This window comes from Methylobacterium sp. Leaf99 (assembly GCF_001422375.1).
In the GTDB taxonomy this organism is placed as follows: Bacteria; Pseudomonadota; Alphaproteobacteria; order Rhizobiales; family Beijerinckiaceae; genus Methylobacterium.
Genome location: NZ_LMMU01000008.1, coordinates 170426 through 367265, shown reverse-complemented (window position 1 = coordinate 367265; position 196840 = coordinate 170426). Strand labels below are relative to the sequence as shown.

General features: G+C 69.2%; 177 protein-coding genes, 3 tRNA genes, 6 pseudogenes and 1 riboswitch (1 of these 187 only partly in view). Of the genes and pseudogenes, 95 read left to right on the top strand and 91 right to left on the bottom strand.

The annotated features are described in order from the left end of the window. The 3 genes and pseudogenes from ASF28_RS23435 to pgeF all read right to left on the bottom strand — a co-directional run. Window positions 1-287: pseudogene (locus ASF28_RS23435) on the bottom strand (porin family protein); the annotation flags it as partial. A gap of 1 nt (window position 288) precedes the next feature. Then, a pseudogene (locus tag ASF28_RS23430) lies at window positions 289-526 on the bottom strand (porin family protein); the annotation flags it as partial. A 275-nt stretch (window positions 527-801) separates the two neighbouring features. Beyond that, window positions 802-1563, bottom strand: coding sequence for a peptidoglycan editing factor PgeF (pgeF, locus tag ASF28_RS16705; protein WP_056095061.1), 762 nt, complete (start codon window positions 1561-1563; stop codon window positions 802-804). 149 nt (window positions 1564-1712) lie between these two features. Here pgeF and ASF28_RS16700 point away from each other — a divergent pair, with 149 nt between their 5' ends. The 3 genes from ASF28_RS16700 to ASF28_RS16690 all read left to right on the top strand — a co-directional run bounded on the left by ASF28_RS16700 (window position 1713) and on the right by ASF28_RS16690 (window position 4908). Further along, window positions 1713-2312: a hypothetical protein gene (locus tag ASF28_RS16700; RefSeq protein WP_082476614.1), complete on the top strand. Its 600-nt coding sequence runs from the start codon at window positions 1713-1715 to the stop codon at window positions 2310-2312. Between the two features lie 372 nt (window positions 2313-2684). Next, entirely contained in the window at window positions 2685-3776 is a 1092-nt protein-coding gene (locus ASF28_RS16695) for an aromatic ring-hydroxylating oxygenase subunit alpha (protein WP_056095059.1), read from the top strand. 58 nt (window positions 3777-3834) lie between these two features. Continuing rightward, window positions 3835-4908 (top strand): MBL fold metallo-hydrolase, encoded by a 1074-nt coding sequence (locus tag ASF28_RS16690; protein WP_056095175.1) that lies wholly within the window; start codon window positions 3835-3837, stop codon window positions 4906-4908. On the opposite strand, the gene ASF28_RS21955 is transcribed toward ASF28_RS16690, so the two are convergent. The 8 genes from ASF28_RS21955 to ASF28_RS16655 form a co-directional block, all read right to left on the bottom strand. Further along, complete coding sequence (locus ASF28_RS21955) at window positions 4871-6169, bottom strand: dienelactone hydrolase family protein (protein WP_274533134.1); 1299 nt, start codon at window positions 6167-6169, stop codon at window positions 4871-4873. The two genes, ASF28_RS16690 and ASF28_RS21955, sit on opposite strands and share 38 nt — an antisense overlap. A gap of 439 nt (window positions 6170-6608) precedes the next feature. After that, window positions 6609-7922 carry an ATP-dependent protease ATPase subunit HslU gene (gene hslU / locus ASF28_RS16685; protein WP_056095056.1) on the bottom strand — a complete coding sequence of 438 codons (1314 nt, stop codon included), beginning with the start codon at window positions 7920-7922 and terminating at the stop codon, window positions 6609-6611. Beyond that, window positions 7922-9037, bottom strand: coding sequence for a hypothetical protein (locus ASF28_RS16680; RefSeq protein WP_244475056.1), 1116 nt, complete (start codon window positions 9035-9037; stop codon window positions 7922-7924). The genes hslU and ASF28_RS16680 overlap by 1 nt, the downstream gene beginning before the upstream one ends. 49 nt (window positions 9038-9086) lie before the next feature. Beyond that, a complete protein-coding gene (locus tag ASF28_RS16675; RefSeq protein WP_056095053.1) occupies window positions 9087-10757 on the bottom strand; it encodes a methyl-accepting chemotaxis protein in 1671 nt (556 codons plus the stop codon). Window positions 10758-10836: 79 nt separating this feature from the next. Then, window positions 10837-11376 carry an ATP-dependent protease subunit HslV gene (gene hslV / locus ASF28_RS16670; protein WP_056095050.1) on the bottom strand — a complete coding sequence of 180 codons (540 nt, stop codon included), beginning with the start codon at window positions 11374-11376 and terminating at the stop codon, window positions 10837-10839. Window positions 11377-11498: 122 nt separating this feature from the next. Continuing rightward, window positions 11499-12521 (bottom strand): HD-GYP domain-containing protein, encoded by a 1023-nt coding sequence (locus ASF28_RS16665; protein WP_056095047.1) that lies wholly within the window; start codon window positions 12519-12521, stop codon window positions 11499-11501. A 335-nt stretch (window positions 12522-12856) separates the two neighbouring features. Continuing rightward, complete coding sequence (locus tag ASF28_RS16660) at window positions 12857-13459, bottom strand: TadE/TadG family type IV pilus assembly protein (protein WP_210166746.1); 603 nt, start codon at window positions 13457-13459, stop codon at window positions 12857-12859. Window positions 13460-13464: 5 nt separating this feature from the next. Then, the gene (locus tag ASF28_RS16655) at window positions 13465-14055 is read right to left on the bottom strand and encodes a TadE/TadG family type IV pilus assembly protein (protein WP_274533132.1); all 591 of its coding nucleotides are present in this window, start codon (window positions 14053-14055) and stop codon (window positions 13465-13467) included. A 274-nt stretch (window positions 14056-14329) separates the two neighbouring features. Here ASF28_RS16655 and ASF28_RS16650 point away from each other — a divergent pair, with 274 nt between their 5' ends. Together ASF28_RS16650 and ASF28_RS16645 are read left to right on the top strand one after the other, a co-directional pair. Then, entirely contained in the window at window positions 14330-15691 is a 1362-nt protein-coding gene (locus tag ASF28_RS16650; protein WP_056095038.1) for a TadE/TadG family type IV pilus assembly protein, read from the top strand. Further along, a complete protein-coding gene (locus ASF28_RS16645) occupies window positions 15688-18381 on the top strand; it encodes an ATP-binding protein (protein WP_244475055.1) in 2694 nt (897 codons plus the stop codon). The genes ASF28_RS16650 and ASF28_RS16645 overlap by 4 nt, the downstream gene beginning before the upstream one ends. Before the next feature lie 117 nt (window positions 18382-18498). Here the strand turns inward: ASF28_RS16645 and ASF28_RS16640 are convergent, their stop codons facing one another. The 6 genes from ASF28_RS16640 to ASF28_RS16615 all read right to left on the bottom strand — a co-directional run bounded on the left by ASF28_RS16640 (window position 18499) and on the right by ASF28_RS16615 (window position 22737). Next, window positions 18499-19620, bottom strand: a complete 1122-nt coding sequence (locus ASF28_RS16640; protein ID WP_056095035.1) for an ATP-dependent DNA helicase — start codon at window positions 19618-19620, stop codon at window positions 18499-18501. Between the two features lie 8 nt (window positions 19621-19628). Continuing rightward, complete coding sequence (locus tag ASF28_RS16635) at window positions 19629-20210, bottom strand: suppressor of fused domain protein (RefSeq protein WP_056095031.1); 582 nt, start codon at window positions 20208-20210, stop codon at window positions 19629-19631. Next, window positions 20207-21133 carry an oxygen-dependent coproporphyrinogen oxidase gene (gene hemF / locus ASF28_RS16630; protein ID WP_056095028.1) on the bottom strand — a complete coding sequence of 309 codons (927 nt, stop codon included), beginning with the start codon at window positions 21131-21133 and terminating at the stop codon, window positions 20207-20209. The genes ASF28_RS16635 and hemF overlap by 4 nt, the downstream gene beginning before the upstream one ends. Before the next feature lie 60 nt (window positions 21134-21193). Beyond that, window positions 21194-21466: a YiaA/YiaB family inner membrane protein gene (locus tag ASF28_RS16625; RefSeq protein WP_056095025.1), complete on the bottom strand. Its 273-nt coding sequence runs from the start codon at window positions 21464-21466 to the stop codon at window positions 21194-21196. Between the two features lie 27 nt (window positions 21467-21493). Next, a complete protein-coding gene (locus ASF28_RS16620) occupies window positions 21494-22171 on the bottom strand; it encodes a PspA/IM30 family protein (RefSeq protein ID WP_056095022.1) in 678 nt (225 codons plus the stop codon). 116 nt (window positions 22172-22287) lie between these two features. Beyond that, a complete protein-coding gene (locus ASF28_RS16615; RefSeq protein WP_056095019.1) occupies window positions 22288-22737 on the bottom strand; it encodes a tRNA (cytidine(34)-2'-O)-methyltransferase in 450 nt (149 codons plus the stop codon). Between the two features lie 92 nt (window positions 22738-22829). On the opposite strand from ASF28_RS16615, the gene ASF28_RS16610 reads away from it, so the two are divergent. Continuing rightward, the gene (locus ASF28_RS16610) at window positions 22830-24701 is read left to right on the top strand and encodes an ABC transporter ATP-binding protein (RefSeq protein ID WP_056095016.1); all 1872 of its coding nucleotides are present in this window, start codon (window positions 22830-22832) and stop codon (window positions 24699-24701) included. On the opposite strand, the gene ASF28_RS16605 is transcribed toward ASF28_RS16610, so the two are convergent. Continuing rightward, a complete protein-coding gene (locus ASF28_RS16605) occupies window positions 24680-25903 on the bottom strand; it encodes a GGDEF domain-containing protein (protein WP_056095012.1) in 1224 nt (407 codons plus the stop codon). The two genes, ASF28_RS16610 and ASF28_RS16605, sit on opposite strands and share 22 nt — an antisense overlap. Window positions 25904-26222: 319 nt before the next feature. Here ASF28_RS16605 and ASF28_RS16600 point away from each other — a divergent pair, with 319 nt between their 5' ends. The 3 genes from ASF28_RS16600 (at window position 26223) to eda (ending at window position 30283) form a co-directional block, all read left to right on the top strand. After that, the gene (locus ASF28_RS16600; protein WP_056095009.1) at window positions 26223-27698 is read left to right on the top strand and encodes a SulP family inorganic anion transporter; all 1476 of its coding nucleotides are present in this window, start codon (window positions 26223-26225) and stop codon (window positions 27696-27698) included. Between the two features lie 115 nt (window positions 27699-27813). Next, window positions 27814-29637 carry a phosphogluconate dehydratase gene (gene edd / locus ASF28_RS16595; RefSeq protein WP_056095005.1) on the top strand — a complete coding sequence of 608 codons (1824 nt, stop codon included), beginning with the start codon at window positions 27814-27816 and terminating at the stop codon, window positions 29635-29637. 28 nt (window positions 29638-29665) lie between these two features. Then, complete coding sequence (gene eda / locus ASF28_RS16590; RefSeq protein WP_056095003.1) at window positions 29666-30283, top strand: bifunctional 4-hydroxy-2-oxoglutarate aldolase/2-dehydro-3-deoxy-phosphogluconate aldolase; 618 nt, start codon at window positions 29666-29668, stop codon at window positions 30281-30283. Between the two features lie 249 nt (window positions 30284-30532). On the opposite strand, the gene thpR is transcribed toward eda, so the two are convergent. Together thpR and ASF28_RS16580 are read right to left on the bottom strand one after the other, a co-directional pair. Further along, a complete protein-coding gene (gene thpR / locus ASF28_RS16585; protein ID WP_056095000.1) occupies window positions 30533-31075 on the bottom strand; it encodes an RNA 2',3'-cyclic phosphodiesterase in 543 nt (180 codons plus the stop codon). After that, a complete protein-coding gene (locus ASF28_RS16580; RefSeq protein ID WP_056095165.1) occupies window positions 31075-31704 on the bottom strand; it encodes an arylesterase in 630 nt (209 codons plus the stop codon). The genes thpR and ASF28_RS16580 overlap by 1 nt, the downstream gene beginning before the upstream one ends. A 183-nt stretch (window positions 31705-31887) precedes the next feature. Between ASF28_RS16580 and ASF28_RS16575 the strand changes: the two genes are divergently transcribed. From ASF28_RS16575 to ASF28_RS16565, 3 genes are all read left to right on the top strand, one after another. Next, window positions 31888-32595 carry an ABC transporter ATP-binding protein gene (locus tag ASF28_RS16575; RefSeq protein WP_056094999.1) on the top strand — a complete coding sequence of 236 codons (708 nt, stop codon included), beginning with the start codon at window positions 31888-31890 and terminating at the stop codon, window positions 32593-32595. A 2-nt stretch (window positions 32596-32597) separates the two neighbouring features. Further along, window positions 32598-35174, top strand: a complete 2577-nt coding sequence (locus ASF28_RS16570) for an ABC transporter permease (RefSeq protein WP_056094995.1) — start codon at window positions 32598-32600, stop codon at window positions 35172-35174. Between the two features lie 216 nt (window positions 35175-35390). Then, window positions 35391-36158 carry a Bax inhibitor-1/YccA family protein gene (locus ASF28_RS16565; protein WP_056094992.1) on the top strand — a complete coding sequence of 256 codons (768 nt, stop codon included), beginning with the start codon at window positions 35391-35393 and terminating at the stop codon, window positions 36156-36158. Window positions 36159-36230: 72 nt separating this feature from the next. Here ASF28_RS16565 and ASF28_RS16560 read toward each other — a convergent pair whose 3' ends face one another. Next, the gene (locus ASF28_RS16560) at window positions 36231-36605 is read right to left on the bottom strand and encodes a DUF2794 domain-containing protein (RefSeq protein ID WP_056094989.1); all 375 of its coding nucleotides are present in this window, start codon (window positions 36603-36605) and stop codon (window positions 36231-36233) included. Between the two features lie 427 nt (window positions 36606-37032). On the opposite strand from ASF28_RS16560, the gene bluB reads away from it, so the two are divergent. Next, window positions 37033-37665 carry a 5,6-dimethylbenzimidazole synthase gene (gene bluB / locus ASF28_RS16555; RefSeq protein ID WP_056094986.1) on the top strand — a complete coding sequence of 211 codons (633 nt, stop codon included), beginning with the start codon at window positions 37033-37035 and terminating at the stop codon, window positions 37663-37665. Between the two features lie 184 nt (window positions 37666-37849). Then, window positions 37850-38353, top strand: coding sequence for a L,D-transpeptidase (locus ASF28_RS16550; protein ID WP_157085626.1), 504 nt, complete (start codon window positions 37850-37852; stop codon window positions 38351-38353). 41 nt (window positions 38354-38394) lie between these two features. Here ASF28_RS16550 and ASF28_RS16545 read toward each other — a convergent pair whose 3' ends face one another. Beyond that, a complete protein-coding gene (locus ASF28_RS16545) occupies window positions 38395-38706 on the bottom strand; it encodes a cupin domain-containing protein (protein ID WP_056094984.1) in 312 nt (103 codons plus the stop codon). Window positions 38707-38768: 62 nt separating this feature from the next. Continuing rightward, window positions 38769-38987, bottom strand: a complete 219-nt coding sequence (locus ASF28_RS16540) for a DUF1674 domain-containing protein (protein ID WP_056094983.1) — start codon at window positions 38985-38987, stop codon at window positions 38769-38771. A gap of 89 nt (window positions 38988-39076) precedes the next feature. Between ASF28_RS16540 and ASF28_RS16535 the strand changes: the two genes are divergently transcribed. Next, complete coding sequence (locus ASF28_RS16535; RefSeq protein ID WP_056094981.1) at window positions 39077-40447, top strand: RsmB/NOP family class I SAM-dependent RNA methyltransferase; 1371 nt, start codon at window positions 39077-39079, stop codon at window positions 40445-40447. A 31-nt stretch (window positions 40448-40478) separates the two neighbouring features. Here the strand turns inward: ASF28_RS16535 and garD are convergent. Next, window positions 40479-40640: pseudogene (gene garD / locus ASF28_RS23425) on the bottom strand (galactarate dehydratase); the annotation flags it as partial. Window positions 40641-40824: 184 nt separating this feature from the next. On the opposite strand from garD, the pseudogene ASF28_RS21950 reads away from it, so the two are divergent. Further along, window positions 40825-41195 (top strand): annotated as a pseudogene (locus ASF28_RS21950) (hypothetical protein); the annotation flags it as partial. A gap of 156 nt (window positions 41196-41351) precedes the next feature. On the opposite strand, the gene ASF28_RS16525 reads toward ASF28_RS21950, so the two are convergent. Beyond that, window positions 41352-41427 (bottom strand) — tRNA-Ala (locus ASF28_RS16525). Window positions 41428-41549: 122 nt separating this feature from the next. Between ASF28_RS16525 and ASF28_RS16520 the strand changes: the two genes are divergently transcribed. Beyond that, window positions 41550-41852 carry a YggT family protein gene (locus ASF28_RS16520; RefSeq protein WP_056094975.1) on the top strand — a complete coding sequence of 101 codons (303 nt, stop codon included), beginning with the start codon at window positions 41550-41552 and terminating at the stop codon, window positions 41850-41852. A gap of 33 nt (window positions 41853-41885) precedes the next feature. Beyond that, a complete protein-coding gene (locus tag ASF28_RS16515) occupies window positions 41886-42932 on the top strand; it encodes a MaoC family dehydratase (protein ID WP_056094972.1) in 1047 nt (348 codons plus the stop codon). Between the two features lie 15 nt (window positions 42933-42947). On the opposite strand, the gene ASF28_RS16510 is transcribed toward ASF28_RS16515, so the two are convergent. Together ASF28_RS16510 and ASF28_RS16505 are read right to left on the bottom strand one after the other, a co-directional pair. Then, on the bottom strand, window positions 42948-43751 hold the full coding sequence (locus ASF28_RS16510) for a TSUP family transporter (protein ID WP_056094969.1): 804 nt from the start codon (window positions 43749-43751) through the stop codon (window positions 42948-42950). Between the two features lie 86 nt (window positions 43752-43837). Further along, window positions 43838-44356: a L,D-transpeptidase gene (locus tag ASF28_RS16505; protein ID WP_244475063.1), complete on the bottom strand. Its 519-nt coding sequence runs from the start codon at window positions 44354-44356 to the stop codon at window positions 43838-43840. A gap of 457 nt (window positions 44357-44813) precedes the next feature. Between ASF28_RS16505 and ASF28_RS16500 the strand changes: the two genes are divergently transcribed. The 3 genes from ASF28_RS16500 (at window position 44814) to ASF28_RS16490 (ending at window position 49830) form a co-directional block, all read left to right on the top strand. Beyond that, entirely contained in the window at window positions 44814-45095 is a 282-nt protein-coding gene (locus ASF28_RS16500) for a hypothetical protein (protein WP_056094963.1), read from the top strand. 346 nt (window positions 45096-45441) lie between these two features. Further along, complete coding sequence (locus ASF28_RS16495; protein WP_443189744.1) at window positions 45442-46662, top strand: efflux RND transporter periplasmic adaptor subunit; 1221 nt, start codon at window positions 45442-45444, stop codon at window positions 46660-46662. A 3-nt stretch (window positions 46663-46665) separates the two neighbouring features. Then, a complete protein-coding gene (locus tag ASF28_RS16490) occupies window positions 46666-49830 on the top strand; it encodes a multidrug efflux RND transporter permease subunit (protein ID WP_056094961.1) in 3165 nt (1054 codons plus the stop codon). Window positions 49831-49900: 70 nt separating this feature from the next. On the opposite strand, the gene ASF28_RS16485 is transcribed toward ASF28_RS16490, so the two are convergent. From ASF28_RS16485 to ASF28_RS16455, 7 genes are all read right to left on the bottom strand, one after another. Then, window positions 49901-50704, bottom strand: a complete 804-nt coding sequence (locus ASF28_RS16485; RefSeq protein ID WP_056094958.1) for a succinate dehydrogenase iron-sulfur subunit — start codon at window positions 50702-50704, stop codon at window positions 49901-49903. Window positions 50705-50768: 64 nt separating this feature from the next. Next, window positions 50769-52583: a succinate dehydrogenase flavoprotein subunit gene (sdhA, locus tag ASF28_RS16480; protein WP_056094956.1), complete on the bottom strand. Its 1815-nt coding sequence runs from the start codon at window positions 52581-52583 to the stop codon at window positions 50769-50771. A 29-nt stretch (window positions 52584-52612) separates the two neighbouring features. Continuing rightward, window positions 52613-53017: a succinate dehydrogenase, hydrophobic membrane anchor protein gene (gene sdhD, locus ASF28_RS16475; RefSeq protein ID WP_056094953.1), complete on the bottom strand. Its 405-nt coding sequence runs from the start codon at window positions 53015-53017 to the stop codon at window positions 52613-52615. Window positions 53018-53028: 11 nt separating this feature from the next. Further along, on the bottom strand, window positions 53029-53430 hold the full coding sequence (sdhC, locus tag ASF28_RS16470) for a succinate dehydrogenase, cytochrome b556 subunit (protein WP_056094950.1): 402 nt from the start codon (window positions 53428-53430) through the stop codon (window positions 53029-53031). A gap of 167 nt (window positions 53431-53597) precedes the next feature. Beyond that, window positions 53598-54917 carry an SLC13 family permease gene (locus ASF28_RS16465; protein WP_056094948.1) on the bottom strand — a complete coding sequence of 440 codons (1320 nt, stop codon included), beginning with the start codon at window positions 54915-54917 and terminating at the stop codon, window positions 53598-53600. A 126-nt stretch (window positions 54918-55043) separates the two neighbouring features. After that, window positions 55044-57266, bottom strand: coding sequence for a glycosyltransferase family 2 protein (locus ASF28_RS16460; RefSeq protein WP_244475053.1), 2223 nt, complete (start codon window positions 57264-57266; stop codon window positions 55044-55046). 73 nt (window positions 57267-57339) lie between these two features. After that, a complete protein-coding gene (locus ASF28_RS16455; RefSeq protein WP_056094945.1) occupies window positions 57340-57840 on the bottom strand; it encodes a hypothetical protein in 501 nt (166 codons plus the stop codon). A gap of 193 nt (window positions 57841-58033) precedes the next feature. Between ASF28_RS16455 and argC the strand changes: the two genes are divergently transcribed. Continuing rightward, window positions 58034-58972, top strand: coding sequence for an N-acetyl-gamma-glutamyl-phosphate reductase (gene argC / locus ASF28_RS16450; protein ID WP_056094943.1), 939 nt, complete (start codon window positions 58034-58036; stop codon window positions 58970-58972). Window positions 58973-59100: 128 nt separating this feature from the next. After that, on the top strand, window positions 59101-60144 hold the full coding sequence (locus tag ASF28_RS16445) for a cytochrome-c peroxidase (protein WP_056094941.1): 1044 nt from the start codon (window positions 59101-59103) through the stop codon (window positions 60142-60144). A gap of 66 nt (window positions 60145-60210) precedes the next feature. On the opposite strand, the gene ASF28_RS23030 is transcribed toward ASF28_RS16445, so the two are convergent. Continuing rightward, the gene (locus tag ASF28_RS23030) at window positions 60211-60372 is read right to left on the bottom strand and encodes a hypothetical protein (RefSeq protein WP_200912685.1); all 162 of its coding nucleotides are present in this window, start codon (window positions 60370-60372) and stop codon (window positions 60211-60213) included. Between the two features lie 302 nt (window positions 60373-60674). On the opposite strand from ASF28_RS23030, the gene ASF28_RS16435 reads away from it, so the two are divergent. Further along, a complete protein-coding gene (locus ASF28_RS16435; RefSeq protein ID WP_056094935.1) occupies window positions 60675-61712 on the top strand; it encodes a hypothetical protein in 1038 nt (345 codons plus the stop codon). A gap of 30 nt (window positions 61713-61742) precedes the next feature. Here ASF28_RS16435 and ASF28_RS16430 read toward each other — a convergent pair whose 3' ends face one another. Further along, window positions 61743-62090: a hypothetical protein gene (locus ASF28_RS16430; RefSeq protein WP_338011695.1), complete on the bottom strand. Its 348-nt coding sequence runs from the start codon at window positions 62088-62090 to the stop codon at window positions 61743-61745. Window positions 62091-62466: 376 nt separating this feature from the next. Between ASF28_RS16430 and ASF28_RS16425 the strand changes: the two genes are divergently transcribed. Both ASF28_RS16425 and ASF28_RS22615 read left to right on the top strand, forming a co-directional pair. Next, entirely contained in the window at window positions 62467-65259 is a 2793-nt protein-coding gene (locus tag ASF28_RS16425) for an EAL domain-containing protein (RefSeq protein ID WP_244475052.1), read from the top strand. 834 nt (window positions 65260-66093) lie between these two features. Then, a complete protein-coding gene (locus tag ASF28_RS22615) occupies window positions 66094-66282 on the top strand; it encodes a hypothetical protein (protein ID WP_147708921.1) in 189 nt (62 codons plus the stop codon). A gap of 235 nt (window positions 66283-66517) precedes the next feature. Here ASF28_RS22615 and ASF28_RS16420 read toward each other — a convergent pair. Next, a tRNA-Thr gene (locus ASF28_RS16420) sits at window positions 66518-66593 on the bottom strand. Window positions 66594-66823: 230 nt separating this feature from the next. Here ASF28_RS16420 and ASF28_RS16415 point away from each other — a divergent pair. The 3 genes from ASF28_RS16415 to ASF28_RS16405 are packed head-to-tail and all read left to right on the top strand — an operon-like array spanning window position 66824 to window position 68410. Then, window positions 66824-67291, top strand: a complete 468-nt coding sequence (locus tag ASF28_RS16415) for a tellurite resistance TerB family protein (protein WP_056094929.1) — start codon at window positions 66824-66826, stop codon at window positions 67289-67291. Between the two features lie 10 nt (window positions 67292-67301). Beyond that, window positions 67302-67697 carry a CidA/LrgA family protein gene (locus tag ASF28_RS16410; RefSeq protein ID WP_056094926.1) on the top strand — a complete coding sequence of 132 codons (396 nt, stop codon included), beginning with the start codon at window positions 67302-67304 and terminating at the stop codon, window positions 67695-67697. Continuing rightward, on the top strand, window positions 67694-68410 hold the full coding sequence (locus ASF28_RS16405; RefSeq protein WP_056094923.1) for an LrgB family protein: 717 nt from the start codon (window positions 67694-67696) through the stop codon (window positions 68408-68410). Before ASF28_RS16410 ends, ASF28_RS16405 begins: the two co-directional genes overlap by 4 nt. Window positions 68411-68414: 4 nt before the next feature. Here the strand turns inward: ASF28_RS16405 and ASF28_RS16400 are convergent, their stop codons facing one another. Beyond that, window positions 68415-70517, bottom strand: a complete 2103-nt coding sequence (locus tag ASF28_RS16400) for an ABC transporter ATP-binding protein/permease (protein ID WP_056094921.1) — start codon at window positions 70515-70517, stop codon at window positions 68415-68417. A 144-nt stretch (window positions 70518-70661) separates the two neighbouring features. After that, window positions 70662-70952 carry a hypothetical protein gene (locus tag ASF28_RS16395; protein ID WP_147708956.1) on the bottom strand — a complete coding sequence of 97 codons (291 nt, stop codon included), beginning with the start codon at window positions 70950-70952 and terminating at the stop codon, window positions 70662-70664. 170 nt (window positions 70953-71122) lie between these two features. On the opposite strand from ASF28_RS16395, the gene ASF28_RS16390 reads away from it, so the two are divergent. From ASF28_RS16390 to ASF28_RS16380, 3 genes are all read left to right on the top strand, one after another. Further along, window positions 71123-71755: a 2OG-Fe(II) oxygenase gene (locus ASF28_RS16390; protein WP_056094919.1), complete on the top strand. Its 633-nt coding sequence runs from the start codon at window positions 71123-71125 to the stop codon at window positions 71753-71755. A 212-nt stretch (window positions 71756-71967) separates the two neighbouring features. Further along, window positions 71968-72861, top strand: a complete 894-nt coding sequence (locus tag ASF28_RS16385) for a ParA family protein (protein ID WP_056094916.1) — start codon at window positions 71968-71970, stop codon at window positions 72859-72861. Beyond that, the gene (locus ASF28_RS16380) at window positions 72851-73333 is read left to right on the top strand and encodes a hypothetical protein (protein ID WP_056094914.1); all 483 of its coding nucleotides are present in this window, start codon (window positions 72851-72853) and stop codon (window positions 73331-73333) included. Before ASF28_RS16385 ends, ASF28_RS16380 begins: the two co-directional genes overlap by 11 nt. Before the next feature lie 218 nt (window positions 73334-73551). On the opposite strand, the gene groL is transcribed toward ASF28_RS16380, so the two are convergent. Next, a complete protein-coding gene (gene groL, locus ASF28_RS16375) occupies window positions 73552-75195 on the bottom strand; it encodes a chaperonin GroEL (protein ID WP_056094910.1) in 1644 nt (547 codons plus the stop codon). Between the two features lie 91 nt (window positions 75196-75286). Further along, complete coding sequence (groES, locus tag ASF28_RS16370; RefSeq protein ID WP_056094907.1) at window positions 75287-75574, bottom strand: co-chaperone GroES; 288 nt, start codon at window positions 75572-75574, stop codon at window positions 75287-75289. Window positions 75575-75802: 228 nt separating this feature from the next. On the opposite strand from groES, the gene ASF28_RS16365 reads away from it, so the two are divergent. The 4 genes from ASF28_RS16365 (at window position 75803) to ASF28_RS16350 (ending at window position 81215) form a co-directional block, all read left to right on the top strand. Beyond that, window positions 75803-76813: a magnesium transporter CorA family protein gene (locus ASF28_RS16365; RefSeq protein WP_056094904.1), complete on the top strand. Its 1011-nt coding sequence runs from the start codon at window positions 75803-75805 to the stop codon at window positions 76811-76813. Window positions 76814-76916: 103 nt separating this feature from the next. After that, the gene (locus tag ASF28_RS16360; protein ID WP_056094902.1) at window positions 76917-78368 is read left to right on the top strand and encodes a lipopolysaccharide biosynthesis protein; all 1452 of its coding nucleotides are present in this window, start codon (window positions 76917-76919) and stop codon (window positions 78366-78368) included. Between the two features lie 110 nt (window positions 78369-78478). Then, entirely contained in the window at window positions 78479-79681 is a 1203-nt protein-coding gene (locus ASF28_RS16355) for an FAD-binding protein (RefSeq protein WP_056094899.1), read from the top strand. A 178-nt stretch (window positions 79682-79859) separates the two neighbouring features. After that, window positions 79860-81215: a heterodisulfide reductase-related iron-sulfur binding cluster gene (locus tag ASF28_RS16350; RefSeq protein WP_056094896.1), complete on the top strand. Its 1356-nt coding sequence runs from the start codon at window positions 79860-79862 to the stop codon at window positions 81213-81215. A 9-nt stretch (window positions 81216-81224) separates the two neighbouring features. Here the strand turns inward: ASF28_RS16350 and ASF28_RS16345 are convergent, their stop codons facing one another. Beyond that, window positions 81225-82202, bottom strand: a complete 978-nt coding sequence (locus ASF28_RS16345; RefSeq protein WP_056094894.1) for an MBL fold metallo-hydrolase — start codon at window positions 82200-82202, stop codon at window positions 81225-81227. Window positions 82203-82284: 82 nt separating this feature from the next. Between ASF28_RS16345 and ASF28_RS16340 the strand changes: the two genes are divergently transcribed. Continuing rightward, window positions 82285-83052, top strand: a complete 768-nt coding sequence (locus tag ASF28_RS16340) for a helix-turn-helix domain-containing protein (protein WP_056094889.1) — start codon at window positions 82285-82287, stop codon at window positions 83050-83052. An 8-nt stretch (window positions 83053-83060) separates the two neighbouring features. Here ASF28_RS16340 and ASF28_RS16335 read toward each other — a convergent pair whose 3' ends face one another. The 3 genes from ASF28_RS16335 to fumC are packed head-to-tail and all read right to left on the bottom strand — an operon-like array spanning window position 83061 to window position 84915. Beyond that, window positions 83061-83285 carry a ribbon-helix-helix domain-containing protein gene (locus ASF28_RS16335; protein WP_056094886.1) on the bottom strand — a complete coding sequence of 75 codons (225 nt, stop codon included), beginning with the start codon at window positions 83283-83285 and terminating at the stop codon, window positions 83061-83063. 13 nt (window positions 83286-83298) lie between these two features. Next, on the bottom strand, window positions 83299-83487 hold the full coding sequence (locus ASF28_RS16330; RefSeq protein ID WP_056094882.1) for a DUF4169 family protein: 189 nt from the start codon (window positions 83485-83487) through the stop codon (window positions 83299-83301). Window positions 83488-83502: 15 nt separating this feature from the next. Then, on the bottom strand, window positions 83503-84915 hold the full coding sequence (gene fumC / locus ASF28_RS16325) for a class II fumarate hydratase (RefSeq protein ID WP_056094879.1): 1413 nt from the start codon (window positions 84913-84915) through the stop codon (window positions 83503-83505). 139 nt (window positions 84916-85054) lie between these two features. Between fumC and ASF28_RS16320 the strand changes: the two genes are divergently transcribed. Beyond that, the gene (locus ASF28_RS16320; RefSeq protein ID WP_056094877.1) at window positions 85055-86452 is read left to right on the top strand and encodes a cytochrome P450; all 1398 of its coding nucleotides are present in this window, start codon (window positions 85055-85057) and stop codon (window positions 86450-86452) included. 3 nt (window positions 86453-86455) lie between these two features. Here the strand turns inward: ASF28_RS16320 and ASF28_RS16315 are convergent, their stop codons facing one another. Continuing rightward, window positions 86456-87139, bottom strand: a complete 684-nt coding sequence (locus ASF28_RS16315) for an SspB family protein (RefSeq protein ID WP_056094874.1) — start codon at window positions 87137-87139, stop codon at window positions 86456-86458. Window positions 87140-87508: 369 nt separating this feature from the next. On the opposite strand from ASF28_RS16315, the gene ASF28_RS16310 reads away from it, so the two are divergent. Both ASF28_RS16310 and ASF28_RS16305 read left to right on the top strand, forming a co-directional pair. After that, window positions 87509-88249, top strand: coding sequence for a CPBP family intramembrane glutamic endopeptidase (locus ASF28_RS16310; protein ID WP_244475051.1), 741 nt, complete (start codon window positions 87509-87511; stop codon window positions 88247-88249). A gap of 90 nt (window positions 88250-88339) precedes the next feature. Then, a complete protein-coding gene (locus ASF28_RS16305; protein WP_056094871.1) occupies window positions 88340-89134 on the top strand; it encodes a thymidylate synthase in 795 nt (264 codons plus the stop codon). 9 nt (window positions 89135-89143) lie between these two features. Here ASF28_RS16305 and ASF28_RS21945 read toward each other — a convergent pair whose 3' ends face one another. Beyond that, a complete protein-coding gene (locus ASF28_RS21945; RefSeq protein WP_082476609.1) occupies window positions 89144-89836 on the bottom strand; it encodes a dihydrofolate reductase in 693 nt (230 codons plus the stop codon). 473 nt (window positions 89837-90309) lie between these two features. On the opposite strand from ASF28_RS21945, the gene hflK reads away from it, so the two are divergent. The 3 genes from hflK to ASF28_RS16290 all read left to right on the top strand — a co-directional run bounded on the left by hflK (window position 90310) and on the right by ASF28_RS16290 (window position 94085). Then, complete coding sequence (hflK, locus tag ASF28_RS16300; protein ID WP_056094868.1) at window positions 90310-91473, top strand: FtsH protease activity modulator HflK; 1164 nt, start codon at window positions 90310-90312, stop codon at window positions 91471-91473. Next, a complete protein-coding gene (hflC, locus tag ASF28_RS16295; RefSeq protein ID WP_056094865.1) occupies window positions 91470-92414 on the top strand; it encodes a protease modulator HflC in 945 nt (314 codons plus the stop codon). Before hflK ends, hflC begins: the two co-directional genes overlap by 4 nt. 138 nt (window positions 92415-92552) lie before the next feature. Beyond that, the gene (locus ASF28_RS16290) at window positions 92553-94085 is read left to right on the top strand and encodes a Do family serine endopeptidase (RefSeq protein ID WP_056094860.1); all 1533 of its coding nucleotides are present in this window, start codon (window positions 92553-92555) and stop codon (window positions 94083-94085) included. Between the two features lie 58 nt (window positions 94086-94143). Here ASF28_RS16290 and serB read toward each other — a convergent pair whose 3' ends face one another. Then, window positions 94144-95040, bottom strand: coding sequence for a phosphoserine phosphatase SerB (gene serB / locus ASF28_RS16285; protein ID WP_056094855.1), 897 nt, complete (start codon window positions 95038-95040; stop codon window positions 94144-94146). 17 nt (window positions 95041-95057) lie between these two features. Here serB and miaA point away from each other — a divergent pair, with 17 nt between their 5' ends. After that, window positions 95058-96020 (top strand): tRNA (adenosine(37)-N6)-dimethylallyltransferase MiaA, encoded by a 963-nt coding sequence (gene miaA, locus ASF28_RS16280; protein WP_056094852.1) that lies wholly within the window; start codon window positions 95058-95060, stop codon window positions 96018-96020. On the opposite strand, the gene ASF28_RS16275 is transcribed toward miaA, so the two are convergent. Both ASF28_RS16275 and moaA read right to left on the bottom strand, forming a co-directional pair. Continuing rightward, the gene (locus ASF28_RS16275; RefSeq protein ID WP_056095143.1) at window positions 95998-96864 is read right to left on the bottom strand and encodes an NAD(P)-dependent oxidoreductase; all 867 of its coding nucleotides are present in this window, start codon (window positions 96862-96864) and stop codon (window positions 95998-96000) included. The two genes, miaA and ASF28_RS16275, sit on opposite strands and share 23 nt — an antisense overlap. 78 nt (window positions 96865-96942) lie before the next feature. Continuing rightward, the gene (moaA, locus tag ASF28_RS16270; RefSeq protein WP_056094849.1) at window positions 96943-97980 is read right to left on the bottom strand and encodes a GTP 3',8-cyclase MoaA; all 1038 of its coding nucleotides are present in this window, start codon (window positions 97978-97980) and stop codon (window positions 96943-96945) included. A gap of 158 nt (window positions 97981-98138) precedes the next feature. On the opposite strand from moaA, the gene ASF28_RS16265 reads away from it, so the two are divergent. The 7 genes from ASF28_RS16265 to ASF28_RS16235 all read left to right on the top strand — a co-directional run bounded on the left by ASF28_RS16265 (window position 98139) and on the right by ASF28_RS16235 (window position 103739). Further along, the gene (locus tag ASF28_RS16265; RefSeq protein WP_056094847.1) at window positions 98139-98606 is read left to right on the top strand and encodes a gamma-butyrobetaine hydroxylase-like domain-containing protein; all 468 of its coding nucleotides are present in this window, start codon (window positions 98139-98141) and stop codon (window positions 98604-98606) included. Window positions 98607-98616: 10 nt separating this feature from the next. Then, window positions 98617-99993: an MATE family efflux transporter gene (locus ASF28_RS16260; RefSeq protein WP_056094845.1), complete on the top strand. Its 1377-nt coding sequence runs from the start codon at window positions 98617-98619 to the stop codon at window positions 99991-99993. Window positions 99994-100175: 182 nt separating this feature from the next. Continuing rightward, the gene (locus tag ASF28_RS16255; protein WP_056094843.1) at window positions 100176-100733 is read left to right on the top strand and encodes an iron transporter; all 558 of its coding nucleotides are present in this window, start codon (window positions 100176-100178) and stop codon (window positions 100731-100733) included. A 2-nt stretch (window positions 100734-100735) separates the two neighbouring features. Further along, window positions 100736-101077, top strand: coding sequence for a cupredoxin domain-containing protein (locus ASF28_RS16250; protein ID WP_157085623.1), 342 nt, complete (start codon window positions 100736-100738; stop codon window positions 101075-101077). A 17-nt stretch (window positions 101078-101094) separates the two neighbouring features. Continuing rightward, entirely contained in the window at window positions 101095-102495 is a 1401-nt protein-coding gene (locus tag ASF28_RS16245) for a 4Fe-4S binding protein (protein ID WP_056095138.1), read from the top strand. A 40-nt stretch (window positions 102496-102535) separates the two neighbouring features. Beyond that, on the top strand, window positions 102536-103360 hold the full coding sequence (locus tag ASF28_RS16240) for an FTR1 family iron permease (protein WP_056094840.1): 825 nt from the start codon (window positions 102536-102538) through the stop codon (window positions 103358-103360). A gap of 7 nt (window positions 103361-103367) precedes the next feature. Next, the gene (locus ASF28_RS16235) at window positions 103368-103739 is read left to right on the top strand and encodes a tRNA-binding protein (RefSeq protein WP_056094837.1); all 372 of its coding nucleotides are present in this window, start codon (window positions 103368-103370) and stop codon (window positions 103737-103739) included. A 38-nt stretch (window positions 103740-103777) separates the two neighbouring features. Here ASF28_RS16235 and ASF28_RS16230 read toward each other — a convergent pair whose 3' ends face one another. From ASF28_RS16230 to ASF28_RS16220, 3 genes are all read right to left on the bottom strand, one after another. Further along, a complete protein-coding gene (locus ASF28_RS16230; protein WP_056094835.1) occupies window positions 103778-104470 on the bottom strand; it encodes a hypothetical protein in 693 nt (230 codons plus the stop codon). 114 nt (window positions 104471-104584) lie between these two features. After that, entirely contained in the window at window positions 104585-104920 is a 336-nt protein-coding gene (locus ASF28_RS16225; protein ID WP_056094832.1) for a DUF167 domain-containing protein, read from the bottom strand. Then, window positions 104917-105306 carry a tautomerase family protein gene (locus ASF28_RS16220; protein WP_056094829.1) on the bottom strand — a complete coding sequence of 130 codons (390 nt, stop codon included), beginning with the start codon at window positions 105304-105306 and terminating at the stop codon, window positions 104917-104919. The genes ASF28_RS16225 and ASF28_RS16220 overlap by 4 nt, the downstream gene beginning before the upstream one ends. 171 nt (window positions 105307-105477) lie before the next feature. Between ASF28_RS16220 and ASF28_RS16215 the strand changes: the two genes are divergently transcribed. Beyond that, complete coding sequence (locus tag ASF28_RS16215) at window positions 105478-106362, top strand: HpcH/HpaI aldolase/citrate lyase family protein (RefSeq protein WP_056094825.1); 885 nt, start codon at window positions 105478-105480, stop codon at window positions 106360-106362. 113 nt (window positions 106363-106475) lie between these two features. Beyond that, window positions 106476-107582, top strand: a complete 1107-nt coding sequence (locus tag ASF28_RS16210; RefSeq protein ID WP_056094822.1) for an alkene reductase — start codon at window positions 106476-106478, stop codon at window positions 107580-107582. Between the two features lie 134 nt (window positions 107583-107716). Here ASF28_RS16210 and ASF28_RS16205 read toward each other — a convergent pair whose 3' ends face one another. Both ASF28_RS16205 and ASF28_RS16200 read right to left on the bottom strand, forming a co-directional pair. Further along, window positions 107717-108022: a hypothetical protein gene (locus ASF28_RS16205; protein ID WP_056094821.1), complete on the bottom strand. Its 306-nt coding sequence runs from the start codon at window positions 108020-108022 to the stop codon at window positions 107717-107719. After that, complete coding sequence (locus ASF28_RS16200) at window positions 108019-110316, bottom strand: FdhF/YdeP family oxidoreductase (RefSeq protein ID WP_056094818.1); 2298 nt, start codon at window positions 110314-110316, stop codon at window positions 108019-108021. Before ASF28_RS16200 ends, ASF28_RS16205 begins: the two co-directional genes overlap by 4 nt. 238 nt (window positions 110317-110554) lie before the next feature. On the opposite strand from ASF28_RS16200, the gene ASF28_RS16195 reads away from it, so the two are divergent. Beyond that, window positions 110555-110854 (top strand): hypothetical protein, encoded by a 300-nt coding sequence (locus tag ASF28_RS16195; RefSeq protein WP_157085622.1) that lies wholly within the window; start codon window positions 110555-110557, stop codon window positions 110852-110854. Here ASF28_RS16195 and ASF28_RS16190 read toward each other — a convergent pair. Further along, window positions 110851-111930: a quinone-dependent dihydroorotate dehydrogenase gene (locus tag ASF28_RS16190; protein WP_056094812.1), complete on the bottom strand. Its 1080-nt coding sequence runs from the start codon at window positions 111928-111930 to the stop codon at window positions 110851-110853. The genes ASF28_RS16195 and ASF28_RS16190 overlap by 4 nt on opposite strands. Then, window positions 111927-112280, bottom strand: coding sequence for a DUF952 domain-containing protein (locus ASF28_RS16185; protein ID WP_056094810.1), 354 nt, complete (start codon window positions 112278-112280; stop codon window positions 111927-111929). Before ASF28_RS16185 ends, ASF28_RS16190 begins: the two co-directional genes overlap by 4 nt. A gap of 208 nt (window positions 112281-112488) precedes the next feature. Here ASF28_RS16185 and ASF28_RS16180 point away from each other — a divergent pair, with 208 nt between their 5' ends. The 4 genes from ASF28_RS16180 (at window position 112489) to ASF28_RS16165 (ending at window position 118264) form a co-directional block, all read left to right on the top strand. After that, the gene (locus ASF28_RS16180; RefSeq protein ID WP_056094808.1) at window positions 112489-113121 is read left to right on the top strand and encodes a S24 family peptidase; all 633 of its coding nucleotides are present in this window, start codon (window positions 112489-112491) and stop codon (window positions 113119-113121) included. Between the two features lie 84 nt (window positions 113122-113205). Further along, window positions 113206-114351, top strand: coding sequence for an ATP-binding protein (locus tag ASF28_RS16175; protein ID WP_082476607.1), 1146 nt, complete (start codon window positions 113206-113208; stop codon window positions 114349-114351). Window positions 114352-114461: 110 nt separating this feature from the next. After that, window positions 114462-115460 carry a TIM44-like domain-containing protein gene (locus ASF28_RS16170; RefSeq protein WP_056094806.1) on the top strand — a complete coding sequence of 333 codons (999 nt, stop codon included), beginning with the start codon at window positions 114462-114464 and terminating at the stop codon, window positions 115458-115460. A 929-nt stretch (window positions 115461-116389) separates the two neighbouring features. After that, window positions 116390-118264, top strand: a complete 1875-nt coding sequence (locus tag ASF28_RS16165) for a peroxidase family protein (protein ID WP_162240008.1) — start codon at window positions 116390-116392, stop codon at window positions 118262-118264. A 53-nt stretch (window positions 118265-118317) separates the two neighbouring features. Here the strand turns inward: ASF28_RS16165 and rsmA are convergent, their stop codons facing one another. From rsmA to lptF, 5 genes are all read right to left on the bottom strand, one after another. Continuing rightward, complete coding sequence (gene rsmA, locus ASF28_RS16160) at window positions 118318-119202, bottom strand: 16S rRNA (adenine(1518)-N(6)/adenine(1519)-N(6))-dimethyltransferase RsmA (RefSeq protein WP_056094801.1); 885 nt, start codon at window positions 119200-119202, stop codon at window positions 118318-118320. After that, a complete protein-coding gene (gene pdxA / locus ASF28_RS16155; RefSeq protein ID WP_056094799.1) occupies window positions 119199-120248 on the bottom strand; it encodes a 4-hydroxythreonine-4-phosphate dehydrogenase PdxA in 1050 nt (349 codons plus the stop codon). The genes rsmA and pdxA overlap by 4 nt, the downstream gene beginning before the upstream one ends. Window positions 120249-120361: 113 nt before the next feature. Further along, window positions 120362-122950, bottom strand: coding sequence for an LPS-assembly protein LptD (locus ASF28_RS16150; protein ID WP_200912684.1), 2589 nt, complete (start codon window positions 122948-122950; stop codon window positions 120362-120364). 56 nt (window positions 122951-123006) lie between these two features. Continuing rightward, complete coding sequence (gene lptG, locus ASF28_RS16145) at window positions 123007-124101, bottom strand: LPS export ABC transporter permease LptG (RefSeq protein WP_056094792.1); 1095 nt, start codon at window positions 124099-124101, stop codon at window positions 123007-123009. Between the two features lie 3 nt (window positions 124102-124104). Beyond that, the gene (gene lptF, locus ASF28_RS16140) at window positions 124105-125262 is read right to left on the bottom strand and encodes an LPS export ABC transporter permease LptF (protein ID WP_056094789.1); all 1158 of its coding nucleotides are present in this window, start codon (window positions 125260-125262) and stop codon (window positions 124105-124107) included. Window positions 125263-125555: 293 nt separating this feature from the next. Between lptF and ASF28_RS16135 the strand changes: the two genes are divergently transcribed. From ASF28_RS16135 to msrP, 4 genes are all read left to right on the top strand, one after another. After that, window positions 125556-127049: a leucyl aminopeptidase gene (locus ASF28_RS16135; protein WP_056094786.1), complete on the top strand. Its 1494-nt coding sequence runs from the start codon at window positions 125556-125558 to the stop codon at window positions 127047-127049. Further along, window positions 127046-127762: a hypothetical protein gene (locus tag ASF28_RS16130; protein WP_056094784.1), complete on the top strand. Its 717-nt coding sequence runs from the start codon at window positions 127046-127048 to the stop codon at window positions 127760-127762. Before ASF28_RS16135 ends, ASF28_RS16130 begins: the two co-directional genes overlap by 4 nt. Before the next feature lie 86 nt (window positions 127763-127848). Further along, window positions 127849-129546, top strand: coding sequence for an AMP-binding protein (locus tag ASF28_RS16125; protein WP_056094781.1), 1698 nt, complete (start codon window positions 127849-127851; stop codon window positions 129544-129546). Between the two features lie 101 nt (window positions 129547-129647). Further along, window positions 129648-130598: a protein-methionine-sulfoxide reductase catalytic subunit MsrP gene (gene msrP / locus ASF28_RS16120; protein ID WP_056094778.1), complete on the top strand. Its 951-nt coding sequence runs from the start codon at window positions 129648-129650 to the stop codon at window positions 130596-130598. Between the two features lie 64 nt (window positions 130599-130662). Here msrP and ASF28_RS16115 read toward each other — a convergent pair whose 3' ends face one another. The 6 genes from ASF28_RS16115 to carB all read right to left on the bottom strand — a co-directional run bounded on the left by ASF28_RS16115 (window position 130663) and on the right by carB (window position 138855). After that, entirely contained in the window at window positions 130663-131553 is an 891-nt protein-coding gene (locus tag ASF28_RS16115; protein WP_056094777.1) for a LysR family transcriptional regulator, read from the bottom strand. 431 nt (window positions 131554-131984) lie between these two features. Further along, on the bottom strand, window positions 131985-132989 hold the full coding sequence (gene trxB, locus ASF28_RS16110) for a thioredoxin-disulfide reductase (protein WP_056094774.1): 1005 nt from the start codon (window positions 132987-132989) through the stop codon (window positions 131985-131987). 125 nt (window positions 132990-133114) lie between these two features. Beyond that, complete coding sequence (locus tag ASF28_RS16105) at window positions 133115-134146, bottom strand: mitochondrial fission ELM1 family protein (RefSeq protein WP_056095136.1); 1032 nt, start codon at window positions 134144-134146, stop codon at window positions 133115-133117. A 99-nt stretch (window positions 134147-134245) separates the two neighbouring features. After that, the gene (locus ASF28_RS16100; RefSeq protein WP_056094770.1) at window positions 134246-134758 is read right to left on the bottom strand and encodes a hypothetical protein; all 513 of its coding nucleotides are present in this window, start codon (window positions 134756-134758) and stop codon (window positions 134246-134248) included. A gap of 8 nt (window positions 134759-134766) precedes the next feature. Further along, window positions 134767-135243, bottom strand: coding sequence for a transcription elongation factor GreA (greA, locus tag ASF28_RS16095; protein ID WP_187272944.1), 477 nt, complete (start codon window positions 135241-135243; stop codon window positions 134767-134769). Between the two features lie 126 nt (window positions 135244-135369). Continuing rightward, window positions 135370-138855 carry a carbamoyl-phosphate synthase large subunit gene (gene carB / locus ASF28_RS16090; RefSeq protein WP_056094763.1) on the bottom strand — a complete coding sequence of 1162 codons (3486 nt, stop codon included), beginning with the start codon at window positions 138853-138855 and terminating at the stop codon, window positions 135370-135372. Between the two features lie 318 nt (window positions 138856-139173). Between carB and ASF28_RS16085 the strand changes: the two genes are divergently transcribed. The 3 genes from ASF28_RS16085 to ASF28_RS16075 all read left to right on the top strand — a co-directional run bounded on the left by ASF28_RS16085 (window position 139174) and on the right by ASF28_RS16075 (window position 140450). Further along, complete coding sequence (locus ASF28_RS16085; protein ID WP_056094761.1) at window positions 139174-139614, top strand: pseudoazurin; 441 nt, start codon at window positions 139174-139176, stop codon at window positions 139612-139614. A gap of 150 nt (window positions 139615-139764) precedes the next feature. Continuing rightward, window positions 139765-140022 (top strand): type II toxin-antitoxin system Phd/YefM family antitoxin, encoded by a 258-nt coding sequence (locus ASF28_RS16080; RefSeq protein ID WP_056094758.1) that lies wholly within the window; start codon window positions 139765-139767, stop codon window positions 140020-140022. After that, the gene (locus tag ASF28_RS16075) at window positions 140022-140450 is read left to right on the top strand and encodes a type II toxin-antitoxin system VapC family toxin (RefSeq protein ID WP_056094757.1); all 429 of its coding nucleotides are present in this window, start codon (window positions 140022-140024) and stop codon (window positions 140448-140450) included. Before ASF28_RS16080 ends, ASF28_RS16075 begins: the two co-directional genes overlap by 1 nt. Here ASF28_RS16075 and ASF28_RS16070 read toward each other — a convergent pair. Then, complete coding sequence (locus ASF28_RS16070) at window positions 140435-140812, bottom strand: hypothetical protein (RefSeq protein WP_056094754.1); 378 nt, start codon at window positions 140810-140812, stop codon at window positions 140435-140437. The genes ASF28_RS16075 and ASF28_RS16070 overlap by 16 nt on opposite strands. 173 nt (window positions 140813-140985) lie before the next feature. Beyond that, on the bottom strand, window positions 140986-142236 hold the full coding sequence (gene carA, locus ASF28_RS16065; RefSeq protein WP_056094752.1) for a glutamine-hydrolyzing carbamoyl-phosphate synthase small subunit: 1251 nt from the start codon (window positions 142234-142236) through the stop codon (window positions 140986-140988). 203 nt (window positions 142237-142439) lie between these two features. On the opposite strand from carA, the gene ASF28_RS16060 reads away from it, so the two are divergent. The 8 genes from ASF28_RS16060 to ASF28_RS16025 all read left to right on the top strand — a co-directional run bounded on the left by ASF28_RS16060 (window position 142440) and on the right by ASF28_RS16025 (window position 151758). Beyond that, window positions 142440-142901, top strand: coding sequence for a GatB/YqeY domain-containing protein (locus ASF28_RS16060; protein ID WP_056094749.1), 462 nt, complete (start codon window positions 142440-142442; stop codon window positions 142899-142901). Between the two features lie 93 nt (window positions 142902-142994). Then, window positions 142995-144917: a DNA primase gene (gene dnaG, locus ASF28_RS16055; RefSeq protein WP_056094746.1), complete on the top strand. Its 1923-nt coding sequence runs from the start codon at window positions 142995-142997 to the stop codon at window positions 144915-144917. A 199-nt stretch (window positions 144918-145116) separates the two neighbouring features. Continuing rightward, window positions 145117-147117 (top strand): RNA polymerase sigma factor RpoD, encoded by a 2001-nt coding sequence (rpoD, locus tag ASF28_RS16050; RefSeq protein ID WP_056094743.1) that lies wholly within the window; start codon window positions 145117-145119, stop codon window positions 147115-147117. 97 nt (window positions 147118-147214) lie between these two features. Beyond that, complete coding sequence (locus ASF28_RS16045; RefSeq protein ID WP_056094740.1) at window positions 147215-148465, top strand: adenylate/guanylate cyclase domain-containing protein; 1251 nt, start codon at window positions 147215-147217, stop codon at window positions 148463-148465. 47 nt (window positions 148466-148512) lie between these two features. Continuing rightward, window positions 148513-148642, top strand: a riboswitch (TPP riboswitch). Between the two features lie 69 nt (window positions 148643-148711). Then, window positions 148712-149923: a glycine oxidase ThiO gene (gene thiO, locus ASF28_RS16040; protein WP_082476606.1), complete on the top strand. Its 1212-nt coding sequence runs from the start codon at window positions 148712-148714 to the stop codon at window positions 149921-149923. Next, a complete protein-coding gene (gene thiS, locus ASF28_RS16035) occupies window positions 149920-150132 on the top strand; it encodes a sulfur carrier protein ThiS (protein ID WP_056094738.1) in 213 nt (70 codons plus the stop codon). Before thiO ends, thiS begins: the two co-directional genes overlap by 4 nt. A gap of 4 nt (window positions 150133-150136) precedes the next feature. Next, window positions 150137-150928 carry a thiazole synthase gene (locus tag ASF28_RS16030; protein WP_056094735.1) on the top strand — a complete coding sequence of 264 codons (792 nt, stop codon included), beginning with the start codon at window positions 150137-150139 and terminating at the stop codon, window positions 150926-150928. Between the two features lie 218 nt (window positions 150929-151146). Further along, window positions 151147-151758 (top strand): thiamine phosphate synthase, encoded by a 612-nt coding sequence (locus ASF28_RS16025; RefSeq protein WP_056095132.1) that lies wholly within the window; start codon window positions 151147-151149, stop codon window positions 151756-151758. Between the two features lie 213 nt (window positions 151759-151971). Here ASF28_RS16025 and ASF28_RS16020 read toward each other — a convergent pair whose 3' ends face one another. From ASF28_RS16020 to map, 6 genes are all read right to left on the bottom strand, one after another. Continuing rightward, complete coding sequence (locus ASF28_RS16020) at window positions 151972-152727, bottom strand: hypothetical protein (protein ID WP_056094732.1); 756 nt, start codon at window positions 152725-152727, stop codon at window positions 151972-151974. A 38-nt stretch (window positions 152728-152765) separates the two neighbouring features. Further along, complete coding sequence (locus tag ASF28_RS16015; protein ID WP_056094730.1) at window positions 152766-153593, bottom strand: transglutaminase family protein; 828 nt, start codon at window positions 153591-153593, stop codon at window positions 152766-152768. Between the two features lie 39 nt (window positions 153594-153632). Then, window positions 153633-154577: an alpha-E domain-containing protein gene (locus ASF28_RS16010; protein WP_056094727.1), complete on the bottom strand. Its 945-nt coding sequence runs from the start codon at window positions 154575-154577 to the stop codon at window positions 153633-153635. Window positions 154578-154705: 128 nt separating this feature from the next. Next, window positions 154706-156172, bottom strand: coding sequence for a circularly permuted type 2 ATP-grasp protein (locus ASF28_RS16005; RefSeq protein ID WP_056094724.1), 1467 nt, complete (start codon window positions 156170-156172; stop codon window positions 154706-154708). 124 nt (window positions 156173-156296) lie between these two features. Next, window positions 156297-157031 carry a RadC family protein gene (radC, locus tag ASF28_RS16000; RefSeq protein WP_056094721.1) on the bottom strand — a complete coding sequence of 245 codons (735 nt, stop codon included), beginning with the start codon at window positions 157029-157031 and terminating at the stop codon, window positions 156297-156299. 9 nt (window positions 157032-157040) lie between these two features. Continuing rightward, window positions 157041-157871 (bottom strand): type I methionyl aminopeptidase, encoded by an 831-nt coding sequence (gene map, locus ASF28_RS15995; protein WP_056094718.1) that lies wholly within the window; start codon window positions 157869-157871, stop codon window positions 157041-157043. Window positions 157872-158052: 181 nt separating this feature from the next. Between map and ASF28_RS15990 the strand changes: the two genes are divergently transcribed. From ASF28_RS15990 to ASF28_RS15980, 3 genes are all read left to right on the top strand, one after another. Next, entirely contained in the window at window positions 158053-158307 is a 255-nt protein-coding gene (locus tag ASF28_RS15990) for a zinc-finger domain-containing protein (protein WP_056094715.1), read from the top strand. A 5-nt stretch (window positions 158308-158312) separates the two neighbouring features. Then, on the top strand, window positions 158313-159500 hold the full coding sequence (locus tag ASF28_RS15985) for an FAD-dependent oxidoreductase (protein ID WP_056095130.1): 1188 nt from the start codon (window positions 158313-158315) through the stop codon (window positions 159498-159500). Window positions 159501-159552: 52 nt separating this feature from the next. Further along, window positions 159553-159639: transfer RNA gene (locus ASF28_RS15980), tRNA-Leu, on the top strand. A gap of 160 nt (window positions 159640-159799) precedes the next feature. On the opposite strand, the gene ASF28_RS15975 is transcribed toward ASF28_RS15980, so the two are convergent. The 3 genes from ASF28_RS15975 to ASF28_RS15965 all read right to left on the bottom strand — a co-directional run bounded on the left by ASF28_RS15975 (window position 159800) and on the right by ASF28_RS15965 (window position 161018). Next, window positions 159800-159982, bottom strand: coding sequence for a DUF3606 domain-containing protein (locus tag ASF28_RS15975; RefSeq protein ID WP_056095126.1), 183 nt, complete (start codon window positions 159980-159982; stop codon window positions 159800-159802). Window positions 159983-160031: 49 nt separating this feature from the next. After that, the gene (locus ASF28_RS15970) at window positions 160032-160439 is read right to left on the bottom strand and encodes a VanZ family protein (RefSeq protein ID WP_244475049.1); all 408 of its coding nucleotides are present in this window, start codon (window positions 160437-160439) and stop codon (window positions 160032-160034) included. Between the two features lie 156 nt (window positions 160440-160595). Beyond that, window positions 160596-161018 (bottom strand): hypothetical protein, encoded by a 423-nt coding sequence (locus ASF28_RS15965; protein ID WP_056094712.1) that lies wholly within the window; start codon window positions 161016-161018, stop codon window positions 160596-160598. Window positions 161019-161241: 223 nt separating this feature from the next. Here ASF28_RS15965 and ASF28_RS15960 point away from each other — a divergent pair, with 223 nt between their 5' ends. The 4 genes from ASF28_RS15960 (at window position 161242) to blaOXA (ending at window position 164049) form a co-directional block, all read left to right on the top strand. After that, window positions 161242-162357 carry a sensor histidine kinase gene (locus ASF28_RS15960; RefSeq protein ID WP_056094708.1) on the top strand — a complete coding sequence of 372 codons (1116 nt, stop codon included), beginning with the start codon at window positions 161242-161244 and terminating at the stop codon, window positions 162355-162357. Then, the gene (locus tag ASF28_RS15955) at window positions 162354-162818 is read left to right on the top strand and encodes a response regulator (RefSeq protein WP_056094705.1); all 465 of its coding nucleotides are present in this window, start codon (window positions 162354-162356) and stop codon (window positions 162816-162818) included. Before ASF28_RS15960 ends, ASF28_RS15955 begins: the two co-directional genes overlap by 4 nt. A 131-nt stretch (window positions 162819-162949) precedes the next feature. After that, window positions 162950-163225: a hypothetical protein gene (locus ASF28_RS15950; RefSeq protein WP_056094702.1), complete on the top strand. Its 276-nt coding sequence runs from the start codon at window positions 162950-162952 to the stop codon at window positions 163223-163225. Further along, window positions 163222-164049, top strand: a complete 828-nt coding sequence (blaOXA, locus tag ASF28_RS15945) for a class D beta-lactamase (RefSeq protein ID WP_056094699.1) — start codon at window positions 163222-163224, stop codon at window positions 164047-164049. The genes ASF28_RS15950 and blaOXA overlap by 4 nt, the downstream gene beginning before the upstream one ends. Before the next feature lie 7 nt (window positions 164050-164056). Here the strand turns inward: blaOXA and ASF28_RS15940 are convergent, their stop codons facing one another. From ASF28_RS15940 to ASF28_RS23420, 3 genes and pseudogenes are all read right to left on the bottom strand, one after another. Further along, complete coding sequence (locus ASF28_RS15940) at window positions 164057-165838, bottom strand: ABC transporter ATP-binding protein (protein ID WP_056094696.1); 1782 nt, start codon at window positions 165836-165838, stop codon at window positions 164057-164059. A gap of 369 nt (window positions 165839-166207) precedes the next feature. Beyond that, entirely contained in the window at window positions 166208-166717 is a 510-nt protein-coding gene (locus tag ASF28_RS15935) for a CinA family protein (protein WP_056094693.1), read from the bottom strand. Beyond that, window positions 166714-168035: pseudogene (locus tag ASF28_RS23420) on the bottom strand (bifunctional 2-C-methyl-D-erythritol 4-phosphate cytidylyltransferase/2-C-methyl-D-erythritol 2,4-cyclodiphosphate synthase). Before ASF28_RS23420 ends, ASF28_RS15935 begins: the two are co-directional and overlap by 4 nt. A gap of 124 nt (window positions 168036-168159) precedes the next feature. On the opposite strand from ASF28_RS23420, the gene dusB reads away from it, so the two are divergent. From dusB to ntrC, 3 genes are read left to right on the top strand one after another with little or no spacing between them, the layout of a single operon-like run. Continuing rightward, a complete protein-coding gene (gene dusB / locus ASF28_RS15920) occupies window positions 168160-169194 on the top strand; it encodes a tRNA dihydrouridine synthase DusB (protein WP_056094683.1) in 1035 nt (344 codons plus the stop codon). Beyond that, window positions 169191-170330, top strand: coding sequence for a two-component system sensor histidine kinase NtrB (locus ASF28_RS15915; RefSeq protein ID WP_056094680.1), 1140 nt, complete (start codon window positions 169191-169193; stop codon window positions 170328-170330). Before dusB ends, ASF28_RS15915 begins: the two co-directional genes overlap by 4 nt. 9 nt (window positions 170331-170339) lie before the next feature. Further along, entirely contained in the window at window positions 170340-171800 is a 1461-nt protein-coding gene (gene ntrC / locus ASF28_RS15910) for a nitrogen regulation protein NR(I) (RefSeq protein WP_056094677.1), read from the top strand. A gap of 64 nt (window positions 171801-171864) precedes the next feature. Here the strand turns inward: ntrC and ASF28_RS15905 are convergent, their stop codons facing one another. Together ASF28_RS15905 and ASF28_RS15900 are read right to left on the bottom strand one after the other, a co-directional pair. Then, window positions 171865-172173 carry a type II toxin-antitoxin system RelE/ParE family toxin gene (locus ASF28_RS15905; RefSeq protein ID WP_056094672.1) on the bottom strand — a complete coding sequence of 103 codons (309 nt, stop codon included), beginning with the start codon at window positions 172171-172173 and terminating at the stop codon, window positions 171865-171867. Then, window positions 172163-172435: a type II toxin-antitoxin system ParD family antitoxin gene (locus ASF28_RS15900; protein WP_056094670.1), complete on the bottom strand. Its 273-nt coding sequence runs from the start codon at window positions 172433-172435 to the stop codon at window positions 172163-172165. Before ASF28_RS15900 ends, ASF28_RS15905 begins: the two co-directional genes overlap by 11 nt. 296 nt (window positions 172436-172731) lie before the next feature. Between ASF28_RS15900 and ASF28_RS15895 the strand changes: the two genes are divergently transcribed. From ASF28_RS15895 to ASF28_RS23615, 3 genes are all read left to right on the top strand, one after another. Then, entirely contained in the window at window positions 172732-174084 is a 1353-nt protein-coding gene (locus tag ASF28_RS15895) for an adenylate/guanylate cyclase domain-containing protein (RefSeq protein ID WP_157085621.1), read from the top strand. A 130-nt stretch (window positions 174085-174214) separates the two neighbouring features. Next, window positions 174215-174472 (top strand): hypothetical protein, encoded by a 258-nt coding sequence (locus ASF28_RS15890; protein WP_056094667.1) that lies wholly within the window; start codon window positions 174215-174217, stop codon window positions 174470-174472. After that, window positions 174466-174594 carry a hypothetical protein gene (locus ASF28_RS23615; RefSeq protein WP_274533130.1) on the top strand — a complete coding sequence of 43 codons (129 nt, stop codon included), beginning with the start codon at window positions 174466-174468 and terminating at the stop codon, window positions 174592-174594. The genes ASF28_RS15890 and ASF28_RS23615 overlap by 7 nt, the downstream gene beginning before the upstream one ends. A 100-nt stretch (window positions 174595-174694) precedes the next feature. Here the strand turns inward: ASF28_RS23615 and oxlT are convergent, their stop codons facing one another. Genes oxlT through ASF28_RS15875 form a run of 3 tightly spaced genes read right to left on the bottom strand, consistent with a single transcriptional unit; the run spans window position 174695 to window position 178527 of the window. Further along, on the bottom strand, window positions 174695-175969 hold the full coding sequence (oxlT, locus tag ASF28_RS15885; protein ID WP_056094662.1) for an oxalate/formate MFS antiporter: 1275 nt from the start codon (window positions 175967-175969) through the stop codon (window positions 174695-174697). A gap of 47 nt (window positions 175970-176016) precedes the next feature. After that, window positions 176017-176889, bottom strand: coding sequence for a class I SAM-dependent methyltransferase (locus ASF28_RS15880; RefSeq protein WP_056094659.1), 873 nt, complete (start codon window positions 176887-176889; stop codon window positions 176017-176019). 39 nt (window positions 176890-176928) lie between these two features. After that, window positions 176929-178527 carry a gamma-glutamyltransferase family protein gene (locus ASF28_RS15875; protein WP_056094656.1) on the bottom strand — a complete coding sequence of 533 codons (1599 nt, stop codon included), beginning with the start codon at window positions 178525-178527 and terminating at the stop codon, window positions 176929-176931. A gap of 131 nt (window positions 178528-178658) precedes the next feature. Here ASF28_RS15875 and ASF28_RS15870 point away from each other — a divergent pair, with 131 nt between their 5' ends. The 6 genes from ASF28_RS15870 to ASF28_RS15845 all read left to right on the top strand — a co-directional run bounded on the left by ASF28_RS15870 (window position 178659) and on the right by ASF28_RS15845 (window position 188539). After that, window positions 178659-178925 (top strand): FitA-like ribbon-helix-helix domain-containing protein, encoded by a 267-nt coding sequence (locus tag ASF28_RS15870; protein WP_056094653.1) that lies wholly within the window; start codon window positions 178659-178661, stop codon window positions 178923-178925. Between the two features lie 680 nt (window positions 178926-179605). Beyond that, window positions 179606-181906 carry a sensor histidine kinase NtrY-like gene (locus tag ASF28_RS15865; RefSeq protein WP_056094651.1) on the top strand — a complete coding sequence of 767 codons (2301 nt, stop codon included), beginning with the start codon at window positions 179606-179608 and terminating at the stop codon, window positions 181904-181906. After that, window positions 181903-183273: a nitrogen assimilation response regulator NtrX gene (ntrX, locus tag ASF28_RS15860; protein WP_056094648.1), complete on the top strand. Its 1371-nt coding sequence runs from the start codon at window positions 181903-181905 to the stop codon at window positions 183271-183273. Before ASF28_RS15865 ends, ntrX begins: the two co-directional genes overlap by 4 nt. A 181-nt stretch (window positions 183274-183454) precedes the next feature. Continuing rightward, on the top strand, window positions 183455-183715 hold the full coding sequence (gene hfq, locus ASF28_RS15855) for an RNA chaperone Hfq (RefSeq protein ID WP_056094645.1): 261 nt from the start codon (window positions 183455-183457) through the stop codon (window positions 183713-183715). Between the two features lie 211 nt (window positions 183716-183926). Next, window positions 183927-186920, top strand: coding sequence for an excinuclease ABC subunit UvrA (gene uvrA / locus ASF28_RS15850; RefSeq protein ID WP_056094642.1), 2994 nt, complete (start codon window positions 183927-183929; stop codon window positions 186918-186920). A 644-nt stretch (window positions 186921-187564) separates the two neighbouring features. Next, window positions 187565-188539, top strand: coding sequence for a transporter (locus tag ASF28_RS15845; RefSeq protein WP_056094639.1), 975 nt, complete (start codon window positions 187565-187567; stop codon window positions 188537-188539). Between the two features lie 166 nt (window positions 188540-188705). Here ASF28_RS15845 and hflX read toward each other — a convergent pair whose 3' ends face one another. Then, a complete protein-coding gene (gene hflX, locus ASF28_RS15840; RefSeq protein ID WP_056094637.1) occupies window positions 188706-190118 on the bottom strand; it encodes a GTPase HflX in 1413 nt (470 codons plus the stop codon). Window positions 190119-190626: 508 nt separating this feature from the next. Here hflX and ASF28_RS15835 point away from each other — a divergent pair. Further along, a complete protein-coding gene (locus ASF28_RS15835; RefSeq protein ID WP_056094634.1) occupies window positions 190627-192681 on the top strand; it encodes a methyl-accepting chemotaxis protein in 2055 nt (684 codons plus the stop codon). Window positions 192682-192790: 109 nt separating this feature from the next. Here ASF28_RS15835 and ASF28_RS15830 read toward each other — a convergent pair whose 3' ends face one another. Next, the gene (locus ASF28_RS15830; protein WP_082476604.1) at window positions 192791-193432 is read right to left on the bottom strand and encodes a PAS domain-containing protein; all 642 of its coding nucleotides are present in this window, start codon (window positions 193430-193432) and stop codon (window positions 192791-192793) included. Window positions 193433-193596: 164 nt separating this feature from the next. On the opposite strand from ASF28_RS15830, the gene ASF28_RS15825 reads away from it, so the two are divergent. After that, window positions 193597-193920 (top strand): hypothetical protein, encoded by a 324-nt coding sequence (locus tag ASF28_RS15825; RefSeq protein ID WP_056094628.1) that lies wholly within the window; start codon window positions 193597-193599, stop codon window positions 193918-193920. 70 nt (window positions 193921-193990) lie between these two features. On the opposite strand, the gene ASF28_RS15820 is transcribed toward ASF28_RS15825, so the two are convergent. Both ASF28_RS15820 and ASF28_RS21940 read right to left on the bottom strand, forming a co-directional pair. Then, window positions 193991-194944 (bottom strand): aliphatic sulfonate ABC transporter substrate-binding protein, encoded by a 954-nt coding sequence (locus ASF28_RS15820; protein ID WP_056094626.1) that lies wholly within the window; start codon window positions 194942-194944, stop codon window positions 193991-193993. Between the two features lie 164 nt (window positions 194945-195108). Continuing rightward, window positions 195109-195377 (bottom strand): annotated as a pseudogene (locus ASF28_RS21940) (ABC transporter permease); the annotation flags it as partial. A gap of 337 nt (window positions 195378-195714) precedes the next feature. Here ASF28_RS21940 and ASF28_RS15815 point away from each other — a divergent pair. Continuing rightward, window positions 195715-196840, top strand: the 5' portion of a protein-coding gene (locus ASF28_RS15815; protein ID WP_056094623.1) for an acyl-CoA dehydrogenase family protein. 17 nt of this gene lie beyond the right edge of the window; the window shows 1126 of its 1143 coding nt (coding positions 1-1126); it begins with the start codon at window positions 195715-195717; its stop codon lies beyond the right edge, outside the window.

Below are 196840 nucleotides of genomic sequence, written 5' to 3'. Positions count from 1 at the left end.
CGACGTACTGGGCATCGGCCTCGACGCCGACGACGAAGCCGGAGCCCGGGGTGAACTGGTAGTTGTAGCCGATCTGACCACCGCCGACGAAGCCGTCGTTGCTCTTGCCGTTGCTGAAGGCGATCGCCTGGCTGGTGCCCGGCAGAACGAGCGTGCTGGCGCCGTTGACGCCGATGACGGTCGGGGCGCTGTTGCTGGAGGCGTCGAAGCCGTAACCGGCGTTGAAACCGGCGTAGAAGCCCGTCCAGGTGAACACGGGGACCGGCACGAACACCGGCGGGGCGGCGNTGGTGCCCGGACGGACCAGGGTGCTGGCGCCGTTGACGCCGATGACGGTGGGCGCGTTGTTGCTGGAGGCGTCGAAGCCGTAACCGGCGTTGAAACCGGCGTAGAAGCCCGTCCAGGTGAACACGGGGACCGGCACGAACACCGGCGGGGCGGCGCGACGCGGAAGGTCGGCGGCGAAAGCAGAACCGGCGATCACGATGCCGGCCAGCGCAGTTGCGCTCCGAAGAATGGATTTCATAGTCTGGTCCTCTACCATTGCGCCCCGCCGCTCCTTTTGGAGGCATCCGGTGCAGTTCCCCGTCTTTAGGCTAGTCGCCCCAAAGAAGCTGTGGCTTTACGAACACGCCGCTGGCCGGGAAGGCGGCCCCTTTGTGGCAGTCCGTGCCTCACTCCTTGAGCAACTCGAAACGGCAACGCGCCCCCACGGCCAAGGTTCAACCGAATGGGAATTTTGTTCCGATTTTTTACTGGGCGGAATGTCGCGGGATGCGGATGCGCCTACGACCGACGCCATCACGCCAGCGCGATGGCCGAGATCAGACGACCGTAATCGGCCTCGTGTCGATGGGTCGCGCGGCGGTAGCTGTAGAACCGATCCGGGTCGGCATAGGTGCAGGCTCCCAGGTTATGGGCGCGGGTGACGCCGGCTTGGGCGAGGCGGGCGGCGATGAAACCCGGCAGGTCGAACTGGGCATGGCCGGGCCGTGCACCCGCCTCGAGAAACCCTTCGCAGCCGGGCGCTTCCGAGAGGAACCGCGCGATGAAGTCGGGACCGACCTCGTAGGCACCCTGCGAGATCGTCGGCCCGAGCACCGCCACGATGGCCGAGCGCCGTGCGCCGAGCCCCTCCATGGCCTCGACGGTCGTGTCGATCACGCCCGTCAGGGCGCCCTTCCAGCCGGCGTGGGCGGCGCCGATGACGCCGTGTTCCGCATCGGCGAACAGGATCGGGCCGCAATCGGCCGTGGCGATGCCGAGGGCGAGGCCCCGCACCCGCGTCACCATGGCGTCGGCCTGGGGGCGTGCGTCGGGGGGAAAGGGCGCCTCGACCACCACGGCTTTCGCGGAATGGACCTGATACAGGCTGACGAGACTCTCCACGCCGAGTTCGGCGCACATCCGGTCACGGTTTTCCGCGACCCGCGCCGGCATGTCGGCCGAACCGAGTCCGCCGTTGAGGGACGCGTAGAGGCCCTCGGACACTCCGCCCTCCCGTGTGAAGAAGGCGTGGCGCAGGCCGGGCAGGGCCGAAAGTTCGGTTGCTTCGAGAAACATGATCGGGGAATCCGGCGACGGGACTGCATCGATAAGGCATCGGCCCGACGACCGTCACCCCGTCCGTCGGGTAACGGTCTCGCTGTGGAGTTTCATACTTCCTTAAGCATATTTTGGTCGGATACTCGCGAAAGCCGAGGACCTGTCCGATGTCGGAACCCGCCCGCCAGTACCCGCCCAACGATCAGCCCGGCCGCCCTCAGCCGGGTCCGCTGCGGGACTGGCTCGCTGCGATGAAGGCGGCGACGGCCGCGCATGCGGCACAGGACTCCGCAGCCCGCTCGGACACATCCTACGATCTGCCGGAGTCCCGGGCGGAGATGCCGCCCGCCGAGACCCATGGCGAAACGCCGGCTTGGACGCCGCGTGTGGTCGCACCCTTGGGCGCTCCGACGCCGTCGCCCATGATCGACGCCGAAGGAGACCTGTCGGATCTCATGGCCGAAAATCTGATGCTGAAGGCCAAGCTGCGGGTCGAGACCGACCGCTACGACAGCCTCCAGGCCATCCTGGCGGACGAACTGCGCGGCCTGCGCGGCCACCTCGAATCGGAGATGCGAGTCCTCGACGACGTCTGTGCCGAGCGCGACCAGCTCAAGGCTTTGACCGGCACCGTCGCCCGCGAAATCCGCGACCTGCGGGCCAAGATGGAGGCCGAATCCGAGCAGCTCGCCCAGATGCGGTCCGAGCGCGATCTCTGGATGGCCCGGGCCGAGACCCTGGCACAACCCCTGTTCCAACGCCGCTGAAGCGGCTCCCTAAAAGGCCGAAGGCCCGCCCCTCGAGGGGCGGGCCTTCCATTGCCGAACCGCTGGGGTCCGGCCGTTCCCTTGATCTTCCCGCCGAGCGCTTAAACGGTAGCGCCGGAGGCGACGGTCCAGGTCAGGGTGGCCGGGGAGAGCGGCTGATGACAATGAGACACTGGATCACCTCCTTTCGTTCGTTGCGACTGTCACGAAAGTAGGTGGCGCCTCGGCATTTGGGAAGGCCCTCGGTTGCGCCCTTCCGCCGCTCCCCTGCCTGAGGCCCGCCTGCCCTGGCCCCCGCCTGCCCTGGCCAAGGACGGGACGCCGGGTCTAAGACAGCGGCACCCGCCCGCAGGGGCGTGACCGGAACCGTCCATGTCCGCCAGTCCGTCCGTGCGGGGGCCGTCCCCCGACGAGGCCGCCCTCGATCCCGACGCCATGCGCCAGCCACTCGGCGATGCGTGGTACTGCGTCGGCCGCTCCGGGTCCCTCAAGGCCGGCGTCCTGCGGGCCGTCGAACTCAATGGCGAGCAGATGGTTCTCGGGCGCGAAGCGTCGGGCGCGCCGTTCGCGCTCCGCGACCGCTGCCCCCATCGCGGCATGGCCCTGTCGAAGGGGCGCTTCGACGGCACCGTCCTGACCTGTCCGTTCCATGGCTGGCGCTTCGGCACCGACGGACGCTGCCGCGACGTCCCGACTCTGTCAGCGTCCGACGCCGCCGATTTCTCGAAGATCCAGGTGCAGCGCTTTCCGATCCGCGAGAGCGCGGGCTTTGCCTGGGTCAACCCCTCTCTCGGCCCGCCGACGGGCTCCGACGTACCGGCCCTGCCCGAACTCGGCTTCGAGGCCGCCGGCTCCGTCGTCATCGAGCTCGTGGTCGAAGCCTCGTTCGACCTCACGACGCTCAGCCTCGTCGATCCCGGCCACGTCGCCTTCGTCCACGATTCGTGGTGGTTCCGCCCCTCGAAGGAACTGCGCGAGAAGGTGAAGACCTTCACGCCGACGCCGCACGGCTTCACCATGACGAGCCACGCCACCACCACGAGTTCGCCGGTCTACCGGTTGCTCGGCGGTGCGCCGGCGGTGGAGATCGAATTCCGCTTGCCCGGCGTGCGCCTGGAACGGATCGTGGCAGGGTCCAAGCGCGTGGCGAACTACACCTTCGCGACCCCGCTCAGCCATGACCGTACCCTGCTGACCAACGCGCTCTACTGGAACATGCCGGTGCTGAACCCGCTGAAGCCCGTGGCCCGGGTGCTCATGCGCCAGTTCCTGACCCAGGACCAGCAGGTGCTGCAGCACGCGCAAGCGGGCCTCGACCGCAAGCCCACCATGGTGCTGTTCGGCCAGGGCGACCTGCCGTCGCAATGGTACTTTCGCCTCAAGCGCGAGGCGCTCGCCGCCGCGCGGGACGGACGGCCGTTCCGCAATCCCCTCGCTCCCCAGGAACTGCGCTGGCGCTCGTGAGCCGCGGCGTCGAAGCGTGGCCGCTTGATTGCGCGCCGGCCGCGGCCATCTCCGGTGCATGAAACGCAACAGCCTGATCACGGCCCTCAGCGCCGCCACGGTGATGACCCTCGGCGGCGTCGGCTATGCCGCGCACAAGCGCGGGCGCAACCCGTACTACCGGGGGCCGAAGAGCGATCATTTCGACGGCCTGCGCTTTCACGGACCGGACCAGCCCGCCGACAAGACGCTCTCGGACATCGCCCGCTGGCGCAAGCGCCGCGGTGTCGACGCACCCGTGCGCGCGCTCTGGCCGAAGCACCGTCCGAGCCCGTTCCAGGACCGGCCGCCGGAGCGGTCTTCCGGCCTGCGCGTCACCCTCATCGGCCACGCGAGCTACCTGTTCCAGGTCGCCGGGCGCAACATCCTGGTCGATCCGGTCTACGCCCGCCGCGCCAGTCCGGTGCGCTTCGCCGGCCCCAAGCGCGTGAACCCGCCGGGCATCGCCTACGCCGACCTGCCTCCCATCGACGTGGTGCTGATCACGCACAACCACTACGACCACCTCGACGGCCCCACCGTCGCGCGCCTGTGGCAGGAGCACCAGCCGCTGATCCTGGCGCCGCTCGGCAACGACGCGATCCTGCGCGCCTACGACGACACCATGCATGTGGAGACCCGCGACTGGGGCGAATCCGTCGACCTCGGCGGCGGCGTCACGGTGCATCTCACGCCGGCCAACCACTGGTCGGCCCGGGGCGTGAACGACAAGCGCATGGCCCTGTGGTGCTCGTTCGTGCTGACCACCCCCGTGGGCGTCCACTACCACTCCGGAGACACCGCCTTTCGCGGCGGCGGGATCTTTCGCGACGCCAGGACACGGTTCGGGCCGCCACGCCTCGCCACCCTGCCCATTGGCGCCTACGAGCCGCGCTGGTTCATGAGGGATCAGCACATGGACCCCGCCGAGGCCGTGGCGGCCGGGCTGCTCCTCGGCGCCGATCAGATGCTCGGGCACCATTGGGGCACGTTCCAGCTGACCGACGAGGGCATCGAGCAGCCGGTAGAGGCCCTGGCCGCGGCCTGCGCCGATAACAGCATTCCACCCGAGCGGTTCACGGCGTTGCGGCCCGGGCAGGTGTGGGAGGGATGAAACGATCCTTGGGGATCGTCGCGGATGTTCCCGGCCAAACGACGTGTCCATCCACCGCGTATGGTTTGCAGGCCGGATGCGCCGTCGCGCAACTCGTCATGGCGGCCGCCACGGCATCCATGTCGCCGGACGCGTATCGCCACACACCGTTCGGGGCGATCACGAAGGCCTTGGGACGCGGCATTCGACGGTATGCGTCGTAGGCGTCGCGACCCTTGGCATCGAGATAGGGGATCGCAGTCGCATCCTCGAAAGCCGCGAACCGGGTCGCCGGAGGAGGCGGCTTTGGATAGGTCCAGACGACATCGTCGTTGACTGCGTACAATCGGCACGCCAGCTTTTTCTGCTTGCAAAGCGCGTAACCGCGCCCCAGCGGATCGTATCCGCTGTCCGTTGCCAAAGTTCCGCTCGTTCTTACGATGAAGAAGGCCCGCGGCTGCGGTGCCTTGAGAAACTTGCGATATCCCTCCCGCTGCTCGGAATTCAGGAAAGGCACCGCATCGACATCTTCGATGGCCGCGTAGTGGGAAGGGGGCGGTGGTAATTGGGGAATATACTCAGGATAGACGGTCTCAGTCGAAAATCCGGTTCGCGAGAGAAAAGCATCCAATTTGGCGGCGAAGAGATCCAAGCTGGAGGAAGCACCAAGGAAACCATGCGCATCCTTCTGAAACGTTCCGAGCAGAGGGATTTCGGCCAATCCACCCCCGATGATATAGGCTCGATGCATGGCCTCCCATAGCGGTCTGGGAAAAAGACTGTCGTTCTCTCCGTAAAGCCACAGGGACGGCACCCGGCTAGTCTTGCCGAAGATGCGCGCTCCGCGATTGAGGGCTGCATCACCGTCCTCGCACATGGAGGTACGAACGCCCCCGTAGAAATTGACCACAGCCTTGACCCGCGAATCCCGCATGCCACCGACAGCCAAGGCGTTCCATCCCCCGTAGCTGGCGCCCGCCACGATAATACGGCGAGTGTCGATTCTGGGGACCTTCGGCAATTGATCGACGACCGCCAGAATATCCTTGGCATTGTCACGCGCCGTGGCGTCGAGGCGACAACCGTAGTGGCTGCTCTGCTGACCGCCCGATCCTCCGTAGCCTCGAAGCATCGGTGAAGCGACGGCATACCCTCGCGATAAGAAGTAGTAAATTCCGGCGTGTTGATCGTGGTTGTATAACGATTGTATTTCCGGAATTCCGTCTGAGCCGTGATTGAAAATTACCAGTGGAAAAGGACCTACTCCATCAGGCATGACCATCTTCACCTGTAGGATGACGGGCCGGGCAGGGTCGCCACGGAGCTTGAGAACCTGCCGATCAAGTGGTGCACTCGGACCATTAGAATCCACTTCGACTTTGGCGGCTGCTGTCCACCCGAGCGTACACCCGAGCAATATTAGAAAGACTGGGAATATCCACAACACGACGAGACCCCCATTGGCCGACAAAGGTCGGACGTCCGGGACATTCATAGTGCCGAGGGGGCGAATCTCGCAACCCCGCAGTACAATTACCGTAATATTTTGAATCAGATAATACCGATCATAGCCTGAGACTCTACGGCTTTATCAGATGACCCTCACCCCATTCCGCTGCCTCTCGAAGCGTTGTCCATGATCTACTGACTACGGAAACGCTCTATTTTTGTTGGTACCGACATTTCCGCGTCGAACCGGCCACCATGAGGACAGAGAAGGGTTAGAGGATGAATCGGCTCAGGTCCGCGTTGGCCGCCAGACTCTCCACCCGCGCGCGGACATAGGCAGCGTCGATGGGCACGGTCTCGCCGGACCGGTCGGTGGCGGTAAACGAAATTTCGTCGATGACCCGTTCCAGCACCGTCTGGAGCCGGCGGGCACCGATGTTCTCGACGGAGTTGTTCACGTCGACGGCGACCTTCGCCAAGGCATCGACGGCGTCATCGCTGAATTCCAGCGTTACGCCCTCTGTCAGCATGAGCGCCACGGTCTGCTTCAGCAGGCTCGCTTCCGTGGTGGTGAGGATCTGCTTGAAATCCTCGACGGTCAACGGCTGCAACTCGACCCGGATCGGGAGGCGACCCTGCAACTCGGGCAGGAGGTCGGACGGCTTCGAGACGTGGAAGGCGCCGCTGGCGATGAACAAGATGTGGTCGGTCTTCACCGGCCCGTGCTTCGTCGCCACCGTCGTCCCCTCGATGAGGGGCAGCAGGTCGCGCTGCACGCCCTCGCGGGAGACGTCGGCGGAGGAGCGGCCTTCCTTCGCGCAGATCTTGTCGATCTCGTCGAGGAAGATGATGCCGTTGTCCTCGACCTCGCGGATGGCTTCCTGGGTCAAGGATTCGGTGTCGACCAGCTTGTCGGATTCCTCCGCCAGCAGGGGGGCATAAGCCTCCTTCACCGTCATCCGGCGCGGCTTGCCCTTCTGATTGCCGAGCGCCTTGCCGAGCATGTCGCCGAGATTGACGGCGCCCATGGAGGCGCCGGGCATGCCGGGGATCTCGAACATGGGCAGGCCGCCGGGCGCAGCCGCGCTCAGTTCGATCTCGACCTCCTTGTCGTCGAGTTCGCTCGCCCGCAGCTTCTTGCGGAAGCTGTCGCGGGTGGCCTGACCGGAGGTCGGACCGACCAGGGCGTCGAGGATGCGGCTTTCCGCCGCCGCCTCGGCCTTGGCCTGAACGGACCGGCGCTTCTCTTCGCGCTTGAGGCCGATGCCGACCTCCACGAGGTCGCGCACGATCTGCTCGACGTCGCGGCCGACATAGCCGACCTCCGTGAATTTCGTCGCCTCGATCTTCAGAAACGGCGCGCCCGCGAGTCGGGCGAGGCGGCGGGCGATCTCGGTCTTGCCGCATCCCGTCGGGCCGATCATCAGGATGTTCTTCGGCGCGACCTCTTCGCGGAGGGGGCCGGTCAGTTGCTGCCGCCGCCAGCGGTTGCGCAGCGCAATGGCGACGGCGCGCTTCGCATCGTGCTGGCCGACGATGAAGCGGTCGAGTTCCGAGACGATCTCGCGGGGGGAGAAGGTGGTCATCACGCTCCGATCGGGTGTGGCAGCCGGGCTGCCCAGGGGCGGGGGAGGGTGCGCAACACGCGGCCGCGCAGGGGATGCCAGCCGGCGCTGAGGGCGAGGATGAACGTGCCCAGCGCCAGGAGGCTCGCCGGCACCGTGGCACCGGTGAAGCCCGCATCGCGGATCAGGGCACCGAAGGCGATGCCGGCATAGACGAGGCCGGACACGAGGAGCGCCCGCCGGTCGATGGCGAGGGCGACGAAGGCCAGCACCAGGACGATGGCCAGCACCGCGAGCATCGCCCCGCGCTCGCCGTCGCCGCTGGCCGACAGGGTGCTGAGGATCGGGTGCACCATCAGGGGTGCGGCGAGGAGATGGAGCCAGAAGGCGATGTCCGTCCGCCGCGTCAGCCGCTTCGGGTCGGCGAGGTCGAAGCGCATGGCCAACGCGAAGACCGCGAGGCCGGCTAGGAAAAGGAGCCCGGCGAGGAACCGCTCGGCAAAGCCGGGGGCCACGGCCAGGATCAGCGCGAGGGCGAGGCCGGCGGTGGACGCCGCCCCCGCCGCGACGGTGATGGGCACGGCGAAGCGCCGGTAATGAGCGGCGACGAGGAGGACGGTGCCGAGGGCGGCGCCAGCCATCGGAAGCGCGGCGCCGGGCGAAACGTCGAGGGTGTCGAACACGGTCGCGCTGCCGTGACGCGTGGGGCCGAGCAGGATCGCCGCCAGGGCGGAGAAGCCCGCATGGGCGAAGGCCAGCAGCAGGACGATGCTCGGCAGCGCCATGCGCCGCGCCCGCGTGAAGAACTCGGCGAGCCCCCAGGCGAGGACGGCCACGACCGCGTGGCCGGCCGCGATGCCGAGGTGGTCGAGGCCGAAATACGTGGCGGCCCCGAGGAACAGCACGAGACCGATGGTGACGAAGATGTCGGCGAATCCGGTGATGAAGCGCAGGCGCTCGTCGTCGCGCGGCTCGTCCGGGACGCTGCCGTCCTCCCGCGCCAAGCGGTCGAGGGCCAGAGCCTGATCGTCCGTGATGATGCCGCGCGCCACGGCACTCCGCAGGAGCGCCGCGTGGCCGGCGGATGGACCGTCGCCCGTGGGGGCGACGGTTGGGGCGAGCGGGGTGTGTTGCACGCTGCCGACTTAAGCGCGCGCGCCCCGCCTTACCAGGGTGGCAGCGGGTTCAAGCCGCCCGGATGGTGCCGACGAAGCCGGTGACCTCGTCGTCCAGCGTGGTGGTCCGGCGCGAGAGTTCGGCCGCGGCGTCGAGGACCCGCGCGGCGCCGATGCCGACCTCGGCTGCCGATTCACGCACCTGCGCCATGGTCTGGGTCACGTCCTGGGTGCCGAGGGCGGCGTCGGAAATGCTGCGGGCGATGGCCTGGGTGGCGATCCGCTGCTCCTGCACGGCGGCGGCGACCCCCTCGGCAATGCTGTGCACCCCGCCGATGGTGGTGCCGATCTCGGTGATGCCCTCCACGGTCTCCCGGGTCGCCGCCTGGATCGTGGCGATCTGGCTGGTGATCTCCTGCGTCGCCTGGGCGGTCTGGGACGCGAGTTCCTTCACTTCCGCCGCCACTACGGCGAATCCGCGTCCGGCCTCGCCGGCCCGGGCCGCCTCGATGGTCGCGTTGAGCGCCAGGAGGTTGGTCTGGCCGGCGATGTTGGAGATGAGGGCGACAACGTCGCCGATGCGGGCGGCGCTGGTGGCGAGGATCTCGACCCGCGCATGGGTGCGCCGGGCGCTCTCGACGGCGCCGGCGGCGGCCGAGGAGGTCTGGGCGACTTGCTGGCCGATGGCGTCGGCGGTGGCGGCGAGCTCCTCGGTGGCGGCCGCAACAGCCTGGACGTTGAGGGCGGTGGTATTGGCCGCCGCCATCACGGCGTTCGACTGGGCATCGGCGCGCTCGGCGCTGCGCGCCATGGTGCGGGCGGTGTCCTCCATGGCGGAGGCCGCCCCCGACAGGGTCCCAACGAGGCCGCCGACGCTGCCCTGGAACCGGTCGGCGAGGTCGACCCGCTCCGTCCGGCGCCGGGTGCTGGCATCGGAGGCCGCCCGATCCTGATCGGTCCGCAGGGCCTCGGCTTCCCGCATGGCGGCCGCGAAGACCTGCATGCTGCGCTGGATGTCGCCGATCTCGTCACGGCGCGCCGCCATGGCGGGAAGATGATGGTTGCCCTCGGACAAATCCCGGATGGCCGTCGCGACGCCCACGAGGGGACGGGCGATCTGGCTGTTGCCGATGACGGCACCGATGAGCAGGCAGGCGAGAGGGCCTCCGATCGCGAGGGCGACGAGAAGCACGATCCGCTGATCATAAAGGTCGTCGGTGGCGCGCTCGATGGCGGTGAGGCGGGACAGGCCGTCGGCCACCAGGACATCGATACTATCCTGGTAGGCCTGTCGGTTGGCTCGGTTCGCTTCGGTGAAGCCCTGTTCGGCGGCGGCCTTCGGCGAGACCTCGGTGCCGAGACGCGCGGTCTCGAGCCGGAGGGGCGTAAAGACGGCCGCACCCTCGGCGACCTTGGCGAACAAAGCCTCCTCGGCCGGCGTGATCCGGGCCGGCCAGGCCGCCAAAACCGCATTCATGTCCGCCAGGTTCTGGCGCAGACGTGCCGCGTACTTCACGGCATCGGCGGTGTCCTTGGCGGCGTAGATGCCGCGGGACTCGAGGGCGATGGTGGTGACGTGGCGGTTGAGCCGGGCGGCATCGAGGGCGCGCTGGGTTGCGAGGCGCCCCTGCTCGATGGCCACGTCGAACGCTCGCAGGGTGAAGACCCCAACCCCCGCCACGAGAAGCGTCATCGCGCTGCAGGCGATGACGAAGGCCAGAATTTTCGCCCTGATCCGCATGATGATCGATTCCCCCAGGCACCTTTTCGCCTTGTCTTAGGGGCAATCCTGCAAAGGATCGTTAATCAACGGCCGATGATCATCCAACCTCTGCAGTGTCCAGGGCTTCGATGACGAGGCTGCCGTTGGTGTAGACACAGATTTCGGCCGCGATTGCCATGGCCCGCCGGACGATGGCTTCCGCGTCGTGGGGACCATCTTCGAGGGCGCGGGCGGCGGCCAGGGCGTAGTTACCGCCCGAACCAATCGCCATCACGCCGTGTTCCGGCTCCAGCACATCGCCGGCCCCCGACAGCAGCAGGCTGACCTCCCGGTCGGCCACCAGCATCATCGCCTCCAGACGGCGGAGATAGCGGTCGGTCCGCCAATCCTTGGTCAGCTCGACGCAGGCGCGGGTGAGCTGGCCCGGGTACTGTTCGAGCTTGGCTTCCAACCGCTCGAACAGGGTGAAGGCGTCCGCCGTAGCCCCGGCGAAGCCGCCGATCACCGCGCCCTTCGCAAGGCGCCGCACCTTGCGGGCGTTGCCCTTGACGATGGTCTGGCCGAGGCTGACCTGCCCGTCGCCGCCGATGACGACGCGCCCGCCCTTGCGTACCATCAGGATCGTCGTCGCGTGCATCTGCGGCGGTCCGCCGGTCTCGTGTCCCGAACTCGTCCCGTATGCCAAGGCTGTCTCCCGTCCTGTCGGTCGTGTCCGGCGGGAGATAGGTCCTCGGGCGGTCCGGCGCCAACCGGCGGGGATCAGGCGGGCGTCTCGTCCTTCGGCAGCATCCGCACGAAGGCCGCCACGCAGGCGGGGTCGAAATGCGAGCCGGCATTCGCCCGGATATGGTTGAGGGCCTCGGCCTCGCTCCAGGCCTTCTTGTAGGGCCGGTCAGAGGTGAGCGCGTCGAACACGTCGGCCACGGCGACGATGCGGCCGGACAGGGGGATCGCCTCGCCGGCGAGTCCCGCCGGGTAGCCGCTGCCGTCCCAGCGCTCGTGGTGCGTGGCGGCGATCTCGGCGGCGCGCTGCATGAGAAGCGACGACGAGCCCTCGAGGATGCGCCGGCCACGCTCGGCGTGGCGCTCCATCTCGCGGCGCTCGTCCTGCGTCAGGGGGCCGGGCTTCAGCAGGATCGTATCCGGCACGCTGATCTTGCCGACATCGTGCATGGTCGAGGCGAGGCTGAGCTGTTCGACCTCCGCGTCGGACAGATCGAGGCCCCGGGCGATGAGGGCGACGAGGCCCGCCACCCGCGCCACATGGTTGCCGGTCTCGTTGTCGCGATGCTCGGCGGCCTTCATCAGCATCAGGACGATCTCGCGTTCGCGGGCGGCGATGAGGGCAGTGGCCGCCCTGACCTCGCGGTCGAGCCAAGCCGCGCGCTCGCGCTGGTCGATGCGGGCGCGGTTGAGGGCGAGCAGGTTCGACACCCGCGCCCGGATCTCGATGGGGTCGAACGGCTTGGCGAGGAAATCCGTGGCGCCGGCCTCCAGGGCCTCCCGGCGCAGGCTGCGCTGGTCGAGGCTCGTGACCATCACCACGGGGACGTGCGCGAAACCCGGCACGGCGCGGGCGGCGCGGATGAACGCGACGCCGTTCATGCCCGGCATGTCGTAATCCGAGATCGCCACCCCGATGGCGTCGGAATTCGCCTCGACGAAGGCGAGGGCGTCGGCCGGGCGCGTGAAGTCGCGCACGGTGCAGTCCGGGATGGTGCGGATGGCCTCGGCCATCAGCATGTTGTTCAGCGGGGCGTCATCGAGAACGAGCACGAACATCGAGCGGCCTTGCGATCCCTGATCCACGTCCTGTGCCCGCCGGCGGGTGGCGCGCCGGGTAAGGTGTCCCTGCCAGGTGTCCCTGCCAGGCGTCCCTGAGCGTCCCTCGCGAGACTCCCGCCATACCGCAGTGCCGGAACAGAAATCCGGCCGTGTCCGGGAGTGGCACGGGACATGCGGCGTTCCTGGACTATTCGCGGCGCCGTGACATCCCGTCCCGCGCCACAGGGTGAAGGAATTCGTTCGCCGGCCTCGAGCCCGACCGCGATGTCCGCAAACCTGTCGGTTTCGAAGACCCGCCACGTTTCTGAGACCTACTCTGTCCGATCGATCGTTCAGGCCGGACAGGGCAGTCCGTTGGGCAGGACGATCTCGGGGCTCTGGCTCGCGTAGCGCCGACCGTAGCGCACGGGCCACAGGGTCCTGCGCTCCAGCACCACGCCCTGCACGGCATCCCGGAACACGACGGGCCCCGAAACGGGCCGGTAGGTGGCGGTGATCTCGACGAGGAGGAGCCGGCTCCCGGCGGGCTGCACGGCTTCGGCCTCGACCACCGGCGCCGGAGTGCCGGGGACCCGGAGCGGCGCCCCGGGGGTCGCTGCGCTCGAACAGATCTGTAACGGCCCGAACTGCGGGACGACACCGACGCCCACCGCGCTGACGCTCATGCGCAGTTCGGCGCCGTCGTAAGGCGCCATGACGATGGCGGCGGCCTTGAAGATGTCCTCGATCTCCGCCGAAGTCGGCTGGGTGCGCTGAGAGAGGCTTTCGCCGATGGTGCGGGACAGGATGTCGAGCTTGCGGGCATGGCGCAGGACGTTGGTCAGTTCGACGGTGCCGCAGTAGAACAGGAGCAGGACCGGGACCAGGAGTGCGAACTCGACGAGGGCCACCCCGTCCCGCTCCCGGGCGAAGCGCCGGACCTCCCTCCGCAGCACCGCGCTCAGCATCCCGCCACGGCCGGCGAGTTTCCTTCCAGCTGGATCACTGCGGCCGCGTTGATCAGACGGCTGCCGTTCCTGAATTGTCCCGGGGCGATCCCGAATGCCTGAAACGTGTGCTGGGCCAGCGCCGCCTGGACCACGACGACGCTGCCCTTGGCGAGGCAGCCGTGCTGGCCTCCGAAGCCCGGCCGCCAATCCCCCGTCATGGGATCGACGGGACTGGCGCGATCGACGCTGGCGAAGTTCGCATAGGCCGTGACATCGACCTTCAAGGCCTCGCATTTCACGAGGGGCGCGACCTGCCGGCACAGTTCCGCGCGAACACCGTCGATCTGCTCGGCCCCCGGCCCACCGGCGCGGACGTAAAACTGGCGCATGGACGCATCGAGGCCGTTGTCGAGGGATGCGGTGATCCAATGGACGAGGGCGTTCTCGATGACGAAGAGAACGACCACGAAGAGCGGAACCATCACCAGGGCGAACTCGACCGCCGCCGCTCCATCCGCATCCCGTCGCGTCCGGGCAAAGAACGCTCGAACCGTGCGCCGAAAAGGGTGCGCCGGGATCGGCGAACCGTAGCGATTACGCACCCGTGATCGATGATGAGCGTCTGGCGGGAGCACGGCGTTTGCGAAACCTGCGTGCGGCGCAACGACGACGCACTCGCGCGTCTATGGCGCAACAAGAGTTAATTGGCCGTCCATTCTGCAGCCAAGCCTCGTCTTTATAACAAAAACGTTATTTGAACCGTAGTTACCAGTAAGAAGCGACCATTCCTGGGTTGCAGGATCAAAAATCCTACAACCAATTGATATTCAGCCAATCTCAACGCATCCGCGTCATCCCTGGCGCAGGAGCTGAGAGATGCATCGGTCGTTCGCCGCTTTCGCCAAGGACACACGCGGCGGCATTGTTTTGATCTTCGCGCTGCTGCTTCCCGTCGTCACCGGGATGAGCGCTGCTGCCGTGGAGTATGCGTCCCTGATCAAGCGCCGGGCCGAGCTTCAGCGCGCGGCCGACAGCGGCAGCATCGCCGGCGTCAACCAGTTCAAGCTCGCCAATGCCGACGATGCGAGCGCGGTCCGCACCGCCATCGCCATGGCCCGGGCCCAGGCCGGAAGCCAGCGACCCGTCGCGGCGACGGCCGAAGTTCTGGGCAACCATTCGAGCGTGCGCGTGACCCTGTCGGAAACCATCGTCCTGACCCTGGGCCGGCTCCTGAACCTTCCGACCCTCGAGGTCAGCGTCCAGTCGACGGCCAAGCTCGCCGGCACCACGCGCCTGTGCCTGCTCGCCCTCGACCCCCTATCCATGGGTGCGTTCCACCTCGAGAGTGCCGCCCGGATCACCGCCACGGACTGCTCGCTCTACTCGAACTCCCTCCATCCGGCGGGCATCCAGGGTGAGAATGCGGCCGTCGCCCAGGCCCTCTCGACCTGCTCGGCCGGCGGCTACTTCGGCAAAGCCAACTTCCTGCCCACGCCGGCCACGGGTTGCCCGATGATCCGCGACCCCCTGGCCGACCGTGAGGCGCCGCAATCCGCCTCGTGCCTCAACATTGCGAATCTCCTCAACCCGATGATGCTCATCGGCTCCCTCGACGATCCGGCCTACGGCAAGAACGTCATCACCACCACGGCGACGCTCAGCCCCGGCACCTATTGCGGCGGCCTGCACATCACCAAGGGCGCGCAGGTGACGCTCCGGCCCGGCGTGTACATCATGAAAGACGGCCCCCTCGTCGTGGACAAGAAGAGTTCGCTGGAGGGGGTCAATGTTGGCTTCTACTTCATGGGCCTGCGGACCGGTTTGCTGTTCGACGAAAAGAGCGTCATCAGCCTCACCGCTCCCAAGGACGGGGTCATGCGCGGCCTGCTGTTCTTCGAGGAGCGCACCCTGACCATCCCAATTCCTTTGCCGCTGCCGCTCGGCGGCAAGGGGAAATCCAAGCCCCCGCCCGGCGGCCCGCTGCCGTTGCGCGAGTACCGCATCATCAGCGACGAGGCGCGGACGCTGCTCGGCACCATCTATCTGCCGTCCGGCCGGCTCATCATCGATTCGAAGAAGCCCGTCGCCGACCAGTCGGCCTACACGGTGATCATCGCCCGGCTCATCAACCTCTATGATGGCCCCAACCTGATCCTCAACGCCCGCTACGGCGCCACCGACGTGCCGGTGCCCAGAGGTGTGGGTCCGAGTTCGGCCGACACGGAACTCTCGCAGTGACCGCCCACCGCCTGCCCGTCTTCCGCTCCCTCGCCGGACGGCTGGCGCTCGCGGTGTTGGCCTCCGTCGCCCTCGCCCTCCTGGCGGCGGCCGCCTTCAACCTGTGGCAGGAGGTCCACCGCTACGCCGAGACCAAGCGCGAATCCCTCTCGACCATCGCCCAGGTCTTCGCGGCATCGAGCGCGCGGGCCGTGGCCGAGGCCGACGCTGCGGAGGCGACCCGGACGCTCAGCGCCATCGCCCGCCGGCCCGACCTCGTCTATGTCGGCATCGAGCGCTCCGACGGCTCGACCCTGGCCGACCAGGGGCTCGCCATCCGCCTCGACAGCGACATCGATCTCGATGCCGGGGGCTCGCCGTTCTGGCTCCTCGGCAGCCGCACGGCGCAGGTGCGCGTCGCGATCCTGCACGCCGGCCTCACCGTCGGCACCCTGGTGCTGGTGGCCGACACCACCGACCTCGCCGACCGTCTCCTTGCCATCCTGAAGGCGTCGGCCCTCGCCTCGCTCCTGGCCCTGGCCCTCGGGCTCGCCGTCTCATACGGCCTGCACCGATCCATCACCCAGCCCATCGCGGAACTCGCCGCCACCATGGAGCGGGTCCGGACGGACGAGGATTACGGGCGGGCGGCCCGCATCGTGCGCGACGACGAGGTCGGCGTGCTGGCCCGCACCTTCAACGCGCTTCTCGCCACCGTGCAAGACCGCGGCGACCGGCTCACCCGCCACCTCGAACGCCTGGAGAGCGACGTCGCCGACCGCACGGCCGATCTGCACGAGGCCAAAGAAGCGGCGGAAGCCGCCAACGGCGCGAAATCCGCCTTCCTCGCCACCATGAGCCACGAGATCCGCACGCCCCTTAACGGCATGCTGGTGATGGCCGAGTTGCTGGCCGCCGCCGACCTGCCCGACCGGCAGAAGCGCTACGCCGAGGTCATCGCCCGCTCGGGGCAAAGTCTTCTCGCCATCATCAACGACATCCTCGATTTCGCAAAGGTCGAGGCCGGCAAGATCGACCTCGAGCGCATCCCCGTCGAGCCCGCCGAGGTCGTCGATACGGTGGTCTCGCTGTTCGCCGAGAAAGCCCGCGAGGCGAACCTCGATCTCGCCGCCTTCATCGCCCCCGACGTGCCGCGCCGCATCGTCGGCGACCCCGTGCGCCTCGGGCAGATCCTCTCCAACTTCGTCAACAACGCCCTCAAATTCACGCCCGAAGGCCACGTGCTGGTGAGCCTGGAGCGGGCCGGACCGGCGCATTTGCGCCTCAGCGTGCGCGATACCGGGGTCGGCATTCCCGCGGAAAAAGTCGGCACCATTTTCTCGGCCTTCTCCCAGGCCGACCAATCCACCACCCGGCGCTTCGGCGGCACCGGCCTCGGCCTCTCCATCGCGCACCGCCTGGCGCTGGCCATGGGCGGCACCATGGGGGTGGACAGCATCATGGGCGAGGGCTCGACCTTCTGGGCCGAACTGCCCCTGGAGGCCATGGACGAGGTGATCGTCGGGGGGCATCGCGCGGACGACGTGTCCGAGTTCGTCGTGGTGGCGACGGCGGGCGCCGCCACCGCCGAGAGCCTGCGCGCGCGTCTCGGCGGTGCGGGCTTCGTGCCTGTCCTAGCCGACGCGGCGGAGGCTGCCACGGCCCACTGGATCTGCGATGCGGCCGACCTCGTCGCCCTCGGGCGCCGTCCCACGGCCACGGGCCGCGTGCTCGCCATCGCCCGCATGGGCGATCCGGCCGCCGACGCGGTCCTGGAGGCGGCTTTGGCCGATGACATTCTGCGCTGGCCCGTGGTCCAGGACGAGTGGGACCGGGCCCTCGGCGCGCTCGCCAGCGGCGCGCCCTTCGCCGCCGCCGGGCGGACCGCGCCCGTGCGCGCGGCCCTGGCACAGTTCCCCGGTGCGCGGGTGCTGGTCGCCGACGACAGCGCCGTCAACCGCGAGGTCGCGTGCGAGGCCCTGGCCCGCTGTGGCATCACCGCGATCGTCACCGTCGCGGACGGCCGGGAGGCCGTCGAGGCCTGCCGGACGACGATCTTCGATCTCGTCCTCATGGATGGCAGCATGCCGGTCCTCGACGGCTACGACGCCGCCCGCGCCATCCGGGCCGAAGAGGCGGAGTCCGGCCGGCGGGTCCCCATCGTGGCGCTCACCGCCCACGTCATCGGCGCGGCCGCTGAAGCGTGGCGCGGCGCCGGCATGGACGGAACCCTGACCAAGCCCTTCACCCTGTCGGCGCTCGCCGCCATGCTGTCGGGTTTCCTCGACGTCGAGGGAACGGGATTCTCCGACGTCATGCCCGAGACCGTCGCGCCGGCGTCGGACAGCCTCCTGGACGAGGAGGTCGTCACCGGCCTCGTCGAGATGGCGCTTTCAGCCGGCAGCGGCTTCCCCCAGCGCATCGTCGCCCTCTACGCAGAGCACGCCCCCGTCGCCCTCGCCGGGATCGCGGCGGCCTGCGCGGCGGAGGACGCGCCGGCGCTCGCCAGCGCCGCGCACAGCCTCAAGTCCATGAGCCTGAACATCGGCGGCCGGGCCCTCGCCGCACGCCTCGCCGCCATGGAGGAGGTGGCTCGTACGCAAGGCGGCCTGCCGGATTCCGACGCCATCGCGGCTGTCGAGGTCCTGACTGGCGAGACCCTGGCGGCGATCACCGAGCGGATGCGGATGCGGGTGCGGGAGGCGGCGTAGGCGCTCCGGCCCGAGACGTGATGGGTGGCATCATAAAGAGGTTCGGCTGAAGTCGCGATCGACACGCCCAACGTTCGGTGGACCGGATCTCGCGGTGCCGAAGCCCCCCTCAGTTTCTCAAACCACCACCGTGATCGCTTCCGCGGCCCGCGTCAGGCCCGTGTACAACCACCGCGCCCGGTGCTCGCGGAACGCGAAGGATTCGTCGAACAGCACCACGCTGTCCCATTGCGAGCCCTGCGCCTTATGGACGGTGAGGGCGTAGCCGTAGGTGAACTCGTCGGTCTCACGGCGGAGGAAGGCCGGGATCTCTTCTTCCGAGCCGGACATCACCGCGCGCAGCACTTTGATGTCCACGGGGCGGCGGCGGAGCGCCGGGTCGTCGTCGGACACCACGTCGAGGCGGATGGTATCGGGGCGCTGGGCGGCACGCTGGGCCTGGACCGTCCAGGTCGAGCCGTTGAGGAGGCCCTTCGTGCGGTCGTTCCGGAGACACACCAGCTTCTCGCCCACGGCCGGCATCGGGTCGGTGTGGCCGGCGATCTCGCGCAGGCGGTTGTTGTAGAGCCGCCGGGTCTTGTTCATGCCGACCAGCACCTGATCGGCCGCGATGACCGCGTTCGGGTCGAGGCTGCGGCGCGCGACCACGCGGCTGCGCCCGTATTCGCCAATGGAGAGCTTGCCGCCCTCGCGGATCGTCATCGCCATGCGGACGATGGGGTCGTCGGCGGCCTGGCGGTGGACGTCCGTGAGCATCACGTCGGGCTCGGCCTCGGTGAAGAAGCCGCCGCCGCGCACGGGCGGCAGCTGCGCCGGATCGCCAAGCACCAGCACCGGCTTGTCGAAGGACAGGAGGTCGTTGCCGAGGTCCGAATCCACCATGGAGCATTCGTCGATGATGACGAGCTCGGCCTTCGAGATCGGCCCCGTGCGGTTGAGGGTGAAGGCCGGGCCGCCTTCCTCAGTCTCCTTGGTGCGGTAGATCAGGCTGTGGATCGTCGCCGCGTCGTGGCAGCCCTTGGCGCGCATCACCGAGGCCGCCTTGCCGGTGAAGGCGCCGAACACCACCGTGCCGTCGACGTCGTCGGCGATGCGGCGCGCAAGGGTCGTCTTTCCGGTGCCGGCGTAGCCGAACAGGCGGAACACCTGGGAGCCCCCGCCCTTGCGCCACGCCGCGATGGCCTTGAGGGCCGCGTCCTGCTGGGGCGCGAATCGGGTCGGCAGGGTGGTATCGCTCATGGCGGACCTCAGACCACCGACGGCCGGTGAATGTCGAACGGGTCGATCCCGCGCGCCACGAACAGCTCCTCGAGGGCGTCGCCGCCATGCTCCTGCGCGTAGGCGTACTCGAGCTCCGCGATGGGCTGGGCCATGAGGAACCCCAGGGGGCGGCCGTCGAACTCCATCGTCTCGATGGGGGTCTGCCACAGGGTCGGAGGCACGAACATCACGTGGGCCAGCGTCCGGGACGCGCCGGAAGCCGCGACCACCCCGGGAAACACGATGCCGGGAGCCAGGAACCAGCCGCTGTCGATGACGTGGAAGGCGCAGGCCGCGAGGATGCCGGCAAAGCCCTCCGTCTCGCTCGCGCAGAGTCCCAAGATCTCGGCGCGGGCGGGAAACTCCGCGCCGTCGAGAATGATCGGATGGTTGGCCAGCGTCACGGTTCCGTAGGAGGTCACGCCCGCCTGCGGCGCGTCGCGGCAGGCGAGGATGTCCACGTGGCTGCCGGCCTCGTCGCGGTGGCGGGCGACGGAGGGCGCGCCGCCGAAGGTCTTCGCCAGGACCTTGGCGACGGTGCGGTTCGCCTCGGTGATGTCCGCGCTCACGGCCAGCGCACGGTCGGCGGCAGGGACGACAGGATCGAGGCGACGTTTCCGCCGGTCTTGAGGCCGAAGATCGTACCGCGGTCGTGCAGCAGGTTGAACTCGACGTAGCGCCCGCGCCGGACCTGCTGCTCCAGCCGGTCCGCCTCGGTCCAAGGCGTCGCCATGTTGGCGCTCATGATGGCCGGATAAGCCTTCAGGAAGGCCCCGCCCACGTCGCGGGTGTAGGCCAGATCCGCCGCCGGGTCCCCGGTCCAGTGATAGTCGTAGAAGATGCCGCCGATGCCGCGCGGCTCCTTGCGATGCGGCAGGTAGAAGTACTCCTCGCACCACGCCTTGTAGCGGGCGTAGTCGGCGGCCGGCGCGTGGGCGTCGCAGGCGGCTTTCATCGCCGCGTGGAACACGAGGCTGTCGGGATCGTCCTGGGTGCGGCGGCGGTCGAGGACCGGCGTCAGGTCGGCGCCGCCGCCGAACCACGTCCGGGTGGTGGCGACGAACCGGGTGTTCATATGGACGGTGGGCGCGTTCGGGTTCCACGGATGCGCGATGAGCGAGATGCCGGTGGCGAAGAAGCGCGGGTCCTCCGCCGCGCCCGGCATCTGCGCGCGGAACTCGGGGGCGAACTCGCCGTGCACCGCAGAGACGTGGACGCCGGCCTTCTCGAACACCCGGCCCTTCAGCATCGCCATGGTGCCGCCGCCGCCGGGCTGGCCGGTATGGTCCGTGCGCTCCCACGGCGTTTTTTCGAATTTTCCCGGCGTCGAAGGAGCGTCCTTGTCGAACGGACCTGTCGCCTCGTCCTCCAGGGCCTCCAGGGCGGCGACGATGCGGTCGCGCAGGGTGGTGAACCACGCCGTCGCCTCTCCCTTGAGGGCGTCGAGTTCGTGCGCGGGTAGGGGCGTGAAGGGCGTGTCGGGGCGCTGCATGGCCCCGATGTCCCATCCCGCCGGGCGGGCGTCAATTCGCCATCGGCCTTCAATCCTTGTTCAATCCTTGCCCACCTGCATCAGCAGCCGCTCGGTCTTGGCGTCCTCGATGCGGTTGACCATGCGTCGGCCCTCGTGGACGTCGCGGACCGTCTTGGTGGCAGTGATGCAGGACTGGACCAGCATGATCACCCCCATGGCGAAGTAGCCCTTCATCCAGATGTCGATGGGCATGAACAGGATGCCGAGCGCCACCATCAGGGCGGCGCCGAGGAACGACGCGTAGGTGAAGGCGACCCAGGCGCCGGAATGCTGCGTGGTTTCGTTGGACATGGGGGTGGTCCTTGACGTGAGGGGGGATCAGGCTTCGGCGGTGGAACGGCGGCGGAGGCGTTCGAGCACCGCGCTGCCCGTCGGGCGGGTCGGCTTGCCGAACCCCTCACGCTCCAGGCGCTCGGCGATGTCGGCGCCGGGCTCTGCCTCCGTCAGGGCCGCTTCCGTGTCGGCACTTTGGGCTTGGAGGCTGCGCAGGCGGGCCAGGGTCGCCTCGGCCTCGCGCAGGGTGGCACGGTCCTCCGGGGCGGCGGCGACGCCGAGGCGGCGGGCGGACTCGGCGGCGGCCGCGATGCGCCGGCCGCGTTCCAGCTCGGCCTGACGGCGGGTGGCATCGGCTACTACGGCGCGGATGCGGGTGAGTTCCCGGGCGAACCGCGTTCGCGCCGTGCGGACCGCCTCAGCCTCGGCTTCCAGTTCGGCGATGGCGTCGGCCGCCTCGCGGGCCAGATCCTCGCGGCCGGCGTCGAGGGCGGCGACCGCGCGCTCTTCCAGATCCGTGGCGCGGGCCTCGACCTCGGTGAGGCGGCGCGCCTCCGCTTTGTCGCCGGCGACGGCGGCGGCGAGCGCCATGCGGCTGCGCTCCAGGGAGACCCGAGTCTCGCGGATCTGCTGGTCGAGAATCAGCAGGGCGTTGCGGTCGATGAGGTCTTCCCGGGCCTGGGCGGCGGCGCCCCGGGCGAGGGTTCGAAACAGGTTGAACATGGGCTGTCTCCCAAGGGACCGACGGGGGAACCGGTCTCCCCGTCGCCGAGGAAGATGCCACGGATTGAACAGTGTTCAAGTGCGAGTATGCACATCGTTCAAATTTATCTGGAGAATCAGTCGGTCTGCCGCAGACCTTCTCCCAGAATCATCGCGGCGCAGACCGCGACGTTGAGGGAGCGCATCCCCGGCCGGATCGGCACCACCACCCGGGCATCGGCCGCCGCGTGCACGGCCTCCGGAACCCCGGCCGATTCCCGGCCCATGAGCAGGCAATCGCCGGGGCGATAGGCGAACTCTGTGTAGGGCAGGGCGCCCTGCGTCGTCGCGAGCACGAGGCGCAGGCCCACACTTTTCTGCCACTCGGAGAACGCGGCCCAGGAGCGGTGCCGCGTGATCGCCACATGGTCGAGGTAGTCCAACCCCGAGCGGCGAAGGTGCCGGTCGGAAACGTCGAACCCCGCCGGCTCGATGATCTCCACGGCGACCCCGAGGCAGGCGGCCATGCGCAGCAGCGTGCCGGTGTTCTGCGGGATATCGGGCTGGTACAGGGCGAGGCGGAGCATGGGTGTCCTCGTGCGGCATCGCCCCCCGGTTGGCAGGGGCGGGGGACCGCCTAGCTGAAGAGTCGCTGCAGCAACCGGAAATCGGAAACGACATGTTCCTCGACTGGCTCGAGCGCCGCATCGATACGTTCGCGCCCTTCGACGATGGGCGCATGCCGCCCAAGACCGTGACGGGTTTCGCCGGCTTCTACCTGAAACCCGTGCGGGCGGCGCTTGCCGCCTTGTTCGTCGTCGCCGTCGTCGCCGGCACCGTCGAAGCGTCGCTCTACCTGCTCATGGGCTGGTTCATCGATCTTCTCAACACCGCCGACCGGGCGACGTTCTGGGCCGATCACGGCACCAAGATCCTCCTTGCGGCCGGATTGGTGCTGGTGGTGCGGCCGATCACGATCTGGCTGCACGAAATCCTGTCGAACCAGCTCATCGTGCCCCAGGTCACGAACCAGATCCGCTGGCGCACGCACCTCTATACCCTCGGCCACTCGCTCTCGTACTTCCAGGCGGATTTCGCCGGGCGTCTCGCCAATCGCGTGGTGCAGGTCGGGCCGGCCGTGCGCGAACTCGCCGTCGTGTTCATCGACACGCTGCTCTACGTGGCGATCTACGCGGTCACGGCGGTGGGCCTGTTCGGCTCGATCTCCCTGTGGCTCGCCCTGCCGGTGGTCCTGTGGGTGGTGGCCTACGCGGCCCTGACCCGGTGGTTCGTGCCGCGCGCCCGCGCTCGGTCGCTGGTCACCGCCGATACCCGCTCGGCCCTCATCGGCCGTATCGTCGACAGCTACACCAACATCCTGACGGTGAAGCTCTTCGCGCGCGACCGCGAGGAACGCGCCGCCGTGCGCGATGCCGTGGACATCCATACCAAGGCGTACCTGCACCAGTTCCGGCTGGTGAGTTCCACCACCACGGTACTGGGCCTCCTCAACAGCACCCTCATCGTCGCAACCGCGGGCGTCTGCCTCGCCCTGTGGCAGCGCGGCGGCATGACCACGGGCGAGGCGGCGGCCGGCCTCGCCCTGGTGCTGCGCCTCATGGCCATGTCGGGCTGGGTGATGCAGACCGTGCGCGGCATCTTCGAGAATGTCGGCGTGATCCAGGAGAGCATGCAGACCATCGCACGGCCCCACGCCATCACCGACCGGCCGGATGCCGCCACGCTGAACGTCACGGGCGGCGACATCCGCTTCGAGGACGTGAGCTTCCACTACGGACGCGGCGATGCCAGCATCATCGAGGGCCTGAACCTTCACATCCGGGCCGGCGAAAAGGTCGGCCTCGTCGGCGTCAGCGGTGCCGGCAAGACCACCGTCACGGCGCTCCTGCTGCGGCTCCACGATCTCGAAGGCGGACGAATCCTGGTCGACGGCCAGGACATCGCCGGGGTCACCCAAGGGTCCCTGCGCAACGCCATCGCCATGGTGACCCAGGACACCTCGCTCCTGCATCGCTCGATCCGCGACAACGTTGCCTACGGCCGTCCCGACGCCACCCTCCACGAAGTCGAGCGGGCGGCGCGCTTGGCCGAGGCCGATGGATTCATCCGTGATCTCGTCGATCACAAGGGCCGCACGGGCTACGACGCACAGGTCGGCGAGCGTGGCGTGAAATTGTCCGGCGGCCAGCGCCAGCGGATCGCCATCGCGCGGGTGATCCTGAAGGACGCCCCGATCCTCATCCTCGACGAGGCGACCTCGGCCCTCGACAGTCAGGTCGAGGCGGCGATTCAGGACAGCCTCGACACACTGATGCAGGGCAAGACCGTTCTGGCCATCGCCCACCGCCTCTCGACCATCGCGGCGCTGGACCGCCTGATCGTCATCGAGGCCGGGCGCATCGTCGAAGAGGGGACCCACGCTGTCTTGATTCGCTCGGGTGGCCTCTACGCCCGCTTGTGGGAGCGCCAGTCGGGCGGCTTCCTCGGCGATGCCGCGGTCACCGCGCCCTACGAGGATGCGGCCGAGTAGGCGGGCCCGGAATCGCCGTTGGCCGTCTCCACCCGGATCGGCAGGGCCTCGACGCGGTTCCGGCCCCTGTGCTTGGCGCTGTAGAGCGCCGCGTCGGCGGTGGTGAGAAGGTGACCCGGCCCGACGCCGCAGGCGCCGGTGACGCTGTGTGCGGCGGTGACGCCGATGCTGACGCTCGCGACCCAGGCGGACCCGCCCCGGCCGCAGCGGAACGCCAACCCCTCGACGGCGACGCGCAGACGCTCGCCGAGGTCGAGGGCCTCCTCGGGTGTCGCTCCCGGGAAGAACGCCATGAACTCCTCGCCGCCGTAGCGGGCCAGTAGACCACCGGCCGCCCGTGTCGGTTCGTCGAGGGCGGCTGCGACGGCGACGAGGCAGCGGTCGCCCTCGGGGTGGCCGGCCAGATCGTTCAGGCGCTTGAAATGGTCGATGTCGATGGCCACCACGGCGCACCATCCCGGCTCTCCGCCGACCCCGTTCCACGCTTCGGCCAGGGCGTCGTTGAAGACGCGCCGGTTGGCCAGTCCTGTCAGGGCGTCGGTTGTCGACAGCACAGTCAGGCGGGCATTGGCCGCCTCCAAAGCATGCCGGAGCACGAAGGCCCGCTTCTCCTGGCGCTCGCGCGAATAGCTTCCCTTGATCGGTACGAGGATCAGGCAGGCCACGAGGACGGGCAGGCCGCTTCCAACCACGTCGGCGGGCGGGATGCAGACCATCCAGCCGCCATAGGCCGCGAAGGCGGTACCGCAGAAGACGAGGCTGTGCCGGAACGACAGGTCGGCGATGAGGCCCACCACCAGGGGAACGATGACCGCGAGGACGATGTAGACGTTGGCGTGCTCGGCCGGCACGATCCGGGCGCTGTTGAGGACGATGAGCATGTCCGTGAGGCTCACGACCGTCACCACGATCGTCCGGCGCAGGGGCGAGGGCTGCCCGTGCAGGAGCAGGATACCCATGCCGGTCAGGGGTACGAACACCCCGAGGGTGAGGGCGGCCGGAACCGCGAAGGCCTCCGGACCGAACGCGTCGAAGTCGAGCTTCAGCGACAGGATGTTGAACAGGACGAAGACCAGCAGCCACGACCGGAGATAGGCGCCCGAGCGCTGGGCCTGCTCGACCTGGAACCGGTCCTCGAGGGCCGCCGCCAAGCGCAGATCGTACCAGGGACGGCGTGAATTGGACTCGATTTCGGTCTGCATCAGGACGAATCGGGTGCTCCGATGGGTATTCGCGCCTGTTATCGTACGAACGCCCTGCATTTTGCGTAAACTTAGGTTCGGGGTCTCCTGGAAAGACCGGACGGCGCAGCACCGAGTTGCATGATGAGGCCGCCATGGTATGAGCCCGTCATGCTGAAGGATCGCGCACGCCTGTATTGCCGTCTCGGGCCGCCGTAGGCCGCTCGCGAAGCGGAACCATGCCTCGCATCGGCACGCCCTGTTTCGGCGTGTCTCTTCACGCATCTCCCGACGACGCCGTCCCCTGGGGCTTGGCGCGCGGGGTGGATGGACCTTTTTCATGACCCGACGACACCTGCGGAGCGAGTGGGCTCCCGATATCACGCGCGAACTCCTGGCCGGGACGGTGGTGGCGCTCGCCCTCATCCCGGAGGCCATCGCGTTCTCCCTCATCGCCGGGGTCGACCCCAAGGTCGGCCTCTACGCCTCGTTCTGCATCGCCGTGGTGTCCGCGTTCGCGGGCGGGCGCCCGGCGATGATCTCGGCGGCCACCGGCGCCATGGCCCTGGTCATGGTGACCCTGGTGAAGGAGCACGGCCTCGGCCACCTCTTCGCCGCCACGATCCTGACTGGGTTCCTCCAGATCGGTGCCGGAGCGTTGAAGCTCGGCAACCTCATGCGCTTCGTCTCGCGCTCCGTGGTGACCGGTTTCGTCAACGCCCTGGCGATCCTCATCTTCCTCGCGCAGATGCCCGAACTCTTAGGGCAGGGCACCACCGTCTACGCCATGACGGCCGCCGGCCTCGCGCTGATCTACGGCCTGCCGTACCTCACCAAGGCCGTGCCCTCGCCGTTGGTGACCATCATCCTGCTGACCGCCGTCGCCATCGCGTTCGGCCTGCCGATCCACCGCGTCGGCGACATGGGGGCGCTGCCCACCGAACTGCCGGTCTTCGCCCTGCCACAGGTGCCGCTGACCCTGGAGACCTTGCGGATCATCCTGCCCTACGCCCTGACCCTCACCATGGTCGGGCTGCTGGAGAGCTTGATGACGGCGGCCATCCTCGATGAAATGACGGACACCGGCTCGAACAAGAACCGCGAATGCGCCGGCCAGGGCCTCGCCAACATCACGGCCGGCTGTTTCGGCGGCATGGCCGGCTGCGCCATGATCGGTCAGTCGGTGATCAACGTCACGTCGGGCGGGCGCGGCCGGCTCTCGACCCTGTGGGCCGGCGCGTTCCTGCTGTTCCTCATCGTCGTCCTCGGACCCTACGTCTCGCAGATTCCGATGGCGGCCCTGGTCGCCGTGATGATCATGGTCTCCATCAACACCTTCCAGTGGCGCTCGCTGGTCACCCTGACGACGAACCCGAAGAGCTCGAGCGTCGTGATGCTCGGCACCGTGGCGGTGGTGGTGGCGACGCACGACCTCGCCCGGGGCGTGCTGTTCGGCGTGGTGCTGAGCGGCCTGTTCTTCGCCCACAAGGTGACGCGGTTCTTCGCCGTCGGCTCCGAGCGCACCGGACCAACGCGGACCTACCGGGTGACGGGACAGATCTTCTTCGCGACGGCCGAGGCCTTCCATGCCGCCTTCGATTTTCGCGAGGGTGATCTCGACGGCCTCGTCATCGACCTCTCGGCGGCGCATTTCTGGGACATCACCGGAATCAACGCCCTCGACCGGGTGGTGCTGAAGTTCCGCCGCCACGGCGTACCCGTCGAGATCGTCGGCATGAACGCCGCGACGGCCTCGATGGTGGAGCGCCTCGCCATCCACGACAAACCCGGCGCGGCCCTTGCCTCAGGGCATTGAGCCCGCCACCGACAGACGCCCCCGTCTGTCCAGGCGAACGGGATCGCCCCGGTAGCCACGGTGTCACCACCGTGGTTTGAAGGGTTCCAGACTTCGCGCCACGCGAGGAAGAGTCATGACCGAGCTTCACCCCGAGATTGCCGCCGTCACCGCGCGGGTGATCGAACGCTCCCGTCAAACGCGACAGGCGTATCTCGACCTCATCGCCCGCGAGCGCGACCACGGCGTCCAGCGGCCGATGCTCAATTGCGGCAACCTCGCCCACGGCTTTGCCGCGTCCGGGGAAGACAAGCTGGCGATCCGGTCCGGACGCACCATGAACATGGCCATCGTCACGGCCTACAACGACATGCTCTCGGCCCATCAGCCCTACGGGCGCTACCCCGAGCAGATGAAGATCTTCGCCCGCGAGGTCGGTGCGACGGCGCAGGTCGCGGGCGGCGTGCCGGCCATGTGCGACGGCGTCACCCAGGGCCAGCGCGGCATGGAGCTGTCCCTGTTCTCGCGCGACACCATCGCGCTCTCCACCGCCATCGCGCTCAGCCACGGCATGTTCGATTCGGCCGCTTTGCTCGGCATCTGCGACAAGATCGTGCCGGGCCTCATCATCGGGGCCCTGCGCTTCGGCCACCTGCCGATGATCCTGATTCCGGCCGGCCCCATGCCCTCGGGTATCGCCAACAAGGAGAAGCAGCGCGTCCGCCAGCTCTACGCCGAGGGTAAGGTCGGTCGCGACGAGCTGCTCGAATCCGAGTCCGCCTCGTACCATGGTGCGGGCACCTGCACCTTCTACGGCACCGCCAATTCCAACCAGATGATGATGGACGTCATGGGCCTTCACATGCCCGGCGCGTCGTTCATCAACCCCGGTACGAAGCTGCGCCAGGCGGTGACGCGGGCCGCCGTCCATCGCCTGTCCGAGATCGGCGCCAACGGCAACGATTACCGGCCGCTGGGCCGCTGCGTCGACGAGAAGGCCATCGTCAACGCCGTGGTGGGTCTTCTCGCCACCGGCGGCTCGACGAACCACGCCATTCACCTCCCGGCCATGGCGCGCGCCGCCGGCATCGTCCTCGACTGGGAGGATTTCGACCGGCTCTCGGCCGTGGTCCCCCAGGTCGCTAAAGTCTATCCCAACGGCTCCGGCGACGTGAACCACTTCCACGCCGCCGGAGGCATGTCCTACGTCATCGCCAGCCTCGTGGACGCCGGGCTGCTGCACGACGACATCCTCACGGTGGCCGGCTCGCGTCTCCGCGACCATGCCCGCGACCCGAAGCTCGTGGACGATGCCCTGGTGTTCGAGGATGCGCCCGAAAAATCCCACGACGAGAGCATCCTGCGCGGCCCCGCGCATCCGTTCCAAGCCGACGGCGGCATGCGGCTGGTGAAGGGCAACCTCGGCCGGGCCACCTTCAAGACCAGCGCCGTCGAGCCGTCGCGCTGGACCATCGAAGCGCCGGCCCGCGTCTTCGACGATCAGGACGACGTCATGGCGGCGTTCAAGGCCGGCGAGCTCGAGACCGACGTGGTGGTGGTGGTCCGCTTCCAGGGCCCGCGCGCCAACGGCATGCCGGAGCTTCACAAGCTCACCCCCCAGCTCGGCGTCCTGCAGGATCGCGGGTTCCGTGTCGCCCTCGTCACCGACGGCCGAATGTCGGGGGCGTCGGGCAAGGTTCCGGCAGCGATCCATCTCAGTCCCGAGGCCCTGGGCGGTGGTCCCCTGGCGAAGATCCGCGACGGCGACGTGGTGCGCCTCAGCGCCGAGGACGGCAGCCTCGAAGTCCTCGTCGATCCCGCCGAATGGGAGTCGCGCGCCGAGGCGACGGCGCCGCCCCCGGCCTTCGGCACCGGGCGTGAGCTGTTCGCCTTCCTGCGCCACGGCGCCGACGGGGCCGAGCAGGGTGCCTCCGCCATGCTGGCCGCCGCCGGCCTTTGACCCACCCCGCACCCTTGAGGACCGTCCCATGACCAGCATCGACGCGCTGATGCGCTCCGTTCCCGTCATCCCCGTTCTCGTCGTCGAGGACGCGGCCCATGCCGAGCCCATCGCCCGGGCCCTGGTGGCCGGCGGACTCACCGCCCTGGAGGTGACCCTGCGCACCCCCGCGGCCCTCGAGGTGATCCGCATCATGTCGCGGGTCGCGGGCGCCGTGGTGGGGGCCGGCACCGTGCTCAACCCGCGCGACCTCGACGCCGCCATCAACGCGGGCGCGCAGTTCATCGTCAGCCCCGGCCTTACCGAGCCGCTGACCCGCGCGGCCATCGACCGGGGCATCCCCTACCTGCCGGGCATCGCCAACTCGGCCGACATCATGCGCGGCCTCGACCATGGCCTCGACCGGTTCAAGTTCTTTCCCGCCGAGGCCGCCGGCGGCATCAAGGCCCTGAAGGCGCTGGCGGGCCCGTTCCATCAGGTGCGCTTCTGCCCCACCGGCGGCATCACCGAGGCCACCGCGCCCGACTGGCTCGCCCTCAAGCCCGTGCTCTGCGTCGGTGGAAGCTGGGTCGTACCGGCGGGACTGCCCGAAGAGGCGGTGATCCGCCGTTCCGCCGAGGTCGCGAGCCGTTTGCGCACCGCCTGAACCGCGGCGGCCCGCCGGATGCCCGTCGGAAAAGCAGTCCCATCCTGCAGCTCGCCACCCCGGCGAAGACGGCGTTCGGGCGCCTGGGCGGGTCGTGCGCGATGCGGCCGCTACGAGAGCCGGTTCCTCGAGCGCCGTCCCATCGCAAGCGCCTGAATGTGCCGACCTCGGGCAAGTTCCGCGCGAACTTCCAGGGTATTGATTTCCAGGATTGACCGCCGCCTTCGGGGATCCTCTGCGGGGCGCATCCTATCCGTCCAGGGGGTAGGCGGCCTCGACGAGGTAGGGGCCGCCCCCCGTCGAGGCGCGGGCCGAGAAGAGGGCGACCCGTGTCGCGGTGAAGCGAAGGGGTGGGAAGCCCCCCGATTCCGTGAGGTATCGCGCTACGTCGGACGCGCTCGCCTGACGGTTGAGACGAGCCAGGGTTATGTGCGGCGTGAACCGGCGGGTGTCGGGCTCCGTGCCGGCATCGCGGGCCAGCCGCTCGTGCTCGGCGTGCAGTTCCGCCAGCGCGGGGTCGCCCGCGACGGTGGCCAGGATCGAGCGCGGCTTCGCGCCACCGAAGACGCCGATCCCGTCGAGGACGATATCGAGGGGCGGGCGGGCACGCGCCTCGGCGAGTCCGTCGTGCAGGGACTCTGCCACGGTCTCGTCCACGTCGCCGAGGAACCGCAGGGTGACGTGGTAGTCGGCGGGCTCGATCCAGCGCGCACCGGTCAAGGCTCCGCGCCGCAGGGCGAGAATATCGCCGATGGCGGGCGGGATTTCCAAGCCGGTGAACAGGCGTGGCATCAGCGACTGACGGCCTGCAGACGATCAAGGAAGGTCTCGACGCTCGGCAGGATGCCGGCCACGATGGTTTCGACGCCCTTCACGTTGGGGTGCAGCCGGTCTTCGAGGTTGTAGGCCTTGTCGCCGGCGATGCCCGCGAGGAAGAACGGGTACAGGACGAGGCCGAATTCCTGCGCGAGATCGGGATAGATCGCGTCGAACCGCGCGACGTACTCCGAACCGAGGTTCGGAGAGGCGCGCATGCCGGCGAGCATCACCGGAATGTTGCGGGCCTTCAGGCGGGCAATGATGGTGTGGAGGGCCTTGCGGCTCACGGCCGGATCGGTGCCGCGCAGCATGTCGTTGGCACCGAGTTCGAGAATCACCCCATCGGTCCCGTCCGGCACCGACCAGTCGAGGCGATCGAGGCCGCCCGTGGTGGTATCGCCGGAGACGCCCGCATTGGCCACGGTGACGGCCCGGCCCTTGGCCTGAAGCGCCCGTTCCAGCACCGCCGGGAAAGCGGCCGGGCCGGGGAGGCGGTAGCCGGCCGTGAGGCTGTCGCCGAACGCCACGAGGGCAACCGGGCGCTCGCCCGGTGCCGTCCGCCCGGGGGAGGCGGTGACGCCGAGTGCGGCAAAGAGCGCCATCACGGCGACCACGGAGAAGCGAACGTGGCGCCGCGCAGCCCGGCGGGCCATATCGGAAAGGCGTGACCGCGCAGCTCGGAGGGCCGAGCGGGTGAAACGTGACACTGAGCACCGACCCATTCCGACAAAACCCCGACGCTGACTGTTTTCGATCCCATCTCCCCACAGATCGGTTTCCCATTGATGTCCGGCAAGGCCGAACCCGCCCGCGCGCCCCAAGCCATCTCCCTCACGGGTCTCGATCTCAGCCTCGGGCGGGGAGCGGCCCGTGTTCACGTCCTGCGGGGAATCTCCCTCGATGTGGCGGCGGGCGAGGCGGTGGGCCTCGTCGGACCCTCGGGGTCGGGCAAGTCGACCCTGCTCATGGTCATGGCCGGCCTCGAGCGGCCCGATGCCGGCTCCATCGTGGTGGAAGGCACGGACCTCGGCGCCCTCGACGAGGATGACCTGGCGCGGTTTCGCGGCCGGCGCATCGGCATCGTGTTCCAGGCCTTCCACCTCGTGCCGACCATGACGGCCCTGGAGAACGTGGCCCTGCCCCTGGAACTCGCCGACAAGCCCGACGCCCATGCGCGCGCCAAGGCCGAGCTCGAGGCCGTCGGCCTCGGCCACCGTCTGCATCATTATCCGGCCCAGCTCTCGGGCGGCGAGCAGCAGCGCGTCGCCATCGCCCGGGCCATCGCGCCGGACCCAGCCATCCTCGTGGCCGACGAGCCCACGGGCAACCTCGACGAGGCCACGGGCCGGCAGATCGTCGATCTCCTGTTCGCCCTGAAGCGCGACCGGGGCGCCACCCTCGTCCTCGTCACCCACGATCCCGGCCTCGCCCGGCTCTGCGACCGGACCGTGAGCCTGCGCTCGGGCCGGGTCGAAGCGGCCCTGGCGGCCTGACCATGCACGGAACTCTCACGTCCTCGAACGCCCGCAAGGGTCGACGCGGCTTGCCCCTCACCCTCCGCCTCGCCAGCCGCGAATTGCGCGGCGGGCTGTCGGGCTTTGCGGTGTTCCTCGCCTGCATCGCCCTCGGGGTCGCGGCCATCGCGGGCGTCGCCTCCATCGCCCGCTCGCTCAGCGACGGGCTCGGGCGCGAGGGCGCACGCATCCTGGGCGGCGACCTGACCTACAGCCTCATCAACCGCGAGGCGACGCCGGCCGAGCGCGACCTGCTCACCGCGCAGGGCCGCGTCTCCGTGGTGACGACGCTGCGCGCCATGGCGCTCGCCGGTGACAGGGGCGCGGCGCTCGTCGAACTCAAGGCCATCGAGGACGGCTATCCGGCAACGGGCGAACTCGTCACGGAGCCGGCCGCACCGTTGGCCGATCTCCTGGCACAGGGGGAGGGGGCCTACGGCGCCGTGGTCGATCCCGTGCTGCTCACCCGCCTCGACCTCAAGATCGGTGACCGCATCACCGTGGCGGGCACGCCCATCGTGATCCGCGCCACCCTGGTCTCGGAGCCGGACCGCATCGCCAACGGCATCGGCTTCGGCCCCCGGATGCTGATCTCCCGCACCGCCCTCGATGCCACGGGCCTCATCCAGCCGGGCAGCCTCAACCGCTGGAGCTACCGCCTGCAGCTCCCGGAAGCGAGCGACGCCGAACTCGATCGCCGGGCAGCCGTCATCGCGGCCGCAGCACCCGAGGCCGGCTGGGAGATGCGGGCCCGCTCCAACGCCGATCCGCGGTTCGCGAAAAGCATCGAGCGCTTCACCCAGTTCCTCACCCTCGTCGGCCTCACCGCCCTCATCGTCGGCGGTGTCGGCGTCGCCAATGCGGTGGCGGCCTTCGTCGAACGCAAGCGCGGCTCCATCGCAACTCTGAAGAGCGTTGGCGCGCCCGGCGGCCAGATCGTGGCCCTGTACCTGACCCAGGTGATGCTCATCGCCGGGCTGGGCACCGCCATCGGCCTCGGGCTCGGCGCGGGCCTGCCCTTCGCCGTCGACGCCCTGTTCCATACATCCCTGCCGCTGCCCCTCAACCCGACATTGGCGCCGGACGAACTTCTCCTCGCCGCCGCCTACGGCCTGCTAACGGCGCTCGCCTTCGCGATCCTGCCCCTCGGCCGCGCCCACGACATTCCCGTCTCGGGCCTGTTCCGCGACGTGGTCGATCCGGGCTCGGCGAAGACGCGCCTGCGCTACAAGCTGATCCTCGCCGCGGCCCTCGCGGCCCTCGTGGCCCTGGCGCTGGCCACGGCCTTCGACCGGCGCCTCGCCCTGATCTTCATCGCCGCCTCGGCCATCGCCTTCGGGCTCCTGCGCCTCGTCGCCCTCGGGCTGATGGCGCTCGCCCGGCGCCTGCCGCGCCCGCGCTCGGCCGCCCCCCGCATGGCGCTGGCGAACCTCCACCGGCCCGGCGCGCTCACGCCCGCCATCGTCCTGTCGCTCGGCCTCGGGGTCACGCTCCTCGTGACTCTGAGTCTCATCGATGCCAACGTCCGCAACACCCTGAGCAACTCCCTGCCGGCCCGGGCGCCGAACCTGTTCTTCCTCGACATCCCGGCGGCCGATTCGGAGGGGTTCCACGCTTTCCTGGGCGCTCAGGCGCCCGGCGCCAAGATCGAGCGCGTGCCGATGATGCGGGGACGCATCACCGCCATCGACGGCGTGCCCGCCGCCGCCATCAAGCCGCCGGAGGACGCCGCCTGGGTCCTCGATGGCGATCGGGGCATCACCTACGCCGAGGACATCCCCGAGGGCTCCCGCCTCGTCGCCGGCAACTGGTGGAACGCCGAAGAAGCCCGTACGCCCCTGGTCTCGTTCGACGCCGAACTCGCCCGCAGCCTGAACCTGTCCGTCGGCGGCACCGTGACGGTCAACGTGCTCGGTCGGACGCTGACCGCCAAGGTCGCCAACCTGCGCAAGGTCGAATGGCGGTCGCTGGGCATCAACTTCGTCATGGTGTTCTCGCCCGGCACCTTCCGGGGCGCACCGCATTCGGACCTCGCCACCCTGACGCTGCCCAATGGCTCTGACGCGAAGGCCGAGGCGATCATCCTGCGCGACGTCGCGAAAACCTACCCGTCGGTCACCAGCATCCGGGTCAAGGAAGCCTTGGAGGCCGTCAACGACGTCGTCGGCAAGCTTGTACTCGCGATCCGCGGCGCCAGCGGCATCGCCGTGGTCGCGAGCCTGTTCGTCCTCGCGGGCGCGCTCGCCGCGGGTCACCGCGCCCGTCTCTACGACGCCGTCGTTCTCAAAACCCTGGGGGCGACGCGGGGGCGCCTGCTCGCCGCCTACACCCTGGAATATGGCACGCTCGGCCTCGCCACGGCCGTGTTCGGGCTGCTCGCCGGGACGCTCGCCGGATGGATCATCGTCACCCGGGTGATGAAGCTCGAATTCACCCTCGACCTGTCGGGCGCCCTGATCGCGGCGGCGCTGGCGGTGGTGTTCGCCGTCGTGCTCGGCCTCGCCGGCACCTGGCGCATCCTCGGGCAGAAGCCGGCTCCCTACCTGCGCCAGTTCTGACCGAATGGGGCGAAACGCATTTTAATCCCGAATAACCCCAATAAAAACAGGCCCCGCAGGGTCGAGATTCACGCGGGCGAAGCTCGGCCGGCCTCTTGTGCGAAGCGGGAGGACAGAACATATTTGTGTTCGAGGCATCTTAGGGTGCCAGAGGTCCTGTGCGTGAGCCTCGTTTCATAAAATCACACGCTGAGAGAGCTTCCAAAGGAATCTCCCATGGCATTCGATAACAGTCCCTTCCGGGTCGGCGCCCAGCCGACGGGGTACGCCGGCACCCAGGTCGACATCGATCAGGGCCTGCGCACCTTCATGCTCGGCGTCTACAACAACATGGTCATCGGCCTCGGGATCTCCGGTCTCGTGGCTCTCGGCCTCAACATGGCCGCCGTCGCGCAGACGGCGACCGGACGCGTGGCGCTGACCCCCTTCGGCCAGCTTCTCTACACCAGCCCGCTCAAGTGGGTGATCATGCTGGCGCCGCTCGCCTTCATCTTCATCTTCTCCATGCGGATGGAGCGGATGTCGGCGGCCTCGGCGCGGCTGACCTTCTTCGCCTTCGCGGCGGTGATGGGCGCGTCCATGTCTTCGCTGCTCCTCGTGTTCACGGGTGCCAGCGTCGTGCGGGTGTTCTTCATCACGGCGGCGACCTTCGGTGGTCTCAGCCTCTACGGCTACACGACGAAGCGTAGCCTGTCGGGCATGGGCTCGTTCCTGATGATGGGCCTCATCGGCCTGATCATCGCCTCGGTGGTGAACATCTTCATGGCCTCGTCGGCCCTGCAGTTCGCCATCTCGGTACTCGGCGTGCTCATCTTCGCCGGCCTCACCGCCTACGATACGCAGAAGCTGAAGGAGATGTTCCTCTACAGCGGCGCGGATGCCGAGGGTGCGGCCAAGCTGTCGGTCAACGGCGCCCTGACCCTGTATCTGGACTTCATCAACATGTTCCAGATGCTCCTGTCCCTGCTCGGCGACCGTCGCTAGGGCGAACGGCAGGCCGACATGACAAGGCCCCGGCGGGTAACTGCCGGGGCCTTTTTCATTGCGCGCAGCGGTTCATACCGCGCGCAGGGGCGGCTCCAGCACGGCGAGCACGCGGGCGAGATCCTGGCCGCGCTTCATCACGAGGCCCGAGGCCGCCACCACCGCGTAGGCGCCCTGGCGCCGGGCGAGCTTGGGGTCCTTCTCGACCCGGTAGAGCGGCATCTCTGAGCTGCGCCGGTAGATGGAGAACACCGCCTTGTCGCGACGGAAATCGAGGGCGTAATCGCGCCACTCGCCCGCCGACACCATGCGGCCGTAGAGGTTGAACAGCACGCGCAGTTCTGCCCGGTCGAAGGCGATCTGCGGAGGGACGGGCGCGGACGGAAAGGGAATGATCCGGGCCGCGGGCTCGGATGACCTGGGTTCGGCGCCTGTCCTCTCGCTCATCGTCGCTCCTGATCCCGATTGTCCTGTCGTCCCGATGATGGTCCCGCGTCCGTGCCCTCGCAAGGGTCGCCCGCAGCGCAGGGGCGGAGCGTATCCGGTTGCCGGGCCATGTGGGAGCGAGCCCCGGCCTCGTCGGCAACAGGTGCGCTGACGCACCACCATCTTTCCGCCGTGATAAGGCCCCGCGTGCGCCGCGTTGAGCGGGCATACCTGTTGCCGAACCTCGTCGGTTCCGTCGGCCGGTTCGGCACCCGAACCCTACGGCTCCCCAGCTCTCGGGGGCTGGACCAGCCTCCACGGACCGACACTCCAGAGGTTTCGAGACCCAAGGACTTCAGGCCGCCTCTTCGGAGCGCGGCCCTTTTTTCGCGCGCTCGTCCGAATCGCGCTCTATGAAGGGTTCGTACGCTCCATAGGACGATAGGTCTTGGTCCAGTTCGATGCCGGTTTCCGTGAAACCCTCGCGGACCTGTTCGCGTGGCGCCGCGACGTGCGCCGGTTTCGCGACGATCCCGTGGATGAGACTCTCCTGCGCCGCTGCCTCGACCTCGCGGCGCTGAGTCCCTCCGTCGGCAACAGCCAGCCCTGGCGCTTCGTCCGGGTGACGGACCCGGCGCGCCGCGCGGCGGTGACCGGGAGCTTCGAGCGCTGCAACGAAGCCGCCGCCACGGGCTACGCGGCCGAGCGGCGCGACGCCTATATCCGTCTCAAGCTTGCTGGCCTGCGCGACGCGCCGGTGCACCTCGCGGTGTTCTGCGACGAGGCCACCGAAGCCGGCCTCGGCCTCGGCCGCGCCACCATGCCGGAAATGCTGCGCTACTCGGTGGTGGGCGCCGTGCAGACCTTCTGGCTCGCCGCCCGTGCGCATGGACTCGGGGTCGGCTGGGTCTCGATCCTCGAGCCGGAGACCGTGTGCACGGTCCTCGACGTGCCCTGCGCCTGGCACCTCGTCGCCTATCTCTGCGTCGGCTTCCCCGTGGAGGAACATGCCGACCCCGAACTCGTCCGCCATGGTTGGCAGGACCGGATCCCGGGGGGGGCGGACCTCGTCGAACGTTGAACCGTCATAGGGTAAACCAACGCTTGAACAGCCGTGTGGTTTTGCGCCTACCCGGAAACACTTGCCTTGACGGTCTTGCGAACTCCCTGTGAGTTCGCCCCGCGTACCGCAGCGACGTAACCGGACCGGCAACTTCGGCCGTCGATTGTCACCGTCAGGACTTCAAGTGACGGGGATGGCAATCATGGTCGGGCTCAAGCAATGCATGTTCGCGGTGGGGATCGGAGCGCTCGCGACCGGGCAGGTCTTGGCCCGCGAGGTCGTCGCATTTCAGGACAACCTCAGCCCGGGCACCGTGGTGGTCCGGACGGCCGAGCGCCGGCTCTACCTCGTCAACGGCGACGGCACGGCGATCCGCTACCCCGTGGCGGTGGGCAAGCCCGGCAAGCAATGGACCGGGACGCGGGAGATCGACGGCAAGTACGTGCATCCGGCCTGGTCGCCGCCCCGCGAGGTCAAGCGGGACAATCCGCGCCTGCCCGACGTGATCGCCGGTGGGTCGCCGCACAACCCGATGGGATCGGCGGCGCTCACCCTCTCCGGCGGCGAGTACGCGATCCATGGCACCAACCGCCCGAACTCCATCGGCTCCTACGCCTCGTATGGCTGCATCCGCATGTACAATCAGGACGTGGTCGACCTCTACAGCCGTGTCTCGGTGGGCACGCCGGTCTACGTGGTGCGGTGATCGCGACCCGGTCGCCGGATGACCCGGCGACCGGGTGTGGCTCATGCGGCCGGCGGGGCGGTGGCCTCGACGGCCGTGAACGTCTCGAGGATGGTATAGGTGTGCTCGGCGCCCGCCGGCACAAGCCAGGAATCACCCGGCTCCAGGGTGGTGGTCTCGCCGTTCACCACGAGTTCGGCACGGCCCGCCACCACGTAGCCCACGGTCTCGTAGGGGCGGCTGGCACTCGGTTTGTCGGCGTTGGGCTCTTCCTCGCGCCACATCCGCAGGGCGACGGATTGGCCGCCGGCGAGGGCGATCTCCCCGTGGGCACCGGCTTTGGCCGTGCGGCTCGAAATCTTGGTGATGGCCATGATGATCCTCGTACGCGATGGTGCGGGGCCAACCGAGGCAGAGCACCGGACGTTCCGGCCCCTCAGAAGTCGACGGCGATCCCCTTGATCTCCCAATCGTCGTAGCGGACCGGCTCCAGGCCGCCGCGGCCCTGGCGCTCGCGCGCCGCGGCGATCTCGGCGGCACGGGCGTCGATGTCCTTCCGGCGGGCCTCGGCCTCGGCCAGCGCCCGCGTGGCGGCGGCCGAGAGGGGGGAGCGGGGCGAAAGCCCCTGGTTTTCCGTGTCGTCCTGCATCGGCATGGCTTGCATCTCGGTGGTGAGGGGTGAAAGGGCTGTCCCGAAGGATGTCCGGCCCGGTCGGGCGCAGTCTTTCAGGAGAAGTGGCACTCATGGCGACACGCCGCAACGCGGACGGGCCGATCACGCCCATCGACCGCACCGTCGCGGGCCTCGCCGCCCGCCAGGTCGCCCACGGCGCCGTGGCCGATCTCCTGGCGAGCAACCACGCCTTCGCTTTGGAAGATGCCCTGGCGCAAGCCGGGCGCGATGCCGCCCTGGACGGTGCCGATACGGCCCTGGCGCGGGCCATCGCCACCGCGACCTTCCGACGCCTCGGCTTCCTGAAGCAGGTGCTCGCCGCCCGGCTGTCGCAGGGGCTGCCCGAGGGCCAGCCCCGTCTCGTCGCCGTCCTCGCCACGGGCGCCGCGCAGATCCTCGACCTCAACGTGCCCGATCACGCCGCCGTCGATCTCGGCGTGCGCCTCGCCAAGGGCGACCCGCAGCTCCAGCACCTGTCCGGCCTCGTCAACGCCGTCCTGCGCCGGATCGTGCGCGAGCGCGCCGAGATTCTGGCCGAGATGACCGATCCCCTGGCGCACAATACGCCGGACTGGCTCGCCGCGCGCTGGCGGGACGCCTACGGGGTGGAAACCGCGCAGGCCATCGCGGCGGCGCACCTCGCCGGTGCCGCCCTCGACATCACGGTCAAAGGCTCGGCCGTCGAATGGGCCGAGCGCCTCGGCGGCGTCGCCCTGCCGACGGGCAGCGTACGCCTGCACGAAGTCCGCTCCGCCGTCTCCGACCTGCCCGGCTACGCGGAGGGTGCGTGGTGGGTGCAGGATGCGGCGGCCGCGATTCCCGCCCGGCTGCTCGGCGTGACGCCCAGCCAGCGGGTGGCGGATCTCTGCGCCGCGCCGGGCGGCAAGACCGCCCAGCTCGCCGCGGCGGGGGCCACCGTCGTCGCCGTCGATCGCTCGGCCCCCCGCCTCGAGCGCCTGCGCGAAAACCTCGCGCGCCTCGGGCTGGACGCGGAGATCCGTGTCGGCAACGCCCTGGACGTCGAGGAACCGGGTCAGTTCGATGCCGTACTGCTCGATGCGCCGTGCTCCGCCACCGGCACCATCCGCCGACATCCGGATGTGGCCTGGACCAAGGAAAGCAACGACATCCTGCGCCTCGCCGCGCTGCAGCGGCGACTGTTCGACAGGGCCGCGATCCTGGTGAAGCCCGGCGGCCGGATCGTCTACTGCACCTGCTCCCTGGAGCCGGAGGAGGGCGAGCGTCAGGTCAGGGACTTCCTCAAGCGCAACGACGGGTTCGAGCGCGTGCCGGTGATGCCGGAGGAGTTGGGCGGCCTGTCCGCGCCCATCGACGCCCAGGGCGACCTGCGCACCCTTCCGTCGCAGCTCGACGGGACCGGCCCCGAGCAGAGGGGCGGCCTCGACGGCTTCTTCGCGAGCCGTCTGCGCCGGAAAATCTGAGCACCGGCCGCAAGCGGCACGAGGGCCCCCATCAGGTGATCGGCGCCGGATTGAACAGCGTGGGATCGTTGATCAAGCCCCAGCGATCTGACCACGGCTGCCTGCGACCGCCGGTGACATCGAGGATGAGGTGGAACAGGTCCCGGCCGGTTTCCTCGATGGTGGAACGACCCGTGGCGATGCGGCCGGGATCAGGCGCTCGGAGACCAGCTTGTCGCATCTGAGGCCGACCACCATGACCGCGCCGCCGAAGTTCGAGTTCCGGGCGAGGCTCTGGAGCGTCTCTGCAAAGGGTTCACGGGCTGGGTGACGGGCCCCGTGTTGTGGGGATGCGACCCTACGAACTGACCGATTCGCAATGGGAGTAGGTCGCCCCGTTGCTGTCTCCGCAGAAGCCGCGCACGGGTGCGCCCTTGGCTGATCTGCCGGCCCGCGACGGTGCACGCCGGTCCGGCGCCATCGGGGGGTGAGGGTACGGTCGAGGGGACTGGCGAAGCGCTCGGGCGCAGCCAGGGCGGGTTTTCGACCAAGCTGCATCTGCATCGAGCCAGTCATTCCGACCCGCAAAGATCAGCCGCGGCAGCCCGACTTCGACAAGGCCGCATATCGGGAGCGCAACAGGGTCGAGCGGCTGATCGGACGCCTCGAGCAGTATCGCCGCCAGTATTGCCGCATCGCCACCCGCTACAAGAAGCGGGCGGCCAACGACCTCGCCATGGTCACACTCAGCATGACAATGCCCTGGCTCAAAAGACTTTGCGAAGACGCCCTAGCCGGCGATGGCGCGCGTGCCGATCTCGACTGGATCGATCCCCCGGCCGACGCTGAAAACTTTGCTGATTGTCTACGGCGGCGCGGCGCTGACCGAGGATCGCATCACCACCGATCTCCTGGGAGAAAACGGTGGTGGAGCTGAGCGGGATCGAACCGCTGACCTCCGCAGTGCGATTGCGGCGCTCTCCCATCTGAGCTACAGCCCCGTTCCGGGGTGCGGGCCTTTTAGGCTTGCGCACGCCGGCCTGTCAATTCCGGAAATCCTGCTGCCGAGCGGGCGCGTGAACCGTGCCCGGAGCGCGGGACCACGAGGACATCGATCCCCCGCATGAACGCCTTCCTCTGGCTCTTCGACACCGTCGTCCAGCTCTACATCTACGTGCTCATCGCCAGCGCCGTCCTGAGCTGGCTCGTGGCGTTCAACGTGGTGAACGTCCGCAACCCCATCGTCTCGCAGATCGGCGAAGTGCTCTACCGGCTCACCGAGCCGGTGCTCCGGCCGATCCGCAACATCCTGCCCAACCTCGGCGGCGTCGACCTGTCGCCCATCGTGCTGGTGCTGCTGCTGCTGTTCGCCAGCCGCCTGCTCCACGAATTCATACCGGTGCAGGCCACCGTCTACACGCGCTGAGCGCCCCATCCCTTCGAGAGACGACCCGCGCCCATGAAGACCAATCCCGGCCGCTTCTTCGAGGATTATCGCCTCGGCGAGACCATCCGCCATGCCACGCCGCGCACGGTGACCACGGGCGACGTGGCGCTCTACACGGCGCTCTACGGCCCGCGCTTCGCCGTGCAGTCGTCGGACGCCTTCGCACGCAAGCTCGGCTACCCGCAGAGCCCGCTGGACGATCTGCTCACCTTCCACGTGGTGTTCGGCAAGACCGTGCCGGACATCTCGCTCAACGCCCTGGCCAACCTCGGCTACGCCGAGGGCGGCTTCCGCCGGCCGGTTTATCCGGGCGAGACCCTGTCCACGGTCTCCGAGGTCATCGGTCTCAAGGAAAGCTCCAATCGCCAGACCGGCGTAGTCTACGTTCGCTCGACGGGCTCGGACGCCAACGGCGAAACGGTGCTGAGCTATTGCCGCTGGGTCCTCGTCAAGAAGCGCGACCCCGAGGCGATCATCGCGCAGGAACACGTGCCGACCTTCGCCAAGGTGGTGTCGCCGGCCGACCTCGCCGGGGCGCTGCCGCCGCTGGATGCGGGCGCCTACGATGTCGATCTTGCGGGAAGCCCGCACCGCTTCTCGGACTACGTCGTCGGCGAGAAGATCGACCACGTCGACGGCATGACCGTGGAGGAGGCCGAACACCAGATCGCCACCCGCCTGTTCCAGAACACCGCCAAGGTCCATTTCGACGCCTTCGCCACCAAGGACACCCGCTTCGGCCGGCGTCTGATCTATGGCGGCCACGTGATCTCGCTGGCGCGCGCGCTGAGCTTCAACGGTCTCGCCAACGCGTTCGCGCTGGCCGGCATCAACGCCGGCCGCCACGTGGCGCCGCTGTTTGCCGGCGACACTGTCTATGCCTGGAGCGAGGTGCTGGAGACGGCCGAACTGCCCGGCCGGTCCGATGTCGGGCTGCTGCGCCTGCGCACGGTGGCGACGAAGAACCAGCCCTGCGGCAACCACCCGGACAAGCAGGGCGACGCCTACGACCCGTCGGTGATCCTCGACCTCGACTACTGGGCGTTCATGCCGCGCTGAGGCTTGCCTCGCCGATCAACCGGCGGTGAACAGACCGGCCACGGCGTGCCGGAGCGGGTTCGCCGGGTCGGACAGCAACCGGATCGCCATGGCGCACGCGATGGTGACGAGGAGCGGTCGGATCAGGCGGGCGCCGAGGCGGATGGCGAGGCGGGCGCCGATCTGCGCGCCGAGAATGGCGCCCACGGCCATGACGAGGCCGATGGCCCAGAACACGTGCCCTCCGAACGCGAACAGCGCGAGGCTCCCGAGGTTGCTCGCCGCATTGGCGAGCTTGGTGTGGGCGGTGGCCCGCACGACGCCGAGGCCCAGCAGCGTGACGAATCCGATCATGTAGAACGCGCCGGCGCCCGGACCGAACACGCCGTCGTAGAACCCGACGGCGGGGGCCCAGGTCAGGGCGAACACCGCCGGACTCATCCGTGCCGTGGCGTCCTCGGCGCTCATGCGCCGGGCGGTGGCGAAGTAGAGGGCGATTCCCACGAGCAGGATCGGCACCCCGGCATCGAGCACGGGGCGCGGCAACAGGCTGACGCAGAGGGCGCCGGCGATGGAGGCGAATCCAGCCGAGACGGCGATCTTCCAGGCCGCCGGCCAGTGGATCAGGCCGCGCCGGGCAAACGCAAGCGTGGAGGAAACGGCGCCCGCAGAGCCCTGGAGCTTGTTCGTCGCGATGGCGCTGACGGGGTCGAGGCCGGCGAGCAGCAGGGTCGGCAGGGTGATGAGGCCGCCGCCGCCCGCGATGGCATCGACGCAGCCGGCTGCGACCGCCACGGCGAACAGCCCCGCGAGCAGGCCGGGATCGACACCGAAGATCATGTGCCCTCTGGCGATTCAGGATGAGCCGACCAGAAGCGGGCGGGGGATGCGTCGAGACCCGGGCGCTTCCCCCGAGTCTCAAAAAATCAGTTGCGGACCACGACCTTGGTGCCGACCTTCACGCGGTCGTAGAGATCGACCACGTCCTTGTTGGTCATGCGAATGCAGCCCGACGAAACGGCGGCGCCCATGGTCTCGGGCTCGTTCGACCCGTGGATGCGGTAGAGCGTGGAGCCGAGATACATGCCCCGCGCTCCGAGCGGGTTGTCCTGTCCGCCCGCCATGAAGCGCGGCAGGTCGGGCCGGCGGGCCAGCATCTGTGCCGGCGGGCGCCAATCCGGCCATTCCTTCTTCATGGTGACGGTCTTCTGGCCCGACCACGAGAAGCCCTGGCGCCCGACGCCGACACCGTAGCGCACGGCCTGACCGCCGGGGAGTACGTAGAACAGGCGCCGCTGGCTCGTGGAGACCACCACGGTGCCGGGCTTCTCCGCGCCTTTCCAGGCCACGGTCTCGCGCGGAATCGCCTGCTCGCGGAAGATGTTCATGAAGTCGGCGATGGGGCCGCTGTCGAACGGGTTGCCGGCCCGGGCGGCGGGCGTCATCGCAAGGGTCAGGGCCACTGCGAAAGCGGAAGCGGCGAAGCGCGTCTGCATGATGGTTTCCTCCAGCCGAAGCGGGTTTGGCGTTGTGGCACCGTCGTTTCGGACGGGCGCAGCGTCGTTATCCGGAGCCTTGGCCCCCAGGGCCGGGGCGGTCAACGGGGACGGCGGCGACAGGCCAACCCTGTGTGATCCCGGCAACGTCCGTCGCGGCGCCCTTGCAGACCGGAACAAACCGACCGGACAGGAAACTTCTCGTCCAAGGACAGAATGCCGCAGGAACTTGTCGCGGGTTGGCCCACACACCAGTCTTGGGGACGTGAGAGGCTCCGCAACGCATCCCCAGTCGCCCCTCGGCGCAGACAATTCGCTCTTCGGCGCGAACTCTATCGGTTCGCCGCGTCGCCGGGACTGGCGCGGCGTCCTGCCGCGCCTTCTCCATGTCCTCGCGCTGCTCCTGATGGCCCTCCCCATCCTGCCGGATGCGGGACAGCCCACACTCGCCCACTCCGTTGCCGCCCTCGCCGTCTACGAAGCGGGGGACGATCCGGCCCCCGCCGACATTCCGAAGATGGCTCGTGCCGCGTACGATGCCGACGATCTGCGCGAGGCGTTCGCCGTGCACGGCCCCCGACTGCTGGCGGTTGCCGAAGCGGCTGCCGCGTTCGATCCCATGCCGGCGGACGAGCCGCACACCCGCGAGGATCATCCGCCGATCCGGCCTCCAAGGCCCCTGGTCTGAGACAGGCCGGCCCTTCACGGTTCCTTGTGTCGCGCTCAATAGAATCCCGCCCGAGGCGAAGTCCGTCCCGATCCGGGGGCCGTCGTCGGATCGCCAAGATCATCTGTCAGACAGCCCGTATGACAGGCAAGGTGCGCGGCCCTTCGCCGTTGCCGCCCTCGGTGCCACGGGCATCTTATCATCCGGCCATGCCTACCGTGGCCCGGAGCTTGCCGCGCGACCGCTCCAATCCTGGAGACGGGACGGCGCGAACCCTTGAACGCATCGTGAGCGGCGTGCCCGCGGCAGCCGCGCATCGACCGAATTCCGCAGGAGCGAAGTGATCGTGACGTCTCCCTCCCTACGCGTGTTCTGGGCGCGCCCGGCCTCCGTCGCCGTCGGCATCGTCCTCGTCACCCTGTCGGCCTGCAATCAGAAACAGCAGGCGGCGGCACCGGTGCCGGCCCCACCGCCGGAGGTGAGCATCGTCACCGTGCGCGAGCAGCCGATTCCCTACGTGCGCGATCTGCCGGGTCGGGTCGCCCCCATGCGCATCGCCGAAGTCCGCTCGCGGGTCTCGGGCCTCGTGATCAAGCGGACCTTCGAGCAGGGCAGCTTGGTCAAGGAGGGTGATGTCCTCTACAAGATCGACCCGGCGCCGTTCCAGGTGGAACTGCAGAGCGCCGAGGCCGTGCTCGCCCGCACGGAGGCGGCGCAGGTCCTGGCCGGACAGCAGGCCGACCGCCTGGAGCAGCTTCTGTCACGCCAGACGGCGAGCCAGGCCCAGTACGACAGCGCCTATGCGGGTCTCAAGCAGGCGCAGGCCGAAGTCGCCGGCGCCAAGGCCGCCCGCGACCGGGCCAAGCTCAACCTGAATTACACCGATGTTCGCGCCCCGATTTCGGGCCGCATCGGCCGTGCCCTCCTCACCGAGGGCACCCTGGTCGATCAGGGCGCCACTTCGAACCTCGCCACGATCCAGCAGCTCGATCCGATCTACGTCGACATCACCCAGTCCGTGGGCGAGCTGAACAAATTGCGCCGGGATCTCGCCAGCGGCGAGCTCTCCCGCCTGTCCGGCGACACCGCCAACGTCCACCTCATCATGGATGACGGCTCCCTCTACGGCTCGGCCGGACGGCTCCTGTTCTCGGACGTCACCGCCGATCCGAGCACGGGGCAGGTGACCCTGCGGGTGCAGTTCCCCAACCCGCACGACGAGCTGTTTCCCGGCATGTACGTGCGCGCCCGGATCAAGCAGGGCATCGATACCGACGCCCTTGCCGTTCCCCAGCAGGCGATCCAGCGCACCAACGACGGCAAGGCCGAGGTCTGGGTGGTGCGGGACGACAACAAGGTCATGCTCCAGCCCGTGGAGGTCGGCCCAGTGGTCGACAACCAATGGATCGTGCGGGAGGGCCTGAAGGCCGGCGATCGTGTCGTCGTGGAAGGTGTCCAGAAGATCTCGGCCGGTCAGCAGGTGAAGACCACCGAGCTCCATCCGGCCTCGGAGGACAAGGGACCGAAGCCACACGACACGGACGTGGTCGAGAAGGCCGCCCCGCAATCCGCCGCACAGGTGCGCTGACCCATGGCCCGCTTTTTCATCGACCGGCCGGTCTTCGCCTGGGTCGTTGCCCTGTTCATCATCCTCGGCGGCGCACTCACGATCCCGCAATTGCCGGTGGCGCAGTATCCGGTGATCGCGCCCCCTTCCATCGCCCTATCGACCTCCTTCCCCGGTGCTTCGGTCGAGAACCTTTATACGGGCACCACCCGGCTCATCGAGGATGAGCTGAACGGCGCCGCCAACATCCTCAGCTTCGAGTCGGCGAGCGACGCGTTCGGCGTCGTCGAGATCACGGCGCAGTTCCAGCCGGGTACTGATTCGAGCCTTGCGGGCGTCGAGGTCCAGAACCGTCTGAAGCGCATCGAGGCGCGCCTGCCGGCGGAGGTGCGTCAGCAGGGTACCCTCGTCGAGGAGGCTTCGGCCGCGACCCTGCAGATCATCACCCTGATCTCGCCGGACAAGTCCATGGACGAGATCGCGCTCGGCGACTTCCTCATCCGCAACGTCATCAACGAGATCCGCCGTATCCCCGGCGTCGGGCGCGCGACGCTCTACTCGACGGAACGGTCCCTGCGCATCTGGATCGATTCGGACAAGCTGCGCGGCCTGTCGCTTAACGCATCCGACGTCTCGAAGGCGATCTCGAACCAGAACGTCCAGATCGCGTCGGGCGCCGTCGGCGCCATGCCGAGCCCGGCGAACAACCCCGTCAACTTCCCCATCATCGTCAAGGGCCAGATGACGGCGCCCGAGGAATTCGGCGCCATCGTCCTGCGGGCCAACCCGGACGGCTCCAACGTCCGTCTGCGCGACGTGTCCCGGATCGAACTCGGCGGGGAGGACTACAAGTTCACCACGCGCCTCAACGGCGGCGAAGCAGCCGGCATCTCCGTGACCCTGGCCCCCGACGGGAACGCGCTCCAGACCGCCTCCGCCATCCGCGCCAAGATGAAGGAGCTGTCGCAGTTCTTTCCCTCCAACGTGCAGTGGGACATTCCCTACGACATCACGCCCGCCGTCGAGGCCTCCATCGAGAAGGTGCTGCACACCCTCGTCGAGGCGGTGGTGCTCGTATTCGTGGTGATGTTCATCTTCCTCCAGAACATCCGCTACACCCTGATCCCAACCATCGTCGTGCCCATCGCCCTCATGGGCACCTGCACGGTGATGCTGCTCGCCGGCTTCTCGGTGAACGTGCTCACGATGTTCGGCATGGTTCTGGCCATCGGCATCCTCGTCGACGACGCCATCGTGGTGGTGGAGAACGTCGAGCGGATCATGAACGAGGAAGGCCTTTCCCCGAAGGAGGCCACCCGCAAGGCGATGGAGCAGATCACCGGCGCCATCATCGGCATCACCCTGGTGCTCATCGCGGTGTTCATCCCGATGGCGTTCTTCCCGGGCTCCGTCGGCATCATCTACCGCCAGTTCTCCATCGCCATGGTGACGTCCATCGGCTTCTCGGCGCTCCTCGCCCTGTCCCTGACCCCGGCCCTGTGTGCCACGATCCTCAAGCCCATCGAGAAAGGCCACGGCCATTCCAAGGGCGGCGTGTTCGGCTGGTTCAACCGGGTGGTGGACCGCGAGACGGCGCGGTACGGCCGCGGCGTCGCCGGGCTCATCAAGCGCTCGGGCCGGGTGATGGCGATCTATCTCGCCATCGTGATCGGCACCGGCTACGCCTTCGCCCGCCTGCCGGAAGGCTTTCTGCCGGTGGAGGACCAGGGCTTCTTCACGGTCGACATCCAGACTCCGCCCGGCGCCTCGTTCAATCGAACCGAGGCGGCGGTGAAGAAGGTCGAGGAGCATCTCCTCGCCCAACCGGGTGTTGCCACCGTGACGGTGGTCAACGGGTTCTCGTTCTCGGGGCAGGGCCAGGTCACCTCCCAGGCGTTCGTCACCCTGAAGCCGTGGGGGGCGCGCAACGCGGACAACTCGGCCGCCAAGCTGGTGGAGGGCACCAACAAGGCCCTCGCCAGCTACAAGGATGCCGTGATCCAGGCCCTCGAGCCGCCACCCATCGACAACCTCGGCAACGCCTCGGGCTTCAGCTTCCGCCTCCAGGACCGCGCACAGAAGGGCTACTCGGCCCTAATGGCCGCCCAGGAGCAGCTCCTGTCCCTCGCCCGCAAGAGTCCGGTCCTGCAGAAAGTCTACGTCGAGGGCCTGCCGCCGGCGCCGCAGGCCGAACTCGTCATCGACCGCGAGAAGGCCGCGGCCCTGGGCGTGGCCTTCGAGGAGATCAACAACACGATCCAGGTCAACCTTGGCTCGGTCTACACCAACGACTTTCCCAACCGGGGCAAGATGCAGCGCGTCATCGTCCAGGCCGAGGATGCGCAGCGCCTGAAGGCGGCCGACATCCTGAATTACGGCGTCAAGAACAGCCAGGGCACCATGGTGCCGATGTCGTCCTTCGCCGACCTGAAATGGAGCATCGGCCCGGCACAGATCATCGGCTTCAACGGCTATCAGTCCGTCCGCATCACCGGCGAACCCGCGCCGGGCTACACCTCGGGTGACACCATCGCCGAGATGGAGCGGCTGATGCAGCAGCTCCCCAAGGGCTTCGGCTACACCTGGACCGGGCAGTCCCTGCAGGAGAAGCAGGCCGGCAGCCAGGCGAGCCTGCTGCTGGCCCTGTCGATCCTGATCGTGTTCCTGTGCCTTGCCGCCCTCTACGAGAGTTGGTCGATCCCGTTCTCGGTGCTGCTCGTGATCCCCCTGGGCGTCATCGGGTCGGTGGCGGCGGTGTACATGCGCGGCCTGCCCAACGACGTGTACTTCAAGATCGGCCTCATCACGATCATCGGTTTGTCCGCCAAGAACGCCATCCTGATCGTGGAATTCGCCAAGGATCTCTGGAAGCCCGGGAAATCCCTGGTGGACGCCACCATCGAGGCGGCGACCCTACGCTTCCGCCCCATCGTGATGACCTCGCTCGCCTTTATCTTCGGCGTGGTGCCGCTGGCCATCGCGACGGGCGCCGCTTCCAAAAGTCAGCAGGCTATCGGGACCGGCGTGCTCGGCGGCATGATCTCGGCGACGGTGCTGGCGGTACTGTTCGTACCGGTGTTCTTCGTCGTGGTGATGCGCCTGTTCCGGCGCAAAGACGCCACGGAGGGTATCCAGCCGGAGGCGGAACCCACCGCCCAGGCCGGGCCTCATCCGGCACCGGCGGAGTAAGCCGGAAGATGAAAAAAGGGGCGCGCGGTTTCCACCGCGCGCCCCTTCTTCGTTCCCGCCGCAACGCGAATCAAACTTCGCGGGCGACCATCATCTTCTTGATCTCGGCGATGGCTTTCGCCGGGTTCAGGCTCTTCGGGCAGGCGTTGGCGCAGTTCATGATCGTGTGGCAGCGGTAGAGCCGGAACGGATCGTGCAGGGCGTCGAGGCGCTCGCCGGTGTTCTCGTCACGGCTGTCGATGAGCCAGCGATAGGCCTGGAGCAGGGCCGCGGGGCCGAGGAAGCGGTCGCCGTTCCACCAGTAGCTCGGGCACGAGGTGGTGCAGCAGGCGCAGAGGATGCACTCGTAGAGGCCGTCGAGCTGGGCGCGGTCCTCGGGCGTCTGCTTCCACTCGCCTTCGGGAGCCGGGGTCTCGGTCTGAAGCCATGGCTCGATGGAGGCGTGCTGGGCGAAGAAGTTCGTGAGATCCGGCACGAGGTCCTTGAGGACCGGCATGTGCGGCAGCGGGTAGATCCGCACGGCGCCGGTCTTCTTGCCCTTGGCGTGCTCCTGACACTCATCGATACCCATGGTGCAGGCGAGCGCGTTCTGGCCCTCGATGTTCATGGCGCAGGAACCACAGATGCCCTCGCGGCAGGAACGCCGGAACACCAGGGTCGAATCGACCTTGCTCTTGATCCACAGGAGCGCGTCGAGGACCATCGGTCCGCAATCGTCACGATCGACCTGATACACGTCGACGCGGGGGTTCTTCCCGTCGTCGGGATTCCAGCGGTAGATCCGGAATTCCTGGAGGTTGTTGGCGCCGACGGGCCGGGGCCAAGTCTTGCCCTCGGTCATTTGCGAGTTTTTGGGAAGGTTGAACTGAGCCATGATTTGGCGTGCCTAATTCCGTCTCGAGAAATTCATCGTTGGAAGCACGTGCGGTACTGATTCCTCAGTACACCCGTGCCTTCGGCTCGATGTACTGGATCTCGTTCGACATGGTGTAGGTGTGCACCGGGCGGTAATCGATGGTGACCTGCTTGGATTTGTCGTCCATCCAGGCGAGGGTATGCTTCATCCATTCCTTGTCGTCGCGATCGGGGAAGTCCTCACGGGCATGCGCCCCGCGGCTCTCCTTGCGATTGGCCGCCGATTCCATGGTGACCACGGCCTGGCCGATGAGGTTGTCGAACTCCAGGGTTTCGAGGAGGTCGGTGTTCCAGATCAGCGAGCGGTCGGTGACGTGGATGTCGGCGAGCCCCGAGGCGACCTTGTGGATGAGGGTCTTGCCCTCTTCCAGAACTTCGCCCGTGCGGAAGACGGCGCAGTTATTCTGCATGGTCTTCTGCATCTCGGCGCGCAGCTCCGAGGTCGGCGTGGCGCCGTCGGCGTAGCGGAAGCGGTCGAGACGGGCGAGCGCCTTGTCGGCCGAGTCCTTCGGCAGGTCCATTTGGCGCCGGCCCGGCTCGACGATCTCGGCGCAGCGGAGACCCGCGGCCCGGCCGAACACCACGAGGTCGATGAGCGAGTTCGAGCCGAGGCGATTGGCGCCGTGGACGGAGACGCAGGCGGCTTCGCCCAGCGCCATCAGGCCCGGCACCACCGTGTCGGGGTTGCCGTTCTTCAGGGTCAGGACTTCGCCGTGATAGTTCGTCGGGATGCCGCCCATGTTGTAGTGGACCGTCGGCAGCACCGGGATCGGCTCCTTGGTGACGTCGACGCCCGCGAAAATTTTCGCGGATTCCGAGATACCGGGCAGGCGCTGGTGCAGGATCGCCGGGTCGAGGTGGTCGAGGTGCAGGTAGATGTGGTCCTGACCCTTGCCGACGCCGCGCCCGGCCCGGATTTCCATGGTCATCGAGCGCGAGACCACGTCACGGGAGGCGAGATCCTTGGCGCTCGGCGCGTAGCGCTCCATGAAGCGCTCACCCTCGGAGTTGGTGAGGTAGCCGCCCTCGCCGCGGGCGCCCTCGGTGATGAGGCAGCCGGCACCGTAGATACCGGTGGGGTGGAACTGCACGAACTCCATGTCCTGCAGCGGCAGGCCGGCGCGCAGGACCATGGCGTTGCCGTCGCCCGTGCAGGTGTGGGCGGAGGTGGCCGAGAAGTACGAGCGGCCGTAGCCGCCGGTGGCCAGGATCGTCTGCTGGGCGCGGAAGCGGTGGATCTCACCCGTGGCCTGATCGATGGCGATGACGCCGAGGCAGCGGCCGTCCTCGTCCATGATGAGGTCGAGGGCGAAGTACTCGATGAAGAAGTTGGTGTTGTTCTTCACCGCCTGCCCGTAAAGCGTATGGAGCATGGCGTGGCCGGTGCGGTCGGCGGCGGCGCAGGTGCGCTGGGCGGTGCCCTTGCCGTACTCGGTGGTCATGCCGCCGAAGGGGCGCTGATAGATCTTGCCTTCCTCGGTGCGCGAGAACGGCACGCCCCAATGCTCGAGCTCATAGACCGCCGCGGGGGCGTTGCGCACGAGGTATTCGATGGCATCCTGGTCGCCGAGCCAGTCCGAGCCCTTCACGGTGTCGTACATGTGCCAGCGCCAGTCGTCCGGCCCCATGTTGCCGAGGGAGGCCGAGATGCCGCCCTGTGCCGCCACCGTGTGCGACCGGGTGGGGAACACCTTCGAGATGCAGGCGGTGCGCAGGCCCGCCTGAGAGCAGCCCACCGTGGCGCGAAGGCCGGCACCGCCGGCCCCGACGATGACCACGTCGAAGGTGTGGTCGTTGATCGTGTAGGCGGGGGCGCCGTTCGATCCGTTGCTGGCCATGGGAAAGTCCCTTCGGTTCTCGGATGCGGTCAGACGAGGCGGGCGAGGCTCACGCGCAGGATCGCGTAGAGGCAGGCCACCGCGACGGCGACGGCGTAGGTGGTGTTGGCGAACAGGGCGGCGAACTTCAGGCCCTTGTCGTGGACGTAATCCTCGATGACGACCTGCATGCCGATGCGCATGTGCAGGGTCACCGAGATCACCCCGCCGATGAGGATGAGGGCCGCCAGGGGGTGCGACACCAGGGCGACGGCCTCAGGGTAGGGCCGGCCGGCCATCATCGCGATGATGACGATGAAGCCGATCATCAGGGGCACGTTGGCGGCTGCGGTGACGCGCTGCTGCCACCAATGCCCGGCCCCGTGCCCGGAGGCGCCGAGTCCCTTCACGCGGGAGCGGGCGGTGCGGAGGGAGGTCTTTGCGGTCTCGGCCATGGATCAGGTCCTCAGCGCACGAGAAGGGCGACGGCCCAGATCGCCACGGTGGCGATCACGGAGGCGATGAGGGTGCCGCGTGCGAGATTCATGCGGCGCGCGCGGTCGAAACCCTGGCCGACATCCCAGACGAAGTGGCGCAAGCCCCCGAGCATGTGGTGCATCAGGATCCAGGTGTAGGCGAACAGCACCAGCCTGCCCAAGATCGAGCCGAAGAACCACGCCACCCAGGCATAGGCCGCAGGGCCGGAGGCCAGGGCGACGAGCCAGATCGCCACGAGGGCGGTGCCGCCGTAGAGCGCGGTGCCGGTGATGCGGTGGAACACCGACATCGCCATGGTCCAGGTCCAGCGGTAGATCTGGAGGTGTGGCGAGAGCGGCGCTGTGACCGTGGGTCGGGCGGTGGGAGCCATCGTGTTTCGCGGTCCTCGATGGTGGTTGCGCGCCATGCCGACGCTGCAGTGCAAAAAGAATTTGGATCGTCTCTAATCTGCCCGTGGCCAGGCGCCAATCCGCAACCTGTCGCGGAGGAACGGGAGTGGCGACAGTTTTCTCGGATCGTAAGTCGGGCGCGGAGGCTTCACGGCAACCTCCCGAGGACGCGCCACCAGGCGTAATCCAGCGGTGCGACGATGAGCAGCGACGCCGCGCCGAGCACCAGGGTGAGCTTCGTCGCCTGCACCAGCGGCACACGCCCGAGATCCATCGCCATGACGATGGGCGGCGCCTGATAGGGCAGGAACAGGGTCGAGTAGCCGACCACCTGCACCATCACCACGCTGGCGAGATCGAGGCCGCTCACTCGCGCCATCTCGCCGGCCAAGGCCGTATAGAGCGCCGGCGCGCCGTTGGCGGTGACGACGAGGGCGAGCACCGCACTGATGCCGGTGAGAATACCGAAATTGTAGGCCGGCGCGTCGGGCGCCAGGGGCGCAAGGGCGAGAAGCGCATGTCCAAGGCTGGCCCCAAGTCCGGTGGCGTTCACCGTGGCGACGAGGCCGAGCAGGGCCGCGACGTAGAAGCAGGTGCGCAGGTTGACGGCCCCGAAGGCGTCGGCCGGCAGCACGCCGATGCGTGGCATCAGGCAGATCACCGCCGCGGTGAGTCCGATCCAGGCCGGCGCAATGTGGTGCAGGCTGTCGGTGACCCAGAAGCCGAGGGTGGCGACGAGGATCACGGCGAGACGCCGCGCCTCCGGTGTCATCGGCGCGACGGCGAGGGCGCCGTCATCCACAACCGTGAGTCGGTCGGGGAACAGCCGGACGACGCAGGCGACCAGGATCGCGCCCTTCACCAGGGCCAGCACCGGGGCGTGCAGGAGGAGGTAGGGCAGGTAGGCGAGGTGCAGGCCGTATTGGGCCTCGGCCGTGCCGGCCATGACGAGATTGGGCACGTTGGCCGGCAGGATCGCGGCGGACAGGATCGGAGTGGCGACGCCGACGGCCAGGACGGCACCGTGGCGGCCGGGCCGCCCGGGGCCGAGGCCGTAGGTGTCGCAGAGGGCGAGCACCACCGGCACCAGCAGGGCGATGCGCCCGAGGTTGGACGGCATCACGAAGGCGATCCCGAAGGCGAGCGCCACCAGGCCGGCGATGAAGACCGTGTAGGACCCCGACAGGTGGTCCGACAGGCTTCGTGCCAGGCGATCCCCGAGGCCGGTGCGGGTCATGGCCAAGCCCACGACCATGCCGCCGAGCACGAGCCAGAACGCCGACGAAGCGAAGCCCGAGAACACCACATTGGCGGGCGCCAGCCGGAAAAGCATCGCCACGGCAAAGAACAGCAGGGCGGTGACGATCTCGGCCACGAGGCCGCTCGCCCACAGGCCCATGCAGAGCACGAGCAGGGCGCCGGTCAACCAGACCGTCGCGTCTCCCCCCAAGCTCTGGACTGACTGCATGCCGCGATTCCGGTGGCGGAGCGCATTTCACGCATCGCCAGGGGCGGACAGAACCGCGAATTAGACTGGTTCGCAATTCGGGAGTCCGGCACCGAGCCTTCGCGACAAGCGAAGGCTCGGGCGCGTTCAGAACCGTGCCGGGTCGAGTTCGAAGGTCGGCGGAAGGGCCTCGAACCACGGGCTGTAGTACGGATCGTGCGGGATCTTTTCCGCCCAGCGCGCCCGGAACCGATCATGCTCGGCCGGATCGACGGTGCGGGCGCGGTTGCGGCTCTCGTAGTGGTAGAGTTCGGCCTGGGCGCAGTAGACGATGCGCTGGCCGCGCTCCCAAAGGCGCAGGCACAGATCGACGTCGTTGTAATTGACGACGTAGTCCTCGTCGAAGCCGCCGAGCGCTGCAAAATCGTCATTCCGGACCATCAGGCAGGCGCCGGTCACCGCGAGGTAATTGCGGTTACCCACCGTGGAGAAGAAGTGCCCCGGATCATCGCCGGGATAGCCGCGCCGGACATGATCGGGCGTGGCATCGACGATGGAGACGCCCGCGTGCTGGATCTCGCCGGTCTCGAACAGCAGCTTCGGGCCCACCGCGCCGACACCGTCGATCTGGAGCAGCGCCAACATCGCCTCGATCCAGTCGGGGGTGATCACCGCGATGTCGTCGTTGAGAAAGACCAGGATCTCGCCGGTGGTGGCGCCGGCCCCGAGGTTCATCTTGGCGGCGACGTTGAAGCCGGGCTCCGCGTAGGTGACCTGCCGCGCCTCATGACGTTCGAGGGCGGCCCGGGTCGCTGCGCGAAGGTCGCCATTGTCGACGACGACGATCTCGATGTCCCGATAGGTGCTCTTCGCCCGGATGCTGGCGAGGCATTCGGCGAGGAGATCGACGGTTCGGCCTGCGACCACGCTGTCGCGGCCGGCGCTCGGGATCACGATGGAGACGCGCGGCGCGCCGACGAGCTTGCGGCGCAGGAAGAAGCAGCCGGCATAGGGGGAGGGGCGGACGAAATCGAGGGTGCCGGTGCGCCGTGCCCGGTCCTCGAGACCGCGCACGGCCGCCGCGATGACGTAGTCCTTGTTGTCCATGGTCTGGGCGGTGGAGCCCGGGATGGCGCGCCAGTGGTAGAGCACCTTCGGCACGTGACGGACATTCCGGACGTGCTCGGTGTAGCGCAGGGCGAAGTCGTAATCCTGCGCGCCGTTGCATTCGTCGCGAAACCCGCCGATGCGCGCGACGATGTCCATGCGGTAGAGGGCCAAGTGCGCCGTGTACATGCACGCCTCCAGGGCCTCCGGCGACCAGTCCGGCTTGAAGAACGGATCGTAGCGCACGCCCTCGACGGAGATCTTGTCCTCGTCCGAGTAGAGGAAGTCGACGGTCGGATCGTCGTTGAGGACCCGGACGAACTCGTAGAGCGCGTTGTCGGGGATCGCGTCGTCGTGGTCCATGAGCGTCATGTAGACGCCCGTCGCCAGCGCCATGGCGTCGTTGGAGGCCGCCGAGATGCGCCCGTTCCGCTCGCGCCGGTGCAGCTTGATCCGGGGCTCGGCGGCGGCGAACGCCTGGAGCATCGGCCAAACATGCGGGCTCGGCGAGTTGTCGTCGCAGAGGCACAGTTCCCAATTCTTGTAGGCCTGCGCCCGCACGGAGGCGATGGCGGCTTCGAGCCAGACCTTCGGCGTGTCGTAGACGGGCATCACGATGGAGATGCGCGGGGTGAACCCGAATCCGGCGATGGCCGCCCGCATGGCGGGCACGGACGGGCGGCCGGGCGTTTCCACCGCCTCGATCCAGGCGGCGTAGGAAGCCGGCACCGGACGCGGTTTCGCAGCGTCGAGGAAGTCGCGCCATAGGGCGCGGGTCGGGCGGCGCCGGATCAGTCCCGCGACGCGGGCGGCGAGGCGGGGGAGGGGACGTTCGGCGGGCGGCAGACGCGCCACGAGGCGCCGGGCGATCTCCGCGCAGGCGGCCGGGAAGCCGAGATGGTCGAGGGTGACATCGTGAAGGGTGAACCCTCCGGCGCCACTTAGGGGATCGAGGCGCAAGCCGCGCACCCGGCGCGGCAGGCGCACGAGATTGTCGATCCCGGCCTCGCCCCGTTCGAGGGGAATCGTTAGGGCCTCGCGAAATCCATGGCCGTCGTCGATGTAGAGCAACGGCACCAGCTTGGTCCGGCCCAGCGGCGCGAGGTCGGCGCGGATGCGGACCCAGCCGCCGCGATGTCGGCGCCGGCCCTCGGGCGGCAGGATGCGGAAGTAGGGATCCGAGCCGACCGCGCGCCACACCCCAGCCGCCTCGGCCACGATCTGATGGACGGGATCGAGCCGGCAGCGCACCGTTCGCGACACGTGGGGAGCCTTTCCTCGAACGATGAATCCGCCCGTGGTCTAGGCGCCGCGCCCGGGAACGGCAATCGCCGGCTCAGGCATGCAGGGCCTGTGCAAGTTCGCCTTTCGACATCTTCGAGCGGCCGGGAATGTTCTTCTCACGGGCCTTCGCCAGGAGGTCGGCCTTGGTCCTCCCGTCCGCGTCGCGGGCCGTCGCGGCCTTCTTCGCCACGTCGGCCGGCTGCTTCGAGTGCTGTCGGCCCTTGGCGGAATCGGCACGCTTCTTCTGCGTCGACCGATCGTACTCCGCGTCGGAGAGCTTTTCGCGGGCGGCCTTCGGCAGGTAGCGCTCGCCGGTCTCGCCGCTCTTCTCACCCGACTTCGTGTCCCACTTCTCCTCGGTCCATTCCGTCAGGTGGTTGTCCGACGACTTCTTGCCCGCGTAGCCGCCGCCCGCATCCTTGTAGGCCTTGGTCGCGGCCTGCGCCTTTCGGGCCGACCATTGGCCAGGCTTGCCGCCCTTGTCGGATTCGGTGACCTCCTTCTTCACCTTCTCCCACAGGGCCGGATCGGTCTTCTTCGCGGTGGCGGACATGGGCGCATCCCGAATTGCTGGTTCCGGGAAACAACCGGAGGGGCAGCCCTGCGTTCCACGCTGGGAAGTGCATCCCCATCTGTCATGAAATCGTCCTTTGGCCCGGCGATAGCATCGCCTCGACAAGGCGGCCGCCGCATCGCATCACGCGGGGCGACGGCACGGACGGACCAGCGGCGGGAACGACACGGCAATGAGCGAGTACGGTACGGGGCACAGGCCCACGGTCTTCATCGACGGCGAGGCGGGTACCACCGGTCTCGGCATCCGCGAGCGCCTGGAACGCGAGGACCGCGTCGCCCTGAAGAGCATCCCGCACGAGAGCCGCAAGGACATCTCGGTCAAGCGCGCCCTGATGGAGTCCGCGGACCTTGTGGTCCTGTGCCTGCCCGACGACGCGGCCCGCGAGACGGTGGCGCTCGCCGATTCCATGCCCGGCGGCGGACCGCGCATCCTCGACGCCAGCACCGCCCACCGGGTCGATCCGGCCTGGGCCTACGGCTTCCCCGAGCTGACGCCGGGCCAGCCGCAGGCGATCCGCGAGTCACGCCGGGTGGCGAACCCCGGCTGCTATCCCACGGGCGCCATCGCGCTGATCCGGCCCCTCGTGGAGGCCGGCCTGATCCCGGCCGATTCACCCATCAGCATCAACGCGGTGAGCGGCTACAGCGGTGGCGGCAAGGGCATGATCGAGACCTACGAGGCGGGGGAGGGGGCGCCGTTCCAGCTCTACGGCCTCGCCTTCACCCACAAGCACCTGCCCGAAACGCAGGTCTATGGCGGCCTGACGCGGCGGCCGATCTTCATTCCGTCCGTCGGCAACTTCCGCCAGGGCATGCTGGTGAGCATCCCGCTCCACCTCGATACGCTCCCGGGCAAGCCGAAGGCGGCCTCCCTCGAAGCGGCATTGCGAGCCTACTATGCCGGCTCCGACCTCGTCAGCATGATCCCCGGTCCGCATCCCGAGCGCCTCGAGCCGGAAGATCTCAACGACACGGACCGCCTCGAATTACGGGTCTTCGGCTCCGATCCCTACGGCCAGGCTGTCCTCGTCGCGCGCCTGGACAACCTCGGGAAGGGCGCGTCGGGTGCAGCAGTGCAGAACATCGGCCTGATGCTCGGCCTCGACTGAATCTCCACTGCCGCGCTGCCCAGGTCTTGCCGGTCATGCGGAGTCGGAAGCTTGCGACGTATGACCGGCCGAGGTGACGAATTGTTCACTCCTGAGCGGTAGCCTTCCGGGTCCCTCAGGAGACCACGATGCGGTGGAAGATCAGTGGCGCCTGCGCGGTGGCCGGGCTGGTCGCTTACGCGGCGAGCCTTGCCATGGGCACGATTCCCGGACCGGCCCAGGCCGTGTCCGATATCGCCGATGCGCGGGCGGCATTCCTGACACCGGACGAGCCGGTGTTTCCCGCCACCAATCCCTACAGCGCCGAGAAGGCTGTCCTCGGTCAGCGTCTCTTCTTCGATCCGGCCCTCTCGGGCACCCGATCGATGTCCTGCGCCTCGTGTCACGATCCGTCCAAGGGCTGGAGCGAGAACCGGCCGCGCGGGATCGGCGAGGTCGGCATGCCGATGAAGGTGCGCACGCCGACTCTCCTGCACGCGGCGATGGCACCGATCCTCGGTTGGGATGGCAAGTTCCGCTCGCTGGAACACGTGACGTTCACGCCGATCACGTCACCCACGGTGATGAATCTGCCCGAGAGCGTCCTGATCCAGCGCCTTCGGGGGGACGCCGCCTATGTCCGCGCGTTTGCCGCCGCGTTCCCGAACGACGCGATCACGCGCGCCACCATCGAACAGGCTCTTGCCACCTACCAGCGGACGATCCGGCCGGGCCCCTCGGCCTTCGACAGCTGGATCGCGGGAGACACGCGGGCGATTCCGATACGGGCCCAGGACGGGTTCCGCCTGTTCACGGGCAAGGCCCGCTGCGCGGAATGTCATGGCGGTGCGGCGTTCACCGACGCCTCGTTCCACGATATCGGCGTCGGCCAGGGCGAAGACATCGGGCGGGGCGCCTTCTTCCCGACCTCACGGACCCTGCGCTACGCCTTCAAGACGCCAAGCCTGCGGGACATCGCCATCCGGGCGCCCTACATGCATGACGGTTCCTTGCCGACCTTGGAGGCGGTCATCGACCTCTACGACCGCGGAGGCATCGATCGCCCGAGCCGCGCGCCGGATGTCCGGCCCCTCAACCTGACGTCCTCCGAGAAAGCCGACCTGATCGCCTTTCTCCAGACGCTGACGAGCACGGCCCCTTCTGCAACGGCGGGCGCTCCCACGCCGCGCTGATCCGTCGGCGCGAAGCCCGAATCCTCACGCGGCGTCGATCACGACCATTCCCATGCGAGGCGACCGTCAGCGCGCGAGGGGGAGGCACGCGCCGACGAGGACGAGGCCCGCCAGCAGCAGGCGACCGCTCCAGAGCTCGTAACGCTCCGTATGTTCGGGCGCCCGGATGGAGGCGTACGACAGGGCTCCGCCCGCGAACAGACTTGTGGCACTCAGAACGACGACCATCGGCGGGCACCCCAGCGGAGACGACACCGGCACGCTGAACCCGAGCAGGTTACCGAACTCCTCGGGCCGGTCTTCAACCCTTCCACACGCTTCACAAAAGGTTTCCGCGCCCGCAAAGCGGCGTAAGCCGATGGCCGACCAAAGACGGTGCATGGCGTTAACCATTGAGTTATCTTTGTTAACGGAAACCTTCCGCATCTCGTTAAAATTGCGTAGATTTCATCGTGCCGGGGACGACATCCCGACCCCGAGCTGGACGTTCCGAAGTCTTCCGTAAAAGTCTTCCGTCAGGATTTTCCCCGATGCGTATCCCGAGTGCACGGCTGCCGCGCCCGGCAGCCTGGACGGCCGCGGTTTGCCTGAGCCTTACTGGGGCAGGTGCGGCCGAAGCACATGTGAAGTGGTTCTGCGCCTACGACGTCGTCGGAGCGCCGCGCGGACTCGAGACCGTGCTCTGCGACGACTTCGAGAAGCTCGCCGCCCTCTCCGTCCTCGCCCTCGTGGTCGGCGGGCTCCTCGAAGGCACCGTGCTCGGCGCGGCCCTGACCCGATCCCTCGACCGGGTGACGGGCTGGGCGCGCGCCAACACGGAGCTCCTGTTCCGCGCCGTATGCGGCGGGTTCTTCGTGGCCCTTTGGTCCCTCGGCGGCGTCATCCTGACGCCGGAGCTCACCACGACGAACGCGGCGCTGCCCTGGCTGCAGCTCGCCATCGCGGCCGGCTTCCTATGGCGCACGACCCTGCCGTTCTCAGCCGCCGGCATCGTCGCGCTGTTCGCCATCGCGGCGAGCCAGTACGGCGCCTTCCATCTCGCCGATTACCCGATCTTCCTCGGCGTCGCCGTCTACCTCGTGCTGACGACGTTCCAGCGGAAGCTGTTCGGCCTGCGCCCCCTCGACGTGGTGCGCTACGCCGCCGCCATCACCCTGATGTGGGCGTCCGTCGAGAAATGGGCCTATCCCCAATGGACGTTCCCGCTCTTCCTCGAGCACCCGGCCATGACCATGGGCTTCGATGGCGAGTACTTCATGAAGGCCGCCGGCGCGGTGGAGTTCGTCCTCGCCTTCGCCCTGGTCTGCACGCCCCTGATCCGCCGCATCGCCGCGATCCTGCTGGGCGCAGCCTTCGTCTCCGCGATCTTCCAGTTCGGCAAGATCGACGCCATCGGGCATGCCCCGATCATCGTCGCCATGGTCGCCATCGCCGCGGACGACGTGGCCGTTCCGCAGCGCCTGCGCCGGCTCGTGACGATGCCGGTCGGCTACGCCACGGCGCTCGCATGCTTCATCGGTCTCTATTACGGAGCCCACGCAGCCCTGTACGGCTCCGCGATCCTCTGAGCCGGGTCACTGCCACGGCCTGTGGCGGCCTCAGCGCGCCTCGACGGTCACCGTGAGCTTCATCTTCGGATGGATGCCGCACAGCACCGCAAAGGTTCCGGCGACGGGAAACACGATCCTGGCCTTCTCGCCGGGTTCCTGATCCCCGGAATCGAACGTGAAGTCCGGTGCGTCGACATAGGCATGGTGCAGGAGGTCGGCGTCGTCGTTGAGAACCTGCACGGTCTCACCGCGCTTGATCACGAGGGCCGCCGGCTGGAACGCACGCCCCTTCTGCGAGACCTCGTGGACGCGTCCACCGATGGCCGAGACCATCATGACGGTGGCGCCCGTAGCCGCAAAGGCCGCCATCGCGGCGATACGAAACAGAGCGTGCATGGACCCTCCTGTCCGGCGGTTCGGCCGGATGTCGCTGCGCCGAGACATCGGGGGGCGAGCCCAGCCATTGCCATTCGGGGGTCACGGTGCCGCCAGCGAAGTAAAAACCGGGTTAAGTACCTGCTTCAGCGTCCACTGGGTACGCCGTGCTGTCGGACGCCGAAACCCGTTCGATCGGAGTGTCGCCATGCATTGGCGGACAGCGGGACCGCTGCAGGACCGCAAGGTCACCTTAACCTGTCGCTGCCAAGGCTTGGGGCTCCATGCCGAGACCTAAGAATTCGGCCACGGGAACCTGTCGATGATCCCCCCTGAGAGAGCTCCCTCTCACCGCAAATCTCCACTCCCGCATGCCGCCCTTGCCGGCGCCCGGCGGATGCTTGGCACGATCCGCGGCCGCATCACCATCGCGTTCCTCGTCACCAGCACCATTACGGCGACCCTCGGCCTGTCCGCGGCCACCAGCATCCGCCGCGCCGACGAACTCGTGAGCCGGACGTTCGACAATTCGCTGATGTCGATCAATTACGCGCGCGCGGCCGCCGCCGATTTCGCCGGCATGCGCGCCGCCGATGCCCGACGCTGGACGACCAACGACGCGACCATGCGCGGCGCCCTCAACCAGCGGATCGCCGCCCTCCGACAATCCTATACGGAAAGTCTCGAAATCGCCGTCGACCGGGCGCAGTCGGTCCGGGCGAGCCGGGCGGCCGTGGCCGTGGCCGGCGAGGTCGAGGAATGGCTCGGTGCGCGCCTGAAGCTCTCGGACGGACCGGGTCAGGAGGCGGCCTGGGCCGCCCTCGACCGGCACGCCGTGGCGGCCGAGGAAAACTTCGACCTTCTCATCAACTACACCGCGGGCGACGGCTTCACCTACCGGCAGGAGGCCCGTGCGGTCGTCGCCCGCGAGACGATGCTCAACCTCATCGGCACGCTCATCGCCATCCTGCTGTCCGGCACGGTGGCCTACGCCCTGGGCCGCCGCATCATCCGCCCCCTGGCCGATGCCTCCCAGGTCGCATCGCGGATCGCTGCGGGTGATCTCAGCGGCGACATCCCGGCCGGCAGCGCCGACGAGGTCGGCCGGCTCCTCGCCTCGATGGAGGTCATGCGCGCCAACATCCGCAGCGCCATGGAGCAGGAGGTCGCCCAACGGGTCACCGCCGAGGCCCACCTCGCCGACGCCCTCGAGACCTCGCAGGAGGGTATCGTGGTGGTGGATGCGGAGGGGCACGTCACCCTCACCAACGGCCAGGCCGAATCCTATCTCGGCGTGGATGCGGGTTCGATCCCACCCGGCACCACCGTGGCGCAGCTCGCCGCGGCCACAGCGGATTCGACCAATCTCGCCCGCGCCCTCCTTCACCCCTCCTACGAGAACGGCGAGCACCGACTGAGCGACGGCCGCTGGTTGCGGATCGGTCGGAGCCGGACCCAGGATGGCGGCTTCATGGCCGTGTGCAGCGACATCACCCTGCTGAAGGAGCAGGAAGCCGATCTCGTCTCGACCAACCTGCGCCTGGACACGGCCCTCGACAACATGTCCCAGGGCCTGTGCCTGTTCGATGCCGAGGGCCGGCTCACCGTCGTCAACCGCCGCTATCTCGAAATCTTCGATCTGCCGCCGGATTCCAACATCCTCGGCCTCGCACACGAGAAACTCGTCGCCCTCGGGGGCATTGCGGCGCTGGGCCGTGAGGTTGCCCTGACCGGACCGGAGGGGACGATCAAGGGACGGGACCTGAAGCATCTCAAGAACGGCCGGATCATCGCCATCTCCCACAAATCCGTGGCCGGCGGCGGGATGGTGGCGACCTACGAGGATGTGACCGAACGTCGGCAGGCGGAGGCGCGCATCGCCTTCATGGCCCGCCACGACGTGCTCACCGGCCTGCCGAACCGGACGGTCTTCGTCGAGCGTATCAACGAAGCCCTGGCCCATCTCGGACGCGGCAGCCGGTTCTCCGTGCTCTGCCTCGACCTCGACCGGTTCAAGGAGGTCAACGACACCCTGGGGCATCCCGTCGGCGACGCGCTCCTGCGCGCCGTGGCCGAGCGCCTCGGTGCCTGCGTGCGCGAGGTCGATACGGTCGCGCGCCTCGGCGGCGACGAATTCGCGATCATCCTCAGCGACATCCATCGCCCGGACGACGCCGCGGTGCTGGCCCGGCGCATCGTCGAGGTGATCAGCACGCCCTACACCCTCGACGGACATCAGGTCAGCGTCGGGGTCAGCATCGGCATCTGCTTCGCACCGGGCGACGGCACCAGTTGCGACAAGCTCCTCAAGAACGCCGACGTCGCCCTGTACCGTGCCAAGGCCGACGGTCGGGGCACGTGGCGCTTCTTCGAGATCGACATGGACATCCGCCTTCAGGCCCGGCGTGCCCTCGAGCTCGACCTGCGCGAGGCCCTGGCCAACGGCGAATTCCAGCTGCACTACCAGCCCATCTACGACTTCCGGGCCCGGCGCATCGGCGGGTTCGAGGCCCTGGTGCGCTGGATCCACCCGACGCGCGGCCTCGTCTCGCCGGGCGAATTCATCACCATCGCCGAGGAGATCGGCCTCATCGTGCCACTGGGCGCCTGGTGCCTGAAGACCGCCTGCCAGGAGGCCATGCGCTGGCCCGACGGCATCAAGGTCGCGGTCAACGTCTCGGCGGTGCAGTTCCGCGACGAGATCATCGTCGCCTCCGTGCGCGAGGCCCTGGCGGCCAGCCGGCTTCGGCCCGAGCGCCTCGAACTCGAGATCACGGAATCCGTCCTGCTCAAGGACAACGTTGCCACCCTGGCGACCCTGCACGCCCTGAGGCGCCTCGGGGTCCGCATCGCCATGGACGATTTCGGCACGGGCTACTCGTCCTTGAGCTACCTGCGCAGCTTTCCCTTCGACAAGATCAAGATCGACCAGTCGTTCGTGCGCGACATCACGCCGGCATCCGATTCCGGTCTCATTGTCCGGGCAGTGATCGGACTGGGCTCCAGCCTGGGCATGCGGACCACCGGCGAGGGAATCGAGACCCAGACCCAGTTTGACCGCCTCCAGGCGGAGGGCTGCGACGAGGGCCAGGGCTACCTCATCGCGAAGCCCGGCCCTGCCGCCACCGTGCCGGAGACGATCGCGCGCTGGTCTGGAACCCGGCCGATCCCGTCGCGGGCCGTCGCCTAGGGTCGATGGGCGTGATCCGATGGTCCGGTCCCCGTCGGCCTTGCCCTCCTCACGATGGTTGTCTTCGGTGGTTCGGGCTCCGGCTTTTCGTGCGTCGGCATGAGGTCCGCCTACGCGAGCAGGCCGAGACGGCGATTCCAGGTCCCCTGATGCGGGTCGCATCTGTTCCGCCGTTCCTCGAATGACATCGCGCACCGAGCTGGCGGAGCAGAACCCTGCTACTGCGCCAACCCACCAACCGGTGGGGCCTGTGTGAACCACCAGAAGGTGACCGCCCCGAGCGTGATCAGGAGGATGAAGAGAGTGATCTGAAGCCAGCGTGTCATGCTGCTGGACTAGCATGGTGCTGGTGAGTGGGCGAGACGGTGCGCCGAACCCACATGATGAAGCCGGTCGGGGGCCGGCGACCGGTTTGAGGATGGATGCGGGCCTCGTTCGCCCTTTTGGTCAGAACCCACCCGCCACGCAGGAACCTCGGCAAGCAGCTCGCATCGAACCCGGCCGCCGAGGTCCAATTCGAATGGAGGCCCGTTGGGTCATGAACGTGACCCGCTCCCGGGCTGCGCACCTCGGCGAAACGGCGTGACGACGGCACAAGCCTCCATCGTGGAGAACCCGTGCGGCCCGTCTCCGCCCGAGACGCGACAGTGACGCCTGGAAGCGCTGGAGCAGGCCGTCGCTGGAGAAGGTCGGCCGGCCATGGTGGGGCCGCTTCCTGCCAAGCGCAGAACCGAGGCTCATGGCACATGCAACCTGTGCACGGTTCCCGAATCAGGACGGATCGGGCTATCTCAAGCTTCGCCGTAAGTGCGGCGCACCACCTGAGGAGCCTGGATGACCAAAGACGTGCAGCACGATCGCTCCGCCTCGCCGCTCGCATCTGTCTCTGACGAGATCCATCCAAACCCACTCAAGCGAATGCCGGACATACCGTCTGAAGACGTTTCCCCGACACCCGCAGAAGACGCGGATCTCGCGGCCTTCCATACCGAGAGCTTCGAGGGCTTCAGCTCCTTCGGCTGATCACGGCTCGGAATCGTGGACGGCCTGCGGCGGGCGTAAAACCTGTCGTCCCAGGCCGTCCCCTTCATCGTCTTACGACGAAACGGCGCGATCGTTGCTCGGTTCGCCCCTGGATCGAACCCGACCCGTGCTGCTTTTCAGGGAACGGGCCACCAGCGGGTCGAGGTCCGCGGACGCCTCTCCGAGCTGATCGAAGAGCGGGCGTTTCCGGCCGGGCGCTGCAGTGGGGAATCGGTGGTGCCGCAAGAGGGATTCGAACCCCCGACCCCCTCATTACGAATGAGGTGCTCTACCAGCTGAGCTATTGCGGCGCGAGGCGGTGCGGACCGGAAGGTCGGCGCGGCGTCGTTGGCAGGGTCATATCCGGCCGGGTCGGAATTGGCAAGATGGTCCGGGACGGCGCGGCGGTTACGGGGTGTCGCGATGCAGGCGGGACACTATGCGCGGGCATCGTGCGGTCGGCCGGGGCAGGGCGGGCCGGCTTGCTTGACGGGGGCTCCCGCGGATTCGAAGGGTTGGGGACCGTCTTCAAAGGATCGCCATGTCGCTCTTCGCCCGCCTGCGCGCCTATGCCGCCGACGCCTTCGGGCTCGGGCAGCCCGCCGACGTCGCCGAGGGGGCCGACGAGCGCCTTGCCGCCATCGCGCTCCTCGTCCACGTGGCACGGGCCGACGGCATTCTGGCACCGGAGGAGACCGAGCGCCTCGCCCGTCTCGTCGAGGGGCGCTTCGCCGAAACCCGGGGCGAGGCCGAAGCCCTGATCGCGCGCGCCGCCGCCTTCGATGCGCAGACCCGGGACATGGCGGCCCTGGTGGAGATGATCGGCCACGAAGCCGGGCACGACCAGAAGGCGCGGCTGCTCGCCATGGCGTGGTCCGTCGCCGCGGCCGACGGGACCGTCCACGAGTTCGAGGAGGCCCTGGTCTGGCGCCTCGGCGGATTGCTCGGCTTCGACGAGGCCGGCATCGCCAAGGCCCGCGCCGGAGATCCCCTCGCGGCCGTTCCGTAGGAACGGTCTCATGATCATCGGCCTGACCCTGATCCTGGCGGCCCAGCTCCTGGGCGAGGCCCTGGCCCGGGCCACCGGGGTGCCGGTGCCCGGCCCCGTCATCGGAATGGCCCTGCTGCTCGTCTTCCTCGTGGTCCGCGACCGCTACGCGCGGGTCGCGGCCAAAATCCTGCCGCCGCCCCTGGTGAACGGGCAGCTCGAGGGCGCCGGGCGCGGGCTCCTGGCCAACCTCTCCCTGATGTTCGTGCCGGCCGGCGCCGGCATCGTCGGACGCCTCGACGTGCTCGCCGTGCACGGGGCGGCCCTGGCCGTCATCGTCGTGGTCTCGACCCTGACGACGCTCGCCGCCACGGCTCTCACCTTCGTCTGGGTCTCGCGCTGGATGCGCTCGGGGGAGGGGGCGTGACCGGCGACTTCGCCGTCTGGGTCTACCTGTCGCGGACGCCGCTCCTGTGGCTCACCGTGACCCTGGTGGCCTACGTCGTGGCCGACCGGATCGCCACGGCGACGAACCGGAATCCCCTGGCCAACCCGGTGCTGGTGGCCATCGCCCTCACGGCCGCGGTGCTGGAGGTGACGCGGACACCCTACGCCACGTATTTCGAGGGCGCGCAGTTCGTGCACTTCCTCCTGGGGCCGGCCACCGTGGCCCTGGCATTCCCGCTCTACGAGTACCGCGCCACGGTCCTTCGCGCCCTGGCGCCGATGCTGGCGGCCCTCGTCGTCGGTTCCGTCGTCGCCCTGTCCTCGGCCCTGACCCTCGGCCACCTCTTCGGGGTGCCGCGCGAGGTGATCGTGTCGCTGGCGCCGAAATCCGTCACCACGGGTGTCGCCATGGGCATCGCTCAGACCCTCGGCGGCGACCCGACGCTCGCCGCCGTCATCGTCATGCTGACGGGCATGACCGGCGGCATCCTGGTCACCCCGCTCATGAACCTCCTGCGCATCCGCGACATGCGCGCCCGGGGGTTCGCCGCCGGGCTCGCCGCCCACGGGGTCGGCACGGCCCGCGCCTTCCAGGTCGATGTGGTGGCCGGTGCCTTCGCGGGCATCGCGCTCGGGCTTAACGCCTTCCTCACGGCGATGCTGGCCCCCATCGCCGTGAGTTTCCTTCGATAGACGGTTACTCTGCCGCCACGGGCGTCGGCACGAACCGGCCATCCGCGCCGGCACGCATGTCAATGCGCCGGTCGTGCAGGGCGTGCAGGGTCGAGCGGTGGCCGATGGAGACGATGGTGGTCTCGGGCAGGCGCGCGCGCAGCATCCGGTAGATCGCCGCCTCGGTCGGCTCGTCGAGGGCGGCGGTGGATTCGTCGAGGAAGAGCCAGTCGGGCTTGGCCAGAACCGCGCGGGCGACGGCGAGGCGCTGCTGCTCGCCCCCCGAGAGGCGCTGGTCCCAGGCATCGACCTCGTCGAGGCGGTCGACGAGCTGCGGCAATTGCGCCGCCGCCAGGGCGTCCCGGATCGCGTCGTCCGAAAACTGGTCGGTGGTGGCCGGATAAACTACGGCCCCACGCAGAGTGCCGAGGGGAATGTAGGGTCGCTGCGGCAGCACCAGGGCGGACTGGCCCTTGGGCAGGTCGATCCGACCCTTTCCGAACGGCCAGATGCCCGCGATCGCCCGGAACAGGGTCGACTTGCCCGAACCCGACGGACCCGTGAGCAGGGTCGCTCCCCCCTTGGAAATCGTGAGCGTATCCGCCGCGACGATCGTGCGCCCGTCCGGCAGGCCGAGGGTGAGGCCAGCGGCGGTGACGTCGCCGCGCGTGTCGTTCCCCTGGAACAGGCTCTCGCCGGTGCCGCCGATGGCCTCGGCTTTCGTCATCGCGCGCTTAAACGAGGACAGGCGGTTGGTATTGGCCCGGTAGGCCGCGATGGTCACGTAGGAGTTGATGAAGAACGACAGCGAGGATTGCACGCTGCTGAAGGCATCACCGGTCTGCTGGAACTGGCCCAGGGTGATCTTCTTCAGGAAGTAGGAGGGTGCCGCCAGGATATACGGGAAGACGACGCTGATCTGGCTGTAGGACAGGGTGAAGCTGCCGAGCTTGATCCGCCGGACGATGATGCCGAGGTAGTTGTCGACGATCTCGTGGAACAGGCTGCCGAGGCGTACCGTTTCGGCGCGCTCGCCGCGCAGCAGCGCGATCTGCTCGCCGTAGATCCGGGTGCGGGCCAGCGAGAAGCGGAAATCGGCCTCCACCTTCTCCTGCCGGAAGTCGAGCCCGATCAGCGGGCGGCCGATGATGTGGGTGAGCCAGGTGCCCACCACCGCGTAGCCGACGACGAGCCAGACCAGGAAACCCGGGACGACGGTGTCGGTGAAAGGGAGCACGAAATCGCGCGACAGGCCCCATAGGATGACCATGAAGGAGACCAGGGTCGCGGCCTGGGACAGCAGCCGGATGGAGAGCGTCGTGGTCTGCGAGATGAACAGGTTCACATCGCTCTGGATGCGCTGGTCCGGGTTGTCCGCGTGCTCGTCGGTGAACGGCACCCGGTAATGCGTGCCCGCGTCGAGCCAGCGGCCATAGAAGCTGCGGGTGAGCCAGGTGCGCCAGCGGATATGCAGGGAGGCGTCGACGAAGGTGTCGAACATGCCGACCACGACCCAGATCGTGGCGAGCGGCGTGAACACCCAGACGAGCTGATACCAGAATGCGTCGGCGTTGTATTCCTGCAGGGCGTTGAAGAGGTCGCGGAACCAGAAGTTCAGGCGCAGCTGCAGGGCGACCTGCGCGAAGGTGACGAAGATCGACAGCGCGACGAGGCGTTGACCGATCTTGCCCTCGGTGGAGCCGAACAGCCGGAACGGCCCGATTTCCCGCGTCGGCTTGTCGGTGGTGGCGAAGTAGGGGTCGGCGATGAGCGTGATCGCGCGGATCGGCTCGAGATGCGAGACCGCCAGGACGATTCCGGCGAAGACCACCGCTCCGGTGGCGGCGAAGCTCGGCGGCAGCAGGGCGGCCAGCGTCGTCGGAAGCAGGCTGAAAGCCGCGAGTTGCTTGGCGCCCGCGAGGAACAGGTAACCGACGCCGTAGACCGAGACGAAGACCTTCAGGTAGGCCGAGAGCTTCCCCGAGGCGAGCAGGATCCCCGCCATGGCGAGACCGCTCAAGGACACGTAGAGGGGCGCCGCCGCTTCCCCGGGTAACGCCAGCAGGACGAGCGCGAACAACGCCGTCACGGCAGCCTGCAGGCCGAGGCCCGTCCTCAATACGGCCACGTGCGTCTTCTCCCTGTGATGATCTTCAGGTCCGCGCGCCGTGGCGGAGTTCAGGGGTGCGGGAGTGACGGCGGGTCGTGGCGAGATCGTGGCCGCGCACGCGCAGCGCCCCCCGGCCGGATCGATCCACGAAACCGCGAGCGATCACTGCCAGTCCCAGTCGCCGTAATCGGGCTCGCGGCAACGGTAGCCGATGGGACATTCCGGGTTGTCCCGTGTCGGCACGAAGCGGAGATCGGCGATCTCGGTGATCTCGCAGAAGCTGCGGTCGCGGACGAAGCGCTGGAAGGTCTGGTTGCCGGTATCGAGGAGGATTGCTCCCTGGCGCTTCACCAGCGCCATGGCATCGGCACAGGTCATGCGACCGGTGGTCTGGGCGCTCGCGGGCGTCGCCAGGACGACGCAGAGGGCGAGGGCGAAGCATCTCGTCACGATGGCGGGGCGCCGTTCAGAATGGTTCCGATCGGCCAAGCATGGCAGTTTCCATGGGTCGCGAAAAGGGCAGCACCGTCCCCTGCCGTCCGCTTGCCGCAATCCGGCGCTCTATCCACCGACTGTTGCGCCAGCCGGCGCCGATCAGTGTACGGAACGGTACAGGGGCAACCATGTCGGGACTTTCTATCCTCAACCTCGAGGCCGTGCGCGCCGCTCCCGTGTCGCGCGAGCCGTACACCTTCTTCCTCGGGACGGATGTGCTCGACCACGGCGCCATCGACGCGATCCGCGAGGATTTCCCCACCATCGCCAAGCCCGGCTACCTCACCGTCGACGAAGTGGGTCTCAAAGGTCGGTTCAAGGCGCTCATCGACGAACTGGAGAGCGACGAGTTCTCGCGCATCCTCGGCGAGAAGTTCGGCCTCGACCTCGTCTCGTGCCCGCGCCTGACCACCATCATGAAGAAGAGCCAGCCGAAGTACGGCTCGATCCACACGGATGGCCCGTCGAAGGTGATGACCCTGCTGGTCTACATGAACGACGCCTGGGACGCGCCCGCCGCCGGGCGCCTGCGCGTGCTCTACGACGGCAAGAACTACGAGCCCTTCGCCGTCGAGGTGCCGCCCACCATGGGCACGATGTTCGCTTTCCTGCGGTCCGACAATTCCTGGCACGGCCACGAGCCGTTCGAGGGCGAGCGCCGGGTGGTGCAGGTCGCCTGGGTCAAGGACGCGGCCGAGCTGGAGCGCAAGAAGAAGCGCAACCGGACGGCGCAGTTCCTGAAAGGCATCTTCGGGCGCTGAGGGAGGCCGGACCGACCAGTCGATGCGGACGCGGGTTCGCAAGCGCCGCGATCGGGATTTGATGTACACAAGGATTGTCGCCAGCCTGACCTGATCAGCCAAGACTCGTCCCGCTCCTTCGACTACGTAGTCGCTCCAGCGCCCGATAAAGCTCCGAACTTCGGAAGAGCAGACCGGGTCCGAGGAGACGAGCGCGGAATGGGTCGCGGGGCATGACCGGCAAACTGATCGCGGTGGCCAACATGAAGGGCGGCGTGGGCAAGACCACGACGGTCATCATGCTGGCCGAGGCCCTGGCCGCCGACGGAGCCCGCGTGCTCGTCGTCGACCTCGATCCACAGGCGAGCGTATCGGTCTGCCTCGCGGGCGAGGCGCTGCTGGCCGAGTTGATCGCGCACGGGCGAACCCTGGAAGCCTACCTCGCCCTCAAGCTGATCGCCCGCGAAAAACCCCTGCTCCAGCCGCGCATCCGTGCCGGCGTGAGCGTGACGATGCATCGGGGCGAGCCCCTCGCCCTCTCCCTGCTTCCGGCGGGGCCGCACCTGCGCCTGGTCGAACGGGAAATCCTCTACGCGCTGACCGCCCGGAACCTGTCCATGCGGGGAATCGACGCCAAGCTGCGCAAAATCTTCACGGACGAATTCCGGCCCCTGGCGCAGGCCTACGACTATGTCCTGTTCGATTGCGCACCCGGCCTTTCGCCGATGACCGAAGTGGCCATCCGCGGCGCAGACCTCGTGCTCGTCGCCTCGATTCCCGATTATCTCTCCACCTACGGGCTGGATGCCTTCGTCCAGATCGTCTGGGAGCAGGGGCGGGACGAGGACGGCTCCGCGCCCCGGCGGCCGCCGCATGTCCTGGTGACGCGTTTCCAGCAGCAGGTTCGGCAACATCAGCACATCCTCGCGCGGCTGGAGGCCGAAGCGGCATCGGACGATGCCGGGTTCCGACTCCTTGCCACACGGATTCCGCAGGCCGCCTCCCTGGCGGAAGCGCTGATGCCGCGCGCCGTCCCGCCGACCTTCTCCGCCAAGTACGGGCCGCACGTGTCCGGCATCCTCCGCCCGCTGATCGGCGAAGTGAAGGAGATCTTCCGTGCCGCTTGACGTCGATGGCCTGGCGATCCTGAAGGCCATCCTGGCGGCGCCGGACGCGTTTCCCGACATCGGCGGGGAGGCCGACAGGGCCGCCCGCATGCTGGTGATCCGGCAGTTGAAGGCGAAGACCTTTCCCCTGTCCGGCTTGCGCCGGGTGTACGAGGTACTCGGACACGAGGTGTTCACCCTCGTGGTCGATGACCTCACCGAGGCCGAAACACGGAATCTCGTGGTCCGCTTCGATCCGCGGCATCCCGATGGAAAGACGGCCCCGCCCCATTGGCTGCGCCGCCAGATCGTGGCGCTGGCGGGCGGCGCCGAACCGCACGCCGGTGGCGAAGTGGCCCGGACGCCGCGCCTCTCCCTCCCGGCCGCCGCTCCGGCGGTCCGTGCCATCGGGAGTCCCGCCTTCACCGCGCGCTGGGATGGAAAGGATCACGATCCACGCCCCCGCAAAGGTAAACGCAAGGCCGGGGATTGATCGTTCGGCGCCACCGCTCGACGCTGTCCCCATCGGTCCGAGCCGCGTCCCCTCAAGCCGATGTCTGGACGTCACGAAAAAAGGGCCGCCCTTCGGCGACCCCTTTTTCGTCGTGATCGGACGGACGCCTTTCGAGAATCCTGCCCCCGGCCGGACCCGCCTGAGCGAGCCCGGCCGGGGGAGGGTGTCCGAAGACGATCCTTGAGCGCCTGGACTGCTTAGAAGTCCATGCCGCCCATGCCGCCGCCGCCCGGCATCGAGGGGGCGCCGCTGTCCTTCTTCGGAGCATCGGCGATCATGGCTTCCGTGGTCACCAGCAGGCCGGCGATGGAGGACGCGTCCTGCAGGGCGGTGCGCACGACCTTGGCCGGGTCGACGATGCCGGCCTGGATCATGTCGACGTACTCTTCGGTCTGTGCGTTGAAGCCGTAGGTGATCGAAGAGGTGTTGTCGGTGATCCTGCCGACGACGATGGAGCCTTCGACGCCGGAGTTGGCGGCGATCTGACGGATGGGGGCCTCGAGGGCCTTCAGCACGATCTTGATGCCGGCCTGGACGTCCGGGTTGTCGCTCTTGAGGGCGCGAACGGCCTCGCGGGCGCGGAGGAGGGCGGTACCGCCGCCGGGGACGATGCCCTCTTCCACCGCAGCGCGGGTGGCGTTGAGCGCGTCGTCGACGCGGTCCTTCTTCTCCTTGACCTCGACCTCGGTCGCACCGCCGACGCGGATGACCGCGACGCCGCCGGCGAGCTTGGCCAGACGCTCCTGGAGCTTCTCACGGTCGTAGTCCGAGGTGGTCTCCTCGATCTGCGCCTTGATCTGGGCGACGCGGGCCTCGATGTCCGACTTCTCGCCGAGACCGTCGATGATCGTGGTGGTCTCCTTCTCGATGCGGATGCGCTTGGCGCGGCCGAGCATCGGCAGGGTGACGTTCTCGAGCTTGATGCCGAGATCCTCGGCGATCATCTGACCCTGAGTCAGGATCGCGATGTCCTCGAGCATGGCCTTGCGGCGATCGCCGAAGCCCGGTGCCTTGACGGCCGCGACCTTGAGGCCGCCGCGCAGCTTGTTCACCACGAGGGTGGCGAGCGCCTCGCCCTCGATGTCCTCGGCGATGATGACGAGGGGCTTGCCGGTCTGCACCACGGCCTCGAGAACCGGCAGCATCGCCTGGAGCGACGAGAGCTTCTTCTCGTGGATGAGGATGTAGGGGTCCTCGAGCTCGGCGACCATCTTCTCCGCGTTGGTGATGAAGTACGGGGAAAGGTAGCCGCGGTCGAACTGCATGCCCTCGACGACGTCGAGCTCGGTCTCGGCGGTCTTGGCCTCTTCGACGGTGATGACACCCTCGTTGCCGACCTTCTGCATGGCGTGGGCGATCATCTCGCCGATTTCCTTGTCGCCGTTGGCCGAGATGGTGCCGACCTGGGCGACTTCTTCGGACGAGGCGACCTTCTTGGCGCGGCTCGTGATGTCCTCGACGGCAGCCTTCGTCGCGAGGTCGATGCCCCGCTTGAGGTCCATCGGGTTCATGCCGGCGGCGACGTACTTGGCGCCTTCGCGGACGATGGCCTGGGCGAGCACGGTGGCGGTGGTGGTGCCGTCGCCCGCGATGTCGTTGGTCTTCGAGGCCACTTCGCGCACCATCTGGGCGCCCATGTTCTCGAACTTGTCGGCGAGCTCGATCTCCTTGGCGACGGTGACGCCGTCCTTGGTGATCCGGGGAGCGCCGAAGCTCTTCTCAATGACGACGTTACGACCCTTGGGGCCGAGGGTCACCTTCACTGCGTCGGCCAGGATGTCGACGCCGCGCAGCATCTTCTCGCGGGCGTCGGAGCCGAAACGGACTTCTTTCGCTGCCATGTTGAATTCCCTATCTGGTGAGAAGCCCCGAGGCGCTGAAGGAGCGCGCTCAAAGGGCTCGGGTTAAGGACGAAGGAAGGGGTCGGCCGCTTTAGGCGACGACGCCCATGATGTCGGATTCCTTCATGATCAGGAGATCCTGACCGTCGATCTTGACCTCGGTGCCGGACCACTTGCCGAACAGCACGCGATCACCGGCCTTGACGTCGAGGGGGTTGATGCGGCCGGCCTCGTCACGGGCGCCGGGGCCGACGGCGACGATCTCGCCCTCTTGCGGCTTCTCCTTGGCGGTGTCGGGGATGATGATGCCCCCCTTGGTCTTCTCTTCGCCTTCGATACGGCGAACGACGACACGGTCGTGCAGCGGACGGAACTTCATGAGCTGCCCTCTTGCTCTAAATTCGTGGATGGCGTTGATGCGGCGCGGCAGCGCGCTCAACCCAGGCCGTTAGCACTCTCGATCGGTGAGTGCCAACGATGCCGCGGACGTAGGCGCATGCCTTCCGTGAGTCAAGACTGTCGCAGGTCAGCGCGACGGTCGCGCGACGGCTTTCCTCTCGTTCTCCGCCCCGCCACGGACCATCCTTCCCCCAATGATCCTTCAGCGATGATCAGCCTCCATGGACCACACGGCGCGGTCGAGCCCCAGGGCTCGGAGGCCGCCGATGCGACGCCGACCGTCGCCATCTGGATCGATCTCGACGATCCGAGCGCCGAGGAGGTCCAGCAGGTCGAGGCTACGACGGGCATCCGCGTCCCCTCGCGAAAAGCCCTGAGCGAAGTCGAGAATTCGAGCCGGCTGCGGCGGCTCAAGAATGGATTCTCGCTGTCCACGCCGATGATCACCTTCGACAAGGTCGATTCGTCGTTGAAGCCCCTGGGCTTCGTCCTGACCAAGGACCACCTCGTCACCGTGCGGTTTCACGATCTGCGCGCGTTCGCGGAGGTGAAGAAGCGCATCGCCGAGGGCGACGGCCCGGGGACCACGAGCACGGAAATCTTCCTCCTGCTCGTGGAGGAGCTGGTCGACAGTCTGGCCGATGCCCTGGAGGACATGGGCGCCGACCTCGACGCCCTCTCGACCCGGATCTTCGACTTCGACGTGCGTGGCGGTGCGCCCGCCAGCGACGACAAGCTCAAGACTCAGACGCCGCGCCGCCGCGACCTGGCCCTGCGCCGGATCCTGCGCGGCATCGGTCGGCGCGGGAAGGCGCTCGGCAAGATCCGCTCCAGCCTCCTTGGCCTGGAACGCATCGTCCCCTTCGTCGCCAACGAGTGCGAGCATCTCATCGGTGCCGAGCAGGGGCCACGCTTCGAGGCCGTGCGGCGCGACATCGCCTCCCTGGACGAGTTCGAGATCCGTCAGTCGGAGAACGTCCAGTTCCTCCTCGACGCGACGCTCGGCCTCATCAACATGGAGCAGAACAACACCTTCCGGGTGCTGACCGTGGTCTCCGTGGTCGGTATTCCGCCGACCCTCGTCACGTCCCTCTACGGCATGAACTTCAAGCACATGCCGGAACTCGACTGGGCCTACGGCTATCCCTACGGCCTCGCCCTCGTCGTCCTGAGCGCCCTCGTGCCGATGGTCTTCTTCCGGATGCGCGGCTGGTTCTGAGCGCGGCCCCGCCATCCGGTTGACGGATTCTTCGCGCACGCCCGCTTAGCCTGCCCCCCAGAGGCGCGAGCTCCCCCTCGACGCAAGGCTGCCCGCTCCCGCCATGGCCGTGATCTGCGCCTTCATCCTCAACGCCGGGCTCAACTTCGTCCTCGGCCTGCTCATCGCGAAGCTGCTGGGCCCGGCGGATTTCGGCCTGTTCGCCCTGGCCACCGCCGGCGCCATCGTGGCCAACACCGTCTTGTTCGAGTGGCTGCGCCTGTCGGCAACGCGGTTCTACTCGATGCGCGTCCGCGAACAGGAACCGTGGATCCGCCAGGGCCTCGACCGGGCCTACGCGGTGCTCGGTGCCGTGCTGCTCGCCGCCGCCCTGGTCTGCGCCGGGCTCGGGCTGGAGGCCGGCCCGGAGAGCCGCGCGGCCATCACGGCCGGCGCGGGCATCGCCGCCCTCGGGATCGGCGTGTTCGACTACCACGCGGCCCTGGCCCGGGCCCGCTTCGATGGCGGCCTCTACTTCCGGCTCGTGGCGATCAAGAACATCCTGGCCTTCGTGCTCATGGCCGGGACGGCATGGCTGCTGCCCCAGCCCGCCTGGGTGCTGGCCGCCGCCGGTCTCAGCCAGTTCCTCGCGACCGCGATCCTGTGGCGGCCCATGCGCGATCCGGTGAGCCCGCGCCTGCGCGTGCGCCTCGCCGAAACCTGGCGCCTGTTCCTCGCCTACGGCCTGCCGCTGATCGCCGCCAACGCCATCTACCAGCTGCTGCCGTTCCTCAATCGCGGCACCATCGCGGCCCAGGCCGGACTCGCCGAAGCCGGCTACTTCGCCCTCGCCGCCGACGTCACCACGCGCAGCATCGGGACGCTTGGCACCGCCCTCGACCTTCTGCTGTTTCAGCTTGCCGTGCGGGTGGAGGAGGAGGAGGGCCGTGCGGCCGCCGAGGCCCAGGTCGGACGCAACGTCGGCACCGTGGTGGCCCTGCTGCTGCCCTGCGCCGTCGGGTTCTGGGCGATCCTCCCCGCCCTGCAGGCCCTCGTGGTGCCGGACGCCTATCGCGGTCCGTTCGCGGCCTATGCCGGCCTGATGATCCCCGGCTTCTTTTGCCTCGCGATGATGAACTTCGCCCTCAATCCGATCTTCCAGATCCGCCGCAGGACCCTGCCGGTCATCGCCGCCGCCGTGCTCGGGCTCGCCGTCGATGCCCTCGGCCTGTGGCTCCTGCCGCCGCTCATGGGACCGGAGGGCATCGCTGCGGCACAGACGGCGGGCCTCGCCGCCGCCACCGGTTTCCTGGCGATCCGCGCGCTGACGGGACGGGAGCGCCTCCGCTTGCCGTGGTGGGACCTCCTGGCGGCACTGGTCGCCTGCGCCGCCATGGCCCTGTGCCTCGTGCCCCTGCGCCATCTCGAACCCGTGCGGGCGCTGGCCCTCGGCCTGCCCCTCGGCATCCTCGTCTACGGCGCGTTCACCTGGGCCTTCGATATCGCCGGCCTGCGCAGCCTCGTCGCGACACGGCTCGCCGAGCGGCGCGGCACGGCACCGAAAGCGGCGGAATAGCCCACGCTCGGTGGTGCGGGACCGGATGCAATCGCGAACGATTCTCATTAGGATCGGGGCACAAAATACGAAGACGGACCGGGCGCACCGCCCGGCCAGGGCGGGAAACGATGCGGTCATACGAGCCTCACGACGCGGACGCGGCGGCGGACATCGTCCGGGCGGCCGCCGCCCGGACGGAGCACCTGCGTCTCGTCGGCGGCGGCACCAAGGCCGGAATCGGCCGTCCGGCCCAAAATCCCGCATCCGAGGACGAGGCGACGCTCTCCACCGCTGGGCTCTCGGGCATCACCCTGTACGAGCCGGCCGAGATGGTGGTCTCGGCGCTCGCCGGCACGCCGCTCGCCGAGGTGCAGGCCCTGCTGACCGGGCGCGGCCAGATGCTGCCGTTCGAGCCCATGGACCATCGCCGCCTCATGGGGACGGACGGCACGCCGAGCTTCGGCGCGGTGGCCTCCACCAACACTTCCGGTCCGCGCCGGATCAATGCCGGGGCGGCCCGCGACAGCCTCATCGGCGTGCGCTTCGTCAATGGCCGGGGCGAGATCATCAAATCCGGCGGCCGGGTGATGAAGAACGTCACCGGCCTCGACCTCGTGAAGCTCATGGCCGGCGCCTGGGGCACCCTCGGCCTGCTCACGGAGGTGACGTTCAAGGTCCTGCCCGTGCAGGAGCGGATCTCCACCCTCGTATTCTCCGGCCTCGACGATGCCCGCGCCGTCGCCGCCCTCGCGGCCGCCCTCGGTTCGCCGTTCGAACTGACGGGCGCCGCCCACTTGCCGGCCGGGATCGGCGGACCCGAGGCCCGCACCGCCCTGCGCGTCGAGGGATTTTCGGACTCCGTAGCCTATCGGCTCGGCGAACTGACGACGTTGCTCCGGCGCTTCGGCGCCCCCGAAATCGTCGAGGGTGATACCGGGACCGACCTCTGGACCGGCATCCGCGACGCCGTCCCCCTGGCCGAGCCGGCCGGTGCCGCCATCTGGCGCATCTCCACCGCCCCCACCCACGGCCCCGCCCTGACGGCGTCCATCGCGGCCAAACGGGAGGCCCGCTGGTTCTACGATTGGGGCGGCGGCCTGATCTGGCTCGCCACCGCGGCGGAGGGCGACGCCGGGGCCGCGGCCGTGCGGGCGGCCGTCAAGGCCCAGGGCGGACACGCCACCCTGGTGCGCGCGCCCGATGCCGTGCGCGCCGCCGTGCCGGTGTTCGAGCCCCTGTCGGAACCGCTGATGCGGATCACGGCCGGACTGAAGGCGGCGCACGACCCGGTGGGGGTTTTCAATCCGGGCCGGATGTACGCGGGAATCTGACGGCGCCGCGACACTCTTACCCGCAGGCGCCGGCTATCAAATCGGCGCCTTCCGGGGTTTGGAGTCATTCCAAAGGCTCGGCTTGGCGGTCGTTCCGCCCTAGAGTCCGTTTGAACCGACGGTGCCCGCACGCCCCGGTGTGGAGCGGCCCCGCGAAGGGTGGATTCAGGAACACGCCGTGCAGACCAATTTCAGCCTGACGCAGCTCGCCGATCCCGCCATGGCGGCGTCGGAGAAGATCCTGCGGACCTGCGTTCATTGCGGCTTCTGCACCGCCACCTGCCCGACCTACCTGCTGCTGGGCGACGAACTCGACAGCCCGCGCGGCCGCATCTACCTCATCAAGGACATGCTGGAGGGCAACAAGCCCGCCGTACCGGAGGTGGTCAAGCACGTGGACCGCTGCCTGTCGTGCCTGTCCTGCATGACGACGTGTCCCTCGGGCGTGCACTACATGCACCTCGTCGATCACGCCCGCGCGCATATCGAGGAAACCTACACGCGGCCCTTCGGCGACCGGGCACTCCGCGCCGTGCTCGCCTTCGTGCTGCCCTATCCCAACCGTTTCCGGCTGGCGCTGCTCGGGGCCAAGCTCGGGAGCCCGTTCCGACCTATCGTGGCGCGGGTGCCGGGCCTCGGCAATCGGCTGGCCGCCATGTTGGATCTCGCCCCGGCCGAACTGCCCAACCGCAACCGCACCGACCGGCCCGGCACCTTCCCGGCCGAGACCCGGGCGCTCGAGGCCAGCGCCGCCCTCCAGGGAACCACGGCGCCGGCCCGCATAGGCCGCGTCGCGCTCCTGCGCGGCTGCGCCCAGAGCGTCCTGCGGCCCGACTTCAACGAGGCGGCGATCCGGCTGCTGACCCGCCACGGCGTCGAGGTGGTGCAGGCCAAGGGCGAGGGCTGCTGCGGCGCGCTCACCCACCACATGGGCAAGGCCGAGTCCTCCCATGCCCAGGCCAGGCGCACCATCGACGCCTGGATCGCCGAGATGGACGGTGCCGGCCTCGACGCCATCGTGGTCACCGCGTCCGGCTGCGGCACCACCATCAAAGATTACGGCTTCATGTTCCGCGACGACCCGGCCTACGCGGCGAAGGCCGCGCGGGTGTCGGCCATCGCCAAGGACGTGACCGAGTACGTGGCGAGCCTCGGCCTGATGCCGACCCTCATCGCGAGCGACCTCGTGGTCGCCTACCACTCCGCCTGCTCGATGCAGCACGGCCAGGGCATCCGCACGGAGCCCAAGGCCCTCCTGAAAACGGCTGGCTTCACCGTGAAGGACGTGCCCGAGGGCCACATCTGCTGCGGGTCGGCCGGCACCTACAACATCCTGCAGCCCGAAATCGCGGGCCGGCTGCGCGATCGAAAGGTCGCCAATATCGAGCGCATGCGCCCCGACGTCATCGCCACGGGTAACATCGGCTGTGCGACCCAGATCGGGAAGGGCACCGCCATCCCCATCGTGCACACGGTGGAACTGCTCGATTGGGCCACGGGCGGGCCGAAGCCGGCGGTGCTGACGGCGGCCTGACGCTGGGGCTCACGGATCGAGCTGATAGGTGAGGGGAATCCAGCGGTAGCCGGTCCCCTGCCGCACCACGTAGCCCAGCGACGGGAACGCGGTGTGGTAGGCCGCCACCAGAAGCCCGTCCGTGGCGGCCATGTCGTAGATCGTCCGGCGCGTGGCGGCCCCCCGATCCTTGTCCATGTCGAAGAACGCCTGCCATTCCGGGTGCGCCAGGGAGGCGACCTCTTGATGGGCGCAATCCCCCCAGACCATCATGCGCTGCCCGGCGCTCTCGACGTGAAAGGCGAGGTGTCCCGGCGTATGCCCGAAAGCGGCCAGCGCGGTGATGCCCGGCGCCACCGTGTCACCGGGCTTCACGAAGGTGGTGCGGTCGGCAAGCGGCAGCAGGTGGCTGCGGAAGACCCGGGCCGACTTGTACGCGTTGCTCTCCGGCGGCGCGGACAGGCGAGACTCGTCGCGCCAGAACGCATCCTCGGCCGCGCCGACCACGTAGCGCGCCCTCGGGCAGAGCGGGCGCCCGCCCTCCACGAGGCCGCCGATATGATCGGTATGGCAATGGGTCAGGACGACCACGTCGATGGTCTCCGGTGCGATGCCGGCCCGTGCCAGAAGCCGCGCCAGCTGCCCGCCGGCGGGACGGGGCACGAACCCGACCTCGCCGTTGCCGGTATCGAACAGGACGGTCTCGCGGCCGGTCTGCACGACGGTCGGCGTGAAGCCCGGCTTGAACCGGTTCGGCGGGAGGCGATTCTCCCGCATCAGGGCTTCGACCTCGCCGCGCCCGCGGTCTTCGCCGACGATGGGCCAGGGACCATCGATCATCGCGCTCGCATCGAGCAGGGTCGTCACCGTGAAGGCCCCGAGCCGAACCCGGTGGATCATGGGCGGCACATCGAGCGGGCAAGTCTGCGCCGTCGCGGACCGCGGTACGGCAAGGGCGAGGGCGGATGCCGCGAGGCTGCGGCGGGTGAGATCGATCATGATGGGCATTCCCCCGCCGGTCCGCGTGCGCCAGGATGATCCCGGGCCTCCGGCTTCAGGGCAGGGCTAGCATCGTGACGTAGGGCGGCGCTTGAACGAACCTGCTGCGCCCCACGCGCTCGGCCCGCTCTGGCATGTGGAGGGCGCGCACACCTTGTTCGCCGGGCCGCTGGCGTACAATGCCAGCCACCGGCACGGGGCGCCGGTCTATCTCGCGGGCCTCTACGGGTGCTTCCGGATACGGTTCGACGGCACGGCGTGGATCACCTGCCGGACCGCTTTCGTGCCGGCGGGCTTGGCGCACGAACTCGATTGCGGCGGGGACCCCCTGGCGGTCCTCTACCTCGAACCCGAAGCCTCGCCGCTCGCCCTGATGGGACTCATGCGGGGCGCTACCCCCATCGCCGGGGCCCGCGTCGCGGCAGGGGGCGAGATCGTACCCCTGCGCGCCCTCTACGAGGATCGGGGAGCCTGTGCCTGGGCCGGCGAGGCACTCGCCGATCTTGCGGGCTTCTCCCTCCGACACACGGACGGTTCGCTGGACGGCCGCATCGCCCGGGTCGTGTCGCGCCTGGGGGCCGAACCACAATCCGCACTGTCGGCCGACGCGCTCGCCCGGTCGGTGGGCCTGTCCTCGTCGCGTCTGCAGCACCTCTTCACCCAGGAGATCGGCGTTCCGTTCCGGCGTTATCGCTCCTGGCTCCGCATGCGCCGGGCCATCACCGCCGTCGTCGCGGGGGCGAACTTCACCGGCGCCGCCCACGCGGCGGGCTTCGCCGATCAGGCCCATTTCGCCAACGATTTTCGCAGGACGTTCGGGGCACCGGCCTCGCGGAGCCTCCTGGGCGTTCGCCGATAGGCGGCACCTCAGGATCGCGCCTTCACCTGAACCGCCGCCAGCACGAACACCCGGATCGCAGACGACAGGTTCTGCCCGTCCCGCCCCGCATCGATCTCGCCGATCAGCGCCTGGACCGACCGATTGCGCGCGTCGGCGACCGCGCGAAGGGCATCCCAGAACGGGTCCTCCAGGGACACGCTGGTGCGGTGGCCGGCGATCATCACCGAGCGCTTGGTGATGCCGCCCGTCACGGTTGGCGCTCCTTCACTCGGGGTCCGGCCCCACGAGCTTGTGGCCCTCGTGGCGCGAGACCTCGATGGCCTTCTTGGCCTCGGCCAGGGTCTTCGCCTTTTTCGGCCGGCCGAAGGCGATGCGGTTGTCGGCCGCCTTCGCCTCCTTCGCGCTCCGCGCCTTCGCCTTGCGGGCGTCGCGCAGGTTGATGATCTCCGCCATGCGCGAAAACTTCCGTCAGTCGGCGCTGGGCGCCAGCATGGTCTCCGGGCGCACCACGCGCTCGAACTCCTCGTCCGTGACGTATCCCAGCCGCAGGGCTTCTTCCTTCAGGGTGGTGCCGTTCTTGTGCGCGGTCTTCGCGATCTCGGCGGCCTTGTCGTAGCCGATGGACGGCGCGAGCGCCGTCACCAGCATGAGCGAGCGGCTCATGAGGTCGGCGATGCGGTCCTCGTTGGCCTTGATGCCCACCACGCAATTGTCGGTGAAAGAGATCGCCGCGTCGGCGAGCAGCCGGACCGATTGCAGCACGGCGTTGGCGATGACGGGCTTGAACACGTTGAGCTCGAAATGGCCCTGACTGCCGGCGAAGCTCACGGTGGTGCCGTTGCCGATCACCTGGGCGCAGACCATGGTGAGGGCCTCGCACTGGGTCGGGTTGACCTTGCCGGGCATGATCGACGAGCCGGGCTCGTTCTCGGGCAGCGACAGTTCGCCGAGGCCCGAGCGCGGGCCCGACGCCAGCAGGCGGATGTCCTGGGCGATCTTGAACAGGCCGGCGGCGAGCGCCGACAGCGCTCCTTGCGTGAACACCAGGGCGTCGTGGGTGGCGAGGGCCTCGAACTTGTTCTCGGCCGAGGTGAACGGCAGGCCCGTCAGCTCGGCGACCTTGGCGGCGAACTTTTCCGCGAATTCGGGGTGCGCGTTGAGGCCGGTGCCCACCGCCGTGCCGCCCTGGGCCAGCGCCAGCACGCCCGGCACGGTCGCCTGGACCCGGGCGCTGCCGAGGGCCACCTGCGCGACATACCCTGAGAATTCTTGACCCAGCGACACGGGGGTCGCGTCCTGCAGGTGGGTCCGGCCGATCTTGACGATCCCCGAAAAGGCCTGGGCCTTGGCGTCGAGGGCGTCGTGCAGGTGCCGGAGGGCCGGCATCAGCCGGTCGTTGATCTCGCGCGACACCGCGATGTGCATGGCGGTGGGGAAAACGTCGTTGGAGGACTGACCCCGGTTGCAATGATCGTTGGGATGCACCGGCGACTTGCCACCCCGCTTGCCGCCCAGAAGCTCGTTGGCGAGGCTGGCGATGACCTCGTTGGCGTTCATGTTGGACTGGGTGCCCGACCCGGTCTGCCACACCACAAGGGGAAATTCCTGGTCGTGCTCACCCGAGACCACCTCGGCCGCCGACGCCGCGATGGCCTGGGCCACCTTCGGGTCGAGGCCACCGAGATCCTGGTTCACCAGGGCGGCGGCCTGCTTGACGAGGCCCAGCGCGTGGACGAGGGGCGCGGGCATCCGCTCCGTGCCGATCTTGAAGTTCTGGATCGAGCGCTGCGTCTGAGCCCCCCAGTAGCGATGCGCCGGGACCTCGATGGGTCCGAACGTGTCGGATTCCGTGCGGGTGGCGGGCGTCTCGGTGGGCGACATCGTGGCCTCTTCGTGTGGCTGCGGCGCACCCTACTTAAACCGGGCAGGTCGAAATCGCGATGGCACCGGGTGACGGTGCCTTGGAAGTCTCAACGCTTTTTTGGCGGCCTGCCCCTGACCCAGGAGTGATGACACGCCGATGATGGATGCCGCCGCCCCGTGCCCACCCGATGCGCCCGTGCGCTTCCGCCCGGCCGTGCCGCGCCCCCTGCGCCAGCCGTTGGGTCTCCTCGCCTTCCTCAAGGCGGCGCGGGCCAACCCCATCACCACCTGGCTCGACGAGCATTTCGAGAAGCCCGTCATGGCGGGGGAGGGCGCCATGGGCCGCGTCACCGTGGTGAGCGATCCGGCCCTCATCCGCTACCTCTACGTCGAGAACGCCGCCAACTACCGGAAGGACGACCTCCAGCGACGGGTCCTGGCCCCCGGCCTCGGCAACGGTCTGCTCACGGCGGAGGACGAGGAGTGGAAGCTCCAGCGCCGCACACTGGCACCGATCTTCTCCGCCCGCCACGTCCTAGACTTCGCCGACCCCATGAACGCCGCCGGCGCGCGCATCGCGCGGCGTCTCGCGCGCCGGGACGGGACCACGATCGACGCCGCCCTGGAGATGACCCGCGTCACCCTCGACGTGCTGGAGCGGACCATCTTCACGCAGGGGCTCGCGAGCGATCCGGATGCGCTGGGCCGGGCCATCACGCGGTTTCTGGAAGCCGTCGGCCCCATCGATCCCCTCGACGTGTTCGGCGTGCCGGGCTTCGTGCCGCGCATCGGCCGCCTGCGGGCACGTCCCGCCGTACGGTTCTTCGCCGAGGTGGTGGATGCGCTCATCGACAAGCGCCGGGCCCTGATCGCGGTCGACCGCGCGCCGGCCGACCTCCTGACTCTTCTGTTGGAAGCGCAGGACCCGGAGACCGGCAAGGGTCTCACCGATCTGGAGGTGAAGGCCAACATCGTCACCTTCATCGCCGCCGGACACGAGACCACGGCCAATGCCCTGACCTGGGCGCTCTACTGCCTGTCGCAGGACGACACGGCGCGGGCGCGGATCGAGGCCGAGGTCGATGCCGTACCGGCAGACGGGGGATTCGACGCCGAGGCGCTGCCGTTCACCAGGGCCGTCATGGAGGAAACCATGCGGCTGTTTCCGCCGGTGCCGTTCCTCAGCCGTCAGGCCATCGCCGAGGACCGCATCGGCCGGGTCAAGATCCCGCGCGGGTCACTGGTGATGGTGGCGCCCTACGTGCTCCATCGTCACCGCACCCTGTGGGACGATCCCGCAGCCTTCGTGCCGGACCGCTTCCTGGGTGAGGCGCGCAAGGCGATTCCGCGCTTCGCCTACCTGCCGTTCGGGGCCGGCCCGCGCGTCTGCATCGGTCAGAGCTTCTCCCTGCAGGAGGCGGTGATCGTGCTGGCTCACATCGTCCGGTCCGTGCGCCTGCGCGTGCCGGCGGATCACCCGGCGGTCACGCCCCTGCACCGGGTCACCCTGCGGCCGGAGCACGGCCTGCGCATGGCAGTCGCGCGCCGCGGCTGACCGTCAGCTCTTTTTGCGGAACGCGTCGAGGCTCACGACTTCGGCGCCGGCCTCGGCACCCTCGCCCTCGGCCTTCTTCGATGGCGTCTTGCCGACGGACAGCTTCGCGGCGGGCTTGGCGGCGGGCTTGTCCGCCTGGTCCCCATCGGTGTTGTTCTGGGTCGAAGCGGTCGCCGGCCCGATCTTGGGCACACCGGAGCCGATGGCGGCGAGGCCCGTGCCCTTCGGCTTCAGTTCGCTCGGCTCGGAGGCGGCGCCGCGCGGAGCGGTCTTGCCGGTCGCCAGGGGCGTGGCGTCGTCGTCGACGGCCTCGACGGCTTCCTCCATGCCCTCGGTCAGGTCGAATTTCAGGCCGAACTGGACGGACGGGTCGAAGAATCCGGAGAGCGCGTCGAACGGCACCAGCAGGCGCTCGGGCACGCCGGAGAACGACAGCCCGACCTCGAAGGTGTGCTCGTTGACGCTGAGATCCCAGAACTGGTGCTGGAGCACGATGGTCATGTCCTGCGGGTACTTTTCGCGGAGACGCTGGGACATCCGCACCCCGGGCGCTTCCGTCCGGAAGGACACGTAGAAGTGATGCTCGCCGGCCAGCCCCTCCCGGGCGGCATCGGTGAGCACCTTGCGCACGACGCCGCGCAGGGCATCCTGCACCAGAAGATCGTAGCGGATCAGATCGTCTGCCATCTGCGGTCGCTTATACCCGGTGCCTGGCCGCCGTCGCACGCCCTAGGGCGCACCGGGGTCGGATGAAAATCGAGCGGAGTGCCGTTGCCGGCCGTCTCCGGTAGTGCCCGAACGACCTCGACCTTCCGCCGGAACCCGCAGCCTGTCCAGCCCGCATGCGATGCGTCCAAAGGCCCGTGGTTCTGTCGGAAAGTGCCGGGTACCGTCTCGGGATCGGAGCATTCCGCCGATGCGGAAATGCGCGTCACCGTCACCGGCGCATCGGGCAGTCCCGTGAACATAGAGAGAGTCCGGTCGCTTTTGAAGCCCGATCCGAGGGTCCCTTCCGAACGTGACGGTCCGGATATGACCGGGCGGTGGGTCGCGGCCGTGCGAGTCGCGCGCGCCCTGGCCGGCATGGTGCTCCGCGCCGTTCTGCTTCTCGGCGCGGCGAGCGTCGTCGCCCTGGTGATCGTCCGTGTCGGGGCCGACTGGCTCGACGGCCTCGATCCGTTCTCGGCCGCCGGACGCAGCCCCTTGCGTCCACGCCAGTTCGCCGCCCGCGAACTCGCCCTCGACGGGGTGCGCCAGGGAATCCTCGCGCTCTTCGTCCTCGCCGCCGCCCGCTGGACCAATGGACCCTCATGGCGACAGGCCCTGGCCCTGACGGCTCCGCGTGACACCACCCTGTCGCGGCGCACCTTCGCGTGGCTCCTCGTGGCGTGGCCCGTCGTCCACATCGCCTGGGTCACGGGCACGGGCGCCGCGTTCGGTGCGCCCGTGGCCCGCAACGCCACCCTTTCGCCGACCCTCCAGGCCGGCGGCGTCATCCTGTGGCTCGCCACCGTCGTCGCCCTGGCGCCCGTGGCCGAGGAACTGCTGATGCGCGGCTTCGTCTTCGCCCGGGGCCTGCGGGGTGCCGGCCCCACCCTCACCATCCTGACCACCGCTGCGCTGTTTGCCGGCGCGCACATCAACGGCTTCGGCCTCGCCCGGCCGGTCTCGCTCCTGCCGCTCGCCCTGATGCTTGGCTGGCTGCGCTGGCACGGGGGACGCCTGTGGCCCTGCATCGTGCTCCACGCCTGGAGCAACCTCGCCATGATCGCCTGGGTGCTCTGGCCCGAGGGGTGAGGATCGTTAGGGACAACCGCGACCGGGAGCGCCCACGACCTCGCCTCGCCGCCACCGACGCGTTATTCACGAAGGACAGCCGGAGCCGCGATGCACGCCTACCATCAGCTTCTCGAACGCATCCTCTCGGAGGGCGTCCGCAAGGATGACCGCACGGGGACGGGCACCCTCTCGGTGTTCGGCCACCAGATGCGGTTCGATCTGGCCGCCGGCTTCCCCCTGGTGACGACGAAGCAGCTGCACCTGCGCTCCATCATCCACGAATTGCTGTGGTTCCTCACGGGCGATACCAACGTGCGGGCACTCCAGGCCAACGGCGTCACCATCTGGGACGAGTGGGCCGACGCGGAGGGCGACCTCGGCCCGGTCTACGGCCGGCAATGGCGCTCGTGGGCCAAGCCCGACGGCGGCAGCGTCGATCAGATCGCCTGGGTGCTCGACGAGATCCGCCGCAACCCGGATTCGCGCCGCCTCGTCGTCTCGGCCTGGAACCCGGCCGACCTCGACCGGATGGCGCTCGCCCCGTGCCATTGCCTGTTCCAGTTCTACGTCGCCGAGGGCCGGCTGTCGTGCCAACTCTACCAGCGCTCGGCCGACGTGTTCCTCGGCGTGCCGTTCAATATCGCCAGCTACGCCCTGCTGACGGCGATGATCGCACAGGTCACGGGACTGACGCCCGGCGACTTCGTCCATACCCTGGGGGACGCACACCTCTACGTGAACCACCTCGATCAGGCCCGCCTCCAGCTCACCCGCGAGGAACGCCCCCTGCCGCGTCTCGCGTTGAACCCGGCCGTCACGTCCCTGTTCGACTTCCGTTTTGAGGACATCGCCATCGAGGGCTACGCGCCGCACCCCGCCATCCGCGCGCCGGTGGCGGTCTGAAAAAATTGATTAGGCCACTCGCTTCGTGAAGGGGAGCAATATCTGCTCTTCCTGAGAATCAATGCGACGCTGTAAATCACCTTGCAAACTTTCGGGGTAACTATCTGTATTCATGAATTTATTATTAACATAGAATTCCGTTATATCTCGGTTGCGAGTATATTTGATTTTTTTCTCCATGACGCAAATTCGAAATGGAAACTCATCCTGATCTGAAGCGGGATATGTGTTTTCCTGCACAATATCCCACTCGCGCCGGTCGAACTTATTTCGAAAAAAGGCATCACCGCCCTGAAATTGGTGAAAAACCTCTGTGAGATAGATTTTAGTGAACATCGACGTGAAAACTTTATAGATTTGCGCACCGCCAATCACAAATATCTCGGTTCTTGCACCCAAAATTGAGAATAGATCTGCAATATACAGAGCATTCTCGGGCGTATTCACCCAAATCGTGCCATCTGCCAACCCTGATTTTTCGGTAGAAAGTATAATATTGGTTCGATTCGGAAGCGGCCTTCCTAAAGATTCAAAGGTTTTTCTTCCCATAATTACAGCATTACCCTGCGTGACAGAGCGAAAAAATTTCATGTCTGTCTTGAGTTTCCAAGGCAACTGATTTTCGCAGCCGATTACCCCACCGGGACTGCTGCGAGCCACGATATAGGATATCGACGGCATTGGACGTTCAATCGGCTTCATTGCTCAAGTTTCATTGTTAAGCTGCGATTAAATTCGCTTGCCGGTTTCTCGTGTACGATGGCTGCAAACGGTTAAGTTTGAGTGGAGGACGACATGATGCGGGACCGGACGAAACGTCTCTGGCGCATTGGACCTTTAGCCTATCACCGCACCTCAAACACGATTCCAAGCTGATCACCAGAGAGGCCAAGCCACACCCCGGTTCGTGATCGTTCGTTGGTTCGCTGGATAGGGAGGTATGTTGGGCAAGAGCGGTATGTCGCTGTTGCCATTCTCCCTCGCGATGCCCAACTGGCAATCTTGACAGGGCCATGCGTGGTCTCGCAGGTGGAATGCGCCGATCGAGATCGTACAACGCGCTCGTCCACGGGATGGAGGCACGGTCCGCCCGTCGCGGACAGCGCGAGTGGGCTTCGGGCCACTTAAGGCTTTGCGCAGCGGACACGCTGCTGGAACGGGAGATATCGGCGAGCATGCCTTGGAGCAATCAGAGCGGCGGCGGTAGCGGCAACGGGGGAGGGCCCTGGGGCCGGGGCAGCGGCGGCAATGGCGGCGGGGGTGGCCCGTGGGGCGGCGGCGGTGGCGGTGGCGGCAGGACGCCCCCCGACCTCGAGGATCTGCTCCGGCGCGGCCAGGACCGCCTGCGCGGCGTGCTGCCCGGCGGCTCCATGGGCGGTGGACGCGGCATCCTGATCGCGGCGGGGCTCCTCGCCATCGGCTGGCTCGCCACGGGCGTCTATACGGTGGCGCCCCAGCAGGTCGGCATCACCACCATGTTCGGGCGCTACACCGGCACCACCGGCCAGGGGCTGAACTACAACTTCCCCTATCCCATCGGCGCCGTGACCAAGCCGAATGTCGGCCAGGTCAACAGCATCCAGATCGGTTACCGCGCCGGCCTCGGCGCACAGGGCCGCGCCACGGACAAGCCGGAGGAGAGCCTCATGCTCACCGGCGACGAGAACATCGTCGACCTCGATTTCGAGGTGCAGTGGCGCGTGAACCCGCTCAAGGCGTCCGACTACGTGTTCAACCTCGAGAACCCCGAGGGCACCATCAAGGCCATCGCCGAGAGCGCCATGCGCGAGGTCATCGGTCGCCGCAACATCCAGGCGATCCTGACCAACGAGCAGTCGAGCGTCGCCCAGGAGGTCAAGGAGATCACCCAGAAGGCCCTCGACGAGTACGGCGCCGGCGTGCGCATGGAGGTGGTGCAGCTCGTGGCCGTCAATCCGCCGCCCGAGGTGCGCCCCGCCTTCATCGACGTGAACGCCGCTCAGCAGGACGCCGAGCGCGCGCAGAACGAGGCCCGGACCTACGCCAGCCGCGAGGTGCCCCAGGCCAAGGGTAAGGCCTCGCAGATCGTCCAGGCGGCGGAGGCCTACAAGACCCAGGCGACCGCCGAGGCGACCGGTCAGGCCGCCCGGTTCCAGCAGGTCTACGAGTCCTACAAGGTCGCGCCGGTGATCAGCCGTGAGCGCATCTTCCTCGAAACGATGGAGCGGGTCCTGGGCTCGGTCAACAAGGTGATCATCGATCAGAACGGCACCGGCGTGAACACCGGCGGCGCCGGTGTCGTCCCCGTCCTGCCCCTCACGGAATTCGGCGCCCGTAGCACCGGTGGAGCCGCCCGATGAACAACCCAGCCCTCCGCACCGGCTTCCTCATCGCGGCGGCGGCCGTCGTCGTCCTGCTCTACGCCTCGGTCTTCACCGTGGGACAGATGCAGCAGGCCCTCGTGCTCCAGTTCGGCCGCGTCCGCGCCGTGCTGAACCAGACCGGCACCGACAAGCCGGGCCTGTATTTCAAGGTGCCGTTCATGGACAACGTGGTCCTGTTCGACAAGCGCGTCCTCGACCTCGACCTGCCGGTGCAGACCCTGCTGACGGCCGATCGTCAGAACCTCGAAGTCGATGCCTTCGCCCGCTACCGGATCATCGACCCGCTGAAGTTCTACCAGTCGGCCAACAACATCCTCCGGGCCAACACCCTGCTGGCCAGCTTCACCAACTCGGCCCTGCGGAACGTGCTGGCCCGCTCGACCCGGGACGCCATCGTGCGGACCCAGCGCTCGGACCTGATGAACCAGATCCAGGGGGACGTGAACCGGCAGGCCAAGGAACTCGGCGTCGAGATCGTCGACCTGCGCATGACCCGCGTCGATCTGCCGGCGCAGAACAGCACGGCCGTCTACCGGCGCATGACGACGGAGCGCAACCGCGAGGCCGCCGACATCCGCGCCAACGGCGATCAGATCGCCGCGACCATCAAGGCCAAGGCCGACCGCGACGTGACCGTGCTGCTCTCCGAGGCCAACCAGACCTCCGAGACCCTTCGCGGCCAGGGCGATGCCGACAAGAACCGCATCCTCGCCGTGGCCTACGGCAAGGACCCGGACTTCTTCAGCTTCTATCGATCGATGCAGGCCTACGAGACCGGGCTGAAGGGCTCCGACACCCGCCTCGTGATGTCACCGTCCTCGGACTTCTTCCGCTATTTCAGCGACCCGCAGGGTCGCTCGCCGGCCACCGCCGGACGCGGCGGGGAAGCGGGAGCGACGGGTTCGGTCGGGCGCTGAGCCGACCGTCCCTTCCTGCGACAACGACCCAGCGGCCGGCACCTCACAGTGCCGGCCGTCTTCGTGAGCGCGTAAGGCCCCTTGATCGCCGGGTCCGGGGGACGATCTAAGAGCAACGTTTCAGCCAAGAGGTCGATCATGGATTCCGTCGCGCGCGCTGTCCCAGCGCCCCGCCTGCGAGCGTTGCGCCGCTCCCTGTGCTCGGCTCTCGTGGCCGCCACCCTGGCGACCTCGGTCAGCGTCACCGGCCTGTCCCAGCCCGCCTTCGCCAAGGGTCCGGAATCCCTGGCCGACCTCGCGGATCAGGTCACGGATGCGGTGGTGAACATCTCGGCCTCCACCACCGTCGAGGCCCGGCCCAACACCCGCAGCGGGCCGCAGCTGCCACCCGGTACGCCGTTCGAGGACCTGTTCGAGGAGTTCTTCAGCAAGCGCGGCGGACGCGGCGGTGGTGGAGACGGCGAGGCCCCGCGCCAGCAGTCGCGGAAATCGAACTCCCTCGGCTCCGGCTTCATCATCGACGCGTCGGGCATCGTGGTGACGAACAACCACGTCATCGGCGACGCCAACGACATCCAGGTCATCCTCCACAACGGCACCAAGTTGAAGGCCGAGATCATCGGCAAGGACCCGAAGATCGATCTCGCCGTGCTGCGGGTGAAGCCCGAAGCCGACAAGCCCCTGAAAGCCGTGCCGTTCGGCGATTCCGAAAAAATGCGGCCGGGCGACTGGGTCATCGCCATCGGCAACCCGTTCGGACTCGGCGGCTCGGTCTCGGCCGGCATCGTTTCGGCGCGCGGGCGCAACATCGAATCGGGTCCCTACGACAACTACATCCAGACGGATGCGGCCATCAACAAGGGCAATTCCGGCGGCCCGCTGTTCAACATGAACGGCGAGGTCATCGGCATCAACACCGCGATCCTGTCGCCGACCGGCGGGTCCGTCGGCATCGGCTTCGCCGTGCCCTCGGCCACGGCATCCCAGGTCATCGACCAGCTGCGCGAATTCGGCGAGGTCCGCCGCGGCTGGCTCGGCGTGCGCATCCAGAACGTCGACGACGCCACGGCCGAGGCGCTCGGCCTGAAGGGTGGCGCCCGCGGCGCCCTCATCGCCGGTGTCGACGAGAAGGGTCCGGCCAAGGTGTCGAACCTCGAGGTCGGCGACGTCATCGTGAAGTTCAACGGCACGGCCGTGAAGTCCTCCAGCGACCTGCCGCGCATCGTCGCTGCGACCCCCGTCGGCAAGGTCGTCGAGGTGATCGTGGTGCGCAAGGGCGCCGAGACGACGAAGTCCGTGACCCTCGGACGCCTGGAAGACAACGAGAAGCCGCAGCTCGCCAATGCCCGCCAGCCGGAGGCCGAGAGCGCCGTGCGTCAGGCGCTCGGTCTCAATCTGTCGAACCTCACCGACGACCTGCGCCGCCGCTACGGCATCAAGGACACCCTCAAGGGCGTCGTGGTGATGCGGGTCGATCCGAACTCGACGGCCGCCGACAAGCAGATCAAGCCCGGCGAACTCATCGTCGAGGTCGGTCAGGAGCCGGTGACCACGCCGGCCGAAGTGACCAAGCGCGTCGAGCAGCTGCGCAAGGAGAACCGCAAGTCCGTGCTCCTCATGGTGGCGAGCGCGTCCGGCGACATCCGCTTCGTGGCCCTCGGCCTCGACTGACCGGCCCCGACGGTCGTGACTTCGAAAAGGCCGCCATCCGAAGGAAGGGCGGCCTTTTTCAGTTCACGAACTCGCTCGCGGCATAGCCCTGGAGGTAGAGCAGGGCGGTGAGGTCGCCGTGGTCGATGCGAACCCGGACGGCGGCGGCCACCGCGGGCTTGGCCCGGAACGCGACGCCGAGGCCGGCCTCCCCCAGCATGTCGAGGTCGTTGGCGCCGTCGCCCACAGCCAGGGTCTCGGCCGGATCGAGGCCGAACCGGCTGCGCAGATTGATCAGGGTGGCGCGCTTCGTCGCCTTGTCGACGATGGGCTCGTGAACGGTGCCGGTGAGTTTTCCGTCCCTGACGCCCAGCGTCGTGGCATGGGCCTCGTCGAACCCGATCATCGCGGCCACCGGCCCGGTGAACACGGTGAAGCCGCCGGACACGAGGCAGGTATGGGCGCCGTGGGCCTTGCACGTCTGCACCAGGGTTCGCGCGCCGGGCATGAGGGTGATGCGCTCGGACATCAGGGTATCGATGACGCCGACGGGCAAGTCGCGCAGGAGGGCGACGCGCTCGCGCAGGGCCGGCCCGAAGGCGATCTCCCCGCGCATGGCCCGTTCGGTGATGGCCGAGACCTGGGCACGCAGGCCGACGGTGGCGGCGAGCTCGTCGATGCATTCCTGCTCGATCATGGTGGAGTCCATGTCGGCGAGGAACAGGCGCTTGCGCCGGTGCGGGCCGGCGGGCAGGACGGCGATGTCGAAGGGCTCCGACGCGAACGCCGCGCGCAGGCGCCGGGCGAGGGCGGGTGCATCGGCGGGTGCCCCCGGCACCAGCACCTCGGCGGCGACCTCGCCGTGGAGGATGCGCGGCTGATGCTCCGTTCGCAGCACCCGGCGGGTCTCGGCCAGGACCGCATCGGTGATGGCGGGACGCGCGGTGTTTGCTATCAGGATCGCGACGAGGGACATCCGGGAGCTTCCACGCCTTGCCGCCGGTCACGGACACAGCACACGCAGCAGGCCGGCCGGCGGCCATCCTCATCGCAGGGCCGACCGCCTCGGGCAAGTCGGGCCTCGCCACCGCCCTGGCGCGCCGGTTCCGGGGCGTGGTGATCAACACCGATTCCATGCAGGTCTACGCGGATCTGCGCCGCCTCTCGGCCCGCCCGAGCGCGGCGGAGGCGGCCCTGGCGCCCCATCGCCTCTACGGCCATGTCGACGGGGCGATCAACTATTCCGCCGGTCACTTCGCCCGGGAAGCGACCGGCCTCTTCGCCGAACTGAGGGAGGAGGGCCGCCTGCCGATCTTCGTCGGCGGCACAGGCCTGTACTTCCGCGCCCTGGAGGAAGGGTTGTCGGAGCTGCCGAGCGTGCCCGACGCCGTGCGGGCCGCGGTCCGGACCGAGGCCGAGGGCCGCCCGACGGAGTCGCTCCACGCGGACCTCGCCGCCCGCGATCCGAGCGGCGCCGAGGCCCTGCGGCGGAGCGACCGCGCCCGAATCCTCCGTGCCCTCGAAATCTTCGCCGCGACGGGCCGGCCCATCGCCAGCTTCCGAGGCCGTCGCACGCCCGGCCCCCTTGCCGGCCTGCCACTCCTGAAACTGTTCCTCGCGCCTGAGCGCGAAGCGCTGCGTGCCGCCATCGACGCCCGGTTCGCCGCGATGATCGCGGACGGCGCCCTCGACGAGGTCGCGGCCCTGCGCGAACGCCGCCTCGATCCGATGGTGCCGATTATGCGCGCCCACGGCGTGCCGGGCCTGATCGCGCATCTCGACGGCGTCATCGACCGCGTTGAGGCCATCCGGCGCGGTCAGGCCGACACGCGCCGCTATGCCAAGCGTCAGTTCACCTGGTTCCGCCACCAGATGGGGCCGGACTGGGCCTGGACCGCCCCGGCGGCGGCCCTGCCCCTCGCCGAGGTGCGGCTTACGTCTCCAGACGCGCGATGAGGCTCGACGTGTCCCAGCGGTTGCCCCCCATGCCCTGCACGTCGGCGTAGAACTGGTCGACCAGGGCGGTCACCGGCAGCTTGGCGCCGTTGCGGCGCGCCTCAGCCAACAGGATGCCGAGGTCCTTGCGCATCCAGTCCACGGCGAAGCCGAAATCGAATTTTTCGGCGTTCATGGTCCGCCCGCGATTCTCCATCTGCCAGGAGCCGGCGGCGCCCTTGGAGATCACGTCGAGGACCGCCTCGACGTCGAGCTCGGCCCGCTTCGCGAAGTGGATCGCCTCCGACAGGCCCTGCACCAATCCCGCGATGGCGATCTGGTTGACCATCTTGGTGAGCTGGCCCGAACCCGAGGGACCCATGAGGCGGCTCGCCTTGGCGAAGCTCAGGATCGCCGGCTCGACCCGGCCGTAGGTCGCGGCCTCGCCGCCGCACATGACGGTGAGCGCCGCGTTCTCGGCCCCGGCCTGGCCGCCGGAGACGGGGGCGTCGATGAAGTGCAGGCCGGCGGCGTGTGCGACCTCGGCCAATTCGCGGGCGACTTCCGCCGAGGCGGTGGTGTGATCGACGAAGACCGAACCCTTCTCCATGCCCACGAAGGCACCGTCCACGCCGAGCGTCACGCCGCGCAGGTCGTCGTCGTTGCCGACGCAGGCGAAGACGATCTCCTGTCCACGAGCCGCCTCACGCGGAGTCGGCGCCGCTGCCCCGCCATGGGCCTGCACCCAGGCCTCGGCCTTGGCCGCCGTGCGATTGTAGACGGTGACGGCATGGCCCTTCGCCGCGAGATGACCCGCCATCGGGCCACCCATCACACCGAGGCCCAGGAACGCGACCTTCGCCATCATCCGTCTCCACCGTCTAAGTTCAGAATGAACGGCGGTCTAGGTGGGCTCGGCCAAGGGGTCAAACCGGCAGGGCGGTCAGCCGCCGGTGACGCTCATGTGGCGCGGCACCGCCGCCGGTCGTGCCCGCTCGATGACGAAGTCGTGGCCCTTGGGCTTGCGGGCGATGGCACCCACCACCGCCTGGGTCACCAGGGCGTCGTCGGGCGAGGCCCGCAACGCCGCGCGGAGATCCGCCGCATCCTCCTGGCCGAGGCACATGTAGAGCTGCCCCGTGCAGGTGAGGCGCACGCGGTTGCAGCTCTCGCAGAAATTGTGGGTGAGCGGCGTGATGAAGCCGAGGCGCCCGCCGGTCTCGGCGACCCGCACGTAGCGGGCCGGGCCGCCCGTGCGGTCGGGCAGGGGGATCAGGGTGTAGCGCTGTTCGAGGCGCGCGCGGGCCACGGAGAGGGGCAGGAACTGGTCGGTGCGGTCGCCCTCGATCTCGCCGAGGGGCATGACCTCGATGAGGGTCATGTCCATGCCGTCGCCGTGCGCCCAGGCGATCATGTCAGCGAGTTCGTCCTCGTTGACGCCCTTCAGCGCCACGGCGTTGATCTTGACCTTGATGCCGGCCCGTTGCGCCGCCGCGATCCCGTCGAGCACCACCTTGAGATCGCCGCGCCGGGTCACGGCCTTGAACTTGGCCGGATCGAGGGTGTCGAGGGAGACATTGACGCGTCTGACGCCGAGGTCGGCGAGTTCGGGCGCGAAGCGACCGAGCTGCGTCCCGTTCGTCGTCATGGTCAGCTCCTCCAGCGCCCCCGTGCCGAGGTGGCGCGACAGGCGGCGGAACAGGTGCATGATATCGCGCCGCACCAGGGGCTCGCCGCCGGTGATGCGAAGCTTGCGGACCCCGCGCCCGATGAACACGGCGCACAGGCGGTCGAGTTCCTCGAGGCTGAGCAGGTCGCGCTTCGGCAGGAAGTTCATGTCCTCGGACATGCAGTAGACGCAACGCAGGTCACAGCGATCCGTCACCGAGATGCGCAGGTACGTGATCGCCCGCTGGAACGGGTCGATCAGCGGCGCGGCAACGGGCGTCACGGGAGCGTCGACGGTGCGGGGACCCCACATGCGGGACTCTGTACTCTGGTCTTGGGAAAGCACTGGCGTTTGGTCGCGTGACGAACCTAGCATGAAGACGCATATGAGGTCTTGCACCCCCGTGGGCAAGCGCGCACCGGGGCGACGCGTCCGCACGTGGGACCACGCCCCCTCTTCAGGAGCCAGCCATGGACCAACAGACCGTCGCTGCCGTCGCCGAGCGTTGGCCTACGGAAATCCGGCTGTCCGGCGACAAGCGCAGCCTCATCGTCGCCTTCGAGGATGGCGGGCGCTTCACCCTGCCGGCGGAGTACCTGCGGGTGTCGAGCCCGTCCGCCGAGGTCCAGGGCCATTCCCCGGCCGAGCGCAAGGTGATCGGCGGCAAGCGCGAGGTCGCGATCCTCAACGTCGAACCCGTGGGCAACTACGCCGTCAAGCTCACCTTCGACGACATGCACGACACCGGCCTGTTCGGCTGGGGCTACCTGTACGACCTCGGCCGCGAATACCGGAACCGCTGGGCGACCTACCTGTCGGAGCTGGAAGAGCGCGGCCTGTCGCGCGATCCGGCCGTGCGACCGGCCAAGAAGCCGACCGGAAATCCAACAGAGACTTCGGGCGGCGGCAGTTGCGGCACCGGATGCGGCTGCCACTGAAGGCGTGCCGATGAACGTTCGCGGCGCCCATCCGGCACCGGCCACGAGCCGGCGCGTTCTGACGTTGGCCCTGCCGATGACGGTCGCCAACGTGACGACGCCGCTGCTCGGCTTCGTCGGCGCGGCCGTGATCGGGCGGCTCGGCGACGCCGCGCTCCTCGGCGCCATGGCGCTGGGGGCCGTGATCTTCGACGCGATCTTCTGGTCGTTCGGCTCCCTGCGCATGGCCACCGCCGGCCTGACCGCGCAGGCGGTGGGTGCCCGCGACGGGGCGGAGGTCGACCGGACCCTGGCGCGGGCGCTCGCCGCCGGCCTCCTGGTCGGCGCCGTCATCGTGATCCTGCAGGGCCCCATCGGGCGGGGTGCCTTCGCCCTGAGCGGTGCCAGCCCGGCGGTGATCGCCGGGCTGTCGGACTATTTCCACATCCGCATCTTCGCGGCGCCCTTCACGCTCGCGAACTACGCCATCCTCGGCTCCGTTCTGGGACGCGGCCGCACGGATCTCGGGCTCGTGCTCCAGATCGCCATCAACTGCGTCAACATCGCCCTCACCCTCGCGCTGGTGCTCGGTGCGGGCATGAGCGTCGCGGGTGCCGGGCTCGCCACCTTGCTCGCCGAGGCGGCCGGCGCCGGACTCGGCCTCTTCCTCCTCGCCCGCCTCGGCTCGCACCCCTTCGCGGTGCCGTGGAGAATCGTCGCCGATCCCCTGGCGCTCGCCCGGATGCTCAGCGTCAACGCCGACGTGATGATCCGGACCCTGCTGCTGGTCGCCTGCATCGCCGCGTTCTCGGCCCTCGGCGCGCGCTCGGGCGACGTGGTCCTCGCCGCCAACGCCGTCCTGTGGAATCTGTTCATGATCGGCGGCTTCTTCCTCGACGGCTTCGCCACCGCCGCCGAGACCCTGTGCGGGCAGGCCGTGGGCGCCCGCGACGAGGCGGGTTTCCGCCGCGCCGCGCGCCTGAGCCTGGCCTGGTGTCTCGCCTTCGGGGCCGCCATCGCGGGCCTGTTCCTCGTGACGGGCGGCCTCTTCATCGACGCCGTGACGACGAACCCGGAGGTCCGCGAGACGGCGCGGGCCTACCTCGTTCCGGCGGCCCTGGCGCCGCTCGTCGCCGCACTGCCCTTCGCCTTCGACGGCATCTACATCGGTGCCACCTGGACCCGGGCCATGCGCAACCTGATGATCGCGGCGTCCGGCACCTACGGCGTCGCCCTGCTGGCGTTCCACGCCCTCGGGTTCGGCAATGCCGGCCTCTGGGCCGCGTTCCTGCTTCTGCTCGGCGGCCGCGGCATCGGTCAGGCCCTGGCCTATCCCGGCCTGACCGCGCGGACGTTTTCCCCAGCCGTGGAGACAGGGCTGCCCTGTCCGGTACGCCAGGGCGCATGATCGCCATCTGTTGTGCGCTCGCAAGATCAGGAACCAATAGATAGAGTTCGGGACAAGCTTTGCTTCAGAAAATCGAGGCAACCCCCGACTTAGAACGATTCCGATGTGGTAATGTGACGAAGAAGCCTCTTTGCTTGCCTTCGCGGCTGGTCTACGCGCTCTAGACCATGCGCGAGACTCCCATGACCGCAAGATTGCTTCCGTCCCTTCTCCTCGCCGGCTTCCTCACGGCGGGTGCGGTCCTTCCCGCCCTCGCGAAGGAGACGCCCATCGGCCCGCACGTGATTCAGAACGGCCTGGAGGTCGCCGCCGTTTATCTCCAGCCCATCGAGATGGACCCGCCGGACATGATGCGCGCCGCAGCGGCATCCGACCTGCACCTCGAGGCCGACATCCGCGCCGCCAAGGACAACCGCAACGGTTTCGCCGAGGGCGATTGGGTGCCGTCCCTCGCCGTGTCCTTCGAGCTGACGAAGCTGGAGGGCGAGGCCGCCACGGGGCCGAAGGTCACCGGCTCCCTGATGCCCATGGTGGCCAATGACGGCCCGCATTACGGCGACAACGTCAAGCTGTCGGGTCCCGGCCGCTACCGCCTCAGGCTTACTGTGGCGCCCCCCGGCGCGGGCCAGCATTTCGGCCGCCACGTCGACAAGGAGACCGGCGTCGCCGAGTGGTTCAAGCCGTTCGACGTGACCCAGGACTTCACCTTCGCGGGCATCGGCAAGAAGGGCGCGTACTGAGCGTGGCCCGCCCGTCGCACCTGCTCGCCGCCGCGCTGACGGCCGGCACCCTGGCGCTCGGGTGGCCGGCCCTCGCCGAAGAACTGCCCGTCATCAAGGTCGAGATGCGCGACGGGGCGATCATCCCCGAGATCATCGAGGTCCCGGCCAACACCCGGTTCAAGCTCGAGATCACCAACACGGGCAAGAGCCCCGTCGAGTTCGAGAGCACCGAACTCAAGCGCGAGAAGGCGCTCGCGGCCGGCGCCACCTCGTCCATCGTGTTCCGCACCATCGATCCCGGCCGCTACGACGTGTTCGACGACTTCCACCCGGAGTCCAAAGCCACCCTCGTGGCGAAGTAGTCCGAATGGCGAACCCCATGGCGGCATCGGCCTCCATCACACCGGGCGAGGCCTGGGTCGATGCCAAGCTGGCGGGCCTCGGCCAGTGGCTCCAGCGCAACGGCGGCATCATCCGCACGATCCAGTGGATCGTCGTGGCGGTCTACCTCGTCCTCGTGGCGGTGCCGGCCTTCCTGCCCCTGCCGGGACGCACGGCCCACCTGTGGAACGACCTGACCGTGTTCGCCCAGTTCGCGTTCTGGGGCATCTGGTGGCCGTTCGTACTGGTCAGCATGGTGGTGGTCGGGCGCGCGTGGTGCGGCATCCTCTGCCCGGAGGGCGCGCTGACGGAGTTCGCCAGCCGCTGGAGCCTCGGGCGCGCCGTGCCGCGCTGGCTCACCTGGGGCGGCTGGCCGTTCGTGGCCTTCGCCGGCACCACGGTCTACGGCCAGATGGTCAGTGTCTACGGCTACCCGAAGCCCGTCCTCGCCGTGCTCGGCGGCTCCACGGTGGCGGCCATCGCCGTCGGCCTGCTCTACGGCCGCAACAAGCGGGTGTGGTGCCGCTACCTCTGCCCCGTCAACGGCGTCTTCGCCGTGCTGGCCAAGCTCGCCCCCATAAGCTTTCAGGTCGATCACGCCGCCTGGAGCGCGTCGCCGAAGCCCCGGGGAGAAACCTTCAACTGCGCGCCCCTGGTGCCGGTGAAGACCATGAACGGGGCCGGGGCCTGCCACATGTGCGGGCGCTGCAGCGGCTATCGCGGGGCCGTGCGCCTCGCCCGCCGTTCCCCCACCCATGAGATCGTGAACGTCGCCGGCACCGAGCCGAGCCTCGACCAGACCGCCCTCATCCTGTTCGGCATGATGGGCCTCGCGGTGGGCGCGTTCCAGTGGTCGTCGAGCCCGTGGTTCATCGAGGCCAAGCAGTGGCTCGCCACGGTGCTCATCGAGCGCGGGATCTCCTGGCCCCTGGAGACGACCCTGCCGTGGTTCGTCCTCACCAACTACCCCGAGCACAACGACGTCCTCAGCCTCCTCGACGGCGTCCTCCTGCTCGCCTACATCGCCGCCTCGGCCCTCGTCCTCGGCCTGTCGCTCTCGGGCTTCGTGGCGCTGGGAACGCGGGTCCTCGGGGCGTGGTCGTGGGCGCGCTTTCACCACCTCACCCAGACCTTGATCCCGGTGGCGGGCTGCGGCGTGTTCCTCGGGCTCTCGGCCCTCACCGTGACGTTCCTGCGCGGCGACGGGTTCGTCATTCCCTACGTCTCCGAACTGCGCGCGGGCCTCCTCCTCGGGAGCAGCCTGTGGAGCACGTGGCTCGCGTGGCGGGTGTCGGGGCTCTACGCGACCGGTGCGCGCCGGCTGGCCACCACGCTGGCCATCGCGGCGGCCTGCGGCCTCTCGGTGTTCGGCTGGGTGCTGCTGTTCTGGATCTGGTAACCCGCGCGGCCGTCCGGCGCGCACACAAGGATTTCTGCGCATGATCGGCGCTTTCGTCATCGCTTTTCGCGAAGTCATCGAGGCCGGCCTCATCGTCGGCATCGTCATGGCGGCGACGCGCGGCATCGCCGGGCGCGGCCGCTGGATCGCCCTCGGCATCCTCGGCGGCCTCGGCGGAGCCGCCCTCATCGCCCTGTTCGCGGAAAAGATCTCCGATGCCTTCGAGGGCGCCGGACAGGACATCCTCAACGCCGCCGTGCTCATCGTCGCCGTGCTGATGCTGATCTGGCACAACACCTGGATGAGCAAGCACGGCCGTGAACTCGCCGGCGAGCTGCGCGCGACGGGCGACAAGGTCCGCACCGGCCAGACCACCGTGGCGGCCCTCGCCCTCGTCGTCGGTGCGGCGATCCTGCGGGAAGGCGCCGAACTCGTGCTGTTCCTCTACGGCCTTGTCGCGTCCGGCACCTCGGGCCTCGACATCCAGTTCGGGGCCCTGGCCGGCGTCGCCGTCGGTGCCGCCGTGTCGGGCGTGAGCTATTTCGGCCTCGCGGCGATTCCGACACGGTACGTATTCTCGGTGACGAGCGCGCTCATCATCTTCCTCGCCGCCGGCCTCGCCTCGCAGGCCGCCCAGTTCCTCCTGAACGCGGGCGTCGTCACCGTCCTCGACCGGCCGTTGTGGAACAGTGCGGCGTTCCTGCGCGAGGACAGCCTCGCGGGCCGGGTACTGCACGCCCTCGTCGGCTACACCGACCGGCCGAGCGTGCTTCAGGGCGTGGTCTATGTCGGCACCATCGTGGTGATGGTCGCCCTGATGCAATGGTCATCGGCGGACAAGCGCCGGCAGGTCCGCACCGCCTGAGGCGCAGATGCACGTCAGCCACATACTCGACGCCCCGGTGGCCGAGACCATCGCGTTCGACGACTTCCTCGCCGTCGATATCCGGGTCGGCACCATCGTGTCGGCCGACCCGTTCCCGGAGGCGCGGAAACCCGCCTTGAAGCTCGTCATCGATTTCGGCGGCAGCATCGGTCGCAAGCGGTCGAGCGCGCAGATCACCGAGCATTACCGGGCCGAGGATCTGCCCGGACTGCAGGTCGCCGCGGTGGTGAACTTTCCGCCGCGCCGGATCGGGCCGTTCCTGTCCAAGGTGCTGACCCTGGGCTTTCCCGATGCCGATGGGGCCGTGGTGCTGTTCACGCCGGACCGGCCGGTTCCGAATGGCGGCCGCCTGTTCTAAAGATTGTCGCGAGGGACGCGCGCGATCCCGTTGGGTGCTCACCAGAGCGAGAATTCCGTCCCGAAATCCGTCGTCTTGAGGCGCTTGCACGCCTCCGGCGTGGCCTTGCAATCGGCCCGGGGCGTGAGGATCAGGGCGCCCGCGCTGCTCAGGTCGAACCGGAGCTCCACCGCCGGGTCGTCTTCCTTGGCGTAGGCGAGGCTGACCTCGAAGCGCACGAAGTCGTACTGCGTGCGGTCCGCATAGACGATCAGATCCCGCGAGACCGCTTCACCGGGGTAGAGGTCCGAGGGCTTGGCCTCTCCCCGTGCGGCCCCGGCGAAGAGCATCCCCTGGCGCAGGATCACCGTTCCGGGCTCAGCGAGCGTGTAGTCGCGGGCCGCGATCACCCGATCCTTCGCCTCCAGGCCATCGGCGAGGTCGCCGGCCTTGGCGGACCGATCGGCGAACTGCGCCCGGATGCCGATGACGTTGTAGGCGAGACCGAGGACGCGCACGCCCGTCTGGCCGACGTTCTTGCGGGTCACCGTCGAGCGGATCGCGACGTGATTGTCCCGCTCACCGGCTTTGACGAGGTCCGTCGTCACGGAGACGGCCGGCGGCTCCAGGCTCGGCTTGATCCGCGCCTCGTAGATGAACGTGTAGACGCCCCAGGCCCCGGCGCCGAGGATCGCCAGGGTCTGCACCCCGGTGTTGATGCGCTCGGAGGCGAAGCGACGCCCGGGGGACACGCTCCTGGGTTCGTCTTGCGTCACGGGTGCGCTCCGCCGATCAGAGGGTAGTGCAAGGGAGGGTCCGCGCAGGGTGCGTCGTCCATCCCGGATCGTCGAGGCCCTGGTCGGGTATCAGCCGCGGACCGCCGCGCCCGCGATCCATGCGGCGACGCGGCCTTCGAGGTCAATCGGATCGCCGGCGAGCGCCACCGTCTTGTGGCGCGCCGTCTCGCCCGACACGATGCGGATGGCGCTGCGCCGCAGATCCAACGCGTCGGCGAGATAGGCGACGAGCGCCGCGTTGGCGGCGCCTTCCACCGGCGGGGCGGCGACGCGCAGCTGAACCGCCACGCGGCCGTCCGCCCCAGCGACGAGCCCGTCGAGGCCGGTGCGGCTGGCCCGTGGGGTGAGCCGGACGGCGAGGCGCACGCCGTCCGGGCCGGCCGCGCAGGGTAGGGCGCGCGTCAAAGCTCGCCGGTGAGGAACTGCGCCCGACCGTGGCCGAACGACCAGTCGGCGTCGCTGTTGACCACACACGACACCATCACGTCGGCCGGAGCGATGCCGCAGGCGGCCTCGAGCTTCTCCGTCAGCAGGCGGTAGAAATCCTGCTTCATCTCCTGCGAACGCGGGCGGGTGAACACCTGCACCACCACCACGTCCTTCGTGCGCGGGATGCCGAGGCCGGTATCCTCGATGATCATGCGCGACGGCTTGTGCTCGGTGACGATCTGGTAGCGGTCGCCGGGCGGGACCCGGAACGCCTCCAGCATGGCGTCGTGGGCGGCGTCGAGCAGGGTCTTCAGCTCGGCCTCGGTGCGGCCTTCGAGGAGGTCGAAGCGGATCAGCGGCATTGCGGTCTCACGGTGGGAACGCCGGAACGGGCGGCGCGACGGGCGCCGTTGTAGCAGCCGTCCCCTGTCCGCGTCCCGATCCGACGGCAGACCGGCCATTCGGCGAGCTTGGCGGGGTGTCCCGGCGCCGATGTTGCACTAAGGTGCTCGGCGTTTTCACGGGAACCCTCGATGTCCGACCTCCGCCTCCGCCGCAGCGTGCTGTATATGCCCGGCTCGAACCAGCGCGCCCTCGAGAAGGCCCGGACGCTGGCCGCCGATTCGCTGATCCTCGACCTCGAGGACGCCGTGGCGCCCGACGCCAAGGAAATCGCCCGCGAACAGGTCTGCGCGGCGGTCAAGGAAGGCGGCTACGGCAACCGCGAGATCATCATCCGGGTCAACGCCCCCCAGACCCCCTGGGGGGAATCCGACCTCAAGGCGGCGATCCAGGCCCGGCCCGACGCGATCCTGATGCCGAAGGTATCCTCGCCCGCCGTGCTGGAGAGTATCGCCAACCATCTGGAGGCCCTGGAGGCACCCGACAGCATCGCCGTGTGGGCGATGATCGAGACCCCGGCGGCCATCCTCAACATCCAGGACATCGCCAAGGCCCGGCGCGACCGGCGCACCCGGCTCACCGGCTTCGTGCTCGGCACCAACGATCTCGCCAAGGATACCTGGGCCCAGCTCGTGCCCGGCCGCGTGCCGATGCTGCCGTGGATGATGTTCACCCTGGCCGCCGCCCGCGCCGAGGGCCTGATCATCCTCGACGGCGTCTGGAACGACATCGGCGACGTCGACGGCTGCCGGGCCGAGTGCCAGCAGGCCCGCGACCTCGGCTTCGACGGCAAGACCCTGATCCACCCCAACCAGATCGAGCCGGCCAACACCTGCTTCGCCCCCACCGAGGAGGAGGTGCGCCGCGCCCGCATCGTCATCGAGGCGTTCGACAAGCCGGAAAACCTCAAGCGCGGTGCCATCAAGATCGAGGGCCGCATGTACGAGCGCCAGCACATCGGTATGGCCCGCCGGGCGGTGAACTGGTCGGAGGCCATTGCGGCCAAGGGGCAGTAGCGGGGCGGACCCGCCATGCGCTGAGGGCGGGAACAGGGGCGGGGAAGCGGGGCTTTCCCCGCTGACGGCGCGCCGGACGGCGGTGCGCTCCCACCAGGACCCCTCCCCCCCGCATGAGCCCGATCCTCGAACCCTACACCCTGGGCGACCTCGCCTTGAAGAACCGCGTCGTCATGGCGCCGCTCACCCGCAGCCGTTCGTCGACCGACGGCGTGCCGCCGGATTTCGCCGTCGATTACTACGCCCAGCGCGCCAATGCGGGCCTGATCATCTCCGAGGCGACGAACATCTCGCCCCAGGCCGTGGGCTACGCCCTGACGCCCGGCATCTGGACCAAGCCCCAAGTCGAGCGCTGGAAGACGGTCACCGCCGGCGTCCACGCCAATGAGGGTCGCATCTTCCTGCAGCTCTGGCATACGGGCCGCATCTCGCACCCCGACGTCCAGCCGGACGGCGGCCTGCCCGTCGCGCCCTCGGCGATCAAGCCTGAGGGCATGGCGTTCACCGAAAAGGGCATGCAGCCCCACGTCACCCCGCGTGCCCTGGAGACGGACGAAATCCCCGGGATCGTCGAGGATTACCGCCGCGCCGCCGAGAACGCCAAGGCGGCCGGCTTCGACGGTGTCGAGATCCACTCCGCCAACAACTACCTCCTCGAACAGTTCGTGCGCGATTCCACCAATCACCGCACGGACCAGTACGGCGGCTCCATCGAGAACCGCCTGCGCTTTCCCCTGGCCGTGGTGAAGGCCGTGACCGAGGTCTGGGGCGGCGGCCAGCGCGTCGGCATCCGCCTGTCGCCGGCGACCACCGAGCCCGGCAAGACAGCCCTCGACAGCGATCCGAAGGCGACGTTCGGCGCCTATGTCGAGGCCCTGAACGGGTTCGGCCTGCTCTACGTCCACACCATCGAGGGCGTGACCCAGCAGACCCGGGACGTGCCCGACGAAGTCGATTTCGGCCAGATCCGGGAGCGTTTCAAAGGTGCCTATATCGGCAACAACCAGTACACCCTGGAGCTTGCCGAGAAGGACCTCGCGGAGGGCCGCGCCGATCTGTTCAGCTTCGGCCGCCCCTATATTGCCAATCCGGACCTCGTCGAGCGCCTGCGCACGGGCGCACCCCTCGCCGAGGCCCCGAAGGCCTACTGGTACGGCGGCGGCGCCAACGGGTATTCCGACTGGCCGGGGATGAACGGGCCGGTGCAGATCGTGCGGTAAGCCGCTCGCTTCATCCGCCCTCGCCCCGCTCGCGGGGTGGGGGTTCGGTGCCGGGCACGGCGTTGCAGGGGCGTCCTGCAAGAGCAGCCCCGTCGTGCGCTCGGCGATGGACGAGACGTTGCCCGCCGACCGGTTCAGCCGTGCAAGTGGTCGAGAACCGCTCGGCCGGTCTCGGTAACGGCATAGCGCGTCCGCTGAGTGCGGGCTGCCCGCTCGATCACGGTGAGGAGCGCGGCTTCCCCCACCAGAATCTCCACCGCCCGCAGCACGAGGGCGTGCTCCACGCCGAACACCCGCGAAAAGCTGCGGCTGTCGGCGGCGAGGTCGAGGTGCAGGGCCGCGAGCACGCCCGCCTCAAGGGTGGAGAGGCCGGGCTGCAGGGCGGCGACGGACTCCGTCACCGCCAGGAAGGTTTCGGCGTCGGCGGCCGGTTCGCTCACGCGGCGACCGGGGCGCGCAACCGCACCATCACCGATTTCGAGGTCGGGGTATCGCTGCCCTCGCCGAAGGTCGAGAGCGGCACGAGAACGTTGAGTTCGGGGTAGTAGCCGGCCAGCGACCCGCGCGGCATGTCGAACGGCACGAGACGGAAGCTTTCCGCCACCCGGGTCACCCCATCGTCGTGGGTGCCGACGATGTCGACCCGGTCGCCCGTGAGCGCCCGGATCTCGGCGAGATCGTCGGGGTGGGCGAAGACCACGCGGCGCTCGCCGTAGACGCCGCGATAGCGGTCATCCATGCCGTAGATGGTGGTGTTGTACTGGTCGTGGCTGCGGAAGGTCTGCAGCACGAAGGTACCGGGCGCGTTGCGGGCCCGCTGGTGCTCCGTCGCCTCCGGCAGCGCATCGGCGGAGAAGTTGGCGAACCCGGTTTCGGTCTCGAAGTTGCGCTCGGCGGCGAGATTGCGGAGCATGAAGCCGCGCGGGCGCCGCACCCGGACGTTATAGCCCGTGAATCCCGGAATCGTGCGCTCGATGAGGTCGCGGATGCCATCGTAATCCTCGGTCAACGCCGCCCAATCGACCCGGTCGGAGCCGACGGTGGCCGCCGCCATGCCGGCGATGATGGCGATCTCGGAGAGCAGTTCCTTCGAGGCCGGCTTGTTGATGCCGCCCGAGCCGTGGACCATGCTCATGGAATCCTCGACCGTGACGATCTGGGTCTTGCCCTTGGCGTTGCGGTCGATCTCCGTGCGGCCGAGGCAGGGCAGGAGGTAGGCGACGCGGCCCGGCACGAGGTGCGAGTGGTTGAGCTTCGTCGCGATGTGGACGGTGAGCTCGCACGACGACAGGGCCTTTGCGACGAGGGTCGTATCCGGCGTGGCACGGGCGAAGTTGCCGCCGAGTCCGATGAAGGCCTTGGCCGAGCCGTCCAGCATGGCGCCGATGGCCGCGATGACGTTGTGGCCGTGCTTGCGCGGCGCGGTGAAGCCGAAGGTCGTCTCCAGGGCGTCGAGGAGGGCGGCGGGGGGCTTCTCGTTGATGCCCACCGTGCGGTCGCCCTGCACGTTGGAATGGCCGCGCACGGGGCAGAGGCCCGCGCCGGGACGCCCGACATGGCCGCGCAGGAACATCACGTTGGCGAGTTCGCGGATGGTGGCGACGGAATGCCGGTGCTGAGTGACGCCCATGGCCCAGGTACAGATCACCTTGTCGGCCCCGAGATACACGCCGGCCGCGACCTCGATGTCGGCGCGGGACAGGCCGGACTGGTCCTCGATGGCCTCCCAGGTGGTGGCATCGACGGCAGCACGGTAGGCGGCGAGGCCGGCGGTGTGATGGCTGAGGAACGCGCGGTCGAGGACGGACGCCTTGCCGGCGGCGAGCGCCGCGTCGTCGACGGCGAACACCGCCTTGGCGATGCCGCGGAAGGCCGCCATGTCGCCACCGAGACGCGGCTGGTAATAGTGGCTCGCCACGGGGGCGCTGGAGCCGCGCAGCATCTCGACGGTGTTCTGCGGATCGGCGAAGCGCTCGAGGCCGCGCTCACGCACGGGGTTGAACACCACCACGCGGGTGCCGCGCTGGGCGGCTTTCCGCAGATCGCCAAGCATGCGCGGATGGTTGGTGCCGGGGTTCTGACCCACCACGAAGATGGCGCCGGCCTTCTCGAAATCCTCCAGCAGCACGGTGCCCTTGCCGATGCCGATGGCCGCCTGGAGGGCGATGCCGCTGGCCTCGTGGCACATGTTCGAGCAGTCGGGGAAGTTGTTGGTGCCGTAGTGCCGGGCGAAGAGCTGGTAGAGGTAGGCCGCCTCGTTGGAGGCGCGGCCCGACGTGTAGAATTCGGCCTGATCGGGATGGTCGAGACCGCGCAGGCTCGCACCGATGGCCGCGAAGGCCTCGGGCCAGGTGGTCGGCACGTAGCGGTCGCTCTGCGCGTCGTAGCGCATGGGGTGGGTGAGCCGGCCCTCGCCCTCCAGGGCGTAGTCGGTCCAGCCGCGCAATTCACTGACCGTATGCTTGGCGAAGAACTTCGGCGGCGTGCGCTTGTCCGTGGCCTCCCACGACACCGCCTTGACGCCGTTCTCGCAGAACTCGAACGACGAACCGTGCTCCGGATCGCCCCAGGCGCAGCCCGGACAGTCGAACCCGTCGGGCTGGTTGGCCTTCAGCATGGCCCGCGCCCCGGAGAGCGGCGCGCGACTGCCGAGCAGGTGCTTGCCACAGCTTTTCAGCGCACCCCAGCCGCCGGCGGCGGACGAACGCTTGGGAGACGCGACCGGGTGATCCATGGACGATCCTGATGGGAAGGCTTCTAAGGTCGTGGCGACCTGCTTCCGCGAAGGGTTACCGCACCGCACCGCGGCGCCTCAATCGCGTAGAAACGCAGGCCAGTCATGCGCTTGCGCCAAGCCAAGGTTCGTCCCCCGTGGTTTCGCCTGGGTTAAGCCGGTGCGCCGCCATACGCAGGTGGGGTATGCACGGGAAAGGCCCTCATAACGGCCCGGACCCGTCGAGGAGACCACACGGATGCGGACCCCCATACGGGTGAGCGCGGCCATCGTCGTCGGGATCGCCGTCGCCTTGGCGATGATGGCGCACGACCGCCAGAGCGGCGCCGAATGGGCGATCTCACCCGAGCAGATCGCGGACGCGCAAGGGGCGGGCAAACCGGGCGTCGAGATCGGGCCCGGACGGTTCGCACGCCATCCCGTCGCCAGCGAGGGCGCCGACCTCCTGCCGGTCAAATGGGGGCTGGTCGGCCTGTTCGCCGCCTGCGTGGTACTAGCCGGAACCGGCCGGCGACGTGCACCGGCCGCGCGCGTCTAATCCGGCAGCGCCGCCAGGGTTTTCGCGTCGCGGCCGACGACCGCCGAGAGGCTGCCCGCGCCCTCGGCCGCCAAGCGGGCGACGAGGCCGGCCTTGATGGACCCGATGAGGCCCGGCCCCTGGTACACCAGGGCGGAATAGAGCTGGAGCAGACTCGCGCCCGCCAGAATTTTGGTCCAGGCGGCCTCGGGCGAGTCGATGCCGCCGACGCCGACGAGGGGGATTTTCGTCCCCACCCGCAGGTAGGTCTGCGCGAGCAACCGCGTCGCGGGCTTGAACAACGGCCGGCCGGAGAGGCCGCCGGTCTCGTGGGCGAGGGCCGTCTCGGCGAGCGTCGCCGGTCGCGCGATGGTGGTGTTGGAGACGACGAGGGCCTGGACGCCGCGCTTCAGGGCCGTGGCCGTCATGGCATCCAGCGCCGCGAGGGTGATGTCGGGGGCGATCTTGAGCAGGATCGCCGTGCCGGGATGGACCGCGTCGCGGGCTTCCACCACCCGCGCCAGGAGATCGTCGAGGAACGCTTCGCCCTGGAGGTCGCGCAGGCCGGGCGTGTTGGGCGAGGACACGTTGACGGTGACGAAATCCACCAGCGGCGCCAGGGCCCGCGTGCAGGCGACGTAATCGGCGAGGCGGTCCGTCGCCTCCTTGTTGGCGCCGATATTGACGCCGATCCGGCCGGGCCGGCCCTCACGGGCCGCGAGGCGGCGGCGCACCACGTCGAGCCCCTCGCTGTTGAGGCCGAACCGGTTGATGACGGCGCCATCGGCCCTCAAGCGAAACACGCGCGGCGCCGGATTGCCGGGCTGGGCCTTGGGGACCACGCCGCCGACCTCGACGAAGCCGAAGCCGAGGCCGAGGAGCGCGTCGGGCACCTCGGCACCCTTGTCGTAGCCCGCGGCCAGTCCGACGGGATTGGGAAAGCGGCAACCCAGGACCTCGACGGCCAAGCGCGCATCGTCCGGCGGCGGCCGGCGCGTCGGCAGCAGGGACAGCCCCCGGATGGTGAGGTTGTGGGCCGCCTCGGCATCGAGGCGGTGCAGCAGGGGCTTGGCCAGGGGAAACAGCGCGCCGATCATGCGGCGTCTCCGAACGCCTCGGGGAAGACGTGGCGCCCGTTCGGCCCGAGCGGCAGATCGTGGACCGCACGCACGGCCTCGAGCGCCAGATCGCCGTAGAGGTGCGGAAACAGGTCGCCCCCGCGCGAGGGCTCGAAGCGGAGCGCCGCCCCGAGGGCGTCGGTGTCGACGGCGACGAGGACGAGGTCGCGCGCACCGGCGAAATGCCGGGCCGCCGTCTCGGCGGCCTGTGCGGCGGTGGAGAAGTGGATGAAACCATCGGCCACGTCCACGGGCGCCCCGGTGAAGCGCCCCCGCGCCTCGGCCGTCGCCCAGAGATCGCGCGGACAGATCTTGTAGACGAGGGGCATCCGGTCTCCTGCGCGCGAGGCTCGCTGACCCGGCGATAGAACGCGCACCCGCGCGCCGCAACCGGGGCCGACCGCGAACGGGACGATCCTGCCGGGGGAACGCCGGAACAAGTCCGTGCGATCCCGTACCGTTGCTTTCCGGATATTTTAGTTCTACTTTCCTACGCGTAGGCTGAGCGTCTTACGCACTTCCCGCCGCGAGCCTGTCATGCTGTCGCACGAGCAGATCTGGACCGCCATCGATCGGCTGGCCGAACGTCACGGCTTCTCGGCCTCCGGCCTCGCGCGCCGGGCCGGCCTCGATGCGACGAGCTTCAACCGATCGAAGCGCATCGGCCCGGACGGGCGCAAGCGCTGGCCCTCCACCGAATCCATCGCCAAGGTCCTGGCCGCCACGGGCGCCAGCCTCGACGAATTCCTGCGTCTCATCGAGGTCCGGACCGGGCCGGCCCGCGCCATGATCCCCCTCGTGGGCATGACTCAGGCTGGATCGGGGCGGCTGTTCACGGACGAGGGCATGCCCACGGGCGGCCCGGGCTGGGAAGAGATCGAGTTTCCCGATCTCGCCGACGACCGCGCCTTCGCCCTCGAAGTGCAGGGCGACTCCATGGCGCCGCTCTACCGCGACGGCGACGTGCTCATCGTCTCGCCCGCGGCGAGCGTCCGCAAGGGCGACCGCGTGGTGGTGCGCCTGGCCGCCGGCGAAGTCCTGGCCAAGGAACTGAAGCGCCGTACGGCCCGGACCATCGAGCTCGCGTCCCTCAACCCCGAGCATGCCGACCGGGTGGTCAATGTCGGCGAGATCGCCTGGATCGGCCGCGTGATGTGGGTGCGGCAGTAGCAAGGTCGCAGCTTTGCCGGGCCGCCCGATCGGTCTATGCCTGAGGCCCCGAGGGCAGAGCCCCCTCGCACGCGCGGACAGGCCATGGCATCGCCCCCACCGGACGATCAGGCACCGGACGACCAGAGGCCGGACGAGCAAGCATCCGACCATCGGGCGGATGCGGCTCCGCGGGCCTATCTGACGGCATCGCGTGTGCCCACCCTCCTCGTCGAGACGGCCTCCGAGAGCGAGCGGATCGTCTTCGCCAACCCGGCCTTCCTTGCACTCACGGGATACGAGGCAGGGGCGGTGAGCGGCCGCAGCACCCATTTCCTCCTCGGGCCCGACACCGACCGCGCGGCGCGGGGCGCCCTCGTAACGGCCCTGGCCGAGGCCCCGCCCGAGGGCACCGAGCTCCTGGCCTACACCCGGGCCGGCGCGGCGTTCTGGGCCGAGATCCTGGTGGCGCCGGTGCCGGACACCAACCGGCGCATCGTGCAGGTGATCGACGTGTCCCGGCGCCGGGATGCGGAGGGTGCGCTCAGCCTGTCGCGCCAGCGCGAGGCGCTGGGCCTCCTCACCAACAGCGTCGCGCACGAGTTCAACAACTTCCTCCAGATCCTCATCGGCTACATCGACGGGCTCAAGCGCCGCCTCGGCGACCGCGACGAGCCGTTCATCCAGCGCGCCATCCTGCGCTCCACGGACGCGGCCGAGCGGGCGACGATCCTGACCCGCCAGCTCCTCGCGTTCTCGCGCCGGATCGCGCCGGACGTGCGGCCGGTGGACATGAACGCCCTCGTCACGGAGTTCGGCGTGCGAGCGACCCCGAGCCTGCCCGTGCGGATCACCCTCGAAATCCGCACCGCTCCGGGGCTCGCCCTCGGCCTGAGCAATCCGCGCCAGGTGGAACTCGCCCTCAACCACATCGTCGCCAACGCCTGCGAGGCGATGCCGGGGGAGGGTCGCATCACCATCGCGACCTTCGCGGTCCCCGTGGGCGACCGCGCCCTGCAGCGGCCCGGGGACGGCGCCGTGGGGATCACCGTGACGGATACGGGCCAGGGCATGTCACCCGAGATGGCCGCGCGGGCGCTGGCCCCGTTCATCACCAGCCGCGAGGCCGGGCGCGGCACCGGGCTCGCCATCGTCCATGGTCTGGTCAAGCGCCAGAACGGAACGGTCACCCTCGACAGCAAGCCCGGTGAGGGCACCGTGGTCCGCATGGTATTCCCGGCGGTGGCCTGAGAACGTCGAAAAGCGTTCGGTGTGGTGGACTAAAACCGCGCGTCACACGTCACCATATAATGACTGGCGCTTCCGCCAGACATTTATCGAATCGCATCAGGGGCGAATTCATGCTCACCACCCCCACGCGCCGCAAGCGCGCGGCCACCATCCTCACGCTCGCCGCCACCCTGGCGCTGGCGGCGCCCATGGCGGAGGCACGTCCGGGCGGCGGCAGCAGCGGAATGGGCTCGCGCGGCTCGCGCACCTACGCCCCCCCGTCGGCCACCACCACGGCTCCCACCACGGCTGCGCCGATCCAGCGCTCGCAGACCCAGCCCGGCCCGGCCATGGGCAACCCCGGCATGAATCCGGCGGCGGCTCAGCGCCCGCGCTTCGGCGGCGGCTTCATGGCCGGCCTCCTCGGTGCCGGCCTCCTCGGCGCGCTCCTCGGCGGCGGTTTCTTCGGCGGCCTCGGCGGCATCGCCTCGTTCATCGGCCTGATGCTGCAGGTCGGCCTCGTCGTCCTCCTCGTCGCCCTCGCCGTGCGCTGGTTCCGCCGGCGCCAGGGTACCCCGGCGGCGGCCGGCCATGCCCGCTCGGAGCTGAGCGGCAACGGCACCGGTCCGAACGGCATGGGCGGCGGCAACGCCGGCCCGAGCCCGATGGGCGGACTTGGCGGCGGTGGCATGGGGCGTGGCCCCGCACCGGTGCAGCCGGTGCAGGCCCGTCCGGTCCAGATCGGACCCGGCGACTTCGAGAGCTTCGAGATCGCCCTCAAGGGCGTTCAGGAAGCTTATGGCCGCGAGGACGTGGCAGGTCTGCGCAACCTCGCGACCCCGGAGATGGCCGGTTACTTCATTGAGGAGCTGCGCGCCAACGAGGCCAAGGGCGTCGTCAACCGCATCTCCGACGTGAAACTCCTGCAGGGTGACCTGTCCGAGTCGTGGGGCGAGGGCAATTCCGAGTACGCGACCGTCGCCATGCGCTACGCCATCAAGGACGTCACCGTCGAGCGCCGCACCGACCGCGTCGTCGCCACCGGCGAGCCGGAGGCCGTCGAGCTGTGGACCTTCTTGCGCGAGCGCGGCGGTCGCTGGGTGCTTTCGGCGATCCAGCAGGGCCGCTGAAGACCCTTTTTTCGGACCCCCAAGACATGAGGGCCGCCCGGGCAACCGGGCGGCCCTTTTTTGTTGTCCCGAACCGGCCGCATGATCGGCGATTCGCGTCCCATGTCACCGGTCCGCCGAACGGGACGGTTCTTGGCCATCGATGCGGCCGGGGCCGACGATCGCGCGACCCCCGTCACGTCGCGTCATCCGACGACATCCGTGATGAAATTCCCGATCAGGCATACTATTTCAACGCTGCATCAGGATGATCGACGACGCCGTTCCAGGTCAACGATCAATCCATCTTCGAGTCGGACCATGGATCGACTTGCGTCCGTGCAGGCTGTCGCGGTGACAATCCATCTGCCACCCCGGACACCGTAGATGCCCAACTCGTAGACACATCTGATGCTTGTGGCGGATTGCCATGGAGCCTGCGCGTGTTCGAGCTGCCGATGAAAAGTCCTCACAAGCCGCCCGCGTCGATCGCCCGTCGCAAGTTTCCAAGACAACGCTTCGGAAATGTCCGATATCACACTGATAAATCTAGATAGAACACAGCTCAATATAAATTTACATTGATCCGATCTATCTCCAATCCTAAATAATAATCATTGTTATCGATTTGACTTTCCCCGATTTAAAAGCAATAAATTAATGCGAATCACGCCTGTCGGCGCCGAGGTACTGACGTACCATACCGGTTCGACTGTCGGAGGCTGTCCGCTTCCGGCCGAGATCTGTCCCGGCCGACCAGGACGACTGTTCAGGGGGTGAAACGCGGACGCGCGTCGTCGGCCTGTCCCCGCGGGGTGGCGGGGCCCGTCGCTCGCAGCGGCGAGGTCGCGCGATGCGCTTGCCCACCCGGGACACCGCGGTCGACGGGAGACCGGCGACGGCACGAAACCCCGCGGATGAGCGCGGGACGGGTGAAAGGACGCATCGCGATGGAGTTCTATTCGATCACCGGTTCGGGCAACAACCTCGGCCGAGCCGACCTCAACGCGGTCGGCAGCAATTTCGCCCGGCTCGGCGCGGCGCATTACGCGGACGGGATCTCGACCCTGGTCGATGGGCCGAACGCGCGGTCGATCAGCAACATCGTCGTCGGGGAGGGCGATCCGACGATTCCGAACCCGCAGGGCGTGTCGGGGATGCTCTACGCCTGGGGGCAGTTCATCGACCACGATCTCGACCTCAGCCGCACGGATGGGGTCACGCGGATCGACGTCGTGGTCCCGGCCGGTGACGCGTTCTTCGCCGCCGGGAGCCCTATTCCCATCACCCGCGCCGTCATCGATCCCGCGACCGGGGCCGGCACGGACATGCCGGCGATCGCCCGGAACGCCGTCACCGGCTGGCTCGATGCCTCGATGGTCTATGGTTCGGATGCGGCCACGGCCGCGCGCCTGCGGCTCCCGGACGGACATCTGGCGACCTCGATCGGGGACAATCTGCCGATCGTGAATGGCGCCTTCCTGGCGGGCGACGGGCGTGCCGCGGAGAACCCGTCCCTGACCGCGCTCCAGACGCTGTTCCTGCGCGAACACAATTTCCAGGTGGACCGGCTTTCTGCGGCTCATCCCGACCTCGGTGGCGATGCCCTCTACCACCAGGCGAGGGCGATCGTGACCGCGGAGATCCAGCACATCACCTACGACGAGTTCCTGCCCCACCTCCTCGGTGCCGATGCGATGGCGCCCTACGGGGGCTACGATGCCGAGGTGGACCCGCGGATCAGCGTCGAGTTCGCGGGCGCGGCCTACCGGTTCGGGCATTCCATCGTCTCGGCCGAGACGGAGCGCGTCGACGAGGCCGGCAACCTCGTCGGACCGGGGCTCGAACTCCGGGACACCTTCGGGATGACACCGGCGGCCTTCGCGGCGGCATCGGGAGCCGACGGCTTCCTGCGCCACCTCGGCGACGACGCCTCGCAGACGATGGATGTCCGCATCGTCGAGGACCTGCGCAACTTCCTGAACGATCCGCCGGTCGTCCTGGATCTGGCGAGCATCAATATCCAACGCGGCCGCGACCTCGGCCTGGGCACCCTCAACGAGACCCGCGAGGAACTCGGCTTCGCCCCCTACGCGGACTTTTCCGAGATCACCGACGACCGGGCCACGGTCGCGGCGATGCGCGAGGCCTTCGGCTCCGTGGAGGCCGTCGATCTCTGGACCGGAGGCCTCGCCGAAGCTCACGCGCCGGGTTCTCTACTCGGGCCAACCTTCTCGGCCATCGTCGGCGCGCAATTCGATCACCTGCGCGACGGGGATCGCCTCTGGTACCAGAACGACCAGTTCGATCGGCAGACGCTGAACGATATCCGCCACACGACCCTGTCGGACATCATCACGCGGAACACCGACACACGGCATATCCAGGACGACGCCTTCACCTTCTACGACCGCCGCAGCAGCGATGTGGCGTCCGAAAATCCGGATGCGCCGCAGCTCGTGATCGGCACGAACGGCGAAGCGCTCGTGGCGGGAGGGCCGAAGGGCGACATGCTGGTCGCCGGCACCGGCGACCAGACCCTGACGGGCGGCGGTGGGAACGACCAGTTCGTGTTCACGGCGGATACGAAGGCCGTCATCACCGACTTCCGGCCCGGACGGGACCATCTGGTTTTCGAGACCGCCGGGGGCTGGACCGATCCCGGTTGCCGGCCCGGCGCGTCGGGCCCGCACCATGACACGCATGACGAACCGGTGGTCACCTCGGATCACGGGCACGCCGTCATCACCTACGGCAGCGTCGAGGTCGCACTCCCGGGGGTGAGGCCGGACCAGATCACCGCGAACGAGTACACCCTCGCCTGACCGGACAGGGCGCGACGCTCCGGGTTCGCGCGACGGCGGGAACTCACCGTCCGTCAGCCGGCCAAAACCCGCGCCATGGCGACGAAGCCCGCCACCGGCACCTCCTCGGCGCGGGCGGTCTCGGCAATGCCCGCGGCCTCCAGCAGGCGCAGGGCGTCGGGGGTCGCCGCCTTGAGGCTCTGGCGCAGCATCTTGCGACGCTGGCCGAAGGCCGCGCGGGTGACGCGCTCCAGGGTCTCGACGGCGCAGGGCAGGGGGGCCGGCCGGGGCGTCAGCCGCACCACGCTCGACGTGACCTTGGGCGGCGGCACGAAGGCGGAGGGGGCGACGTCGAACAGGATGTCGGCTTGCGTCCGCCAGCCGCACAGGACGCCGAGGCGGCCGTAATTCGCCCGGTCCGATTCATCCGCCACGATGCGCTCGGCGACCTCGCGCTGGAACATCAGGGTGAGGCTGTCCCACCACGGCGGCCAGGCCGGGTCGGTGAGCCAGCCCGTCAGCAGCGGCGTGCCGATGTTGTAGGGCAGGTTGGCGACGATCCGCACGGGCCCGGAGCCCAAACCGGCGCCCCAGGGCCCGGAACCGATGAGCGGCACGGGATCGAAGGTGAGGGCATCGGCATCCACGACATCGAGGCGGCCGGGATAACGGGCGGCGATCTCGGCGAGGGCCGGCAGGGCGCGGGGATCGCGCTCGACGGCGATGACCCGGGCGGCGCCGGCACTCAGGAGGGCGCGGGTGAGGCCGCCGGGACCGGGACCGATCTCCACGACGGTGACGCCCTCCAGGGGTCCGGCCGAGCGGGCGATGCGGCCCGTGAGGTTGAGGTCGAACAGAAAATTCTGGCCGAGCGCCTTCTTCGGCTCCAGGCCGTGCGTGCGCACCACATCGCGCAGGGGCGGCAGGCCGTCGTCGGCACGATGATCGATGTCGCTCATGACGCGGGGCTCATTGGGGAGGCCTCCTGGCGAGGCCTCTTGGCGAGGCGGGCGGCGAGGCGCAGGGCCGCCATCAGGCTGTCGGGGCGGGCGATCCCCCTGCCGGCGATGTCGAAGGCGGTACCGTGGTCCGGGGAGGTCCGGATGAAGGGCAGGCCGAGGGTCACGTTGACCCCGTCGTCGAACGCGATGGTCTTGATGGGGATGAGCGCCTGATCGTGGGTCGGGGTCAGCGCCACGTCGTAGGTCGCGCGCGCCCGCGGGTGGAACAGGGTGTCGGCGGGCAGCGGCCCCCGGATGTCGATGCCCTCGTTCTGGAGCTGCGCCACCGCCGGCTCCAGCACGTCGCGGTCCTCCAGGCCCATGGTGGCGTTCTCGCCCGCATGGGGGTTGAGGCCGGACAGGACGAGGCGCGGATGGGCGAGGCCGAAGCGGTGACGCAGGTCGTGGGCGACGATGCGAGCCGTGGCGACGACGAGGTCCTGGGTGAGCAGTTCGGGCACCCGGCGGAGCGCCACGTGGATCGTGACCGGCACCACCGCGAGGGTCTCGCTCCACAGCATCATCACCGGGAGCGGCACCGCCTCACCGGGCTCGACGCTCAGGGCGGCGAGGAACTCCGTGTGGCCCGGATGGGCGAAGCCGACCTGGGTGAGGACGTACTTGGCGATGGGATTGGTCACGAGGGCCGTGGCGATCCCGGCGCGCACGAGGGCGACGCCCGTGGTGATGGATTCAAGGGTCGCCCCGGCATTGGCGGGATCCGGCCTCCCGGCCACGGCCCCGATGCGCGCGCCGCTCGGCAGGGGCATCACCGGGAGCGCACGGGGAAACACCTCGGTGGCGTAATCCGGGCCGACCTCCGCAACGGGGATCGAGAACCCGAGTTCGCTCGCGCGCCGCTCGACGAAATCCGGGTCGCCGATGAGGAAGAACGGCGGCAGGGCGAAGCCCTCGTCACGGTCCCGCCACGCCATCAGGGCGAGTTCCGGCCCGATCCCGGCCGGGTCGCCGAGGGTGAGGGCGATCGGCTTGTGATCGGTCACGTCGTCCGCCGTCCTTGCATTGTCATCCCGACCGCGTCGCAGGTCGGGACCGACAAGGCAAGACGACCCGGCAAGACGATCCGGCAAGACGAGACCCAGCACGACGACGGGGGTCACCGGACGGTGGCGATACCGTCCGAGGTCGTCGCCGTGCCGAGGTTCTGGCGCAGGTCCGCCTCGCCGAGGGTCTTCAGCTCGACGCGCAGCAGCACCGTGCGGTTGCGCTCCGCCGTGCCGAGGGCCGTGGCGATGGGCGAGACGATGTAGTTCAGCGACACCGTGGTGCACTCGTCCTGATAGCCGGCCCCGAGGCTGATGCCCGAGAGGTAGGACTTGCCGGGATTGACGTAGATCGGCGACGGGCCGACGGGGTTTTGCAGGTAGGCGGTGTAGGCGTCGGCGAAGTTGTCGCGCACGTCGAGGTAGTGGCTCAGATCCACCAGGGCCGAACCGGTGACGAACCAGTTCGGCGTGACGTGGTAGGTGGCGGACGCGGTCAGACCCTCGCGCCGGTGCACGAAGCCGAGGGCCGGCTGCGCCTCGTAGAACGAATAGAACAGCGACAGGTCCAGGGGCAGGAACGGGGCGAAGCGCGCCGTCACGCCCGTCTCGAACCGGTTGACGGCAAAATCCCGCTGGTCGAACCGCGCCCGCGAGATGAAGCTGATGTTCTGGTTGGGCGAGAGCTGGAAACGGCCGACGAAGTCCGAGCGACGGTTCTCGAGGCCGGAATCGAGGCCGACATTGGCGATGTCGCCGCGCCGGAACGAGTTGACGCCGGCGATCTGGATCGACTCGCCGAACAGCAGGTTCGCGTACCAGCCCGCGGGGGTCACCACCGAGTACTGCGCGCCGAGGTTGGTCCGCAGGCCGCCCTCGACCCGGTCGTAGCCCGAGAACTTGTCCCACTGGAACAGGGAGGTGTCGTCGAAGACGAGGCTCTGGGCGTCCTCGTTGGGCAGGCGGCCGATGCGGGTCTCGCTCGGGCGGGCGATGACCTGGGCGATGGGTTCCAGGGTGTGGACGCCCAGCGGCCCGAAATTGGAGACGAACGGATAGCGGTAGTCGAGGCCGACGGCCGGCATCACCCGGCCGGAGATGTCGGAATCCTGCGTCGTCAGATTCTGCGCCAGGGCGTTCTGGTAGCCGGAATTGCGTGGATCGACGAAGAACGCGTCGGTGCGCAGGTAGGCGAACGGCGTGAACACCTGGCCCGCCTCATCGATGAAGGTCCGGCGCCAGGAGACCTGCGCCGAGGCGCGGGTGTTCGCGCCGGCGAGCCCCCGGATCAGACAGGTGCCGCGGGTGAAGGTCAGGCAGGTTTCGTAGAGCGGGAAGCTCTGACCGTTGGCGCTCGGGCTCAACAGGTAGGCGCCCGTGCGCGGGATGCCCTGGAAGTCGGTGGCCTCGCGGGTCAGGCTCGTGATGTTGGCCTCGAAACGGACCTCGCCGCCGAGCGGCGCCGGCCCGTTGATGCGCTTGTCGTAGTCGATGACCGGCGCGACGATGGGCTGTTCCTTCTGCCAGTCGAAGCTCGACAGGCCCTTGAAGTAGTAGCCCCGCGCCTCGAACCACGAGCGGTCGCCCTGTCCGATGAGGTAGGCCGTCGAGACCGCCTCGCGGAAATAGTCCGTGGTGATGCTCTGGTTGCGGATGCGGTAATTGTCGAGGAACCACTTGTCGGTGACGCCGACGAGGTCCCAGCCCGTGCGCCAGCGGTCGTTGATGTAGAACTGGCCCTTCGACTCGACGGCGCCGCGGAAGTCGCGGTCACCGGCGCCGAGGGGGCCGGGCAGGAACGCGCTCGGCGTCGTCTGGAAGATGCCCGACAGGCGCAGGTTGTAGAAGCCCGTGTCGAGGCGCTGCCGGAACTCGGCCTGGCCCAGCACGCCCTGATTGCTCAGGAAGGCCGGCGACAGGGTGAGGTCGTAGTCCGGCGCGAGGTTGAAGAAGTAGGGCGTGGCGAGGCCGCTGCCGAGGGCCGTCGACGAGATGAAGCGCGGCGTCAGGAAGCCCGATTTGCGCTTCACGCTCGGATCGGCCGTCTCGAAATACGGCAGGTAGGCGAGGGGGATGCCGGCGATCTCGAGGGTGGATTCCTCGAACGCGATGGTGTGCGTCTCGTTGTTGTGGATGATCTTGGTGGCGCGGATCTGCCAGAGGGGCGGCGTCTCGGGGTTGTTCTTGCACGGCTCGCAGGCGGTGTAGGTGCCGTACTCGAAGCTGGTGCGGTCGCCCTCGATGCGCTCGGCGCGGGGAGCCGAGAACCGGGTGCGGACGGGCTGGCCCTTCACCTCGATGGTCTGCTGGATGCGCAGGGCGTCGATGAAGCCGTTCTTGAAGTCGTCCGTCAGCTCCATCTTGGCGCCGGTCAGCACCGCCTCGGTCTCGTCGGTGAGGCGGACGTTGCCCTCGGCGAAGACCCGGCTGGTGTTGCGGTCGTAGAGGACGCGGTCGGCCTGGAGCGTGCGCGGGCCGTAATGCAGCTCGGCGTTGCCGCGCGCCATGACGGTGTTCTTGTCGTTGTCGTAGACGAGCTCGGCCGCCTCCACGAGCAGGCGCTCGGCCGGCTTCCCCTTGGTGTCCGGCTTGGCCTTGGCATCCGACTGCGCAGCCGGGCGCGCTTCCGCCGCCGTGGAACCCACGGCGGGGAGCAGCGCCAGCAAACCGGCGGCGAACGCGATGTCGGCGACCTTACGCAACGCGAGTCCCAACTCCTGCCACGATCCCACCCCGTGTCCCGATCCGGCGACCGGCATCAGCCGTCCTCCTGATAGAGAAGCGTGAGCATACCGAGAAGACTTCCTACCACAGCCGGGAACCACGCCGCCACCGCCGGCGTGATGATCCCCGACGCACCCAACCCTTCGAGGAGCTGCCGCGCGACGTAGAGGGCGAACCCGGCCGCGACGCCGCCGAGCACGAGCTTGCCCACCCCACCAAAGCGGAAGAACCTTAAGGAAACGCTGGCCGCCACGAGCACCATGGCGACGAAGAGGACGGGCCGCGCCATGAGCACATCATACTGGAGACGGTAGCGCGTGGCATCCAACCCCGCCCGCTCGTTGCGAGCGATGGTCTCGGGAAGTTGCCAGAAAGGCACAGATTCCGGCGGGGTGAAGCGCTGGCGGATCTGGCCCGGGTCGAGGGTCGAGGCGATGAGATAGGTGGAGAAGCTCTCCGGCGGCGCGCCGGGGCTGAGGAGGCGGGCCTCCTGCAATTCCCAGTAGCCCTCGTGCAGGATCGCCCTGGCGGCATCGACCTCGGACACGAAGGCGCCGCCCTCGTCGAAGGTGTAGGCCGAGACGCCGGCGAGCGTCGTGGTGCCCTCGATGGCCGTCTCGGCCCGCAGGATCGCCTGCCCGTCGAGGCTGCGCTGGCGGATCCAGATGTCCTTGCCGGAGCCCGCCTTGGTGGATTTGGCGAAGATCTTGGCCTCGATCTCGGTGGAGCGCTGCTTCAGCAGGGCCGAGACCGGGTTGTAGACCCCCACCGTGAAGGCCCCGATGGCGAGCGCCACGAACAGGCCGGGCTGGAGGAACTGCCAGGCCGAGATGCCGGCGGCCCGCGCCACCACGAGCTCGAGCTTGCGCGAGAGCTGGAGGAGGGAGGCCATCGACCCGAACAGGATCGCGAAGGGCAGCACGCCCTCGGCCACGGCCGGGGTCCGGAACAGGGCGAGCTGGGCCATCAAACCTGTGGACGCGCCCTCGGCGTCACCCGCGCGGCGCAGCAGCTCGACGAAATCGAGGGTGTAGACCAGGGTGAAGACCGTGAGGAACACGCCCAGGATCGTGCGCAGGAAGCGCAGCGCGAAGTAGCGCCCGAGGGTGAGGCCGATGAGGGCGCTCACGGTTCAGGCCCGTCCGAGGCGCGGGCGGCGCATGAGCCCGGCAAGCCCGCGTGCAGCCTTCGCGTTCCACGACCGCACCGCCGGTCCATGGAAGATGATGAGGCTGGAGAACGCGATGGCCAGCAGCGGCACGGCGTAGATCGCCACCACGGCGCCCTGGCTGCGGGTGGCCGCGCTGGTGGCCGCGAAACCGGCGATGCGCAGCACCACCACGGCCAGCACAGCGCCGGCCACCGCCACGCCCCGGCCCTGTCGCGTGGTGCGGGGATCGCCCAGGGCGGCGAACGCGATGAAGGTCAGCGCCAGGGGATAGAGCCACGACGACAGGCGGTCGTGCAGCTCCGAGCGGAAGCGGCCCTTCTGCAGCTGGTAGTACCCCTCCGACCGGTCGGGAAAGAACAGCTGCGTCGTCGAGCGCTCGCGCGGCTTGTAGGTCACCTCGGAATCCGGAGGCGTGAAGGCGGCGAGATCGACGGTGTAGCGCTCGAAGGTGATGATCGAGGAGTCGCGCGAATCCTTCTGCTGGCGGTGCACGCTGCCCTTCTCGAGCGCGAGGTAGCTCTGGCCGCCGTAATCGACCGCCTGGCCGCGCTCGGCGAGGTAGACCACGCTTTTCCCCGCCTCGCGCTTGTCCTGGATGAAGATGCCGAGCAGCGATCCGCCGGGGCCGCGCTCGCGGAAGTGGAAGGTGATGCCGCTGTCGAGACTGGTGAACTGGCCTTCCTTGACCACGTTGGCGATGAAGTCGCCGCGCACCCGGGTCAGCACGTCGCGCAGTTCCTGGAACGACGACGGCATCACCTGGATGGTCAGGAACGCGACGGCGAAGCTCACGGCGAGACCGAGGGTGAGGAACGGCCGCAGGATGCGGCGCGGCTTCATCCCCGCCGCCGACATGACGATGAGCTCGGAATCGCCATTGAGCTTGTTCAGGGCGTAGACCACGGCGATGAACAGGGCGACGGGCGAGATCACCGTGATCAGGGTCGGCAGGGACAGGCCGGTGATGAGAAAGAAGATCACCAGGGTCTGGCCCTTGGCGGTGATGAGGTCGAGTTCCCGCAGGGCCTGCGTCACCCAGATCGTGCCGGTGAGGCCGACGAGGCAGGCGAGGAAGGCGCCGAACGCGATCCGGAAGATGTAGCGCTCGATCTGCGTCATCGGTTCTCGCGGTCGGATCTCCCGGGGGCCGGCCAAGCCATCGAGTTAAGCCATCAAAGCAAGCCATCAGGGTGGCGACCGGCCGATGTAGCGCGGGCGCCGCGGCGGCGTCGAGCCTGCTGAGAGCGCGCCAAACCGGGCCGTTTGACGGCACTTTCCGGCACCGCGCCATCGCGTTGCGTTCTGCGGCTCAACGGGTACACAGGAAACCGATCCGGCGCCGCCCGTCACGGCGTGCCGCGCCGCACACAACCCACCGCGCGACCGTGGCGCGACCTTGGAAAGCTGCAGGCATGGCGGACGGTATCACGATCGCATTCGGCCCCCTCGGACCGGTGGGCCGGGGCGACCTCGTCGTCTTCGTCGGCGACGACCTCGCGCTGCCGCCCGAGGTGGCCCAGGCCATCGGGCGCGGTGCCGCCGACCTCGTGGCGCGGGCCTCCGCCAGCGAGCGCTTCAAGGGCAAATCCCTCTCGGCCCTCTCCCTGCCGGCCCCCGCCGGCCTCGATGTGGACCGCCTCGTCGTCGTCGGGATCGGCTCCGAAAAGGACCGCGCCAAGGTCGATTGGCCGGCACTGGGCGGATTCACCGCCAGCAAGGTCACGGGCCGCAACGCCAGCCTCGCCCTGGCCCTGCCGGGCGTGTCGGTGACGCCGGAGAACGCCGCCGATTTCGCCCTCGGCGCCCGCCTGCGCCACTACAGCTTCGACCGCTACAAGACCAAGAAGAAGCCCGAGGGCGAGGAGACGCGCGGCACTGCCCTTACCCTGCTGGTGTCCGATCCGGCCGCCGCCGAGGCCGCCGCCAAGGCCGCCGACGCCGTGGCGGAGGGCGTGATCCTGGCCCGCGAACTCGTCAACGAGCCGCCGAACGTCCTGTACCCGGAGGAGTTCGCCCGCCGCGCCGAGGAACTGACGAAGCTCGGCGTCGAGGTCGAGGTGCTCGGTCCGGGCAAGCTCGAAGCGCTCGGCATGGGCGCCCTCCTCGCCGTGGCCCGTGGCTCGGTGAAGGAGCCCCGCGTCGTGATCATGCGCTGGAACGGCGGCGAGGCGGGTGAGGCGCCCATCGCCTTCATCGGCAAGGGCGTGTGCTTCGATTCCGGCGGCATCTCCATCAAGGGCGCGGCCGGCATGGAGGACATGAAGGGCGACATGGGCGGCGCCGCCTGCGTCGTCGGCACCCTGCATGCGCTGGCCGCACGCAAGGCCAAGGTCAACGTCGTCGGCGCCATCGGCATCGTCGAGAACATGCCCGACGGCGACGCCTACCGCCCCGGCGATATCGTCACCTCCATGTCGGGCCAGACCATCGAGATCATCAACACGGACGCCGAGGGCCGCCTCGTCCTCGCCGACGTGGTCTGGCACATCCAGAGCGCCTACAAGCCGAAGTTCATGGTCGATCTCGCCACCCTCACGGGCGCGATCATCGTGGCCCTCGGGCAGGACATCGCCGGCCTGTTCTCCAACGACGACGCCCTCGCCGCCAAGCTCACCGCCGCCGGCGAGGCGACGGGCGAGGCCGTGTGGCGGATGCCGCTGATCCCGGCCTACGACAAGGCCATCGACTCGAAGTTCGCCGACATGAAGAACACCGGCGGGCGCCACGGGGGCGCGGCCACGGCCGCCTCCTTCATCAAGCGCTACACCAACGACGTGCCGTGGGCGCATCTCGACATCGCGGGGGTGGCGATGTCGTCCTCGTCCTCCGAGATCAACCGCAGCTGGGGCGCCGGCTGGGGCGTGCGCCTCCTCGACCGCCTCGTGCGCGACAACTGCGAGGCGTGAGCCGCGTGACCGCCGCCGCCTGGGCCCTCGGTCCGGTGGCGGTCGCCGTACTGGCCGTCGGATTCGCCTGGCTGACGGGCTTCAGCCAGCGCACGGTCCTGCCGGGCGGGATCGAGGCGTGGTTCTACGGTTTCTTCCTCGATCGCTATCCGCTGTTCTCCGGCGCCATCGCGTACGGCCTCGCCCGCCTGCTTCTCACGATGGCGCGGCCGGCGCCGGGCGGACCGGTCCGGCGCCTCGCCGGAGGTGCGGTCGCGGTGGCGCTGCTGCTGGCCGCATGCCTCTACCCGACCTTCGGCGGCGTGGTCCTGCGCGCGGGATTCGCCACGGGCGGCATGGCCTTCCTCAGCGGGCAGGCAATGCCGGTGGCCTACGGCCTCGGCACCGCCTCGGCCGCCATCCTGTTCGGACTCATCCTCGGCCTCGGCGGGCTCCTGACGGCCGGCCGCCTTCGAGAGGATGGCGGATGGGGCCGATGGCTCCTCGCCGGCGCGGGCCGGGTCCTGATGCGAACCCTGGCCCTGTGGTTCGCTCTTCTCCTGCTCGGCCTCGCCCATGCCGCCGGGCTCGGCGCCTGGCCGCGCCGTCCCCTCACGGACGGCGAGGCGGGGCTCGCCGGCGCCCTGGTTCTCCTCGCCTTCCTGCCCCATGCCGGCCTCGTCTGGCTCGACAGCGGTCACCGCCATCGGTCACCATCGGCGGCGACGGGTTGATCCGCCGGGGCGAATCCGGAAAGATGGTTTAGATGTGAACGAAAGCGGCACCAAGCCGCTGCGCCGCATCACAGGGAGGTTCCGCAATGGCTTATGTTCGGGGCGCCGAGCGCCCGTGGCTATCGGCCTATCCGCCGGGGGTCCCGGTCGAGATCGATGTCGCCGGCCTCGGCACCCTGGTCGATCTGTTCGAGGACACCCTGCGGCGCCACCCCGACCGACCGGCGGTGCAGTGCTTCGGCTCCCGCGTCACCTATGCGGCCCTCGGGGAATCCGCGCGGGCGGTGGCGGCCTGGCTCGCCGCGCAGGGGTTCGGCAAGGGCGACCGCATCGCGATCATGATGCCCAACGTGCCGGCCTACCCGACGGCGATCTTCGGGGTGCTGCTCGCGGGCTGCACCGTCGTCAACGTCAATCCGCTCTACACCCCGCGCGAACTCACGGCGCAGCTCATCGATTCCGGCGCGCGCGCCCTGTTCGTCCTCGAGAACTTCGCCCACACGGTGGCGGTCTCCCTGGCGGACGTGACCCTCGACCGGATCGTCGTCGCCGGACCGGGCGACGGCCTCGGCCTCAAGGGGCGGGCCATCGGCTGGGCGAGCCGGCACGTGAAGAAGGCCGTGCCGGCCTATACCCTGCCGGCGGAGCGCACGATCCGGTTCGAGACCGTCCAGCGCCTCGGCCGGAGCCTGCCGCGCCCGGCCGTCTCCATCGCGCCCGACGACCTCGCCTTCCTGCAATATACCGGCGGCACCACAGGGGTCGCCAAGGCGGCGATGCTGACCCACCGCAACATCGTCGCCAACGTCGTCCAGTGCCAGACGTGGTTCTGCATCGACGGCGAGGACGGCCACGAACGGGTGATGATCACCGCGCTGCCGCTCTATCACATCTTCGCCCTGACCTGCTGCTTCTTCCTGTTCGTGCGGCTCGGCGGCTGCTGCCTGCTGATTCCGAACCCGCGCGACGCCGACGGCTTCGTGAAGACGCTCAAGACCAATCGCTTCACCCACCTGTCGGGCGTCAACACCTTGTTCAACCTGCTGGTGAATCACCCGGGCATCGGCGCCGTGGACTTCGGCCACATCGATTTCGTCATCGCCGGCGGCATGGCGGTGCAGGCGCCGGTGGCGGCGAAGTGGAAGGCGCTCACCGGCACCACCATCGTCGAGGGCTACGGCCTGTCCGAGACCTCGCCCGTGGTCTGCGTGAATCCGCCGGGATTGGCCGAATGGTCCGGCACCATCGGGTTTCCCCTGCCGTCGACGGCGGTCGTCATCCGCACCGCGGACGGGCGGGATGCGGAGGCTGGCGAGCCTGGCGAGTTATGCGTGCGCGGCCCCCAGGTGATGGCCGGCTACTGGAATCGTCCCGACGAGACCGCCCGCGCCACCACACCGGACGGCTACTTCCGCACGGGCGACGTCGCGGTGTTCGAGGCGGACGGGCAGGTCCGCATCGTCGACCGGATGAAGGACATGATCCTGGTCTCGGGGTTCAACGTCTATCCCAACGAGGTCGAGGAGGTGCTGGCCGGCCATCCCGGCGTCCTCGAATGCGCCGTGGTGGGCGCGCGCCACGACGAGACCGGCGAGATGGTGGTGGCCCACGTGGTCCGGCGTTCGGGGGGCGAGACCACGCCCGATGCCCTGCGGGCCTTCGCCCGGACCCAGCTCACGGGCTACAAGGTGCCGCGCCGGGTGGTGTTCCACGAGGCCCTGCCGAAGACCAATGTCGGCAAGGTCCTGCGCCGGGCCCTGCGCGACGATCCGCCCGCTCCGTGATGCGCGCCGGCCTGTAACCAATCGGCCCGCCGCTCCGTATGATGGGGCATGGGCCGGTATCCGGGCGCGGCGCCGCGCAAGGGCCGGCAGTGGAGGCATTCATGCATATCAAGCGCCCGCGCGGCTGGGAAATCCCCGAACACCTCGCGACCCCGGAGAGCGTCTTCCTCGACCGTCGCGCCCTGCTCGGCGCCGGTGCCGGCCTCGCGGCGACGGCGCTTCTCGGTTCACGCGACGCCTTTGCCGCCACCGAGCCCAGCCTGTATCCGGCCCCGCGCAACGAGGCCTACGCCCTCGACCGCGCCGTGACGGCGGAGAAGTACAGCGGCGACTACAACAACTTCTACGAATTCGGCATGTCGAAGAGCGTCCTGCCGGCGGCCAACGCCCTGAAGACCAAGCCCTGGACCATCAAGATCGACGGCCTCGTCGACAAGCCGTTCGAGATCGGCTTCGAGGACCTCGTCCGCAAGGTGACCTTGGAAGAGCGGCTCTACCGCCACCGCTGCGTCGAGGCGTGGTCCATGGCCGTGCCGTGGACGGGCTTCCCCCTGTCGAAGCTGGTGGCTTTGGCCAAGCCCGCCTCGGGGGCGAAGTACATCCGGATGGAGACGTTCAACGATCCCGCCATGGCGCCGGGCCAGCGCTCGTTCCTGTATCCGTGGCCCTACGTCGAAGGGCTCACCATGGCGGAGGCGGCCAACGACCTCGCCTTCGTGGTCACGGGCATCTACGGCAAGGCGCTGCCGAACCAGTTCGGCGCGCCGATCCGCCTCGCGGTGCCGTGGAAGTACGGCTTCAAGTCGGTGAAATCGATCACCAAGATCTCGTTCGTGGCCGAACGGCCGAAGACGTTCTGGGAGGGCCTGCAGGCGGCCGAGTACGGCTTCTGGGCCAACGTCAACCCGGCCGTGTCGCACCCGCGCTGGAGCCAGGCGACGGAGCGGGTGCTCGGCACCGACCAGCGCGTGCCGACGCTGATCTACAACGGCTACGGCGAGCAGGTCGCCGGGCTCTACAAGGGCCTGGAGAAGGAACGGCTGTTCGTGTGAGCCCCAAGCAGGTTTCGCATTCGCGTTGCGTCCCGACGCGAACTTGTTCGGCGGGGCGCGGCGCTCAGTAAATCCAGCGCTGCGCCTTGGCGACGAGGAAGTCCCGAAAAGCCTGGACGCGGGCCACGGTCCGCATTTCCTCGGCGTAGACGAGGTAGCTCTCCATGTGCGGCATCTCGCTGTCGCGCATGACCTGGACGAGGCCGGTGCCGCTCTCCACGGCGTAGTCGGGCAGGATGCCGATGCCGGCGCCCGTCTCCATGGCCTGCTGCAGGGCGGTGATGTTGTTCACCGTGAAGTGGATCGGCCGGCGCTCCAGGCCCTCGCGTCCCACGGTGGCGAGCCAGTGGGTGGCGAGCAGATAGGACGGTTCGTTGCCGCCGAACGAGATCAGGCGGTGGTTGTCGAGGTCGGCGATGCTTTTCGGCTCGCCAAAGCGCTTGACGTAATCGGCCGACGCGTAGGCGTGGTAATGCACCGTGAACAGCCGGCGCTGGATGAGGTCGGGCTGGGCCGGGCGCCGCATGCGGATGGCGACGTCGGCCTCGCGCATGGCGAGGTCGAGTTCCTCGTTGGTCAGGATCATCTCGACGCGGACATCCGGGTAGAGGTCGAGGAACTCGGCCACCCGCTGGGCGAGCCACGAGGTACCCAGGCCCACCGTCGTCGTCACCTTGAGGTCCCCGGACGGCCGCTCGCTCGTTTCCACCAGCCGCGCCCGGGTGTTCTCCAGGCGCAGCTTCATGTCGCGCGCGGCGCGGAACAGGAGGTCGCCCTGCTCGGTGAGGATGAGGCCGCGGGCGTGGCGGTGGAACAGGGGCGCCTTCAACTCGCGCTCCAGGGCGCTGATCTGCCGGCTCACGGCCGATTGGCTCAGGCCGATATCGTCGCCGGCGCGCGTGAAGCTGCCCGCCTCGGCGACGTTGAGGAAGATGCGGATCTTGTCCCAGTCCACGGCGTCCACTCCCGTACGTACCCCGGCGCCGCCCCGCCGGCCATTGCCGACCGGAGGGCCGCCGCGCCGCAGGAACACCCTCGTCACGGAAAGCCGCGCAGGTCTTCCATGCGAGAAGCGCCGACGACCCATGTCGTCAGCGCTCAGGTTAGGACTTCGATCTTGCGATTGTGTTGAAGCCGGACGCAAGCCGGGTCGGGCGAAAATCGCGATTCGGCCGCAGCTTGCTGTGGGGTCCCGCCGGTTTCGAAGGCGACGCTCAAGTTTTCGGGGTGCCGAGGCCGCCATGCAGCCCATGCCGGGCGGCGTAACTTCAGAAGCAACGGCAACCCGCGAGCCTCCGCCGCAAACCAAGCCTTGGCTTTCGACGGGATATTCCGATCCGGCCGCAAGGGTCGTGGCCCGGTCGACCCGCGTCGGATGAAGGTCGCCTAGTCGTAGGCGCCGATCATCTCGGATTCCCCGACTTCCGCCCGACGGGTCTCGGGATCGGGGGAATGCTCGGCGAGGAACTTCTCGGCCTCCAGGGCGGCCATGCAGCCCATTCCGGCCGCGACGACGGCCTGCCTGTAGACGAACTCGGCACAGTCGCCGGCGGCGTAGACGCCCTCGACGGTGGTGCGCGTGGTCCCCGGGACGATCTCGATGTAGCCGCCTTCAAGCAGGTGGAGCTGACCGGCGAACAGTTTCGTCGCCGGATCGTGTCCGATGGCGACGAACAGTCCGTCCGTGGAAATCTCCTTCGCTTCCCCCGTGACGGCATGGCGGAGGCGGACGCCCGTCACGGCCTTGACCGGGACGCGTCGCCCCAGAATCTCGTCGACCGCGTGGTTCCAGACCACCTCGATCTTCGGATGCGCGAAGAGGCGGTCCTGAAGGATCGGCTCCGCCCGAAACCTGTCCCGGCGATGCACGACGGTCACCTTGGACGCCAGGTTGGCGAGGTAGAGCGCCTCCTCCACCGCCGTGTTGCCGCCGCCGACGACGACAACCTCCTTGCCCCGGTAGAAGAATCCGTCGCAGGTCGCGCAGGCGGATACGCCGGCTCCGTTGAAGTCCATTTCGGACGGCAGCCCGAGCCAGCGGGCCTGGGCACCCGTCGCCGCGATCAGGGTGTCGGCCACGTAGGTGTCGCCGCCGTCGCCGACCGCTACGAACGGCCGCTTCGACAGGTCGACGGAAACGATCGTGTCGTAGACGATCTGCGTCCCGACATGCTCGGCCTGCTCGCGCATCTGCTCCATCAGGTCCGGTCCCTGAACGGCGCGGGCGAAGCCCGGATAGTTCTCGACATCGGTCGTGATCGTCAGCTGGCCGCCCGGCTGGATGCCGGTCACGAGGATGGGCTTCATGTTGGCGCGCGCGGCGTAGATGCCGGCGGTGTAGCCGGCCGGCCCGGCCCCGATGATGAGGACTTTCGTGCGATGGGTGGTCATGGCGAGCCTTGCTGAGACGGAGGGGCCGACTTCGAATGTCCGCTAAGCCGCGGCTGCGGCGCCGAGCCGCGGGCGATCATCGCGCGCGGCGGAATGGATTGACGACATGCACATGCCCCCCTGATTCAGAGCCGCTCGGGACGGCCGGCGGCCAGGCGCGCGACATGCGCGTCGTAGGCGAGGGCCATCGCCTGCGCGATGGCCGGCGTCGCGTCGAGGGGGCCGTAGCGCAGGGTCTCCAGACGCCCGATGAAGGGCTTGAGGGCCCCCGCCATGGCAAGGCCCGCGAACAGCCGCCTGTGACGGATATAGGTCTTCGGCAGGTCGAACAGGAGGACCGGCGCGCCGGTGCTCACGGCCTCGCCGACCATGTTGGCCGAGTCCGACGTGACCACGATGGCCTCGGCCAGCGCCAGCATGGCGATGTAGGGGTTCTCCCCCGTGCCGTCCCAGAAGAACCCGCCCTTGGCCGCGACCAGGGCCTGGAGGGCGTCGCGCAGGGCCGGGGGCGTGCGGCGCGAGACCGTCAGCATCAGCGAGCAGCCGCCCTCGGACAGCTTGGTGAGATCGCGCACGAGGCGGCGCATGTCGGCGTTGCGGTAGGTCAGGTGCCGGCTGTCGCCGCCGATGAGTACGGCGATGCGCGGCCACGGCAGGGGGGCGAGGCGCGGATCGGGCCGGGCCCGCGCGGCGGCGAGGCGCGCCGCCGAGACCTGATGCGGGGCCGTGAGGGTGGTGAAGACGTTCTCGGCCCGCAGGTCGTCGTAATCCGGCACCCAGACGAAGTTGGCGGTCTGCGGTCCCGTGCGCGGGTCCTTGAGGAAGGCCGTGAAGGTGCGGCCGCCGGAGGCTTCGCGCACGGCCCGGAGATACGGTACCGCGCGACGGCCGGAGGCGATGAGGATGTCGGGCAGGGGGCCCGACAGGGCGCCGCGGGCCCGGCCCGGCCGGTCGCCCGGGTCCACCGGCCCCCACGGCGCCATCCATCCGAAGGGCGGCCGCGGGGCGATGCGCCGGGTCTCGAACGCGAGGCCGAGGGTCTCGGCGATGCCGAGGCACTGGTTCTCGTCGCCGGCCTTGCCGTCGGTGACGATCCAGGCGCGGGCGCGGGCGATGTCGGACGGGGGGGAGGGGGTCGGCGCCGAAGGGTCGGGCATGGCATGCATCCGGGACGCTTTCGCCATCGGCGGCGCCGCGTCAATCCCGGTCATTCCACATCCGGTCTCGCCGTCTCCGACCGCCACGTCGGCCACCGGTCAGTTCGACGGCAGCGCCCGGCGCAGCCAGCCGGCGTAATGGGCCGCGATGGCGGTCACGCGGCGGCGCTCGGACCCGGGATCGTACCAGGCGCCGCCCGAACTCGCCGGCACGACGGACAGCTGGGGGTGCCGGGCCAGAACCTCGCCGCGACGCCCGACGAGCAGGGCCTCGCCGTCGAGATAATCGGAATCCATGCTGCCGCCGAACCCGCTGCGGCCCTGATTGCCGACATAGGGGTTCATCGACAGGGCGCGCAGGCGCACCACGAGGGTGGGGCCGCGCCCGCCCGAGACGTCGGCGAACTCGCTGCGCAGGGCTTCGGTCAGGTCAGCCTGAAGCGCCTGGGCCCGGGGACCGTCGCCCCGGGCGAGGAGGGGGCCGACATCGACGCGGATGCCGGACAGGCGCTCGGCCCCCAGGCTCGGCAAGCCTTCGGCCGAGGCCGGAGCGGCGAGGGACAGGAGGCCGAGCAGACCTCCCAGTCCGGCCCAACGCGTCAGGCTGCGCATGGGGCCGCTCAGGCGCCGTACTGGACGGCGACGACCTCGTAGGACTTGCCGCCGCCCGGCGTCGTCACCTCGACGGTGTCGCCGACGCCCTTGCCGATGAGGGCGCGGGCGATGGGAGAGGTGATGGACACGAGGCCCGAGCGCACATCCGCCTCCGGCTCGCCGACGAGCTGGTAGGTCTTCTCCTCCTCGGTGTCCTCGTCGACGAGTTTCACCGTGGCGCCGAACTTGATCTTGGTGCCCGAGAGCTTCGTCACGTCGATCACCTCGGCGCGCGCGATCATGCTCTCGAGTTCCATGACGCGGCCCTCGTTGTGGGACTGCGCCTCCTTGGCGGCATGGTACTCGGCATTCTCCGATAGGTCGCCGAGGGCACGCGCCTCGGAGATCGCCTGGATGATACGCTGACGCTCCACCTGCTGGCGGTGCTTCAACTCCTGCTCCAGCGCCGCGTAGCCGCGCACCGTCATCGGAACCTTGTCTATCGTCATCGTCTCGCGCCACAATGAAGAGGCCCGAAGGAAGCGATACCGCTCCCCCCGGGCCAGAATAAGATCGTCCAGAACTTAATGCGCCGCAGCCGTGACGCAAGTCACCCGCAACGCAATGATTCAGGCCGCGAAGTATTCCTGCAAGGCGCGGACTTGGAGATCGCCTTCCAGATAGGCCTTGATCCCCTCGGCCGCCGCCATCGCCCCAGCGAGAGTGGTGTAGTACGGCACTTTATGCAAGAGGGCCGCGCGGCGGAGCGAGCGCGAGTCCGACAGGGCGCCGGCCCCCTCGGTGGTGTTGAACACGAGCTGGATGTCGCCGTTCTTAATGGAATCGACCACGTGGGGGCGGCCCTCGAGGACCTTGTTGACCCGCTCCGTCGGCACGCCGTTCTCGACGAGATAGCGCTGCGTGCCGCTGGTGGCCACGATGGTGAAGCCGAGGCCGGCGAGTTCGCGGATGGCGGGCAGGATGCGCGCCTTGTCGGCGTCACGCACGGAGACGAACACCGCGCCATCCCTCGGCACCTGGGTGCCGGAGCCGAGCTGGCTCTTGGCGAAGGCGACGCCGAAGCTCGAATCGAGGCCGATGACCTCGCCGGTGGAGCGCATCTCGGGGCCGAGCAGCACGTCGACGCCGGGGAAGCGCGCGAACGGGAACACCGCCTCCTTGACGGCGATGTGATCGAGGACCTTGGCCTTGAGGCCGAAGCTCGCCAGGGGCTCGCCGGCCATCACGCGGGCGGCGATCTTGGCGATGGGCTCGCCGATGACTTTCGCCACGAACGGCACCGTGCGCGAGGCGCGGGGGTTCACCTCCAGAACGTAGATGGCGCCGTCCTTGATGGCGTACTGCACGTTCATCAGGCCACCGACCTGCAGCGCCAGGGCCATGGCCCTGGTCTGACGCTCCAGTTCGGCGATGGTCTCGGGCGAGAGCGAGCGCGAGGGCAGGGAACAGGCCGAATCGCCCGAGTGAATGCCCGCCTCCTCGATGTGCTCCATGATGCCGGCGATGAACACGTCCTTGCCGTCGCAGATCGCGTCCACGTCGATCTCGGTGGCGTCGGACAGGTAGCGGTCGAACAGCAGCGGGTTTTTGCCCAGCACCGTGTTGATCTGCCCCGTCTTGTCGTTGGGGTAGCGCGCCTTGACGTCGGAGGGGATCAGGCTCGGCAGGGTGTCGAGGAGGTAGTCGGCGAACTGGGTCTCGTCGCGGATGATCGCCATGGCGCGGCCGCCGAGCACGTAGCTCGGGCGCACCACGAAGGGCAGGCCGAGGTCGGCGGCCACCAGCCGGCTCTGCTCGACGGAATAGGCGATGCCGTTCTTGGGCTGCTTCATCCCGAGCTTGTCGAGGAGGCGCTTGAACTGGTCGCGGTCCTCGGCGAGATCGATGGCGTCGGGCGAGGTCCCGAGGATCGGCACGCCGGCGGCCTCCAGGGCACGGGCGAGCTTCAGGGGCGTCTGGCCGCCGAACTGGACGATGACGCCGTGGAGCGTGCCGGCCTGGCGCTCCGTCTCGATGATCTCGAGGACGTCCTCCTCGGTCAGGGGCTCGAAGTACAGCCGGTCGGAGGTGTCGTAGTCCGTGGAGACTGTCTCCGGGTTGCAGTTGACCATGATGGTCTCGTAGCCGGCTTGCGTGAGCGCGAAGCAGGCGTGACAGCAGCAATAGTCGAACTCGATGCCCTGGCCGATGCGGTTCGGTCCGCCGCCGAGGATGATGACCTTTTTCGCATTTGTCGGCTGCGCTTCGTCCACGACCGTCCCGGCGAAGGGGGCGACGTAGGTCGAGTACATGTAGGCGGTGGGCGCCTTGAACTCGGCCGCGCAGGTGTCGATGCGCTTGAAGACCGGGCGGACGCCGAGGGCCCGGCGGTTCCTGCGCACCGAATCCTCGTCGGTCCCGGCGAGCACCGCGAGGCGCGCGTCGGAGAAGCCGGCGGCCTTGAGCTGGCGCAGGGCCCCGGGCGTCGTCGGGATGCCGTAGGCCTTCACCCGGTTCTCGAGGTCGATGATCGCCTGGAGCTGCTCCAGGAACCACGGGTCGATCTTGCACGAGGCGTGGACCTCCTCGTGGCTGACGCCGAGGCGCAGGGCCTGGCCGACCTTCAGGAGGCGGTCCGGGGTCGGGGTCCCGAGGGCCGCCTTGATGGCGTTGTGGTCGTCGCCCTTGCCGAGGCCCTCGATCTCGATCTCGTCGAGGCCGGTGAGGCCCGTCTCCAGGGAGCGCAGGGCCTTCTGAAGCGATTCGGCGAAGCACCGGCCGATGGCCATGGCCTCGCCGACGGATTTCATGGCGGTGGTGAGCGTCGGCTCGGCGCCGGGGAATTTTTCGAAGGCGAACCGGGGGATCTTGGTGACGACGTAGTCGATGGTCGGCTCGAACGAGGCCGGGGTCGCGCCGCCCGTGATGTCGTTGGCGATCTCGTCGAGGGTGTAGCCCACCGCGAGCTTCGCCGCGACCTTGGCGATGGGAAAGCCCGTGGCCTTGGACGCCAGGGCCGACGAGCGCGACACGCGCGGGTTCATCTCGATGACGATCATCCGGCCCGTGGCCGGGTCGATGGCGAACTGGACGTTGGAGCCGCCGGTCTCGACGCCGATCTCGCGCAGGACCGCGAGCGACGCGTCGCGCATCACCTGGTATTCCTTGTCGGTCAACGTCAGCGCCGGGGCGACCGTGATGGAATCGCCGGTGTGGACGCCCATCGGGTCGATGTTCTCGATGGAGCAGACGATGATGCAGTTGTCGTTCCGATCCCGAACGACCTCCATCTCGTACTCCTTCCAGCCGAGCACGCTCTCCTCGATCAGGACCTCGTTGGTGGGCGAGGCGTCGATGCCGCGCTCGACGATGTCGAGGAATTCCTCCCGGTTGTAGGCGATGCCCCCACCCGTGCCGCCCATGGTGAAGGACGGGCGGATGATCGCCGGCAGGCCGACATCGGCCAGCGCGATGAGCGCCTGCCCGATGGCGTGCTCGCCGTAGCGCTTGCGCCGCTCGGACTCGCCCGAATGCCACTTCTTCTCGAAGGCCCGCAGGGCCGCCGCGCGGGCTTCTCCCTCCGTGGCGGCCTCGATCCGGGCGATTTCGGCGAGGTACTTTTCGCGGTCGACCTTCTTGGCGGCGGAGGCGTTGGCGACGGCCGATTTCGGCGTCTCCAGGCCGATCTTGGTCATGGCGTCGCGAAACAGCTGACGGTCCTCGGCCTTGTCGATGGCCTCGGCCGTGGCGCCGATCATCTGGACGTCGAACTTTTCGAGGATGCCCATCTTCTTGAGGGACAGGGCGCAGTTCAGCGCCGTCTGGCCACCCATGGTCGGCAGCAGGGCGAAGCCGCCCGGCACCACGTGGCGCTCCTTCTCGATGATCTTGGCGACGATCTCCGGGGTGATCGGCTCGACATAGGTGGCGTCGGCCATGTCCGGGTCGGTCATGATCGTGGCCGGGTTCGAATTGACCAGCACGATCCGGTAGCCCTCCTCACGGAGGGCCTTGCACGCCTGGGTGCCGGAATAGTCGAACTCGCACGCCTGTCCGATGACGATCGGACCCGCACCGATGATGAGGATCGTGGAGAGATCGGTGCGTTTCGGCATCGGGGGCCCTGGCTTGCGGACACGCGCCCGGGCACGCACGGCGCCCCCATCGGGGACTGCCGTGTGCGGGCGCGAGCGGCGTGGATTGTCGTTAGGCGTCGCGTCTACACGCCGCCGCCCGGTTTTGGAAGGGCGGAGCGGGCGCCGCCGGGGGCCACAGGCAGGAACCGTGCCCGACGGCGGAACTCAAGCTCTCCTCATGAATATACTTGTTCTAATTATCAAGTATCAGAAAATTTGCCTACGAATTATCGATGATCTATTTGAGTATCGTCGACGATAATCGCCGATACTGTTCAGAACCATTCGAGGAAACGCATGACGAAGCTGAGCTTGCTCGCCGGAACGGTCGCCCTGTGCGCCGTCATCGGCACGACCGCGACGGCGGCCGAGGTCACGGTCAAGACCCTCAACAGCGGCGCGGACGGGATGATGGTGTTCGAGCCGGCCTTCGTGAAGCTGGCGCCGGGCGACAGCATCAAGTTCGCCCCGACGGACAAGGGCCACAACGCCGAACTGATCAAGGGCATGGCGCCCGAGGGCGCGGCCACGTTCAAGACCGTCGTGGGCAAGGAGGAGGTGGTGACCTTCGACAAGCCGGGCGTCTACGGCATCAAGTGCTCGCCCCATTACATCATGGGGATGATCGGCCTCGTGGTGGTCGGCGACAAGCCAGCGAATCTCGAGGCCGCCAAGGCGGTCCCGCACGGCAAGATCGCGACGAAGCGGTTCGAGCCCCTGTTCGCGCAGGTCCAGTAGGGGCCCATGCGGCCGGAGGGGTCCGTCCGCCTCCGGCCGGTTCGCCGATCGCGCCGGCCGGTGGGCACCTCGCGGGCCGGACGCGCACGGATTGACACCGGAGACGGTTCGTAGAAACGTTTCTACAGAAGTCGCCCGGGGAGCCTCGTCATGACGATCACGACATTCTCCGCCCGTGAGTTCAATCAAGATACCAGTCGTGCGAAAAAAGCCGCCGCGACGGGGCCGGTGTTCATCACCGACCGGGGCAGGCCGGCGCACGTCCTGCTCAGCATCGAGGAATATCGGCGCATCACCGGCGGCCTGGACAACCTCATCGATCGCCTCGGCCTGCCACTTGGCGTCGAAGATGTGGAGATGGAGTTTCCTCGATCACACGAAGTCCCTCGGGCGGCCGATATCGCGTGATGTTCATCCTCGACACCAACGTCGTGTCCGAGCTGCGCAAAGTCCGGTCGGGAAGGGCCGATCCCCATGTTATCGCATGGGCCCGCCGCGTTCCCGCCGGGAGCCTGTTCCTGTCCGTGATCGTCGTGCAGGAACTGGAGATCGGCGTCATGCTGGTGGAACGCCGTGACGTCCGTCAGGGCGCTCTCCTCCGCGCCTGGCTGGACGAGCATATCCTGCCTGGTTTCGTCGGTCGCATCCTGCCCGTCGACACGGCGGTCGCCCGCCGCAGTGCCGGGTTGTCCGTTCCCGATCCACGGCCGTTTCGGGATGTTTTGATCGCCGCCACCGCCCTGGTTCACGGCATGACGGTGGTGACCCGGAACACCGCCGACTTTGCGCCGACTCGGGTCCCGCTCGTCAATCCCTGGAGTCAGAGCCCGGCGTAGAGGGCGGCCACGGCCCGGTCGATGGACAGGGTGAACACCCCGAAGGCCACGAGGGCGGCGGCGGCGAATTCGAGGGCGGCGCTGGACAGGGTCTGGCTGCGGCGCAGGAGTTCGCGGCCGAAGAACAGGCTCAGCCAGGCGATGGTGAGGATCGCCGGCAGGACGAACAGGAACGACCACGTGCTCTCGACGCGGTCGAGGCCGGCGGCGGGGTCGATGAGGGCGCGGATGTTGCGCACCCACGGCGCGTAGCAGGCGGCGTACAGGGTCGTCATCCAGGACAGGCCGACACCGACCCCGAGGTGGAAGGTGAAGAGGCGATGCAACCGCGAAAAGTCGTCGCGCGCGTCGTCGAATGTCATGTGGAGATCCCCGCCGTCATTCCGGACCAGGCCCGCTCGACGAATCCTCGGACATCGTCGTTAACGGGCCGTTATTGGGGCGAGGATGCCCGGCAATGCCGGGCATTTTGTGACGCGCCCCGGTCCATATCGGGGCAGGCCATCGAGGCACGGCGCGGCGCGAGGGGTGCGCCTCACTCCGCCACGGCGTGGATCGTCTCGGGCTTGCCCGCCCGCATGAGGGCGACGAAACGCTCGAACAGGTAGTGGCTGTCGCGCGGCCCCGGCGAGGCCTCGGGGTGGTGCTGCACCGAGAAGGCCGGACGGTCGGTGAGCGAGAGGCCGCAATTCGAGCCGTCGAACAGGGAGACGTGGGTCTCCACCGCCGTCGCGGGCAGGCTCCCCGGATCGACGGCGAAGCCGTGGTTCATGGACACGATCTCGACCTTGCCGGTGGTCTTGTCCTTCACCGGGTGGTTCGCGCCGTGGTGGCCCTGGGCCATCTTCACCGTGCGGCCGCCGAGCGCGAGGCCCATGAGCTGGTGTCCGAGGCAGATGCCGAAGGTCGGCACCTTTTCGGACAGGAGCTCGCGGATCACCGGGACAGCGTATTCGCCCGTGGCCGCCGGATCGCCGGGGCCGTTCGACAGGAACACGCCGTCGGGCTTCATGGCCATGATCTCGGCCGCACTCGTGGTCGCCGGCACCACGGTGACGTCGCAGCCGGCTTCCGCCAGCAGGCGCAGGATGTTGCGCTTCACGCCGTAATCGATGGCCACGACCTTCAGGCCCTGGCCGGCCGGGCGGTCGCCGTAGCCGGTCTTCACGCCCCAGGTGGTCTGCGACCAGGCGGAGGTGGCACGGCTGGTCACCGGCGGCACGAGGTCGAGGCCCTCCATGGGGGCGAGGGCGGCGGCGCGGGCTTTCAGGGCGTCACGGTCGAAGGTGCCGTCGGAACTGTTGGCGATGACGGCGTTGGGCATGCCGTGGTCGCGAATGAGGGCGGTGAGCGCCCGGGTGTCCACCCCGGTGATGCCCACGATGCCGCGCGCCTTGAGCCAGGCGTCGAGGTGGCTCGACGAGCGCCAGCTCGACGGATTGGTCACCGCCGAGGCGATGACGGCGCCGCGCACGCCCGAAGCCGGGGCGGCGTCGAGGCTCTCCAGATCCTCGTCGTTGGTGCCGGTGTTGCCGATGTGCGGGAAGGTGAAGGTGACGATCTGCCCGGCATAGGACGGGTCGGTCAGGATCTCCTGGTAGCCCGTCATCGCCGTGTTGAAGCAGACCTCGCCGTCGGCCGCGCCGGTCTGGCCGATGCCGAAGCCTTCGAGGATTGTGCCGTCGGCGAGGACGAGGAGGGCGGTGGCGACGGGCTCGGCCCAGGGGGCGGGGTGTGGAGCCGGGTGTGCGGCGGGGTGCGCGCGGGCGCCTTCATCTTGCAGCATCGGCGTGATCTCGCTTATGTCCGGCCGATCCCGGCGCCGTGCGACACGGCGCTTGCCGTGCGACACGGCGCACGCGGGTGGCTTGTCGTGCGGCGCTCATACCGAGCGGGCGGCGATGGGGTCAATGTGGCCCCGCGCATCCCCCGGCTCAAGACGCACGCTCCACTCAGCAATTCACAGACCAGCCCGATCAGGAGATCCCCATGCTGCGCGCCCGCCTCACCACCGAGATGAAGGAGGCCATGAAGGCCGGCGACAAGGCGAAGCTCGCCACCGTCCGGATGATCCAGGCCGCCCTCAAGGACAAGGACATCGAGGCACGGGGTCTCGGCAAGGAGCAGCCCACCGACGAGGAGATCCTCGCCCTCCTGCAGAAGATGATCAAGCAGCGCAACGAATCGGCCGGCGTCTACGACCAGGGCGGCCGCCCCGAGCTCGCCGAGAACGAGCGCGCCGAGGCCGCGATCATCGCCGGCTACCTGCCCCAGCAGATGGACGAGGCCGAGACCCGCGCCGCCATCGAGGGCGCCGTCGCCGAAACGGGCGCCGCCGGTCCGAAGGACATGGGCAAGGTCATCGCGTCCCTGAAGGCGGCCTATGCCGGCCGCATGGATTTCGGCAAGGCGAGCGGGCTGGTGAAAGAGGTGCTGAACGCCAAGGCGTGAGACTCGCCCGGATCGCCGAGGGCGAGCCGCGACAGCGGACATTCGCGACTCCTTAAGCCTCCTGCGCTAGACTCCGGCGGCCGCAGAGGTCCCATGCGCTATCCGCCCCACATCCTCGAAGAGATCCGTGCGCGCCTGCCCGCCTCCGACGTGGTCGGGCGCCGCGTCCGCCTGAAGAAGGCGGGCCGCGAGTGGCGCGGCCTGTCGCCGTTCAATGCGGAAAAGTCGCCGTCCTTCTACGTCAACGACCAGAAGCAGTTCTATCACTGCTTCTCGTCGGGCAAGCACGGCGACGTGTTCACCTTCCTCATGGAGACGGAGGGCCTGAGCTTTCCCGAGGCCGTCGAGCGGCTGGCCTCCGAAGCCGGCGTCAGCCTGCCGACCCCCAGCGCCGACACCCGCGAGATGGAGACGAAGCGCGCCGGCGCCCTCGAGGTGATGGAGATGGCGGCCGCGTTCTACGAGGCGCAGCTGGCGGGGCGCGCCGGGATCGAGGCCAGGGCCTACCTCGACCGGCGCCAGCTCGGCCTCGACACCCGCGCCCGCTTCCGCCTCGGCTACGCCCCGTCCGACCGCTACGCCCTGCGCGATCACCTCGCCGCCAAGGACGTCGCGAAGGAGATGATGGCCGAGCTCGGCCTGCTGGTCACCGGCGACGACATCAAGGTGCCGTTCGACAAGTTCCGCGACCGGGTGATGTTTCCCATCACCGACAGCCGCGGCCGGGTCGTGGCCTTCGGCGGCCGGGCGATGCAGGCCGACGCCAAGGCGAAGTACATGAACTCGCCGGAAACGCCGCTCTTCCACAAGGGCCAAATCCTCTACAACCTCCACGGCGCCCGCAAGGCCGCGCACGATCGCGGCACGATCATCGCGGTGGAGGGCTACGTCGACGTCATCGCCATGACGCTGGCCGGCCACCCCAACGCCGTGGCGCCGCTGGGCACGGCGCTCACCGAGGAGCAGGTCGCGCTCCTGTGGCGCCACGGCGACGAGCCGATCCTGTGCTTCGACGGCGACGGCGCCGGCCAGCGCGCCGCCTTCCGGGCCCTCGACGTCGCCCTGCCGGGCCTGACACCGGGAAAATCCCTGCGTTTCGCCATGCTGCCCGAGGGGCAGGATCCCGACGATCTCCTGCGTTCCGAGGGCAAGGCCGCCATCGACCGGGTGCTGGAGGGCGCTCGGCCGCTGGTCGAAGTGCTGTGGTCGCGGGCCACGGAGGGCGCCCCCCTCGACACGCCCGAGCGCCGGGCCGGTCTCGCCAAGACCCTGCGGGAGATGGTGGCCGGCATCCGCGACGAGACCGTGCGCGGTTTCTACCGCGACGAGATCGAGGGCCGCCTGCGCGCGCTCTCGCCCCAGGCGAATCAGGGCCGGCGCGGTCCGTGGGAACCCCGCCAGGGCGGGGCGAGCCGGCCGGCGTACCAGCGGACTCCGCGCCCGGGCGATCCGCCGCCGTCGCCGCGCATTACGACGAAGTTCAATCCGCTCTACGCCGGCGAGACCAACGCCGCCGGTCCCGTGGCGTTTCGCGACCGCGAGGCGATGATCGTGTCGAGCCTCCTCGTCCACCCGGAATTGCTGGGGATCGAGGCCGAGGATCTGGCCGAACTCGAACTCGGCGATCTCGACGCGCAGGCCCTGCGCTCCCTTCTGCTCGACAGCCATGCCGATGCCGGACAGCCCGATGTCGAGGTTCTGGAGGCCCGCCTGCGCCGGGCCGGACTCGCGGAGGCGGCGACGCGGCTCGCCACGCATGTGCGTCCGGGCGATCGATGGACCCTTGACGCGCATGCCGATCCCGTGCGTCTCGAAGACGCATTGCGTCAGGCCGTGATCTTGCACCGCAAGTCCGGCGCGCTAAATAGCGAACTCCGCCTGGCCGAACATGCTCTGGCCGAGGACTTCACGGAGGCGAACTTCGCTTGGCTGTGTGACGTGAAGCAACGTATGGCCGTTGTCGCCGGAGCGGAGGCGGAGGAGGGCGGGCCCGACGCCGACGCGGCGGCGGGCTAGGCCCTTCGAAGGAACGGAATTCACGCGCCGAAGGCGGCGCATGGTTAACAATCGGTCAAGCGTCTCGCTTGCATACCGGGATCTGAGATCGACGCGGGCGCTTTTCGGCGTCCCGCATACCATATGCATTGCAGCGTCGGCGACGCGGAGTGAGACACACGCTCCCGCGCGACATTGCCACGACAACCATAGGCGGACCATGGCGACGAAGGCAACGGAACGGGACGAGACCGATGCTGCCCCCGAGGCACAGACGGACGGGCCGCTCCTCGATCTGACGGATGCCTCCGTCAAGCGGATGGTGAAGCTCGCCAAGAAGCGCGGCTACATCACCTACGAGGAGATCAACGAGGTCCTGCCCGACGGCCAGTCCGACCCCGACCAGATCGAGGACGTGCTGTCCCAGCTCTCCGAGATGGGCATCAACGTCGTCGAGGCGGAGGAGACCGAGGAGACCGCCGGCGAGGCCAAGCCCAACGGCGAGGCGTCCGAGGACGAGGACGGCGCGGAGGGGACCGAGGTCGCCGAGATCGCGCCGACCAAGGCCCCGGCCGTGCGCGAGACCACGACCAAGGAGCCCACCGACCGCACGGACGATCCCGTGCGCATGTACCTGCGCGAGATGGGCTCCGTGGAGCTGCTGTCGCGCGAGGGCGAGATCGCCATCGCCAAGCGCATCGAGGCGGGCCGCGAGGCGATGATCGCCGGCCTGTGCGAGAGCCCGCTGACCTTCCAGGCCATCATCATCTGGCGCGACGAGCTCGTCGACGGACGGGTGCTCCTGCGCGAGATCATCGATCTCGAGGCCACCTATGCCGGCCCCGACGCCAAGAACGCGATGCAGATCGCGGAGGGCGGCGAGGAGACCGAGGAGGCCGAGGCCGAGCCCCCGGCGGCGCCCGAGGGCGACGACGAGGACGACATGGAGAACAACGTCTCCCTGGCGGCCATGGAGACCGAGATCAAGCCGCGCGTCCTCGAGACGTTCGACAACATCGCCAACAACTACAAGAAGCTGCGCAAGCTCCAGAGCGAGCATGCCGAGCTGAAGGCTTCGGGCGGCACCCAGACCGACGCCCAGGCGCGCAAGCGCGAGGAGCTGAAGGACATCGTCGTCACCGACGTGAAGTCGCTGTCCCTCAATGCCAACCGCATCGAGGCCCTGGTCGAGCAGCTCTACGACATCAACAAGCGTCTCATCTCGCATGAGGGCCGCCTGATGCGCTACGCCGAGACCCACGGCGTCGCCCGCGACGAGTTCCTGCGCCATTACCAGGGCTGGGAGCTCGATCCGAACTGGATGGAGCGCGTCGGCAGCCTCGGCGGCCGCGGCTGGAAGAACCTCGTCGAGAAGGGCCAGAAGGAGGTGGTGCGCCTGCGCGAGCAGATCCTGACGCTCGCCTCCGAAACCGGCCTGGAAATCGGCGAATATCGCAAGATCGTCAACATGGTCCAGAAGGGCGAGCGCGAAGCCCGTCAGGCCAAGAAGGAGATGATCGAGGCGAACCTCCGCCTCGTGATCTCCATCGCCAAGAAGTACACCAACCGCGGCCTGCAGTTCCTCGACCTGATCCAGGAGGGCAACATCGGCCTGATGAAGGCCGTCGACAAGTTCGAGTACCGCCGCGGCTACAAGTTCTCGACCTACGCCACGTGGTGGATCCGTCAGGCCATCACCCGCTCGATCGCCGACCAGGCGCGGACCATCCGCATCCCGGTGCATATGATCGAGACGATCAACAAGATCGTCCGGACGTCTCGCCAGATGCTGCACGAGATCGGCCGCGAGCCGACCCCGGAGGAGCTGGCCGAGAAGCTGGCGATGCCGCTGGAGAAGGTCCGAAAGGTCCTGAAGATCGCCAAGGAGCCGATCTCCCTCGAAACCCCGATCGGCGACGAGGAGGATTCGCACCTCGGCGACTTCATCGAGGACAAGAACGTCGTCCTGCCCATCGATGCTGCGATCCAGAGCAATCTTCGCGAAACGACGACGCGCGTCCTCGCGTCGCTGACCCCTCGCGAAGAACGCGTGCTGCGCATGCGCTTCGGCATCGGCATGAACACCGACCACACCCTCGAAGAGGTCGGCCAGCAATTCTCGGTGACCCGCGAGCGCATCCGCCAGATCGAGGCGAAGGCCCTGCGCAAGCTCAAGCACCCGAGCCGGTCGCGCAAGCTCCGGAGCTTCCTCGACAACTGAGCGCGAACAAGATCCGGTGGCGCGAGGGCGCCGCCGGCTCGGGGGCGATGCCGACAGTCCGGTTGCCCGATCCGGCCCCGTAATCCAGCCAGGCGCCATGCTCGATCGAGGCCCACCCCAGTCGCCGCCCACCGCCGAAGCCGACGGGTCGGAAGCGAACGACGTGCCGTTCGGCGCCCTGCAGCAATGCGTGGCCCTGCGCGACTGGCTGCTGAGCGAGGGCGCGCGGATGCCCAACGCCGAGGACCTGCTGGCGGGGCTGGCCGAGCGCCTCATCGACCTCGGCGTGCCGGTGGACCGGGCGACCACGGCCATCGACGCCCTGCATTCCGAGTATTCCGGCGTCGGCCGGTTCTGGACCCGGGAATCGGGCTCGACGGTGCGGCTGTTTCCGCACGGCGACGCCTCCGACAAGGCCTACCGCGAGAGCCCGTTCCAGACGGTCCACGAGACCGGGGAATGGCTGATCCTCGATCTCGCCGAGACGGCGTCCGACGCCTACGCGGTGATCCCCGACCTCAAGGCCGGGGGCTACCGCCACTACATCGTCGCGCCCCTGTTCTTCACCAACGGCACCCGCAACGGCATCACCTTCGCCACCCGGAGCGAGGACGGTTTTCGCGATGAGGATGTGGCGATCCTGCGCTTCGTCATCCCGACGCTGGCCGCCGTGATGGAGATGCGCAGCATCAACAAGCAGCTCGACCACGTGCTCCGGATCTATGTCGGCGACGAGCCGCACAAGGCGATCCTGGCCGGCTCGATCCGGCGCGGCCACGTCCAGCGCATCCGCTCGGCGATCTTCTTCGCCGACATGCGCGACTACACCCGCATCTCCGCCGAGATGACCCCGGAGGAGGCGGTGGACCTCCTGAACATCTTCTTCGACTGCCTCGTGCCGGCCATCGAGCGCGAGGGCGGCGAGGTCCTGAAGTACCTCGGCGACGGCCTGCTGGCGATCTTTCGCGAGCGCGGCGACGACCTCGGCGGCGCGGCCAAGGGGGCCCTCACGGCGGCCCAGAGCGCGCTGGCGGCCCTCGACGAGGCCAACGGCCTCGGGCGCTTCGCCCAGCCCGTGGCGGCGGGCATCGCGCTCCACCACGGCGAGGCCGCCTACGGCAACGTCGGCTCCGGTGCGCGCCTCGACTTCACGGTCATCGGCCGCGACGTGAACCTCGCCAGCCGCCTCGCCCGCCTCAACCGGACGCTGGGCGAACCCCTGCTGATGTCGAAGCCCTTCGTCGACTTCCTGTGGGGCGATCCGGTGCCCCTCGGCGCCCACACCCTCGACGGCTTCGCCGAGCCCATGCGCGTGTTCCGCCCCGGACGCGCCCCCGCGACGGTCTGACAAGGCCGACGGGGTGTTGACCGGAGCGCCGTCCCGGCCCACATCGGGGGTGTTCCAGGGAGATCCCCGGCAAGGGGCTGAGAAACCGATGAGTCGTCCCTTGGCGGGCGGCGGCGCGGAAATCCTTCGAACCTGAACCGGTTCATACCGGCGTAGGGATTGGACCGCCGTGTTTTTTCAAAGCCCGGCACGCGCCTCGCGAGGCGCACAGGCCCACTGTCTCTGCGTCGCGTCGCGGAGGTTGTCTTGGAGCCGAACCCCACCCGACCCATCGATCTCAGGCGTTCGCCCGCCACGCCGCGGGCGCCGTCGGCCCTGCCGGCACGGAGCGATGTCGCCATCGTCGGCGGCGGCCTCATCGGCCTGTCCATGGCCTGGCGCCTCGCGCAAGGCGGCCGGTCCGTCACCGTCGTCGAGCGCGAGACCGTGGGCGCGGGGGCGAGTCTCGCCGCCACCGGCATGCTGGCCCCGGCCGCCGAGCACGAGCCCGGTTCCGATCCCCTGCTGCCCCTGGCGCTCGAGAGCCTGTCGCGCTGGCCGGGATTCCGCGACGACCTCCAGGCGGCGTCCGGCGTCGACATCGACTACCGGCAGGAGGGCACCCTGGTCCTCGCCATCGGCCGCGACGAGGTCGACCGCCTGCGGTTTCGCCACGACCTGCAGATCCGCTCGGGGCTGGACGCCACCTGGCTCAGCGGCCCGCAGGTGCGCGCCCGCGAGCCGGCCCTGCGCCCAGCCGTCACCGCCGGCCTGTTCTGCCCCCGCGACCATCAGGTCGATCCGAGCCGGGTCATGGCCGCCCTGATCCGGGCCTGCGTGGCGGCGGGCGTCACCATCGTCGAGGCCTGCCCCGTCGAGGCCCTGGACTGGGAAGCCGGCCGGGTCACCGGACTCTCCACCGGACAGGGCCGGATCGCGGCCGGGACCGTCATCCTCGCCGCCGGGGCCTGGAGCGGGCAGGCGGGCCTCCTGCCCGAGGCCCTCGCCCTGCCGGTTCGGCCCCTGAAAGGCCAGTCCCTGGCCCTGCGCACCACGGCCCGCACCGGCACGCTCAGCCACATGGTCTGGACCGAGCAGGTCCACATGGCGCCCAAAAGCGACGGCCACCTCATCGTCGGGGCGACGGTGGAGGATTGCGGCTTCACCCCCGGCGTCACGGCGGGCGGGCTCTACGCCCTGCTGGAGGGCGCCCGGCGCGTCCTGCCCGGCATCGAGGAGATGGCGGTGGAGGCCGTGTGGAGCGGCTACCGCCCGACCTCCGACGACGATGCCCCGATCATCGACACCCTGGCCCCCGGCCTCGTCGTGGCGACGGGCCACCACCGCAACGGCTACCTCCTGGCACCCGCCACCGCCGACGCCGTGGCGGCCCTGCTGACGGAGGGCGCCTTGCCGGACTACGCCCGCGCCTTCGGCCGCGCCCGCTTCGCCCCGGTGTCAAAGAGGGCGACCGCATGAAGCTCACCCTCAACGGCCAGCCCCACGAGAGCGCGGCCGAAACTCTCGACGCCCTGTTCCGGATCGAGGCCGAGGAGACCGGCATCGCGAGCCCGCAGGGCATCGCCATCGCCCTCAACGGCGCGGTGATCCGCCGCCGGGACTGGGAAGCGACGCAACTGGCAGAGGGCGACCGGGTCGAGATCGTCCGCGCCATGCAGGGAGGCTGACACCATGACCGAACCCCACGACGACCGGCACCACGACCCCCTGATCATCGCCGGCATCACCCTGGGCTCCCGCCTGTTCATCGGCACGGCCGGCTACCCGACGCAGACGATCATGGCCGAATCCGTGGCGGCGTCGGGCGCCGAGGTGGTCACCGCCTCCATCCGCCGGGTCTCGCTGCAGGGCCACGGCTCGGACACGGTCAGCAAGCTGAAGGGCTACCGCTTCCTGCCCAACACCGCCGGCTGCGAGACGGCCCGCGACGCGATCATGACGGCCGAACTCGCCCGCGAGGCCCTCGACACCACCTGGGTCAAGGTCGAGGTCATCGGCGACCGCGAGACCCTGTACCCGGACGTCGCCGAGCTGCTCGAGGCCTGCCGCCACCTCGTGGACGACGGGTTCACGGTGCTGCCCTACTGCAACGACGATCCGGTGGTCTGCCAGCGCCTCGCCGACATCGGCTGCGCCGCCGTGATGCCCATGGGGTCGCTCATCGGGTCGGGCATGGGGGTCGCGAACCCCGCCAACCTCGAACTGATCTGCCGGCGCTCACCCGTGCCCGTCATCGTCGATGCCGGCATCGGCACGGCGTCCGACGCCGTCATCGCCATGGAGCTCGGAGCGGCGGGCTGCCTTCTCAACACGGCGGTGGCCAAAGCCGACGACCCCGTGCGCATGGCCCGCGCCATGGGTCTCGCCGTGGAAGCGGGCCGCCTCGCGCATCGGGCCGGTCGCATCCCGCGGCGGGGCCGGGCGGAACCGTCGAGCCCGCAGCTCGGCCTCGTCGGCTCGTGAGGGCGCTGCCGTCGCCGCTCCTGGTGGTGACGGACCGGGCATCCTTCGGGTCGCTCGACAATGCGGCCGGTCTCGGGCGCGGGTCCCCTCTCCTGAAAGGAGAGGGACAGGGTGAGGTGTGTGAGTTTTTCGGAGATGTCCCACACCTCACCCCAGCCCTCTCCTTCCAGGAGAGGGGGCCGGTCGCGACCGACACCGAACGTCCGGCCGGTCACCCGATGGAGGGGCCGCCGACAAGGGACCCCTGTGGCCCGTCCGGACTTGCCCTCGCCGCCCGCGTCGATGCCCTTCTCGCGGGCGGGGCGCGCTGGGTGTGGTTCCGCGAGCGTGATCTGGCGCCGGGCCCGCGCGAGACACTGGCCCGTGCGGTGTTGGCGCGGGTACGCGCCCGGGGGGGCGTCCTCAGTCTCGGAGGCGACGCGGCACTCGCCGCCGCACTCGGCGCGGACGGCGTCCACCTGCCCGGTGGGGCGACACCGGCCGACATGACGGAGGCGCGCCGCCGCCTGCCCGCGGGTCTGATCGGAGTTTCCGCACACACCATCGGAGACGTCGAGGCGGCCGCCCGGCACGGCGCGGACTACGCCACCCTGAGCCCGATCTTCGCGACGCCGAGCAAGCCCGGCTACGGCCCCGCCCTGGGGCCGGAGGCCTTGCGGGCGGCGAGTCGCCACGGCCTGCCGGTCATCGCCCTGGGGGGCATCACACGCGAGGGGGTCCGGCCATGCCGGGTGGCGGGGGCCGCCGGGATCGCCGTCATGGGCGGCCTGATGCGCGGCGGCGACCCCGCCGGCGACGTGCGCACGCTTCTCGACGCCTGGAGGACGTAAAGCGGCGCTGGAAACCAACTCCCCCCTCGGGCTGTAGGATTCACACAACTGCGAATGAACCGATCCCGTGCAGCGGCAGGCATCCGCATGCGGGCGGGAGGCGCACCGGGGCTCCCTCTCCTGGAAGGAGAGGGGACCTGCGCTGCCCGCGGGATGTGTGAAGGCCGTAGCCCCCTCGGGAGAGGGCTGAACGCGCTGCGAAACGCCGAAAAACTACTTCGGGTCGGCCGCCGGGCCGTAGGGCGGGCGCGGGATCGCCCGGTGGGCGGCGCGCAGGGCCGCCGACCAGCGCTCGCGCAGGTCGTGAAAATAGCCTTCGCCCGCTTCGATGCGGTGGTTGACCTCGAGGGTGAGGGCGTCGCGGCGCACAAGCGCGATGTCGATGGGCAGGCCGACGCCGAGGTTGGACCGCATGGTCGAGTCCATGGAGACGAGGCCGACCTTGAGGGCGTCGTAGAGATCGGTCTCGTACTTCACCGCCCGGTCGAGGATCGGCTTGCCGTACTTGTGCTCGCCGATCTGCAGGAACGGCGCATCGCCGCTGCACTCGATGAAATTCCCGGCGGAATAGATGAGGTACAGCTTCATCGGGTCGGTGCCGATCTGGCCGCCGAACAGGAGCGAGACGGAGAAGCGCAGGTTCGCCGCCTCGAAGGCGACCTTCTCGATCTCGCGCACCCGGCGGATGGCCCGGCCGACGAGCTGGGCCGCCTGGAACATGGTCGGCGCCTCGAGGAGCTTCATCTTCGGCTCGCCCGCATCGCCCTCGACGCCCTCCGAGAGCAGGCTCAGGACCGACTGGGTGATGGAGAGGTTGCCGGCGGATGCCAGCATCATCACCCGCTCGCCCGGCACGTTGAAGTGGTGGAGCTTGCGGTAGGTGGAGATGTCGTCGAGGCCCGCATTGGTGCGGGTATCGGCGATCATCACCAGGCCCTCCTCGACCAGCACACCAACGCAGTAGGTCATCGTCTCGAGCTTTCTTCGCGTCCAGTGGCCGGTGGAACTCAGGCCTGGACCGTCGCCTGTGCTTGCTCGACGCGGAGCTTCACGTCGAGGGTTTCCGTGCCGCCACCCATGCGGCTGCCGCGGATCGGGGCCGCGCCGAGGTAGTCGAGGCCGATGGCGACGCGGATATGCGCCTCCGTGGTGGCGATGCCGTGGGCGGGGTCGAAGCCGACCCAGCCGAGGTTGGGCACCAGGGATTCGACCCAGGAATGGCCCGCCTCCTGATCGACCATCCCGTCGTCGCGGTGGAAGTAGCCCGAGACGTAGCGGGTCGGGATCTCGAGGTGGCGCGCGGCGGCGATGAAGATGTGGGTGAGGTCCTGGCAGACGCCCTTCTCCTGCTCGAACGACTGCGCCGCCGTGGTGCTGGCGCTCGTCGGTCCCGGTTCGAAGGTGACGCGATCGTGCACGGCGGCGAGCAGCCGGTGCAGGCAGGGCAGGGGCGAGGTGTCGCCGGCGGCCCGGACCTCGCGGGCGAAGGCCTGGATCGGCTCGCTCGCCAGGGCGAGGTCGGAATCGCGCAGGTAGAACTCGTCGGGCAGGCGCTCGACGGTGCCGCGCACCACCCCGTGCATCTCGTTGGTGTCGACCTCGCCGGTGACGCGGATGGTCAGGGATTCCGCCGGCTCGTCGGCGGTGAACCAGTGCACCACGTTGCCGAAGCCGTCCTCGCGCTCGCTGATCCGGCCGTCGATGGACGGCTCGATGCGCCAGCGCCGGACGTACTGGCCGTCATGGTCGCGCGGACGCAGGCGCAGGACCTGGATCAGGTTCCGGGCGGGATGCTCGTAGGTGTAGTTGGTCTCATGAAAGACGCGGATTCGCATGAGGCGACCTTTTCGCGGGTGCCGACCGGGTCGGAACCACTACACCAGATATTGCTCGATGACCGCTGCGCCGAGGCGGTTGTTCTCGGCGATGAACGCCGTGACGAACTCGTGCAGGCCGGAGGTGAAGATCCGGTCGATGTTCTCGCCCTCCAGGTGCGCCAGGGTGTTGCTGGCCAGCCGCTGGCTGGCGCCGCGCCGGCCGTAGGCGTCGGCGATGAGGTCGAGATGCTCCACCAGCATGCCGTAGCAGTTGTGAAGGGAGCGCGGCATCTGCCGGTTGAGGATGAGCAGATCGGCCACCAGCAGGGGCTTCACACTCTCGCGGTAGACCCAGTGATAGGCGTTGAAGGCCGAGACCTCGCGCAGGATCGTGGTCCACTGGAAGTAGTCGAGGCTGCCGCCGACCCGCTCGGTGGCGGGCAGGAGGATGCGGTACTTCACGTCGAGGATGCGGGCGGTGTTGTCGGCCCGCTCGATGGCGGTGCCGAGCCGCGTGAACCAGTAGGCGTCGTTGCGCAGCATCGTCCGGTAGGCCGAGCCGTCGAAGGCGAGGGACACGCCCTTCACCCATTCGAGGAAGCGGGAGAACTCGTCGCGGTTGAGCTCGCGCCCCTCGTAGTTGCGCAGCTCCAGCCACGCGCCGTTGATGGCGTCCCACATCTCCGTGGTCAGCGCCGTGCGCACGCTGCGGGCGTTCTCGCGCGCCGTCTCGATGCAGGAGCGGATCGAGGACGGGTTGTGCGGGCTGAACGCCAGGAAGTTGCAGACGGTCGCCTCGGTGATCCCGTCGTAGAGCGGCTTGAACACCTCCGGATCGCCGGCGGACGCCAGCGCCGAGGCCCATTCGTTGGTCTCGCCGCCGCCGTAGCTCGACGGCAGGGCCGCGAGGCGGTGCGCCGCGTCGAGGATGCGGGCGACGAATTCGGCCCGCTCGACGTAACGCGAGAGCCAGTACAGGTTGTCTGCGGTCCGGGACAGCATGGGCTTCCGTTGAGACGCCGGACACCGCGCTTCGCACGGCGGCCGTTGGGCTGAGGGGGACTATGCGGAGGCGGCGACGGGTTGGGAAGCGTGCCCGGCCCGGCCCGCCGTCAATGGGCGCGCGATTGTCAGGCGTCGAGGACCCAGGTGTCCTTGGTGCCGCCGCCCTGGCTCGAATTGACCACCAGCGACCCCTCCTTGAGGGCGACGCGGGTGAGGCCGCCCGGCACGATGCGGATCTCGTCGGAGCCGCACAGGACGAAGGGCCTCAGATCGACGTGGCGGGGTGCCACCCCCGAGGCGACGAAGGTCGGGCAGGTGGAGAGCGCCAGGGTCGGCTGGGCGATGAAGCCGTCCGGCGCGTGGCGGAGCTTCCGCCCGAACTCCTCGATCTCGCGCTTCGTCGCGTGCGGGCCGACGAGCATGCCGTAGCCGCCCGAGCCGTTGACCTCCTTGACCACGAGGTCCTTGAGGTTGTCCATGACGTAGGCGAACGCCTCCTTCTCGCGGCAGCGATAGGTCGGCACGTTGTGCAGGATCGGCTCCTCGCCCGTGAAGAACCGCACGATCTCGGGCATGTAGCTGTAGACCGCCTTGTCGTCGGCGATGCCGGTGCCGACGGCGTTGGCGAGGGTCACGGTCCCGCGCTCGTAGGCGTTCATGAGGCCGGGCACGCCGAGGACCGAGTCGGGTCGGAACACCAGGGGGTCGAGGAAGTCGTCGTCGAGGCGGCGGTAGAGCACGTCGACCCGGCGCGGCCCCTCCGTGGTGCGCATGTAGACCACGTCGTCCTTGGTGAAGAGGTCGGAGGCCTCCACCAGATCGACGCCGAGCTTGTCGGCCAGGAACGAGTGTTCGTAGAACGCCGAGTTGTAGCGCCCCGGCGTCAGCAGGGCGACGGTGGGGTCGCGGGTCGCCGTCGAGGGGGCCAGCGACCGCAGGGTGGCGAGGAGGGCGTCGGGGTAGTTCTCGACGGGCGCCACGCGGTGGCGGGAGAACAGCTCCGGGAACAGCCGCAGCATCACCTCGCGGTTCTCCAGCATGTAGGACACGCCGGACGGGGTGCGGGCGTTGTCCTCCAGCACGAAGAAGTCGTTCTCGCCGGTCCGCACGATGTCGATGCCGGCGATGTGGACGTAGAGGTCGTGCGGCACCCGGAAGGCGCGCATCTCCATGCGGTAGTGCGGATTGCGATAGACCAGGTCGGCCGGGATGATGCCGGCCTTGATGCAGTCCTGGGCGCCGTAGATGTCCTTCAGGAAGGCGTTGATGGCGGTGACGCGCTGCTTGAGGCCGCGCTCCAGAAAACTCCACTCCGGCTTGGTGATGACCCGGGGAATGATGTCGAACGGGATCAGCCGCTCGGTGGACTCGTTGGCGCCGTAGACCGCGAAGGTGATGCCGATGCGGCGGAACAGCATCTCCGCCTGGCTGCGGCGGGTGTTGAAATGCTCCGGCGGCGTGGTGTCGAGCCAGGACTTCAGGCTGGTGTACGCTTCGCGCACGGCCGCATCGTCGAGGGTCCCGCCTTGGGAGGCCCCCTGCAGGACCCCGTCGGGAAACCCGGTCATCTCGTCGAACGCAGCGAGCGCCATATACGCCTCCCTTAAACGCCAGGTTCCAGGCAAGAGGCGCGCCAGGGGCGGGCCGGCCGGCCGTTCGAGGTCTCGGCGGACCCCTTGGGGCGGACGCTAACACGCCGGGCGCGAGCCGACACGGTCAGATGAGCTTCAAACCCCTGAAGCTCGCATGGCCGTCGCGTCCGAGGATGACATGGTCGTGAACGAGGATGCCCAGGGGGTCGAGGACGCCGACGATCTCGCGGGTCATGCGGATGTCCGCCGCCGACGGGGTCGGGTCGCCGGACGGGTGGTTGTGGGCCAGGATGATGGCGGTGGCCGAGAGTTCGAGGGCGCGGCGCGCCACCTCGCGGGGATAGACCGGGGTGTGATCGACGGTGCCGCGCCCCTGGACCTCGTCGGCGATGAGGTGGTTGCGCCGGTCGAGGAACAGCACCCGGAACTGCTCGCGCGCCGCGAACGCCATGGTGGCCCGGCAATACTCCAAGACGGCGCTCCACGACGACAGCAGGGGACGGGCCGCGATGGCGCCCCGGGCCAGGCGATGGCCTGCCGCTTCGATGAGCTTCAGGTCGGCGATGACCCCGGCACCGATGCCTTCGATTTCGGCAAGTCGGGCCGGCTCGGCGGAGATCACCTCGGCGAAGCTGCCGAAACGGCGGATCAGCGCCTTGGCCAGGGGTTTCACGTCGCGCCGGGGAATGGCGCGAAACAAGGCAAGTTCGAGGAGTTCGTAATCCGGCAGGGCATCGGCGCCGCCCTGCGCAAACCGCGCGCGCAGGCGGTCGCGGTGGCCGAGATAGTGCGGCTCGGCCTCCGCCGGCCCGGCCTCGCCGGACGGCAGGGGAGCGTCGGGAGGTCGGCGGCGGCTCATGGGACGGGCTCAGGCCGCCGGATTGACCGGCTGGTGCAGGCCTTTCGGCGAGAAGGTGAAGATCTCGGCACCCGTCTCCGTCACCGCCACCGTGTGCTCGAACTGGGCCGACAGCGAGCGGTCCCGCGTCACCGCCGTCCAGCCGTCGGACAGCACCTTCACGGCGGGGCGGCCGAGGTTGATCATCGGCTCCACGGTGAAGAACTGGCCGGGCTTGAACGTCACGTCGTAGCTCGGCTCGGCGTAGTGCAGGATGGTCGGGGCGTCGTGGTACAGGCGCCCGAGGCCGTGGCCGCAGAAGTCGCGCACCACGGAGCAGCGCTCGGCCTCGGCATAGGCCTGGATCGCCCGGCCGATATCGGTGGTGGAGCCGCCGGGCCTGATCGCCGCGATGCCGCGCATGAGGCACTCGTGGGTGATCTCGCACAGGCGCTGGGCCTTGCGCGGCACCTCGCCGACATAGGCCATACGGCTCGAATCACCGTGCCAGCCATCGACGATGAGACAGATGTCGAGGTTGACGATGTCGCCCTCGCGCAGGGGCTTGTCGTTGGGGATGCCGTGGCAGACCACGTGGTTGATGGAGGTGCAGATGGATTTGGGGTAGCCGCGGTAGAGCAGGGACGCCGGATAGGCGCCGTGGTCCATGGCGAAGGTGTAGGCGAGGCTGTCCAGGGCTTCCGTGGTCACGCCCGGCGCCACGGCCTCCATCAGCACGTCGAGGGCCTCGGCCGTGAGGCGGCCCGCCTTGCGCATGCCCTCGAATCCCTCCGGCCCGTGGATGGGCGGCTCGGGCGAACGCCGTCCGGTCTCGGAGACGGCCTGATCGGTCTGGGTCATGGGCGGGCGTTTCGTGGCTGGCCGGGAAAGCTCCTCTGTACGACCCCGCGCGGGCGAGGCCAACCCTGACCCGGGGCGGGGTCGGCCGGGCTAGGCGCCGGGCCGGGGAGGGGCTAGACACCGTGTCTCGACGAACGGGCGCCCGGACGGGTTTCGACGGGCCGGCAGGCAGGACGGGACGATGGCTGACAAGGCGGTGCCGCACTTCCACAACGACCTCGGGGTCGCGGTGATCCAGGTCGGGTCGCGGGAGTTCATGTGCATCGGCGCGCGCCCGCCCTTCGACCATCCGCACGTGTTCCTCGACATGGGCACGGAGGACGAGATCATCTGCCAGTACTGCTCGACCCTCTACCGGCACCGCCCGAGCCTGAAGGCCGGGACCGCCGATCCGGCGGCCTGCGTGTGGGACGACCGGACCACGGCCGCCGCCTGAACCCCGTGCCCCCCATCACCCCGAGTCGGATCGCCATCGTCGGCGCCGGGATCGGCGGCCTCACGGCGGCGCTCGCCCTCGACGCGGCCGGCCACGACGTCACCCTCATCGAGCGCCGCACCGGCTTCAGCGAGGTCGGCGCCGGCCTCCAGCTCTCGCCCAACGCCAGCCGCGTCCTCATCGGCCTCGGCCTCGGCGCGGCCCTCCGCCGGGCCGCGAGCGAGCCGCCGGGCGTGGTGGTGCGGGCGCTGGCCACCGGCCGGACCCTCGGCGAGATCCCCCTCGGGCCCGAGCACCGCGAAAACTTCGGCGCGCCCTACTACGTGATCCACCGGGCCGACCTGCAGACCCTGCTCCTCGACGCCGTGCGGGGCCGCGCCGGCATCCGGCTGCTCATGGGCCGCGACGTCACCGGCCTCGTCGAGACCCCCGACGCCATCAGCCTCACCCTGGAGAGCCACCAGGGCGCCCGCTCGGAGACCTTCGTGGCCGACCTCGCGGTCGGGGCCGACGGGGTGCGCTCGCGCCTGCGCGGCCACCTCGACACCGCGCCCCTGCGCCCGTGGCGCGCGGCGGCCTGGCGGGCGCTGGTGCCGCGCGAGGCGGTGCCGGCGGACCTCGACGGCGAGGCCACCGGCCTGTGGCTCGGCCGCGACCGCCACGTGGTGCATTACCCGATCCAGGGCGGCAGCCACCTCAACATCGTCGCCGTGGTGCCCGAGCGCACCGGCACCGACGATTGGGGCCGGCTCGGCGAGCCGGCGGTCCTGCGGGCGCGCTTCCCCGATGCGGCCCCGCCCCTGGCCGCCCTCCTCAGCCTGCCCGATTCCTGGCTGGTCTGGTCCCTGGTCGATCGCCCGCCGGCCAGCCCCCTGGCGCGGGGCCGCCTCGCGCTTCTCGGCGACGCCGGCCACCCGATCCTGCCGTTCCTGGCGCAGGGCGCGGCCCTCGCCGTGGAGGACGCCGCCATCCTGGCCGCCTGCCTCGCGGCGGCGTCGGTGCCCGAGGCCCTCGCCGCCTACGCCAAGGCCCGCACGGCCCGCGTGCGCAAAGTCCGCGCCGCCGCCCGTTCCAACGGCCGCAGCTACCACGCCGGCGCCCTCGTCGGCCGGGTGCGGAACGTGGTCATGCGCCACCTCGGCCCCGCCGGCATGACCCGCCGCTACCGCTGGCTCTACGGCTGGACGCCGTGATCGCGGACAGCTTGATCTCGGACGTTTGCCTCGCTACCGCAGGAACCGGCATGCGGACGTGGCGAAACCGGTAGACGCACGAGACTTAAAATCTTGCGGCCGCAAGGCTGTGCGGGTTCGAGTCCCGCCGTCCGCACCACTTCCCGGGCCCACGCGCCGGCCGGCCGGGTCCGTGATCCCGTCCCCGCCCGCTTCCACCGCCTCGGGATGGAGGTCGTCTCCGGCACGGACGGCGACGCCCGGCCTGCTCGACGGGCGTATGGAGCAGGTTACGCGCGGCAGCCCATCGGGTGCGGCGCCTAGCGCTTCTTGCCGAGTTCCGCCGCGATGTCCTTGACCATCCGGCCGGCCTTGCGGTGCGCGGTGGTGAGCTGGTCCTGGGTGACGCCCCAGCGTTTCATCCAGAACTCGACGGCCTTGCGCTCCGACAGGTCGAGACGGTCCTTGTCGATGAAGCCCCGTTTGTCCTTCAGCCCGGCCATGTCCGATCCCCCGTCCAGGGAGCGCATGTCGGACCTCGGGGTTGCCGGGTCAAGCCTCGCGCCCGGGAAGCCGGTCTCCAGGCGGACGGCGAGACGTTCGGGGTCGCCCGACGACGGCCCCGGCGCGGGCCGACACGCGCCTCAGCGCCATCGCGGCGGCGACGCCGAAACCCCCTCCGGCGATCTTCACGAGGCCGTCGCCGATCCGGCCGTGCCGGGTCGCCTCCAGCACCTGAAGCAGTTCGAGCCCGACCCCCGCGAGGGTGACCAGGGCCAGGACCTCCCAGCGTCGACGCGGGTATCCGAAGGCGAACAGGAAACCGAGGGCCGCGAACGCACCGAACCGCTCGAGGCCGACGGGCGCACCGCTGACCGGGCGCAGTCCGATGGGCACCAGGGTGGCGAAGATCAGGGCGGCCAGGAGAATCCACGCGAGGAACCGGACAACGTGCGTCATCGGGCCGGTGTGCGGGCCGAGCGCGGCGGCACTGAGGCGGATGTGACGGTTCGGTGACGGGGCTTCTCGCCGCCCCCCAGGCGCCGGTGACGATCCGCGCGACAACGAAAAAGGGCCGCCTCGCGGCGACCCCTTTCGTCCCGTGACCCGAAGGTCCTAGTAGCCGTAGCCGTAGTAGCCGCCACCGCCGCCGTAGCCGTAGGCCGGCGCGTAGCCGTAGCCGACCGCGCGCGGACCGCCGTAGGAATAGCCGCCATAGGCCGGGTAGCCATAACCGCCGCCGTAGCCGCCGCCATACGAGTTCGCCACGATGGCGCCCGCAGCGAGCCCGGCAATGCCGAGACCGACGGCCGCGCCGGTCCCGATCCCGCGGCGTCCATAGCCGCCGTAGCCCCGGCCGTAGCCACCGCCATAGCGGCCGAAACCGCCGCCGTAGCCACCGCGACCATACCCACCGTGGCCGTAACCGCCGTGGCCGTAGCCACCGTGACCATAGCCGTAGCCGCGTGCCTCGGCCGGAGCCGACGCGAGGATGCCGAGGCCGAGAACGGCGGTCGAGACGAGTGCGAGGGTGCGCATTCGGTATCTCCTGCTGTTGTGATGATTGGGCTACCAACCCCCCAGCGACCGGACCGTTCCGAAAAAACGGGTTTCGAGACACGGATCACGGCGTACCGCCGGCATCGCGCAGCCGGGAGTCCGTGCGCGGCCGGCGGGAGCGAACCACACTTCCGGCAAACCGTTGACGGGGGCCGTCCGTTCGGTGCACGGGCTTTCGCAGCCCCAGTGTAAGGATCACGCCGTGCCGCAGTCCCGGCAGCCCCTGCAATCGTCCGCCCTGGCGGCGGCCTCCCTCGCGACCCTGCGCCGGGGCGACCAGCTCTTCGAGACGGAGCGCCGCCTCAACGCGGTGCTCAACAACGCGTCGGTGTCGATCTTCCTGATGGATGACCGCCAGCACTGCATCTACATGAACCGCGCCGCCGAGCAGCTGACCGGCTACACCCTCGCCGAGGTGCTCGCGCGCGACTGTCCGCTTCACGACATCGTGCACCACACCTATCCCGACGGCCGCCCGTTCCCCCTGGCGGAATGCGCCATCGACCGCGCCTTCCCGCAGAACAACCACGAGCGCGGCGAGGAAGTCTTCGTCCACGCCGATGGGCACTTCTATCCGGTCGGCTTCACCGCGAGCCCGATCCGCGACGATGCCACCAACATCATCGGTACCATCATCGAGGTGCGCGACATCAGCGAGGAGAAGGCGGCCGCCGAACGTCAGCGCCTGCTCCTCAACGAATTGAACCACCGGGTGAAGAACACCCTCGCGACGGTGCAGTCCATCGCCGCGCAGACGTTCCGGGGTCAGGCCGATCAGGCCGCCCGGAGCGTGTTCGACGCCCGGATGGTCGCCCTCTCGACGGCCCACAACGTCCTCGTCGCGGACAATTGGGAGAGTGCCAGCCTGCGCAGCGTCGTCGAGCGCGCCCTGGCACCGCACCTCCTGGCCGAGCTCGACGTGAACCGCTTTCGCATGGAGGGGCCGGACGCGCGGCTGCATCCGAAGGTGGCGGTGACCCTCTCCATGGCGCTCCACGAGCTGATGACCAATGCGGCGAAGTACGGCGCCCTCTCCGTGCCCGAGGGCCGCGTCTCCGTGCTCTGGTCCCTCGCGGCCCTGGCGGACGGCAGGCAGCAGCTCGATCTGGTGTGGGAGGAGCAGGGCGGCCCCGAAGTTGCGGAGCCGACCCGGAAGGGATTCGGGTCGCGGCTGATCGAACGGCAGCTGCCCCTGGAATTCGACGGGAGCGCCAAGATCGATTACCGCAGCGCAGGGGTGGTGTGCGGGCTCAAAATTCCTTTGGTCACGTTGGGATGGATGGGACAGGACGTGATCGAACGGCAGGCAGCCCTATGACGCTGCTCCAGGGACGCCGGGTGCTGCTGGTCGAGGACGAGAGTCTCGTGGCCATGCTGGCCGAGGACATGCTGATGGAGCTCGGCTGCGAGGTCGTCGTCGCCATGCGCCTCGACAAGGCCCTGGCGCAGGCCCGCGCGGGCCACTTCGACGCGGCCGTGCTCGATGTGAATCTCGGGGATTCCCGCAGCTATCCGATCGCCGACGTGCTGTTCGAGCGCTGCCTGCCGTTCCTGTTCGCCACGGGCTACGGCGCCGAGGGCGTGGAGGCCGCCTATCGGGCCGTTCCGGTGCTGCAGAAGCCCTACCAGCGGGCGCCGATGGAGCATCTGCTCCAGCGTCTGCTCACCTGCGAGGAACCGGTCAGGAAGGGAGCGGACCCGCATACGGGGCTAACCTGCGCCTGCCAGGGCCCCGTCCCGGCAGCGGCCCCAGCGTTCCGCGCCGATGTCGTGACGTGAGGATTTTCGCGCTTTCGGGCGCGCCACCCGGCGCGCGGCCGTGAAGGGGACGGGCCCGGTGCTTCCCATGGTCACCTGCCCACGGGCGGCCCTGCGGCTATGCTCGCGCGCCTGACAGCACGGGCTTTCCCATGAGTGCCACCCTTCTCGGGCTCACCACCGTGGCCTTCCTCTTCCCCGCCCCGGCGGAGCGGCCGAACTTTCCCGATCCGCCACGCGGGACCGGATGGGCCGTCGCGGCGGTGGCGGTGTTTCTCGGGCTCGTGACCCTGGTGCCCCTCAGCCTTGCTCTGGCCGACAAATGGATCATGGAGGCCCGCGCGGCGGAGTGCCGGGCGGCCGGGGGGCGGATGCTCCACGCCTCGGCCGACGGCCGTGCCTTCCGCTGCGAGCGCCCCGCCCGATGATCGCCGCCATCCGCGCCCGGCGCCCGCTCCATCTCGCCGCCCTGGCACTCCTGGCGAGCGCCGCGCCCGCGTCCGCCGGGACCCTCTGCACCCTCGTGGCGGACGCGGCCGACGGCGCGGTCCTGCGGGAGGAGGGCGATTGCCGCACCCGGGTGACGCCGGCCTCGACCTTCAAGATCCCGCTGGCGGTGATCGGTTTCGAGGCGGGCGTGCTCGGCGACGCCCACGCACCGGTCCACGCCTTCAAGCCGGGCTATCCGGATTGGGGCGGCCCGGCCTGGAAGGAACCCACCGATCCGACCCGGTGGATGACCTACTCGGTGGTCTGGTACTCGCAGGTGATCGCCCACCGGCTCGGCCGGGCGAAGCTCGAAGCGGAGACCGCCCGGCTGGGCTTCGGCAACGCCGATTTCTCCGGCGATCCGGGGAAAAACAACGGCCTCGACCGGGCCTGGATTATGTCGTCCCTCCGGGTCTCGCCCGTGGAGCAGGTCGCCTTCCTCCGGAAGCTCGCGACCCGAACGCTGCCCGTCTCGGCCCACACCCTCGACGAGACGGGGAAGATCGTCACCGTCAGCCCCGCCGGGGACGGCTGGAGCGCCCACGGCAAGACCGGCACCGCGTTCCCGCGCAAGGCCGACGGCAGCTTCGACGAGGCCCGCGCCTACGGCTGGTACGTCGGCTGGGCGACGAAGGGCGACCGCACCCTGGTCTTCGCCCGCCTCAACCAGGACGACGACAAACAGAGCCTGTCCGGCGGCCTGCGCGCCCGCGCGGAGTTTCTGGACGGGTGGCCGGCCCTCGCGGCCGGGCTCGGGCGGTAGGGCCGGTCTAGGCGCCCACCGCCGCCTGGATCTCGAACAGGGCCCGGTACTGCCCCGACGGCCGGTGGATCAGGGCGGCGTGGGTGCCGTCCTCGACGATCCGGCCGTGGTCGAACACCAGGATGCGGTCCAGCGACCGCACGGTGGAGAGCCGGTGCGCGATGACGATGGCCGTGCGCCCGCGCATGAGCCGCTCCATCGCCTGCTGGATCAGCGCCTCCGATTCCGAATCGAGGCTCGAAGTCGCCTCGTCGAGGATCAGGATCGGCGCGTCGGCGAGGAACGCGCGGGCCAGGGCCACCCGCTGGCGCTCGCCGCCCGACAGCTTGACCCCGCGCTCGCCCACCAGGGTGCCGTAGCCCTTGGGCAGACGCGCGATGAAGTCGTGGGCGTTGGCGAGCCGCGCCGCCCGCTCGATGGCGGCGGCGGAGGCACCGGGCCGGGCATAGGCGATGTTCTCCGCAAGCGAGCGGTGGAACAGCACCGGCTCCTGCGGGACGATGGCGATGTTTTCGCGCAAGGACGCCTGGGTGACGTCGGCGACGTCGGTGCCGTCGATGCGCACATGCCCGCCGGTGACGTCGTAGAGCCGCTGCACCAGCTTGACGAAGGTGGTCTTGCCCGAGCCCGAGCGGCCGACCAGCCCGACCCGCTGCCCGGCCGGGATGGTCACCGAGAGGTCGCGGTAGAGCGGCGTGGCGTGCCCGGCATAGTGGAACGTCACCGCCGCGAAGCGAATCGCCCCGCCCGTCACCGCGAGCGCCGTCGCCCCCGGCCGGTCGGCGACGCCGTAGGGCTCGGCATCGAGGGCCACGAGCTCCTCCATTTCGTTCACCGCCCGCTGGAGGTGGTTGATGTGCTGGCCGATGTCGCCGAGGTAGCCGTGGACCACGAAGTAGGTGGTGAGCACGTAGGCGACGTCGCCGGGCGTGGCGGCCTTCGTCCACCACAGCCACAGGGCGACGCCGACGATGGCGGTGCGCAGCGCCAGCAGCACGCCGAGCTGGCCGGTCACGCTCCAGGTCACCCGCATCCAGGTGCGGCGGGTGCGCTTGTGCCACTTGGCGAGAATCCCCGACAGGCGGGCGTCCTCGCGGCCCTCGGCGCCGAAGGCCTTGACCACGGCGTTGTTGCCGATGGCATCCGACAGGGTGCCGCCGAGCTTGGTGTCCCAGCCGTTGGAGAGCTGGGCCGCCGGCGCGATCACCCGCGTGGCGAGGCCGATGGCGGTGCCGACATAGGCCAGCGTGCCGAGCCCGATCACCACGCCCATGGCGGGCCAGTGGAGACCCAGCAGCACCATGGTGCCGAGGAGCACGACGACGGAGGGCAGCAGGGCCAGGAGCAGGGTGTCGTTGAGCCCGTCGAGGGCCCACATCCCGCGCGAGATCTTGCGCACCGTCGAGCCGGAGAAGCTGTTGGCGTGCCAGTCCGTGGACAGGCGCTGCACCCGGTGGAAGCCGGCCCGCGCCACGTCCGCCATGGTGCCGAGGGTGAGGGGCACCACCAGCGACCAGGCGACGTGGCGCAGGCCGATATGCGCGACCCCGAGGGCCGCCATGGCGCCGAAGGCCGGCAGCGCCGCCCGCAGGGCCGCGTCGCGGTCGGCCTCCGCCAGGGCATCGACGAGGCGGCCGGCATAGAGCGGCAGGAAGACGTCCGCGAGGGTGGCGCAGGTGATGGCCGCCACGAGGCCGGCGACGAGGCCGAGCCGGGCGCGCCACTGCCGGAACACGAAGGCGAGGACGCCGCGATAGGCGTTTTCGCGCCGGGGACGAACGGGACTCATGGGGACCTCGCGACGCGGGGCGCGCGCCGTTCCAGGGGGCCGCGGCACGGGACCGGCAGCGGACGCGATCGATCAGGATGGGTTCGCAGGATGGGTTCGATGGACGGGAGCGGGACGCCCTCGGGCGCGCGGCTTGCGTCAGATCTGGCAGCCGAAGCGGCGTGCGCCGGCCCGGCCGGGGAGTGATACGATCTGCATGCGGCCTCCCCATCGGCTCAAGCGCAACCGGAGGCGTAGTGAACACGGTGCGCGGTGATTCGCAAGCCGAAGCGACAGCGGGCGGTGAGCGCCTTGGTCCGGTGGCCCGGTCCGGCAAGCCGCAGCCGAGCTCGTCGGGATCGCGCCGAACCAGAACACCCCGGGATCGGGTCAGCGCGAAGGCGGCGCCCCCGAAGACCTTTCCAGCAACCCCAGGGCATCCCCCACGGCCAGGCGGCGGATCTCCCCCCGGCTGAGATCGCCGTAGCGCCGCTCGACGTGCCGCGTGGCCTCTCCCGTCGCGGCGAGGCCGAAATGCACCAGCCCCACGGGCTTGGCCGCGCTTCCGCCGCCGGGGCCGGCGATGCCGGTGATCGCCACGGCCACGTCCGCGCGGGAATGGGCGAGGGCGCCCTCCGCCATGGCGCGGGCCGTCGCCTTGCTGACGGCGCCGTGGGCGTCGATGAGAGCGGCCGCCACGCCGAGGGATTCGGATTTCGCCGCGTTCGAGTAGGTGACGAAGCCGCGCTCCAGCACCGCCGACGAGCCCGGCACGGCGGTGAGCAGGCCGGCGACGAGGCCGCCGGTGCAGGATTCCGCCGTGGCGATCGTTCGCCCCGCCGCCGCGTAGGCGGCGACCAGCGCCTCCGCCCGGGCGAGCAGGGCGGGGTCGTCGATCACGAGCGGCGCTCGGCGGTCTCGTCGGCGGTGGCGAGGTCGATCTCCGGGAGGCGCACGGTGGCGGCGGCCTGGGCGGCGAGGCCCTCGGCCCGGCCGACGAAGCCGAGTTTCTCGGTGGTGGTCGCCTTGATGGAGACGGAAGTCAGCGGCACGTTCGCGATCTCGGCGATGCGGGCGCGGATCGCCTCGCGGTGCGCGCCGATGCGCGGGGCCTCGGCCAGCACCGTGATGTCGAGGTGGTCGATCTTGCCGCCGCGCGCCCGCACGAGGTCGCAGGCATGCGCCAGGAAGCGGTCGGACGAGGCGCCGCGCCATTGCTCGTCGGAGGGCGGGAAGTGGGTGCCGATGTCGCCGTCCGCGATGGCGCCGAGCAGGGCGTCGGTGAGGGCGTGGAGGGCCACGTCGCCGTCGGAATGGGCGAGGACGCCCCGGTCGGCCGGGATCCTGATGCCGCCGAGCCAGACGTGGTCGCCCTCCGTGAAGGCGTGCACGTCGAAGCCGGTGCCGAGGCGGGTGAGGTAGGTGGTCATGGGGGCTCCAGGCTGAGCGGATGTCGTGGGCGTGGCCGGGGCGACCCCGCTCAGGCGGGGACGGCGCCGGAAAAATCGCGGTCGGCGTCGACGAGGTCGGAGGGTTGGGTGATCTTGCGGTTGCGCGGGTCGCCCGCGAACACCACCACGGGGAGCCCGGCCCATTCGGCGAGCGCCCCGTCGTCGGTGAAGCCGTCGAGCCCCTCGGCACCGGCCGCCCGGTGGGCGTCGAGCAGCAGCCCGAAGGCGAAGGCCTGGGGCGTCTGCACCGCGCGCAGATGCTCGCGGGCCGGCGTCTCGACCACGCGGCCGATGCCCGGCGCGATGGTCTCGACGCGCTTGATGGTGTCGGTGACGGCAAGGCCCGGCACGGCGGCGCCGTAATCGCGCCCGGCGGCCAGGGCCCGGTCGATGAGGGCGGTGTCGACATGGGGGCGCGCCGCGTCGTGGACGAGGACGAGACCCGGCGCCTCACCCGTCGCCAGCGCCTCGAGGCCGGCGCGGACGGAGAGCTGCCGGGTGGCGCCGCCCGGCACCGGCGCCCTGAGTTTCGCGCGGGCGGATTCGGGCAGGTCGGCGACGCATTCGTGGTAGAAGTCCTGCGCGTCCGCCGCGATCACCGGCTGGATGCACGTGATGGCGTCGTGGGCGGCGAGGGCCGCCAGGGTCCGCGTCAGCACCGCCTGGCCGCCGACCCGGCGGTACTGCTTGGGCACGTCGCCGCCGATGCGGATGCCGCGACCGGCCGCGACCACCACTGCCGCCGCCTCGAACGCGGTGCCGGACATGAAAACGCTCCCGCGCGTGGGTTGCAGGGTTCGAACGAGCCCTGCGTTTAAGCGGGGCATGGCCTGAAATCAAATCGCCGGGAGCGCTTGCGCGCGTCGCGGTTTTGTCTATTCCTTGAGCACAATGATCCATGATGATTATTTGAGCGTTCTGCGCTCGCCCGATCCCACGGCGCCCGATGGTGCGGGCCGGCCGGTGCCCGTCCTGCTGGCGCCGCTCTCGGGCGTCACCGACGTGCACATGCGCCGGATCGCCCGGGCCTGCGGCGCCAGCGCCGTCGTCTCCGAGATGGTGGCGGCGGCCGAGTTTACGCGCGGCAGCGTCGAGGCGACCCTGCGCGCCGAGGGCGGCGGCATCGCCCCCCACGTCGTCCAGCTCGCCGGCTGCGCGCCGGAGCCCATGGGTCTGGCCGCCCGCCTCGCCGAGGAGAACGGCGCCGACGTCATCGACATCAACATGGGCTGCCCGGCCAAGGCCGTGACCGGGGGGGCCGCCGGCTCGGCCCTCATGCGCGACCTGGACGGCGCCACCCGCATCCTCGCCGCCGTGCGCGACGCCGTGACCATCCCCGTCACGGTGAAGATGCGGCTCGGCTGGGACCATGCCAGCCTCAACGCCGCCGACCTCGCCCGGCGGGCGGAGGGACTCGGGCTCAGTGCCGTCACCGTCCACGGCCGCACCCGCCAGCAATTCTACAAGGACAGCGCCGATTGGAGCGCCATCCGCGGCGTCGTCGAGGCGGTGTCGATCCCCGTCATCGCCAACGGCGACGTCACCACCCTCGACGAGGCCCGGACCTGCCTCGCGCGCTCGGGGGCCGCCGGGGTGATGATCGGGCGCGCCGCCGTGGGCCGGCCCTGGCTCGTCGGCGCCATCGCGGCCGGCCTCGCCGGCCGGGAGGCGCCGGTGCTCACGGGCGCCGAGAAGGCGGCCCTGGCCATCGCCCACTACGAGGGGCTGCTCGCCCTCTACGGCGCCCGCATGGGCGTGCGCCACGCCCGCAAGCACCTGGCCGCCTATGCCGAGGCCGGCGGCGGCCTCTCAGCGGACCGGCGCACGCGGCTCCTCACCACCACGGACCCGGCCCTGGTGATCGCCCTCCTGGCTTCGGCCTTCGACGGGGCGACCCCGGACGCAGCGATGGAGAAGGCGGCATGACGGACCCCGACGCGTCCGGCGGCCCGACCGTCGCGGCCCCCACCAGCGAGGCGGTGATCAACGCCCTGCCGCTGCCGGTGCTCACCATCGGGGTGGACGACCGCATCCTGCACGTGAACCACGCCGGCGAATCGTTCTTCGACCACTCCGCCCGGCTCATGCGGCGCCGGCGCCTGGCCGACATCATCCCGTTCGCCTCGCCCATCAGCGCCCTGGTGACGGAGGTGCGCCGCCGCCGCGCCAGCGTCAGCGAGTACGGGGTCGAGCTCGTGCATCCGCGCTCGGGGCAGGAGCGCAGCGTCGACGTGTTCGCGACGCCGCTGGGCGACGACGGCGAGGCCGTGGTGCTCATGCTGCAGGAGCGCACCATCGCCGACAAGATGAACCGCCAGCTCACCCATCGGGGCGCCGCGCGCTCCATGGTGGCGCTCGGCGCCATGCTGGCCCACGAGATCAAGAACCCCCTCGCCGGCATCCGGGGCGCCGCCCAGCTCCTCGAGCAATCCGCCAACGACGAGGACCGCCTCCTCACCCGGCTCATCTGCGACGAGTCCGACCGGATCGTCCGCATCGTCGAGCGCATGGAGCTGTTCGGCGACGAGCGCCCGGTGGAGCGCACCGCCGTCAACGTCCACGGCGTCCTCGATCAGGTGAAGCGCTCGGCCCAGTCCGGGTTCGCCCGCCACATCCGCTTCGTCGAGACCTACGACCCGTCCCTGCCACCGGTCCTCGGCAACCGCGACCAGCTCATCCAGGTGATCCTCAACCTCGTGAAGAACGCCTCCGAGGCCATCGGCGCCGATACGGTGGACGGCGAGATCACCCTGTCGACGGCGTTCCGCACGGGCCTGCGCCTGCAGATCCCGGGCTCGCGCGAGCGCGTCAGCCTGCCCATCGAGGTCGCCGTGCGCGACAACGGCCCCGGCGTCACCGCCGACCTGCTGCCCGATCTGTTCGACCCGTTCGTGACCACGAAGGCGCAGGGCTCCGGCCTGGGACTTGCTTTGGTGGCCAAGATCGTCGGCGATCACGGCGGCATCGTCGAATGCGATCCCGCGCCGCGCCGCACCACCTTCCGCCTTCTTCTTCCCATGTCGAGCGCCCGCGACGGGCGCGAGTCGAGCGCGGAGCTGTAGAGTCGCTGCATGCCCAACGGCCACATCATCGTCGCGGACGACGACGCCGCCATCCGCACCGTCCTCAATCAGGCGCTGTCGCGGGCCGGCTACGAGGTCCGCACCACAGGCAACTGCGCCACCCTCTGGCGCTGGGTCGCCGAAGGGGAGGGCGACCTCGTCATCACCGACGTGGTGATGCCCGACGAGAACGTGTTCGACCTGCTGCCCCGCATCAAGCGGGTGCGGCCGGAACTGCCGATCATCGTCATGAGCGCGCAGAACACCTTCATGACGGCGATCCGCGCCTCGGAGCGCGGGGCCTACGAGTACCTGCCCAAACCCTTCGACCTGAAGGAGCTCATCGCCATCGTCGGCCGGGCGCTGTCGCGGCCGCGCGGCACGCCGGCCCCGGGGGCGGACCCGGGCAACGAGGACATCCCGCTGGTGGGCCGCTCGCCCGCCATGCAGGAGATCTACCGGGCGCTGGCCCGCCTCATGCCCACCGATCTCACGGTGATGATCACCGGCGAATCCGGCACCGGCAAGGAGCTGGTCGCCCGCGCACTGCACGATTACGGCCGCCGCCGCACGGGGCCGTTCGTGCCCGTCAACATGGCGGCGATCCCGCGCGACCTCATCGAATCCGAACTGTTCGGCCACGAGAAGGGCGCCTTCACCGGGGCCCTGTCGCGCTCGGCCGGGCGGTTCGAGCAGGCCGAGGGCGGCACCCTGTTCCTCGACGAGATCGGCGACATGCCGATGGAGGCCCAGACCCGGCTCCTGCGCGTCCTGCAGCAGGGCGAGTACACCACCGTCGGCGGCCGGGTGCCGATCAAGACCAACGTCCGCATCATCGCGGCGACCAACAAGGACCTGCGCGTCTCGATCCAGCAGGGCATCTTTCGCGAGGATCTGTTCTTCCGGCTGAACGTCGTGCCGCTCCGGCTTCCGGCCCTGCGGGAACGGGCGGAGGACGTGCCCGACCTCATCCGGCACTTCTTCGTCCTCGTCGAGCGCGAGGGCCTGAGCCGCAAGCAGCTCGACGGCGAGGCCATGGACCGGCTCAAGCGCTACCGCTGGCCCGGCAACGTCCGCGAGCTCGAGAACCTCGTCCGGCGCCTCGCCGCCCTCTACCCGCAGGAGACCATCACGGGCCCGGTGATCGAGGCCGAGCTCGACACCCTGCCCCTCGCCCAGAGCGCACCCGCCAACGGCGCGCCGCGCAAGGGCGGGGCTGAGGGCGAGACCCTGTCGGGCGCCGTGGAGCGGCACCTGGCCGACTATTTCAGCAACTATCGCGATACCCTGCCGCCGCCGGGCCTGTACCACCGCATCCTGCGCGAGATCGAAGGCCCGCTCATCGGCGCGGCCCTCGCCGCCACGCGCGGCAACCAGATCCGCGCGGCCGAGCTCCTGGGCGTCAACCGCAACACCCTGCGCAAGAAGGTGCGGGACCTGGACCTGCAGGTGTTCCGCAACGCGCGGTGAGGGTGGGACGGGCGGGGGGGGTCGAAGGCGTGCCCCCCGCTCGCCGGTCGTGCGAATCGAAAGACTATTCCGCCTCCGACAGCAGGGCGTCGAGATCCCGTCCGCCATAGAGGATGCGACCGATCTCGACCCTGTCGCCGACGATCTGAAACACGATCGTCGCGCGCCGCTCGAAGCCCAGGGTGCGGAGGCCGGGGCGAAGATCGTCACGCCGCGTGCCGCGTTCGGGAAAATCCGCCAGCCCGAGACAGGCCGCCTCGATCCGGTCGATGTAGGCACCCGCACGCGAGATCCCTGATTCTTCGGCGATATGGCGATAGAGTTCGAAGAGGTCCGTCTCGGCCGATGGCCTGAAGCGGACGTCAATCGCCACGTTCGTCCACCTTCACCCGTTCCGCATGATGGGCACGCAGGCGGGCGAACACCTCGCTCGCAAGGCTTCCGGGTCGCGGGTCATCGAAAGCCGCGTTGATCTCCTGCCGCAGGACGGATCGGCGTTCGGCGACGGAACTCTCCCGGTCCTCCAGGAGGCGAAGGCCGGCGCGAACGACTTCGCTGGCGTTCCGGAAGCGCCCCCGCTCGATCTGCTCCTGCACGAACCCTTCGAAATGCGGCCCCAGATTGACGTCGGGCATCCTCATCCTTTCACGTCGAAGACGGACGGCCCAGCATGCCACCGACGGGCGCAGCAGGCCACCGGCGGGAGCGTCAATCGGACCGTGCATCGGACCGTGACGGCCGACACGTCACAGATCCTTGAACGACGACGGGGCGCGACGAAGCGCCCGTCGCGGATGGACCACCGGCCCGTATGCGTTCACCACAGGGCCGCCAACACCGCCGCCTTCGGCAGCGGCGCCGTGCGGCGTTGGCGCGGCAGGCCCCGTGTGGCCTAAGACCGGCCGACCCGCATCCCCTCGACCGGAGCCCCATGCCCCTGCCCGTCCGCCGCCCGACCCAAGGCGACCCCACCGTCATGCGGCTGATCCAGACCGCCTCGGGGCGTCGCTCCCTCGTGCTCCACCTCGTCATCGTGCTGGTGCTGCTGGCCACCGCCCAGGGCTTCGACGGCTCGAGCCACACGGCCAACCACTGGGTCGTGCTCGTGGTCTACGCCGTCTGTTCGGTCTGCCTCGGGCTGGTCGACTGGCGCGAGGCCCATCGCGGCCGGCGCCGGGAATACGGCGGCACCGATCCCGAAACCTCGGCCGAAACCGAATGGCTCGCCTGGACCGCGACGCTCCTGAACGCGGGCGTCGCCCTGTTCCTCGTGGTCGAGCACATGCTCGTCGGTGCGGTGACGACGGAAGAGACCGCCACGGCGGTGAGCCGGCTCCCCGCCTTCCTGCTCCTGCTCCAGACCGGGCTCAGCATGCGGGTCCTGCACACGGCCGTGTTCGCCGGGCTCGTCAGCCTCGCCTGGGGCGGCACCATCGTGCTCGCCTTCGTGCATCCGGACAGCGCGCTGCTCGGCCCCCACGTCACCCTCGACGAGGAGGTACCGGGCCTCCTCACCTTCATGGCGGCGAGCCTCGTGGTCATCGACGGGGTGCGGCGCCTGCGCTCGGCCGTGACCACCGCCCTCAGGATGGAGCGCGAGCGCTCCGCCCTGGCGCGCTTCGTGCCGCGCCGCGTGGTCGGCGAACTCGCCCGGGCGGGGGAGGGGCTGGAAGCGGTCCGGACGCGCCATGCCTGCCTGTTCGCCCTCGACCTGCGCGGGTTCTCCGCCTTCACCCGCGATCACGCCCAGGAGGAGGTGGTGCGCGCGCTCCTCGACGTCCGGGCCCTGACCCACGTGGCGGTGACGGAGCACGGCGGCATCCTCGACAAGTATGTCGGCGACGGCATCCTGGCCCAGTTCGTGGTCGGGCGTCCGCAGGCCCAGGCCCATGCGGCCCTGGCCTGCAGCCGCGCCATCGCGCAGCGCCTTGCCCTCCTCAACGACGAGCGCGCCCGGGAGGGCCGCCCGACCCTGCGGATCACCATGGCGCTCCATTGCGGGGAGGTTCTGGTCGGGGTGTTCGACGACGGCCACCGGGCCGAGTTCACGGTGCTGGGCGAAGCGATGAACACCCTGGCGCGGATCGAGGCCCGTGCGAAGTCGGAGAACCTGACCCTGACGGCCTCGGACGCCTTCCTGCGGTGTCTCGGCCCGGCGATCCGATCGGGCCTGACGCTCGCGGCGATGCCGCCCTCTTCGTGCCGCGACACCCGCGACATGACCCTCTACGCCGTGGGCTGGCCCGACGCGCCGGCCGGAGCCGCCCTCGCGCCCGTCGCCTGACGCCCTTAATCCCCGTTGCCAGGTGCGGCGCGACACGTCCTGCCGGCCGAGGGCTCCCTATATCAGTATCAGACGCAGGAGAGACGGACCGGATCGCCGGACTGTACTGCAGAGGAGCTTAAAGACCATTATGATGACCCGTATCGCCGCCGCCACCGCCGCCCTTGTCCTTGGCGCTGCTTCGATCTCGTCCGCGATGGCCTTCGACCGCCCGACCCGTTACACCGGGTTCGCCAATGACATCGAGACCACCGGCACGGTCTACGCCGCCCCGCGCAGCCGCTCGCCCCTGAACTGTCCGATGAGCTCGGCCGCCGAGGGCAATGCCAATCAGCAGAACTTCCCGGTCAAGCAGTACGGCCAGACCGCGGGCGGCAACCGTTGCTGAGCCGGTCCTTCAAGGCGGTCTCCCTGATCTGGAGGGGGTTCTCCTACGCCATGGCCATCGCCTTCATGGGCGGGCTGATCTTCACCCTCATCGGTGCGTCCCAGGCCCTGCTCGGACTTTGAGCCCGAGGCCATCGGCACCTGAAACGACGAACGGCGGGGCCTGGCGCCCCGCCGTCTCGCGTTCCCCGTCCCGAACGCCGCGTTCGGGACCGCCGGCGCCTCAAGCGAGGGCGGGCTTGCCCGCCGGCACCGGCGCGCCGCCGAGGCCGAGCCACTCGCGCCGCATGGGGCGCAGGACGAACCAGGCCAGGGCCGCCGTGACGAGGTCGAGGCCGATGGCGATGCTGAACACGGGAATCCACGAGCCCTGCGCGGCGTAGATCATCGCCGCGACGGGGCCGCCCAGCAGCGACCCGACGCCCTGGGCCATGTAGAGGAAGCCGTAATTCGTCGTGGCGTGCTTGGTGCCGAAGGTGTCGGTGAGGAGCGACGGGAACAGGGAGAAGATCTCGCCCCAGGCGAAGAACACCACGCCCGACAGCAGGGCGAAGGCGTAGGCGTTCTCGCGGAACACCAGCATCAGCGCGATGGCGACGGCCTCGGCCGCGAACGCGATGGCCATGGTCTTCTCGCGGCCGATGCGGTCGGAGACCCAGCCGAAGAACGGGCGGGTCAGGCCGTTGGTGATGCGGTCGAAGGTCAACGCGAAGGGGAGGGCGGCGAAGCCGAACACGATGGCGTCGGCGACGCCGAAATCGCGGGCGAAGGAGGCGAACTGCGCCACCACCATGAGGCCGCCCGTGGACATCATCGTCATCATCACGAACATCAGCCAGAACAGAGGCGTGCGCAGCATCTCCCGCGGCGCCGTGTCGTGGACGCAGGTGGAGAGGTTGCGGGCCGGGGCCGGCAGGGCCTCGCCGGGGCGGGGCGCCCGCAGGCCGAGGGCGGCGAGCACGCCGACGATGCCGAGGATGATGCCGAAGGTGGTCAGGGTCTCGCGGTAGCCCGAGGCCGCCATCATGTTGGTGATCGGGAAGGTGGTGAGCAGGGCGCCCATGCCGTAGCCGGCCGCGACCACGCCGACGGCGAAGCCGCGCCGGTCGGGGAACCACTTCACCATCAGGCCGACGATGCCCACGTAGACGATGCCGGTGCCGAGGCCGCAGAACAGGCCGTAGGTGGCGTAGAGGCCCCACAGGCTGTCGACGCGGGCGGCCAGCACCCAGCCGAGGCCCGACAGGGCGGCGCCGAGCGCGATCATCACCTTCGGGCTGAACCGCTCGATGAGGTAGCCCTGCACCGGGGAGAAGAACGTCTGCAGGACGATGACGAGGGTGAAGGTCACCTGGATGGCGGCGAGCGTCGCGCCCGTCGTCGCCATCAGGGGCTTGGTGAAGAGGGTCCACACGTATTGCGGACTGGAGATCGCCATCATGGCGACGAGGCCGAGGCCGAGTTGCAGCCAGCGGTGGCGAGACCTGGTCGTATCCATAATACACTCCTGAAGCGGAGTGCCCTACGCATACGCCGTGCCAGATGTCAGCGGGTGGCGGTGACGAGCCAGCAGGCGGCGGCGAGGCGCACGCGCCCGTCCACGGCACGGGTCTCGAAATCCCGCAGGACCAGGTCATAAGCGCGCTCGCGGATCGCGGGCGGCTGGTCGCGCACGAGGCGGGAGGCCGGCCCGAGATCGAGGGCGAAGCCCGCCGCCGCCTCGGCCGCCGCGCGGGCGCTTCCGGTCTCGGAGTGGCCGAGCACCAGATCCTCGTCCACGGGGGCGAAGGCGATCTCGCGAAAACCGGCGGCGGCGAGGATGGCGCGCAGGCGTTCGGCGTCCGCGAAGCGGAACGGGCCGGGCGCGTCGGGCGGGGTCGGCTCGGGCTCCGGCACGAGGGCGCGGATGAGGCCGAGGGGTTCGGCGATCCAGGCGTTCTCCGTCAGGGGCCGCCAGCACAGGCATGTCAGCCGGCCCTCCGGCCGCAGGGCGCGGCGGAGGTTGGCGAAGGCGGTGGTGGAATCGTCGAAGAACATGATCCCGAAGCGCGAGATCAGATGCGCGAACGCGCCGTCCGCGAAGGCATGCGTCTGCGCGTCGGCCTCGACGATGTCGATGCGGGCGCCGCCCGGCGGACGGTCCGCCGCCCGCCGGGCGGTGACGGCGAGGAGGGGCGCCGAGACGTCGGCGGCGGTGACGCGGCCGGACGGGCCGACGGCGTCGGCGGCCCGCAGGGTCGTGGCACCGGCGCCGCAGCCGACATCGAGCACGGCGTCGCCGGGACGAAGGGCGGCCCGGGCGAACAGGCGCTCGGTGAGCGGCGTGAACACCCGGTCGAAGGTCGCCTGATGGCGCGCCCAGCGCGCGCCCGCATCGCCGTTCCAATAGTCGCTCTGAGTCTGGTCGGATGCGGCCACGTGCTCTTCCTTCGGGCGCGAAAAGCGCCGTGCCTACGTCTACAGCCCTTCCGACCCGCCGTCCGAGCGCGGATCGTGCACCGCCTCGATGCGGCCGTTGCCGGGGTGGCGCACCAGCATGCCGGCGTGGCCCAGCGAATCGATGTAGGCGCCGCCGAGTTCCTCCACCGCGTGGCCCATGGAGCGGAGTGCGGCGATGCAGGCGGGATCGAACCGGTCCTCGACCTTCACCGTAAGGGATTCCGCCCCCCAGGTCCGGCCGTAGAGCAGGCGCGGCGCATCGACGGCGGCGGCCGGGTCCATGCCGTAATCGGCGTAGCGGGCGAAGATCTGGGCCTGGAACTGGGGCTGGCCGTCGCCGCCCATGGAGCCGTAGGCCATCACCCGGCCGTCGTCGAAGGCGGCCAGCGCCGGAATCAGGGTGTGGAACGGGCGCCGGCCGGGCTCCAGGGGGTTCACCGCATCCGTGTCGAGGGAGAACGAGGTGCCGCGGTTCTGCCAGTGGATGCCGGTCTTCGGCAGCACCACGCCGGAGCCGTACTCCCAGTAGATCGACTGGATGTAGGAGACGGCGACTCCGTCCTTGTCGATGGCCCCCATCCACACGGTGTCGCCCTCGCCGGGATTGCGCAGGGGCAGGGTGGCGGCCCGGCGCAGGTCGATGGCGGCGGCCTCGCGGTCGAGGCGGGCGGCGTCGAGGAAACTGTCGGGATCGACGGTGAGCCGGTCGAAGTCGGTGACGATGGAATCGCGGATGGCGAAGGCGCGCTTCGTCGCCTCGATGAGCCCGTGATAATGCGCCGTGGTCTCGGGCCGGGTGATCTTGAGCCGGTCGAAGATCCCGAGGATCAGCAGGGCGGCGATGCCTTGAGTCGGCGGCGGGAAATTGTAGAGCGTGGCATCGCGCCGGCGCAGGGTCAGGGGCTTGCGCTCGCGCGGGGCGTAGGCCTCGAGATCGGCCCGGGTCACCGGCGACCCGAGGTCGGCGAGGTCGGCGGCGATCTCGCGGCCGAGGTCGCCCCGGTAGAAGTCGTCGAGGCCGGCATGGGCGAGCTGGGCCAGGGTGTCGGCCAGGGCCGGCAGGCGGCGGATGGCCCCCGCCGCATACGGCTTGCCGTCATCGAGGAACGTCTTCGAGAAGTTCGGCTGGTCGTGGAGGGTGTCGATCTCCTTGGGGACGTAGCGGGCCTCCGAGGGCGAGACCGCGACGCCGTCGCGGGCGTGTCGGATCGCGTCCGCCAGCAGGGTCTCCAGGGGCAGGCGCCCGCCGAGGGCCTTGGCGAGATCGAGGGCCAGCGCCCAGCCGCCGATGGCGCCGGCGACCGTCAGCGCCGCGTCGGCGCCCCGCGACGGCAGCACGTCGTAGCCCTTGCTCCGGTAGCGCGGAATCGTGGCGTGGGACCCGGCCGGGCCGCACGCCTCGATGCCGCGCACACGGCCCCCGCGCTCGCGCACGAGCCAGAACCCGTCGCCGCCGATGCCGTTCATGTGCGGGTAGACCACCGCGATGGTCGCCGCCATGGCCGCCATGGCCTCGATGGCGTTGCCGCCCTGCGCGAGGACGTGCTGGCCGGCGCGCGCCGCAAGCTGGTGGGGCGCGGCCACGGCGGCGGTCGCGAAGACGGGTGTGTCGGGCATGGGGGTCTCTGGGATGGGATGGTGCGAGGATAATGTATTTTCGACGCGGGTCGATGGCCGGACGGAAGGCAGGGTTCGTGCCTCGCCCGATCCCCCTTGCTCGATCCGCCACCGTCGTCGAGACTGCGCCAATGCCGCCGCGTGCCACTCAGGACAGCCTCACGATCCGCAACCTCGATCCGGGGTTGAAGGAACGGTTGCGCGTGCGCGCCGTCCGAAACGGTCAGTCCATGCAGGCGGAAGCCCGCCGCATCCTGCAGGACGCCCTCGACGAGCCGGGCGAACGCCAACCCGGCAATCTCTACGAGCGCATCCGGGCCCGGTTCGTGGCCCTGGGGGGCGTCGATTGGGGAATACCGGCGCGAGAGCCGGTACGCCATCCTCCGCGGTTGGTGTGAAACGGGACGGAGTCCCCTTCGCAGGCGCTCGTTCGTCACCTATCGCGCCGGAAGCACGGCTCCCCTGTCCTGGAAGGCAGGGCGATTGCAGATGATGGTCGCGGTCTGAAGCCGCCGCCGAAGGGCGTCGTCGAAGAAGTGGAGTTTCCGGTGCGCATCCCCTCGCCGGAAGAGGCTCCTCCGACGCAGCCCCCTCACCTTCGCTGCGGCTTCGCCTTCGCTCGCCGCAGGCACGACGGGGTGCCTGCGGCCCTCTCCCCGCAAGCGGGGAGAGGGGGATGCGCGCAGACGCACTGCACGAAGGGGCAAGGGCCGATCCAAACGCATGCCCCCCTCTGCGATTGCCCTCTCCTGGAAGGAGAGGGCGGGGGTGAGGTGTGCGAATTCTCCGGAGAATCCATCACCCTCACCCCAACCCTCTCCCAAACAGGAGATGCGGCCCGTCGCGCCCTGCACCGATACATCGTGGCATTCGAGAACCGACGGCACGCCGATTGGGCAGCCGCATCGCCCTCGCGGGGACGGGCCTCCGAGACCGGTGTCGAATGTCCCACTTCCCTGTTTCCGCGTCCGCCCCGACCCAATCCGTATTAATTTCGCCACACTGTTGTGGCGATGCATCACGCATGGTGTGGCTGCGGCGTTTCAAGGCATCGAGGGGTTCCAGGGAGGCGTCCGGCATGGCCGGAGCGTCGTCGGAAGCGGACGCAGAGGCAGGCCCGCTGAAGCCTTCGCCGCGCGGGCCGGGCTGGGTCGGGGCCCTGGTGGTGATCACCGCCCTGGTCTCGGCCATCGCCACCTTCCTGATCCTGGCCGGTGTGATCCGGGTGACGCCGACGCCCACCGTCGGGCTGACCCTGCTCGGCATCAACGTCGTCCTCGTCCTCGGCCTCATCGTCATCATCGCCTGGGAGGCGCGGGTCTTCCTGCACGCGCGGCGCACCAACGCGGCGGTGGCCCGGCTCCACACCCGCATCGTCGGCCTGTTCTCCCTCATCGCCATCCTGCCCACCGTGCTGCTCGCCGTGGTGGCGGCGGTGACCATCGACCGGGGCCTGTCGCTCGGCTTCACCGACCGGGTCCGCGACGTGGTGCTGAAATCCGTCGAGGTCGCCGACGCCTATCAGGAGAACCAGTGCCAGAGCCTCGCCCGCGAGATCCGGATCCTCGCCGACGACCTCACCCGGGCGCGGCCGAACTTCGACGTGAACCGGCAATGGTTCGAGAGCTTCCTCACCACCCGGGCCACGGCCCTGGGCCTGCCCGTCGCCGAGATCATGCGCGGCCCCGACACCGTGGTGGCCCGTGCCCAGATCGAGGCCCTGAAGGACCGGCGCCTGCCCTCGGCCGCCGCCTTCGAGGACGCGGCCAAATCCACCGATCCCATCTGCCTCGTGCCGAGCGAGGGCCGGATCTTCGCCGCCCTGTTCCGCATGACCGCCTATGACGGCGCCGTGCTCCTGGTCCAGCGCGAGGTGAGCCAGCTCGCCATCGAGTTCCCCGGCGTGTCGCGGGCGGCGGCGGCCGAGTACCTCACCTACGATTCCCTCAAGCGCTCGATCCAGATCAGCTTCGCCTCGGTCTTCGTGCTCATCGCCCTCATCGCCCTGCTCTCGGCGGTGTGGTTCGGGCTGAACTTCGCCAACCGCTTCGTGGCCCCCATCCGCCGGCTCATCAATGCCGCCGATCAGGTCGCGTCGGGCAATTTCTACGCCCAGGTTCCGGCCCGGAAGAGCGACGGCGACCTCGCGCACCTGTCCGAGAGCTTCAACAAGATGACCCAGGAGCTCAGGCGCCAGCACGACGGCCTGACGGCGGCGAGCGACCTCATCGACCGGCGCCGGCGCTTCACCGAGGCGGTGCTGTCGGGCGTCTCGCCCGGCGTCATCGGGGTCGATGCGGGCGGGCGCGTCACCATCGCCAACCCGTCCGTCGAGCGCACCCTCGGGCTGACGGCGGAAGCCATCGTCGGCCAGCCCCTGATCCAGGCGGTGCCCGAGCTGGCGCCCCTGTTCCCCGAGGGCGGGGAGGGGCGCCAGCGCGCCCTGCAGCAGCAGATCCAGCTCACCCGCGACGGCCGCGAGCGCACGGTCACGGTCCGGGTCACGAGCGAGCAGGCGCAGGGCGGCGCCCGCGGCTTCGTGGTGACGCTGGACGACATCACCGACCTCGTCTCGGCCCAGCGCACCTCGGCCTGGGCCGATGTCGCCCGCCGCATCGCCCACGAGATCAAGAACCCGCTCACCCCGATCCAGCTCTCGGCCGAGCGCATCCGGCGCAAATACGGAAAAGTGATCGTCGCGGACAAGGACGTGTTCGATCAGTGCACGGCGACGATCATCCGCCAGGTCGACGAGATCAAGCGCATGGTCGACGAGTTCTCGTCCTTCGCCCGGATGCCGAAACCCGCCATTGCCCAGAACGATCTCAGCGAGATCACGCGGCAGAACTTGTTCATGATGCGGGTGGCGCACCCGGACATGGACTTCACCTTTGCGGAAGCCGGCGAGGACAAGGTGTTTGCCGCCTTCGACATCCGCCTGCTGTCCCAGGCCATCACCAACATCCTCAAGAACGCCGTCGAGGCGGTGCAGGCGGTGCCGGAAGCCGAGCTCGGAAAGGGTAGGGTCGACGTGCGTCTCGTCCTGGAGGAGGGCTTCGCCGTCATCGAAGTCACGGACAACGGCAAGGGATTTCCCGCCGAGGGGCGCCAGCGCCTGCTCGAGCCCTATATGACCACCCGCGAGGGCGGGACGGGTCTCGGCCTCGCCATCGTCAGCAAGGTGCTCGAAGAGCACGGTGGCGGGATCGAGCTGAACGACAACCCCGAGGGACGGGGCGGACGCGTGCGGATGCGCGTGCCGCAAGTTCCACCGGAGAAAGCCCCCCCGGGGCACACGACGCCGGAGGGCAAACCCTCCGCGCAGGATGAGAAGGGCGCCGCGCGGACGGCCCCCCCAATCGCGGAGATGCAGTCATGAGCGCCGATATCCTGATCGTCGACGACGAGGCCGACATCCGCGACCTCGTCGCCGGCATCCTCGACGACGAAGGCCACCGCACCCGCACGGCCGGCGGCTCCGACGAGGCCCTGGCCGCCATCGAGTCGCGCCGGCCCCACCTCGTCTTCCTCGACATCTGGCTGCAGGGCTCGCGCCTCGACGGGCTGCAGGTGCTGGACCAGATCAAGGCCGGCCACCCGGACCTGCCCGTGGTGATGATCTCGGGCCACGGCAACATCGAGACGGCGGTGGCGGCCATCAAGGCGGGCGCCTACGACTTCATCGAGAAGCCGTTCAAGGCCGACCGGCTCATCCTGGTGGCCGAGCGCGCCCTCGAAGCCTCCCGCCTCAAGCGCGAGGTCCGCGACCTCAAGACCCGCTCGGGGCAGGCGAGCCGCCTCGTCGGCGCGTCGGTGGTGTGCAACCAGCTGCGCCAGACCGTGGAGCGCGTGGCGCCCACCAACGCCCGGGTGATGATTCTGGGCGCCCCCGGCTCCGGCAAGGAGCTCTCGGCCCGCACCCTGCACGCCACCTCGACCCGGGCCAACGGTCCGTTCGTCGTCATCAACGCCGCCACCATCACCCCCGACACCATGGAGGCCGAGCTGTTCGGCGTCGAGGCGGGGGAGGGGCGGGTGCGCCGGGTCGGCGCCCTGGAGGAGGCCCATGGCGGCTCCCTCTACATCGACGAGGTCGCCGACATGCCGCGCGAGACCCAGAACCGCATCCTGCGGGTCCTGGTCGACCAGAACTTCCAGCGCGTCGGCGGCACCACCCGGGTCCACGTCGATGTCCGCATCATCTCGTCGTCGTCGCGCGACCTCGCCGAGGAGATCGCCGCCGGCCGTTTCCGCGAGGACCTGTTCCACCGCCTGTCCGTGGTGCCGATCCGGGTGCCGGCCCTGTCCGAGCGCCGCGAGGACGTGCCCGAGCTGATCGCGTTCTTCATGGAGCAGATCTCGGGCGCCACCGGCCTGCCGCGCCGGCGCATCGCCGAGGACGCCATGGCGGTGCTGCAGTCGCACGACTGGCCCGGCAACGTCCGCCAGCTGCGCAACAACGTCGAGCGCCTGATGATCCTCACCCACACGGACCCGGAGCAGGAGGTCACCTCCGAGATGCTGCCCACCGAGATCGGCGCCCTGGTGCCGACGACGCCCAACGGGTCGGGCGGCGAGAAGCTCATGAGTCTCGCCCTGCGCGAGGCCCGCGAGATCTTCGAGCGCGAGTACCTCGTGGCGCAGATCGCCCGGTTCTCGGGCAACATCTCCCGCACGGCCGAGTTCATCGGCATGGAGCGCTCGGCCCTGCACCGGAAACTCAAGTCCCTCGGCATCGGCCCCTGAGCTCCGGACGACGGCGGGACGTGTGGAGATGGACTTGCATCGCAGCGCCGATGCACGTGTAATGGGCTGCGCGTATTCCGGGACACGCCGATGTCAAATCGCGCGGTCCCGTACAACGCGCACCCAACTGATGAGAACCCGTCATGTGCGGCGGGCGGCAGTTTGAGCAAGGATAAGAACAATGGCGGGCGAACGCGCTCAGAATCTGCAGGACACGTTCCTGAACCACGTTCGCAAGAACAAGATCCCGCTCACCATCTTCCTCGTCAACGGCGTCAAGCTTCAGGGCGTCGTCACCTGGTTCGATAATTTCTGCGTGCTCCTGCGTCGGGACGGCCATTCGCAGCTCGTTTACAAGCACGCCATCTCGACCATCATGCCGGGCCATCCCGTACAGCTGTTCGAGCCGGACGAGACCGCGCCGGAGAAGGCCATCGCCTGAACCGGGACGCACGGCCCCCTCCGGGGGCCGGTCCGGGTCGCCGCAAAACTGCACATCCCTTCGGGAGACCGAGCGCCGCACCTTGCCCACGGGGCCCCGGCGCCCGACATGCGTTCTGTTCCGGGCGTACCGTTCCTTGGGTGCCGTTCCTTGGGTACCGTTCCCCCTCGGACGCATGACGCCCGCGGCGACCCGACTTCGAAGAGACCCCATGGCCAAAGCCAAAGCCTCCGCCCGGCAAGCGCGTGTCGAGAAGCAAGCGCAGTCGGACAAGATCGAGGCTGATATCGAGAAGCTGTTCGACGGGGCCCGGGACGCGCGGGTCATCTCCGTGCGCGGCGCCCGCGAGCACAACCTCAAGAACGTCGACCTGACGATCCCGCGCGACCGCCTCGTGGTGTTCACCGGCCTCTCGGGCTCGGGCAAGTCGTCGCTGGCCTTCGACACCATCTACGCGGAAGGCCAGCGCCGCTACGTCGAATCGCTCTCGGCCTATGCCCGCCAGTTCCTCGAGATGATGTCGAAGCCCGACGTCGATCAGATCGACGGGCTCTCGCCGGCCATCTCCATCGAGCAGAAGACCACCTCGAAGAATCCGCGCTCCACCGTCGGCACGGTGACGGAGATCTACGACTACATGCGCCTACTGTGGGCGCGGGTCGGCATCCCGTACTCGCCGGCGACGGGCCTGCCCATCGAGAGCCAGACCGTGAGCCAGATGGTCGACCGGGTCCTGGCCCTGCCGGAGAAGAGCCGGCTCTACCTGCTCGCGCCCGTGGTGCGCGGCCGCAAGGGTGAGTACCGCAAGGAGATCGCCGAGTTCCAGAAGAAGGGGTTTCAGCGCCTGCGCGTCGACGGCGAGTACTGCGCCATCGACGACGTGCCGGTCCTCGACAAGAAGGTGAAGCACGACATCGACGTGGTGGTGGACCGCATCGTCGTGCGGGCCGACATCGCCGCCCGGCTGGCCGATTCGTTCGAGACCGCCCTGGAGCTCGCCGACGGCATCGCCCTCATCGAGTTCGCCGACACCCCCGAGGGCGAGCCGGCGCGGGAAAAGATCACGTTCTCGTCGCGCTTCGCCTGCCCGGTCTCGGGCTTCACCATCGCGGAGATCGAGCCGCGCCTGTTCTCGTTCAACAACCCGTTCGGCGCCTGCCCGACCTGCGGCGGCATCGGCCACGAGATGCGCATCGACCCCGAACTCGTGATCTCGGACCCCAAGCTCAGCCTCAAGCGCGGCGCCGTCGGCCCCTGGGCGAAATCGACCTCGCCGTATTACGGCCAGACCCTCGACGCCCTCGCCAGGCATTACGGCTTCAAGACGGGCGTCGCCTGGAGCGACCTGCCGGCCTCGGCGCACAAGGTGATCCTCTACGGTTCGGAGCGGGATTCGATCCGCTTCGCCTACAACGACGGCCTGCGCGCCTACGAGGTGAACAAGCCGTTCGAGGGCGTGATCCCCAACCTGGAGCGCCGCTACAAGGAGACCGAGAGCGACACGTCGCGCGAGGAGATCGCGCGGTTCATGAGTGCCACGCCGTGCGCCACCTGCGACGGCAAGCGCCTCAAGCTCGAGGCGCTCTGCGTGAAGATCGCCATGCAGGATGTCGGCGAGATCACGGGTTTGTCCGTGCGCGAGGCCCACCGCTGGTTCTCGGAGCTGCCCGAGAAGCTCACGGACAAGCAGAACGAGATCGCGTTCCGCATCCTCAAGGAGATCCGCGACCGGCTCACCTTCCTGGTCGATGTCGGCCTGGACTACCTCACCCTGGCGCGGGGCTCGGGCTCCCTGTCCGGCGGCGAGAGCCAGCGCATCCGGCTGGCCTCGCAGATCGGCTCGGGACTCACCGGCGTGCTCTACGTCCTCGACGAGCCCTCCATCGGCCTGCACCAGCGCGACAACGAGCGCCTGCTCGGCACCCTCAAGCGCCTGCGCGACCTCGGCAACTCGGTCATCGTCGTCGAGCACGACGAGGACGCGATCCTGCAGGCCGACTACGTCGTCGACGTCGGCCCCGGCGCCGGCATCCACGGCGGCCGGATCATCGCCCAGGGCACGCCCGCGGAGGTGCTGAAGAACCCCGCCTCGCTCACCGCCAAGTACCTCACCGGCGAGATGAGCGTGCGGGTACCCACCGCTCGGCGCAAGCCGAAGAAGGGCAAGCTCAGCCTCGTTGGCGCCCGCGGCAACAACCTCAAGAACGTCTCGGTGGAGATTCCCCTCGGCACCTTCACCTGCGTCTCGGGGGTGTCGGGCGGCGGCAAGTCCACCCTCATCATCGACACGCTCTACAAGTCTGTGGCCAAGACCCTCAACGGCGCCCTGGAGCACCCGGCCCCGTTCGAGCGCCTCGACGGCCTGGAACACCTCGACAAGGTCATCGACATCGACCAGTCGCCCATCGGCCGCACGCCGCGCTCGAATCCCGCCACCTATACCGGGGCCTTCACGCCGATCCGCGACTGGTTCGCCGGCCTGCCCGAGGCCAAGGCCCGCGGCTACCAGGCCGGGCGGTTCTCGTTCAACGTCAAGGGCGGGCGCTGCGAGGCCTGCTCGGGCGACGGCGTCATCAAGATCGAGATGCACTTCCTGCCCGACGTCTACGTCACCTGCGACGTGTGCAAGGGCCGCCGCTACGACCGCGAGACCCTGGAGGTGAAGTACCGCGACCGCTCCATCGCCGACGTCCTCGACATGACCGTGGAGGAGGCCGCCGACCTGTTCAAGGCGGTGCCGACCATCCGGGAGAAGATGGAGACCCTGGCCCGCGTCGGCCTCGGCTACGTCAAGGTCGGCCAGCAGGCCACCACGCTCTCGGGCGGCGAGGCCCAGCGGGTGAAGCTGTCGAAGGAGCTGTCGAAGCGCGCCACCGGCCGCACCCTCTACATCCTCGACGAGCCGACCACGGGCCTGCACTTCCACGACGTCGCCAAGCTCATGGAGGTGCTCCACGAGCTCGTCGACCAGGGCAACACCGTGGTGGTGATCGAGCACAACCTCGAGGTCATCAAGACCGCCGACTGGGTCATCGACATGGGGCCGGAGGGCGGCGACGGCGGCGGTATGGTGGTGGCCGAGGGCACGCCCGAGCAGATCGCCCTGTCGAAGAAGAGCCATACCGGCCGCTTCCTGCGCGACGTGCTCGCCCGCCGGCCGCCCGCGCCCGTCGTCGTTCCGAAGGGCCGCAAGGCCGCCGGTTAGAGTGCCTCACAAAACTCCCGATCCCCGACGGTTCTCGCTCTGCGACCAACGGGCAGCGGGAGTTTTGTGAGAGACACCTAGGACACCGTCGCGACGACCGGACCGCCGGCTCGCCGCGGAAGGACGCGTTTCCCGGACTGATTCGGGGTGGGGCAGGCGGCGCCGGGCGATGATTCGCAGGGTGCGCAAGGCCTCTCGGCGGCCGACGTCCGTCCCGCGCCGCGGGACCGACCCGGGGGCCGGCGGGCAGAAGGTTAACGTTTGCGCAATCGCCGAGGGCGGATTTCCGCTTTCTCCCGAACCCTGCGGTCGCGGCAAACGCTTACGCCGTCAGCGATATCGTTCCGGTTCGGTGATCCGGCGCGTTCGGTGCCGCGCCGCAAAGGTTAACAAACCCCGGTGTTGCACCGCGGCCGAAATGCGGCTTTTACGCAACGGTCAGTTTGGAACTGCCCCGTTTCAGTGCAATGCGCTGTCCTTCCGGGCCGAGCTGTAGAATAGTTCCCCTCGTTGAGACACGAATTCGGGCCGCAAGGGGGGCCTTCCAAGCCAACGGGAACACGCCGCTCGAAAAGCGGCGGACCGGCAGAATGGTGCGGAAGGCTACGCGGCGCCCGCCTGAAATCCTTGGGAAGGACAGACACATGATGAAGAACTGGCTCGCCGCCGGAGCGGTGGCGCTTTCGGTCGGCATGTCCGCCACCGCCGCCTTCGCCCAGACGACCACGGTTCCCGGTGAGCAGGTCGGCCTCGCCACCGGCGCCCCGCTGCCCGAGGGCATCTACGCCCTCAACACCTTCGTCTACCGCAGCAACGAGAACACCGGCCCCGGCTCGGTCGACGTCGGCGTCAACGTCCCCGTGCTCGTCTGGTCGACCCCGTTCGTGCCGTTCGGCGGCCGCGTCGAGCTCCTCGTCGCTCCCCCGACCGTGTTCGCCTTCGGCAAGAACGGTGGCCCGCAGGGCGCCCGTGATCTGTCCATCAACGTCGGCACCTTCGTCGGCGGCATCTGGGCCTTCGATCTCGGCAACAACTTCGGCGTCAGCTTGCTCGGCGGTGTCTACCTCAACGAGCTCAATGCCGGCCGCGGCGTCCTCGTCAACAACAACGGCAACTTCGCCGGTGCTCCCGTGCTCGGCCAGCTCGCCTCCAACACCTACCGCATGGGCGTCGCCGCCAGCTACACCGGCGACGGCTACAACCTGACCGCCAACCTGACCGCGAACATCTACGATTCGCCGGCCTCGTTCGGTGGCACCAACACGGTGGGCTTCGGCAACACCCGCGGTCCGTTCATCATCTCCGACTCGCTCAACCTCGACCTGACCGCGACCAAGAAGTTCGGCAAGTTCGAGATCGGCGCCATCGGCTACGGCACCATGAACTTCGACATCAGCGCTGCCAGCCTCGCCGCCGGCAACCGCGGCAACTTCTCGGTCGGTGGTCTCATCGGCTACGACTTCGGACCCGTCACCGCCCAGGCCTACGTCGCCACCACGGTCGTCAACTCTGTGCGCCGCGCCGACACGGTCGAAGGCTGGTTCCGCCTGATCGTTCCGCTGTACTCGCCCACCGCCGTCGCGGCCGCTCCGGTGTCCCCGGTCATCCGCAAGTACTGAGTGGTCCGCAGGGACTGATCCGGTTGCCGCGGACCTCCGGGTCCGCGGGCCTCGGAACGCAAAAAGCCGTTCCTCCTTCGGGAGGGACGGCTTTTTGTTGTGCCGGGAACCGGACGGTGTCCCGTCGTTGCGGAGAGGGGCCTGCCCCCCCGCTTCCTCGGTCCGCCTATCCGACCCGGTTCAGCCGGCGCGCGCCCGCGAAGCGGTTGAGGAAGCGCGGCTCCTTCTCGGGGGCGATGCGGAAGGCGAGGTGCATGGTGCCGCCCTCTTCTTCGCGCCGGTCCAAAACCTCGCCGTTCTCGTAGAGCCAGTGCAGGGACGCCCCGTCCTCGGGCGGCAGCACCACCGCGAAGGTCGAGCGCTGGCGGGCGATGCGGGCCTCGATCCGGCTCGTCAGCGCCGCAAGGCCCTCGCCGGTGAGGGCCGAGACGAGGACCGGCGCGTCGCTGTCCCGGTCCGTGCGCCCCTGGGCGCTGAGGTTGAGCAGGCGGGTGCGCTCGTCCGCGTCGAGGAGGTCGGCCTTGTTCCAGACCTCGATGATCCGGGTGGCGGAGGTCTCGATGCCGAGTTCGCGCAGGACGGCGCCGACATCCTCGGCCTGGGCCTCGCTGTCGCCGTGCGAGACGTCGCGGACGTGGAGCAGGATGTCGGCCTCGATGACGTCCTCCAACGTGGCCCGGAAGGCCGCGATGAGGGAGGTCGGCAGTTCGGAGATGAAGCCCACGGTGTCCGAGAGGATCACGGTCTCGCCGTGGGGCAGCTTGGTCGCCCGCGCCGTCGGGTCGAGGGTGGCGAACAGCATGTCCTGCGCCATCACCTGGGCCTTGGTCAGGGCGTTGAACAGCGTCGACTTGCCGGCGTTGGTGTAGCCGACCAGCGCCACGATGGGGTACGGCACCCGGGCCCGGCCCTGGCGGTGCAGGCCGCGCGTGCGGGTGACGCCGTCGAGCTCGCGCTCGATCTTCGTCATCCGCTCCTGGATCATGCGCCGGTCGGCCTCGATCTGGGTCTCGCCGGGGCCGCCGAGGAAGCCGAAGCCGCCGCGCTGGCGCTCGAGGTGGGTCCAGGACCGCACGAGACGGCTGCGCTGGTAGGCCAGGTGCGCGTGCTCGACCTGGAGCGTGCCCTCGCGGGTCGAGGCGCGGCGACCGAAGATCTCGAGGATGAGGCCGGTGCGGTCGATGACCTTGCAGCCGAACTCCTTCTCGAGGTTGCGCTGCTGCACCGGCGAGAGGGCGCAGTCCATCACCACGAGGCCGATCTCGCGCGCCTTGATCACGCCGGCGAGTTCCTCGACCCGGCCCTTGCCGAGATAGGTCGAGGGCCGGATGCGCTGCACCGGGGCGAAGATCGCCTCGACCACGTCGAGCTCGATGGCGGCGGCGAGGCCCGAGGCCTCGTCGAGGCGGGCCTCGTTGGACCGGAGGATCTCGGCGCTGTGGACGCCCCCGGCGCTGCGCTGGGCCACCCGGCCGAGATACGGCCCGACCACGAGGGTGTGGGTCGCGGCCGCGATGTCGCCTTCGGGGGCGGCCATCGCCTGGAGCCGGGCTTCGCCGGGCGTCATGGTTTCCGTCATCGCGTGCGTGTCAGACCCTTTTTCGTGATCTTCCGACATTGGGCCTTGGACCACCCCAGACAAGGGCGTGGGGTGCTGTTCCGGCGAATCGCCGGCGCAATGGGTGCGCGGGACGACGCCGTCGCCCGGCGCGAGGGCCGTCGCGCCGGTCCGTCGTGCCTCCGGCGGTCCGAGGTTTTCCGCCGCGGTCCGGTCCGTCCCGACGGGCGAGCCGTCCCGACGCGCCGCCGACGCGCCGCGGAAGAGCGAGCCGGCGCCGCACGACAGCGATGCACGGGAGAACAGATATCCCGGTCGCACCGGCGGTCGCCACACCGTCCGGGAAGATACCACCACGCGGATCGCCATCCGATCCTGCGTCGTCGTGGAGGTCGTCCCGATCACGCAACAGATCCGCCCATGAAATCATCATCGGTGCGGAAAAACCAGGCATGCATTCGCTGGGAAAGACCACGTTTACGGATCTCCATGACTAAGGAAACCTGACGTTCCAGGAAAGCTCTTCTCGATGCTCGCCAGTTTCTTCCAATCCCTCCGCGGTCGCATCCTCCTCGTCGCCCTGGCACCGTGCCTCGCCTTCGCGGTCGTGGCGGGCCTGGCGATTTCCGGGCGGATGACCGAGCGCGCCCACATGGTCGCGGTGGAAAACCTCCTCGGACTCGCCGGCCAGGTCGGCGGATTCGTCCACGAGGCCCAGCGCGAACGCGGCGCCTCCAGCCTGTTCCTCGCCTCGAAGGGCACCCGGTTCCGGACGGAACTCGACGCCCAGCGCACCCGCACGGATGCGAGCCGGGCCCGCCTGATGGAGACCTATGCGGCGATGGAGCCGGCCTCGGCCGGCGGCAGCCTCGCCGGTCGCGGCGCGGCCCTCACCGCCGCCCTCGACGGCCTCGGCGCCCATCGCCGGGCCGTGGACGGCCTCGCGCCGACGCCCGCCCAGAACCTCGCCACCTATTCGGACATGATCGCCAGGGCCCTCGACCTCGTGCGGGAGATGTCGCAGGTGGCCGCCGACGCCGCCCTGAGCACCCGGGTCGCGACCTACGCGTCGTTCCTGTCCCTGAAGGAGCTCGCGGGCCAGGAGCGGGCCACTGGGGCCGGCATCATCGGTGCGGGCCAGGTCGATCTGCCGGGCTTCTCCCGCCTGCTGGCCCTCGGCGCCGGCCAGGCGACCTACGAATCCCTGTTCCGCCTCGCGGCCGACCCGGCCCAGGCGGCGCTCCTCGACGCCGCGGCGGCGAGCCCGGCGGCCCGCGAGGTCGAGCGCCTGCGCGGCCTCGTACTGGCGACGATCCCCGGCCAGCCTTTGGGCTTCACCGACGCGCCGGCCTGGTTCACCGCCGCGACCCAGCGCATCGACGCCCTGAAGGGCATCGAGGATCGCCTGACCGGCGACCTCGCCGCGGCCGCGGCCGCGGCGCGGTCCGACGCGGAACGCGGCGCGACCCTGTGGCTCGGCGCCAGCCTCGCGACCCTCGCCCTGTCCTGCCTCGTCGCCTTCGGCTTCGGCACCGCCATCGCCCGGCCGCTGAGCCGGATCGCCGACGCCCTCACGGCCATCGGACGCGGCGCGGCATCCGGCCCGCTCCCCGTCGGGGGCCCCCGCGAGGTCCGGGCCATCGCGGCGGCGGCGGCCGAGTTCCGCGACAGCCTGGCCGAGGGCCAGCGCATCCGGGCCGAAGCCGAGCGATTCACCGCGAGCACGGCGGCCGAGCGGCGCGACGCGATGCTCGCCCTCGCGGACGGGTTCGAGGCCCGGGCCGGCGGCATCGTCGAGGCGGTGTCGGCGGCCTCGACCCAGCTCGAGGCCGCGGCCTACGCCCTGTCGCAGGCCGCCAGCGACACGTCCCGCCTGAGCGGCGCCGTGGCCAGCACCTCGCAGACCGCGGCGCTCAGCGCCGATACGGTGGCGGCGGCGACGGAGGAACTCAGCGCCTCCGTGCGCGAGATCGGTTCGCGGGTCGAGACCTCCGCCACGGTGGCGGCCCAGGCCGAGCGCGACACCGCCCGCATGAGCGAGGACGTGCGCCGCCTCGCGGCGGCGGCGGGCAGCATCGGCGAGATCGTCGGCCTCATCTCCAGCATCGCCGGCCAGACCAACCTGCTCGCCCTCAACGCCACCATTGAGGCGGCCCGCGCCGGCGAGGCGGGCCGCGGCTTCGCCGTGGTCGCGGCGGAGGTGAAGGAGCTCGCCAACCAGACCACACGGGCGACCGACGAGATCGCCGCCAAGGTCGCCGAGATCACCACCTCCACGGCGGCTTCGGTGGAGACCATCGGCGGCATCGCCGGGGTGATCCACCGCCTCAGCATCCTGTCGCAGGACATCGCCGCGGCGGTCCAGCAGCAGGACGCCGCCACCCGGGAGATCGCCCGTACCACAATCCACACCTCGGAGGGCACCCGCCAGGTCTCGACCCACATCGCCGACGTCAGCGCAGCTGCGGACTCCGCCCGCGCGGGCTCGGATCAGGTCCTCACCGCCGCCAGCGACCTCGCCCGCCAGGCCTCGGCCCTGCGCGGGGAAGTCGACGGGTTCCTCGCCACCGTGCGGGCGGCGTAAGGAGAACCTCCCCGACGTGCCCCCCCGTTGACGGCCCCCGCTTCGAAGCGGAGGCGGTGCACGGCCCCTCGAGGCCAATCCGGTCCGGTGAACTCTCACCGGACCGGGATCAGTTCGTGACGCCCGGACGTTCGAGGGCGGCGATCCCCGAGAGCCTCCGTCCGATCTCCAGGAGGAGCATGTCGCTCATCTGATGGAGCACCGATGGCGGGAGCTCGTAGATGGCTTGGCGGACGGCGAGGCAGTGCTCGGCCGCGCGTTCCAACGGGGTGTTTGAAACCGAGGTCGCTGTGTGAATGCAGGCGGCTTCATCGCGCTTCATCTGGGTGATGTCGATGAGAATGCCGTTGCCGCGGGTCGGACGTCCCGCGCGATCGTGATCGATGCGGCCGCGATCCAGGATCCAGCGGATCACGCCGTCGGCGGAACACACCCGGTACTCCAGAACGCAAGAGAGGCCGTCCTCCGCACTTTGGGCGATGGTACGGGCGGCCCGCTCGCGATCCTCGGGATGAATGCCCTCCAGGAACGCGCTCAAGGGGGCGCCCATCTCCGCCACCATGGGGTCGAGGTTGAACACCAGGGCCGCGAGCGTATCCGCGTAGACCCGGTCATTGGGCACGTCATACTCCCATCGGCCAATTACATCGGAAGCATCGATGGCGTCCTGCAACAGGACCTGAGCAGCCGCCGCTGCCGGTGACACGCGTTGCCCCATTTGGCCCCCTAAACCCATCCGAATGAACGTCATTTGATAGCTATCGGATTAAGAAGTCACCGAACAGCGCTCACTGCCGTCCGGGTCATGTGCCCGACTGGCATAATACATTGTACATGTCTGCATGAGATCGTACGGTGATTGGAACTGATGTTTCCCTGGTACGAGCGGCTGTCGATCCACTGCGGAGGCCTGCGATGGGTCGCAAGTTGACACGCGAGGATGAACGATCCTCACCGGCAGACCCCGATGCGGATCGGCAGGGCGCCCATGACCGGCTCCAGCGCAGGCGGCAGCTCCTCGACGAGATCGCAGAGCAACTCGGGATTACCGCCACGCAATTGTGCGGGCAGCCTGCCCCCTCGGGCGCGGTCGAATCTGCCCGCGACGGTTCGCGGCCGAGCGAACTCGTCGTGAGCCAGCAATGCGCCGACCTGATCGAAGCCTTCATCCGCATCCGGGACCCGGAGGACCGCCTCCGCTGCCTTCAATTCGTCCGCGACACCGCCTCGGCGAAGTAGCCGGCCCGGTCCGACCGGAGACCGGACCATCCAAAGGACGACCGCCTCACCACCCGGGGCGCCATGTGCCCTACCGGTTCGGCGGCTGCCAGAGGCCGAGGGCCGAAGTATCGACGGCGCGCGGCAGCAGGCCTCCGGCCCGGAACGCGTCGGCGATCTTCTGCTGCTCGCCCAGGCCCTCCCGCGTGACCGCCTCGACCCGGTAGCTGCGGCGCGCGTTCGCCCGCACGATCACCTCCGCCTCGATTTTCCAGAGGGGGGCCAGGCGGGCGGCGGCGGCCTCCGGCTCGGCCTTCACCCAGGTGCCCGTCTCGGCGAGCTTGGCGAACAGCACGGCCAGCACGTCCGGCTGCTGGGCCACATACGCGTCGGAGGCGAGGTAGTAGCGCGTGTAGAAGGAAAGCCCGGCGCCGTCGCGCAGGACCCGCGCGCCCGATTGCTGGCGGGCCGCCGACAGGAACGGGTCCCACGCCACCCAGGCCTCGACGCCGCCGCTCGCCAGCGCCGCACGGCCATCCGCGGGCGTGAGGTAGGCGGGGGTGATGGCCTTGAACGACAGGCCGCCCTCGGCGAGGGCCGCCAGCAGCAGGTAGTGGCTGCCCGCGCCCTTGGTCACGGCGACCCGCTTGCCCTTCAGGTCGGCCACCGATTTCAGGGGTGAATCGCCCGGCACCAGGATCGCCTGGGCTTCCGGCGAGGGCGCCTCCTGGGCGATGTAGCTGATCTTGGCCCCCGCCGCCTGGGCGAAGATCGGGACCGTGTCGGCGACATCCGCCGAGACGTCGATCTGGCCGGCGTTGAGCGCCTCCATGATGGGAAGGCCACTGGTGAACTCGTGCCAGGACACGGTCACGCCCGAGGGCTTGAGGGCATTCTCCAGGCCGGCATCCTGGCGCAGGAGGGCGACGAGGGTCGAGGAACGCTGGTAGCCGATGCGGAGGATCTTCTCGGCCGCCTCGGCGCTCGGCACGCTGCCGAGGAGGAAGGCCGCAAGGGCCAGAGCGGTCTTGATGGAACGGTGCATGGGGGAGAGGGGCCTGTGGGAGAGGGGCATGGCGGGCCTTGGCGACGGGACGTGGCGACGCCGCCCGTCCATTGGGGAGAGGGGCGGCGGCCGATACCAGGTGGATAGCAGATCGAGCCCGGGACCGGCAGCGGGCCCGGCCCGCGCCGGTCCGGTGTGCGGGGTCAGGCCGTATGGCCCAGGATCTCCGGTACCTCCCGGCGCAGGCGACCCGAAGCGGTGATCAGCCCCGAGCACCTGAGCGCCATGATGAGCGCCCGTACCGGTTGGCGTAGGCGGCCCAGCCCTGTGCCCGTTGAAGGGACCAGCCGAGGCCAGATTTTGCGCGGCGCATCTCGGCCGCCACGAGGACGGCGAAGGAGCCGCCGAGGCCCACGAACACCCCGACGAAGACGTGCGGGAAGGCCGCCGGGATCACGACCTCGCGGATGAGTCAGCATCGCGGAGAACCGCAGAATCGTCCGGCCCCGACTGTAACGCGCCTCGGCCTGGGGCTTCCCGACGCCACGCGGGGATCGAGAAGAGCTTACTCTGAAATGCCGGTGGGCTTCCGGCAGCCAAACAAGACGCGCGAAGGATAGCCTCGACCGTTTCGCGAGAGATTTCTGCGCTCACGCCATGAATCGGAAGCATATCCTTCCTCTCGATCTTTCGAATTTAGAATTCAGTTTCGTTGACTTACCCGCCGCACGGAATGACCCTGCGCCGACTGCGACGTGCCCGCCCGACATGGGATGTCGACCCCCGAATTCCCTGGACCGACGCCCCGGATGAACGCCACCGTCACACCGACCGAGAGCGTGTCCGCGCTGGCCAGAGATTTCGCCGGCCGCGCCGCCGCGCATGACCGCGCGGGCAGCTTTGCCCACGAGAACATCGCCGCCCTGCGCGAGGCCGGCCTCCTCGGCGTGACCGTGCCGCGACACCTCGGGGGCGGCGGCCTCGGCCTCGGCCGTGCCGCCGGGATCGTGCGCCTCATCGCCGAGGGCGATCCGGCCACCGCCCTCGTGCTCGCCATGCACCTGCTCCAGCACGGCCTGATCCACACGAACCCGGCCTGCCCCCCGGCGCTGGCCGAGGCGGTGGGTCGCGCCGCCGTGGAGGACGGCGCCCTCGTTAACGCCCTGCGGGTCGAGCCGGAACTCGGCACGCCCGCGCGCGGCGGGATGCCCGAGACCATCGCCCGGCGCACGCAGACGGGCTGGCGCATCGACGGGCGGAAGATCTACTCCACCGGGTCTCCGGCTCTGGCCTACGGGCTGGTCTTCGTCCGCACCGACGAGGCCGCGCCGCGGGTCGGCAACGTCCTCGTGCCCATGAAGGCACCGGGCGTGCGCATCGTCGAGACCTGGGACCACCTCGGCCTGCGCGCGAGCGGCAGCCACGATGTCCTGTTCGAGGCTGTCGCCGTCCCGGCGGACCACGCCGTCGACCTGCGGGCGCCGGAGGGGTGGCACGCGCCCGATCCCCTGCAGCAGGCCTGGAGCTGCACGCTTCTGGCCGCCCTCTACGACGGAGTCGCGCGGGCGGCGCAGGCCTGGCTCGTCCGCTTCGTCACCGAGCGGACGCCCGGCGGCCTCGGGGCGCCGTTGGCCTCCCTCGCCCGGTTCCAGGAGGGGGTCGGCGAGAACGAGCGCCTGCTTTCCATCAATGACCGCCTCATCGCCGGTCTCGCGGCGGAGGTCGATGCCGGCGCCGTACCCGACGCACGGGAGGCGGGCTTCCTCAAGGTCACGGCCACCGAGAACGCCATCGCGCTGGTCCAGCGCGCCGTCGAGCTCGCCGGCAATCCGGGACTGTCCCGCGCCAATCCCCTCGAACGCCACCTCCGCGACGTGCTGTGCGCGCGCATCCACTGGCCGCAGGGCGATTCCGTGCGCGCCGGCGCCGGCCGGG

What these genes read in the sequence shown, in the direction of transcription:
- ASF28_RS16540 (WP_056094983.1), bottom strand. Translation starts at nt 38,987, where the DNA reads ATGCCGATGCAGGACGACACGGAAAACCAGGGGCTTTCGCCCCGCTCC.
- ASF28_RS15870 (WP_056094653.1), top strand. Translation starts at nt 178,659, where the DNA reads ATGCCGCCGCGTGCCACTCAGGACAGCCTCACGATCCGCAACCTCGAT.
- ASF28_RS16070 (WP_056094754.1), bottom strand. Translation starts at nt 140,812, where the DNA reads ATGACATTCGACGACGCGCGCGACGACTTTTCGCGGTTGCATCGCCTC.
- ASF28_RS16365 (WP_056094904.1), top strand. Translation starts at nt 75,803, where the DNA reads ATGATCAGCCTCCATGGACCACACGGCGCGGTCGAGCCCCAGGGCTCG.
- ASF28_RS16625 (WP_056095025.1), bottom strand. Translation starts at nt 21,466, where the DNA reads ATGTCCAACGAAACCACGCAGCATTCCGGCGCCTGGGTCGCCTTCACC.
- ASF28_RS16265 (WP_056094847.1), top strand. Translation starts at nt 98,139, where the DNA reads ATGGACCAACAGACCGTCGCTGCCGTCGCCGAGCGTTGGCCTACGGAA.
- ASF28_RS16180 (WP_056094808.1), top strand. Translation starts at nt 112,489, where the DNA reads ATGCTGTCGCACGAGCAGATCTGGACCGCCATCGATCGGCTGGCCGAA.
- hflX (WP_056094637.1), bottom strand. Translation starts at nt 190,118, where the DNA reads ATGACGGAAACCATGACGCCCGGCGAAGCCCGGCTCCAGGCGATGGCC.
- ASF28_RS15990 (WP_056094715.1), top strand. Translation starts at nt 158,053, where the DNA reads ATGGCTGACAAGGCGGTGCCGCACTTCCACAACGACCTCGGGGTCGCG.
- ASF28_RS16605 (WP_056095012.1), bottom strand. Translation starts at nt 25,903, where the DNA reads ATGCAGACCGAAATCGAGTCCAATTCACGCCGTCCCTGGTACGATCTG.
- ASF28_RS15845 (WP_056094639.1), top strand. Translation starts at nt 187,565, where the DNA reads ATGATGAAGAACTGGCTCGCCGCCGGAGCGGTGGCGCTTTCGGTCGGC.
- ASF28_RS16360 (WP_056094902.1), top strand. Translation starts at nt 76,917, where the DNA reads ATGGCCGTGATCTGCGCCTTCATCCTCAACGCCGGGCTCAACTTCGTC.
- ASF28_RS16210 (WP_056094822.1), top strand. Translation starts at nt 106,476, where the DNA reads ATGAGCCCGATCCTCGAACCCTACACCCTGGGCGACCTCGCCTTGAAG.
- ASF28_RS16135 (WP_056094786.1), top strand. Translation starts at nt 125,556, where the DNA reads ATGGCGGACGGTATCACGATCGCATTCGGCCCCCTCGGACCGGTGGGC.
- hflK (WP_056094868.1), top strand. Translation starts at nt 90,310, where the DNA reads ATGCCTTGGAGCAATCAGAGCGGCGGCGGTAGCGGCAACGGGGGAGGG.
- ASF28_RS16025 (WP_056095132.1), top strand. Translation starts at nt 151,147, where the DNA reads ATGGAGGGGCCGCCGACAAGGGACCCCTGTGGCCCGTCCGGACTTGCC.
- ASF28_RS16020 (WP_056094732.1), bottom strand. Translation starts at nt 152,727, where the DNA reads ATGACCTACTGCGTTGGTGTGCTGGTCGAGGAGGGCCTGGTGATGATC.
- ASF28_RS16620 (WP_056095022.1), bottom strand. Translation starts at nt 22,171, where the DNA reads ATGTTCAACCTGTTTCGAACCCTCGCCCGGGGCGCCGCCGCCCAGGCC.
- ASF28_RS16520 (WP_056094975.1), top strand. Translation starts at nt 41,550, where the DNA reads ATGAACGCCTTCCTCTGGCTCTTCGACACCGTCGTCCAGCTCTACATC.
- ASF28_RS15865 (WP_056094651.1), top strand. Translation starts at nt 179,606, where the DNA reads ATGGCCGGAGCGTCGTCGGAAGCGGACGCAGAGGCAGGCCCGCTGAAG.
- sdhA (WP_056094956.1), bottom strand. Translation starts at nt 52,583, where the DNA reads ATGGCCAGCAACGGATCGAACGGCGCCCCCGCCTACACGATCAACGAC.
- ntrX (WP_056094648.1), top strand. Translation starts at nt 181,903, where the DNA reads ATGAGCGCCGATATCCTGATCGTCGACGACGAGGCCGACATCCGCGAC.
- ASF28_RS16045 (WP_056094740.1), top strand. Translation starts at nt 147,215, where the DNA reads ATGCTCGATCGAGGCCCACCCCAGTCGCCGCCCACCGCCGAAGCCGAC.
- ASF28_RS16700 (WP_082476614.1), top strand. Translation starts at nt 1,713, where the DNA reads ATGTCGGAACCCGCCCGCCAGTACCCGCCCAACGATCAGCCCGGCCGC.
- ASF28_RS16220 (WP_056094829.1), bottom strand. Translation starts at nt 105,306, where the DNA reads ATGCCGCTGATCCGCTTCGACCTCCTCGAAGGCCGCACCGAGGCCGAG.
- argC (WP_056094943.1), top strand. Translation starts at nt 58,034, where the DNA reads ATGAGCGAGTACGGTACGGGGCACAGGCCCACGGTCTTCATCGACGGC.
- ASF28_RS21945 (WP_082476609.1), bottom strand. Translation starts at nt 89,836, where the DNA reads ATGAAGCCGATTGAACGTCCAATGCCGTCGATATCCTATATCGTGGCT.
- ASF28_RS15965 (WP_056094712.1), bottom strand. Translation starts at nt 161,018, where the DNA reads ATGCGCACCCTCGCACTCGTCTCGACCGCCGTTCTCGGCCTCGGCATC.
- ASF28_RS16215 (WP_056094825.1), top strand. Translation starts at nt 105,478, where the DNA reads ATGTCCGACCTCCGCCTCCGCCGCAGCGTGCTGTATATGCCCGGCTCG.
- ASF28_RS16005 (WP_056094724.1), bottom strand. Translation starts at nt 156,172, where the DNA reads ATGGCGCTCGCTGCGTTCGACGAGATGACCGGGTTTCCCGACGGGGTC.
- map (WP_056094718.1), bottom strand. Translation starts at nt 157,871, where the DNA reads ATGACCCAGACCGATCAGGCCGTCTCCGAGACCGGACGGCGTTCGCCC.
- ASF28_RS16560 (WP_056094989.1), bottom strand. Translation starts at nt 36,605, where the DNA reads ATGAGCGAGAGGACAGGCGCCGAACCCAGGTCATCCGAGCCCGCGGCC.
- ASF28_RS16125 (WP_056094781.1), top strand. Translation starts at nt 127,849, where the DNA reads ATGGCTTATGTTCGGGGCGCCGAGCGCCCGTGGCTATCGGCCTATCCG.
- ASF28_RS16550 (WP_157085626.1), top strand. Translation starts at nt 37,850, where the DNA reads ATGGTCGGGCTCAAGCAATGCATGTTCGCGGTGGGGATCGGAGCGCTC.
- sdhC (WP_056094950.1), bottom strand. Translation starts at nt 53,430, where the DNA reads ATGGCTCCCACCGCCCGACCCACGGTCACAGCGCCGCTCTCGCCACAC.
- ASF28_RS15890 (WP_056094667.1), top strand. Translation starts at nt 174,215, where the DNA reads ATGATGACCCGTATCGCCGCCGCCACCGCCGCCCTTGTCCTTGGCGCT.
- ASF28_RS16075 (WP_056094757.1), top strand. Translation starts at nt 140,022, where the DNA reads ATGTTCATCCTCGACACCAACGTCGTGTCCGAGCTGCGCAAAGTCCGG.
- ASF28_RS16245 (WP_056095138.1), top strand. Translation starts at nt 101,095, where the DNA reads ATGGCGGCATCGGCCTCCATCACACCGGGCGAGGCCTGGGTCGATGCC.
- ASF28_RS16330 (WP_056094882.1), bottom strand. Translation starts at nt 83,487, where the DNA reads ATGGCGGAGATCATCAACCTGCGCGACGCCCGCAAGGCGAAGGCGCGG.
- ASF28_RS16425 (WP_244475052.1), top strand. Translation starts at nt 62,467, where the DNA reads ATGCTTGGCACGATCCGCGGCCGCATCACCATCGCGTTCCTCGTCACC.
- ASF28_RS15825 (WP_056094628.1), top strand. Translation starts at nt 193,597, where the DNA reads ATGGGTCGCAAGTTGACACGCGAGGATGAACGATCCTCACCGGCAGAC.
- ASF28_RS16320 (WP_056094877.1), top strand. Translation starts at nt 85,055, where the DNA reads ATGATGGATGCCGCCGCCCCGTGCCCACCCGATGCGCCCGTGCGCTTC.
- ASF28_RS16030 (WP_056094735.1), top strand. Translation starts at nt 150,137, where the DNA reads ATGACCGAACCCCACGACGACCGGCACCACGACCCCCTGATCATCGCC.
- ASF28_RS16190 (WP_056094812.1), bottom strand. Translation starts at nt 111,930, where the DNA reads ATGATCGGCGCGCTGTTTCCCCTGGCCAAGCCCCTGCTGCACCGCCTC.
- ASF28_RS16430 (WP_338011695.1), bottom strand. Translation starts at nt 62,090, where the DNA reads ATGCACGCTCTGTTTCGTATCGCCGCGATGGCGGCCTTTGCGGCTACG.
- ASF28_RS16490 (WP_056094961.1), top strand. Translation starts at nt 46,666, where the DNA reads ATGGCCCGCTTTTTCATCGACCGGCCGGTCTTCGCCTGGGTCGTTGCC.
- ASF28_RS16355 (WP_056094899.1), top strand. Translation starts at nt 78,479, where the DNA reads ATGCGGTCATACGAGCCTCACGACGCGGACGCGGCGGCGGACATCGTC.
- ASF28_RS16260 (WP_056094845.1), top strand. Translation starts at nt 98,617, where the DNA reads ATGAACGTTCGCGGCGCCCATCCGGCACCGGCCACGAGCCGGCGCGTT.
- uvrA (WP_056094642.1), top strand. Translation starts at nt 183,927, where the DNA reads ATGGCCAAAGCCAAAGCCTCCGCCCGGCAAGCGCGTGTCGAGAAGCAA.
- ASF28_RS15830 (WP_082476604.1), bottom strand. Translation starts at nt 193,432, where the DNA reads ATGACGTTCATTCGGATGGGTTTAGGGGGCCAAATGGGGCAACGCGTG.
- pgeF (WP_056095061.1), bottom strand. Translation starts at nt 1,563, where the DNA reads ATGTTTCTCGAAGCAACCGAACTTTCGGCCCTGCCCGGCCTGCGCCAC.
- hflC (WP_056094865.1), top strand. Translation starts at nt 91,470, where the DNA reads ATGAACAACCCAGCCCTCCGCACCGGCTTCCTCATCGCGGCGGCGGCC.
- ASF28_RS16080 (WP_056094758.1), top strand. Translation starts at nt 139,765, where the DNA reads ATGACGATCACGACATTCTCCGCCCGTGAGTTCAATCAAGATACCAGT.
- ASF28_RS16290 (WP_056094860.1), top strand. Translation starts at nt 92,553, where the DNA reads ATGGATTCCGTCGCGCGCGCTGTCCCAGCGCCCCGCCTGCGAGCGTTG.
- ASF28_RS15895 (WP_157085621.1), top strand. Translation starts at nt 172,732, where the DNA reads ATGCCCCTGCCCGTCCGCCGCCCGACCCAAGGCGACCCCACCGTCATG.
- thpR (WP_056095000.1), bottom strand. Translation starts at nt 31,075, where the DNA reads ATGCCACGCCTGTTCACCGGCTTGGAAATCCCGCCCGCCATCGGCGAT.
- ASF28_RS15975 (WP_056095126.1), bottom strand. Translation starts at nt 159,982, where the DNA reads ATGGCCGGGCTGAAGGACAAACGGGGCTTCATCGACAAGGACCGTCTC.
- ASF28_RS16385 (WP_056094916.1), top strand. Translation starts at nt 71,968, where the DNA reads ATGACCGGCAAACTGATCGCGGTGGCCAACATGAAGGGCGGCGTGGGC.
- carA (WP_056094752.1), bottom strand. Translation starts at nt 142,236, where the DNA reads ATGCTGCAAGATGAAGGCGCCCGCGCGCACCCCGCCGCACACCCGGCT.
- ASF28_RS22615 (WP_147708921.1), top strand. Translation starts at nt 66,094, where the DNA reads ATGACCAAAGACGTGCAGCACGATCGCTCCGCCTCGCCGCTCGCATCT.
- ASF28_RS16345 (WP_056094894.1), bottom strand. Translation starts at nt 82,202, where the DNA reads ATGCCCATCATGATCGATCTCACCCGCCGCAGCCTCGCGGCATCCGCC.
- ASF28_RS16465 (WP_056094948.1), bottom strand. Translation starts at nt 54,917, where the DNA reads ATGCAGTCAGTCCAGAGCTTGGGGGGAGACGCGACGGTCTGGTTGACC.
- ASF28_RS23030 (WP_200912685.1), bottom strand. Translation starts at nt 60,372, where the DNA reads ATGGTCGTCGTTCTGAGTGCCACAAGTCTGTTCGCGGGCGGAGCCCTG.
- ASF28_RS16255 (WP_056094843.1), top strand. Translation starts at nt 100,176, where the DNA reads ATGACCGCAAGATTGCTTCCGTCCCTTCTCCTCGCCGGCTTCCTCACG.
- msrP (WP_056094778.1), top strand. Translation starts at nt 129,648, where the DNA reads ATGCATATCAAGCGCCCGCGCGGCTGGGAAATCCCCGAACACCTCGCG.
- ASF28_RS16695 (WP_056095059.1), top strand. Translation starts at nt 2,685, where the DNA reads ATGTCCGCCAGTCCGTCCGTGCGGGGGCCGTCCCCCGACGAGGCCGCC.
- ASF28_RS16200 (WP_056094818.1), bottom strand. Translation starts at nt 110,316, where the DNA reads ATGGATCACCCGGTCGCGTCTCCCAAGCGTTCGTCCGCCGCCGGCGGC.
- ASF28_RS16015 (WP_056094730.1), bottom strand. Translation starts at nt 153,593, where the DNA reads ATGCGAATCCGCGTCTTTCATGAGACCAACTACACCTACGAGCATCCC.
- ASF28_RS16565 (WP_056094992.1), top strand. Translation starts at nt 35,391, where the DNA reads ATGGCATTCGATAACAGTCCCTTCCGGGTCGGCGCCCAGCCGACGGGG.
- ASF28_RS16435 (WP_056094935.1), top strand. Translation starts at nt 60,675, where the DNA reads ATGCGTATCCCGAGTGCACGGCTGCCGCGCCCGGCAGCCTGGACGGCC.
- ASF28_RS15900 (WP_056094670.1), bottom strand. Translation starts at nt 172,435, where the DNA reads ATGCCCGACGTCAATCTGGGGCCGCATTTCGAAGGGTTCGTGCAGGAG.
- ASF28_RS16305 (WP_056094871.1), top strand. Translation starts at nt 88,340, where the DNA reads ATGCACGCCTACCATCAGCTTCTCGAACGCATCCTCTCGGAGGGCGTC.
- thiS (WP_056094738.1), top strand. Translation starts at nt 149,920, where the DNA reads ATGAAGCTCACCCTCAACGGCCAGCCCCACGAGAGCGCGGCCGAAACT.
- ASF28_RS16105 (WP_056095136.1), bottom strand. Translation starts at nt 134,146, where the DNA reads ATGCCCGACCCTTCGGCGCCGACCCCCTCCCCCCCGTCCGACATCGCC.
- moaA (WP_056094849.1), bottom strand. Translation starts at nt 97,980, where the DNA reads ATGTGGGGTCCCCGCACCGTCGACGCTCCCGTGACGCCCGTTGCCGCG.
- oxlT (WP_056094662.1), bottom strand. Translation starts at nt 175,969, where the DNA reads ATGGATACGACCAGGTCTCGCCACCGCTGGCTGCAACTCGGCCTCGGC.
- hemF (WP_056095028.1), bottom strand. Translation starts at nt 21,133, where the DNA reads ATGCAGCGCCCCGACACGCCCTTCACGCCCCTACCCGCGCACGAACTC.
- ASF28_RS15950 (WP_056094702.1), top strand. Translation starts at nt 162,950, where the DNA reads ATGAGTGCCACCCTTCTCGGGCTCACCACCGTGGCCTTCCTCTTCCCC.
- hslU (WP_056095056.1), bottom strand. Translation starts at nt 7,922, where the DNA reads ATGACCACCTTCTCCCCCCGCGAGATCGTCTCGGAACTCGACCGCTTC.
- carB (WP_056094763.1), bottom strand. Translation starts at nt 138,855, where the DNA reads ATGCCGAAACGCACCGATCTCTCCACGATCCTCATCATCGGTGCGGGT.
- ASF28_RS15820 (WP_056094626.1), bottom strand. Translation starts at nt 194,944, where the DNA reads ATGCACCGTTCCATCAAGACCGCTCTGGCCCTTGCGGCCTTCCTCCTC.
- ASF28_RS21955 (WP_274533134.1), bottom strand. Translation starts at nt 6,169, where the DNA reads ATGGTCATGCCTGATGGAGTAGGTCCTTTTCCACTGGTAATTTTCAAT.
- ASF28_RS16235 (WP_056094837.1), top strand. Translation starts at nt 103,368, where the DNA reads ATGCACGTCAGCCACATACTCGACGCCCCGGTGGCCGAGACCATCGCG.
- blaOXA (WP_056094699.1), top strand. Translation starts at nt 163,222, where the DNA reads ATGATCGCCGCCATCCGCGCCCGGCGCCCGCTCCATCTCGCCGCCCTG.
- ASF28_RS15875 (WP_056094656.1), bottom strand. Translation starts at nt 178,527, where the DNA reads ATGCCCGACACACCCGTCTTCGCGACCGCCGCCGTGGCCGCGCCCCAC.
- ASF28_RS16195 (WP_157085622.1), top strand. Translation starts at nt 110,555, where the DNA reads ATGCGGACCCCCATACGGGTGAGCGCGGCCATCGTCGTCGGGATCGCC.
- ASF28_RS16640 (WP_056095035.1), bottom strand. Translation starts at nt 19,620, where the DNA reads ATGAGCGATACCACCCTGCCGACCCGATTCGCGCCCCAGCAGGACGCG.
- ASF28_RS16085 (WP_056094761.1), top strand. Translation starts at nt 139,174, where the DNA reads ATGACGAAGCTGAGCTTGCTCGCCGGAACGGTCGCCCTGTGCGCCGTC.
- ASF28_RS16275 (WP_056095143.1), bottom strand. Translation starts at nt 96,864, where the DNA reads ATGGCGAAGGTCGCGTTCCTGGGCCTCGGTGTGATGGGTGGCCCGATG.
- ASF28_RS15915 (WP_056094680.1), top strand. Translation starts at nt 169,191, where the DNA reads ATGACGGACCCCGACGCGTCCGGCGGCCCGACCGTCGCGGCCCCCACC.
- serB (WP_056094855.1), bottom strand. Translation starts at nt 95,040, where the DNA reads ATGTCCCTCGTCGCGATCCTGATAGCAAACACCGCGCGTCCCGCCATC.
- ASF28_RS16010 (WP_056094727.1), bottom strand. Translation starts at nt 154,577, where the DNA reads ATGCTGTCCCGGACCGCAGACAACCTGTACTGGCTCTCGCGTTACGTC.
- ASF28_RS16510 (WP_056094969.1), bottom strand. Translation starts at nt 43,751, where the DNA reads ATGATCTTCGGTGTCGATCCCGGCCTGCTCGCGGGGCTGTTCGCCGTG.
- dnaG (WP_056094746.1), top strand. Translation starts at nt 142,995, where the DNA reads ATGCGCTATCCGCCCCACATCCTCGAAGAGATCCGTGCGCGCCTGCCC.
- fumC (WP_056094879.1), bottom strand. Translation starts at nt 84,915, where the DNA reads ATGTCGCCCACCGAGACGCCCGCCACCCGCACGGAATCCGACACGTTC.
- ASF28_RS16570 (WP_056094995.1), top strand. Translation starts at nt 32,598, where the DNA reads ATGCACGGAACTCTCACGTCCTCGAACGCCCGCAAGGGTCGACGCGGC.
- hslV (WP_056095050.1), bottom strand. Translation starts at nt 11,376, where the DNA reads ATGCACGCGACGACGATCCTGATGGTACGCAAGGGCGGGCGCGTCGTC.
- ASF28_RS16650 (WP_056095038.1), top strand. Translation starts at nt 14,330, where the DNA reads ATGCATCGGTCGTTCGCCGCTTTCGCCAAGGACACACGCGGCGGCATT.
- radC (WP_056094721.1), bottom strand. Translation starts at nt 157,031, where the DNA reads ATGAGCCGCCGCCGACCTCCCGACGCTCCCCTGCCGTCCGGCGAGGCC.
- ASF28_RS16445 (WP_056094941.1), top strand. Translation starts at nt 59,101, where the DNA reads ATGCGGTGGAAGATCAGTGGCGCCTGCGCGGTGGCCGGGCTGGTCGCT.
- ntrC (WP_056094677.1), top strand. Translation starts at nt 170,340, where the DNA reads ATGCCCAACGGCCACATCATCGTCGCGGACGACGACGCCGCCATCCGC.
- ASF28_RS15835 (WP_056094634.1), top strand. Translation starts at nt 190,627, where the DNA reads ATGCTCGCCAGTTTCTTCCAATCCCTCCGCGGTCGCATCCTCCTCGTC.
- sdhD (WP_056094953.1), bottom strand. Translation starts at nt 53,017, where the DNA reads ATGGCCGAGACCGCAAAGACCTCCCTCCGCACCGCCCGCTCCCGCGTG.
- ASF28_RS16665 (WP_056095047.1), bottom strand. Translation starts at nt 12,521, where the DNA reads ATGTTCGTGCTCGTTCTCGATGACGCCCCGCTGAACAACATGCTGATG.
- ASF28_RS16575 (WP_056094999.1), top strand. Translation starts at nt 31,888, where the DNA reads ATGTCCGGCAAGGCCGAACCCGCCCGCGCGCCCCAAGCCATCTCCCTC.
- ASF28_RS15970 (WP_244475049.1), bottom strand. Translation starts at nt 160,439, where the DNA reads ATGACGCACGTTGTCCGGTTCCTCGCGTGGATTCTCCTGGCCGCCCTG.
- edd (WP_056095005.1), top strand. Translation starts at nt 27,814, where the DNA reads ATGACCGAGCTTCACCCCGAGATTGCCGCCGTCACCGCGCGGGTGATC.
- ASF28_RS16580 (WP_056095165.1), bottom strand. Translation starts at nt 31,704, where the DNA reads ATGGCGCTCTTTGCCGCACTCGGCGTCACCGCCTCCCCCGGGCGGACG.
- groL (WP_056094910.1), bottom strand. Translation starts at nt 75,195, where the DNA reads ATGGCAGCGAAAGAAGTCCGTTTCGGCTCCGACGCCCGCGAGAAGATG.
- hfq (WP_056094645.1), top strand. Translation starts at nt 183,455, where the DNA reads ATGGCGGGCGAACGCGCTCAGAATCTGCAGGACACGTTCCTGAACCAC.
- ASF28_RS16175 (WP_082476607.1), top strand. Translation starts at nt 113,206, where the DNA reads ATGGCATCGCCCCCACCGGACGATCAGGCACCGGACGACCAGAGGCCG.
- ASF28_RS16060 (WP_056094749.1), top strand. Translation starts at nt 142,440, where the DNA reads ATGCTGCGCGCCCGCCTCACCACCGAGATGAAGGAGGCCATGAAGGCC.
- ASF28_RS16165 (WP_162240008.1), top strand. Translation starts at nt 116,390, where the DNA reads ATGGAGTTCTATTCGATCACCGGTTCGGGCAACAACCTCGGCCGAGCC.
- ASF28_RS16390 (WP_056094919.1), top strand. Translation starts at nt 71,123, where the DNA reads ATGTCGGGACTTTCTATCCTCAACCTCGAGGCCGTGCGCGCCGCTCCC.
- dusB (WP_056094683.1), top strand. Translation starts at nt 168,160, where the DNA reads ATGATCCATGATGATTATTTGAGCGTTCTGCGCTCGCCCGATCCCACG.
- rpoD (WP_056094743.1), top strand. Translation starts at nt 145,117, where the DNA reads ATGGCGACGAAGGCAACGGAACGGGACGAGACCGATGCTGCCCCCGAG.
- ASF28_RS16240 (WP_056094840.1), top strand. Translation starts at nt 102,536, where the DNA reads ATGATCGGCGCTTTCGTCATCGCTTTTCGCGAAGTCATCGAGGCCGGC.
- eda (WP_056095003.1), top strand. Translation starts at nt 29,666, where the DNA reads ATGACCAGCATCGACGCGCTGATGCGCTCCGTTCCCGTCATCCCCGTT.
- ASF28_RS16170 (WP_056094806.1), top strand. Translation starts at nt 114,462, where the DNA reads ATGCTCACCACCCCCACGCGCCGCAAGCGCGCGGCCACCATCCTCACG.
- trxB (WP_056094774.1), bottom strand. Translation starts at nt 132,989, where the DNA reads ATGACCACCCATCGCACGAAAGTCCTCATCATCGGGGCCGGGCCGGCC.
- ASF28_RS16515 (WP_056094972.1), top strand. Translation starts at nt 41,886, where the DNA reads ATGAAGACCAATCCCGGCCGCTTCTTCGAGGATTATCGCCTCGGCGAG.
- ASF28_RS16185 (WP_056094810.1), bottom strand. Translation starts at nt 112,280, where the DNA reads ATGCCCCTCGTCTACAAGATCTGTCCGCGCGATCTCTGGGCGACGGCC.
- ASF28_RS15940 (WP_056094696.1), bottom strand. Translation starts at nt 165,838, where the DNA reads ATGAGTCCCGTTCGTCCCCGGCGCGAAAACGCCTATCGCGGCGTCCTC.
- ASF28_RS16600 (WP_056095009.1), top strand. Translation starts at nt 26,223, where the DNA reads ATGACCCGACGACACCTGCGGAGCGAGTGGGCTCCCGATATCACGCGC.
- ASF28_RS16415 (WP_056094929.1), top strand. Translation starts at nt 66,824, where the DNA reads ATGTCGCTCTTCGCCCGCCTGCGCGCCTATGCCGCCGACGCCTTCGGG.
- ASF28_RS16315 (WP_056094874.1), bottom strand. Translation starts at nt 87,139, where the DNA reads ATGGCAGACGATCTGATCCGCTACGATCTTCTGGTGCAGGATGCCCTG.
- ASF28_RS16610 (WP_056095016.1), top strand. Translation starts at nt 22,830, where the DNA reads ATGTTCCTCGACTGGCTCGAGCGCCGCATCGATACGTTCGCGCCCTTC.
- ASF28_RS16690 (WP_056095175.1), top strand. Translation starts at nt 3,835, where the DNA reads ATGAAACGCAACAGCCTGATCACGGCCCTCAGCGCCGCCACGGTGATG.
- ASF28_RS16410 (WP_056094926.1), top strand. Translation starts at nt 67,302, where the DNA reads ATGATCATCGGCCTGACCCTGATCCTGGCGGCCCAGCTCCTGGGCGAG.
- ASF28_RS16675 (WP_056095053.1), bottom strand. Translation starts at nt 10,757, where the DNA reads ATGCGGATCAGGGCGAAAATTCTGGCCTTCGTCATCGCCTGCAGCGCG.
- ASF28_RS16500 (WP_056094963.1), top strand. Translation starts at nt 44,814, where the DNA reads ATGGCCCTCCCCATCCTGCCGGATGCGGGACAGCCCACACTCGCCCAC.
- ASF28_RS16615 (WP_056095019.1), bottom strand. Translation starts at nt 22,737, where the DNA reads ATGCTCCGCCTCGCCCTGTACCAGCCCGATATCCCGCAGAACACCGGC.
- rsmA (WP_056094801.1), bottom strand. Translation starts at nt 119,202, where the DNA reads ATGAGCGACATCGATCATCGTGCCGACGACGGCCTGCCGCCCCTGCGC.
- ASF28_RS16485 (WP_056094958.1), bottom strand. Translation starts at nt 50,704, where the DNA reads ATGGCTCAGTTCAACCTTCCCAAAAACTCGCAAATGACCGAGGGCAAG.
- ASF28_RS16545 (WP_056094984.1), bottom strand. Translation starts at nt 38,706, where the DNA reads ATGGCCATCACCAAGATTTCGAGCCGCACGGCCAAAGCCGGTGCCCAC.
- ASF28_RS16100 (WP_056094770.1), bottom strand. Translation starts at nt 134,758, where the DNA reads ATGCGCAGCCTGACGCGTTGGGCCGGACTGGGAGGTCTGCTCGGCCTC.
- lptF (WP_056094789.1), bottom strand. Translation starts at nt 125,262, where the DNA reads ATGACGCAGATCGAGCGCTACATCTTCCGGATCGCGTTCGGCGCCTTC.
- ASF28_RS16535 (WP_056094981.1), top strand. Translation starts at nt 39,077, where the DNA reads ATGGCGACACGCCGCAACGCGGACGGGCCGATCACGCCCATCGACCGC.
- ASF28_RS16505 (WP_244475063.1), bottom strand. Translation starts at nt 44,356, where the DNA reads ATGACGCCCGCCGCCCGGGCCGGCAACCCGTTCGACAGCGGCCCCATC.
- ASF28_RS16455 (WP_056094945.1), bottom strand. Translation starts at nt 57,840, where the DNA reads ATGTCCGCCACCGCGAAGAAGACCGATCCGGCCCTGTGGGAGAAGGTG.
- ASF28_RS15955 (WP_056094705.1), top strand. Translation starts at nt 162,354, where the DNA reads ATGACGCTGCTCCAGGGACGCCGGGTGCTGCTGGTCGAGGACGAGAGT.
- groES (WP_056094907.1), bottom strand. Translation starts at nt 75,574, where the DNA reads ATGAAGTTCCGTCCGCTGCACGACCGTGTCGTCGTTCGCCGTATCGAA.